Source organism: Brevibacillus centrosporus (genome assembly GCF_003710815.1).
Taxonomy (GTDB): domain Bacteria; phylum Bacillota; class Bacilli; order Brevibacillales; family Brevibacillaceae; genus Brevibacillus; species Brevibacillus centrosporus.
In genome coordinates this window covers 1-230,686 of sequence record NZ_RHHP01000006.1, presented here as the reverse complement: position 1 = coordinate 230,686, position 230,686 = coordinate 1, and the positions used below count along the sequence as shown (strand labels likewise).

The 230,686-nt window shown below is 51.0% G+C and carries 222 protein-coding genes, 12 pseudogenes and 3 other annotated features (1 of these 237 cut by a window edge); of the genes and pseudogenes, 72 read left to right on the top strand and 162 right to left on the bottom strand.

All coding sequences use genetic code 11. From position 1 onward, the window contains the following. Nucleotides 1-828, bottom strand: partial view of a spore coat protein gene (locus EDM55_RS08090; RefSeq protein ID WP_122960043.1) — the 5' portion only. Its footprint begins 63 nt before the window's first position; only the first 828 of its 891 coding nucleotides appear in the window; the start codon lies at nt 826-828; its stop codon lies beyond the left edge, outside the window. A gap of 171 nt (nt 829-999) precedes the next feature. Between EDM55_RS08090 and EDM55_RS08085 the strand changes: the two genes are divergently transcribed. The 4 genes from EDM55_RS08085 (at nt 1,000) to EDM55_RS08065 (ending at nt 3,180) form a co-directional block, all read left to right on the top strand. Beyond that, on the top strand, nt 1,000-1,566 hold the full coding sequence (locus EDM55_RS08085) for a YqaA family protein (protein ID WP_092276113.1): 567 nt from the start codon (nt 1,000-1,002) through the stop codon (nt 1,564-1,566). Between the two features lie 190 nt (nt 1,567-1,756). Beyond that, the gene (locus EDM55_RS08080) at nt 1,757-2,179 is read left to right on the top strand and encodes a cell wall hydrolase (protein WP_092276116.1); all 423 of its coding nucleotides are present in this window, start codon (nt 1,757-1,759) and stop codon (nt 2,177-2,179) included. Nucleotides 2,180-2,210: 31 nt separating this feature from the next. Further along, the gene (gene gerQ, locus EDM55_RS08075) at nt 2,211-2,639 is read left to right on the top strand and encodes a spore coat protein GerQ (RefSeq protein WP_092276119.1); all 429 of its coding nucleotides are present in this window, start codon (nt 2,211-2,213) and stop codon (nt 2,637-2,639) included. 235 nt (nt 2,640-2,874) lie between these two features. After that, nucleotides 2,875-3,180: a hypothetical protein gene (locus EDM55_RS08065; protein WP_092276122.1), complete on the top strand. Its 306-nt coding sequence runs from the start codon at nt 2,875-2,877 to the stop codon at nt 3,178-3,180. 23 nt (nt 3,181-3,203) lie between these two features. Here EDM55_RS08065 and EDM55_RS08060 read toward each other — a convergent pair whose 3' ends face one another. The 12 genes and pseudogenes from EDM55_RS08060 to EDM55_RS08010 all read right to left on the bottom strand — a co-directional run bounded on the left by EDM55_RS08060 (nt 3,204) and on the right by EDM55_RS08010 (nt 14,102). Then, entirely contained in the window at nt 3,204-4,346 is a 1,143-nt protein-coding gene (locus tag EDM55_RS08060) for a DUF2087 domain-containing protein (protein ID WP_092276125.1), read from the bottom strand. A gap of 167 nt (nt 4,347-4,513) precedes the next feature. Next, nucleotides 4,514-4,978, bottom strand: coding sequence for a PilZ domain-containing protein (locus EDM55_RS08055; protein ID WP_122960041.1), 465 nt, complete (start codon nt 4,976-4,978; stop codon nt 4,514-4,516). 56 nt (nt 4,979-5,034) lie between these two features. Next, nucleotides 5,035-5,208: a hypothetical protein gene (locus tag EDM55_RS30210; RefSeq protein WP_170184511.1), complete on the bottom strand. Its 174-nt coding sequence runs from the start codon at nt 5,206-5,208 to the stop codon at nt 5,035-5,037. A gap of 88 nt (nt 5,209-5,296) precedes the next feature. Further along, complete coding sequence (locus EDM55_RS08045) at nt 5,297-6,547, bottom strand: GNAT family N-acetyltransferase (RefSeq protein WP_122960039.1); 1,251 nt, start codon at nt 6,545-6,547, stop codon at nt 5,297-5,299. Nucleotides 6,548-6,694: 147 nt separating this feature from the next. Then, nucleotides 6,695-8,140 (bottom strand): MDR family MFS transporter, encoded by a 1,446-nt coding sequence (locus tag EDM55_RS08040; protein WP_092276133.1) that lies wholly within the window; start codon nt 8,138-8,140, stop codon nt 6,695-6,697. 141 nt (nt 8,141-8,281) lie between these two features. Further along, on the bottom strand, nt 8,282-8,920 hold the full coding sequence (locus EDM55_RS08035) for an NUDIX hydrolase (protein ID WP_092276136.1): 639 nt from the start codon (nt 8,918-8,920) through the stop codon (nt 8,282-8,284). A 62-nt stretch (nt 8,921-8,982) separates the two neighbouring features. Beyond that, on the bottom strand, nt 8,983-9,624 hold the full coding sequence (locus EDM55_RS08030; protein WP_092276139.1) for a LysE family translocator: 642 nt from the start codon (nt 9,622-9,624) through the stop codon (nt 8,983-8,985). A 46-nt stretch (nt 9,625-9,670) separates the two neighbouring features. Next, complete coding sequence (locus EDM55_RS08025; RefSeq protein WP_122960038.1) at nt 9,671-9,856, bottom strand: hypothetical protein; 186 nt, start codon at nt 9,854-9,856, stop codon at nt 9,671-9,673. A 63-nt stretch (nt 9,857-9,919) separates the two neighbouring features. Further along, nucleotides 9,920-11,491 carry a glutathione ABC transporter substrate-binding protein gene (locus EDM55_RS08020; protein ID WP_122960037.1) on the bottom strand — a complete coding sequence of 524 codons (1,572 nt, stop codon included), beginning with the start codon at nt 11,489-11,491 and terminating at the stop codon, nt 9,920-9,922. A gap of 130 nt (nt 11,492-11,621) precedes the next feature. Further along, nucleotides 11,622-11,945: pseudogene (locus EDM55_RS30840) on the bottom strand (deaminase); the annotation flags it as partial. Between the two features lie 56 nt (nt 11,946-12,001). Next, nucleotides 12,002-12,133, bottom strand: a pseudogene (locus tag EDM55_RS30835) (ABC transporter substrate-binding protein); the annotation flags it as partial. Between the two features lie 379 nt (nt 12,134-12,512). Continuing rightward, the gene (locus EDM55_RS08010; protein ID WP_122960036.1) at nt 12,513-14,102 is read right to left on the bottom strand and encodes a glutathione ABC transporter substrate-binding protein; all 1,590 of its coding nucleotides are present in this window, start codon (nt 14,100-14,102) and stop codon (nt 12,513-12,515) included. Between the two features lie 325 nt (nt 14,103-14,427). Between EDM55_RS08010 and EDM55_RS08005 the strand changes: the two genes are divergently transcribed. After that, nucleotides 14,428-16,410: a methyl-accepting chemotaxis protein gene (locus EDM55_RS08005; protein WP_092276151.1), complete on the top strand. Its 1,983-nt coding sequence runs from the start codon at nt 14,428-14,430 to the stop codon at nt 16,408-16,410. Between the two features lie 76 nt (nt 16,411-16,486). Here the strand turns inward: EDM55_RS08005 and EDM55_RS08000 are convergent. After that, nucleotides 16,487-17,928, bottom strand: a pseudogene (locus EDM55_RS08000) (glutathione ABC transporter substrate-binding protein). A 212-nt stretch (nt 17,929-18,140) separates the two neighbouring features. Next, nucleotides 18,141-19,217, bottom strand: a complete 1,077-nt coding sequence (locus EDM55_RS07995; protein WP_122960035.1) for a branched-chain amino acid aminotransferase — start codon at nt 19,215-19,217, stop codon at nt 18,141-18,143. A gap of 263 nt (nt 19,218-19,480) precedes the next feature. Between EDM55_RS07995 and EDM55_RS07990 the strand changes: the two genes are divergently transcribed. The 3 genes from EDM55_RS07990 (at nt 19,481) to EDM55_RS07980 (ending at nt 21,933) form a co-directional block, all read left to right on the top strand. Next, on the top strand, nt 19,481-19,795 hold the full coding sequence (locus EDM55_RS07990; RefSeq protein ID WP_122960034.1) for a hypothetical protein: 315 nt from the start codon (nt 19,481-19,483) through the stop codon (nt 19,793-19,795). 129 nt (nt 19,796-19,924) lie between these two features. Beyond that, nucleotides 19,925-20,608: a response regulator transcription factor gene (locus EDM55_RS07985; protein ID WP_092276159.1), complete on the top strand. Its 684-nt coding sequence runs from the start codon at nt 19,925-19,927 to the stop codon at nt 20,606-20,608. Further along, nucleotides 20,605-21,933: a sensor histidine kinase gene (locus EDM55_RS07980; protein ID WP_122960033.1), complete on the top strand. Its 1,329-nt coding sequence runs from the start codon at nt 20,605-20,607 to the stop codon at nt 21,931-21,933. The genes EDM55_RS07985 and EDM55_RS07980 overlap by 4 nt, the downstream gene beginning before the upstream one ends. 54 nt (nt 21,934-21,987) lie before the next feature. Here EDM55_RS07980 and EDM55_RS07975 read toward each other — a convergent pair whose 3' ends face one another. From EDM55_RS07975 to EDM55_RS07965, 3 genes are all read right to left on the bottom strand, one after another. Continuing rightward, nucleotides 21,988-23,556, bottom strand: coding sequence for a 2-isopropylmalate synthase (locus EDM55_RS07975; RefSeq protein WP_092276165.1), 1,569 nt, complete (start codon nt 23,554-23,556; stop codon nt 21,988-21,990). 173 nt (nt 23,557-23,729) lie between these two features. Beyond that, nucleotides 23,730-23,967, bottom strand: a binding site (T-box leader). Nucleotides 23,968-24,041: 74 nt separating this feature from the next. Next, nucleotides 24,042-24,313, bottom strand: a binding site (T-box leader). A gap of 96 nt (nt 24,314-24,409) precedes the next feature. Continuing rightward, nucleotides 24,410-25,138 (bottom strand): alpha/beta hydrolase family protein, encoded by a 729-nt coding sequence (locus EDM55_RS07970; protein WP_170184509.1) that lies wholly within the window; start codon nt 25,136-25,138, stop codon nt 24,410-24,412. A 221-nt stretch (nt 25,139-25,359) separates the two neighbouring features. Beyond that, the gene (locus EDM55_RS07965) at nt 25,360-26,463 is read right to left on the bottom strand and encodes a chlorohydrolase family protein (RefSeq protein WP_246071126.1); all 1,104 of its coding nucleotides are present in this window, start codon (nt 26,461-26,463) and stop codon (nt 25,360-25,362) included. Nucleotides 26,464-27,109: 646 nt separating this feature from the next. Here EDM55_RS07965 and EDM55_RS07960 point away from each other — a divergent pair. Beyond that, entirely contained in the window at nt 27,110-28,333 is a 1,224-nt protein-coding gene (locus tag EDM55_RS07960; protein WP_122960052.1) for an amidohydrolase family protein, read from the top strand. 287 nt (nt 28,334-28,620) lie between these two features. Beyond that, a complete protein-coding gene (locus EDM55_RS29915; protein ID WP_148040078.1) occupies nt 28,621-28,866 on the top strand; it encodes a hypothetical protein in 246 nt (81 codons plus the stop codon). Between the two features lie 304 nt (nt 28,867-29,170). On the opposite strand, the gene EDM55_RS30200 is transcribed toward EDM55_RS29915, so the two are convergent. Beyond that, entirely contained in the window at nt 29,171-29,515 is a 345-nt protein-coding gene (locus tag EDM55_RS30200) for a hypothetical protein (protein ID WP_183191705.1), read from the bottom strand. A gap of 93 nt (nt 29,516-29,608) precedes the next feature. Here EDM55_RS30200 and EDM55_RS31285 point away from each other — a divergent pair. Together EDM55_RS31285 and EDM55_RS07935 are read left to right on the top strand one after the other, a co-directional pair. Next, nucleotides 29,609-29,995: pseudogene (locus EDM55_RS31285) on the top strand (DUF6713 family protein). 142 nt (nt 29,996-30,137) lie between these two features. Continuing rightward, nucleotides 30,138-31,382 carry a copper amine oxidase N-terminal domain-containing protein gene (locus EDM55_RS07935; RefSeq protein WP_246071008.1) on the top strand — a complete coding sequence of 415 codons (1,245 nt, stop codon included), beginning with the start codon at nt 30,138-30,140 and terminating at the stop codon, nt 31,380-31,382. A 141-nt stretch (nt 31,383-31,523) separates the two neighbouring features. On the opposite strand, the gene EDM55_RS07930 is transcribed toward EDM55_RS07935, so the two are convergent. Both EDM55_RS07930 and EDM55_RS07925 read right to left on the bottom strand, forming a co-directional pair. Continuing rightward, nucleotides 31,524-31,952 carry a small multi-drug export protein gene (locus EDM55_RS07930; RefSeq protein WP_122960029.1) on the bottom strand — a complete coding sequence of 143 codons (429 nt, stop codon included), beginning with the start codon at nt 31,950-31,952 and terminating at the stop codon, nt 31,524-31,526. 133 nt (nt 31,953-32,085) lie between these two features. Then, nucleotides 32,086-33,006 (bottom strand): AraC family transcriptional regulator, encoded by a 921-nt coding sequence (locus tag EDM55_RS07925; RefSeq protein ID WP_122960028.1) that lies wholly within the window; start codon nt 33,004-33,006, stop codon nt 32,086-32,088. A 266-nt stretch (nt 33,007-33,272) separates the two neighbouring features. On the opposite strand from EDM55_RS07925, the gene EDM55_RS07920 reads away from it, so the two are divergent. Together EDM55_RS07920 and EDM55_RS07915 are read left to right on the top strand one after the other, a co-directional pair. Further along, a complete protein-coding gene (locus EDM55_RS07920; RefSeq protein ID WP_122960027.1) occupies nt 33,273-33,536 on the top strand; it encodes an Atu4866 domain-containing protein in 264 nt (87 codons plus the stop codon). 59 nt (nt 33,537-33,595) lie between these two features. After that, entirely contained in the window at nt 33,596-34,333 is a 738-nt protein-coding gene (locus tag EDM55_RS07915) for an SDR family oxidoreductase (RefSeq protein WP_092276193.1), read from the top strand. A 112-nt stretch (nt 34,334-34,445) separates the two neighbouring features. On the opposite strand, the gene EDM55_RS07910 is transcribed toward EDM55_RS07915, so the two are convergent. The 5 genes and pseudogenes from EDM55_RS07910 to EDM55_RS07890 form a co-directional block, all read right to left on the bottom strand. After that, nucleotides 34,446-35,309 carry an SDR family oxidoreductase gene (locus EDM55_RS07910; RefSeq protein ID WP_092276196.1) on the bottom strand — a complete coding sequence of 288 codons (864 nt, stop codon included), beginning with the start codon at nt 35,307-35,309 and terminating at the stop codon, nt 34,446-34,448. Between the two features lie 412 nt (nt 35,310-35,721). Further along, the gene (locus EDM55_RS07905; protein ID WP_092276199.1) at nt 35,722-36,939 is read right to left on the bottom strand and encodes an amidohydrolase family protein; all 1,218 of its coding nucleotides are present in this window, start codon (nt 36,937-36,939) and stop codon (nt 35,722-35,724) included. 35 nt (nt 36,940-36,974) lie between these two features. Next, nucleotides 36,975-38,194, bottom strand: a pseudogene (locus tag EDM55_RS07900) (amidohydrolase). A 6-nt stretch (nt 38,195-38,200) separates the two neighbouring features. Further along, nucleotides 38,201-39,445 (bottom strand): amidohydrolase, encoded by a 1,245-nt coding sequence (locus EDM55_RS07895; RefSeq protein ID WP_122960026.1) that lies wholly within the window; start codon nt 39,443-39,445, stop codon nt 38,201-38,203. A gap of 311 nt (nt 39,446-39,756) precedes the next feature. Continuing rightward, nucleotides 39,757-40,874, bottom strand: a pseudogene (locus EDM55_RS07890) (RNA-guided endonuclease InsQ/TnpB family protein). 120 nt (nt 40,875-40,994) lie between these two features. Between EDM55_RS07890 and nikC the strand changes: the two are divergent. The 9 genes and pseudogenes from nikC to EDM55_RS07845 all read left to right on the top strand — a co-directional run bounded on the left by nikC (nt 40,995) and on the right by EDM55_RS07845 (nt 49,073). Further along, nucleotides 40,995-41,898, top strand: a pseudogene (nikC, locus tag EDM55_RS07885) (nickel transporter permease). 13 nt (nt 41,899-41,911) lie between these two features. Continuing rightward, nucleotides 41,912-42,832: a nickel ABC transporter permease gene (nikB, locus tag EDM55_RS07880; RefSeq protein ID WP_122960025.1), complete on the top strand. Its 921-nt coding sequence runs from the start codon at nt 41,912-41,914 to the stop codon at nt 42,830-42,832. A 12-nt stretch (nt 42,833-42,844) separates the two neighbouring features. Next, a complete protein-coding gene (locus EDM55_RS07875) occupies nt 42,845-43,867 on the top strand; it encodes an ABC transporter ATP-binding protein (RefSeq protein ID WP_122960024.1) in 1,023 nt (340 codons plus the stop codon). Nucleotides 43,868-43,870: 3 nt separating this feature from the next. Then, complete coding sequence (locus EDM55_RS07870) at nt 43,871-44,863, top strand: ABC transporter ATP-binding protein (RefSeq protein WP_122960023.1); 993 nt, start codon at nt 43,871-43,873, stop codon at nt 44,861-44,863. 245 nt (nt 44,864-45,108) lie between these two features. Further along, on the top strand, nt 45,109-45,909 hold the full coding sequence (locus tag EDM55_RS07865) for a sensor histidine kinase (RefSeq protein WP_092276215.1): 801 nt from the start codon (nt 45,109-45,111) through the stop codon (nt 45,907-45,909). After that, nucleotides 45,906-46,478, top strand: coding sequence for a response regulator transcription factor (locus tag EDM55_RS07860; protein ID WP_246071009.1), 573 nt, complete (start codon nt 45,906-45,908; stop codon nt 46,476-46,478). Before EDM55_RS07865 ends, EDM55_RS07860 begins: the two co-directional genes overlap by 4 nt. Next, entirely contained in the window at nt 46,423-47,583 is a 1,161-nt protein-coding gene (locus tag EDM55_RS07855; protein ID WP_122960022.1) for a sodium:solute symporter family transporter, read from the top strand. The genes EDM55_RS07860 and EDM55_RS07855 overlap by 56 nt, the downstream gene beginning before the upstream one ends. Nucleotides 47,584-47,610: 27 nt before the next feature. Further along, complete coding sequence (locus tag EDM55_RS07850; RefSeq protein ID WP_122960021.1) at nt 47,611-48,507, top strand: DMT family transporter; 897 nt, start codon at nt 47,611-47,613, stop codon at nt 48,505-48,507. A gap of 122 nt (nt 48,508-48,629) precedes the next feature. Next, complete coding sequence (locus EDM55_RS07845; protein WP_122960020.1) at nt 48,630-49,073, top strand: hypothetical protein; 444 nt, start codon at nt 48,630-48,632, stop codon at nt 49,071-49,073. A gap of 59 nt (nt 49,074-49,132) precedes the next feature. Here EDM55_RS07845 and EDM55_RS07840 read toward each other — a convergent pair whose 3' ends face one another. Together EDM55_RS07840 and EDM55_RS07835 are read right to left on the bottom strand one after the other, a co-directional pair. Next, entirely contained in the window at nt 49,133-49,966 is an 834-nt protein-coding gene (locus EDM55_RS07840) for a carbohydrate ABC transporter permease (RefSeq protein WP_122960019.1), read from the bottom strand. Next, nucleotides 49,966-50,247, bottom strand: coding sequence for a carbohydrate ABC transporter permease (locus EDM55_RS07835; protein ID WP_258957938.1), 282 nt, complete (start codon nt 50,245-50,247; stop codon nt 49,966-49,968). Before EDM55_RS07835 ends, EDM55_RS07840 begins: the two co-directional genes overlap by 1 nt. Before the next feature lie 251 nt (nt 50,248-50,498). Between EDM55_RS07835 and EDM55_RS07830 the strand changes: the two genes are divergently transcribed. The 3 genes from EDM55_RS07830 to EDM55_RS29910 all read left to right on the top strand — a co-directional run bounded on the left by EDM55_RS07830 (nt 50,499) and on the right by EDM55_RS29910 (nt 52,268). Beyond that, on the top strand, nt 50,499-51,407 hold the full coding sequence (locus tag EDM55_RS07830; protein ID WP_122960018.1) for a hypothetical protein: 909 nt from the start codon (nt 50,499-50,501) through the stop codon (nt 51,405-51,407). Next, entirely contained in the window at nt 51,404-51,796 is a 393-nt protein-coding gene (locus EDM55_RS07825) for a hypothetical protein (protein WP_122960017.1), read from the top strand. The genes EDM55_RS07830 and EDM55_RS07825 overlap by 4 nt, the downstream gene beginning before the upstream one ends. A 271-nt stretch (nt 51,797-52,067) precedes the next feature. Beyond that, complete coding sequence (locus tag EDM55_RS29910; RefSeq protein ID WP_139228051.1) at nt 52,068-52,268, top strand: hypothetical protein; 201 nt, start codon at nt 52,068-52,070, stop codon at nt 52,266-52,268. Here EDM55_RS29910 and EDM55_RS07820 read toward each other — a convergent pair. The 5 genes from EDM55_RS07820 to EDM55_RS07810 form a co-directional block, all read right to left on the bottom strand. After that, nucleotides 52,230-52,850, bottom strand: a complete 621-nt coding sequence (locus EDM55_RS07820; RefSeq protein WP_246071011.1) for a carbohydrate ABC transporter permease — start codon at nt 52,848-52,850, stop codon at nt 52,230-52,232. The genes EDM55_RS29910 and EDM55_RS07820 overlap by 39 nt on opposite strands. Nucleotides 52,851-52,870: 20 nt before the next feature. Beyond that, nucleotides 52,871-53,053 (bottom strand): hypothetical protein, encoded by a 183-nt coding sequence (locus EDM55_RS30830; protein ID WP_246071012.1) that lies wholly within the window; start codon nt 53,051-53,053, stop codon nt 52,871-52,873. A 27-nt stretch (nt 53,054-53,080) separates the two neighbouring features. Continuing rightward, nucleotides 53,081-53,659 (bottom strand): extracellular solute-binding protein, encoded by a 579-nt coding sequence (locus EDM55_RS30825; RefSeq protein ID WP_326245023.1) that lies wholly within the window; start codon nt 53,657-53,659, stop codon nt 53,081-53,083. Beyond that, on the bottom strand, nt 53,626-54,204 hold the full coding sequence (locus EDM55_RS31395) for an ABC transporter substrate-binding protein (RefSeq protein WP_326245022.1): 579 nt from the start codon (nt 54,202-54,204) through the stop codon (nt 53,626-53,628). The genes EDM55_RS30825 and EDM55_RS31395 overlap by 34 nt, the downstream gene beginning before the upstream one ends. Before the next feature lie 258 nt (nt 54,205-54,462). Further along, a complete protein-coding gene (locus tag EDM55_RS07810; RefSeq protein WP_092265909.1) occupies nt 54,463-54,951 on the bottom strand; it encodes a YdhK family protein in 489 nt (162 codons plus the stop codon). Nucleotides 54,952-55,105: 154 nt separating this feature from the next. Between EDM55_RS07810 and EDM55_RS07805 the strand changes: the two genes are divergently transcribed. Continuing rightward, complete coding sequence (locus EDM55_RS07805) at nt 55,106-55,981, top strand: AraC family transcriptional regulator (protein ID WP_122960016.1); 876 nt, start codon at nt 55,106-55,108, stop codon at nt 55,979-55,981. Here the strand turns inward: EDM55_RS07805 and nagZ are convergent. From nagZ to EDM55_RS07790, 3 genes are read right to left on the bottom strand one after another with little or no spacing between them, the layout of a single operon-like run. Beyond that, a complete protein-coding gene (gene nagZ / locus EDM55_RS07800) occupies nt 55,928-58,153 on the bottom strand; it encodes a beta-N-acetylhexosaminidase (protein WP_246071013.1) in 2,226 nt (741 codons plus the stop codon). The two genes, EDM55_RS07805 and nagZ, sit on opposite strands and share 54 nt — an antisense overlap. Further along, on the bottom strand, nt 58,150-59,838 hold the full coding sequence (locus EDM55_RS07795) for a serine hydrolase domain-containing protein (RefSeq protein ID WP_092265911.1): 1,689 nt from the start codon (nt 59,836-59,838) through the stop codon (nt 58,150-58,152). The genes nagZ and EDM55_RS07795 overlap by 4 nt, the downstream gene beginning before the upstream one ends. A gap of 6 nt (nt 59,839-59,844) precedes the next feature. After that, the gene (locus EDM55_RS07790) at nt 59,845-61,092 is read right to left on the bottom strand and encodes an exo-beta-N-acetylmuramidase NamZ family protein (RefSeq protein WP_122960015.1); all 1,248 of its coding nucleotides are present in this window, start codon (nt 61,090-61,092) and stop codon (nt 59,845-59,847) included. A gap of 226 nt (nt 61,093-61,318) precedes the next feature. On the opposite strand from EDM55_RS07790, the gene EDM55_RS07785 reads away from it, so the two are divergent. From EDM55_RS07785 to EDM55_RS31390, 3 genes are read left to right on the top strand one after another with little or no spacing between them, the layout of a single operon-like run. Further along, nucleotides 61,319-61,534, top strand: coding sequence for a transposase (locus EDM55_RS07785; RefSeq protein WP_373863330.1), 216 nt, complete (start codon nt 61,319-61,321; stop codon nt 61,532-61,534). 48 nt (nt 61,535-61,582) lie between these two features. Continuing rightward, complete coding sequence (locus EDM55_RS07780) at nt 61,583-61,915, top strand: DDE-type integrase/transposase/recombinase (RefSeq protein WP_122960014.1); 333 nt, start codon at nt 61,583-61,585, stop codon at nt 61,913-61,915. Then, a complete protein-coding gene (locus tag EDM55_RS31390; protein WP_122924557.1) occupies nt 61,899-62,072 on the top strand; it encodes an IS3 family transposase in 174 nt (57 codons plus the stop codon). The genes EDM55_RS07780 and EDM55_RS31390 overlap by 17 nt, the downstream gene beginning before the upstream one ends. A 69-nt stretch (nt 62,073-62,141) precedes the next feature. On the opposite strand, the gene EDM55_RS07770 is transcribed toward EDM55_RS31390, so the two are convergent. The 3 genes from EDM55_RS07770 to EDM55_RS07760 are packed head-to-tail and all read right to left on the bottom strand — an operon-like array spanning nt 62,142 to nt 65,568. Beyond that, on the bottom strand, nt 62,142-63,476 hold the full coding sequence (locus tag EDM55_RS07770; protein WP_259676076.1) for a serine hydrolase domain-containing protein: 1,335 nt from the start codon (nt 63,474-63,476) through the stop codon (nt 62,142-62,144). Nucleotides 63,477-63,499: 23 nt separating this feature from the next. Beyond that, nucleotides 63,500-64,600, bottom strand: a complete 1,101-nt coding sequence (locus tag EDM55_RS07765) for a P1 family peptidase (protein ID WP_122960013.1) — start codon at nt 64,598-64,600, stop codon at nt 63,500-63,502. Between the two features lie 32 nt (nt 64,601-64,632). Further along, on the bottom strand, nt 64,633-65,568 hold the full coding sequence (locus tag EDM55_RS07760) for a dipeptidase (RefSeq protein ID WP_122960012.1): 936 nt from the start codon (nt 65,566-65,568) through the stop codon (nt 64,633-64,635). 127 nt (nt 65,569-65,695) lie between these two features. Between EDM55_RS07760 and EDM55_RS07755 the strand changes: the two genes are divergently transcribed. Beyond that, nucleotides 65,696-66,589 (top strand): LysR substrate-binding domain-containing protein, encoded by an 894-nt coding sequence (locus EDM55_RS07755; RefSeq protein ID WP_092265917.1) that lies wholly within the window; start codon nt 65,696-65,698, stop codon nt 66,587-66,589. A gap of 66 nt (nt 66,590-66,655) precedes the next feature. Here EDM55_RS07755 and EDM55_RS07750 read toward each other — a convergent pair whose 3' ends face one another. Together EDM55_RS07750 and EDM55_RS07745 are read right to left on the bottom strand one after the other, a co-directional pair. Then, nucleotides 66,656-67,612, bottom strand: coding sequence for a Gfo/Idh/MocA family protein (locus EDM55_RS07750; RefSeq protein WP_122960011.1), 957 nt, complete (start codon nt 67,610-67,612; stop codon nt 66,656-66,658). A 260-nt stretch (nt 67,613-67,872) separates the two neighbouring features. Next, a complete protein-coding gene (locus EDM55_RS07745; RefSeq protein ID WP_122960010.1) occupies nt 67,873-69,114 on the bottom strand; it encodes a dicarboxylate/amino acid:cation symporter in 1,242 nt (413 codons plus the stop codon). 98 nt (nt 69,115-69,212) lie between these two features. Here EDM55_RS07745 and EDM55_RS07740 point away from each other — a divergent pair, with 98 nt between their 5' ends. From EDM55_RS07740 to EDM55_RS07730, 3 genes are all read left to right on the top strand, one after another. Next, the gene (locus tag EDM55_RS07740; protein ID WP_122960009.1) at nt 69,213-70,571 is read left to right on the top strand and encodes an aspartate aminotransferase family protein; all 1,359 of its coding nucleotides are present in this window, start codon (nt 69,213-69,215) and stop codon (nt 70,569-70,571) included. Between the two features lie 83 nt (nt 70,572-70,654). Next, nucleotides 70,655-71,521 carry a MurR/RpiR family transcriptional regulator gene (locus tag EDM55_RS07735; RefSeq protein WP_122960008.1) on the top strand — a complete coding sequence of 289 codons (867 nt, stop codon included), beginning with the start codon at nt 70,655-70,657 and terminating at the stop codon, nt 71,519-71,521. Between the two features lie 284 nt (nt 71,522-71,805). After that, the gene (locus tag EDM55_RS07730) at nt 71,806-73,056 is read left to right on the top strand and encodes an MDR family MFS transporter (protein ID WP_122960007.1); all 1,251 of its coding nucleotides are present in this window, start codon (nt 71,806-71,808) and stop codon (nt 73,054-73,056) included. Between the two features lie 60 nt (nt 73,057-73,116). On the opposite strand, the gene EDM55_RS07725 is transcribed toward EDM55_RS07730, so the two are convergent. Together EDM55_RS07725 and EDM55_RS07720 are read right to left on the bottom strand one after the other, a co-directional pair. After that, a complete protein-coding gene (locus tag EDM55_RS07725; RefSeq protein WP_122960006.1) occupies nt 73,117-74,448 on the bottom strand; it encodes an MFS transporter in 1,332 nt (443 codons plus the stop codon). Nucleotides 74,449-74,622: 174 nt separating this feature from the next. Next, entirely contained in the window at nt 74,623-75,249 is a 627-nt protein-coding gene (locus EDM55_RS07720) for a LysE family translocator (RefSeq protein WP_092265927.1), read from the bottom strand. A 170-nt stretch (nt 75,250-75,419) separates the two neighbouring features. On the opposite strand from EDM55_RS07720, the gene EDM55_RS07715 reads away from it, so the two are divergent. The 3 genes from EDM55_RS07715 to EDM55_RS07705 all read left to right on the top strand — a co-directional run bounded on the left by EDM55_RS07715 (nt 75,420) and on the right by EDM55_RS07705 (nt 76,890). Next, nucleotides 75,420-75,830, top strand: coding sequence for an SRPBCC family protein (locus EDM55_RS07715; RefSeq protein WP_122960005.1), 411 nt, complete (start codon nt 75,420-75,422; stop codon nt 75,828-75,830). Then, entirely contained in the window at nt 75,831-76,163 is a 333-nt protein-coding gene (locus EDM55_RS07710; protein ID WP_122960004.1) for an ArsR/SmtB family transcription factor, read from the top strand. It begins immediately after the preceding gene. A 70-nt stretch (nt 76,164-76,233) separates the two neighbouring features. Beyond that, nucleotides 76,234-76,890, top strand: a complete 657-nt coding sequence (locus EDM55_RS07705) for an S-layer homology domain-containing protein (protein ID WP_122960003.1) — start codon at nt 76,234-76,236, stop codon at nt 76,888-76,890. 102 nt (nt 76,891-76,992) lie between these two features. On the opposite strand, the gene EDM55_RS07700 is transcribed toward EDM55_RS07705, so the two are convergent. From EDM55_RS07700 to EDM55_RS07650, 11 genes are all read right to left on the bottom strand, one after another. Continuing rightward, a complete protein-coding gene (locus tag EDM55_RS07700; RefSeq protein ID WP_122960002.1) occupies nt 76,993-78,198 on the bottom strand; it encodes an MFS transporter in 1,206 nt (401 codons plus the stop codon). A gap of 54 nt (nt 78,199-78,252) precedes the next feature. Then, nucleotides 78,253-78,816 carry a thioredoxin family protein gene (locus EDM55_RS07695; RefSeq protein WP_122960001.1) on the bottom strand — a complete coding sequence of 188 codons (564 nt, stop codon included), beginning with the start codon at nt 78,814-78,816 and terminating at the stop codon, nt 78,253-78,255. 35 nt (nt 78,817-78,851) lie between these two features. Continuing rightward, nucleotides 78,852-79,244, bottom strand: coding sequence for an IDEAL domain-containing protein (locus tag EDM55_RS07690; RefSeq protein WP_259676075.1), 393 nt, complete (start codon nt 79,242-79,244; stop codon nt 78,852-78,854). A 56-nt stretch (nt 79,245-79,300) separates the two neighbouring features. Continuing rightward, on the bottom strand, nt 79,301-79,717 hold the full coding sequence (locus EDM55_RS07685; protein ID WP_092265933.1) for an RrF2 family transcriptional regulator: 417 nt from the start codon (nt 79,715-79,717) through the stop codon (nt 79,301-79,303). Nucleotides 79,718-79,915: 198 nt separating this feature from the next. Continuing rightward, nucleotides 79,916-80,896, bottom strand: a complete 981-nt coding sequence (locus EDM55_RS07680; protein WP_092265934.1) for a quinone oxidoreductase family protein — start codon at nt 80,894-80,896, stop codon at nt 79,916-79,918. A 42-nt stretch (nt 80,897-80,938) separates the two neighbouring features. Then, a complete protein-coding gene (locus EDM55_RS07675; RefSeq protein WP_092266506.1) occupies nt 80,939-81,526 on the bottom strand; it encodes a DUF1802 family protein in 588 nt (195 codons plus the stop codon). Nucleotides 81,527-81,591: 65 nt separating this feature from the next. Beyond that, nucleotides 81,592-82,629 (bottom strand): multifunctional transcriptional regulator/nicotinamide-nucleotide adenylyltransferase/ribosylnicotinamide kinase NadR, encoded by a 1,038-nt coding sequence (gene nadR / locus EDM55_RS07670; RefSeq protein ID WP_122960000.1) that lies wholly within the window; start codon nt 82,627-82,629, stop codon nt 81,592-81,594. Continuing rightward, complete coding sequence (pnuC, locus tag EDM55_RS07665; protein WP_122959999.1) at nt 82,617-83,330, bottom strand: nicotinamide riboside transporter PnuC; 714 nt, start codon at nt 83,328-83,330, stop codon at nt 82,617-82,619. Before pnuC ends, nadR begins: the two co-directional genes overlap by 13 nt. After that, a complete protein-coding gene (locus tag EDM55_RS30820) occupies nt 83,327-83,632 on the bottom strand; it encodes a TIGR02452 family protein (protein ID WP_246071014.1) in 306 nt (101 codons plus the stop codon). Before EDM55_RS30820 ends, pnuC begins: the two co-directional genes overlap by 4 nt. A gap of 43 nt (nt 83,633-83,675) precedes the next feature. After that, nucleotides 83,676-84,602 carry an NUDIX hydrolase gene (locus tag EDM55_RS07655; RefSeq protein ID WP_246071015.1) on the bottom strand — a complete coding sequence of 309 codons (927 nt, stop codon included), beginning with the start codon at nt 84,600-84,602 and terminating at the stop codon, nt 83,676-83,678. A gap of 200 nt (nt 84,603-84,802) precedes the next feature. Then, nucleotides 84,803-86,071 (bottom strand): cation:dicarboxylate symporter family transporter, encoded by a 1,269-nt coding sequence (locus EDM55_RS07650; RefSeq protein WP_122959998.1) that lies wholly within the window; start codon nt 86,069-86,071, stop codon nt 84,803-84,805. 390 nt (nt 86,072-86,461) lie between these two features. Here EDM55_RS07650 and ytvI point away from each other — a divergent pair, with 390 nt between their 5' ends. Then, on the top strand, nt 86,462-87,493 hold the full coding sequence (gene ytvI, locus EDM55_RS07645; protein WP_092265939.1) for a sporulation integral membrane protein YtvI: 1,032 nt from the start codon (nt 86,462-86,464) through the stop codon (nt 87,491-87,493). Between the two features lie 85 nt (nt 87,494-87,578). On the opposite strand, the pseudogene EDM55_RS07640 reads toward ytvI, so the two are convergent. Both EDM55_RS07640 and EDM55_RS07635 read right to left on the bottom strand, forming a co-directional pair. Then, nucleotides 87,579-87,770 (bottom strand): annotated as a pseudogene (locus tag EDM55_RS07640) (peptide-methionine (S)-S-oxide reductase); the annotation flags it as partial. A 78-nt stretch (nt 87,771-87,848) separates the two neighbouring features. Then, nucleotides 87,849-88,283 carry an NUDIX hydrolase gene (locus EDM55_RS07635; protein WP_092266507.1) on the bottom strand — a complete coding sequence of 145 codons (435 nt, stop codon included), beginning with the start codon at nt 88,281-88,283 and terminating at the stop codon, nt 87,849-87,851. Between the two features lie 222 nt (nt 88,284-88,505). Between EDM55_RS07635 and EDM55_RS07630 the strand changes: the two genes are divergently transcribed. Beyond that, nucleotides 88,506-89,729 (top strand): hypothetical protein, encoded by a 1,224-nt coding sequence (locus tag EDM55_RS07630; protein WP_170184431.1) that lies wholly within the window; start codon nt 88,506-88,508, stop codon nt 89,727-89,729. A 75-nt stretch (nt 89,730-89,804) separates the two neighbouring features. Here the strand turns inward: EDM55_RS07630 and EDM55_RS07625 are convergent, their stop codons facing one another. From EDM55_RS07625 to EDM55_RS07570, 12 genes are all read right to left on the bottom strand, one after another. After that, the gene (locus tag EDM55_RS07625; protein ID WP_092265940.1) at nt 89,805-91,115 is read right to left on the bottom strand and encodes a (Fe-S)-binding protein; all 1,311 of its coding nucleotides are present in this window, start codon (nt 91,113-91,115) and stop codon (nt 89,805-89,807) included. Beyond that, nucleotides 91,108-92,523, bottom strand: coding sequence for an FAD-binding oxidoreductase (locus EDM55_RS07620; RefSeq protein WP_122959997.1), 1,416 nt, complete (start codon nt 92,521-92,523; stop codon nt 91,108-91,110). Before EDM55_RS07620 ends, EDM55_RS07625 begins: the two co-directional genes overlap by 8 nt. A gap of 29 nt (nt 92,524-92,552) precedes the next feature. Next, entirely contained in the window at nt 92,553-93,461 is a 909-nt protein-coding gene (gene murQ / locus EDM55_RS07615) for an N-acetylmuramic acid 6-phosphate etherase (RefSeq protein WP_092265942.1), read from the bottom strand. A 23-nt stretch (nt 93,462-93,484) separates the two neighbouring features. Next, complete coding sequence (locus tag EDM55_RS07610) at nt 93,485-94,474, bottom strand: ABC transporter ATP-binding protein (RefSeq protein WP_122959996.1); 990 nt, start codon at nt 94,472-94,474, stop codon at nt 93,485-93,487. Beyond that, entirely contained in the window at nt 94,471-95,445 is a 975-nt protein-coding gene (locus EDM55_RS07605) for an ABC transporter ATP-binding protein (protein ID WP_122959995.1), read from the bottom strand. Before EDM55_RS07605 ends, EDM55_RS07610 begins: the two co-directional genes overlap by 4 nt. Then, on the bottom strand, nt 95,442-96,698 hold the full coding sequence (locus EDM55_RS07600; RefSeq protein WP_246071016.1) for a serine hydrolase domain-containing protein: 1,257 nt from the start codon (nt 96,696-96,698) through the stop codon (nt 95,442-95,444). Before EDM55_RS07600 ends, EDM55_RS07605 begins: the two co-directional genes overlap by 4 nt. A gap of 15 nt (nt 96,699-96,713) precedes the next feature. Continuing rightward, entirely contained in the window at nt 96,714-97,547 is an 834-nt protein-coding gene (locus EDM55_RS07595) for an ABC transporter permease (RefSeq protein ID WP_092265946.1), read from the bottom strand. 15 nt (nt 97,548-97,562) lie between these two features. Beyond that, nucleotides 97,563-98,504, bottom strand: a complete 942-nt coding sequence (locus EDM55_RS07590) for an ABC transporter permease (RefSeq protein ID WP_092265947.1) — start codon at nt 98,502-98,504, stop codon at nt 97,563-97,565. Between the two features lie 151 nt (nt 98,505-98,655). Beyond that, nucleotides 98,656-100,215, bottom strand: coding sequence for an ABC transporter substrate-binding protein (locus EDM55_RS07585; protein ID WP_092265948.1), 1,560 nt, complete (start codon nt 100,213-100,215; stop codon nt 98,656-98,658). Nucleotides 100,216-100,241: 26 nt separating this feature from the next. Then, nucleotides 100,242-101,462 (bottom strand): anhydro-N-acetylmuramic acid kinase, encoded by a 1,221-nt coding sequence (locus EDM55_RS07580; protein WP_092265949.1) that lies wholly within the window; start codon nt 101,460-101,462, stop codon nt 100,242-100,244. 192 nt (nt 101,463-101,654) lie between these two features. Further along, nucleotides 101,655-102,497, bottom strand: a complete 843-nt coding sequence (pgoN, locus tag EDM55_RS07575; protein WP_092265950.1) for a glyoxal/methylglyoxal reductase — start codon at nt 102,495-102,497, stop codon at nt 101,655-101,657. Next, nucleotides 102,494-103,726, bottom strand: a complete 1,233-nt coding sequence (locus EDM55_RS07570) for an MFS transporter (protein WP_092265951.1) — start codon at nt 103,724-103,726, stop codon at nt 102,494-102,496. The genes pgoN and EDM55_RS07570 overlap by 4 nt, the downstream gene beginning before the upstream one ends. 198 nt (nt 103,727-103,924) lie before the next feature. Between EDM55_RS07570 and EDM55_RS07565 the strand changes: the two genes are divergently transcribed. Further along, nucleotides 103,925-104,293, top strand: a complete 369-nt coding sequence (locus EDM55_RS07565; protein WP_092265952.1) for a winged helix-turn-helix transcriptional regulator — start codon at nt 103,925-103,927, stop codon at nt 104,291-104,293. Between the two features lie 169 nt (nt 104,294-104,462). Here the strand turns inward: EDM55_RS07565 and EDM55_RS07560 are convergent, their stop codons facing one another. The 5 genes and pseudogenes from EDM55_RS07560 to EDM55_RS07540 all read right to left on the bottom strand — a co-directional run bounded on the left by EDM55_RS07560 (nt 104,463) and on the right by EDM55_RS07540 (nt 107,794). Then, nucleotides 104,463-104,840 (bottom strand): VOC family protein, encoded by a 378-nt coding sequence (locus tag EDM55_RS07560; RefSeq protein ID WP_092265953.1) that lies wholly within the window; start codon nt 104,838-104,840, stop codon nt 104,463-104,465. 20 nt (nt 104,841-104,860) lie between these two features. Further along, nucleotides 104,861-105,109 (bottom strand): annotated as a pseudogene (locus EDM55_RS07555) (MmcQ/YjbR family DNA-binding protein); the annotation flags it as partial. Nucleotides 105,110-105,175: 66 nt separating this feature from the next. Next, the gene (locus EDM55_RS07550) at nt 105,176-106,015 is read right to left on the bottom strand and encodes a helix-turn-helix transcriptional regulator (RefSeq protein ID WP_170184522.1); all 840 of its coding nucleotides are present in this window, start codon (nt 106,013-106,015) and stop codon (nt 105,176-105,178) included. A 17-nt stretch (nt 106,016-106,032) separates the two neighbouring features. Then, nucleotides 106,033-107,106, bottom strand: coding sequence for a sensor histidine kinase (locus EDM55_RS07545; RefSeq protein ID WP_092265956.1), 1,074 nt, complete (start codon nt 107,104-107,106; stop codon nt 106,033-106,035). Nucleotide 107,107: 1 nt separating this feature from the next. After that, nucleotides 107,108-107,794, bottom strand: a complete 687-nt coding sequence (locus EDM55_RS07540; protein WP_092266509.1) for a response regulator transcription factor — start codon at nt 107,792-107,794, stop codon at nt 107,108-107,110. Between the two features lie 182 nt (nt 107,795-107,976). Here EDM55_RS07540 and EDM55_RS07535 point away from each other — a divergent pair, with 182 nt between their 5' ends. The 3 genes from EDM55_RS07535 (at nt 107,977) to EDM55_RS07525 (ending at nt 110,480) form a co-directional block, all read left to right on the top strand. After that, a complete protein-coding gene (locus tag EDM55_RS07535) occupies nt 107,977-108,921 on the top strand; it encodes a DJ-1/PfpI family protein (protein ID WP_092265957.1) in 945 nt (314 codons plus the stop codon). Between the two features lie 12 nt (nt 108,922-108,933). Then, nucleotides 108,934-109,602: a DUF2306 domain-containing protein gene (locus EDM55_RS07530; RefSeq protein WP_122959994.1), complete on the top strand. Its 669-nt coding sequence runs from the start codon at nt 108,934-108,936 to the stop codon at nt 109,600-109,602. A gap of 92 nt (nt 109,603-109,694) precedes the next feature. Then, nucleotides 109,695-110,480 carry a YheC/YheD family protein gene (locus tag EDM55_RS07525; RefSeq protein WP_122959993.1) on the top strand — a complete coding sequence of 262 codons (786 nt, stop codon included), beginning with the start codon at nt 109,695-109,697 and terminating at the stop codon, nt 110,478-110,480. A 95-nt stretch (nt 110,481-110,575) separates the two neighbouring features. Here EDM55_RS07525 and mscL read toward each other — a convergent pair whose 3' ends face one another. The 3 genes from mscL to EDM55_RS07510 are packed head-to-tail and all read right to left on the bottom strand — an operon-like array spanning nt 110,576 to nt 112,876. Continuing rightward, nucleotides 110,576-111,034: a large conductance mechanosensitive channel protein MscL gene (gene mscL, locus EDM55_RS07520; protein WP_122924512.1), complete on the bottom strand. Its 459-nt coding sequence runs from the start codon at nt 111,032-111,034 to the stop codon at nt 110,576-110,578. 40 nt (nt 111,035-111,074) lie between these two features. Continuing rightward, the gene (locus EDM55_RS07515) at nt 111,075-112,001 is read right to left on the bottom strand and encodes a nucleoside hydrolase (protein ID WP_122959992.1); all 927 of its coding nucleotides are present in this window, start codon (nt 111,999-112,001) and stop codon (nt 111,075-111,077) included. Nucleotides 112,002-112,003: 2 nt separating this feature from the next. After that, complete coding sequence (locus EDM55_RS07510; RefSeq protein ID WP_092265962.1) at nt 112,004-112,876, bottom strand: nucleoside hydrolase; 873 nt, start codon at nt 112,874-112,876, stop codon at nt 112,004-112,006. Between the two features lie 211 nt (nt 112,877-113,087). Between EDM55_RS07510 and EDM55_RS07505 the strand changes: the two genes are divergently transcribed. Beyond that, complete coding sequence (locus EDM55_RS07505) at nt 113,088-113,435, top strand: hypothetical protein (RefSeq protein WP_092265963.1); 348 nt, start codon at nt 113,088-113,090, stop codon at nt 113,433-113,435. Between the two features lie 391 nt (nt 113,436-113,826). Here EDM55_RS07505 and EDM55_RS07500 read toward each other — a convergent pair whose 3' ends face one another. From EDM55_RS07500 to EDM55_RS07475, 6 genes are all read right to left on the bottom strand, one after another. Beyond that, nucleotides 113,827-114,042, bottom strand: coding sequence for a hypothetical protein (locus tag EDM55_RS07500; RefSeq protein ID WP_092265964.1), 216 nt, complete (start codon nt 114,040-114,042; stop codon nt 113,827-113,829). Nucleotides 114,043-114,099: 57 nt separating this feature from the next. Continuing rightward, nucleotides 114,100-115,317, bottom strand: coding sequence for an ABC transporter permease (locus EDM55_RS07495; protein WP_122959991.1), 1,218 nt, complete (start codon nt 115,315-115,317; stop codon nt 114,100-114,102). Then, nucleotides 115,314-116,036: an ABC transporter ATP-binding protein gene (locus tag EDM55_RS07490; protein WP_092265966.1), complete on the bottom strand. Its 723-nt coding sequence runs from the start codon at nt 116,034-116,036 to the stop codon at nt 115,314-115,316. Before EDM55_RS07490 ends, EDM55_RS07495 begins: the two co-directional genes overlap by 4 nt. 3 nt (nt 116,037-116,039) lie before the next feature. Next, entirely contained in the window at nt 116,040-117,650 is a 1,611-nt protein-coding gene (locus tag EDM55_RS07485) for an efflux RND transporter periplasmic adaptor subunit (protein ID WP_122959990.1), read from the bottom strand. Between the two features lie 154 nt (nt 117,651-117,804). Then, entirely contained in the window at nt 117,805-119,211 is a 1,407-nt protein-coding gene (locus EDM55_RS07480; RefSeq protein WP_092265968.1) for a HAMP domain-containing sensor histidine kinase, read from the bottom strand. Continuing rightward, nucleotides 119,204-119,887, bottom strand: a complete 684-nt coding sequence (locus EDM55_RS07475) for a response regulator transcription factor (protein WP_092265969.1) — start codon at nt 119,885-119,887, stop codon at nt 119,204-119,206. The genes EDM55_RS07480 and EDM55_RS07475 overlap by 8 nt, the downstream gene beginning before the upstream one ends. Nucleotides 119,888-120,028: 141 nt before the next feature. On the opposite strand from EDM55_RS07475, the gene bluB reads away from it, so the two are divergent. Beyond that, the gene (gene bluB / locus EDM55_RS07470) at nt 120,029-120,685 is read left to right on the top strand and encodes a 5,6-dimethylbenzimidazole synthase (RefSeq protein WP_092265970.1); all 657 of its coding nucleotides are present in this window, start codon (nt 120,029-120,031) and stop codon (nt 120,683-120,685) included. 188 nt (nt 120,686-120,873) lie between these two features. On the opposite strand, the gene hrpB is transcribed toward bluB, so the two are convergent. Then, nucleotides 120,874-123,384 carry an ATP-dependent helicase HrpB gene (hrpB, locus tag EDM55_RS07465; RefSeq protein ID WP_122959989.1) on the bottom strand — a complete coding sequence of 837 codons (2,511 nt, stop codon included), beginning with the start codon at nt 123,382-123,384 and terminating at the stop codon, nt 120,874-120,876. A 165-nt stretch (nt 123,385-123,549) separates the two neighbouring features. Here hrpB and EDM55_RS07460 point away from each other — a divergent pair, with 165 nt between their 5' ends. Then, nucleotides 123,550-124,365 (top strand): MBL fold metallo-hydrolase, encoded by an 816-nt coding sequence (locus EDM55_RS07460; protein WP_092265972.1) that lies wholly within the window; start codon nt 123,550-123,552, stop codon nt 124,363-124,365. A 63-nt stretch (nt 124,366-124,428) separates the two neighbouring features. Here EDM55_RS07460 and EDM55_RS07455 read toward each other — a convergent pair whose 3' ends face one another. The 10 genes and pseudogenes from EDM55_RS07455 to EDM55_RS07415 form a co-directional block, all read right to left on the bottom strand. Continuing rightward, nucleotides 124,429-124,974 (bottom strand): GntR family transcriptional regulator, encoded by a 546-nt coding sequence (locus EDM55_RS07455; RefSeq protein ID WP_246071137.1) that lies wholly within the window; start codon nt 124,972-124,974, stop codon nt 124,429-124,431. A gap of 40 nt (nt 124,975-125,014) precedes the next feature. Beyond that, nucleotides 125,015-125,351, bottom strand: a pseudogene (locus EDM55_RS07450) (LbetaH domain-containing protein); the annotation flags it as partial. Then, a pseudogene (locus EDM55_RS30600) lies at nt 125,343-125,538 on the bottom strand (PHP domain-containing protein); the annotation flags it as partial. The pseudogenes EDM55_RS07450 and EDM55_RS30600, both read right to left, overlap by 9 nt. A gap of 206 nt (nt 125,539-125,744) precedes the next feature. Beyond that, on the bottom strand, nt 125,745-126,569 hold the full coding sequence (locus tag EDM55_RS07445; protein ID WP_092265974.1) for a prohibitin family protein: 825 nt from the start codon (nt 126,567-126,569) through the stop codon (nt 125,745-125,747). Between the two features lie 419 nt (nt 126,570-126,988). After that, nucleotides 126,989-127,210, bottom strand: coding sequence for a hypothetical protein (locus tag EDM55_RS07435; protein ID WP_122959988.1), 222 nt, complete (start codon nt 127,208-127,210; stop codon nt 126,989-126,991). Between the two features lies 1 nt (nt 127,211). After that, complete coding sequence (locus EDM55_RS07430; RefSeq protein ID WP_092265976.1) at nt 127,212-127,646, bottom strand: hypothetical protein; 435 nt, start codon at nt 127,644-127,646, stop codon at nt 127,212-127,214. Between the two features lie 172 nt (nt 127,647-127,818). Next, nucleotides 127,819-128,406: an aminotransferase class I/II-fold pyridoxal phosphate-dependent enzyme gene (locus tag EDM55_RS07425; protein WP_311133296.1), complete on the bottom strand. Its 588-nt coding sequence runs from the start codon at nt 128,404-128,406 to the stop codon at nt 127,819-127,821. 1 nt (nt 128,407) lies between these two features. Next, nucleotides 128,408-128,662 carry a hypothetical protein gene (locus EDM55_RS31280; protein ID WP_307723969.1) on the bottom strand — a complete coding sequence of 85 codons (255 nt, stop codon included), beginning with the start codon at nt 128,660-128,662 and terminating at the stop codon, nt 128,408-128,410. An 84-nt stretch (nt 128,663-128,746) separates the two neighbouring features. After that, the gene (locus tag EDM55_RS07420; RefSeq protein ID WP_122959987.1) at nt 128,747-128,977 is read right to left on the bottom strand and encodes a YdhR family protein; all 231 of its coding nucleotides are present in this window, start codon (nt 128,975-128,977) and stop codon (nt 128,747-128,749) included. Between the two features lie 101 nt (nt 128,978-129,078). Further along, nucleotides 129,079-129,855, bottom strand: a complete 777-nt coding sequence (locus EDM55_RS07415) for an APC family permease (RefSeq protein ID WP_122959986.1) — start codon at nt 129,853-129,855, stop codon at nt 129,079-129,081. Nucleotides 129,856-130,078: 223 nt separating this feature from the next. Here EDM55_RS07415 and EDM55_RS07410 point away from each other — a divergent pair, with 223 nt between their 5' ends. Next, complete coding sequence (locus tag EDM55_RS07410; RefSeq protein ID WP_122959985.1) at nt 130,079-130,867, top strand: YwqG family protein; 789 nt, start codon at nt 130,079-130,081, stop codon at nt 130,865-130,867. Nucleotides 130,868-131,022: 155 nt separating this feature from the next. Here the strand turns inward: EDM55_RS07410 and EDM55_RS07405 are convergent, their stop codons facing one another. Together EDM55_RS07405 and gnd are read right to left on the bottom strand one after the other, a co-directional pair. Next, a complete protein-coding gene (locus EDM55_RS07405) occupies nt 131,023-131,568 on the bottom strand; it encodes an NADPH-dependent FMN reductase (RefSeq protein ID WP_122959984.1) in 546 nt (181 codons plus the stop codon). Between the two features lie 123 nt (nt 131,569-131,691). Continuing rightward, nucleotides 131,692-132,588: a phosphogluconate dehydrogenase (NAD(+)-dependent, decarboxylating) gene (gene gnd, locus EDM55_RS07400; RefSeq protein WP_122959983.1), complete on the bottom strand. Its 897-nt coding sequence runs from the start codon at nt 132,586-132,588 to the stop codon at nt 131,692-131,694. A 165-nt stretch (nt 132,589-132,753) separates the two neighbouring features. On the opposite strand from gnd, the gene EDM55_RS07395 reads away from it, so the two are divergent. The 4 genes from EDM55_RS07395 (at nt 132,754) to EDM55_RS07380 (ending at nt 138,970) form a co-directional block, all read left to right on the top strand. Then, entirely contained in the window at nt 132,754-133,623 is an 870-nt protein-coding gene (locus EDM55_RS07395) for a MurR/RpiR family transcriptional regulator (RefSeq protein WP_246070977.1), read from the top strand. 170 nt (nt 133,624-133,793) lie between these two features. Continuing rightward, on the top strand, nt 133,794-135,335 hold the full coding sequence (locus tag EDM55_RS07390; protein ID WP_122959982.1) for a gluconokinase: 1,542 nt from the start codon (nt 133,794-133,796) through the stop codon (nt 135,333-135,335). Nucleotides 135,336-135,383: 48 nt separating this feature from the next. Next, nucleotides 135,384-136,712 (top strand): GntP family permease, encoded by a 1,329-nt coding sequence (locus EDM55_RS07385; RefSeq protein ID WP_122959981.1) that lies wholly within the window; start codon nt 135,384-135,386, stop codon nt 136,710-136,712. A 260-nt stretch (nt 136,713-136,972) separates the two neighbouring features. Further along, nucleotides 136,973-138,970 (top strand): Na+/H+ antiporter, encoded by a 1,998-nt coding sequence (locus tag EDM55_RS07380; protein WP_122959980.1) that lies wholly within the window; start codon nt 136,973-136,975, stop codon nt 138,968-138,970. Nucleotides 138,971-139,058: 88 nt separating this feature from the next. Here the strand turns inward: EDM55_RS07380 and EDM55_RS07375 are convergent, their stop codons facing one another. Continuing rightward, nucleotides 139,059-140,291: an MFS transporter gene (locus EDM55_RS07375; protein WP_122959979.1), complete on the bottom strand. Its 1,233-nt coding sequence runs from the start codon at nt 140,289-140,291 to the stop codon at nt 139,059-139,061. A gap of 142 nt (nt 140,292-140,433) precedes the next feature. Between EDM55_RS07375 and EDM55_RS07370 the strand changes: the two genes are divergently transcribed. After that, on the top strand, nt 140,434-141,345 hold the full coding sequence (locus tag EDM55_RS07370; RefSeq protein ID WP_122959978.1) for a LysR family transcriptional regulator: 912 nt from the start codon (nt 140,434-140,436) through the stop codon (nt 141,343-141,345). A gap of 33 nt (nt 141,346-141,378) precedes the next feature. Here the strand turns inward: EDM55_RS07370 and EDM55_RS07365 are convergent, their stop codons facing one another. Both EDM55_RS07365 and EDM55_RS07360 read right to left on the bottom strand, forming a co-directional pair. Further along, nucleotides 141,379-143,220, bottom strand: a complete 1,842-nt coding sequence (locus EDM55_RS07365) for an ABC transporter ATP-binding protein (protein ID WP_122959977.1) — start codon at nt 143,218-143,220, stop codon at nt 141,379-141,381. Between the two features lies 1 nt (nt 143,221). Further along, a complete protein-coding gene (locus EDM55_RS07360) occupies nt 143,222-144,949 on the bottom strand; it encodes an ABC transporter ATP-binding protein (protein ID WP_122959976.1) in 1,728 nt (575 codons plus the stop codon). A gap of 84 nt (nt 144,950-145,033) precedes the next feature. On the opposite strand from EDM55_RS07360, the gene EDM55_RS30815 reads away from it, so the two are divergent. Both EDM55_RS30815 and EDM55_RS30810 read left to right on the top strand, forming a co-directional pair. Continuing rightward, nucleotides 145,034-145,603: an FAD-dependent oxidoreductase gene (locus tag EDM55_RS30815; RefSeq protein ID WP_246070976.1), complete on the top strand. Its 570-nt coding sequence runs from the start codon at nt 145,034-145,036 to the stop codon at nt 145,601-145,603. After that, nucleotides 145,600-146,250 carry a flavin monoamine oxidase family protein gene (locus EDM55_RS30810; protein ID WP_246070975.1) on the top strand — a complete coding sequence of 217 codons (651 nt, stop codon included), beginning with the start codon at nt 145,600-145,602 and terminating at the stop codon, nt 146,248-146,250. Before EDM55_RS30815 ends, EDM55_RS30810 begins: the two co-directional genes overlap by 4 nt. A gap of 7 nt (nt 146,251-146,257) precedes the next feature. On the opposite strand, the gene EDM55_RS07350 is transcribed toward EDM55_RS30810, so the two are convergent. The 5 genes from EDM55_RS07350 to EDM55_RS07330 all read right to left on the bottom strand — a co-directional run bounded on the left by EDM55_RS07350 (nt 146,258) and on the right by EDM55_RS07330 (nt 152,995). Then, nucleotides 146,258-146,725 carry a GNAT family N-acetyltransferase gene (locus EDM55_RS07350; protein WP_246070974.1) on the bottom strand — a complete coding sequence of 156 codons (468 nt, stop codon included), beginning with the start codon at nt 146,723-146,725 and terminating at the stop codon, nt 146,258-146,260. Nucleotides 146,726-146,777: 52 nt separating this feature from the next. Then, nucleotides 146,778-148,880 (bottom strand): glycoside hydrolase family 3 protein, encoded by a 2,103-nt coding sequence (locus EDM55_RS07345; RefSeq protein ID WP_122959974.1) that lies wholly within the window; start codon nt 148,878-148,880, stop codon nt 146,778-146,780. Between the two features lie 14 nt (nt 148,881-148,894). Beyond that, nucleotides 148,895-150,595: a serine hydrolase domain-containing protein gene (locus EDM55_RS07340; protein WP_122959973.1), complete on the bottom strand. Its 1,701-nt coding sequence runs from the start codon at nt 150,593-150,595 to the stop codon at nt 148,895-148,897. Between the two features lie 11 nt (nt 150,596-150,606). Then, nucleotides 150,607-151,869, bottom strand: coding sequence for an exo-beta-N-acetylmuramidase NamZ family protein (locus EDM55_RS07335; RefSeq protein WP_170184404.1), 1,263 nt, complete (start codon nt 151,867-151,869; stop codon nt 150,607-150,609). A gap of 295 nt (nt 151,870-152,164) precedes the next feature. Continuing rightward, nucleotides 152,165-152,995: a DUF92 domain-containing protein gene (locus EDM55_RS07330; protein WP_122959971.1), complete on the bottom strand. Its 831-nt coding sequence runs from the start codon at nt 152,993-152,995 to the stop codon at nt 152,165-152,167. Nucleotides 152,996-153,174: 179 nt separating this feature from the next. On the opposite strand from EDM55_RS07330, the gene EDM55_RS07325 reads away from it, so the two are divergent. After that, nucleotides 153,175-153,651: a GNAT family N-acetyltransferase gene (locus EDM55_RS07325; RefSeq protein ID WP_122959970.1), complete on the top strand. Its 477-nt coding sequence runs from the start codon at nt 153,175-153,177 to the stop codon at nt 153,649-153,651. A gap of 108 nt (nt 153,652-153,759) precedes the next feature. On the opposite strand, the pseudogene EDM55_RS07320 reads toward EDM55_RS07325, so the two are convergent. Beyond that, nucleotides 153,760-154,053, bottom strand: a pseudogene (locus tag EDM55_RS07320) (S8 family serine peptidase); the annotation flags it as partial. A 244-nt stretch (nt 154,054-154,297) separates the two neighbouring features. On the opposite strand from EDM55_RS07320, the gene EDM55_RS07315 reads away from it, so the two are divergent. Both EDM55_RS07315 and brnQ read left to right on the top strand, forming a co-directional pair. After that, nucleotides 154,298-154,495, top strand: a complete 198-nt coding sequence (locus EDM55_RS07315; protein ID WP_246070973.1) for a hypothetical protein — start codon at nt 154,298-154,300, stop codon at nt 154,493-154,495. A 217-nt stretch (nt 154,496-154,712) separates the two neighbouring features. After that, nucleotides 154,713-156,083 carry a branched-chain amino acid transport system II carrier protein gene (gene brnQ, locus EDM55_RS07310; protein ID WP_092265998.1) on the top strand — a complete coding sequence of 457 codons (1,371 nt, stop codon included), beginning with the start codon at nt 154,713-154,715 and terminating at the stop codon, nt 156,081-156,083. Here brnQ and EDM55_RS30805 read toward each other — a convergent pair. After that, a complete protein-coding gene (locus EDM55_RS30805) occupies nt 156,080-156,370 on the bottom strand; it encodes a hypothetical protein (protein WP_246070972.1) in 291 nt (96 codons plus the stop codon). The two genes, brnQ and EDM55_RS30805, sit on opposite strands and share 4 nt — an antisense overlap. 354 nt (nt 156,371-156,724) lie before the next feature. Between EDM55_RS30805 and EDM55_RS07300 the strand changes: the two genes are divergently transcribed. From EDM55_RS07300 to EDM55_RS07290, 3 genes are all read left to right on the top strand, one after another. Further along, on the top strand, nt 156,725-157,129 hold the full coding sequence (locus tag EDM55_RS07300) for an EamA family transporter (protein ID WP_170184403.1): 405 nt from the start codon (nt 156,725-156,727) through the stop codon (nt 157,127-157,129). Beyond that, nucleotides 157,093-157,653, top strand: coding sequence for a DMT family transporter (locus EDM55_RS07295; RefSeq protein WP_122959968.1), 561 nt, complete (start codon nt 157,093-157,095; stop codon nt 157,651-157,653). Before EDM55_RS07300 ends, EDM55_RS07295 begins: the two co-directional genes overlap by 37 nt. Nucleotides 157,654-157,816: 163 nt before the next feature. Then, complete coding sequence (locus EDM55_RS07290; RefSeq protein ID WP_092266000.1) at nt 157,817-158,233, top strand: VOC family protein; 417 nt, start codon at nt 157,817-157,819, stop codon at nt 158,231-158,233. 30 nt (nt 158,234-158,263) lie between these two features. On the opposite strand, the gene EDM55_RS07285 is transcribed toward EDM55_RS07290, so the two are convergent. From EDM55_RS07285 to EDM55_RS07240, 9 genes are all read right to left on the bottom strand, one after another. Beyond that, complete coding sequence (locus tag EDM55_RS07285) at nt 158,264-158,638, bottom strand: sigma-70 family RNA polymerase sigma factor (RefSeq protein ID WP_246070971.1); 375 nt, start codon at nt 158,636-158,638, stop codon at nt 158,264-158,266. A gap of 84 nt (nt 158,639-158,722) precedes the next feature. Then, nucleotides 158,723-159,175: a VOC family protein gene (locus EDM55_RS07280; protein WP_092266001.1), complete on the bottom strand. Its 453-nt coding sequence runs from the start codon at nt 159,173-159,175 to the stop codon at nt 158,723-158,725. Nucleotides 159,176-159,472: 297 nt separating this feature from the next. Further along, the gene (locus EDM55_RS30800) at nt 159,473-159,745 is read right to left on the bottom strand and encodes an MFS transporter (protein ID WP_246070970.1); all 273 of its coding nucleotides are present in this window, start codon (nt 159,743-159,745) and stop codon (nt 159,473-159,475) included. A gap of 314 nt (nt 159,746-160,059) precedes the next feature. Next, a complete protein-coding gene (locus EDM55_RS07270; protein WP_092266002.1) occupies nt 160,060-160,611 on the bottom strand; it encodes a dihydrofolate reductase family protein in 552 nt (183 codons plus the stop codon). A gap of 750 nt (nt 160,612-161,361) precedes the next feature. Next, complete coding sequence (locus EDM55_RS07260; RefSeq protein ID WP_122959967.1) at nt 161,362-162,741, bottom strand: DJ-1/PfpI family protein; 1,380 nt, start codon at nt 162,739-162,741, stop codon at nt 161,362-161,364. Between the two features lie 153 nt (nt 162,742-162,894). Continuing rightward, nucleotides 162,895-164,313, bottom strand: coding sequence for a sensor histidine kinase (locus EDM55_RS07255; protein WP_246070969.1), 1,419 nt, complete (start codon nt 164,311-164,313; stop codon nt 162,895-162,897). Beyond that, nucleotides 164,246-164,926, bottom strand: coding sequence for a response regulator transcription factor (locus tag EDM55_RS07250; protein ID WP_122959966.1), 681 nt, complete (start codon nt 164,924-164,926; stop codon nt 164,246-164,248). Before EDM55_RS07250 ends, EDM55_RS07255 begins: the two co-directional genes overlap by 68 nt. A gap of 2 nt (nt 164,927-164,928) precedes the next feature. Next, nucleotides 164,929-165,756, bottom strand: coding sequence for a DUF8832 domain-containing protein (locus EDM55_RS07245; protein WP_122959965.1), 828 nt, complete (start codon nt 165,754-165,756; stop codon nt 164,929-164,931). A gap of 216 nt (nt 165,757-165,972) precedes the next feature. Next, entirely contained in the window at nt 165,973-166,464 is a 492-nt protein-coding gene (locus EDM55_RS07240) for a GNAT family N-acetyltransferase (protein WP_122959964.1), read from the bottom strand. 166 nt (nt 166,465-166,630) lie between these two features. Between EDM55_RS07240 and EDM55_RS07235 the strand changes: the two genes are divergently transcribed. Then, the gene (locus EDM55_RS07235; RefSeq protein ID WP_122959963.1) at nt 166,631-167,350 is read left to right on the top strand and encodes a class I SAM-dependent methyltransferase; all 720 of its coding nucleotides are present in this window, start codon (nt 166,631-166,633) and stop codon (nt 167,348-167,350) included. A 116-nt stretch (nt 167,351-167,466) separates the two neighbouring features. Further along, the gene (locus tag EDM55_RS07230) at nt 167,467-167,883 is read left to right on the top strand and encodes a VOC family protein (RefSeq protein ID WP_122959962.1); all 417 of its coding nucleotides are present in this window, start codon (nt 167,467-167,469) and stop codon (nt 167,881-167,883) included. A 78-nt stretch (nt 167,884-167,961) separates the two neighbouring features. On the opposite strand, the gene EDM55_RS07225 is transcribed toward EDM55_RS07230, so the two are convergent. The 5 genes from EDM55_RS07225 to EDM55_RS07205 all read right to left on the bottom strand — a co-directional run bounded on the left by EDM55_RS07225 (nt 167,962) and on the right by EDM55_RS07205 (nt 173,057). Further along, a complete protein-coding gene (locus EDM55_RS07225) occupies nt 167,962-168,858 on the bottom strand; it encodes a hydroxymethylglutaryl-CoA lyase (protein ID WP_122959961.1) in 897 nt (298 codons plus the stop codon). Between the two features lie 5 nt (nt 168,859-168,863). Beyond that, nucleotides 168,864-170,219, bottom strand: a complete 1,356-nt coding sequence (locus EDM55_RS07220; protein ID WP_092266010.1) for a tripartite tricarboxylate transporter permease — start codon at nt 170,217-170,219, stop codon at nt 168,864-168,866. Next, entirely contained in the window at nt 170,219-170,662 is a 444-nt protein-coding gene (locus EDM55_RS07215) for a hypothetical protein (protein WP_092266011.1), read from the bottom strand. The genes EDM55_RS07220 and EDM55_RS07215 overlap by 1 nt, the downstream gene beginning before the upstream one ends. Further along, entirely contained in the window at nt 170,652-171,932 is a 1,281-nt protein-coding gene (locus tag EDM55_RS07210; protein ID WP_092266012.1) for a hydroxymethylglutaryl-CoA reductase, degradative, read from the bottom strand. The genes EDM55_RS07215 and EDM55_RS07210 overlap by 11 nt, the downstream gene beginning before the upstream one ends. 282 nt (nt 171,933-172,214) lie before the next feature. Then, nucleotides 172,215-173,057, bottom strand: coding sequence for a helix-turn-helix transcriptional regulator (locus EDM55_RS07205; RefSeq protein ID WP_122960048.1), 843 nt, complete (start codon nt 173,055-173,057; stop codon nt 172,215-172,217). A gap of 146 nt (nt 173,058-173,203) precedes the next feature. Here EDM55_RS07205 and EDM55_RS07200 point away from each other — a divergent pair, with 146 nt between their 5' ends. Then, nucleotides 173,204-174,553 carry an MFS transporter gene (locus EDM55_RS07200; protein WP_246070968.1) on the top strand — a complete coding sequence of 450 codons (1,350 nt, stop codon included), beginning with the start codon at nt 173,204-173,206 and terminating at the stop codon, nt 174,551-174,553. Nucleotides 174,554-174,640: 87 nt separating this feature from the next. On the opposite strand, the gene EDM55_RS07195 is transcribed toward EDM55_RS07200, so the two are convergent. The 14 genes from EDM55_RS07195 to EDM55_RS07130 form a co-directional block, all read right to left on the bottom strand. Next, entirely contained in the window at nt 174,641-175,309 is a 669-nt protein-coding gene (locus EDM55_RS07195) for a GntR family transcriptional regulator (protein ID WP_092266014.1), read from the bottom strand. A gap of 78 nt (nt 175,310-175,387) precedes the next feature. Then, nucleotides 175,388-175,942 (bottom strand): Fe-S-containing hydro-lyase, encoded by a 555-nt coding sequence (locus EDM55_RS07190; RefSeq protein ID WP_122959959.1) that lies wholly within the window; start codon nt 175,940-175,942, stop codon nt 175,388-175,390. 9 nt (nt 175,943-175,951) lie between these two features. Further along, entirely contained in the window at nt 175,952-176,794 is an 843-nt protein-coding gene (locus EDM55_RS07185) for a fumarate hydratase (RefSeq protein ID WP_092266016.1), read from the bottom strand. A gap of 5 nt (nt 176,795-176,799) precedes the next feature. Beyond that, nucleotides 176,800-177,549, bottom strand: coding sequence for a succinate dehydrogenase iron-sulfur subunit (gene sdhB, locus EDM55_RS07180; RefSeq protein ID WP_122959958.1), 750 nt, complete (start codon nt 177,547-177,549; stop codon nt 176,800-176,802). Next, complete coding sequence (gene sdhA / locus EDM55_RS07175; RefSeq protein ID WP_122959957.1) at nt 177,546-179,330, bottom strand: succinate dehydrogenase flavoprotein subunit; 1,785 nt, start codon at nt 179,328-179,330, stop codon at nt 177,546-177,548. Before sdhA ends, sdhB begins: the two co-directional genes overlap by 4 nt. Before the next feature lie 113 nt (nt 179,331-179,443). Next, nucleotides 179,444-180,088, bottom strand: coding sequence for a succinate dehydrogenase/fumarate reductase transmembrane subunit (locus EDM55_RS07170; protein WP_246070967.1), 645 nt, complete (start codon nt 180,086-180,088; stop codon nt 179,444-179,446). Beyond that, nucleotides 180,085-181,437, bottom strand: coding sequence for an MmgE/PrpD family protein (locus EDM55_RS07165; protein WP_092266020.1), 1,353 nt, complete (start codon nt 181,435-181,437; stop codon nt 180,085-180,087). Before EDM55_RS07165 ends, EDM55_RS07170 begins: the two co-directional genes overlap by 4 nt. Further along, on the bottom strand, nt 181,434-182,357 hold the full coding sequence (locus tag EDM55_RS07160; RefSeq protein WP_122959956.1) for an HpcH/HpaI aldolase/citrate lyase family protein: 924 nt from the start codon (nt 182,355-182,357) through the stop codon (nt 181,434-181,436). The genes EDM55_RS07165 and EDM55_RS07160 overlap by 4 nt, the downstream gene beginning before the upstream one ends. Continuing rightward, nucleotides 182,358-183,536, bottom strand: coding sequence for a CaiB/BaiF CoA transferase family protein (locus EDM55_RS07155; RefSeq protein ID WP_092266022.1), 1,179 nt, complete (start codon nt 183,534-183,536; stop codon nt 182,358-182,360). It abuts the gene before it with no gap. 99 nt (nt 183,537-183,635) lie between these two features. Next, a complete protein-coding gene (locus EDM55_RS07150) occupies nt 183,636-185,090 on the bottom strand; it encodes an aldehyde dehydrogenase family protein (protein ID WP_092266023.1) in 1,455 nt (484 codons plus the stop codon). 28 nt (nt 185,091-185,118) lie between these two features. Next, nucleotides 185,119-186,207, bottom strand: coding sequence for a zinc-binding dehydrogenase (locus tag EDM55_RS07145; RefSeq protein ID WP_122959955.1), 1,089 nt, complete (start codon nt 186,205-186,207; stop codon nt 185,119-185,121). Between the two features lie 25 nt (nt 186,208-186,232). After that, nucleotides 186,233-187,066 (bottom strand): AhlS family quorum-quenching N-acyl homoserine lactonase, encoded by an 834-nt coding sequence (gene ahlS, locus EDM55_RS07140; protein ID WP_092266025.1) that lies wholly within the window; start codon nt 187,064-187,066, stop codon nt 186,233-186,235. Nucleotides 187,067-187,356: 290 nt separating this feature from the next. Further along, nucleotides 187,357-187,920, bottom strand: a complete 564-nt coding sequence (locus EDM55_RS07135; RefSeq protein ID WP_092266026.1) for a helix-turn-helix domain-containing protein — start codon at nt 187,918-187,920, stop codon at nt 187,357-187,359. A 75-nt stretch (nt 187,921-187,995) separates the two neighbouring features. Then, entirely contained in the window at nt 187,996-188,499 is a 504-nt protein-coding gene (locus EDM55_RS07130; RefSeq protein WP_122959954.1) for a hypothetical protein, read from the bottom strand. Between the two features lie 227 nt (nt 188,500-188,726). Here EDM55_RS07130 and EDM55_RS07125 point away from each other — a divergent pair, with 227 nt between their 5' ends. Together EDM55_RS07125 and EDM55_RS07120 are read left to right on the top strand one after the other, a co-directional pair. Continuing rightward, a complete protein-coding gene (locus tag EDM55_RS07125; RefSeq protein WP_122959953.1) occupies nt 188,727-189,185 on the top strand; it encodes an RrF2 family transcriptional regulator in 459 nt (152 codons plus the stop codon). 54 nt (nt 189,186-189,239) lie between these two features. Next, nucleotides 189,240-190,160, top strand: coding sequence for an NAD(P)/FAD-dependent oxidoreductase (locus EDM55_RS07120; protein WP_122959952.1), 921 nt, complete (start codon nt 189,240-189,242; stop codon nt 190,158-190,160). A gap of 19 nt (nt 190,161-190,179) precedes the next feature. Here the strand turns inward: EDM55_RS07120 and EDM55_RS07115 are convergent, their stop codons facing one another. Beyond that, nucleotides 190,180-191,211, bottom strand: a complete 1,032-nt coding sequence (locus EDM55_RS07115) for a LacI family DNA-binding transcriptional regulator (RefSeq protein ID WP_122960047.1) — start codon at nt 191,209-191,211, stop codon at nt 190,180-190,182. Nucleotides 191,212-191,513: 302 nt separating this feature from the next. Here EDM55_RS07115 and EDM55_RS07110 point away from each other — a divergent pair, with 302 nt between their 5' ends. Further along, complete coding sequence (locus EDM55_RS07110) at nt 191,514-192,566, top strand: 2,3-butanediol dehydrogenase (protein WP_092266034.1); 1,053 nt, start codon at nt 191,514-191,516, stop codon at nt 192,564-192,566. A gap of 169 nt (nt 192,567-192,735) precedes the next feature. Here EDM55_RS07110 and EDM55_RS07105 read toward each other — a convergent pair whose 3' ends face one another. From EDM55_RS07105 to EDM55_RS07090, 4 genes are all read right to left on the bottom strand, one after another. Then, the gene (locus EDM55_RS07105) at nt 192,736-194,148 is read right to left on the bottom strand and encodes an NAD-dependent succinate-semialdehyde dehydrogenase (protein WP_122960046.1); all 1,413 of its coding nucleotides are present in this window, start codon (nt 194,146-194,148) and stop codon (nt 192,736-192,738) included. A gap of 23 nt (nt 194,149-194,171) precedes the next feature. Next, nucleotides 194,172-195,572 (bottom strand): hypothetical protein, encoded by a 1,401-nt coding sequence (locus EDM55_RS07100; RefSeq protein WP_092266038.1) that lies wholly within the window; start codon nt 195,570-195,572, stop codon nt 194,172-194,174. A 14-nt stretch (nt 195,573-195,586) separates the two neighbouring features. Then, a complete protein-coding gene (locus EDM55_RS07095) occupies nt 195,587-196,732 on the bottom strand; it encodes an iron-containing alcohol dehydrogenase (protein ID WP_092266040.1) in 1,146 nt (381 codons plus the stop codon). Between the two features lie 219 nt (nt 196,733-196,951). Beyond that, entirely contained in the window at nt 196,952-198,556 is a 1,605-nt protein-coding gene (locus EDM55_RS07090; RefSeq protein ID WP_122959951.1) for a sigma-54 interaction domain-containing protein, read from the bottom strand. Between the two features lie 183 nt (nt 198,557-198,739). Here EDM55_RS07090 and EDM55_RS07085 point away from each other — a divergent pair, with 183 nt between their 5' ends. Then, a complete protein-coding gene (locus EDM55_RS07085) occupies nt 198,740-199,246 on the top strand; it encodes a DinB family protein (RefSeq protein ID WP_092266044.1) in 507 nt (168 codons plus the stop codon). Nucleotides 199,247-199,339: 93 nt separating this feature from the next. Here the strand turns inward: EDM55_RS07085 and EDM55_RS07080 are convergent, their stop codons facing one another. The 15 genes from EDM55_RS07080 to EDM55_RS07010 all read right to left on the bottom strand — a co-directional run bounded on the left by EDM55_RS07080 (nt 199,340) and on the right by EDM55_RS07010 (nt 216,375). Then, on the bottom strand, nt 199,340-200,722 hold the full coding sequence (locus EDM55_RS07080; RefSeq protein WP_092266046.1) for an amino acid permease: 1,383 nt from the start codon (nt 200,720-200,722) through the stop codon (nt 199,340-199,342). Between the two features lie 166 nt (nt 200,723-200,888). After that, on the bottom strand, nt 200,889-202,769 hold the full coding sequence (gene htpG / locus EDM55_RS07075) for a molecular chaperone HtpG (RefSeq protein WP_122959950.1): 1,881 nt from the start codon (nt 202,767-202,769) through the stop codon (nt 200,889-200,891). A 205-nt stretch (nt 202,770-202,974) separates the two neighbouring features. Further along, nucleotides 202,975-203,175 (bottom strand): hypothetical protein, encoded by a 201-nt coding sequence (locus EDM55_RS30195; RefSeq protein ID WP_092266049.1) that lies wholly within the window; start codon nt 203,173-203,175, stop codon nt 202,975-202,977. Between the two features lie 2 nt (nt 203,176-203,177). Beyond that, a complete protein-coding gene (locus EDM55_RS07065; protein ID WP_246011067.1) occupies nt 203,178-203,372 on the bottom strand; it encodes a hypothetical protein in 195 nt (64 codons plus the stop codon). A 98-nt stretch (nt 203,373-203,470) separates the two neighbouring features. Beyond that, complete coding sequence (locus EDM55_RS07060) at nt 203,471-204,184, bottom strand: CTP synthase C-terminal region-related (seleno)protein (RefSeq protein WP_092266051.1); 714 nt, start codon at nt 204,182-204,184, stop codon at nt 203,471-203,473. A 38-nt stretch (nt 204,185-204,222) separates the two neighbouring features. Continuing rightward, nucleotides 204,223-205,395: a PstS family phosphate ABC transporter substrate-binding protein gene (locus tag EDM55_RS07055; protein WP_092266052.1), complete on the bottom strand. Its 1,173-nt coding sequence runs from the start codon at nt 205,393-205,395 to the stop codon at nt 204,223-204,225. Nucleotides 205,396-205,537: 142 nt separating this feature from the next. Continuing rightward, the gene (locus EDM55_RS07050; protein ID WP_122959949.1) at nt 205,538-206,305 is read right to left on the bottom strand and encodes an SDR family NAD(P)-dependent oxidoreductase; all 768 of its coding nucleotides are present in this window, start codon (nt 206,303-206,305) and stop codon (nt 205,538-205,540) included. Between the two features lie 367 nt (nt 206,306-206,672). Next, the gene (locus EDM55_RS07045; protein WP_122959948.1) at nt 206,673-208,229 is read right to left on the bottom strand and encodes a 2-isopropylmalate synthase; all 1,557 of its coding nucleotides are present in this window, start codon (nt 208,227-208,229) and stop codon (nt 206,673-206,675) included. A 174-nt stretch (nt 208,230-208,403) separates the two neighbouring features. Beyond that, nucleotides 208,404-208,636 (bottom strand) — a binding site (T-box leader). Between the two features lie 98 nt (nt 208,637-208,734). Next, complete coding sequence (locus EDM55_RS07040) at nt 208,735-209,136, bottom strand: DoxX family protein (RefSeq protein ID WP_092266513.1); 402 nt, start codon at nt 209,134-209,136, stop codon at nt 208,735-208,737. Nucleotides 209,137-209,323: 187 nt separating this feature from the next. After that, nucleotides 209,324-210,364, bottom strand: a complete 1,041-nt coding sequence (locus tag EDM55_RS07035) for a FecCD family ABC transporter permease (protein ID WP_092266055.1) — start codon at nt 210,362-210,364, stop codon at nt 209,324-209,326. Continuing rightward, the gene (locus EDM55_RS07030; protein ID WP_122959947.1) at nt 210,361-211,386 is read right to left on the bottom strand and encodes a FecCD family ABC transporter permease; all 1,026 of its coding nucleotides are present in this window, start codon (nt 211,384-211,386) and stop codon (nt 210,361-210,363) included. The genes EDM55_RS07035 and EDM55_RS07030 overlap by 4 nt, the downstream gene beginning before the upstream one ends. An 84-nt stretch (nt 211,387-211,470) precedes the next feature. Beyond that, nucleotides 211,471-212,451 carry an ABC transporter substrate-binding protein gene (locus tag EDM55_RS07025; RefSeq protein ID WP_122959946.1) on the bottom strand — a complete coding sequence of 327 codons (981 nt, stop codon included), beginning with the start codon at nt 212,449-212,451 and terminating at the stop codon, nt 211,471-211,473. Between the two features lie 39 nt (nt 212,452-212,490). Further along, the gene (locus tag EDM55_RS07020; protein WP_246070966.1) at nt 212,491-213,696 is read right to left on the bottom strand and encodes an MFS transporter; all 1,206 of its coding nucleotides are present in this window, start codon (nt 213,694-213,696) and stop codon (nt 212,491-212,493) included. A 26-nt stretch (nt 213,697-213,722) separates the two neighbouring features. Continuing rightward, nucleotides 213,723-214,496 (bottom strand): IucA/IucC family C-terminal-domain containing protein, encoded by a 774-nt coding sequence (locus EDM55_RS07015; RefSeq protein ID WP_122959945.1) that lies wholly within the window; start codon nt 214,494-214,496, stop codon nt 213,723-213,725. A gap of 40 nt (nt 214,497-214,536) precedes the next feature. Continuing rightward, nucleotides 214,537-216,375 carry an AraC family transcriptional regulator gene (locus tag EDM55_RS07010; protein WP_122959944.1) on the bottom strand — a complete coding sequence of 613 codons (1,839 nt, stop codon included), beginning with the start codon at nt 216,373-216,375 and terminating at the stop codon, nt 214,537-214,539. Nucleotides 216,376-216,557: 182 nt separating this feature from the next. Between EDM55_RS07010 and EDM55_RS07005 the strand changes: the two genes are divergently transcribed. Continuing rightward, nucleotides 216,558-217,007 carry a MarR family winged helix-turn-helix transcriptional regulator gene (locus EDM55_RS07005; protein WP_092266060.1) on the top strand — a complete coding sequence of 150 codons (450 nt, stop codon included), beginning with the start codon at nt 216,558-216,560 and terminating at the stop codon, nt 217,005-217,007. Nucleotides 217,008-217,076: 69 nt separating this feature from the next. After that, the gene (locus tag EDM55_RS07000; protein WP_122959943.1) at nt 217,077-217,886 is read left to right on the top strand and encodes an NmrA family NAD(P)-binding protein; all 810 of its coding nucleotides are present in this window, start codon (nt 217,077-217,079) and stop codon (nt 217,884-217,886) included. 49 nt (nt 217,887-217,935) lie between these two features. Here EDM55_RS07000 and EDM55_RS06995 read toward each other — a convergent pair whose 3' ends face one another. The 3 genes from EDM55_RS06995 to EDM55_RS06985 all read right to left on the bottom strand — a co-directional run bounded on the left by EDM55_RS06995 (nt 217,936) and on the right by EDM55_RS06985 (nt 220,244). Further along, nucleotides 217,936-218,175 (bottom strand): DUF2798 domain-containing protein, encoded by a 240-nt coding sequence (locus EDM55_RS06995; protein WP_092266062.1) that lies wholly within the window; start codon nt 218,173-218,175, stop codon nt 217,936-217,938. A gap of 273 nt (nt 218,176-218,448) precedes the next feature. Beyond that, the gene (locus EDM55_RS06990) at nt 218,449-219,555 is read right to left on the bottom strand and encodes an NADH:flavin oxidoreductase (protein ID WP_092266063.1); all 1,107 of its coding nucleotides are present in this window, start codon (nt 219,553-219,555) and stop codon (nt 218,449-218,451) included. Nucleotides 219,556-219,662: 107 nt separating this feature from the next. Beyond that, a complete protein-coding gene (locus EDM55_RS06985; RefSeq protein WP_092266064.1) occupies nt 219,663-220,244 on the bottom strand; it encodes a TetR/AcrR family transcriptional regulator in 582 nt (193 codons plus the stop codon). A gap of 246 nt (nt 220,245-220,490) precedes the next feature. Between EDM55_RS06985 and EDM55_RS06980 the strand changes: the two genes are divergently transcribed. Both EDM55_RS06980 and EDM55_RS06975 read left to right on the top strand, forming a co-directional pair. After that, complete coding sequence (locus tag EDM55_RS06980; RefSeq protein ID WP_122959942.1) at nt 220,491-223,610, top strand: GNAT family N-acetyltransferase; 3,120 nt, start codon at nt 220,491-220,493, stop codon at nt 223,608-223,610. Then, a complete protein-coding gene (locus tag EDM55_RS06975; protein WP_122959941.1) occupies nt 223,597-224,454 on the top strand; it encodes an amidohydrolase family protein in 858 nt (285 codons plus the stop codon). The genes EDM55_RS06980 and EDM55_RS06975 overlap by 14 nt, the downstream gene beginning before the upstream one ends. A gap of 80 nt (nt 224,455-224,534) precedes the next feature. Here the strand turns inward: EDM55_RS06975 and tyrS are convergent, their stop codons facing one another. Both tyrS and EDM55_RS06965 read right to left on the bottom strand, forming a co-directional pair. After that, nucleotides 224,535-225,794, bottom strand: coding sequence for a tyrosine--tRNA ligase (tyrS, locus tag EDM55_RS06970; protein WP_122959940.1), 1,260 nt, complete (start codon nt 225,792-225,794; stop codon nt 224,535-224,537). A 439-nt stretch (nt 225,795-226,233) separates the two neighbouring features. Beyond that, on the bottom strand, nt 226,234-226,428 hold the full coding sequence (locus EDM55_RS06965) for an RNA 2'-phosphotransferase (protein ID WP_092266068.1): 195 nt from the start codon (nt 226,426-226,428) through the stop codon (nt 226,234-226,236). Nucleotides 226,429-226,762: 334 nt separating this feature from the next. On the opposite strand from EDM55_RS06965, the gene EDM55_RS06960 reads away from it, so the two are divergent. After that, entirely contained in the window at nt 226,763-227,284 is a 522-nt protein-coding gene (locus tag EDM55_RS06960; protein WP_092266069.1) for an ECF transporter S component, read from the top strand. A gap of 81 nt (nt 227,285-227,365) precedes the next feature. On the opposite strand, the gene EDM55_RS06955 is transcribed toward EDM55_RS06960, so the two are convergent. From EDM55_RS06955 to EDM55_RS06935, 4 genes are all read right to left on the bottom strand, one after another. Continuing rightward, nucleotides 227,366-227,629, bottom strand: a complete 264-nt coding sequence (locus tag EDM55_RS06955; RefSeq protein ID WP_122959939.1) for a TroA family protein — start codon at nt 227,627-227,629, stop codon at nt 227,366-227,368. A 60-nt stretch (nt 227,630-227,689) separates the two neighbouring features. Next, nucleotides 227,690-228,505: an ABC transporter permease gene (locus EDM55_RS06950; RefSeq protein WP_122959938.1), complete on the bottom strand. Its 816-nt coding sequence runs from the start codon at nt 228,503-228,505 to the stop codon at nt 227,690-227,692. Next, nucleotides 228,502-229,512 carry an ATP-binding cassette domain-containing protein gene (locus tag EDM55_RS06945; protein ID WP_122959937.1) on the bottom strand — a complete coding sequence of 337 codons (1,011 nt, stop codon included), beginning with the start codon at nt 229,510-229,512 and terminating at the stop codon, nt 228,502-228,504. Before EDM55_RS06945 ends, EDM55_RS06950 begins: the two co-directional genes overlap by 4 nt. A 522-nt stretch (nt 229,513-230,034) precedes the next feature. Beyond that, entirely contained in the window at nt 230,035-230,256 is a 222-nt protein-coding gene (locus EDM55_RS06935) for a hypothetical protein (protein WP_122959935.1), read from the bottom strand. Between the last annotated feature and the right edge of the window lie 430 nt (nt 230,257-230,686).

Genomic DNA, 230,686 nt, shown 5'->3' with positions numbered 1-230,686 from the left:
TGCTTGCTGGTACAAACCGCCTGTCGCTTCGATCCCTTGTGTCTGTAACGCATCGGTAGTCATCGCCGTATCTTCAGAAGGCCCATTGAAATCCGGGCGGTACGGCTGAGGGGAAAAAATCGGTGCCGCATTCACAGGGGTCAGCGGCTGGTCAGCTGGGGAAGAAGCTCTTGCGCCGCTTACCGTCTCTCTCTGCAAGTGGGCGGAAATGGTGCCTTTTTCCTGAGGCGGCTGCGTCGGAGCTGCCGCTGGAGAAACTGCTTGCTCCATCATCCCATTCTCGGGGCGCAAAGGCTGATAACCGCGCAGCAGCTCGGTATTGGTCGACTCAGACATCGTTGCCAGCGGATAGAACCCTCTGCTTTGCATGTAAACCCATATTTCGTGAGCCTGATGCGCACAATTGACGGCTCCCTGCAGCAGCAGCTCACGAATCTGCGGATGTGCTGCCTCGAGTGCCGCTGCCAGCTTGGTTTTGGCTCCTGTTTTATGCATACCGAGAAAAGCGGACGCTACATCGCGGTCATCGATTTGGGGTGAATAAGCATGTGGTTCACTCATTTGCGCAGCCATGGCTGGAGCTGCTGATGCAAACGTCCGATTCGGGCGATAGGGCAGCATCTCTCCTGCGCCAAGCCCTTGCACGGTATAAACGAAAGTATTGTACTCATTTTGCATGAATTGCAGCTGATGAGCTGTGATTTGGGCCAGCTGTGCATCGCGAATAAATGGGACGTACAAATGGGCCGTATTCATCGCGTCAACCGCTCCGTTCAAAACCTCATGAAGCTCTATGACTTCGTGTGCACCATAGGGATGAGATTGCATAGATGGTTACGCCTCCTTTTTGTCTCTCGTCAAAATCTCTAACAGTATGTCCGAAAATTTTCCGTCCTAGAAGCTGGTGCTGACTTTGGACAAACGGACATATCTTAGCTACAGAAACCAGAATCTTTCCTGTATAATGGCTAGGGAAGGAAAAATCGCAAGGAGATGCCCATGCTGGAACAAATCACGCAACTGTTTATGAATTACGGAATATGGGGACTCTTCGGAATGGCATTTTTGGACTCGTTTATCAGTCCAGTTCCACCTTTCTTCATGCAAATTGCGATGAGTTTGCTCGATCCGGGCTCCGCACTGCGATTTGCGACTGTAGCTTTCACGGCTTCCATACTCGGTGCTCCCATCGGATTTATGCTGGGAAAATGGCTAGGGAAACCGCTTTTACAGAAACTGCTACCCGCAAAATGGACAGCTCTCGCGACCGAGCAATTTGCGAAAAACGGAGATGCTGCTGTACTGATTGGGGCTTTTACCCCCATTCCCTTCAAAGTTTTTACCGTGCTTAGCGGGGCATTCAATTACTCTTTAACGAAGCTGATGCTCTTCGCCATCGTCGGGCGGGGATTAAAATTTTTTCTAATCGGCACTCTGTTTCATTTTTACGGAAAGCACGCAAAAGTACTCCTGGATGAATATCTGGAGGTCACGATACTCGGGATTGGTGCCTTGGTCGCGATCGCCTGGTTCATCTGGAACAAGCGCAGGAAACGGTATTTGTAAACAGAAGACAGCCTCATACAGAAAAAGCGTCCAAGCCATGTCACTGGCTCACGGACGCTTTTTTCATGTCACGTGAAAAGGATGGACTGACAAAGCCAGATGCAAGCCCACAGAAAAATTCTCTTCGGTAATCACCGATCGCACATGCGCCCATATATTGTAATTGTGAGTTTTTGGAGGAGGTGAGGCAATGGCCGTAATCAAAGCGAACTCGAATGACGTAGATTTGCTAGCTCGATTGCTTCGTGCTGAAGCGGAGGGAGAAGGCGAGCTGGGCATGCTGATGGTCGGCAACGTGGGTGTAAACCGCATCCTTTCCAACTGCCTTGACTTTAAAAACATCCGAAGCATGAATGACATGGTGTTTCAATCTCCAGGCGGTTACGAATCGGTACAAAAGCCGTATTTTTATCAACGCGCGAGAGATCGAGAGAAGCGTTTAGCCAAACGCACGATCAATGGAGAAAGGACGCATCCCGCAACAAACGCTTTGTGGTTTTATCGACCAGAGGGCAACTGTCCGCCTACCTGGTGGAATCAACGGAATTCCGGACGCTATAAAGCGCACTGCTTCTTCGTTCCGACACCCGAAGATTGCCCACGCGTCTATTAGAGTCAGATAGATATAAAGGAGCGAGTTCATCATGAGCCAACAAATGCCATACCCTCAGTATCAGCAGTACGGATACGACATGTACCAATCCACTCAGTTTCCCTATGGAATGCCGCCGCAGCAGCAGCAGCCTCAGCTGGTCCCTATGCAGCCAAGTGGTTCTGCAATTCCCGGTATTCCGTTTACACCCGGCCAAATCGTCGAGGAGTCTTACATCGAAAACATTTTGCGCCTGAATCGCGGCAAAGTCATCACTGTGTATCAAACATTTGAAAACAACAGCCAATGGAATGCAAAAATCTTCCGCGGCGTACTGGAAACGGCTGGCCGTGACCACATCATTCTTAGCGATCCGCAAACCGGCAAACGCTACCTGCTGCTCATGGTCAACACCGATTACATCACTGCCGATGAAGAATTGAACTACGTTCCTCCTACCCTGCCACAAGGCATCCGTTAAGAAATCCTCGATCGCAAAAGCCCCTCGTGGAGGAGTGTAACATTCACGTAAGAAATTAGGGCTTCGTCAAGCCTTTGGCGGAGCTTTAGTTGCGCTTTACGCTGGATAAGAATATCTGCACAAAAAAGACAGACTTCCCTGCAGCGAGCAATCGGAAGTCTGTCTTTTTTCATTCTGCGAATCCATTCTGTTATGATAAGGAGAGCCTGAGAAATACCCCAAAGGATGAAGAGACGTGGCATTTGGAATCACTCGCGCAGAATTAAATCGCTGGAAGCAAGCCGTAACCAGAGAGGAGATCGCCTATCTCACCCACTATTGGATCGATCCCCGCTTTCCTGGCGTAAAAACGGTCACCAAGGTTGGTTGTGCCAACCGCACCCTTCTCACGCAATGGTGCCTGGAGAATGGCTTAAATCCTGCCTATATACACGATCGACCACCCTTTCCTCACTTTGACCTAATCGGTCCTAAGCAAAGGGAAATCTTGAAAAAAGAAGGCTTATGGGATCAGCTGGAGCGTTTTCACCTGCTCGACTGATTCATAAGCCTGATGGTGGAACATTACCGTTTTTTCTTTTCGTTGTAGCCTTGCTCTCCATAGGGCTGAAGCTTGTCGAGCCATTTGTTCTCCAATTTTTCCAAGGCATCCTCTAAATCGAAAAAGGGATCTGGCGGATGCTCCAATACCTCCAGCACTTCAAATACGAAAGCATCCTCTCCGTATTCGTTCCATTCCTTTTGGAGTGCTTTGTTGGTATGCGACCCGTGCTTGAGCGTAAATTGTTTGCCATTCATTGTTTTCAGGTTTTTCGTCGCATCGACCCATACTTTGCCGTTCTGTATGTTTTTGATCTGATAAACGCCGGCTTCTGTTTTGACTTCCCGATACATCTGTTTGAGCTCTTGCTTGCGATTCATCTGTTTTTCCTGCTCCTCTCCGTTGCTTCTCACCCAGTACTCGCTGCCATCTGCTGCTCGATCCAGAAAGCCGTGGTCAATCAGGTACCTCCTGATCGTCACGTAATCCTCGTAGGCAGTTTCCAGCACCGCATTCACTTCTTTTTCGCTGTAGATTTTCTTTGGATCAAAACGCTTGGTGATCTCCTCCAGCACGACCAGCCGATGCTTGAGCTTGCGTGGATAATGCTCCAGGCGGCCAAGCGTTCCCTCAGGAAAGTATTTTTGTGTAATTTCCGCATACTCCGCAGCAGACACTTGCAGCTCATCGTCTTTCTTTTTCGGGGACCTTGGCGCATCCGATACAACGGCTGTCACAGGCGATTTCTTGGCCGTTCCTTTCATCAGCTCCATCATCACCAGAAAGACCTTGGCCTGGCGCTCCTTTTCCTTTAACGCAAAGCGATGGTTGCGGATGGTAGACGCGCTTCCAATGCCCATCTCCTTTTGCACTTCCTGATCGCTCTTCCCTTGGAAGAATAGGCGCATGAGCTGGTTCTGGTGATCGGACAAGCCTGTGATCTTTTTATCCAGCTCACTCAAATACTGAAACACAGAGCCATGCGCTTCTTCTATGTGATGGTGGGTAAATTTCGCCGCGTCATAAAGACGTCCCTCGACAGGATAGATGATTCCTTTTTCAATGGATTCCCCGCAAAGCAAACAGAAATAGTCATGCTCGCTCTCACAATATCCCTGTGTTACCTCCTCGAAGGTAGCACTCCAAAATTGTTCTGTAAGTGACATACATAAACACTGCTTTCTTTTGTTTGTTTTATAATAGATAATTTATCATTACGTTTATAAAATGTCAAACATTCAAGAAACCTGTCTATACAAAGTCCTGGATCTATGCAAAAAAGCTCCCCGTTCGCCAAAGGCTAAACGCAGGAGCTTTTCGTTTATGGTCAGGTTCAAGTGGACTCCATCGTAAGATTCGCCTGTGCCGTGAGAAAGGCACGTCGATCTCCCTTCCAAAACAGGCTATCCTTGACCTCTTTTTGATTCCGATAGCGTATGGCAAGGCGGTTGACCAGTCTGTTGATCTCAAGATGCTGGGCTTCTTCCATCGTAAAGCGCACCGCGTATTCATAAAAACTTTCTTCCCAGGAGCCCGTGCGAACGATATGACCGTACATCGTAATCGGCTCCCCGCACAGCTCCGTGGCAAATTGCAGGACGAGCTGGTCGTTGGCAGGCATTTTTAAATGGGATAAAAAGCGCAATCCCCCTGCGCCAATATCTTCGATCAAAACGTGAGCGCTTCCAATTTCCATCATCTTGCCCTTGATGAGCACGATCGTCATCTCTGCGCACAAAGGCTGCACCAACTTCAATCGAAAGTATTCCCGTTGATGTACCCCTGTGACTCCAGTCAATCTGCTCACCACCTTGGAAGGAATAGGATCTTATCACATCGGACAAATTGGCATTCCTATTTTTTCTTCTTCGGATAACGCATGTCCTGCAAGTCGACTTCGTAATGTTCCCACAGCTGGCGCTGGTCGTAGATGATCGAGTCGCGTTTGTCCAGACGGAAGAGGAGCTTAACCACGAACCAGACAACCAATAGGAAACCAAAAAAGATCACGAGCGTTAAATAGATCACCGACTTTCCCCCCTCCCATTTTGTACCATGATATGGGAGGAGGGAAAAAAAGATACCTAAATGTGTCTGATTCGTGACAATTTTCACTTTAAAACGGAGTTGTGCTTCTCGGCTTGTCTCCCGTGGCAAACAACCTGTCCACGAATGGAATCTGTTTTTCATCACTGATGTCTGCAAGACCGTACAGATGCAGCTTACGCAAGCTGATCACCCCCATGACAAGAGAGGAAAAATCCGAAATATCCATCCCCAGCTCGACATCTGGCTCTCCTGCCTCTACCACCTGCGGATAGCCTTCCGAAAATTCGATTAGCCAGCTCCCCTCATTTTCCGGGAGAAAGGAATCACGAATGTTCAGACGCACAAGTCCGCTTTCTCTGCCAAAACGACATGGCGCGAGCTGATGGAAAAATCCCGGCACATCGATCACGCGGTACATCAAACCGACACCAGAGACATGACTCTCGTGGTAGATGCTTGGAATCAAGCGGTCCGTTCCATTTCCAGGATCAGACAGCAGCATGTGAAAATCCTCGTCAGCCGTAGTCAGCACAACACGCTGGATCTGATCGGACTGACTGTGCAAAAAGGACAGGAGCTGCAGTAGCGCCTCTTGATTTTCATATAAAAATTCTTTAATGACAAGATCATTATGCAATCGATTCTCTTCGTGAGTGCGTTGAAAGTGGAAAACGAGATAGCCCGTGACTCTGCCGTCTTTTTTGCACCCGACGATCACCTGTTCCGGTTGATCCAGGAAGGTCTTCAGCTCCCGCTCTGTCTTTTTAATCATCCCGTGCGTGCAACGGACGATGCGGTGATAGCAGGCAAGGATCTGCTCCCGATCTGCCTCTCCCAAATAGGAGACCTTGTCCTTCGCAGTATAGGGAAAGCTGGCTGGAGCGATCCGATATTGATGGACTTTGGTCCCTTGGCCAAATCCCATCTTTTTGTAAAAATCGACGCGAAACGGATAGAGCGAAACCAGACAGACGCCACGCTCCCGGTACGTCGCAAGGAAGCCTTGCAGCATCGCTTTCGCTACTTTTTCCTTTTTATGCAGCAAATCAACAGCGACCGTGCCGATTCCACCAGTCAGCATCTGAATTCCGCGGACATTCATAAAAAAGTCGTACCACTTCATGACACCGAGCAAACGCTCTTCCCGAAACAGTCCGTGGAAGCTGGCATTTTGGTCATTCTCCAGTGTATCCTGCACACGCTCCGCAAAACGCTTCCGATTGTCGGGGGCAAGGAGATTGCTTCCGGGGTACGCCAACGCTGTAATCCTGACAACATCATGGATATCCTCGTGTGAAATCGGTCGAATTTCCTCCATCGTCCTGCACTCCCTGTCCATCGCAATATTGGAAGCATCCATATTCTTACAGGGACATCGTACCGAATCGGCAGGGGGATAGGCAATACGTTTTCGTTGTTACGGGTGAAAAAAGGCATCGACTGATCGCCGATGCCTTTTCTGTACCTAGTATTCTCTACGTGCATCTGCAGCTTTTTGCGCTCTCGCAATCATCAAGGCGATCACCAGACAACCAATGGCCACGATCCATGTTCCCGTGAAGACGACGTGTACCCCGGAAGCCAAAATGCTGCGAACGTGGGCGAGCTGCTCAACAGGCAGACCGCCGCTTTCAAACGACGCCCCCAGATTGGTCTGTCCGCTGGCTACCGTCACCATATTGAAAAACATCCCGAAAACCGCAGCCCCAAAGGTCTGGCTAAACGTCCCTGTAAACGTGTTTAGAGCAATCGCTGTACCTCGCTTATCTACCGCAACGGAAGCCTGAATCTTGACCATGACAATCGGACTGATGAATCCCATCCCCAAGCCAATTAACCCGACAGCCACATAGATCAGGAATCCTGGCGAACTCTCCGCCAATAGGAACAGAAGAAACGAAGCGATCGCAAGCACGGTTGTCCCTGTCGTCACCAGCTGCTCTGCGCGAAGGCGTCCAAGCAGGTTCCCGGACAGCACAGCGCCAAACGTCCAGCAAACAGGCATGGGAGTTAGGACAAAGCCTGCCATGGTCGCACTTTCCCCCAACACGCCTTGGCTCCAGATCGGCAGGTAGACGACCAGGCTGATCACAATGGCGTTGGACAATAGCGTCAGCAAGTTGATCATCGTCACATTGCGATTCGTAAACAAGCTGAGCGGGATTAAAGGCTCTGGTGACTTTCTCTCGACGGTCACGAAGATGAAATAGGTGATCAGACTAAACGCAATCAATGAAAGGATGGTCGGACTCAGCCAGGACTGGTTCTGGCTGCCGGTCAAAAGCGCGTACAGCAAAGCGATGGTCCCGATGCTAAAGATCAGCGCACCTGGGTAATCGATATGCCGCTTTGTTTTGGCCCCGAACTTTTCCTTGTAGTACAACATGAGCATGAAAAAGGACAAAAGCCCAAAAGGCAGGTTCAAGAAAAAGATATAGCGCCAAGACAGCATGTCGACGAGGAAGCCCCCCACAAGCGGCCCTGCTACACCAGAAAGTCCCCACACAGCACTGATCCAGCCCTGTGCCTTTGCACGTGAGGATTGGTCGTTGTACAAATCCCCGATAATCGTCATCGTAATCGGCATCACGGAGCCTGCACCCAAGCCCTGCAGCGCCCGAAAAACGATCAGCTGCTCCATGGAACTTGCCAGTCCGCATAAGGTGGAGCCAGCAAGAAAAATGCCGATCCCGAACATCATGACATTTTTTCTGCCAAACAAATCGGCCAACTTTCCGTAAATGGGCGCGGAAACCGCTGTTGCCAGCATATAGATCGCATACACCCAGCTGACTTGTTCAAATCCAGACAAATCACTTGTAATCCGAGGCACGGCGGTACTCACGATCGTTCCTTCCAGCGCGGCCAGGAACGTCGAGAGCATCAGTGCGATCATGATTTTTACCCTCATACAATCTCCTCTCTATCTATGCACGCATTCTCTATCTAAAAACATTGTAACAGTATAGCACGAAAAGCCACTCGTACAGCATGGCCGCCCAAACAAAAATACCCTCCCACCATGTGGCAGGAAGGCACTCCAAACCATCCTTTATTTTGCTTGCCGCTTTTTGCCCAGAGAGCGCACCGCTGCAAACACTTGCTGATAATAGTGAGCCTCGTGAGGGACAAAAGCCGACTGCTCCACGCGAAGCTCGACTTCCTTTCTAGTACCGTCTGGCTCGGATAAAAAGCCGTGCACCGCAATCGTGGACATTTCTCCCGCGAATAGTCGTTCCACCTCATCCAGCTCAGCCCACAATAGCCCCGTTACTTCTTCCGCTTGCAGCACATACGCTTGCAGGGGCTGATCACAAGCATAGGCAAACACATGGCACATTTCTTTGTCGATGAGCTCTGGAGCCTCCAAGACATCATTTATCACTCCAATCTCATCGAGCGTATCGAACGAGACAGTCAAGCCCAGCTCCTCCTCCAGCTCTCGGACGCCGTCTGCCGGACCCTCGGACGCTACCAGATGGCCAGCCGATGTAATGTCCAATAAATTGGGGCATGTATCCTTCTGCGGGTGGCGCTTTTGAAACAGCAGCCATATCTTGGATTGCTCTACGCGATAGATCCAGCAGTGAAACGTCTGGTGCCAATGCCCGAGTCGGTGTACTTCTGTGCGCGGCGCCACGCCTATAGGTGTTCCGGATTCGTCAAAAATGTCCAGTATCTCCGCTTTCAATTCTCTCCACCTCTTCCTATCGCTCTTGTCTTCTCTACCTTACCAGTCCTTGTGCATACTGGCTACAGCAAGGAGTGGTAGCCGTCGAGGAACACTTTTCCGGCAAAGTACAAAAAGAGCAGTGCAGATACAAATGAGAAGCCCCGAACGAGACGATGTCCCAGCCATTTGCCGCCTTGGCTCGACACGCCTGCCATAAACAGGGACCATGTGATCGAGGCCGTAAAAAAGCCGCTGAAAAAGAGCAAAAGAGCAGACGCCGAGTTTGCATCGGAAGAAGCGATCACGCTGCCGCCGATCGTCGCAAACCACAGAATAGCCGAAGGAGAGGCCAGCGCCAAGCCAAGCCCTGAGGAAAAGTCTTTCCAGCTGCGTTTCCGATTGTTCTGCTCCCCGCCCTGTTCCTCTAGGTCAATTTTTTTCGGGCTTCGAAATTCTTTGATCATGTTCCAAGTCATGTACAAGAGAATCAACGTCCCTCCCAACCAAAGCACCCAGCGGATGACCCGATTTTCCATCAGGAGCGAGATCCCGACCATGGAAAGCAAAGCGTAAATCAAGTCACCGAAGCTCGAGCCAACACCAATGAGAAAGGATGGGAGCAAGCCTCGTGCTACTCCTGTGCGAATGATCGCGACATTGACGATCCCCAAATCCAGACATAGTGATAAGGATAGAAAAAAGCCAGAAAGAAACCAGGTCAAATGAATCCCCTCCACCAATAAACAGATGTCAGAAAACCTAACCTATTTATAACATGAATTTGTTCGTAATGGGTATGATTTCATGAAAGGAGAGCAGCAGCATGTACGATCCCGTCACCAGCGGGGTAAACCACACCGCAATCGATGTGCCACTCGGCTGATCAGGAGCAGGAGCACTCCAGCCAGGATCATTCCACCCGTCAGTAAGGATAGCGTAGCGGAGGGATCGCATGATGAGGAGTCCTCCCAACAAAATCGGGGATAGCGCATTCCGCCATCCCCGTCTCTTTTTTCACTATTGGATCGTTACTTCATCCAGCATCAGGTATCCTGCCGGACTCAACCAGAAGCCGCGTACATCTTTGGCCGTTACCGACACGTGATCGATCGTGCGGATCGGAATGAGCGGTACTTCCTTCAGCTCGATTTCCTGCAGCTTTGCATAGATTTCATTGCGTTTTTGCGGATCTTTCTCGCGACGGCCTTGCTCAATCAGCTGGTCCACTTCCGGGTTGCTGTAGAAGGCAATGTTCCCCATACTGCCTTTCGAGGAGCTGTGGAAGACGTTGTACTGGTTGTAGTCACCGTCTCCTGTCGCATTCCCCCAACCACCGATGAACATATCGTGCTCGCCTTTGTCAGTGAAATCGAGGTAGGCGCCGTACTCCATTACCTTGATTTCCACGTCGATGCCAATCCCTTTCAGCTGGGATTGAATAACCTCTGCTACGTTCATGCGCTCTTTGCGGTCATCTGTGACGATTGTCGTCTTAAAGCCGTTAGCATAGCCAGCATCACTCAACAGCTTCTTCGCTTCATTTACATCGTAGGTGTAGTCCGTAAGGTTCGGGTTGTAGCCGATTACTTTAGAGGACATCGCAGATACCGCTTCGTTCCCTACGTTGTTGTATACGCCTTTGACGATCGCTTCTTTTTCCACAGCATGGGCAACCGCTTGACGGACACGAATATCGTCAAAAGGCTTCTTCGTTACATTGAAGCCGATATACTCGACGCCCAGGCCCTCAGCGCGAACCATGTTCATGTTCGGGGAAGATTGGGCACGTTCTACCTCTGTTACAGGCAGCTGGTCACCAATGTGAGCTTCTCCTGCCTCTACCATCGCGATACGAGTCGTGTCCTCAGGAACCACCTTGTAAACAACTTTGTCTACCTTAGGCTTTTCGCCCCAGTAGCTGTCATTTTTCACGAGTGTCATATCTTGGCCAGGTGTCCATGATTCAAACTTGAACGGACCTGTACCTACAGGCTGCTTGGACAGCGTGTCCGAGTGCTCAGCGATCGCCTTTGGACTCAAGATGCTGCCTTCTGAGCTAGCGAGAATGGAGAGCAATGGTGCGAAAGGATAGTCCAGGATAAAGTGAATGGTCTGCTCATCCACCACCTTGACTTCTTTGATCATGGAAAAGTTGGATGCACGTGGAGAGCCTACCTTCGGATCCACCGCTCGTTCAAAGGTCTTTTTTACAGCTTCTGCATTGAACGGAGTACCATCGTGGAAGGTTACGTCGCTTCTCAGCTTGAACTCCCATGTCAAATCGTCCAGCTGCTTCCACTCCGTTGCCAAGGTAGGCTTGTACTCGGAATTTTTATCCCGCGAAATCAAGCTCTCGTACACTTTTCCATAAATGTAGTTCGCGGAAGGAATGTTGGTGATGAATTGAGGGTCGAGATTGTTCGCGTCTGCCTTGCGCGCTACAATCAGTGTTCCCCCTGCTTTCGGGCCGTCCGCTGGTGCGGATGCTCCCGATCCCGATTGCTCTTGCCCTGCACCGCAGCCGGTCAATACGGCACCGACGGTCAGCGTCAAAGCGAGCAAGGATCCAAACAAACGTGCTTTTTTCATTGGATTGTCCCCCTGTAAGATGCTGTCGAAATTTCTGCAATGTTTGCTTAACTGCATTATACGGTAAGGGGCCAAGCAAGCCTTTCAGCATCTTTACATCTATTTATAATATTTTTACTTTTGTTTAACTTTACACTTCTTTTTGCCAAACTATGTTTCCCTGAAAAAACACTGCGGCTTTTGCTGACTGACGGGCTACTGCTTCCGCCGAGCAGCTCGCTTGCAAAAGCACTGCATCCGCCTGATCGCCGACATTCGGCCAGACACGTACGCCAGTGTCATCAAGCGAAGTCACCCCACCTGTCACATATCCGAGCGCACGAGACAGCCGGAATTCATCCGTCCATCGGAACCGCTCCGCCAAGCGATTGGCCTTTTGCAGCATGTCTCCCGTCCCGAAGGAATCCCAGTGATCCGTGATGTTGTCGTTGCCCAGAGCAAGTTGAATGCCTTGGCCTTCACTTCTTTTATCATTTTAAACTGAGTAGCACGAGGAGAGCCTACTTTTTCATCGAGAACACGAGCGATCGTTGCTTTCACGGCTTCGGCATTGAAGGGGGTGCCGTCGTGGAATTTGACATCCTGACGCAGCCTGAATTCCCACGTCACATCATCTACCTGTTTCCATTCCGTCGCCAGCATCGGCTTGAACTCCATGCTCTCGTCCCGCTGGATCAGCCCCTCATACACTTTGTGATGGACAACGCTTGCAGCATTGATCGCCGAAATGAAATGGGGATCCAGGTTGTTGGCATCGGACTGACGGGCAATAATCAATATCTTTTGCGCTGAGTCAGAGGCTTCTGCCCCTGCTTGCTTGCTACTGCCTCCTGTCTCACCACCGTTCGAACAACCGGACAGCAGAAGTCCGACGCCCAGTACGCCCGTAAGCATCCATTTCCACGTTTTGTTTTTCTCCATGTGACACGCCCCCAAGTATGGTTATCTATCTTTTTTGTATAGAGCAACAGCATAGCTCGACCCCGCAGGAATCTCGCTATGCTGCTCATCTGTCTAGCTTTTACGGAAGAACCACGTCGTCGACTTCAATGTGACCAGCTGGGCTGATCCAGACGCCTTCTACCCCTTTTTGGATCGCAGCGAGATTCTCAGAGAAACGGTACGGAATCAACGCCACGTCGTTCATTTCAATTTGTTGAGCTTGCTCATAGATTTGCTTGCGTTTTTCTGCATCCTTTTCCTTGCGGCCGTCCTCGATCAGCTTGTCCACCTCTGGATTGCTGTAGAAGGAGTGGTTGCCTGGAGCACCTTGGGATTTGGTGTGGAACAGGTTGTACTGGTTGTAGTCCGCATCACCCGTTGCATTTCCCCAGCCACTGATGAACAGGTCAGTTTCGCCTTTGGAAGCGGCATCGATGTACGCCCCGAATTCCAGAACCTTCACTTGCAGGTCGATCCCGATTTGCTTCAGCTGTTGTTGCAATACTTCCGCCACATTGATACGAGCTTTGTTGTCGTTGAGGTAAATCGTTGCTTTCAATCCGCTCGCGTAGCCAGCTTCAGCAAGCAGCTGCTTTGCCTTTTCCAGGTTGTACTCGGTGTCTTTTACATTTTCACTGTAGCCTACCATGGTTGGGGTAACCGAAGAGTGTGCGATCTTCCCTACATCGTTGTATACCCCTTTGATGATGGAATCCTTGTCAACTGCAAGTGCAATAGCCTGACGGATACGAATGTCATCAAACGGCTTTTTCTTGGTGTTGATCCCGATGTGGTCGCTGGAGAAGGAAGCGTAGCGTCCCAGCGTCATGCTGCTGGAGTTTGTCACACGATCTACCTCGGTCACAGGCAGCTGCTCAGCTACTTGCGCCTCGCCTGTTTCTACCATGGCGATACGAGTCGTGTCTTCCGGAACGGTTTTAAAGACGACCTTGTCCAGCTTTGGCTGACCACCCCAGTAGCTGTCATTTTTCACGAGCACGACCTCTTGTCCAGGCGTCCACGATTCGAATTTATAAGGCCCGGTACCTGTTGGATGCTTGGTCAGATCCTTGCCGTACTCCTCGATGGCTTTCGGTGAAAGAATGACGCCTTCTGCGCTTGCCAGCACGGACAAGAGCGGGGCATATGGATAGTGCAAAATAAATTGTACGGTTTGGTCATCCACGACCTTTACTTCCTTGATCGCTTCAAACAGATTCGCCCGGTTGGAGCCGACATTTGGGTCTTGCACGCGAGCGATTGTCTTTTTCACCGCTTCTGCATTGAATGGAGCTCCGTCATGGAAGGTTACGCCTTGGCGCAGCTTGAATTCCCAAGTCACGTCATCCAGCTGCTTCCATTCTGTCGCCAAAGAACCGACGTATTTGCTTTCCTTGTCCATCCGCACAAGTCCCTCATACACTTTGTGATGAATAATAGCAGCTGAGTTGATTTGGGTGAGGAAATGAGGATCCAGATTGTTCGCATCGGAAAGCCTTGCGATGACCAAGGTGCCGCCTGTTTTCCCTGCCGCAGGTGTGCTTGCACCCGGCTGTGCTGCTCCATTTGTCCCCTGACTAGCTTCCTGACCGGATGAGCAGCCAGCCAGTGCAGCCGAAACCGCAACGGTCAGTGCCATTAGCGTCTGGAAAAAGCGCGTCTTTTTCATGAAGATGTCCCCCTCTTTCGCGCGTTCTTATTGTGTTAATTTTTTCACCATTCGCGCATATTTCATTTTACCTACTATTCTGGCTATATTTTTTCACTCTCTTTACTACTATTTTCAATTTCTTTACTTTCGTTCGGCCAACTGATCCTCCATGTGACTTCTCACGCCAAATTATTTCTTTCATCGAAATATTCACGCATGCGCCATTTCATCTACTATTCCGCCTTATCCCATTAAACTAACTATCCCGATGGTTAATTCCGATATAAAACATTGTTGAAGCGATTATGACTTTATACCTACACACCACGAAAGGATGCTAAGCATGAAAAATCGCAGTGGAAAGACCCCTCGAGGAAATTTCAAAACGAAGCTCATTACTGCGTTTCTCTTGATTCTGGTGATTCCTTCCCTCGTCATAGGCACACTGGCTTATGTCCAGTCACGTACCGAGATGGAAGCCCAGATCATGAAAAGCGCAGACGAGAATGTCAAGCTGGTGAATTCCATCGTCAGCTCTACCTTTTCTCCCAAAATGAAGGATGCCGACTACTTGGCTTCTCTCATTACGAGAAGCATGTATAAAGAAGGAGATAGTCCCGAGGTCACTCGCCTGTTTGAGATGTACATAGGAATGCATCCCGAAGTGGCCAGCATCAGCATGGGCACCGATACAGGCAGCTACTATCGCTTTCCAAAGCAGCAAACCAAGGCTGGCTTTGATCCCCGTACTCGAGACTGGTACAAAAGCGCTATGGAAAGCAAAGGCTCTGCCATCATTACCGCTCCTTATCTGTCTGCGGTAACAGGAGAAGTCATCGTAACGATCGCGCAATCGACAGACGACGGCTCCGGTGTCATCGGTATTACACTGGGGATCGAGCAAATCAAAAATGTCGCTTCCTCTGTTCAAATCGGGAAGGCAGGCTACGTTCTGATTTTGGACAAAGACAAAAAATACATCGTCCATCCTACGATGAAAGCCGGAGAGGTAGCGGAGGATGCGTTCTACGAGCAAGCCTATCAGAACCATACAGGCCGCATTTCCTACAATCTAAATGGCGATGAAAAAATGATGTCCTTTACCACCAATGAGCTAACAGGCTGGAAAATTGGCGGGACGATGCTTATGAACGAGATCGCGGATTCCGTTCAACCGATTTTCATCAATACGCTCGTCACCATCATTGCCTGCCTCCTTATTGGGGGAGCGCTGATCGCAATCATCCTGCGATCTATCATCCGCTCTATCAAGCAGCTGAGCCAGCAAGCTGTCAAGGTCAGCAACGGCGTCCTTACCGAGACCATCCACGTTCAGTCAAAGGATGAAATCGGGGAGCTCGCTCAAGCGTTCAGCCAAATGCAGCAAAATCTTCGTACTCTGATTCAAGACGTAGAAAGCAGAGCCGAGCAGGTCGCAGCTTCCTCCGAGCAATTGACAGCCAGCGCCCAGCAAACGAGCGCTTCCTCCGAACACGTCGCTGCTTCTGTGCAGGAGGTTGCCAGCAGCGCGGAAAAACAAACAACCGGAGTCGATCTGAATGTCCACGCTTTAGAGGAAATCTCCCACGGAGTCGATCGGATCGTGGAGAGTGTGCGTGTACTCGCAGACCTTTCGAAGGATACGTCCGTTCAGGCGGATGAAGGCGGCGTGTCCATCCAGCAGGTCATGGGACAAATGAATTCAATCCACGAGTCCGTAGAAAAATCAGATGCGATGATCAAATCGCTGTATGATCGCTCCAAGGAAATCAGCAACATTTCCGAAGTCATCAGCGGAATTGCCCAGCAGACGAACCTTCTGGCACTAAACGCGGCGATCGAAGCAGCCCGCGCCGGAGAACATGGAAAAGGATTTGCCGTAGTCGCAAACGAGGTACGCATTCTGGCTGAGCAATCTCAGCTTTCCGCTACCCAAATTTCCGAGCTCATCACGGAAATCCAGCGGGAAACAAAAGAATCGGTAGCCACCATGGAAAAAGTACGCCAAGACGTTGCCGGCGGTCTGGAGGTTTCCACCGAAACCATCCACAAGTTTAAACAGATTTTGCTCAGTACGCGCGAAACCGCACCACATATTGACGAGGTATCCAGCATCGCGGCGCAAATAGCAACCGGTGTGCAAGCCGTCAGCCAAGTAGCTAGCCAGCTTGCCCAGATCGCGAAAAGCAATGCAGAGTCTGCAGAAGAAGTAGCCGCCTCGACAGAGGAACAGCTCGCCTCCATGCAAGAGATTTCTGCCTCCTCACAGTCCCTGGCAACACTTGCGGAAGAGCTCAAGGCGCTTCTCAACAAATTTACTTACTAATAGAAATGAAAAAGGGATAGACAGCCAGATTGATGTGGCTCTTTATCTCTTTTTTCGTGGTTGGCAACGCGATTGTTTACTGAATCGTCACATCGTTGATCTCTACATAACCAGATGGACTGATGGTGATGCCTTGCACGTTTTTCGCGATCGCGGCCAGATTCTCACTGCTGCGGTACGGGATGAGCGGCACTTCGTCGATCTCGATTTGCTGTGCTTGCTCATAAATTGCTTTGCGTTTCTGCGGATCTTTTTCTTTGCGTCCTGCTTCGATCAGCTCATCGACCTTTGGATTGGCGTAGAAAGAGTGGTTGCCTGGTACTCCCTTGGACGTGCTGTGGAACAGATTGTACTGGTTGTAGTCAGCATCTCCTGTCGCATTTCCCCAGCCGCTGATGATCATCTGCGCTTGGCCTTTTGCTGCCAGGTCTAGGTAAGCCCCAAACTCCATCACCTGAATCTGCAGGTCGATTCCAATCCCTTTCAGCTGGGACTGCAGAACTTCGGCTACATTAATGCGCGCCTTGTTGTCATTGAGATACACGGTCGCCTTGAAGCCGTTGGCGTAGCCTGCTTCGGCGAGCAATTGTTTCGCTTTGTTCAGATCGTAATCCGCCGTTTTCAAGCTCGGGCTGTATCCGATTACTTTTGGACCCAGTGAAGAAACGGCTACTTTCCCGACATTGTTGTAAACTCCCTGGATGATCGCTTCCTTGTCGATCGCGTGGGCAATGGCCTGGCGTACGCGTACATCGTCAAACGGCTTTTGCGTTACGTTCATCCCGATGTGATCGACAGCGAAGGACTCATACCGCCCAGCGTCATGCTGGAAGAATTTTTTACCAGCACGATTTCCTGACCGGGCGTCCAAGACTCGAATACGAATGGACCGGTTCCTACAGGGTGCTTGCTCAGATCCTTTCCGTATTGCTCGATGGCCTTTGGACTAATAATCCCGCCTTCTGCACTCGCGAGTACGGATAGCAGCCCTGCAAACGGATAGTGAAGAATAAGCTGCACTTTATGCGGATCGACGACTTTCACTTCTTTAATCATGCCAAACATATTGGCTTTCGGCGTAGGCGCATTCTTGTCCAAAATGCGGTCAATCGTCTTTTTCACAGCTTCGGCATCAAATGGTGTTCCATCGTGGAAAGTGATTCCATCCCGCAAAGCAAACTCCCACGTGAGGTCATCGAGCTGCTTCCACTCACTGGCCAAGAGCGGCTTGTACTCGCTGTTGGCATCCAGCATCACGAGCCCTTCGTACAGCTTGTGCTGAACAACGGCCATAGAATTGATCTGCGTACTGAAATGCGGATCGAGATTGTTGGCATCGGACAAGCGGGCGATGATCAGAGTCCCCCCACTGGATGCCGCTGGAGCTGGAGCTGCCCCCGGCTGACTGCTCGTTGGCGCATTGGCGCCGTTTGGACTGCTGCTTGCTTGCTGCCCGGTCGAACAACCCGCGAGGACGTTAGCCAACAGTACAGATAGGGCAGATGAGAATGGAAGAATAACTACGTAGTTCTAATTTTAATAATTTTCTAACTTTTTTCTTTCGACTATCTTTACCTTTCTTTTCATTATTTTTACTATTGTTATTTTTCGCGATCATAAACTTCTGATCGATAATGTGAAAATGTAACGGGAAAAGCTGCTAGGAAAATAGCAAAAAGCACAGTCCCTTCCTCGTTGGAAGGCAACTGTGCCTGTCAGCAAAAACTCGTTTATGCTTTTGTTACTTCAACAGACCAACCGAACTTGTCTTCCACAAGTCCGTACTGGATGCCTGTCATCTGATCGTACAGCTTGGAAGTCAATTCTCCGATCTGTGCGTTGTTGATGACCATTTTGTGCTCGTTCCAGCTCATTTCGCCAATCGGAGAAATCACTGCCGCTGTACCTGTTCCAAAGGCTTCCTCCAGCTCTCCTTTGGTATAAGCCTCGTACAGATCCTCCATGGAAATGCGTTTTTCCACAACTGGAACGCCCCAGTCCTTCAGCATATGGATGGTGGAATCTCTCGTAATCCCCTCGAGGATGCTGCCGTTCAATTCCGGTACCCACACTTCCCCGTTTACCTTGAAGAAAACGTTCATGCTGCCGACTTCTTCTACGTATTTGTTTTCGATTCCATCCAGCCATAGAACTTGCTCGTAGCCTTTTTCCTTTGCTTCTTCCTGTGCTTTCAGGCTGCCTGCATAGTTACCAGCTGTTTTTGCATTTCCCGTACCGCCACGAACTGCGCGTACGTAATGATTTTCTACATAAATTTTTACCGGCTTCATGCCACCAGCGTAGTAAGCACCTACCGGAGACAAAAGAATGATCAATTTATACGTATGAGATGCACGAACACCAAAGCATGCTTCGGTCGCAATCACGAAAGGACGAATATATAGGGACGTTCCGCTCTCTGTTGGAATCCACTCTTTTTCCGTGGCTACCAGCTGCTTGAGCGCCTCGAGCATGAAATCCTCATCAATCAGAGGCATGCTGAGTCGGCTCAGGGAACGATTCAATCTTTTGAAATTTTGATCCGGGCGGAACAGCCACGCGCGGTCTTCTTTATTGCGGTAAGCCTTTAGTCCTTCAAAAACAGTTTGTCCATAATGGAAAACCATTGCTGCCGGATCGAGAGTGACCGGGGAGTACGGTACGATTTGTGGATCGTGCCACCCTTTTCCCTCTGTGTACTCCATCGTAAACATGTGATCGGTAAAATGAACACCGAATCCAAGTTTGTCGCTAGCAGGCTTTTCTTTTCTCTGTTCGGTCAGGGTAATTTTTAACTGACACTCCATCTTCTACATCTCCCTTAGCATTTAAAAATCCTACACTTCTAGTACTACATAATGTTATTAAAATATCAACAATTTTGAACGATTTCCACCGTAAGTTTATTCCGAAAAGTTCATCTTTGTACAAAAAAACACTTTCCGCTTGTTTTCTACACGTTCTTCATAAAACTTCATACTTTTTTCAGAGCTAATACAGAAATGTCGTTTATAACTGGGTATGTAAAAAGATTTCCCTCGAGGGAAGGGAAAGATGGAGGATGAAAAAGATGAAAAAAACCTGTCGTTTTCTTACATTCACAGCTATGATGGCTGTTGTTGCTTCTTTGGCTGTTCCGGCTTTCGCTGCTAGCGAGCCAGGCGAAAATGAAGGAACTCCTAGCTTCTTCAGCTCTTTTGTTGGCCAAAACCACATTGTTGTGAACCCAGCTGCAGAAGAAGCTACTACTTCTACTGGCACAGCAGTTCCAGCTACAGAAGGTACTGCTCCAACCACAACTGTTGATGCAAGCGTTCCTGCTTACACACTGGGTGGCGGATGGATGAACTTCCCTGCGCAAGCTGACAACAACAACGACCGCTAAGAATTCGCAAGAGAAAAAGGTGCTCCGCTACACTGGAGCGCCTTTTTTTTACTGGGAAGGCATTTACTCCTTATATGCCTAGGTAACGCAACTATTTTATAATAATGGTGAATAAGGAGGTCTCTCTAAATGAACAGCCCTACGATTTTAATCGCTGACGACGATCCGGATATTGTCCGGTTGCTCGCCGAAAGCTTTCAGGATGAAGGATTTCTCACGATTGAAGCGCATAACGGCAAGGAAGCCATGGAAAAAGCGCTTGATCCCTCTCTCTCCTTGATCCTGCTCGACATCATGATGCCGGAAATGGACGGTCTTGATGTTTGCCGGAAAATACGTAATGTCGTCAATATTCCCATCTTATTCTTGAGCGCCAAAGATCGGGAGCTGGATCGGATTATCGGCTTGGAAGTCGGTGCGGACGATTATATTTTGAAGCCTTTCAGCATTTCAGAGCTGATCGCCCGGGTACGCGCGCATCTGCGCCGGGAAAATCGATACATATCCGCCGCCAAAACGATTCACAGTGGAAGCCTGGTTATTAACAAGGACACCTTTGAAGTCTTTCATCAAGATAAACGGATCGATCTGTCGACCAAGGAATTTCAGATTCTTTTATATTTGGCGGAAAATGCGAATCGCGTACTCAGCCGCGAGCAAATCTACAACGCCATCTGGGGAGAAACCGAGTACGGAGATATCAACACGGTCACCGTGCACATTAAAAATTTGCGCTCGAAACTGGAGCATGACAAGCATTACATCAAAACGGTCTGGGGTATCGGATACAAATTTGTTGGTGACATGCAGTGAGACATCATATTCAGTTGAAAATGCTAATCGCGCATGGCATCGTCCTTCTGCTAAGCCTCATCCTCCTTGGCCTTTATTATTGGAAATTTGAAATTGCGGACTTTGCCACGGAATGGGAAAAACTGCGCCACCAATTCCAGCAGCAGGACCGCCAATTTATTAACGAAATCAATGAATTCCGTGGGAAGCCAGACGAGACTCGGACATTTTTGTACAGCTACGCGCAGGATCACTCTATGCGCATCAGCATGTTCGACCGTGAGAAGGGAAAATCCATTACAGCTGATTCGCTGTCGCACAACATTTTCTCAGTCACGCTGCAGGATGATCAGTACACCGATCAAAAGCATCGGTACGACTTTACCTTTACACATCCCGTCACCTGGAATATGCTGCGGCCCGTTCAGTCTTCCAGTCACATTCTCGCCGTAGCCGTTTTGCTCTTTTGCCTGTCAACCGTCTTCCTGGGCATCTATAGTAGGAGGTTAGCCATGCTGCCGCTCGTGACATTCTACAAAAAGCACAGTGATCTCATCAAATCCGATTTTCCTCACTACCCGAACGAGATGGAATGGGAAAAAATCTACAGCTCCCTGCTAAAAGCCAATGAGACCCTCTCTCTGGAAAAGCACAGGCAGTCTGCAGCCATGGCTGCAATCTCGCATGATCTAAAAACACCGCTCACCTCGATCAAAGGGTATATGGAGCGTCTGATGCGAGGACGTGTCCAATCGGAGGAAAAGCGTCAGGAATACTACCAAATCATCTACCGCAAAGCGACGGAAATTGAAAAGCTGACCCAGGACCTCACTGAGTACGTACAGAATGCCAATCACCCTCTCCTCGTCAGGAAGAGAGTGCCCCTTCACTCTTTCGTGCGATCGATCGCTTCGGAATACGAAGAGGAGCTGCCGACATTTTCTGCCAAGCTCAGCTGCTCCTGCTCCATTATCGGAAATCCGACCCTATTCGTAGACGAACAGCGCATTCGCCGTGTCTTTGCAAACGTCATTCACAACTCGCTCAACCACTCATCGACACAGTCCGAGGTTCACATCTCTTTCCGCGTGTATACGGAAAACGATATGGCGATATTCGAGCTGGAGGACAACGGACCTGGCGTCCCTAAAGAAGAGCTGCAAAAAATATTTGAGCCTTTTTATCGCGTAGACAAAGCGCGGTCTAAGGTCAAAAACGGCAGCGGACTCGGGCTTGCGATCTGCAAAGGAATGGTCGAGAAGCAAGATGGCCGCATCCATGCGTACCTGCCGGAAAAAGGCGGTCTCGGCATCAAAATCGCACTCCCTCTACAAGCGGCGGAATGAAACAAGCCCAGTCTCCTATAGACTGGGCTTGCTCGATTAACCTGGGATAGTGAATCAAGAGAAAAACGCTTCTAGCACTTGCTCCTGCTCATGAATGGCGACTCTCGCCTCGTAGTCGCGTACGGCTTGATTACTCGCAGCCATAAAGGCCTGTGCCACTGCCATCAGTACGTCGCGGTGCTCGGATACGCCCTTGAAATGACTGCCGTTTGCGCTGACTGTCACGATCGCTTCCCCGGTCGCGTGTTCTCCAGAAGAAAGGGAATACAGCTCCATATCGGTGAACTCCACTTCGATCGGCAGCGCCTGCTTGATGCCTGCCACCAAAGCCTCGACTGGACCTTCGCCTGTGCCAGAGTACGTTTGCTCTTCTTTTGTGACGTTGTTTGTGATCGTGCAGGATGCCATCCGGTTGCCGGAAGTTCCGGTCAGCACCTGCGCATTGACCAGTGTAAATGGCTCCAGCACTGCGTTGACGGTGTGTCCGACCAACTCGAGCAGCTGATGGTCCTGTACCACCTTTTGCTTGTCGGCCAGCTCCTTGAATTGATTGTACAGGGCTTCCATCTGTTCCTCATTCAGCTGTACGCCAAACTCGTTTACACGATGCTTGATCGCATGGCGTCCGGAGTGCTTGCCGAGAATGATCATGTTGCGCGGCACGCCCAGCTTCTCTGGGTCCATGATTTCATAGGTGCTGCGCTCTTTCAACAGGCCGTCCTGGTGAATGCCCGCTTCGTGCTGGAAAGCGTTGCGGCCGACGATCGGCTTGTTGAAAGCGATTGGGAAGCTCATCGCACGGCTGACCTTTTGCGAAGTCGTGTAAATATGCTCCGGACGAATGCCCGTCTCGGCATCCAACGCTTCCTTGCGCGTTTCAATCGCCATCACCAGCTCCTCAAGTGAGCAGTTTCCTGCACGCTCTCCGACACCATTTACCGTTACTTCCACCTGTGTCACACCCGCCTTGATCGCGGCCAGGCTGTTGGCAACGGCAAGGCCGAGGTCATTGTGGCAATGGGCGCTAAACTCCACTCTGTCGCTGCCACGGACGTTTTTCATGACGCGGGTGAACATCGCCCCATACTCTTCCGGCAGTGCGTATCCCACTGTATCCGGGATGTTGATGATCGTTGCCCCCTCTTCAATCGCCGCCTCGATCATTTCAAACAGGAACTCGTCTCCTGTACGGGTCGCGTCCATGGGGGAAAACTCAATTCTGTCCACAAATTGCTTCCCGTAGGCAATCATCTCTCTGGCAATTTGGATCACTTGTTCACGAGACTTGCGCAGCTGGAAGTCCAGATGAATGTTGGAGGAGGACAGGAACATGTGAAGTCTGCGTCGCTCAGCTGCTTCTGTAGCGCGAACGGCAGCATCGATATCCTCCTTCACTGCGCGGGCAAAGCCACAGATTTCTACGCCATGCACCTCTTGGGAAATTCGTTGCACCGCCATAAAATCACCAGGGCTGGAAATCGGGAAGCCCGGCTCGATCACATCCACACCGAGTTCTGCCAGCTGTTTGGCGATCACGATCTTTTGCTCGGGATGCAGGGATGCTCCTGGCGCTTGTTCGCCGTCACGCAAAGTTGTATCGAAAATATGGATTCGTTTTGTCATGGGTATTGCCTCCTCAAAGGTTGTTTTTGTTTTTCGGGAATAAGAAAACCTCTATCGAGGCCATTCCATGGAGGAGCGACCGCGTTTTAGCGGAACGTTTTCATGCGCTCCAGAATTCATAAGCATTACGCTTATAAATTCTTATACGTTAAAAAAAGCCCGCCGTCTCCTATACAAGAGACGACAGGCCTGTCAGCTGCCGCGGTACCACTCTCGTTGATCCCTTTCGCTTGGGATCCACCTCATAACCCCGATGACGTGGGGTGATTCCGTCAAGGTCTACCGTCCCTAGTAGGGGGTTCAACCTTGCCGCTCCCGGGTGAGATTCAAGCTACTCTTGACTGCGTCGCACCGTCCCGCAGCTCTCTGGACAAAAGTTTTGCTTTACTAGCTCCCGTTCTTCGCGTTTGTTTCTATGCTATTTTTGGAATTTAGAAAACTTGGCGGAGCCTTAGTTGCCAACAAAAAAGGCCCGCCGTCTCTATCGAAGAGACGACAGACCTTGTCTATCGCGGTACCACTCTCGTTGACCCCAGCTTACGCCAGAAGTCCACCTCATGTACGGAATCAAACTGTTCCGGACGACCTGATCACGGAGGTTAACCGTCAGGACTTACTGACTTTCGGTGCAGCGCTACATCCGATTTCAGTCCTGCCGCTCCCGGGCGAGCTTCACTGGCTTCTCTGACTGCGTCGCACCGTCCCGCAGCTCTCTTTACAGATCATACCACTTACTGTTCCCGTTCTTCGCGTTATACGTTGTTCTTGTTGTTTGAAATTTTATTCGCTTTGGCTGTCCTTGTCAATGACTCTTTTTGAAAAAATTCATTTGATCCATCAACATTTCGTCCTTTCAAGAATTGCTCTGTTCTTTAAGCCAATCTACGATTTTCTCCTGCAGCTCCCCTACTTGTCGGGCGAAGCTATGGTCCGCCTCCTCCATCAAGAATAGGTCGACGCGTCCCTCGTAAGCTTGGGCAAACTGCTCGGAGCCTTCTGCCGGTACCGCTGTATCTGCTGTTCCATGAATGAGGAGTACAGGATTTTCATAGTTTTTAGAAGCCTTTATGGGAGCATGTCCCTTCTCGATCAGATCCCGAACAAAATCCGGCTGCAAGGACATCGCTTTGCCATAAAAATGTGAGATGGTCTCTCCGGACTCTGCCGCAGCCCAAAGCTCAGGGCCCAAGATGATGTCATGGAAGTTTTCCCTGGGATGGATGACTGGAGCAAGAGCAATTCTTCCTGCTACCGGTATTTTCGTGTCATCGTGAAGCAAAGCGATGCACCCTCCCAAACTATGGCCGAGCACATAGATCGGAGACTTTTGAAAAGCTGGCTGCTCATGGACCCATTCCACGACTGTGTTCAGGTCATCCTTCCATCCGGAAATGGTCGTATCACGAGCAAATTCTCCTGCACTTTCCCCAGAGCCGGAGAAGTCAAATCGAACGGCTGCAAAGCCTGCAGCTTCCACCGCATTTGCCAGACCTAATACGAACTGATTGCCTCCGACTTTTTCCCCTGTAAACCCGTGACAAAGAATAACGACTGGTGGGTTTTCTACTACTAATTCAGGCATGTGAATCATTGCAGAAAACGTTTTCCGTTACGCTCAATCCATTTGTGGTCTTTCACGGAGCTCCCCTCCTCATAAGCATTGATTATACCTTTCTGCTCATCATTTTTTCAATATTTTGCATAAAAACTCTTTGACTGACTCTACCTACCTGCAAAAAAGCACAGCCTGCTCTTTCGAAGCGAGGCTGTACTTGTGTTTTTATTTAGCTCGATTGAGGCTTCCTACTTTTGAACGCGAAACGAAGGCGTAAACAGCTCCTCTTCACCGAGCTGCTGGTAGTCTCTCTCAACGTAGCCCAGTTTCATTTTTTCAAAGTAGCGCTGTCCTTTTGCCTTGATTTCCTCCAGATCGAGCCCTGGAATCAGGCGATCCTTCATGACGACACGTCCATTAATGATCGACAGCTTGACGTCGCGGCCAGAGCCAGACATGATCAAGGTGCGAATCGGGTCTTCGATTGGTCCCAAATGGAAGCCATCCAGGTCGATTGCGATCAAATCGGCTTTTGCTCCCGGCGCCAGGCGTCCAAGATCCTCTCTGCCGAGGAAGCGAGCTCCCCCCAAAGTGGCTGCACGGAAAATATCTGCGTAAGACGAATCGGTGACATCTCTCTCCAGGAGGCGGGAGAACATGCTTGCCGTACGGATGTTTTGAATAAAGTCTGGCGGGAAGGTGTCCGTACCGATCGCGATGTTGATACCACGACGCTTGTAGCGTGCAAAGCTCTCCAGCGCATCTCCGTGACGTCCAATTACCAGTGGGCAATGAATGACAGTCGTACCGGTCTCCTGTAAAATCGCGAGGTCGTCCCCTTCCCCGATCGTCGCGCCACTGTACCCTGGGACAAAGTGAGCGTGAGGAATGGCCGTACGCTCTCCCAGGAAACCGATGCTGTGCAGGAACTGAACAGGTGACAGGCTGTGACGGCGGTGCATCTCGTTGTATTCAAAGCTGCCCTGTGCTGCATGCAGACGGATCGGACAGCCCAGCTCTTCACTGTATCGTTTTGTTTGGATCAGGTTTTCCGGTGTCTGCGTCTCGATGCGTTCTGGTGCGAGCATTCCCCGGATTAGGCCGTCATGCGCTCCATCGAAATCTTTGACGAACTGAACGGCGCGCTCAAGTCCAGCACGACCTTCTTCTTCGTTCCACAGTACCTCGATTTCTCCGTTTTCTTTGACCACACGCATCCCTGACTGATAGCTTGGCCCCATGTACATCCGCAGACCCAAGCGACCTGCATGATCGGCCGCTGCCGCCAGCTCCTCGTACGTTTCCGCCCAGCGCTTGTAAAAGACAGATGTGATCGGCATCGCAGTCGTCACGCCATTTAAGATCAGCTGGCTGTAGGCATATAAGGATTTGAACGCCTCTTCTTTTCGGAGTCATGACTTCATGGTAGCCGCTCTCGTAATACTGCTCAGACCACAGCAAATTTTTCGATCGGCTGGCAGGTACCTCCAAATGTACGATATCATGGTCAATGTCCCCTAAGGCATTCAAATCGATAAATCCCGGGCTGACCACGGCATTTCCTGCGTCAATCACTTCATCGGCATGTCCCTCGTATTTTTGGCCCACATACAAAATCGTGTCATTCTCGTATACCACTTCTCCATTGTGAATGATAATGTGGTCGTCCCCATCAAAGCCGATCACGTATTTGGCTGTGACTTTCGTTTTCATCCTGCGATTCCCCCTCGTATTTTCTCTCAGCGATGTGTCCAGACCTACCTCAGGCTATCATATAAAATATTCTGGCAACTGTGTTTCATTCGCTTTACCTGTATTTGCACAATCTTTACTCCTTTGCGAAAATAGCGACCTTTCCCCCTAATACGTAAAGATCATGCAAAAAAAAGTAAAGAACCTGAACCTAGATGTTCGAAATATTCCGTACAATTTACGAGAGAGGAGTTTCCTCTAAGAGAGCTTATGGATAGAGATGAATGCGAAGGGACGGATCATTGCATGACGAATGCTTTTTGGTTAACGAATGTACGCCTGGACAGCGGTTTTGAAACGGGAGGAGATGGGGTCGACCACACGCTCACGGAGCTGTCTCACTTGCTCATTGAAGACGGACGAATTGCGCGAATCGAGACGGCGGAGCAGCCTTTGGACACAACGCTGCCGATCCATGATGCAAAAGGGCTTTTGGCACTCCCCTCATTTGTAGAAAAGCATAATCATCTGGATAAAACGTATGCGGGTGCAGCCTGGAAATCATGTCTGCCTCCGAAAAAGCTCATCGATCGTCTGCAGTTTGAAGAAAAGGAAATGCCGCTGATCTCGGGTACGACCAAACAGCGTGCACAAGCCATGCTCTCCTGGCTGCTCGCGGGCGGCGCAACTCATGTACGGACACATGTAAATATCGATCCGTTTATCGGGCTGAAAAACCTCGAGGGTGTACGTGAAGCCTTGGAATCCTACAGCCACAAAATGACCTACGAAATTGTAGCGTTCCCGCAGCAAGGCTTGCTTCGCACGAAAGCTAGCGATCTCATGAGACAGGCTATGCGCGAAGGGGCAACCCATGTCGGCGGATTGGATCCTGCTGAAATCGATAACGAACTGGAAGGCTCCCTGCGCGAAATGATGGACATCGCGGTTGAAGCCAATGCAGATGTCGATATCCACCTGCACGATCCCGGTACACTCGGCTTCTATACGATCAAGCGCATCATGGATCTGACAGAAGAGGCTGGCTGGCAAAACCGGATGGCGATCAGTCACGCTTTTGCCCTGGGCGATGTCTCCCCTGAGGAAAGCGCGGAAATGGCGGACCGTCTCGCCCAGAATGGTGTGCAGATTATGACGACGGTGCCGATTAATCGTCCGATGCCGCCTGTACCCATCCTGCATGAAAAGGGAGTTCGCGTCGCTCTTGGCTACGATGGCTTCTACGATTCCTGGTCTCCTTATGGCACCGGGGACATGCTGGAGAAGCTGAACCGTCTTGTGGAGCGCTACCGTTGGGTAGATGAGCGTTCTCTTGTACAGTCTCTTTTCTTCATTACCGGTGGAAAAACGACATTGGACAAAGAAGGAAATCGTCTCTGGCCAAAGGTTGGGGACGAAGCGAGCATCGTATTTGCTGAGACGAGCTGCTCGGCAGAAGCTGTGGCGAGACGTTCTCGTCGCCCAGCTGTAATGTTTAAGGGGCGTATCGTTTTGGGGGAGCTATCTTAAAAGGTGGCTTCCGGGGGGAGAAGAATTTTTCCATTCTTCGCTCCAGGCTCCGTCCCGCTGGGGGATTCACTGGTCGCTGCGCAACGCCTGGCGGGGAAACGCAAAAGGGGTAGCCGCTTCGCTGCCTTAGCAGGTTGCGTTTCTTTTGCCCGCCAACCGTCGCTCCGCTGGGTCTGACTCCACAGTCGCTCCGCCTGGAAAAATTCTTCTCTGGCGTTGCTTTTTTTTCGATTGCTTGGGCTTTGTAGCATTGTGAGGGCGGGTTCAGGGGGGCGCTTTTTTCTGAAATGTGGCTTCCGGGGGGAGAAGAATTTTTCCATTCTTCGCTCCAGGCTCCGTCCCGCTGGGGGATTCACTGGTCGCTGCGCAACGCCTGGCGGGGAAACGCAAAAGGGGTAGCCGCTTCGCTGCGTTTACAGGTTGCGTTTCTTTTGCCCGCCAGTCGTCGCTCCGCTGGGCCGGACTCCACAGTCGCTCCGCCTGGAAAAATTCTTCTCTTGCGTTGCTTTTTTTCGATTGCTTGGGCTTTGTAGCATTGTGAGGGCGGGTTCAGGGGGGCGCTTTTTTCTGAAATGTGGCTTCCGGGGCGAGAAGAATTTTTCCATTCTTCGCTCCGGGCTCCGTCCCGCTGGGGGGATTCACTGGTCGCTGCGCAACGTCTGGCGGGGAAACGCAAAAGGGGTAGCCGCTTCGCTGCGTTTACAGGTTGCGTTTCTTTTGCCCGCCAGTCGTCGCTCCGCTGGGCTGGACTCCACAGTCGCTCCGCCTGGAAAAATTCTTCTCTGGCGTTGCTTTTTTTTTCGATTGCTTGGGCTTGGTAGCATTGTGAGGGCGGGTTCAGGGGGGCACTTTTTTCTGAAAGGTGGCTTCCGGGGCGAGAAGAATTTTTCCATTCTTCGCTCCAGGCTCCGTCCCGCTGGGGGATTCACTGGTCGCTGCGCAACGTCTGGCGGGGAAACGCAAAAGGGGTAGCCGCTTCGCTGCGTTTACAGGTTGCGTTTCTTTTGCCCGCCAGTCGTCGCTCCGCTGGGCCGGACTCCACAGTCGCTCCGCCTGGAAAAATTCTTCTCTGGCGTTGTTTTTTTTCGATTGCTTTGGCTTGGTAGCGGCAGCTTTGGAGCCTATTGGGGCAAAAGGCTGCCGCTTTTTATTGGCGTCTGGCTTCCCGAGCAGCCTCGTCATCCGGACACAGGTTTCCCAAAATGTGAAAATGTTGTGATCAATTTTCTATTTGACCTCTTTATTTATGGAAGTTTAGTACCATCAAGTAAGAAAATGGTAGGAGGTTTGTCAATGCCTAGTTTCTTGCTGGTGTTTTTCTTGTTTAACTTTTCTCTATTTCTCCTGCACGAAATGGATGCGATTAGACGGTCTGAGTGGAAATTGTTTATCGTGCTAAAGGATATGGAAGAATCTAAAGCTTATCGAGTCTTCACGTTTATTCACCTTCCGCTTTACACAATCATTCTCTGTTTCCTTTTTAGTAAATATTAGACGGTTACTTTTTGAGTCCTAGATTCATTCTTTATCATACATGCGATCCTACACCTGTTTTTTGAAAAGCACCCCCGTAATGGATTTAAAAATACCTTTTCGAGAACCATAATTTACCCCATGGGACTTCTTGCGACTATCCATTTCCTGATTCTCTTTCAAAACTGAGTACAAATCAGGTCCGAAGTACGAAGCGGATGGGCAACCTTGTAATCAGGCGGATGACGTGTGGATTATCGTACAATTAAGGGACGCTTCCTGCGCAGATTCTAGGTGAGCGAGCAAATTGGAAGATACGAGGTTCCTATCTATGAAGTATAAACTCGTGTTAGCCTTCATGCTGGTTGCCCTGCTCGGTACAGTTAACTCTATGCCAGCTTTCTCCGCTTCCCCAGTTCAAATCGCGGTAAATGGAGAGACGGTAACATTTCCCGATGCTATTCCTTTTGTTGAACCGGGGACGGATCGGACGATGGTTCCAGCGCGGTTTCTGGCGGAAGCGCTTGGGCTGAGTGTGAAATGGAATGAGCAGTCGAAGCAAGTAACGCTCAAGAAAAATGACACCACGATCCTGCTCTCGATTGGTCAAAATCATGCTCTGGTGAATGGGAAATCCGTCGCATTAGATGCCCCTGCGATGATTAGGAACGGCCGCACGATGGTACCTCTTCGCTTCATTGGCGAAGCCCTTGGCGCCGGAATCACTTGGGACGCCGAGCGTAATCTGGTTAACGTGACGACGCACTTTCAGCAAGGAACGTGGATTTGGGATGCTACACTCATCCAAACAGAGCCGGATAAGATTTTGGCGTTTGCCAGCGAAAATCAAGTGACCTCGCTCTACCTTCAATTTGATAAAAGTGTACCTTCCTCCTACTACGAGCAATTCATTCGACAGGCAAAGGAAAAGCAGATTGAAGTAGAAGCACTCGCAGGGCGGCCGCAGTGGGCTCTTCCCGAATATCAAGGCCAGATCCGCACATTCATTTCCTGGGTAAAAGCCTTTAATGAAAGCGTGGAACCAGAGGCGCAATTCGCAGGTCTTCACTTCGATATTGAGCCTTATTTGCTGCCTGAATGGAAGACGAACCAGCAGCAGGTCGCCCTGCAGTGGATGGACAATATGCGTTTGATTGAGCGGGAGGCAAAAGCAAGCAGCATGAAGCTGACCCTGGATGTCCCTTTCTGGCTTCCCATGGTTAAAGTCCCTGGCTCCAGCTACAGCTTTAGTGCATGGCTGCTGGAGAAAGCCGATACACTCGTCATTATGGATTATCGGAACACGGCTTTAGGGAGAGATGGCATCGTTGCCAACGCCAATGCCATCCTGAGAGAAGCACACACCCTCAAAAAGAAAGTGATTATTGCAGTGGAAACGGCCCCGAATTCGGAAGGCGATTTCACTTCGTTTTATGAATTAAGTACAGGAGCGATGGAATCCGAGCTGCAAATTGCAAGGGAGCAGCTTTCTAGCTTTTCAAGCTTTGCAGGATTTGCTGTTCACGACTATACGAGTTGGGCAGAATTAGCTAAAAAATCGGAGCGACCACGATAACACGGGCTCCTCCCTTGAAACAAGAGGGATCATCATGCCTCCGTAAATTGGCAGAAGAAAGTATGTATATAGCGCTCCCTGTTTTCATCACGAGAAAAACCCGCATGAGCGGGTTTTTGTGTTTCTTTTTCTTGTACACGATTACTGAAAAAATTGGAGAAAGCCAAAGGATACAGCAGCGGTTAGGATTACACTCCAGATCACAATGCCAACCGACATCCACCACATTAGCTTACCTGTCGGGGCACCGAGCGATATCCCAATCGCCGCTCCCAGTGGGGCACCCGTGATCAACGGCGAAGCTAATCCAAGTCCGATCACTCCATATTTGTCCCAAATGCGAACCATCCGCCCTTGCCTTTTTCCTTTTTTCTCAAAACGTTTGATTAGCCAGCTGCGAAGTGATCCTCCCAAGAAGATGACAATCCCGGCGCTAGCCATCGCTCCGATCGCACTCAGAATGCCTGTGACAACCGCAGGCAGCTGCAAGGCAAACCCCAGCGGGATAGCTGCCCATAGCTCCAGCATACTCGTTCCAAAAACGCTGCCCCATTTCCATCCTGCTTCCATCGTAATCTGCTCCGTCCCCTCTCGTTGTCGTTTCCCTCACATATAGGTGACGGTAAAAGCATACATAAAGTTACCATTTTCTTGTAGTCAATCTGACGATATCCCCACCGGCAGCCTCTATTTTGTTGTGAGCTCAGTTCACTACAAATCCGAGTGAATCGCGAAGACGCTTGATATCTCGCATCGGAGGCATGCCGAACATACGGGCATATTCCCTGTTGAATTGAGAGGGGCTTTCATACCCCACTTGAAATCCAGCATCCGCAGCCTCTACAGCCTCTGTGAGCAAGATGCGGCGAGCCTCTTGCAATCTAACTTGTTTTTGATATTGTAGGGGACTCATCGCGGTAATTTCTTTAAAGTGATGATGCAAGGAGGAAGGACTCATATTAACAGCAGCAGATAGACTCGCGATATGAAGCGGCTGATTATATTCCCCTTCGATCATTTGAACTACTTTTGCGATTCTCTCGGCATGGCTTCCGATCATGGCAAACTGCTTCATGGATAGACCTTGCTCTTCTTTCAGAATACGATAAAGAATTTCTTGCGTGATCAGAGGTGCCATTACGGGAATGTCCTCTGGTGTATCCAGAAGGCGAATGAGCCTGACGACTGCATCAATCAGTATACGGTTCATTTTGCTTATGAAGAGGGCTCTCTGTGAGTCCGATGTTTTTTGGGAGCTCTTTACGCTTTGCTTGACCAAATCGAAAATTCGTTGCTTATCGAAGTTCAGCCGCAGACACAGATAGGGACGCTCCGACGATGCCTCAAGCACTTGACCGGAAACAGGCAATTGCAAGGAAACCACGAGATAGCTGGTTGGATCGTAGAGATAGGTTTCATTTCCCAGCATCATCACTTTTTTACCCTGAGCGACAATACAGAGCGCAGGCTCGTGAATCGAGTGGATCCGTTCGGTCTTCTCGGAGGATCGTATCAACTGAAGGTCCGGAATGCGTGTGGTGTGTGTGCCATCTTCCCCAGTGTATTTTTCGATGTATGCTACGAGCTCGCTTCGCAGTTCGTTTACCCCGTCGTCTACCTTCATGATATTGGTGTGCCTCCCCCGACGTCGCATTTGGTTCCATACTAATAAACTTCGTAGGAATAGGCAAGAACCCCATAGGATCCGGATATCGTACCAATGAAGCTAGACCTCATAATGAAAATATCCCAAACGGCATCAGTCAAAGAGAGATCCAAGCAAAAGGTGAATCTGCTGCTGGCCCTGCTCCTGATTATCACTTTCTGCACATCCAGGCAAAAAAGCGAATCGAGGCAGGATCAGACAAGAGAAAAGAGGGTGAGTGCGGAATGGAGCAACGTAAAAATGCAGGTGAGAACCATCATCCCTATGTAGGAATGTGGGTTACCGCGGACGGGTATATCCGTCACCAACTATTACCGAACGGACGTTATGACGAAGCGCGCGGCAATCGGAGAAGCGCCTACCAAGGCCGTTATTTTGTAAATGGAGATCACATCGAGTACGTAGATGATACCGGTTTTAAGGCCGATGGAGATTTTCAGAACGGGATTCTTTATCATGCCGGGATGATTTTTTATCGCGAGGAATAGCATGCGTTCGAACAGTAAATGCGGTGCGTATGCAAAAAGATCACGAGGAGGAAAAACACGTGTCTAACGTAAAAGAGAAAGTAGTCGTCATTACAGGCGCGAGCAGCGGGATTGGCGAAGCGACAGCGAGGTTGCTGGCTAAACAAGGTGCCCATGTGGTATTGGGAGCTAGGCGGACTAACAGGCTGGAAAAGCTTGCTTCCACCATACTTGCAGAAGGCGGATCGGCGATTTACCAAGCGCTGGACGTTACCAATCGCAATCAAATGGAATCGTTTATCGCTTTGGCCATCGGCAAATTTGGACGAGTCGATGTCATTCTCAATAACGCAGGGATCATGCCCCTGTCCCCTTTGGAAGCGCTGAAAGTGGACGAGTGGGATCGCATGATTGATGTGAATATCCGCGGAGTACTACATGGCATTGTAGCCGGACTACCCGTCATGAAGAAACAAGGTTTTGGTCAATTCATTAATATCGCTTCCATCGGAGCATACACAGTATCGCCCACAGCTGCCGTGTATTGCGCAACCAAATATGCGGTTCGCGCCATTTCCGAAGGCCTGCGCCAGGAAGCAGGGAACGGCATCCGGGTGACGCAAATATCGCCAGGCGTAACGGAATCGGAGCTTGCCGATAGCATCACCGATGATGAAGCCAGAGAGGTCATGAAGGAATACCGACGAATTTCTATTCCGGCTTCGGCGATAGCCCAAGCGATCTTATTTGCGATCGGACAGCCACCTGAAGTAGACGTGAATGAGATCATCGTAAGACCGACCGCCAGTACAGCGTAAACACCATGCCGGGCGAACAGGCTTAATCAGGCTCTAGCAAATGAAAAGCGTACCTGCTTCACGAGACGCCAAAAGACTGTTGAGTCATCCTCAACAGTCTTTTGTTCGCTGATTAGGAAATGGCACTTACCATTTGACGAAGTGCCTCTTCAACAGAAGTTGCCGGACGGCCCAACAGCTTTTCAAAATCACTATTTTCGATCTCCAGATTGCCTTCTCGGATGCCTTGCTGGATTCCAACAAGAATTGGAATGACAAAGTCTGGAACGCCAGCACTTTTCATGATGTCAGCGTAACCGGCATCGTCTACTTGCTGCACAGGTACTTCCTTACCCAATACATTGCCGAGAGCAAAAGCCAGTTCTTCCTGGGTGAGCAAGTTGCCGGACAACTCGTAGACGGTATTCTCATGTCCGTTTCCCGCAAGTACAGCTGCCGCCGCTTCCGCATAATCCTGCTGCAGGGCCCATCCGACTTTGCCAGATTGCGCTGATGTCACCCAAGGCGCTCCTGCCACCACACCTTGAATACTCGCGATCTCGTTCTCCAGATACCAGTTATTGCGCAGGAACGAGTAGGGAATTCCGGTTTTCAGGATCGCATTTTCTGTGGCTTCATGTACGGATGCGAGGAACAGCTTGCTCTCGCTTGCATTTGCAAGACTGGTATAGGCAATGAATTTCACATGCGCGCGCGCAGCTGCTTCAACCGCATTCGTATGCTGACGGATTCGGGTCTCATTGTCTCCATCCGCTGAGATGATCAAGATCCGGTCAATCCCTGCAAATGCCGTATCCAATGTCTCCGGATGGTCAAAATCTCCCTTGCGAACGTCGACCCCACGAGCATGCAGACTTTCTGCTTTTTCCGGATTGCGGACACTTACAGCCAACTGGCTCGCCGGTACAGATTTCAATAGGGTTTCTACCACTTTTGCACCCAGTTTTCCCGTTGCACCCGTAACTAACATTTTCATTTTTTACTCCTCCATCTTCGACTGTATTTTTATCGTAACCAAGACAGTTACATCAACGATATAAAATAAGCGCTCACATAGGAGCAATGCTTTTTGAAACCAAAAGGCAATCTTCCGAATAGACAGCGGTTTGGTAACATGTAATCGACACCGATGTAACTATTATTGTTACAACTTTGTCATTCTGTCAATATCCAATTTGAAAACACGATTTTCCTGGTCTTTTACATACCGTGCCCGATCGCAGGAAAATCGCGAATCTGAGATTGGAACGTTCAAAAGGGTGACCCCTCAGTAGCTTTTACTACTTCTGGAGACACCCTTTTGTCTTTTTCTAGTAACGCTTCTCTATATCTCTTCGTAACTCTTCGCACTATCCTGTTGATACCTGATCTGTCACTTACAAAGTCACTTACAAAGAACCATGAACGACCTTGCCTTTAAACATCACCGCTTGGCGTTTGGAGCGGCGTGCCACCGCTTCTCCTGCCGAAGCGGCGTGGAGGAATACGATGTCCGCCTCGTCCCCGACGTTCGGCCACTGGCGATTGCCTTCCTTGTCCAGAGGAGTCTTGTGGCCCGTAATGAAGCCAAGCGCTTGCGAGAGAGACCGCTCATCCTGCATGCGGAAGCGTTCTGCCAGACGGCCTGCTTTCTCCAAGCTGTCTCCTTGACCAAATGGCGACCAGTGGTCCATGATGCTGTCGTCCCCAAGCGATACGGATACGCCTTTTTCATGCAGCAGTGGGATCGGAATCGTCGGCTTGATGACCGGCACGGTGCTCGTGATAGAGATGCCTTGCTCCGCCAGCATCTCGGCTACTTCCGCTGCTTCTGCCAGACTGATGTCCGCCAGTGAATTGGCATGGCTGATGGTCACTCGGCCCTTCCAGCCTGCCTCCTCTGACATTTTCGCCAAACGTTTGAAGGTGAAGATCCCCAAGTGATCTGGATCGTGCAGATGCAGGTCGATCGGTGCATCGGCCTCAACCGCCAGCTCAAATACGGTCGCGAGCGACTTCTCAATATTCTGGTCGACGGTAGCCGGGTCGACACCGCCAACGTAAGTCGCGCCCATTTTCAATGCCTCGCGGATGTTCTCCACCTGGTTGCTGCGCAAAAGCCCTTGCTGCGGGAATGCCACGATCTCGCAGCTGAGCTTGCCTTTGAAGGTCTCGATCGCAGCCAGCGTTGCCTCCAGGTTTTTCAATCCGATATATGGATCGATGTTGCAGTGCGAGCGAACATGCGTCGTTCCCGAAGAGAGCAAGAGAGCGAGCATTTTCTCCGCGCGTTCCTGTGCTGTCGGCAAGAGCTGCGTCATGAGGGTAGCTTCTTCCGACAGGCGATCCAAAATGGTCTTGATCGGCGTTACTGCTTTCCACGGGCCGCCATAATAGGTCTTGTCGATGTGGATGTGCATATCGCGGAAGCTGGGCAAAGCCAGAAGTCCAGCAGCGTCCTGCTTCGCCAGCTCCGTCTGCGGCAATGCTCCGTATGCGATTTGCGCGATTTTGCCGTCTTCGATCAAAAGATGTGCGACCTGTGTTTCCGTAGCCACAACCTTGTCATTTTCCTTGCGGTATCCGCTCTCCAAGCGGACGTTGGTGATCCAATAGCCTGTAGACATCTATCCTGACACCCTTTCTTTGTATGATGATCTATCTACCACTCACCGGAGATACGATTTCCTTGGTACAGCACGACACGGCGTTGGGCTCTCCTCGCCACCGCTTCTGCCGAGCAGGTCGCCTCGACTGCCATCATGCTGGCCTCATCTCCTACTAGCGGCCAAATCCGGTTGCCCTCCTCGTCCAGCGGAATTCTACCCTCTGTAACATATCCGAGAGCGACACCCAACGAGCGCTCATCCGTCAGACGAAAACGTTCCGCCAGGCGCCCCGCTTTTCCAGAAGATCCCCTGATCCGAAAGGCGTCCAGTTATCCGTCAACGAGTCGTTGCCAAGCATGACGGCGACTCCAGCAGCTTGCAGCAAAGGAATGGGAATCGTAGGGCGATTGATTGGCACGGTAGAGGCGATCGAAATGCCCAGAGCTGCTAGCTGCTGTGCCATGTCCCGCGCTTCCTCTACGGACACATCTCCCAGGCCCATCGCGTGACTGACCGTGACGCGGCCCTGCCAGCCCGCTTCTTCTGTCAGCGCCGCCAAGCGCTTGATGGTAAATGTTCCGAGATGGCCCGGGTCATGCAAATGCATATCGATATCCGCATCGGCCTCAACTGCCAGCTCCATCATGGTCGCAAGCGACTTCTCGATGTTTCCGTCTACCCCGCCAGGATCGACACCGCCTACGTGTGTCGCCCCATTCCTGAGCGCTTCCCGCACGCTGTCTGCCGCGTTTGTACGAAGCATGCCGTAGTGAGGAAAAGCTACAATCTCATGCGACAGTCTTCCTGCGTAGGTTTCAAATGCTCCGAGCATGCCTTCCAAAAAACCAAGCCCTACCTGCGGGTCAACGTGGCAATGCGTGCGTACATGGGTGACTCCTGTCTCTACTAGCAAGGACAGGATGTTTTCCGCCCCCTGTCGCGACCCAAGCAAGTATCTAGGTAACAATCCCTTGTCTTCCTCGTGCCGTTCAAACAAGTTTTTTACCGGCGTGGTCGCCTTCCAAGGTCCACCGTAGTAGGTCTTTTCCAAATGGATGTGCTTCTCCGCCATCGACGGCAGGATCAGCAGTCCACAGGCATCCTTTTTCGGCAGACCATCCTCCAAAATCTCACTGGAAGGCACTATCCGGCTGATCTTTCCATTTTCAATCAGCAAATCGCAAAGCTCCGTCTTGGTCGCGCAGATCACACCTCGCTCTCTCTCGTATCCGCACTCCAAGCGAGCATTGACAATCCAATACGGGGACGGCATGTCCGATCAAGCCTCCTCAGCGTTCACAGCATCAAGGGCTCCAGCTGCGAGGTTGCCCTTGAAGAATACGGCTTTGCGGTCCGCACGACGCGCCACTGCTTCTGCGGTGCAGCTCGCCTCAACCAATACTAGGCTGGCGCCTCCACCTACTGCAGGCCACAGCTGTGTACCATTTGCGTCCAGCGTCGTTTTGCCTCCTGTAATAAAGCGCAGCGATTGGGACAGGGACAGCTCATCCAGCCAACGGGAGCGTTCAGCCAATCTCCACAGACGCTCCAGCACATCCCCGTTTCCGTACGGCTGCCATGTATCGAAAATGTTGTCGCAACCAACGGCTACGTCGACGCCATTTTGATGCAGCAAAGGAACGGGCGGGATCACGCGGCTGTAAGGCACGCTCGTGATGATCGTAATACCTGCCTCACGCAGAATCGTCGCCATTTCTTCCGCTTCCGGCGCAGGAATGTCACCCAGTGCAAATGCGTGGCTGATCGCCACCTTCCCTTGCAAGCCAGCCTCTACGGTCATCGCCGCCAAGCGCTTCATGGTAAACGTTCCGAGGTGTCCCGGATCGTGCAGATGCAGGTCTACTCCCGCATTTGCCTCTACTGCCAGATCGATCATCTGATGCAGTGATTCCTCGATATCGCCATCCACCATCGCAGGGTCTACCCCCCCGACATGTGTCGCTCCCTGCGCCAATGCCTCGCGCAGCAAGCCCTTTGCTCCTGTACGCAAGAGACCATGCTGCGGAAATGCCACGATCTCGTGGGAGACGCGGTCCTTGTAAGTCTCAAGTGCTTTTTGGACCTCCAGCAGATTGGCAATGCCCACCTCTGGATAAATGTCTACATGTGTTCGGACGTGCGTAGATCCGTACGAGAGCAGTACCGCGAGCAGGTTTTCCGCACGCTCCTGCGTGGTAGTCGGCAATCCGGGGAGCACACGCTTTTCGATTTCGCAGCGCTCAATGATGTTTGCGACTGGAATCACCGCACGCCATTCTTCGCCCAGCAACGTCTTGTCGAGATGCACATGCTTCTCCACAAAGGAAGGCAGTGCCAAGAGTCCGCCTGCATCGCGCTGGTCGATTCCGTCGGATAGCACCTCTGTCGCCGGCGTGATCCGCGCAAATTTTCCGTCTTTTATCAAAATGTGAAACCATGCAGCATCCGTTCCGCTAACGACTCCGTTATCCCGACGATAGCCTGTCTCTAAACGAACATTGGTCAACCAATAGGTAATGCCCATCCACCATCCATCCTCTCTGTTTTGGGTTCTCTCCAAGCCTTTCTCCCCCATTATCAGGCAGGCGGAAAGACTAGATTTGCACAATCTTTACGTCTATTTTCACTATTTTTACGAGTTGTTCAAATTGCCTTTACTTCATACATTTTTCTGATAACTTTGGACTAAGCAAAGGAGGGTTGCACCGTCAACTACTCACCAGTAAATGGGTGAGTTTGTAACTACTCAGTCGTACGAACCTTATTCTCCGACCTCTTTTCGCGAAAGCGTAGTGTTACATCGTGGGCAGGTTGACAACTACCCAACAACATCGGTCATGCCGAAGTTGTCACTTCAACGATGTACTCCATTCCTTTTCGTTGAAGGTTCATGGCGCCAATTCGGTCATCGTTCGACTGGTAATAACATCTAAGACAACAAAATGAATGTTTCTTCTTATTGCGATTGGCTTTGTCGATATGTCCGCACTTTGGACATTTCAGAGAAGTGTAGCGTGGATCCACCACAATCACTTTCGCTCCCATGTAAAGCAGCTTTATACTCAAACTTCTTACGTAACTGATGGAACGACCAAGTGACGGTTTTATACCGATTGTTGATTCTCACTTTCTCTGTTGTACGACGAATGCCTGTTAGATCTTCCAGAACAAAAAGAGTATTTGCTCCATATCGCTCAACGAGTGCCTTTGATACCTGATGATTTATATCAGTCATCCAACGGTTTTCTCGCTGTCCGAATCGCTTTAATTTCCTCCGCGAGGAAGCAGTCCCTTTTTGTTGAAGCTGTTTACGGAGACTTTTGAACTGGGATCGTTTGTTCTTGATTGTTCTACCATTGAAGAATTGTGATTTTCCATTGGAGTCGTAACTGACCGCAATATAGTTAATACCAAAATCAATTCCGACAACTTGGTAAATATTTTGCTCGGGAGTGGATCCGAAATCTTTGGTTATGGGAAAGTGCAAAAAGAATTTGCCATGTTTATAAATAAGTTTGGCTGTCCCAAACGACCAGGAACCATCAAAATATTGCTCCATTCCTTTTGTCTCGAATGGAATTTTAACACGACCTTGCAAAGTGTTGATTGAGAATAATCCCTTTGTAAGTGAATAGTCACGATTCCACACGAGGTCAAATTCTGGCTTTTTGAAATGAACTTTAGTCCAATCGCGGCTATTACTTTTCAAAGACTCATACCGAGCAATCACCGTTTTCATGACAGATTGAGACATTTGAGATCGTAACAAGAATTGTTCTCTCAACGCTCTGTAGGTCAATGCATGTAACTTTGATAGTACACACTTTCATTTCAAAAACTATAGTGGAGACGAAGTTACAGCCATCTCGGTATACGCGCAGAGCATCGTGTAAAAGGGTTGCTTATTCAGATGTTGGCTTGATTTTTACTTTTGCGGTAATGGTCACTTGCATTCCTTATCACCTTTCTTTCATAACCAGTATAGAACATTCGTTCCCATCACTCAAGAATGAAAGGGGAGAAGGCGCATTACTCTTAGCCACTCTAGTGGCAAGGCTTTAGCGCCGTTATTCATGAAGGTTGAGTACGCTACGCCAACCAATCAAGCCATTCCACCCAAAACTGCGGCTGCACGCCCAGGCAGGTGGCGCACTTTTTATCGCAAGCTTCGCAAAAACAAACTTGCCATGGTCGGCGGCTTTATCGTTGTGTTTTACATCGCGATCGCCCTGCTGGCACCGCTCATCGCTCCACATGATCCGTATGCCATTGATCTGTTGGGCAAGCTTAAGCCGCCATCCGCTGAACATTGGATGGGAACAGATGACAAAGGCCGCGATGTATTAAGCCGCCTCTTGTACGGCACGCGCTTGTCCATGTCCGTCGGTTTTGTCGCCGTATTTATCGGAGCATTCTTTGGAATCATCCTCGGACTCTTGGCTGGCTACTACGGCAAATGGGTAGATACTGTTATCTCCCGTGTCATTGATGTTCTCATTGGCATTCCCGGGTATCCTGCTTTCTCTGGCAATTGTAAGCGCACTCGGACCAAGCTTGTTCAACGTGATGATCGCCGTCGGTGTGTTTTCCATTCCCGTATTCGCCCGGATCGTTCGCGGTTCTACCTTGACCGTGAAGAAGCTCGAGTACATCGATGCGATTCGCTCACTGGGCGCCAGCGATTTCACTATCATCTTCAAACATATTTTCCCAAACATTCTGTCACCGATTATCGTTCAGGCAACCATGCGCCTTGCAACAGCGATTCTGTCGGCAGCCGGACTTTCCTTCCTCGGCTTGGGTGCACAACCTCCCCTGCCGGAATGGGGTGCCATGCTGAGTAACGGACGCGACTTTTTGTTTACGGCTCCTTACCTCGCCATGTTCCCTGGGCTTGCCATTTCGACGCTTGTTCTCGGCTTCAACATCTTCGGAGACGGCCTGCGGGACGCTCTCGACCCACGGATGAAACAATAGGAGGGAATGCTCAATGTTCGTCTACATGATACGTCGCTTGCTGCAGATGATTCCCGTCCTGCTCGGTGTTATTCTGGTCGTTTTCCTGATCATGCAGATGGTCCCTGGTGACCCTGCTGTCCTGCTTGCAGGGGAAGGCGCATCTGCAGAAACGATTGCCAATATCCGCACACAGCTCGGTCTTGACCAGCCTGTCATGGTTCAGTACTTCCATTATGTAACAGATGTTTTCACTGGTGATCTGGGAACTTCTCTGCGTTCGAATCTGCCCGTGTTTGACGAGATCATGGCTCGTCTGCCCGCTACGATCGAGCTTGCCATCGCCAGTATTTTTGTCACCATCGTTCTCGGTATGATCGCCGGTATCATCTCCGCGACCAAGCAATACTCTGCTGCTGATATCACGATCATGATCGTCGCCCTGCTCGGGGTATCCTTGCCAAGCTTTTGGCTTGGTCTGAGCCTGATCTACTACTTCTCGGTCAAACTGCATCTTCTGCCTGTAGCCGGTTGGGGTACATGGAAGCACGTGATCCTGCCAGCTATCACGCTCGGAGCAGGGGGAGCCGCTATCGTGGCACGGATGACTCGCTCCAGTATGCTGGATGTCGTTCGCCAAGACTACATTCGTACAGCGAAAGCAAAAGGTCTGCGCGAGACAGTCATTGTTTACAAGCACGCCCTGAAAAACGCGCTCATCCCGATCATCACCGTAGTCGGTCTGCAATTCGGTTACCTGCTCGGCGGTACGGTTCTCGTCGAATCCGTCTATGCGATTAACGGCTTGGGTCGTTTGATTGTCGACGCGATCCGCATGCGTGATCTGCCAGTCGTCCAAGGCGGCGTCCTGATCGCCTCGATCATCTTCGTTTTCGTCAACCTGCTCGTCGATGTCCTGTATCGCTATTTCAATAAACGAATTGACTTGAACTAAGGAGGGAGCACCATGCCGGGACAACAAGAAAAAATCCTGGACGTTCGCAATCTGCAAACGCACTTCTTCACAGACGATGGTGTCAGCAAGGCCGTCGATGGCGTTGATTTCTCTCTGAACAAGGGAGAGACGCTCGGTCTCGTTGGCGAATCAGGCTGTGGAAAAAGTATCACATCCCTTTCGATTTTGCGATTGATTGCCAGTCCTCCGGGAAAAATTGTAGGAGGAGAAATTCTTTTCAAAGGCCAAGACCTGCTGAAAAGATCCGAGCCGGAAATGCGCGCCATTCGCGGCAACGAAATCTCGATGATTTTTCAGGAGCCGATGACCTCGCTTAATCCGGTATATACCGTGGGTGAGCAAATCGCTGAGGTATTGCGCCTACACCAGAATATGGGACGAAAAGAAGCTTGGGATAAAGCCGTTGAAATGCTGGGGCTTGTCGGGATCCCTTCCCCGGAAAAACGCGCTACACAAGAGCCGCATGAGCTGTCCGGTGGTATGCGTCAGCGTGTCATGATTGCGATGGCACTCGCTTGTCGTCCGGAAATTCTCATCGCTGACGAGCCTACCACAGCACTGGACGTAACGATCCAGGCGCAAATTCTGGAGCTGATGAAAAAGCTGCAGGTAGAGCTTGGCATGAGCATCATCATGATCACCCACGATCTGGGTGTTGTTGCGGAGACGTGTGATCGCGTGGCCGTTATGTACGCAGGAAAAGTCGTGGAGTACACCACTGCGAAAAACTTGTTTGAAAACCCTCGCCATCCGTATACGATCGGCCTGATGAACTCCCTCCCCCGCCTCGATGAAGACGTGGAAGAGCTGCAGGCGATCAAAGGGAATGTTCCAAGCCCGTTCAATATGCCAGTGGGATGCCGGTTTGCCCCTCGTTGTCCGCATGCGACACCGCTGTGCGAGACTCGCTTGCCTGAGCTTCTCGAGCAAGCAGACGGCAGCCAGGTACGATGCTGGATGTACACTCCGGAATGGGATGGACAAACGAAGATGGCTACGGAAACGGGGGTATAACACATGACTGGACTCGCTCCAAACGAGAAAAAACCGTTGCTCCAGGTAAACAATCTCAAGCAGCACTTTCCGATCAAAGGCGGCATTTTTGGCCGTACTGTCAACCATGTAAAAGCGGTGGACGATATCAGCTTCACCATTTTTGAGGGCGAGACGCTCAGCATCGTTGGCGAATCCGGCTGCGGGAAATCGACGACGGGACGTGCGATTCTGCGGCTGGATGAACCGACGAGTGGCTCTGTATTGTTCGAAGGAAAAGACCTGCTCGCCATGTCCAAATCGCAAATGCGCGACATGCGAAAAGATCTGCAGGTCATCTTCCAGGACCCGTTCGCTTCGCTCAATCCAAGGCAATCCGTTTCCCAGATTCTTGGAGAAGCTTTGGCGATCCAAAACGTCATTCCTGCGAACAAACGCCGTGAGCGCATCATCGAGCTGCTCAGCTACGTAGGTCTTCGCCCGGATCAGATCGACCGTTTCCCGCACGAATTCTCCGGCGGACAGCGCCAGCGGATCGGGATCGCCCGTGCCCTCGCGATGCAGCCCAAGCTGATCATCTGTGACGAGGCCGTTTCTGCCTTGGACGTTTCCATCCAGGCGCAGGTGCTGAACCTGCTGAAAAGTCTGCAGCGCCAGTTCAAGCTGACGTATTTGTTCATCTCCCATGACCTCGGTGTCGTGCGTCACATTTCCGATCGCGTCATGGTGATGTATCTGGGTAAAGTCGTAGAGATCGCGGATAAAAAATCGCTGTTCGACAGCCCGAAGCATCCGTACACCCAAGCGTTGCTTTCGGCGATTCCGGTACCAGATGTGACCAAGAAACAGGAGCGAATCATCCTGCGCGGCGATGTTCCTTCACCGATCAACCCGCCAACGGGCTGCCGTTTCCACACACGCTGCCCTTATGCTGTTGAGCGCTGCAAGACAGAAGTACCTGGCCTGACGAGCCTGCATTCCACACACCAGGTCGCATGCCATCTCGTTGAACAGTAAATCATTAAAATTGATAAAAAAACCTCTACCGAGGCATGTTCATGGAGGAGCGACCGCGTTTTATCGGAAAGTTTCACCGCCGTAATGCCAGATGCGGACGCTGAGGTACTTCGTTATGCGCTCCAGAATATAAAAACGTTCATGTTTTTATATTCTTTTACGTTAAAAATGAAAAGCAACACCTTCCACATGCTATGATGGACTGTAGCAAATCAAGTGAGAAATCATCGTACAGAAGGGATCTCATGATTAGTTTTGAAGGTTTCACGTTGCTCATTCTGTTCTTCATTTTGGCTCCTATCATAGAAGCTATTGCTTTATTGTTCCTGTTTATTTTTGAGAAGCGGATCGACCTGTTGGAAAATCGAAACGTGAAAATCGAGCTGGAGAAAGAGCTGCAGCAAGCCTTGTACAACCAGCTGAATCAGCAAATCCAGCCTCATTTTTTGTTCAATACCTTGAATGTCATCCTCAGTCTGGCCAGGCTGAACCGGACGCGCGAGCTGGTGCGTGCACTCGAGGTATTGTCCCAGTTTCTCAAATTCAAGTACAAGTCGACGGAGCCGCTCATCTCGCTGCAAAGAGAGATCGACTACACCGAGCAATATTTGGAGATTCAGAAGCTGCGTTTTGGCAGCCGCCTCTCCATCCAGCTCGACTGCGCGGATGATCTGTTATCTGCCTGCATCCCTCCGTTCGTCCTGCAGACTTTAGTTGAAAATGCTTTCAAGCACGGACTGGAGCGCAAAATGGGAGAGGCGCTTCTAAAGATCCGAATCAGCTCGGAAGACGAAGAAGTCCGTCTCGAAGTTATCGATAACGGATCTTCGGGCATGGAAGACCTCTCTCATGAGGCTCCCCCGACAGAGGAACCTCAGCTGGAAAAGAGCGGCCACGGCTTGGACAACATCCGCCGACGGCTGCACTTATGCTTTGGGGACCATGCCCAGCTGTCTTTATCCCCTATAGAAGAAGGCGGAACGCAGGTGCTGGTCGTATGGCCTTTTGTATTATGCGACCCCTATGAGAGTGAGGTGAGAGGATGAACGTGCTGTTAGTGGATGATGAACCGTTGGAGCTGGATCAGCTCGAGTTTCTGATTCAGCCCATGTTTCCCTTGTGGAATCTATACAAGGCAGCGGATGGTAGTCAGGCCATGGCGATCAGCCAGAAGGTGCCTCTTCATCTCGCCTTTCTGGATATCAATCTTCCTGGAAAATCCGGCCTCTCCTTAGGCGAAAAGCTGCGTGCCCAGCATAGTGACATCGATCTGATCATCGTCACTGCCTATCAGGATTTTCACTATGCCAAGCAATCGATCCGACTGGGCGTGGAAGACTATTTGACCAAGCCGGTCATCGAGAGGGAGCTGGTGGAGATCCTGCAAAAGTATCAGAAAAGCCCTGCTCTTGCTGCCTACACGCGAATCATTACAGATGCGATGAACATCATCCACCAGAAATTTGCGGAGAAGCTCAACCTGGCCGATCTTGCGTCAGAGGTGCACATCAACCCTACCTACCTCAGCCGGCGTTTTCACGAGAATCGGCTTCTCTTTGATGGGTGCTTTTGCCCTGATCGCCTTTGGCTGGCTCGGCCGCAAAGTCCGCAGTGATTTGGCTGGCGGAATGACTATCGGTGACTACATGCGCAGCAAGCTGCATCCCTTTGGTTATTGGACCATGATCGCTATTCTGCTCATCACCAGCATCGAGGGCATGTTTGTCCAAGGCATGGCTGGCGGCGTGCTGCTGAACATCCTGTTCGGCTTGCCGATCCCTTTGGGCCTGCTCTGCTTTTTCGTCTTCTGTGTCCTGTTTGCAGGTATTGGCGGCATTCGAACCATTCATCGTTTTGCGAATGTGCAGATTGTGATTACCTTTGCCACGGCGATCTTGATTCCGGTTTACTTTTTTATCGGAAAAGGGGTCGAGCACGTCTTCAACGGCTTGCGGCTCTATCATCCGTACCTGTTGGTGCTGAACAATCACGAGGGCATGCTCTTCATCGTGACGGGCGTGCTGATCGGCTTCGGGCAGGTATTCGTCGATCAGGCGACGTGGCAGCGGCTCTATATGATGGAGGAGAAAAAAGTCGTCCCTACCTTTCTCTTGTCTGGCCTGATCTTTGCTACAATCCCCCTCGCCTTTTCGGCTATGATCTTCATCGTGCTGTTTTCCGGCGGCTTTCATGACATTTTTTCCCTGTTGTTTGAGCTTGTCCGAAAGATCGATACCCTGTTTTTGCTCGTGCTTTTTGTGCTCTGTTCCTTTGGCGCCATCACCTCTGCCTTCGGAGCCGGGCTGCACTCGATGATCAGCCTCATGGTGAACAACGTCTATCAGCTGTTTCGACCGGAAGCGAGTGAGCGGCAAAAAATTCGTCTCGGCTACACCCTCGCAATCGTGACTGGTGCAGTCTCCTTTTGTCTGACGTTGTACTTTACGCCGACTCTGCTCGACCTTCTCTTTTTCTTTGGCATTATTTACGCCTCGCTGTTCTTGCCCGTGATCGTCATCATCCTGACGAGGGGCAGAGCGAGCAATTTCATCATCATCAGTGCCATTGCCGGGCTTGCGAGCGGGTACATCAGCAGGCTGTACGTGGACAACATGAAAGCGATCTGGATCGCGTCGTCTGTCACGGCCCTCGTCCTGCTCCTTTATTTGTGCATCGCCAGCGTACACAAGCACTACATGCGCACGAAAGCCCGTACTTAGCTGCACTTCGGAAGGAAAGAATGTCACATGCTGCGCTCCTATCTTCTGCTCATCTTTTGCGTCACGGCATGGGGGAGCAACTTTGTGTTCGGCAAAATGCTTGTCGCAGAGTTCTCCCCCTTGCTTTTATCCGCCTTGCGCTTGCTGTTCATCACGATCTTTTTGCTCATCTGGGCTCGCGGCCGCCTTTCGATGCCCACTCTATCACGGACGGATTGGCTGCTGCTCGGCACACTCGGGATCGTCGGTGTCTTCATCAACCAGTGGTCCTTTTACAAAGGTCTTGTCACGGCTGACCCGACCACTTCTGCGCTTGTATTGGCTTTGACTCCAATCGTCACGGCAATGTTGGCAGCAATATTTCTGAAGGAGTCCCTGACCCCGCGCATGGCGATCGGTTCTGTCATCGGTACCGCAGGCGTTCTGTTCGTCATCTACAACGGAGCCGAGCTGCATTTTGACGCTGGCATCCTGTGGATCTTTTTGACGATGATCACCTTTGCCATCTCGATTATCCTCGTTCGTCTGCTCGGCCATCGACTGCCGCCGCTCGTCACGACTCTTGCATCCAATCTCATAGGGTTTGGCTCGATGCTGCCGTTCGTTCTGATCAGCGCACCTGCAGCGACCGTCAGTCTTCAGCTTTCTTCGTGGCTTCTGTTATTCGTGACAGCTGTCGTCATGCACGGGATCGTCACCTTGATCTGGAATAGTCAGCTGCAAAAGGTCGGTGCCGCCAAAGCGGCGATGTTCTCCAATCTGGAGCCTTTTATCGCCATGCTCTTCGGTTTTTTCCTGCTTGCCAAGCCAGTCACGTCCATACAGCTGCTCGGTGCGCTTCTGATTATTGCTGGTGTGACATTGACAACGACCTCCAAGGAAGCGACAACAAAGCGAAACGAAAGCCTTTCCTTATCCAACTAAAAAAGTCGGAATAAATAAAGCAGGTCAGTTGTGATTCCCCCTCGCACTCCTTTATACTAGTAAGTATCTGGGTTTCTGGCGGATTAATGATGCATACTACATACAGGCGAGGAGGAGCTTTCATGTCTACCGTCAAGCTTTCACAATGGGAAATGATGCTGCTGGAGACGGCTCGTGCCAACGGTTTTGTCGATGAAGAAATCATCCACAAGCTGCGTACCGACAATCGTCAAGCCTTCGCAGATGTCGAGGGCGGCCGCTACGATTTCAGCGATTTGTTCGAGCTTGCCCAGCAGGATCCATTCACATTGGAAACAGCCATTCGTGAGGGCTATCAAATCAAATTCGCGACGATCAACGGTGTCAAGTTCCTGCTGAACAAACGCTTTGGACTGACTGCCGAAACCGATTATCAGGTACAGGAAACGGCGCTGGATCAAATCCGTTTGACAGATGACGCACTCGCTGACGTACATTCTACGCTTTCTCCAAACTGGCGTATTATCGAGCTGGAAAAACAGCCGGTTCAAAAAGAAACCATCGTTCGGATCGAGCTGGCCCAATAACAGTATGAAAATGAGAAAGAGCACATCCTCTGTGAAAAGGATTGTGCTCTTTTCGGTTCCTACCCTTTTACAGCCCCCTGTGTCAGCCCCTCCACTAGGTATTTCTCGCAAAAGGCGAACAGCAGCATGGTCGGGATCACAGACAGCACGGTGGCTGCCGACATGGCCCCCCACTCGATGTCGTACTTTTTGATGAAAGCATTCATGGCGACTGGGATCGTCTTGACGGACTCCTCGTCGATGAACAAGACCGCCATGATCAGCTCGTTCCAGCATTGGACAAACGCGAAAATAAAGGTCGCGGCAATGCCCGGCAGCATAACGGGTACGATGACCCGAAACAAGGCATGAGTTCGCGAGCAGCCATCTATCATCGCCGCTTCCTCCAAAGCGTTTGGAATCCGCTGAAAAAAGCCGGACATGATGATGGTGCAAAAAGGGATCAGCATCATCGTGTAGACGAGCATCAGCGATACCAGACTGTTAAGGATGTGCATGCGTGACATCATCACGTACAGGGGCGCCATACCGATGAACATCGGGATCATTTGGGTGAGTAAAAATCCGAGCATCACCTGTCTTTTGCCGCGGAAGGAGAAACGCGCCAGCACATACCCGCCCAGCATCGCAATCAAGACGACCACGGAGGAGGCAACCAGCGATACGAGGAAGCTGTTCCAGATGTACACCTGAAAGTGAGAGATCCGAAAGATTTCAATGTAGTTGAGCAGCGTAGCCGATTCCGGCCAATAGCGTATGGGCAGCGCAAAAATCTCCTGCTGTCCTTTGAGCGAAGTAATGACGATCCAATACAGCGGGAAGATCGCGAATGCCAGGAACCCTCCCAGCACGACGACCCTGCCTGTTTTCCACCAAACGTTATCTCGCTCCATCAGAAGTCACCTCCCTTCTCCACTCGTGTCGCCTTGACGTAAAACACCGTGAACAGCAGCAAAATCAGCACGATGATGACACCAATAGCCGATGCCTGGCCGTAGTCCTGTCCGAAAATGACCTTCTCGATCATGAACGTGGCGAAAATATGCGTAGATCCGGCTGGTCCTCCGTTTGTCATCGCGTAGATGATGTCTGGGAAGTTCAAGATCCAGATGACGCGCAAAAGGATCGTCACCAGCATGGTCGGCAGGATGTAAGGCAGTGTGATTCTCCACAGCTGCTGGAAACGACATAGCTAAGCAGAATTGTTACCACTATTTTAATTGTATACATTAGCATGAGCAAATTAGAGTATTTATACTTTAAAAATCAACAGCTTTATAATTTAAAGAACTGGAAAAATGATTATATTAGCATGTAATTATATCTGATTATTGTTGCGATTCAATTAATTACGTGAAGCGAAATATATGTAACTATTTACACGGAAATGAACATCCCATATAATAGGTGATGAAAAAGCAAAAAATGGAAAAGATGGTAAGAACTATGGTTAAGAAGTTTACACCCTTTGCTGTGATTTCTTCACTCGTTTTGTCTTTATTTGTAGTTCCTACATTTGCGAGTAGTGAAAAGACTTTGGATATTGATATCGGTGATAATTACGAAGTGAAAAAATTCGAAGATGGTAGAATTAGTCCAGTTTCGTTTGCTGAGGAACTGAATGAAAGACAGTTAGATAAAATTTTAAGGGAGATGGGTTTTTCTAAAGGTGAAATTGCTGATATGGGTATTACTCTAAAGCAAAGACTTGTATCCGATGGTGGTAAAAGAGTCAAGACGACCCCAGTTAATGCTACATATCGTGTTGGAGATGGGGAAAATGAAGTAACATTTGAGGGGGATAGCATTGAAGAAATAAAAGAACAGTTAAAATCCGAAAAGAAATCCAATAAAAATATCGATCTATTTAGCACTGGCTGGGACCAAGAAGACGATGTTTGGCATGGAAAGACTTATGTAACATGGGCTGGATTAACCGGTACCGGTAAGGAATTCAAATATAATTTTTACGTAGAGTTCGAGTGGGATGTGCCACCTATGCAAAATCTGACTGATCGCTTTGCACTTTATTGGGGAGATGAAGGAACAAAGTATGCATCAGGAGACTGGGCAAATGTACAGGCTCTGGTTCCAGACGATCATTATGGAGGAGGTAAATGGTTAACTGTCCCGGTGGAGAGTGATGAAACCAATTTAGAGGGTACGGATTGGTCTTTTGAACAGGGTGACATCAATACTGCATATGAAATTAGAGGAACGGGCCATGAAGAAATTAGAATTCCTGTAAGTAAAACTGGTGAAACTTTCACATACGCTGGAGCGTATTCTCACCCTTGGTGGACAAATGATATTCAGGGGGAGGATGTATTATGAAAAAAAAAGTAGTACTAATTATTATGCTCCTACTTATGCTTAGTATAATCGGGTTATATCTGAACTTTCAGGCATATAGTAAAACGTATGGGTTTGTTATGGTAACAAACAAATGGGTAGAAAATAACAAATATTTTCTTAGTATTAAGCATATTTGTTTAAATAACGAAACAGAATTTTGTAGCAATGAGAAGACAATTAGAATTGGAGATAAGGTAAACTTGTTAAGCTCCTCTCCTGAAAAGAGTAATACACTTAGTGCTAAAGAGACCTATGATCAAATCGAACAAAATGGTAAGTATGTTTTTAGCTATATTTTCATTGAGGGAAGAATGTGGCCATTAAATATGCCTAATACATTAGTTGAATTTAAACAATACGACAAATAACTATAATCAAAGTAATTTGTTGTTACTGGTCCTTGGAATTGTTCTTAAGGTCATAAAAACAAGCAGTACGGAATAAATACATACGTGTCTCCCCGAGCATAACCCAAGATGCAATTTGTATCATATGAAAAAGCAGCTACTTTTACCGTTAGGTAATTAGAAGCTGCTACTTTTGGTTTTAGAAAGGAGAGGCTTAACTACAATTCATTTGTATATTACAAGCTCTTTGGTTTATATTGGGAACGTACGTTCGCCACAAGGGAATGACCCAATGGTAGAAATATTGACTGTTCCGGATGATGAGAAAATGCGTGACGTACCAGTACTGACGGTCAATCATTTACGCGTATTGCGCTCAGTAGAAATGGGTGCAAGCATGGCTGATCTAGCTGCTGATGATAGAACAAGCCGTTTCGTGAAAGACCTGTACCAGTTAGGCTGGGTGAAGCAGGATGCATCTCTCCGACATTGAACGAAAGATCTTGAGAATCGTTTTTAATTTTTCAGTAGGGCGGAGAAGAACCCCATGACTGGCCCGATCCATCGCGGCTGCTTCGTACAGCTCTTCCGGGATCGATTGCAGCGCCGCCAAAATCATGATGGCGAAGAAAGCCACCCCGTACCAGATGTTCGCGATGATGACGGCCGACATCGCCCAAGGAAAAAACACAAGCGCCTGATAAATTCCTCTGCCACGAAACCTCCGCCGCATCAGTAAGGCGAGAGTCAATCCAAAAAGCAGCTGGAAATACAGCGAGCATACGACCCAGAAAAAGCTGTTAAGCGCTACTCGAGGGAAGTCAGGGCTCGTCACGACATTGACAAAGTTGTCCAGTCCGATGAATTGTATGTTCAACAAATCAAAGAGGGTGTAGTTTTGAAAGGACATGACGACTCCGCGAAGAAGCGGATAGTACGTAAAGACAGCTACGAACAGCAGGGCCGGGAAGAGGCACCAGAAAATGAACTGGCCCTCTCCCTTCAGCCGAAACGGTTTTTTTCGCTCTGCAGCCGCCCGCTTATTCGTCATGACGACGGGCTTCTCTGATTGCACCTAGGACTTCCTCCCTTCGCCTATTTCCGCTCTGCTTTTTCTTTTGTCCAATACTCATCCCATTTTTTCAGCAGGTCTTCAGCCGTGATCTTGTCGAGCAAATAGCTCTGAATATCTTTGTCGGCCGCGCTTTGCCATGCTCCCCAGCCCTTGTAATCAACCGGTCTGGAAACGTCGATGAAAACGTCAGCTTGTGCGTTCATATCGATGAAGGCTTTGAAATAGCCTGTCTAGTAAAACTCGTCTTCGGCAGCTGATTTGACGACCGGAATGACCGAGGTCCGTTTGGCATAAGTCGTGCTTTGTTCTGGGTCGGAGAGGAATTCGATCAGCTTCCACGCCTCATCCTTGAGCTTGGAATACGCTGTCATCCCCCAGCCTGGACCTCCGACGACCTGCTGCGCCACTCCGGATGGTCCGATCGGAAGCAGAGCTGCCGCCCACGTGCCCTCTTTCATTTTTTCTTTTGCCCCATCGATGACATCCGGGTCCTGGATCAGCATAGCGGTCGACCCTGAAACGAAGCCCTGCACCATCTCCTGGAAGCCCCAGCTGACAGAATCGGCAGGCGATGCTTCTTTATAGAGCTGTTTATAGAAGTTCATGGCTTGCAGAGATTCCGGAGTCGCAAATACGGTACGTCCGTCCTTTAAGAAAAACGCGGACGCAGGATCGACCTCTTTGCCGTTATACGCCCAGATGGTGATCAGCGCATAATCCCAGCCAGTCGGTCCTCCACGGAAGCTGTAGCCGTAGCGGTTTTTCGCCGGGTCTGTCAGCTTTTCCCAGCAGCCAGCAGTTCGTCCCACGTTTTAGGCACCTCCAGACCCGCTTCCTTCAGCCAGTCTGTCCGATAAAACAACACGCGCTGGTACAAGCCATTTGGAATGTAGTACGGGGTGTTATCCACCCAGGTCGCCCGTCGCTTGGCGATATCCGTCAGCTGGTCGTAATTTTTCCATTTGTCCGTGTACGGCTTCAGATTTTCAATAAAGCCGTTCATGGAAAACTGCTTCGCATTGAACTCACGCACCTCCAGCACATCGAGCTTTTCTTTGGCCATCAGCATCTGGGTAATTTTCTGATCGACCCCTTCAAACGGGGGGAAATCAAATCGACCTTGATGCCAGGATTTTTCTCCTCGAACTGTGCCAGCAATTCCTTGAGCAGCTCCGTTCTCTGTGGACTCGTGATACTCTCCACCATCTTCAGTGTAACGGTCTGCCCAGCTTGACCATTGCCTCCACGCAGAGCTAGCTGCTGGCGTATTGCTGGCAGACTTGCTACACCCGGCGACTAGCCCCACAGACAGAGCCAGACTCAGTACAGCCGAGAACCATTTGGAAACTTTCATACACAAACCCCCTCAATCTACGAATGATTGCCAGTGTGTTTGCATTGTACTAAATATTCAGAATAGTAAGCTTCAATATATTCACCTCTTTTTTCACTTTCTCTACCATTTATTGATTTTTTTGCCGGAGTCTTCACAGCGGTTATACTGAAGAGGTAGCAGCCTTTTCTTCCCCCAAAAAGAAACGGCAGCCCGGACCGAAGAAAAGTCCAAGACTGCCGCTATTGCTCACGATTCTATTTTCACTGCTCAGGGTCACTACGGCTTGGCAATCTCGCTTTCGATGACCCACTTGTGGTTCTTCACTTCTCCGCCGCCGGTCGTTGGCGTATAGTCAACCATGTAGACCGTAGTGGATTCTGCCGATTCGATTTTGGCTGAGGCATCCATCATTCCTTTTTCGTGATCGGCTTTCAGAATGACCTCTGTTCCCGGCTTATACGCGGTTGTTTTGTGATTTTTGATTTCTTCTTGAATGATCCATTTATGGTTGGTCACTGGCGCTCCACCTGTTGTAGGCGTGTAAGTAACCGCATAGGCCGTCGTATCGTAGGCAGCAACGATCTTGCCTTTTGCCCCTTTCATCCCGGGCATATGGTCTGCATGGATGATCACATCACTACCAACGGGAAAGGCCGCTTTTTGCACATCCTTGACCCCTTCTGGTGCCTTGGAAGTGTCCGCACCGCAAGCACTCAAGCCCATTGCAGCAACGAGCATCAACGTAATCAGTCGCAGTTTTTTCATTCAAAAACACCTCCATTTTTCATAGTCGTCCACATGAACAGTATACACATTGTGACGAGCTTGTCCAAATTCGCCCCGTCTTTCCTGTGCACGGATAGTCGGAGCTCTCCCTTCAATCCCTGCTATTCTACTAGATGAAAAGGAGGTCTGCCGTATGGATTTGCTGGAAAAGCTGAATGACGCCCTCTCGTACATCGAGGATCATTTGACAGAGGAAATTGATTTTCGTGAAGTGGCGAGGCTGGCGGTTTGTTCCGAGTATCATTTCAAGCGCATGTTCCCGTTCCTCACTGGCGTGTCGCTCTCCGAGTATATCCGTCGCAGAAGACTGACTCTCGCCGCTTTCGAGCTGTCAAATACGGACGCTCGCATCATCGACATCGCAGTCAAATACGGATACAGCTCTGCTGATGCTTTTACGAGGGCGTTTATCGCGCTGCACGGAATCACTCCCTCGGAGGCGCGCCGTCACGGCCATGTGCTAAAAGCTTATCCACGCATGACCTTCCATTTATCGATACAGGGAGGTACAGAAATGAACTATCGAATCGTGGAAAAAGAAGCGTTCACCATCGTCGGCATCCAAAAACGAGTCCCCATTCAATTCGACGGCGTAAATCCAGAGATTGCCGCCATGTGGGCAACGCTGGATGAAGCTGCTATTCACCTGCTGAAGAGTCTGTCCAACGTCGAGCCTAACGGGCTGCTCAGCGCTTCGACGAATTTTTCGGAAGGGCGGATGGACGAGAAGGGAGAGCTGGACCATTACATCGGTGTAGCCACGACAGACGCATGCCCAAGTCACCTGACTGCACTCCAGATTCCCGCTTCGACCTGGGCGGTATTCGAGGCAATCGGTCCATTCCCGGATACACTGCAAAACGTGTGGGGACGAATCTATTCCGAATGGTTCCCCTCCTCGATCTACGAGCAGGCGCCCGGTCCTGAAATCTTGTGGAACGAGCACAAGGATGTCTCATCCCCTGTCTTTCGCAGCGAAATATGGATTCCGGTTGCGAAGCGAGCCTAAATAATGAGAAAGCTCCAGCTGCCCATGCTGGATCTTTTGGCTTGCCCTTCGGCTATTCATTCTCCCCGTTTGCTCGTAGGATAACCCATGTCCATACGGATACAGGACATTTCCTTTTCCGTCCGGGATCGTCACTGGCAGTCTTCCCCTCGGCTGATTTCCGCCAAAAAGGGTGTCCGCCATTGCGGCAAAGCTGGCTGTGCGGTAGCCGTATTGGACGAGGTACGCATCGACCAAAGGATAAGCCATGATATCGTAGGGATTGCGGATGGCTACGCCTACTACAGGCCCTACCCTCTGCTCGATGAGTCGCCTGTACTCTTTCATGAGCGGGTCCTCCATAGACCGGCCCTTTACATCCGAAGTGTAGGAAGCGAGAATCACCGAATCTGCCTGGATCACCTGCTTCCACTGCTCTGGGGTAAAGCCTTTGTTTCCTAGGTGGACAGGGGTTGTTTGGGCGTGATATATCTGAATCGCTTCTGCCAGCTTGTCGACGTACTCCTTGCCCACTACTGCAATTTTCTGGGCTTCCGTCAGCTTCAGCGGCAGCACACCGCTGTTTTTCACCAGCGTGATGGAGCGCAATGCCGCTTCCGCCTCTACCTGCCTATGCTCTGCCGATCCATTCACTTCCCTCGCTTTCATCTGCTTGACCTCGATGCTCTCTGGGTCTTCCTCTATCAAAATCCCACGCTTGATTTTCAAGGACAGTATCCGTCTGACGGACTGATTGATGCGCTCCTCGCTGATTTTCCCCTTTTTCACCGCGTCCACAATACCGGCTATGACCTTATCCAGTTCAACCGGCATCAACAGGATGTCTGCCCCTGCCTCAATGGCTCGGAGCGAAGCATCCACTGGCCCAAAATGATCGGAAATGGCCTGCATATTCATTGCATCCGTAAAAATCACCCCATCGAAGGCGAGCTGCTCCCGGATCAAGCCTGTGATGACTTTGGGGGAGAGGGTGGCGGGGAGAGCGATTTTTGACCCGTCCTTTTGAGACAGCACCGTTGTCGCATCGATTTTGGGAAAGGTGACATGAGCCGTCATGATCGCGTCCACTCCTGCCGTGATCGCTTGGCGAAACGGCAGCAGCTCCAGCTGCGCGAGTCGTTCGAGATCATGGGGAACCTGAGGCAGACCTAAATGGGAATCGACCGCTGTATCTCCGTGCCCAGGAAAGTGCTTGACCGTTGCCACGACTCCGTTTTGCTGAAGCCCCCGCATATAGGCGACCCCGAGCTCTCCCACCAAATTCGGATCTTCCCCGAACGACCTCACTCCAATAACGGGGTTGTCGGGGTTGTTGTTCACATCCATGTCAGGGGCAAAATTGGTGTTGATCCCCAAGCTCGCGAGCTCACTTCCGATGACGTCGCCAGCTTTCCATGCCAACAGCTTGGAGCGAGCTGCCCCGAGTGCCATGTTGCCAGGCAAATCCGTTCCTTGCTGCAGCCTGGAGACGACGCCTCCCTCCTGGTCAATCGCGACCAGAAGACCGTATTTTTGCGCAAGCTGTTGGTATTCATGTACGAGACGCACCGTCTGCTCTGTATTCCCGACATTCTCCCGAAAAAGAATGACACCACCCACCTGATTCCTCTTGATGGTTTCTGCTACTTGCGGCAGCAGAGTGGTTACGTTTTTCCCTTGCACCCGGCGAAAATCAGGCATCATCATTTGCCCGACCTTTTCCTCCAAGGTCATGTTCGCAATCGATTTGCCAATGACTTGATAGCGTTCTCCCTTTTGCTTGATTACAGTCACCTGGGGTCTTCCCTGCTCCCGGTATACCAGCTCGATCCGATCCTCTACTCTGCCGTCAGAAACAGAAAGAAAGACGGTGCCTTGGTCACTGGTAAAATGAACCACCCCCTGTCGATCGACGGTGGCGACATTCTTGTTTGAGCTTTTCCATTGCAGTCGTCTTGTCACTTTCTCGACATGACCATCCCGATACACATGAAGCGCCTGCAGAGACAGCGTGTCGCCGATCCGCTGTTCCTTGATCTCGGGCAGATTCAAATGAATGAGCAGGTCCGGGATCTGCGCCTGTGCCTTCACATTCGACGGATAACCCGACGTCCCCGTGCTTACGAGTACAGCGAGCAGCACAACCGTACATACGAAAAAAACGGTGTGCATACGACCTTTGCTTTTGGTCATCTGTCTTCCTCCTTCCTCGTTTGCTCCAGCTTCCAGCCTTCCGCCTTCCAGCTGACGCTTAATTCCTCTCCGTTTGGCTGGAGAAGGACAGGCTGATGGAGAAACCAGCCTCTTCCGTTAATCGTCTCATCTGTCGCGTAGCGGAAACGCACATAGCGCGTCCCCGGCGGCACCTGCAGCGACACCCGCGTCCAGTCGCTCTCGCCTGTAGCCGGGCTTCCGAGCAGCCTCCATTCCTTCCCGTCCACGGAAGCTTCGATGTAGCCGAAATCGTACTCATTTTCCAAGCGATACCATGTGTCAAAAGCAAGTGTGCCGCCCGTCGCCAGATTTGCTGTCGCGGTTAGCGTTGCCTGAGCATCGTCCCCCATTCCCGCGAACCAAGCTCCTTCCTGCCAAGGGATATCAACGGGGATCGAACGGGCGACTTGCCGAAAGACCTGGTTGCGAAGAGGCGTGATCGACTCGGTGTCGCGGATGGGGTGCACCCGGTTCGTAAGCAAGATTCCGATCGTCTCCTGATTGGGGCTGACGACGAGGGAGGTCCCCGTAAATCCGGTATGCCCCATCGATTTGCTGTCGCAAAGTGCGTCCATATACGTACCACGAGCCAGCTCCCACCCGAGGCCCTGCTCGTCTCCAGGAAAGGCTGGCAATTGATTTTCCGTCATCCAGGCGACAGCCTGCTCGGACAAGATCCGCTTTTCTCCGTAGCTTCCTCCATTTAGCATCATTTGCGCGAAAACAGCCAAATCACGAGCTGTGCCGAAAAGTCCTGCGTGACCTGACACACCTCCAAGCGACCAGGCATTCTCGTCCTGCACTTCTCCCCAGACAAGCCCGCGCTTCGGCACAGATTGGTATTCCGTCGCGGCGATATGCTCTCGCAGCTGTCCCGTTGGCTTGTACATGGTATGCGACATGCCCAAGGGTGTAAGGATCTTCGTTTGAATGTAGGCATCCAGTGTTAGTCCAGAGAGCTTTTCTACCACAGCTCCCAAAACGATCATGTTCAAATCACTATAAACATAGGCGCTTCCCGGCGGTTGGACGAGTGGCTGATCCAGCACGTACTGCATCCGCTCTTCCCGGTTTTTGCCTTTCTTGAACAGGTGGATGTACGCCGGAAACCCTGACGTATGCGTCAACAGCTGGCGGATCGTAACTTGCTGCTTTCCGTTTGCTGCAAAATCAGGTAAATAGCGGGCGACTGGAGCATCCAGCTGAAGAAGTCCTTGATCGACGAGCTGCATTACGGCTGTCGAGGTAAACAGCTTGCTGATCGACGCCAGATCAAAGATGGTGTCCGTCTGCATGGCAAGGGGCCGCTGCATGGGCGTGAACTCATCGTCCTTGTATTTAGCCGCGAAGCCATATGCCTGCTCTTTGACGATTACCCCTCTTCTCGCCACAAGCATGACGGCACCGGGTATCTGGTTTTGCCGGATGGCAGCTTCAAGTTGCACATCGATTTCGCGAAAAGGCTCCTCTGCCATCCCGACCTCGGACAGTTTACCTGACCGAAGGATGTTCAGCGATTTGCCGGGGCCATCCCAGGCATGGGAGATGGGCTTCGCCACGGGCTTTGCCTTTTTTTCTCCTTCAGGCCCATCCATCGCGAGAGTTGACCACGTGTTGACCATGCAGAGGCACAGCATGATGACAGCGCCTGTGCGTTTTTTCATTCTTCATCACTCCGAGCTGTACAGCAAAAAAAGCTTTCGCTGGTTTTCAAAGCTATGCAATCTGTCCTGCCATTGGACCACGATCTCGTCCACAGAGGTTCCTTGGTCGATCGCTTTGCGGACCGCGTCCGTCCCGATCAGCTTGTCGATAAAGTGGTCATGACGCCAGGCAAAATGCTTCGGATACTGCTTTTTCACTTCTACGATCACAGAGAGGGCTGTACGGATGGGATCATACGCCTCGCGATCCGTCACATAAAACTGCACCCCGCCTACGTTTTTGCCTGCGTGCTTGGAAAAGGCTGGCTGAAAGTACACCTCTCGAAACGCAACGCCGGGCAGCTTGAGCAAATTGAGTCTCTGCGCGAGCTCCCAGCTGTTGATATAAGGCGCCCCGATCCATTCAAAGGGTCGCGTCGTTCCCCGTCCCTCTGACAGGTTGGTCCCTTCAAACAAGCCGTTCCCCGGATAGACAGTCGCCGTATCCACTGTGGGCATATTCGGAGAGGGCGGCACCCAGGGCAAGCCTGTTTCTTCATAGGACATCCCCCGCTTCCACCCTGTCATGGGGATGACGGTCACTTTCGCTTTTGCACCAAACTCCTTTTCCAGATACTGCTTTTGGATATATCCAGCAAGCTCACCTACAGTCATCCCATGGCGAACAGGAATGGGATAGAGTCCCACGAAAGACTGGTACGGCGGCTCGAGCACAGGACCCTCCACCTTTTCGCCGCCGATCGGATTGGGGCGATCCAACACGATAAAAGGCTTGTCAGCGATGGCCGCTGCTTTCATCGCATAAGCCATGGTGGCGATGTACGTGTAAAAACGAGAGCCGACATCCTGAATATCGTAGAGAACCACATCGACATCGCGAAAAAGGCGAGCAATCTCTTTTGGCTTCTTTTCGTACAGATTATAAAAAGGCAGGCCCGTTTTCGGATCGCGGAATGAGCCGGTTGCCTCACCTGCTTGTTCGGTTCCACGGACCCCGTGCTCCGGTCCGTACACGGCAACCAGCAAAAGCTTTCGGGCAAGCAAAGCGTCAACATCATGAACGAGATTCCTCGTAACCCCCGTTTGATTCGTGATCAAGCCGATCCGTTTTCCCGTGAGCATTTCGGGATTTTCCAGCAAACGTTCGATCCCGGTCTGGACGATGGGCGTATCCTGTTTGGCTGCTGCCCCCCTCGAAACCGAAACAGCCAGAAGCAGCGTCAGGAAGAGCCGTACTCCTACGGATAACCTCATCCTCTTTCACCTCAAGTATTTTCTTCTCATTATGGGTTACTTTTGATGCGGGCAACCCTTCCCATCAGGTGAGTCCAAACATTAGAAAACTTGGCTCCACGAAGCTTTGTGGTATAAATTCTTACTGTAAAAAAAAAAGAGCGCACCCCTGATCGTGATATGATTCCCTCATAGTAGACAGAGAAAAGCAAGCATCTTACTCTGTCTATTATGGGGGGATTTTCACATGGGGAAAATTAGGACAACGTATGATACTGCTTTCAAGAAAAAAGCGGTTGATCTATACCTGAAAGACGGGATGGGTTACAAGAGCGTAGCGAAAGAATTAGGAATCGATCACTCTATGGTGCGTAGGTGGGTGGAATATTTCCAAGCGGAAGGACTCGCTGGCCTTGAAGAAAAGCGAGGAAAAGCATCCAGAGGCCAAAATCAAACGACTTGAAGCGGAGAATGCCTTATTAAAAAAGCTCTTAAAGATGTGAAAGGTGGAATGGATTCGGTACCGTGCAACCAAAAGTTTGCTGTCATCCGCAAGAAAAGGCCTTATTACGGTAAAAAAGAAGTATATGTCATTTCAGGTAATCTGTTGAACAGGGATTTTCACGCTTCTAGAGCAAACGAGAAATGGGTGACCGATATTACCTATGTAATTTTTAATGGGCAAAGGCTATATCTATCCGCCGCTAAAGACTTATATAACAACGAGATCATCGCCTATCAGCTTAGCCAAAGAAATGATCTAAAGCTTGTCATGGATACAGTGAAACAGGCAAGAAAAAAACGGAATGTGAAAGGAATCCTCCTGCATGGAGAATTTCTTTAGCCATTTCAAATCTGAATGTTTTAATCGATACACCTTCCGTACGAGTAAAGAAGTGAAGTATGCTGTCAAGCGCTACATCCAATTCTACAACCAGCAACGTTTTCAACAAAAACTAAACAACCTAAGTCCGTATGAATATCGGACTCAGGCTGCTTAATGTTGCTTTTATATTTCTGTCTACTTGGCAGGGGTCAGTTCAGATCGAGGATACGCTCTCTATTTTTTCTTACTCTGCTCTCGTCAACATCCGCATCCCCAGAAGGACTGCCCATGCCCGCTCCCCGGCTTCAAGCTTAAAGAAAAAGCGGAGCGGCATTTCCGTTGCGACAAAGACCAGCGTGTCCACTCCACTCTGGCGCAGCTCAAATTCCGTGCCCGCTACGTCCGCCACCGGAGTGCCATCCCGCAAGAAAATGCGCGCTTGTCCTCCCTCAGCGGAGCTGTATGTACCCATCAGTCTAGCCAGCTCGTCTGGTGATGCCGTATATTGCGGCTCTCGCTCTTCCCGTCTTTCCAAAGGAAGACCCAGACATGCATTAATGGCAGTCAACCAAACATCGCGGATCAGCACCTGGTCGATGTTGGACAAGACGGTCACGACGAGCTCTTTTTCCGGCACAAAGCCAAAATGCGAGGAGACGCCTGGCTGACCGCCACCGTGCTCGACAAGCGTAACGCCTTCTGCATAAGCAGGAACTACTTTCAGCGCATATCCGTACCAGGCAGATCTCGTCAGCTGATGCACAGGCTGCCACATGCTGCGAAGCCATTTCTCTCCAGCAAAAGCTCGCTCCTTCATGCGCCCGCCCTTTACGTATAGCTCGCCGTATTTCAAAAGATCCAGCACGTTGGAGCGAATCCCGCCGCCCGCTTCATAGTTTCCGATGCTCGGCCATTCCACTCGCAGCGGCTGTGGCTGTCCCGGCTGTTTGACATAGGGCACGGAGACATCCTGCATACGGGACACTTCTTCCAGACTGTACGTCGAGCGATGCATGTGGAGCGGCTCCAACAGTTCAGCGGTGATATAGCGTCGAAACATCCGTCCGCTCACTCGCTCGATGATGGCCCCCAGAAGCAGGAACGTATCATTGCAATAACTGAAGTACTCCCCTGGCTCTCCCAAAGGTTCATAGGCAGCCGATGCTACGTAATCCAGATGGTCCTCAAAATAATGCAACTCTTCTCTGCGCAACAGCGGCGGCACACCGGTCGTATGGGAAAGCAGATGATGAATTTTTACACGGGAAGGATCGCTTCCGTCGGATAACCGGAACGCAGGGAGATGCGCAGCCACCGGATCGTCCACAGACAGCTTGCCTTCAGCAGCCAGCTGCATGATCGCCGCAGCGGTAAAAGACTTGCTCACAGAGGCAATCCCAAAGATCGTCGCAGGCGTAACAGGCTCTAACGTCTCTCTATCTCGCACGCCAAAGCCTTTCTGGTAGATGACTTCTCCCCTGCGCGAGATGGCGACCGCAAGCCCGGGTACTTGCTCTTTCTCCATGAAGCTCTCTACAAACGCTTCAAAAGCTGCCTCGTTCCACAAATGATTCGTCACTGGACGCTCCCCCTTTTCCTTCTCTATTGATTACTGAATCTTTCGAACGGAAAGGCGTAAACCGTAGTTCCTTTTCTGCCTGTCGTCGTCTTTGCCTGGGAGAGAGAATTGTAAATGGCTTCCTCCGTCGCCTCAGCTGCTGCCGCAAACAGCTGGTTCATCACGGCATGATCTTCACGCAGCTGCGTGCGTGTCTCGGCGATCCCTTCGGCTTTATGCGGGATTTTATGCGCCGTAGAAAAGGCAATCACAATGTCTCCGCTTCCGTGACCGAAATGACTGCCTGTCCGTCCAAGGCCGATCCCCGCGCGTTTTGCCACCCGCAGCAGCTGGCGATCACTGAGCGGTGCATCTGTTGCCAGCACCATGATGATGGAGCCATCGGTAGGCTTCTCTACAGCAGGAAGGGGGTTTTCCCCCGCAGGGAAGGAGTTCTCTCGCGCAGGAAGGGGGTTCTCCCCCGCAGGAAACAGCTTGTCGACCAAAAACTCCTGCTTGCTCCCGAAATTGCTCAAGACAAGCACGCCGACTGTATAGGACGCGTCTGCTGCTGACACGATGCGGGAGGAGGAGCCGATCCCCCCTTTATAGCCAAACGTGACCATGCCTGTTCCTGCTCCAACTGCTCCTTCTTCCACGGGGGCATTCGTCGCCTTCTGTATGGCCTCGATCGCGTCCTGCGGCTGTACCACGCATCTGCGTATGGAATTCAGACTGCTGTCATTGCACTCGCCGACTACGAGATTGATCGTCCCTGTCTTATCTCCGATTTCTTCATGTCCTGCAAGCATGTATTCGAGCGTCCCCTGCGTGACAGCTGGGACGGAAAAGGTATTGGTCAGCATGATCGGCGACTCCAGTACCCCGAGCTCATTGACCTGCACCAGTCCTGTCGTTTTCCCAAAGCCGTTGATCACATAGCTGGCAGCAGTCACTTTTTCCCGAAACAGACTGCCACCGTGCGGCACGATTGCGGTGACACCTGTGCACGCATATTCCTGGTCTCCCTCCAATTCGCGCTGGATCGTCACATGTCCCACGCGAACATCAGGCACGTCTGTAATGTCGTTCTTCTCTCCCGTGGGCAGCTGCCCGATGGCTACCCCGTACTCGCGGATTTTCATGGCCTTTGCTCCTCCTCTTGTTCACAATCCTCTTACACCGGTCGATTTCGCAGAAAATTCTCACCGGCAAATCCGCGCACTTCCTCCTCGGAATAATGCTTCAGCAGTTCATTGATGAGATTTTGGGTCGTGCCCGCGTGCTCCAAGCCCACGACCTTGTTCGTAATTCCATCAAAGTCAGAGCCAAGACCGATATGCCGCACTCCCCCCAGCGCACAGAAGTGATCGATATGGCGAATCATATCCGCGATTGTAGCCTCGCCTTCTTCTTTTACGAACATCGGACAGTAGACGACGTGCACATTGGCTCCTTTGGCAAACATCGCTTTTGCCTGCTCGTCCGTCAGATTGCGCGGGTTGCTGCACACAGCTTTCGCGTTGGAATGGCTGGCAATCGGATACTTGGCGATCTCGAGCGTTTCCCAGAAGCTTGTCTCACTCAAATGGGAAACATCCGTCAAGATCTTGTGCTCGTTATGGAATTGGATGATTTCTTTGCCAAAGGTGGTCAGTCCCGCATTTCTCGGCTCCAGTACACCATCTGCTGCGAGATTGGCATTGTTCCAAGTCAGACCGACAGCACGCACGCCCAGCTGATACAGGATGTGCAGCTTTTTCAGGTCGTTGCCGATTGGCTCTACGCCCTCCAGAGTCAGCATCGCCCCGACCTGTCCGTCCTCCAGACGATCAAAGTCGCTCCATTCCCGAATCTGCTTCATCTGCGGATTGTTGCCCAGCACGTCTTTGTAAAAGTAGTGGATTTGATCGAGTGCCGCTTGAAAACGCTGCTCTGCCTTCATATCAGCGTTGGTGTAGATCGCAAAGCATTGTACTTTGACCCCGCCTTGCAGCAGCCGTTCCTTGTTCACATCCAGCTCTGCGGAGTCAGCAAAAGAGATTTCTCCGTTTCGTTCCCATAATTTCAATAGCGCATCGCAATGCAAGTCAATCACGTTCATGGCTGCCATCGGTTATCGCCTTCCTCATCTAGGTTCTAGCCAGTCTTATGTTTTTACGTTAATGTAATTGTAACGACATATCCAATAAAAGATTGCTATAGGCGTGTTCAAAATTTTGCATAATGGAGCCATCCCTATGAATATGGAACAGATCGAAGCATTCATTTTCGTTGCTCTCACAGGAAGTTTCAGCAAAACGGCGGAGCTGCTCTACCTCTCTCAGCCGACGGTCAGCATGCGGATCAAAGCCTTGGAGACATCCATGGGCTGCAAGCTCTTTCAGCGGACGGGTCATACGATTTCGCTGACAAAGGAAGGCGATCTGTTTCTCCCGTACGCGAAAAACATTTTGCACATGCTGCAGGAGGGGCAGCAGGCCATCCAGCGCTCCTACGGAGATGTGGAGGGCGAGCTGGTCATCTCTACCGTTTTTGTCGCAGCCTTTTACATCCTGCCTGACCTGGTAGAGCAATTTCAAAAGCTTTATCCCAAGATCAAGCTGACCATCCTCACCGGGCACTCTCATCAGGTTCTGGACATGGTGCTGAATCACGAGGTATCGTTTGGCATCGCCCGTGAAGTGACGCACCCGCAGATCAACCGGATTCAGCTCATGCCGGATGATATGGTTCTCGCCATCTACCCGGAGCATGCCTTTTTCACCCGACATCAGGTTTCGATCGAAGAGGTCGCACGCGAGAGACTCATTTTGTTCAATCGCGGATCGCTGGATTGGAAGCTGATCAGCAGTGCCTTCACTCACTATCAGCTGCAGAACAACGTCGTGATGGAAGTAGACAATATTGAAGTCGTGAAACGGATGGTCAAACAAAAGCTGGGCATCGCCTTTCTTCCCCGCTTCTCGATTCAAAAGGATTTGTCCGAGGGTGAGCTGTTGGAAGTATCCGTTCAAAACCTGCCCCAGCTCAACCGGAATTTTGAGCTGATTTACCTCAAGGATACCCCGCTCAACGGCATCATGCGCACCTTTATCGACTTTTTGATGCAAAGCAAGGTACTTCAAATGTAAAACAAATGGTAGAAAAAAAACCGCGAGATTTCCCCCGCGGCTATTTTTCTTTTCCAAGGCTGATGATTACTCGTTCCCCAGCAGTGCCTCTAATACTTTTTGCACCTTAACGCCAGTCTCGAACGTCACCAATCTCGCTTCCTTGCCCTCCATCGCTTGCGCAAACTCATCGAGCAGCAGGGTGAGTCGATCGATCAAAGGAATCTCCACCAAAGATGGCGCCTGATTATCCCCGCCTATGAAGAGATTGGTCCAGTTTTGCAGGCTGAGCGTCCCTTCTGTTCCGTAAATGCGGTAATCTAGATGCTCCACATGCGCGATGCCTGCCAAGCCGTTGATCGTCACCGGCGTACCGTCTGCCAAGCGCAGGAAGGCCGATACCCCTGTCTCGCATGCTTCTGGATCAGCCGGATAATCTACTTCCGAACGAACGACCTCCAAATCCCCAAACAGCGCATACGTCAAATGAGTGAAGTGAGGCAGTACTTCCCGGATGAAGCCGCCTTGTTCTCTGCCGGAGAGCCAAGGTGTTTGCTGCCAAGGCCGCGGCCATTGATGGAAATGTGTGAGGATATCGACGCGCCGAATCGTTCCCAGCTGAGCGATTCGATTCTTCAGCTCAGGAAAAATCGCCTGATAGAAGGTCGGGAAATTCATAGCATGAACGACTCCTGCCTCTTTTGCTGCCTGCAGCATTTCCTCTGCCTCAGAAAGCGAGTTTGCCAACGGCTTTTCGCAAAGCAAATGCTTTTTGGCCGCGAGCACATCCAGGGCAATCGCATGATGGAATTTCGGAGGAACTGCCAAATAGACGGCATCCAGATCTTCACGGGCGAGAAGCTCCCGATGGTCGGTATACCATGCTGCATCCCCACTCAGCTTTGCCGACTCCTGTGCCCGCTCAGCCGATACATCGCTGATCGCAGCAATACGAAACAGACTGTGCGTACGAAGCGCATTCATCATCCGCTCCCCCATCACACCTGCACCAATGACCCCTATTTTGTAAACTGTCTGACTCATCTGGGTATCCCTCGTTTCTTGTTATCTGATCAAATTTTTTTCAACTATCACTATATACCCAATTTCTCCATTTGTCTGGACAATCCTTGTGCAAAACCTGCGAGAAGCAAAAAAAGTGAGACCCGTCACACTCTCAGTCGGTATGCTATGCGATTTGCCCACGGAGGCGTACCTATCAAAAGTCAAAGAAAACAGCGTCAGGCGAGGAATGCTATCTTCCCTAATCTGACGCTGTTTCTATTTGCAATGGTATTCAGTCTTCAAGAAGTAGCCGATTGGCTTTCCGAAAGCTCAGTATCTTTGCGGAAAACTCCCTCCCACTTCGCCACAGCGATGCAGGAGAAGACATGTCCAAACACGTTGACGGCGGTACGAGCCATATCGATGACACGGTCGATGCCGATGATCAAGGCGACACCTTCAGGCGGCAAGCCAACAGCAGTCACAGTAGCGAGCAGAATGACCATGGAGGAAGAAGGTACAGCCGCTACCCCTTTGCTCGTTACGATGAAAAAGAGCACCATCATCAGCTGCTGCTGCCACGACATGTCGATCCCAAAAGCTTGAGCTATAAAAGGACCCGCAATCGTCAGGTACAGGGTGGTTCCATCTGAGTTAAGCGGCATGCCGGCAGGAATGACAAAGGACGTAATGTATTTCGGTACACCGTACTTCTCCAGTCGCTGCATGAGCTGCGGCACGACCGTCTCCGTACTGCCAGTCGATGCACCGACGATCATCAGATCCCAGACCATCTTATAGATTTCCTTGATCGGCACACGCAGGAGCAGGGCAACCAGTGAGAAGAGGCCAAACACGACGACAGCAAGTCCGAGATAGGCTGTCCCGATCAGCTTCAGAAGCGGCACGATCAAAGCGATGCCGTAAGTTCCGATCGTATTGGACATCAAGGCGAATACACCGATCGGCGCTGTCAGCATCACCATGTTTACGAGCTGAAACGATGCTTTGGATGCGATTTCCAGCATGGAGACAAAAGGCTTGGCCTCATTGCCTAGCTTGACCAGCGCGATCCCGAAAAGCATACAGAAGAAAATGACGGCGAGCAGATCGTTCTTCGCCATGACGTCGACGATATTGGTAGGAATGATGTGGAGTAAAAGCGTTTTCCCATCGAGAACAGTCGAAGTATTGGAAGCAATAGCTGTCAAATCAGCCTGGGGAAGATTGGTCAGATCAATGCCCTTTCCAGGCTGAACCAGATTGGCAATCGCGAGTCCAATAAATAGGATCAGCGTCGTAATCAGCTCAAACCAGAGGACCGTTTTGATGCCAATTCGCCCCATCCGTTTGATATCCCCGATCCCTGCAATCCCAACCAGCAAAGTCGTAACGATAACAGGAATGACGATCATCTTCAGCATACGGATGAAAGCGTCACCGAGAAGCTTGATATCCTTGCCTAGCTCAGGAAAAAAGTGACCAAATGCTGCACCCAGTACGGTTGCCCCTAAAATATAAAAGGCAAATCTAGTCTTCATAAAATTCCCCCAGTTCTTAAAATTCGCTTGTATGAAATGATTATTGCAAATAACCTCAGTGCATGCAATAATAATTTCACAAATAAGGAGGGAATGAAATGAAAATTTCATCATTGCAAGCTACCTTTCAACAGAGCCGACCTAATTCTGCCGCTTTCTTTGAGCGTGCTAAGCATACGATCTCCGGGGGCGTAAACGGCAACCTGCGTTACTTCGCTCCTTTTCCTATCATTTTTGAAAAAGCGGATGCAGCCAGCCTGATCGACCTCGACGGTCACCGCTACGTCGACTACCTGCTCTCGTACGGTGCGCTGATGCTCGGTCACGCACACCCGGAAGTGCTGAAAGCGACCCAAAAGGTATGGGAAGAGCAAGGCACCAGCAGTTTTGGAGCGACGCATCCACTAGAAATGGAAATGACCGATGAACTGCTCGAGCTGTATCCGAGCTTCGATCAAGTGCGTTTTACCAACTCTGGCTTGGAAGCGACACTGTTTGCGCTGCGTCTGGCTACCGCCTCTACTGGTAAAACCCATATCGCCAAATTCGAAGGACATTATCACGGCGCTCATGATCATGTGCTGCAAAGTGTCAATCCAACCGCTGACCTCGCAGGGACTACCGATTCGCCGCAGCCAGTACCGGAGTCTCTCGGAACTCCAGACTACTACCGCGATCACAGCGTCATCCTGCCGTTCAATGACTGGGATGCTTGCGAGAGGATTTTGACGAAAAAGGCGGATCGGATCTCAGCCGTAATCATGGAGCCACTGCTCTCCGGTTACATCGCTGCGGATCGCACCTTCCTGAAAAACCTTCGTGAGTTGACAGCACAGCTTGGCATTATCTTGATTTTTGACGAGGTAAAAACAGGCTTCCGCATCGAGGTAGGAGGTGCACAGGCTTTTTATGGCGTTGAGCCTGACCTGACTGCTTTGGGGAAAGTCGTGGGCGGCGGCTTCCCGATCGGTGTCGTCGGTGGGAAACGGGAAATCATGGAGCTTGCCTCCCCGCTGCGCTCGAGCAAAAAGTCCGAGGTCGTGTTCCACAGCGGTACCTTTAACGGAAACCCGTTGTCCATCGCAGCAGGCTTGGCAACGATCCGCTATTTGAAACAGCCAGGGAACTTTGCCCAAATGATCGCGAGCACCAACCAATTGCGCGCTGGCATCGACGCACTCGCCAAGCAATACGACCTGCCCTTCCAAACACTCGGGGAAGGTACCATCTTCAATGTGATGGCGACACAGGACAGCGTAGAGAGCTACCGCGATCTCGGCAAAAACAACAACCAGCTGCGTCTGGCGCTCGACTACCTCTTGATGGAAAACGGCGTCTACTCCAAGCCGATGAACCGCTTCTCCATTTCGGCTGCGCACGGACAAACAGAGATTTCCACCACATTGGACGCATTTGAGAAAAGCATGGCTGCTCTCAAGCAGGACCCACTTGTCTAAGGGATGCAATTGTCACCTTTCCTGATCCTGTCGTATACTTAACCGAAGCATTTGTACCGGACAGGTCAAAGAGGTGAAACAATTTGGCGCAAAGCCCATCTGTATTGCAAAAGCTATCCCATATGTACCCGCAAATGAGCCCATCCCAGCAGGCGATTGCGGATGTCATTTTGCGTGACCCCGAATCCTCTGCATTTTACAACGTGGCGGAAATGGCCAAAGAGGCAAACGTGAGCGAATCGACCGTCACAAGGTTCGCCACGTTTCTTGGCTGCTCCGGCTTTCCTGGACTCTCGCGTGAGCTGCAGGAAATGGTCCGCTCGCGGTTGACCACAGGGCAGCGATTTCAGCTCTCCCGCAGCATTACCAAGGAAGAGCAGACCGTCATGCAGCATTTCGAGGAGGATGTCCACAACCTCAATCTGATGATCGAGCGCATCGATCTCCAAGCGCTGGAGAGAGTGGTAAAACTCCTATTGGCCGCGAAACGGATTGGGATCGTCAGCTCTCGAAGCACGCTTGCACTCGGGACGTTCTTTGATTTCTATCTGAATTTGCTGCACAAGGACACGCTGTTGTTCAGCGGAGAGCCCCGGACTGTCGATCGGCTACACCGTCTGCAAGCAGATGATGTGATTGTCGGAATCGGCTTTGCCCGGTACACGCGCTTTAGTGTCGACTGCCTGGCGATCGGGAAACAGCGCGGAGCCAAAATCGTAGTCATCACCGACTACCCTTCCTCTCCCTTGTGTCAGTATGCGGACGAGGTATTGTATACCCCCACAGGAATCGCGTCGCACATGGAATCCTTCGTCGCGCCGATGTCCCTATTGACCGCGATCCTGCGCTCGATGTTCCATCAGGATTCGGAAAAAGCGACGAGGTTGCTGACGGAGATGGAAGATGCCTGGAGTGGCTTGGGTATTTACTTTGATCCAAACAAGTCGTAAGCGGTTTTGAGAATGGAAAAGGCAGGAGTAGATGCGGACGTGGAAAGACCGTCCCAGACTACCCCTGCCTTTTTATCGCATCAAAAAAGGCGCTTCCTCTATGGAGCGCCTCTGCATTTCAGAACAAACGTTCGTTTTGTGAATCATGCAAACTAGTGACATCCGTATTTCGCTTTAACATTATTAGTATAACCGAGTCAGAATAATAAGTCTATATTTTATCGTCAGAAAGCTCTATAGTTTGGATACCTGGCCGGGTCACTATTTGCACGAGGAGGATAACCATGCAGCTGCGTTTGTGGGATCTCAATCTAAAAATCCGGTTAATCGGCGAAGCCCTTTTTAATATGCTTTTTTGGATGTATTTTCCCTTTATCACCGTCTATTTTGGCACAGCATTAGGCAATCATATCGCAGGAATCCTGATGACCGTCCCCCCGCTTTTCAGCCTTATCGGCAGCTTGCTCGGCGGAGCTTTGGCAGACCGGACCGGGCGGCGTCCGGTGATGCTATTCGGGGCTTGTCTCCAAGCTGTCATGTTTGCCTTGTTTGCGGTGTCGCCCTCTCACTGGATCGACTATATGGCCTTTATTGGACTCGGGCTGGGGGGTGCCATCTATCGGCCTGCCAGCTCTGCGATGGTCGCCGATCTCGTGCCCGCGCAAAGCCGCCGTCAAATTTTCGCGACGTTTACGACAGCCAACAACATCGGTGCGGTACTCGGTCCTGCACTCGGAGCCGTCTTTTTCTTCCACTACCGACAGGAGCTTTTGTGGTCTTGTTCCCTGGTCTTGCTGCTGTATTTCGCTGCGATCTATTTCCTGGTTCACGAAACATTGCCCGCAGCAGCGAATAGGTCTAAGGATTCTGCCTCCTTGACTCGAGTATTTCAAGAACAGTGGAAAGGGTACGGCATCATTTTTCGGGATAAGGTGTTTCTCGTCTATACATTGGCAGGCATCTTCGCCCTCGTCTCCATTATGCAGCTAGACCTCTATTTGCCTGTGTACATCATCCATGAAGTGTCAGCCCAGCCGCTCTTCCCATGGGCTAGCGGTTCTCTTTTACTCGGCAGCACAGAGATCTTTGGCTGGGTGCTTGGGTTTAACGGCCTTTTGTTCGTCTTGTTTATCCTCCCCGTCACGAAATGGTTCCAGCATTGGAAAGAACGCGATGTCTTTATCTTCTCCTCGCTTCTGTCCGGGGTAGGAACTTTTGCCCTCGGCTTGAACAGCCAGCTCTGGTTCCTGTTTCTAGCTACGATCGTCTTTACCTTTGGAGAGATGGTACGCTCTCCGGTCACCCAAAGCTTCATCAGCCATTATGCACCCGAGGTATCGAGAGGGCAGTACATGGGAGCTGACAGCCTGCAGCCCACGATCGGACGTTTTATCGCGCCCGTGACCGTCTTCCTTTCCAGCTGGGTCCCACCCCTCGGTATCTTTACGCTCATTTTGGTGTTTTCGCTCATAAGTGTCCTCTTGTACATTCAGTTGTTTCGGATGTATGTGGAGAAGCCGGAGTCAGTGAAATGATTGGTTTTCATTGAGGAATAGGGAAAGCTGGTTACCCATCACAGGAGTAACCGGCTCTCTTTATGCCGACATGCTTTCCGATTTGGCCACTTTCTTGCTGCTTTGATACCAGATGCCCACAGGGATGAGCAGCAGCGCCAGAAAACCTCCAGCAAGAGAGAGCGTCGCATAGCTCGAGCTGGCGACGACCATACCGGATAACGCCCCGCCGGAAGCACCTGCCAACGCAACCAAGACATCAATGCTCCCTTGTGTTTTTGCTCGTGTGGTCGGGTCTGTAGCATCTACGATGAGAGCCGTTCCACTAATCAGGCCAAAGTTCCAGCCCAGCCCCAGCAATGCGAGCGCTGTGACGAGCAGAAACATCGAATCGGCAGGAGCCAGTGCTGCGGTGAGTCCCGCCAAAAGCAGGATGGCTCCGGAAGCGAAGGACATCGCCGTACGTCCGATCTTGTCTACGAGTACCCCCGTCAAAAGGGACGGCAGATACATCGCACAAATGTGGATGCTGATGACCAGCCCTACCTCACTCAGTCCATGTCCGTGATGCTTCATGTGAACGGGAGTCATGGTCATAATGGCAACCATCACGATCTGCGTCAGGATCATCACGGTGGCTCCAACGATAATCCCTCGGCCGTTGCTGCCTGCCTTGCCCATGCTCGTACGCACGTCAGATTGGCTTCCCAGTTCGGATTTTTGGGCCTTTGCGATCGCGTTCGCCACGAGTAACGGGTCCGGCCTTAGGAACAGCAGGAAAACGAGACCAGCCAGCAGAAAGGCAGCCGCCCCTAAAATAAAGGGTCCAGCCAATGCAGGCACACCGATGGAAGTCGCGAAGCCGCCCATCACTTCCACCAGATTTGGACCCGCTACTGCACCAAAGGTGGTGGAAACCATCGCTGTACTGACTGCAGTGGCACGTTGGTTTGGCAGAGCCAGGTCTGTTCCCGCGTATCTTGCTTGCAAATTAGTCGCTGTACCCGCCCCGTAAATAAGCAAGGATAAAAACAGCAGAGGCACACTGTGGGCAACTGCGGCAAGCACAACCCCTACCGCACCAATCCCTCCGGCAAAGAAGCCTGCCGCGAGCCCGATCCGACGTCCGGCGCGCTGAGACAATCTTCCGACGAGCAGAGCTGCTACTGCGGAGCCTAGCGTAAGCAAAGCAGATGGAATCCCGGCAAAGCTTTCCGTTCCCAGCATATCCTGAGCGAGCAGTGCCCCGACTGTCACACCGGCAGCAAGTCCTGCACCTCCAAAGATTTGAGAGAGAACGACAGTCATGAGCGTACGTTTATACAGCCTACGCCGCTGCTCGGGTGAATCGATCAAACATCGCAGGCTGGACGTTTGCTTTTCGAGGGTTAATTCATCCGGTTCATGGGACATGGACAAAACCGCCTTCCTTATTCATTCTTCGTGACCACGCTGATTTTGCTCTGCATCATCACCTTCCCTAAAACTTACATTGCATGCATGGATTTTACAATGCTTGGGGTGTATATCAACAAAAAAGCCGACTTCTCCACCGAAGTCAGCTCTAAAACGCGATTTGCTTATGATCTATCGACTCTGAAACGCCACCTTCAGCCCTAACCCGATGTAGATCGCACCAACCAGCTTGCCGCTCCATCTCCCCATCCAAGGGACGCGCTTGACGAGCCTTCCTAGCTGGCGAACACTTACCGCTATGAGCGTTGTGTACATGACACTCATCGTCACGAAGATCAGCCCGAGAACCAAAAATTGCACGAACGATGCTCCGCTCTCGGGATGGACAAACTGAGGGAGAAAAGCTAAAAAGAACAAGGCTGTTTTCGGATTGAGCACTTCAACCAGAATGGCTTCACCGTAAGCACGTAAACTGGACTTCGGTGCTACCTCGGGCATGGTCGGGTCCACCGGCTTTTCCAAAATAGCTCGAATACCAAGGTACAAGAGATAGGCAGCCCCGGCGTATTTCACAACCTGGAAAGCCATCGCAGACGTCATTAGGATCGCAGACAGGCCGACTGCAGCAAACAAGGTATGGATCAAATCTCCGGTCGCGATTCCGAGACCCGCCATGATGCCTGCCTGTCGTCCCCCCTGCACCGTACGAGTCGCGGTTAACAGGACAGCCGGACCTGGTATCAAAAACAGACCAATGACGATGATAATGAAAGTACTGAGCGTAGCAAAGGTAAACATGCGCGCATCCCATCCCCTTACCTTTTCTTTCCCTCATTGTAACCGCGACAGGCCGCTCAGGTAAACGGGAAACGCTTGACGCGAAACCTTTTGGTTGCCTATAATAAACGCGAAACCTTTTCGTTTCCTTTTGTGTCTCTCAATGAATACATACTATTTGGAGGTAACACATGACTGCGATCTCTGATATCGTACACACACTCGTATTGAACGCTCCGATTCAAAAAGTTTGGGAGGCCGTTTCGACTGCTGAAGGAATTGCGGCCTGGTTTATGCCAAACAACTTTCAAGCCATTGAAGGGCATGCCTTTACGATTTTCTCTCCCTTTGGAGACTCCCCTTGTGTCGTAAAAGAGCTGGATCCGCCTCACCGCCTCGTCTTTTCCTGGGGGAAAGACTGGGTCGCAACCTTTTCTTTGAAGGATCTTGGCGACAAAACAGAATTTACATTGATTCACTCCGGCTGGACAGCAGGTACTGTTACCGAAATGGGTGATACCCATGACGTCATTCGCGACCGCATGAACCAAGGCTGGGATTCTTCCGTATTACCGAAGCTGCGAGCCTATGTGGAGCAGTAAATGAGCGCTTCTGCCGCCAAGCATGATGTTTTTCAAGCTATAGCGGACCCTACCCGCCGCCAGCTATTGCAACTGCTGGTCAATCAGGAGATGTCCGTCACGACGATCAGCGGGCATTTTCCCATGAGCCGCACCGCTGTTTCCAAGCATTTGCGTGTCCTATCTGAAGCAGGCCTGGTAATAGAGCAAAAAGTAGGCCGCGAGACGCGGTATCGCATGCAGCCTGAGCCTTTGAAGGAATTGAAGGATTGGCTTTCCTACTACGAGCTGTTTTGGGAGAATAAAATGCAGGCTCTCAAGCGTTTCGTCGAAGAAGAGGAAACTGCCAAGTGAATGAAACGGATTGCCTTTCTCCTCGTCCCATAGAAGGAAGCAAAAACAACATGAGACGAGGTGGCTCTTCATGAAATCCCGTTTTCTGATGGCACTGCCAATCGCAGCTGTTCTCACACTCTCTATTGGCCAGCAAAGCTTTGCTGCAACACCTTTTGCTGACATCAATCAGGTCGCAGAGAAAAACATCATTATCGAATTGCAGGAAAAAGGCTATGTTCACGGTGTAGATGAGCAGCGCTACATGCCGGAAGCACTCATGACAGCCGCTCAAGGATTTCAGCTGATCGTAAATGCCTTAAAGCTTGAGGCAGATCCAGTAAAATCGGAGCAGCCGATTCAAAACGTAGATCCGGATGAATGGTACGCTGACGTCTTGCAGATCGCCGCTCAGAATGGTATCGAGATGCCAGCTGATTTCGATCCCAACCGCTCGTGGACACGCGAAGATTTCATCTATCATCTCATGCTGTCGATGGAGCATAAGTACCCGTTTCCCATGATCAAAATTGCGCCGGTCGAGTTTGCTGACAGCGACGAGCTCACACTCCAGTACCAAGGAGCGGTACAACGCGCGATTGTACGCGGGATCGTCAAGCTGGATGAAGACCGGATGCTGCATCCGAAAGATGAGCTGTCCCGAGCAGACGCAGCGGAGCTGATTTATCAAGCGATTGCCTACCTGGATGCCCATCCCGGACCAGCAGTTGAACCTACCCAACCATAAAGCGAATAGGCCCGCCAACTGCTTGCGTGCAGAAGGCGGGCTTTTGAAATGCAAAAAAGTGGTCCCCGCTCAGAGGTGAGCAAAGGGTCCACTTTCGCATGATTAGGATTGTGCTACAACCGGTTTCATCTTACTGCGGCTTTCTTTTCTCGAAAGGAACAGGCTAATGATCAGGATGATGGCTCCGAACAGATAAGGAGCATCCAAATGAACATCGTACAACGTACCCGCTACTGCTGGCCCAAAGATGTTGCCCAGACTCATGTAGGCATTGTTCATCCCAGCCACAAAGCCTTGCTCGTCACCTGCTCGCTTCGAGATGAGCGTATTAATCGCTGGCCGCATGATGGACGTGAGCGTAAAGAAAATCACGGTCAGCACCAGCATATACCAGAAGTTGCCGGACAGAAGCATCAGCACCATGCTGACAGCAGAGAACAGGAACGTCCAGTTGATCAGGTTTTTCTCCCCGAAGCGTTCGATCAGCTTGCCGATCAAAGCCGCTTGCACCACTGTACCTGCCAACGCTCCCACTGTGATGATGATGGAAATGTCACGAGCGGTATAAGCGAATTTCGCATCCACAAACAACGGGAAGATCGCTTCGAAGTTTGCCAACCCAAAGGTCATCGTAAAAATGAGGATCAGCATGATAAAGTAAGGCGCACGGACCGACCTGCCGAGCTGAACGAAGATGCTTTCTTTCTTTTCCTTTGCATTTCGAGCAGCCATCTGTGCTTCCTTGGAAAGCGATTCAGGCAAGAAGAGCAAGGAACCGACTGTCGCCAGCGCCCCTACGCCTGCCGAAACATACAGCGGCATCCGCAGGCCAAGCTCAGCGAGGAAGCCTCCGATTCCAGGTCCAATCACAAAGCCAAGCGACATCGCTGCCCCGAGGAGTCCCAGACCTTTTCCCCGTTTTTCTTCTGTTGTGATATCGGCCACATAAGCCAGCATCGAAGGGATCATGAATGCCGCGCCAATTCCCCCGATTAAGCGGGAGATATACAGCATCGAGATGTGCTCCGCAACCGCGAACAGAAGATTGGAAATAGTGAACAGGGTCAGTCCAGACACAATCATGATCCTCCGACCGTATTTGTCGGACCACTCCCCTGCAATCGGTGAAAAAATGAACTGCGTCAATCCCAGAGCCGCGATCAAATAACCCGCGGTCTTGCCTCCAGCGCCAAATTCCTTTAAAAACTCGGGAAGGATGGGGATGATCAGGCCGATTCCCAGCATTGCAATGAACATGTTAACCATGAGAAAAAGAATCGGTCCTTGATTATTCTCTGCACTTCTCATTATGTTTTTTATCCAGTCCTATCCATCATAGATTATTTGTCTATGCGTCACTCTTTAGCCTTGCAGCTTTGCTTTTACACTTTCGATGACAGTACGCCAAATGGCAGTATCGGTTGTAATCTGCTGCTTGAAATCGCGATAGACATTTTTTTGCTTTTCTTCAAAATCCGGTGCATCTTTTGCAGGCAACTGGCTGCGCATGCCAGTGATCAAATCCTGTACCTCTGGTGAACGCGGCCCCCATACTGCCTTCATTTCCCCTGCCTCATCGATGAAGATGAAGATGGGAATCGCACGAGAGGTCCCGTTTGTCAAATACTGATCCATCAGCTCGAGGTTTTCATCGCGGATCAGGTAACGCAGCTCGATCTGGCTTTGCTCCGCAATCTTTTGTACAACAGGCACGTTCAGGGCAGCATCTCCACACCAGTCCGCAGTCAATACGATTCCTCTCCAGCTGCGCTTGGCTACGTCGTTCCAAACTGCCAGATCCTCCGGAGAAAACGTCAGTCCCTCATAAACGCGAGTAACTTCCTCACGATTTACTTTCATGGCTTCCACGTACTGTGCGAAAGTCATGCCTTTCTCGAACCAGGAATTATGATCGATTGTCGCCATTGTTTTTCCTCCTAGGCATTATACTGTATAAATCGTTATTCCCAGATAGCAGATGTTCCCAAGCGATTGCGGACGTGGCGCTGCTCTGCGCTCCTGTTTTTTCCGGCTTTCTCGTTCTTCTTCCATGACGCTGCCATGGCAGAAAGCTCCATAAACCATTCCCGATCCTTGGTTGCCAGCGCGAGGTCAATCAAGTCGTACACCTGCTCCTCACCGATCAGACTGGTCTTTGCCATGGCTTCCACCCAGCTGGCTCTGGTCGCTACGACTTTGCCGAGCGTCATGTCGTTATCACTGTTGACCACATACACATGAACGGTACTCCCTGTTGAATCGACATTCTCCACAAAGCCGTGGATCAGCTCTCCCTGTTTTGTCTTGCCTCGAACCCAATCGCCTACTGCCAGTTTTTGCTCACGATTCATCATACCGCACCACCTTACGTGTATTTGGAAAAGTTACAGTTTGGATATCATTCTCCCTGCTACGGCTGCTTGATTTGATCCAGTACCGATTGAATGGTGATCTGCTCTAAGTATTTCTTGTAGTGAAATTCAGCTTGGTTGAAGATTTGATCCATGACGCAATGCATTTTGGAAGAAACGACACAGGTATCTTCTGGATCCCCTGTACACCAGTGAGGCTTTAGCGTACCACTGGAGATGGTCTCGTAGATCTGGGCCAGATTCAACTCGCGCGGGTCTCGGTCCAAAATGTAGCCGCCGCCGATCCCCTCTTTGGTTCGTACAAAGCCGTGCTTTCGAAGTATACTCATGATCTTCCGGATTCTTGCCGGATTCGTACACACATTCTTCGCAATATGCTCACTGCTTGCCATGTGATCGGGAAGGTTTGCGAGCAAGGCTAAGCTGTGGACAGCAATCGTAAATTCACTATTCAAATCAGCGACTTCCTCTCCAGAAGAGTACTGTAATCTTAATGCTTACAGTTTAAAAAGTCAACGGGTCCTGACACTTGCAACTGTACGGCATGAAGCATAAAGAAAATGGCAGCAGCTGCAGGCGAGATGTCATGCACATCCTGCATGCAACAAAGCTCCCGCCGCCAGGACGAGAGCTTTCCGATTCGTTCTATTCTGTTACCGCCGTACATCCAGCAGCACTTTGCCCGTGCTTTGCCGGCTTTCCACCCACGCATGTGCATCTGCTGCTTCTTCCAGTGAAAAACGTTTGCCGATCCTGATCTGAAGTCTGCCATCGGCCAGCAAAGGAAGGACCTTTTCTGCCGTGTCCTGCAATAGCTCCGGACGTTTGGCGCGAGTCGTTCCAAAGCTGAAGCCGAGCACGGAGCGGCAGCTTGCGTGCAGATCGATCGTCCGAATGGCTCCAACCTCTCCGCTTGCATTGCCGAAATGGACGAGTCGTCCGTACCAGGCGAGACAATCCATACTCCGTTCGGAGACTGCGCCCGAAATGGAATCGAGGATCACGTCTGCACCTGCACCGCCTGTCAGCTCGTTCACCTTTGCCGCAAAATCCTCGGTGTCGTTACAAATCACATGATCGGCACCTGCTTCCAGCGCGATGGCCGCTTTGCTCTTGGTCCCCACGGTGCCAATGACCTTGCCTGCCCCCAGCAGCTTCGCCAGCTGGATTGCTGTCGTACCGATCCCGCCGGCAGCAGCGTGAACCAGGACGGTCTCACCAGGAGAGAGACGGGCCACGTCGGCCAGCAGCTTGTAAGACGTAAACGAGACAACCGGACTTGCAGCTGCGGTATCAAAATCCATGCTGTCGGGGATGGCAAACGTCAACGCTTCACTGGCTACCACATACTCCGCGTACGTCCCGTTTGCCGGAAATGCGATGACGCGCTGGCCAGGCTGGAATCGCTGCACTTCAGAGCCGACTTGTTCAATAACGCCTGCCGCATCCAAACCAGGGACAAAGGGAAGCTTCCCCGCTCCTTTTTTTCCGTATCGAGATTTGATGTCGGCAAAATTCACGCTGGTTTTTTCGACGCGAATCAGGACTTGCTTGGGGCTTGGCACTGGTTTTTCTACCTCTGCTACCTGCATGTTCTCTGGACCACCCAAGGCGGTAACTACGACAGCTCTCATGACAACTCTCCTCCCACTTGTACCTGATCCCTTTTCTTTCGTTTACCCGTTCAAAATGTTTAGGATTTCCTCTTTTTTCTGATTGTATTTCGCATCGGACAAAACCGGCTCGAAGCGTTGCCCCGGGATGGCATTCACCAAATGATGCCAGGACTTGCAGCCTTTGTACGCTTCTTCTATGAGAATCTCCACTGGCTGCTCCAGACGGTATACGCGAGCGAACAGAATATGGAGCGGCTTTTGCTTTTTCCAGTGCAAGCGTACATCCGCGAAGTTGTCCGTCCAAATATGGTAGGGAGAGATCGCGCGGAGCTTCTCCTCGTCCAACAGCTCTATGTCGTCCGTCACTTCGGCAAAGTAAGCAACCTCTACCGTCTCCTGCTCCGGTGTCCAGCCTTCCCGTGTAGCTGCCAGCAAATCGTGATACTGCGGCTTGACCATGTCCTGCTTTTGATGCTCATAGGTCGGGTACAGGTAAAACTGGTTGTTTTCCAGTCGGAACTCCCGTGTTTCTTCATATAAACCGCCCTTGCGGATCGTGATGATCTGGTGTCCTTCGCCGAGGGCTTTGACGGCTACTGCCCATTCCTTCAGGGACAAAGGTGAGGCAGGCTGTGTGATGGTAGGCATTGACATGCAGCTCCCTTCCTATGTTGCCAATTTCCTTATTGGCTATAGTCTATCCGAATTTTCAGCTATTGAGAAGGCTTGTGCAGCAATGCGTCCACATGATCCATCGCTTGCCGCAGCCGCTCGTGATAGCTCCCTGCGATCGATACATAGGCGATATGACGATCATCTAGCATTCGCTTCAGCTTTTCATTATTTTCGTGGCGGACCTGGTTCTCCCCGTGCACACGCAGGCCATCATCCACCCATGGCACATCCGGCTCCATGTACAGCCACAAATCGTACTGCTGCTCTTTTGCCACCTGATCGAGTACAGAGAAGGTACGTCCGGTGTACAGCTCGGAGTAAAATTGGGTAACAACCGCTTCTGTATCCACGAATACAACCTTGTTTGCCTGCTTGATCGCTTCGTATTCTTTCATTTTGTGTCCATAGGCGATGTGCGGGTAATAGTCTTCGGTCAAAATGGTCTCGCATCCGCCGACTTCTTCGCATACCGTTCTCCCGTACTCTTCCACAAAAACGGTGTTGTACAGCTTCGCCAGATAACGGGTAAGCGTCGATTTGCCGCAGCTTTCCGTGCCAACCACCACAACCTTTTTGACAAAAGTCGGCCTGACGATAGCCGGGATGTGCTCCCAATGGGTGAAGATGCCTTCTTCTCGGATACGCGTTGCCGAAATCGGCACCTGTTTCCGCTCCGCATCGAGGATGATGTGCCTCGCTTCCGGGTAGAGCTGCTGAAAAATAGGCTCGTAGGAAGTCTCTGAGCTGAAGACGTAATCGATCCGCTTGCCGATTTTCCTGCGAATATCCGCTGCGCCTGCCGCCCAGTCATACGCCTCGTCTGTCTCCGCTGTATCTTCAACGGCCAGCACGTGCACATTTTCCATATCCTTCACAAGGCCAGACAGCCAGCGCAGCCTGACCTCATAAGGCATAATCTGAATGCCTACCTTCTCGCATAGCTTGCGGTCGCGAGCCTGGCTAAAGGAGAGGACGACGTACAGCTCATCGCATAAGCATGCCGCCCGGGTAATCGCATGTACATGTCCGAGATGCAGCGGCAGAAATTTTCCGCCGATAAAGCCTACCGTACCCATGCTTGCCCCTCCTTTTGCAGCAGATACTGCGATCTCCAGTTCAGCCAGCCATAAACGGCATTCACCAGGTAAGCAATCCACATGACGAGGATGGAAACGTCGCTGCCATCACCCATGAAGGCGACCAGCCACATGTAGATCGTCAGCACATCGATGATGATCCAGACGATCCATTGCTCCACCACGCGCTTCACCATAAAGATCATCGCCACAATCGAGAGAACGGCTGTCAACGAGTCGATGAGTGGAAGTGCACCGCCCATTGCCTGCAGCACCCAGGCATAGGCGGCTGTGGCCGCAAGACATGTCAGGGCCCAATATAGGCGAGTTCGGTTCGTCATGACTGCGACCCGCACGTCATGTTGTTTCTCTTCCGATACTTTGTTCCTTCGCCACAGGAGGAGTCCGATAAACTGCATCGGCAAAAAATAGAGAAGATTCAGCATGACTTCCCCGTAGTACTTTTGTCCATACGCAACGATGGCGTACAGCACCACGTTGATGATGCCTGGATAGTAATTCCACGTTTTCCCTTTTGCCACCAGAACGACGCTGAGCATCCCGGTCAAGGAGGCGCACAGCCCGATGAACGTGTCATCCAGAGCGAAAAACAGATAGACATTCACGACGGTAAACGTCAGCAGCCACAGTCTTTCAAACCAGCTCCAGTCAGCAAAGTAACCAGCTATTCTTGTTCTCATAGGAATCTCTCCCGAAATGCCCTCAGGTTCTCCTGCCGGGCAGAGTGGTCCAACACGGCAAACACGATATGGTCAAAATGATTTTCAAAGGCTTCATCAAACAGCACTTGTGCAAAATAGCCCGCCACATCTTGGGCTCGATTGCGGAAAACTCCGCATCCATAAGTGCTCGATGGCGTCTGCAATTCCGTTTGGATGGGCACTTTTTCCCCCAGGCTGTTGAAGTAATAGCCCCTTTCCAAAATTTTTATCGTTTCCTGCGCGGTCATGACGCGCTTCATACGGTTCATTCCCGTTTTCATATGGTTTCCTCCCCATCCGCTGATTCGAATGACTTTTAGACTTTTACGTCCACTCTGGATTGAAACGGTAGTATTTGGATGGCCGATGCCCCGCATGCTTGCGATAATGATTGGTCTCGATCACCTTGTCTGCCACCTTTCTGCGAAAAGCAGCCGCCAGCAATTCCTTGCCTAAAATGACTTCGTAGACTTGCTGCAGCTCCGTCAGTGTAAATAGCTCCGGCATGAGAGCAAAAGCGATATCGGTATACTCGATCTTGTTCCGCAGCCGCTCTAAAGCATATTGAATAATCTTGGCGTGATCAAAGGCAACCTGGTTGGTTTCCACGATTTCTCTTTCCTCACGTACGATCCTACCTGACACGGTACGTGTGATTTTGATGGTCGCCGACAGCTCTTCGGCCTCGTTCCAGAAACGCAGTTCGACCCATTTTTCCGTGATCGTTCCAGATTCTGTGGCCATCTTGTTTTCGCGCAGCCATTTGTCCTCGATGCGAAACCACTTGGCATCCTCCGCATCATTCCCTGCTTTTACTTCCAGTGCTTCGCTATCAACCAGTGCCATGTACGAGGTGCTAATGACACGTGTGCGCGGATCTCTGTTTACTTCTCCCCACGTATACAGCTGCTCCAGATAAATGTTGTCGATATTGGTCTCCGTCCAGAGTTCACGCAAGGCCGCTTCCTCCAGACTTTCATCGGGAGATACAAAGCCCCCCGGCAGCGCCCAATGGCCCATGTAAGGATGATCTGCACGTTTGACGAGCAAGATCTGCAAGGACTTAGGAGAGAGCTTGCGGTAATTCGGTTCCAGCTCCTCGGCGACAGTAAAAATAAGCATATCGACGGTAACCGATGGCCGCTCAAATTGGCTCGCGTCATAACGCTGCAAAAACTGCTCCTCTGTCAATCCGTCCTTATTGGTGGGTGGTTGGTTCATATGTTCAAACGCCTCCGTTTGTATACTCATTTGTTTATCTCTTTTTGTTATTATCATTTTGTTAATATCATCTTGTTGGTATGATCTTACTCTTCCTGTTTCTCCCTGTCAATAGGCTGCCGGAAAATTAGAAAATTGGCTCCGGCAAGCTTTGTGGCGGAAGTTACTGTACAAAAAAAGCCCCCTGTCTGGATCATGCCAGACAGAAGGCTTCATTCGTTCATTTCTGATTATGCCGCTTTTGCATTTACTTCTTTCAGGTATTGCTCGGCTTTTTTCTTGTCGAACTGACCTTCCCAACGAGAGATCACGACAGCAGCCAGCGAGTTTCCGACTACGTTTACAACGGTGCGCGCCATATCGAGCAGTCGGTCGACACCAGCGATGAATGCGAGACCCTCGAGCGGAATGCCTACAGATCCCAAAGTCGCAAGCAAAACGACGAAGGATACGCCCGGAACCCCGGCAATCCCTTTCGAGGTTACCATCAGTACCAGCATCAGTGTGATTTGCGCACTGATCGGCATGTGGATACCATACATTTGCGCGATGAACAGCGCAGCCAGTGCCTGGTAAAGAGTCGAGCCATCGAGGTTAAATGAGTAGCCAGTCGGGATTACGAAAGACGTAATGGCTTTCGGACAGCCCAGACGCTCCATTTTCTCCATGATTTTTGGCAGTACCGTCTCCGAGCTGGAGGTGGAGTAGGCCAGGAGCAGCTCATCCTTCAAGATTCGCAGGATTTGCGTAATTTTAATTCCACTGATTCGAGCAATGGTGCCCAATACGACGAGAATAAAGAACAGCATCGCCAAGTGAACCAAAATAACCAGCTTGCCTAACGGAACGAGTGAAGAAAGCCCAAACTTGGAAACGGTTACACCGATCAGAGCAAACACCCCGAATGGTGCAAAACGCATAATCGCATTTACTACCCAGAACATGGCGTCAGCGACACCCTGGAAGAAGTTCAGGACCGGTTTTCCGCGTTCCCCTGCAGCTGCGACCCCTAAACCGAACAAGACGGAGAAGAAGATAATCGCCAGCATGTCGCCACGGACAAAGGCGTCAAAAATATTTTTTGGAACAATATTTACAAAGGTATCAATCATGCTGTGACTTTGAGTCGTCTCAGCCGTCTCTACATACGAATGAATATCTGTTTTTTGCAGGTGTGACATGTCAACGCCCACACCGGGTTGGAAAATATTTGCAGCCAGAAGCCCGACTACAATCGCAATTGTGGTAACGATTTCAAAATACAGAATCGTCTTCCCACCGATCTTCCCGAGTTTCTTGACGTCACCGACACCTGCAACACCGACGATTAGCGTCGCGACCACAATCGGAATGACAATCATTTTGATCAACCGCAGGAATATATCACCAATTGGTTGCAAATAGGTTGCCACAGCAGGATTACCAAAGAAAATGGCGCCCACCAGGATACCCAGAATGAGACCGATGACAATTTGTATTGCTAATCCAAACCGCTTCATTCTGACACCTCACTAATAAAAATGTAATTTATATCTACACCATTCACGACAGTTTTTTGTCGAAATGTGTCGTTTTCAATTCACATTCTAGCAACGAATGTTTATATTCACAATGTAAATAAATACCTTACACCTTATTGGCTGCGACCATATAAACCTTCGTCTTTAGAATCCGAAATCATATAGAGGAACATCATATCACAAAATTTACGCACACTTAATTTTTTGCATTCTTTTTTCAATGCTGCTTTTTTTGAAAATTACTTTCCCTCATACCTTTTCTGACATTTTGAGCGAGGGGAATGCATTGTTTTCCTCTATGCAACAATGATAAAATAGATAAGATTGGATATAACCCTTTACTTATAAGAATGAGAATGGAGTCTTTTGATGACGATTCGGAAAATTTTTCTGCTCGTGTTCGTTCTGGCCATCCTATTATTTTTGCTGCCCTATTCCGTTCCTTTTGTTCTCGCTTTGGTCACTGCCATACTGCTTGAGCCCCTCGTGCTCTTTCTCATTCGAAATTTGCGCCTGAATCGCCTAGGTGCCGTCATAGGCTCCTTTCTCTTGTTTCTTTTGTCGTTTGCTGTCATCGCCTACTGGCTGGGTACGCAGATCGTCGTGCAAAGCGTAGATTTGGCGCAAAAGCTTCCCGCCTACTCGCGGCATCTGTTTGATTTTCTCGAGTCGACGTTTGGACAATGGGAGCTTTACTATGCCTCTCTGCCAAAAGAAACGGTCATCCAGATCCAGCAGGTGTTCGACAGCTTAAAAACATCTGCCATGAATGCCGCCTCGACGATCGGCAAAGGCATTCTCGGTGCGGTCGCGACTATTCCCGGCTTTTTGATCAGTACCATTATTTTTTTGGTCGCTCTCTTTTTGATCAGTCTGGACCTCCCTCGTTTGCGCGCCGGTTTTATGCGAATGTTTACTGTCTCCGCCAGGGAAAAAATCAACGTCGTGTTCACCCAGCTTAATCGAGCTACCATCGGATTTTTACGGGCCCAAATCATTCTCAGCCTGGTAACTTTTTTGATTGCTTGGCTCGGATTGGTTATTTTGCACATCAAATACTCTGCCGTCATCGCATTACTGATTGTGCTAGTTGACATTTTGCCGATATTGGGAACTGGCTCCTTTCTCGTTCCTTGGGCTGTCTACAACTTTTTCACGGATAAGACCCACCTCGCCATCGGACTTATCATCCTTTTTTTGGCGATTACGGTCATCCGCCGCATCATCGAGCCGAAGATTTTGGCTTCCAACCTTGGCATCAGTGCCTTGGCTGCTCTCGTCAGTCTTTTTCTCGGCTTTCAGGTTATGGGCTTCTTCGGCCTTATTCTGGGACCGGCGCTGGTCATTATTTACGAGGCACTTCGCAAGGCTGGCTTCCTGAAGTTCAAAATCGATTTTTAAAAAAGAAAGCATGACGACAAAAAAGCCAGTACAAATCCTCCTAACCGGGACTGTACTGGCTTACCATTTGTTCATGCGTGATTGCTTACGATTCGTTCCCAGACCAATGCTCTTTCAAAAAAGTGTCTCTTCCGGACTTTTCTCGATCCGCTTTATAGTGCTTCGGGTTTTTCTTATGATAGCCTTGATGGTATTCTTCCGCAGGGTAAAAAGCAGTCGCCGGGAGAATTTGCGTAACAATCGGTTTTGAAAAGCGACCGCTTTGCTCCAGTGCGATATTGGTGCATTGCTTCCTTTTCTCTAGTAGCCGAAAGACCGGCTAGCCTGCTGGTCTTTTTTTCTCCTGCACATCCTTTTATCGTGTTCCTTCGAACGCATAGAAAGGCCAGATTTTCTCCCCGTCCGCAGTCAGCTTCAGCGCTTCAGTCAGAAACGGCATCCGAGCCTTGGCTTCTTCGTAGTCAGCCCACAAGACTTCCATAATTTCTTCGTCAGGGTCATTGATCTGGATCGCGCCATCGATGATTTTTGCGAAAAAGGCAAAGAAAATGACATGATTCTCCCATTTTTCAAAGAACACCTCTCTCACAGAGCTCAAACCCATCACATGAATCCTGTATCCGGTTTCTTCCTTAACCTCCCGAATGAGAGCTTGTTCAAGCGTTTCCCCTGCTTCCACTGCTCCTCCTGGCGGCCCCCAGTAATGAGAGTCACCTTGTTTATTTTTTACCAGTAAGATTCGTCCGCCTTCATCGCGGATAATGGCTGATACCACATCGACTCGCTTCAAACAGCTCTCTCCTTTTTCGTTAAACGGCTGGTTGGCTCCATCACCGTGCACGCATTCTGGATAGGTGGTCATTCCCCCGTAACAAATGAATTCCTCTCTGAAAGCGATTCTCCTACCAGAGTAGGGTACTGCATTTCATTTACAAAATAAGGAAATTTCCAAGAAACTTACTACTTCGTGCAGCGTCTAATGATCAAACGACGTTCCGAAGGTGGTGGGAAAATGAGACAAAAACAACTGCTAACCAGCATCCTCCTGAGTACGCTTTGCCTATCCCCGCTGATCTTGCCCTCGCCTGCTTTGACGCCCGCCTTAGCCGCTTCCTCCCTCTATACCATCACGTACAAGCTTCCTCCGAACCCGGAAAAATACTTGTTTCTCAATGTTCAGATGGTCACGATCACCAATCCGCTGGTAGTCGCCTTGCAGCCACCGTATGTACAAGAGGATTATCTGGTAGACATGGATAGCGGCGGTTCGCATTGGAAGACGTTCCAGGACGACAATTTGCGTTTCCAGTCGTCGAAGAAAGGGTTTCTCTGGAATATCTATAACTTCATCGGGGTGCTTCCCCCTTTTTATCCCCCGAATACGAATCTCAACGAGCTGAATCAACGGATCGAACGAGCAGAACCGTATTCCCCAGAGGAGCGAACGCTGCGCGAAAGCAGAGCACAGCTCCAGATGAATGCCCACCTGCAGCCGCTTATCGATGCTGGCTATGTCTTGCCCGAGGAAATAGATGACGGGATGGCAACGAAGGAATTTGTGGCGACCGTCCTGTACCGAATGTTCGCGGAAGTGCGGCCCTATCACGGCGGGATCGATCTAAAGGACTCGGACAATATCGCTGTGCGCTGGGCTGTGGAGGTTGGATTGCCTGGGTATGTCGTAGACAGCAAGGGCTATCTTTATCCCGACATGCCTTTGCGGATGGAGGCCGGGCCAAGTATTTATGCACAGGAATATCCCTATGACCGCTTGTTTCCATTTATCAGCCTGATACTCCCCGGCAGAAAAACGGCTACAGGCTGGGAGTACTATCAGGTAAAGCTTTTGCCTGGGATGGTGCCCGCTCAGCCTCGTACGCTCATTTCTATCAATGGGAAGCCGTATGATCCTTTTGACTACAGCCGAGACGTTTATGCAGCTACCCAAACCAACGCGTATTACCAGGCAAGCAAGAAAATCAGCCAATACATCACCCCGCGCTTTGCGGCCATGCTCGATCAAGCTCGAAAGGATGCTTTGAAGCCTCGCGTGTGGGACTGGAGCCGGGATGTCATTCACCATCCAACGTTCTCTCAGGATGTGGCTGCGTATCGAAAAAACAGAAGCAGCTACAACCTAAGCAAAGTATATCAAGCGATCAGAAAGCATTATAACCTGAGCATTCCGCAGGATTCGATCTCCAACATCAAAAGTGTACTAGATCACGTGAAGTAAAAAAAGGCCAGTCTCTCACGCGGCTGCGTGTGTTGACTGGCCTCTTCTATAGTGCTTCTTTGCTGGAAAATATCGCTATTGGGCCGCTTTCTTCTGTACCCTTGCCAGTAGATCGATGAGGTGCACGGCTTCCATCTGCCCTTCCAAGCCCGCTCTTTTGATGCCTGCTTTCATTTGCAGCAGACAGCCTGGATTGGATGTAACCAGAATATCGGCTTGGGTCGCTGCCACATGCTGCATTTTCTCATTCAGCAAATTGCCCGCCATTTCCGGCTGCACAAGGTTGTAGATGCCTGCCGAGCCACAGCAGCGGTCGCCCTCCCGCAGCTGCACATAGGTAGCTCCAGGAATGGATTGCAACAGATGAACCGGCTCTTTGGTAACCTTCATCCCGTTGCGCAAATGGCAGGACGACTGATAAGTAATCCGTTTCGATTGCGGCAAAGCGTCCCATGTCTCAGGTGCGACCAGCTCTACCAGCAGCTCGCTGATATCTTTCACGCGCTCCGCGAACCATTTCGCGTCATCGTGCCACTGCGGATCGTTTGCCAGTAGATGGTCGTACTCCTGAAGCATGGCGCCGCAGCCACCTGCATTGGACACGATCACATCCACGTCTGCCTGCCGGAAAGCCGCAATGTTTTTCCGTGCCAGACCTCTCGCCTCTTCCCGTTCACCGCTATGGGCATGCAGCGCTCCACAGCATACCTGTCCTTCGGCGATGACGACCTCGCAGCCCGCCTCGGTCAAAAGCCGTACCGTGTTGACATTCGTCTCGTTGAAGAGTACATCCATGATGCATCCGTGAAACATGCCGACACGCCTTTTCCGCTCGCCTGCAGCAGGGATGACGGTCGTGCCAAAACGCTTCTTGAGCCCTGTTCCCGATGCTTCCGGCATGATCGCTTCCATCTCGCCCAGCTGCTTCGGGAGGATGCGCATGACCCCCAGCTTTCGCACGGCCTTTTGCACTCCTGATTTTTGATAGAAGCGCAGCATGCTGCCCAAACGATACATGCGGTCCTGACGGGGAAACAGATGCTTGAAGGCCACTTTCCTGACCGCTTTTACCCATGTCGGATGCTCCTGTACTTCCTCGATTGCCTCTCTCGTCTGCTCGATTAGCTGACCGTAGGGAACGCCTGCAGGACAGACCGGCTCACACGCGCGGCAGCCAAGGCACAGATTCATCTGGTCGACAAAGTCCTGATCCGGCTGCATGACACCATCGGCTACCGCCTTCATCAAGGCGATTCGCCCGCGGGGAGAAGCCGCCTCGTAGCCCGTTTCCCGAAAGGTCGGACAGGCGGGCTGACAAAAACCGCAGCGCATACAGTTCGAAAGCTCGTTGTAATCCAGTTTCTCTATCAAGGCTTCTTTAAGCACGATTGACCACCACTCTGTTCCGCGTTTCTTTTGCGAACATTTTGCCTGGGTTGAGCAGATTGTTCGGATCAAAGGCCTTCTTGATGCCTTTCATGACTTCGATCCCTGCTGCGCCCACCTTCCATTCCAGGTATGGAGCCTTGACGATGCCCACACCATGCTCGCCCGTAATGGTTCCGCCCAGATCGATCGCAGCCGCGAAGATCTCCGCAAAAGCTTCTTCTACCCGTTCGATTTCTTCGTGGTTGCGCGCATCGGTCATACAGGTGGGATGCAAGTTGCCATCACCTGCATGACCAAAGGTGCAAATGTGCAGTCCATACCGCTCCGTGATTTCCTGAATAGCGGCTACCATAGGAGCGATCTCGGCACGAGGGACAGTAGCATCCTCGAGGATCGTGGTCGGACGCATCCGGGAAAGAGCCGCCAGGGCACTTCGTCTCGCCGTCATGACATCATCGGCTTCCTCAGGAGTCGTCGCTACTTTGATCTGTACCGCTTCATTGTTCTTGCAGATGGCCGCGATCTTCTCCATATCCCGATCCACGGCCTGCGGTTCGCCGTCCTGACCGATCAAAAGGATTGCCGCTACATCCGTAGGCAGACCGATCTGCTTGAAGTCTTCCACCACGCGGATCGTCCCTTGGTCCAAAAATTCCAGGGTACCTGGGATGATCCGATTGGCGATAATGTCAGAAACCGAGCGAGCCGCCTGCGCCATATCTGCAAACATCGCCAGCATGACGCGCTGGGTCTGCGGTTTGGGTATCAGCTTGAGGATCGCCTGAGTAATGATCGCCAGCGTCCCTTCACTGCCGACCAGCAGCTTGGTCAAGTCATAGCCCGCTACGTCTTTCATCAGCTTGCCACCCGTACGGATGACCTCCCCATTCGGCAGGACGGCTTCCAGTCCGAGTACGTAATCCTTGGTCGTTCCGTACTTCAGCCCGCGAAGTCCCCCAGAATTGAGCGCGATGTTCCCGCCAATTGTTGAGATGACCATACTGCCCGGGTCTGGCGGGTAAAACAAGCCTCGTCCTTCGACTGCCTGATGAATATCCGAGGTGCGCACACCAGGCTGTACGGTGATTGTCAGATTCTGCTCGTCGATTTCCAGGATCTGATTCATCCGGCTCAAAACGAGCACGATTCCCCCTCCGACCGGAATGGTTCCGGCGCACAGATTGGAGCCTGCTCCGCGAGTGACGATCGGGATCTGGTGCCCCGCAGCTACCCGCATGACCTGCTGCACCTCTTCCGTGCTCTTCGGCATGACCACGACATCTGGCAGGGCTTGCTGCATGGGCGTCGCATCATACGAGTAGGCCACCAGCGCTTCCTGCCGATCCAGACAATACTGCTCGCCCACGATCGCACGCAGCTCGGAGCGAATGTGTTCTGGCAACATGGAAATCCTCCTCATGGATCAACTGTTCATTAGCTGTACTTTTGAATCGCTTCCCGAATCCTTCCATTGGTAAGATTCAACAGGCGCGTTGCCTCTTCCCTGCTGGTGTCCGTCAGTTTCATCAAAATCGCCGTTTTTGCGTCCCCTTTTGCCTGCTCAGCCAACATCTCTGCTTCGGCATAGCCTACTCCGGTCACTTCCATCACGATCCGTTTTACCCGTTCCTTGAGCTTCAGGTTTGTCGCTTGGACGTTGACCATCAGATTGCCATATACCTTCCCCAGCTTGATCATCGTCGCTGTCGTCAGCATATTGAGAACCAGCTTTTGTGCGGAGCCAGCCTTGAGGCGGGTGGAGCCTGTCAAAACCTCAGGTCCCACGACAACGTTGATCGCCACATCTACCCCTTTGTTAATAAAGGAAGGCTGGTTGCAGGATAACGCAATAGTACGGGCGCCAATTCTCTGCGCTTCTTTCAAAACGCCAAGCACATAGGGAGTCCGACCGCTTGCCGCAATCCCTACCACAACATCCTTCTCGGTTACTCCATAGTTGTGCACATCCTCTTGTCCGAGCTCAGCCGAATCTTCCGCGCCTTCGACTGCACGGATCATGGCGGATGGTCCACCGGCAATCACGCCCTGTACCAGCTCTGGATTGGTACCAAAAGTCGGCGGGCATTCAGACGCATCGAGAATCCCTAGGCGTCCGCTCGTTCCCGCTCCAAAATAAAACAGTCTGCCACCCTGCTCCATAGCTGCGACGATCAGCTCGACTGCATCGGATACTTGATCCAAAACGCGCTCTACAGCGAACGGTACTTTTTTATCTTCATCGTTCATTAACTGCACGATTCCCCGGGTACTCAAGCGGTCCAGGTCCCGAGTGCCTTCGTTTTTTCCTTCGGTGGTCAAATCTTGTAAGTTCTCCAGCTTCAATGTCTCCGAACCTCCTTTTCTATTCATGTGTGCGACCCGTTGGTGTCCCCATCCTCGAGATGGCAGGATACAAAGTGATCGGGTGCCAGCTCACGCACAGGTGGAGCAGTCGTTCTGCAAATCTCCATGCAATGGCGGCAGCGAGGATGGAAGGTACAACCCGATGGCGGATTTGCAGGGCTTGGCAGGTCTCCCTCCAAAATGATGCGCTGGGTCGTCACGTGTGGATTCGGAACAGGTACAGCAGATAGCAAAGCTTGCGTATAGGGATGGGTCGGTTTTTCGTATAACGACCTCTTATCCGCTACCTCCACCACTTTCCCCAAATACATGACAGCGACCCGGTCGGAAATATGGCGCACGACGCTCAGATCGTGGGAAATAAACAAATAGGTCAAATGAAATTCCTTTTGCAAATCCTGCATCAGGTTCAAAATCTGTGCCTGAATCGACACGTCCAAAGCAGAGACCGGCTCATCGGCTATGATCAGCTTTGGCCGCAAAATCAGAGCGCGGGCGATCCCGATCCTTTGGCGCTGCCCCCCGGAAAATTCATGAGGGAAGCGATCCAAATGCTGTTTGGAGAGACCCACGATCTCGATCATCTCTTCCACCTGACGGCGACGCTCCTGTGCCGTACCTATTTCATGGATGATCAACGGATCTTCTAATATCTGCCCGATCGTTTTTCGCGGATTAAGCGATGCGAACGGGTCTTGAAACACGAGCTGCATGTCGCGGCGAGTTCGTCGCAGATCCTCTTCGTTCAGCTTGCGAATGTCGTTTCCTTCAAACAAAATTTCGCCGTCTGTCGGCTCGATCAGACGCAGGATACAGCGGCCCGTCGTCGACTTTCCACAGCCAGACTCCCCTACGATGCTGACGGTTTCCCCCGGATAAACCGTGAGATTGACCCCATCTACCGCACGCACAACTTTTTCCTTGCTGAAAAAGCCTTGCTTGCTAGTAAAATGCTTCGTGAGTGATTTGATTTCCAACAATGGTTTTGTCATTGTGCTTCCCCCTCGCTATACAGCCAGCACCGGCATTTTTGCGAATCGGAAACAGTCAACAGCTCCGGATTTTTTTGATGGCAAATATCCATCACCTGTGAGCAGCGCGGCGCAAAACGGCACCCTCGCGGCATTTCGCTCTGCAGCGGCACGGAGCCGGGAATCGCGTCCAGTCTCTCCTGATTCACGTTCACGCTCGGCATGGACTTCAATAGTCCCCTTGTGTAGGGATGCTGGGGATTGTCAAACAGCCCTTTGACGTCGGCTTCCTCCACGATCTGCCCCGCGTACATGACGATGACCCGATGGCACATCTCCGCTACTACCCCCAAATCATGGGTAATCAGCATGATCGACGTCCCTTGCTCATCACGTACTTTTTTCATCAGCTCCAAAATCTGCGCCTGAATGGTCACATCGAGTGCCGTCGTTGGTTCATCGGCAATCAGCAGCTTCGGCTCACAGGCCATCGCCATGGCGATCATGACACGCTGACGCATCCCTCCGGACAGCTGGTGCGGGAAGTCAGAGATGATTTCATCCGCACGCGGGATGCCGACGAGCTTGAGCAGCTGTATCGCCCGCTCTTTTGCCGCTTGCTTGGACAAGCCTAGGTGACGTCGCAGAGGCTCGCTGATCTGCTTTCCTATCGAATGCAGCGGATTGAGCGAGGTCATCGGCTCCTGAAAGATCATCGCAATCTGGTTGCCGCGTATTTTTTGCATTTCTTTATCGGAAAGGGTCAGCAGCTCCTTGTCTTGAAAGCGAATGCTGCCGCTCATTTCTACGTTTTTGCCTAATAGCTGCATGATGGACATGCTGGTTACGCTTTTCCCACAACCTGACTCGCCGACCACCCCGACGGTTTCACCAGGCTCGACTGTGAAGCTGACCCCTTCGATTACGGTCAGCTTTTTGCCAGATTGGAGAAAAGACGTTCGCAGATTATCGATTGTTAGCATGGCTGTCATGGGTTACTCCCCCTTTCACCTGATGCGTCGACTAGCTCGATTCCGTTCCAAATTTGATTGTGATGCGCGATTCGCCACGAACCGATGAGTGGACTTGCGACCGGATGCACACGATTTGTCAGCGTGATGACAGTCGCTTCCCGCAAAGGATCAGTCCAAATCGATGTTCCCGTAAAGCCCGTATGGCCATATGCGCGCTCGGAGACCAAATCTCCCCCCGTACAGCCAGCCGCCAGCTGATCGAGCGAGCCGCCCGTTGAGGAAGCGATCCATCCCAGCCCTCTTCGCTGTGCAGAAAAATCCGTGTGCGACCTCGTAGCTAAAGACCGCAAAAGCGGATCGATATAGACCGGAGCTTTCTGTGACGTCCAGATTTCCATATACCGTTCTGTATCACGAATGGTCGAAAAGAGTCCGGCATGACCGCTGATTCCGCCCAAGCCGTAGTGTGCGTTGCAGTCGTGCACCGTGCCGCAGATTACGCCTTGACGCCACTTAAAATGTGCCAGCTTTTCCGTCCATTCTGTCCCTTTCGAAAGATCAAATGATGCAAGGTTCGCCAAGTAGTTTTGCGCCATGTTTTGCTCGAAGCCGTTGCCGTTCTCGGTCTGCGCAATTCCACTAATTGCGAGAGACTTGTGCTGCAGAGGAAGATAACAGGTATTCTTCATCCCACTCGGCTGAAACAAAAGACGGGTAGCGAGCACGTCCAGCTCCTCATCCCAGATCCGTTCGAGCACAAAGCCCAGCAGCATGAAGCCCAAGTCGCTGTACACGACATGGCTGCCCGGATTGCTTTCCAATGTCTCTTCCTTCATCAACTGAATGTAGTCTACTCTGCCCTGACCGATTAGAAAATACGGCCGCCAAGCAGGCAGTCCAGATGTATGAGTCAGCAAATGGACGATCTTGATTTGCGATTTGCGTTCCGTGTCCTGCCCCTCTCCCAGCTCTGGCACATGCGCCAGAAGCGAATCAAAGAGAGACAGCTTTCCCGATTGCACGCTGAGTAAAACCAGCGGCAGCGTCACCATGACCTTGGTCAAGGAAGCCATGTCGTAGAGTGTCTGCGCATCGACTTGCGGCGCGTCTTCTCCCGCTCCCGTTTTTCCTTTGACGGTCGTCAGCGTAGGCGCTCCTTTTCTCATCAGACTGACAGCTGCACCCGGAAAAATACCACGGTTCATGCCGTCCTCCAGGCTTTGCTCCATCCGAACCATCAGCTCGATTCCGTTCATATCGATTCCGTTCATATCGATTCCTCCCGCCTACTTGCCGCGATGACGCGGATCGAGAATGTCGCGCACAGCATCACCGAACATGTTGCATGCCAAAATCGTTACGGTCATCGCAAGACATGGCCAAATGATCATTCCCGGCGCCAGCTCCATGTAGCGGCGTGCTTCCGAGATCATTCCACCCCAGGATGGGTCTGGCGGCTGAATCCCCAAGCCCAAAAAGCTCAGAGCCGATTCTGTCAAAATAGCACCGGAGATCGCCAAGGAGGATTGCACCAAGAGAGGTGCCGTTACATTCGGGAAGATTTCCAGGAACAAGATTCGCTTCGTACTCGCCCCGATCGCGCGGGCGCTTTCGACGTATTCCAAATTCTTGATGGAGAGCACCGCTCCCCGAACCGTTCGCGTAAAAATAGGAATATTCACAATCCCGATCGCCATGATCGTATTGAAGGTCCCCGGCCCTAATGCTGCCACGATCGCGAGCGCCAGCAATATTTCCGGGAAGGCAAACAGCACGTCCATACAGCGCATGATAAAACCGTCTACCCAGCGTCCAAAATATCCGGCAATCAAGCCAAACAGCGTTCCAAACACCACGCTGACCAAGACAGCCGAGACCCCTACCACGAGCGATACACGCGCGCCGTAAATAATCCGGCTCAATAAATCCCGCCCGAACTGATCTGTACCGAGCATAAAATCTCCAGAGCTGCCTTCCATCCGATGCTCCTGAAACATCTGGGTCGGGTCATGCGGTGCCAAAACAGGCGCCAATGCCGCCATCAGACAGAGCAGTAACAGCAACACGGAACAGAAGACTGCCGTTTTATTCGCTAAAAATCGCTTTCGAAATGTGCTCATGTCGCATTCCCCTTGTCAATACTTGATACGCGGATCAATCCAGGTATAGATCAGGTCGATGAGCAGATTGACCAGGACAAATACCAGAGCGACGAAAAGTACGCCTCCCTGCACGACCGGATAATCCCGCTGATAGATTCCTTCTAAAATGTACTGACCCAATCCTGGTATCGAAAACAGCTGCTCCACGATGACTGATCCGCCCAACAGGTATCCGATCTGCATCCCAGCGATGGTCACGATCGGAATCGAGGAGTTGCGGAAAGCGTGACCGATTACGACGGTCCATTGACTGTTTCCTTTTGCGCGTGCCGTACGGATAAAATCTTTGTCCATTGTTTCCAAAAAGGCAGAACGCGTCATCCGCATGACACCGGCAGCGACGACGATCCCCATGGTCACGGCTGGAAGAATAAATACCTTGAATGCCTCCACCGGATTTTCCCAAAAGCTGACGACATCAATCGGCGGAAACCAATTGAAATAAAGAGAGAAGCCGAGCAGCAAAAGCGTTCCTACAGCAAAGTTCGGTACAGAGATCCCCAAAAGCGTAGCGACACGGACGATAATGTCGGTCTTGGAATGCGCACGAATCGCCGAAAGAATCCCAAAAGGAATCGCGAGCACCCAACCGATCAGAACACCAAACACCGTCAGCTGCAGGGTGATAGAGAAGCGTTTGATAATTTGCGGCAAGATTTCCTCACCAGAGTGCACAGAAACGCCAAAGTCGCCCTTCAGCATTCCCCCAATCCAATGCAAGTATTGCGTAAGTAACGGCTGATCCAACCCCATGCTCTTGTGCAAAGCAGCGATGGCTTCCGGAGTAGCATTGGTGCCCAGCATGATGGATGCGGGATCGCCCGGCACCAAATGCAGGATGGTAAACACCAATACAGAGATGCCAAACAGGATGGGAATCAGGCTGATGATGCGTTTGATTAGATAAGATACCACTTTGGTTCCCTCCAAATTAGAAAACTTGGCTGCGCCAAGCTTTTGGCGGAGCCTTAGTTGCACTTATACTGGATAAGAATCCCGTAATTCTTATCTGTATTAGAAACTTGGCTCCGCCAGTGGCCAGGCGGAGCCTTTTATCATCCCTATGTTACTTGATGGAAGTCTTCACCAAAGAGTAGACTTCGCCCGCTGCCGTTGGTGTGAAATCGATGTTGTCACGTACAGCGTAGTAGTTCTTCGGAGATGCCAGGAACAGGTTTGGCGCATCTGCTACGAGCATGGTTTGTGCTTGCTCATACAGTTTTTTACGCTCTGCCTGATCTACTGTTCCTAATGCTTTTTGGACCAGCTCATCGTAAGCCGGGTTGGAGTAATTCCAAACGTTTGCAGAACCAGTGCTAGCGAAGAAGAAGCGCATCGAACGGTCAGCATCTACACCGGAAGTGTTGCGTCCTACCATCAGGTTCATGTCCTTGGACTTCCATACCTCGATGTAGTTGCCCCACTCCAGCTGATTGATCTTCGCGTTGATTCCGATTGCTTTCAGTTGTTGCTGAATCACTTGAGCGGTTTCTACCATGTCTGGGTACGTAGCAGCTGTTTCGATTTGCGTTTCAAATCCGTTCGGGAAGCCCGCTTCCGCAAGCAGCTGTTTCGCTTTTTCTACATCTGTTTTGTAAGTAGGGTAGCTCGCTGTATCCAGTGCCCAGTTGGTGATAGCTGGAGCGATTGGACCTGTCAGGGCAGCTTCGCCTTTCCAGACGGTTTGCACGATCTGGTTGCGGTCAACTGCATAGCTGATCGCTTCGCGTACTTTTGGATTGTCAAACGGCTTCTTGTTCACATTGATCCCCAAGTAGCTGTACTCCAGGGACTGATAGTTTTTCACTTGTACGCCTGGCTTGCCTTCCAAAAGCTTCGCGGAATCGGCAGAAATGGTGCTGATGTCGATTTTGCCGGAGCGAATCGCTGCCAAACGTTCAGCTTCGTCTTTCATGATCTGGAATTTGATTGTTTCTACTTTCGGCAGGTCTTTATTGAAGTAGTCCGGGTTTTTCTTCAACAGAACGTATTGGCCCGGCTCGCTTTTTTCCAGCTTGAATGGTCCTGTTCCGATTGCATCTTTGGTCAGATCGGTAGATCCGCTTGGAACGATGGAAGCATAGGCACTAGCTGTATTGGCGATAAACGCTGCATCCGCAGTTTTCAGCTTGAATACCACAGTCGTAGGGTCCTTCACTTCAATCGCCTCTACACTTGCGAAGTACGATTTTGCGATGGCACCTGTGTCAGGGTTCATGATGCGTTCAAAAGAGAACTTCACGTCGTCAGCTGTCATGTCTTTGCCGTTGTGGAACTTCACGCCTTTGTGCAGGAACATCGTAATGGTTTTGCCATCCGGTGCGATTTCCCACTTTTCCGCCAGGTTCGGAACGATGTTCATGTTCTCGTCCAGCTTGGTCAGGCTGTCATAGAGGAGCGCATATACACGTACGCTGGATGCAGCTGGAACCTTGTGCGGATCATAACCCACTGGCTCCTGCTCGGCTGCGACAACCAGCTCTGTTTTGGCTGCCGATTGTTCTTGTGCTTGACCTTCTTGCGGCTTCGCCTGGTCTGCTGGAGCAGCTGTTCCGCCGCCGCCTGAACAAGCGGTAAGCATCAGGGATAAAGATAGGAAAAAGCCTGCCAACACTCGTTTTCTCACGATGGTACCCCCTACGTGTCTTTTGTTTAAAAGCATATATTTCCTAACGGCACGGCTCTCTTGGCACCTGTTACAGAAGGCACGTTCGATGGTCGTCCCATTAGTGTCTCATGACCCAAAATGGCAAATGCGACAGCTTCCTTCGCGTCATCCGGCATTCCGAATTGCTGGGTTGTCGTGATGTGGATTCCTGCTCCCAGTTGACTTTGCAGCATGCGAAGAAGTGTCTGGTTGTGCGCGCCTCCACCGGAGACGATCACTTCCTCCACCTTGGTTGTGGGTAAGACGAATTGTAAGTAAGCCTGGGTGATGGAGGTAGCGGTCAGTGCCGTTGCCGTTGCAATCAGATCATGCTGCCCAAGTCCAAGCACTCCGCCCTCTGCCAGCAGCTCCTGAGCAAATGCGCGTCCATAAACCTCGCGTCCTGTGCTCTTAGGCGGCTTCATCTGATAGTACGGATCCTTCATCAGGCGACCCAGCAGTTCTTCGGAGACCGTACCGGCTTCTGCCAGCTTGCCTCCTTCATCATACCGGAGTCTTCCCTCGGTCACGATCTGGACGATCTGGTCCATGATCATATTTCCCGGCCCTGTATCAAAAGCGACGACTTCCTCGATGGATGCACCAGCTGGCAGGACAGTCACATTGGCGATTCCACCAATATTTTGCAGCAGCCTGCCCTTATTCGGATCCCGGAACAGGACGTAATCCGCGTACGGTACGAGCGGTGCTCCCTCGCCATCCGCTGCCAGATCTCTCGCCCGGAAGTTCCCTACCACCGGGATTCCTGTTCGTTCTGCCAGGGTAGACAGCTCCCCGATCTGCAGGGATGCGCGTACCTGCATCATGCCTGTCGGCCCGGGAAACGGTGTGCGTCCCGCAATATGCCAGATCGTTTGACCGTGCATGCAGACAGCATCGACTTCGTTTGCCGTAACCTTTGCCTGATCCATCAGCTGCTTGACAGCGTAGGCATACCACTCGGAAAGACCGTAATGAACGGCCGTGAGCTGATCGACACGAGCTGTCTCTACACTGCACAAGCTCATGACCCATTCTCGCAGTTCATCGGAATAAGGCATGTAATAAAACTCCCGCAGGGCTACGTCTTCGATCTCTCCCTCATCGTTTGTCCGGACCGCGACCAGGGCAGCATCGATGCCATCCAGCGAGGTGCCAGACATAAGACCGATGAGCAAATGCTCCTTTTTTGAGCGATAATCTAGCAGTTTCGCAGGCTGATCCATGATGCACCCCTCGCTTCGTTATGAAGAATAGTGAAAATATTCGCTTGTTTCCGCTTTCATTATAAGAAATAAAATTACATCAGTCAATCTATAATTAGTAAACTTTATTTCTTTTGGAGTTAATTTTGATAGAAAAAAGGGAAACGAGCCACTAGACAAAATCTAGGGCTCGTTTCCCTTTTTCCATTCTCATTAAAAATCAAAGTTGTCTGGATCTGGACCTACACGCAAGTTTTCATTCAACGCATCGATTTTCGCCATATCATCTGCAGACAGCTCGAAGTTGAACACATCTGCGTTTTCCACGATGCGGTGCTCTTTAATCGATTTCGGAATGGTGACTACGCCGTTTTGCAAATCCCATCTAATGATGACCTGGGCCACCGACTTCTGATGACGCTCGGCAATTTCTTTCAGCACAGGATGATCGAGCAGCTGGCCTTGCATCAAAGGAGACCACGCTTCCATCTGAATGCCATTCTCCCGGCAAAAAGCTTGCAGCTCTTTTTGGGTCAGTCGCGGATGGAATTCGATTTGATCGATCATCGGCTTCATTTCTGCGTCTTTCATCAAATCCTCGAGATGGTGCACATGGAAGTTGGACACACCGATCGCTTTTACTCTTCCTTCTTTATAGATCGTCTCCAGCGCACGCCATGCTTCTTTATACTTGCCTTCTACCGGCCAGTGAATCAGATACAGATCGAGATAGTCCAGTCCCAGCTTTTTCAGGCTTGTTTCGTAGGCTGCCAAAGTAGACTCGAAGCCGAGATCTGAATTCCATACTTTTGAGGTGATGAACAGATCCTCTCTCGCAATACCGGCATCCTTCATCCCAAGTCGGATCCCTTCCCCTACGCCTTCTTCATTGCCGTAAATGGCAGCTGTATCGATGCTGCGGTAGCCGTTTCGGATGGCTGTGCGAACGGCATCCACAACCTCTGCTCCTTCTTCTACTTTAAACACGCCCAAACCCAGCCATGGCATTTTGACGCCGTTGTACAGTGTTGTTGTATCTTGCAAATGTTTTGTCATGAGAATGAAACCTCCTCGTTGTTTGGATTGTTTTTCCTTACCCTAGACTTTCCATCCTTGCTCTCCAATACTCGGCTTATAGCAGTCAGGATGACGGCCCCGGCCACCATGATGCCTCCGACCCATGTCGTGTGAATGAGTCCGATCGTGTCCGTAATCACGCCTCCCAAGTAGGCGCCAATCGCGATGCCTGCGTTGAAGGCTGCGATGTTGATCGCGGACGCAACATCCTTCGCACTCGGTACAAACCGTTCTGCGAGAATAACCACGTACACCTGAAGACCAGGGACATTCATAAACGCCATGATGCCCATGAAGAAGATCGTGATGAGCCCGGCTACCTTAAAAGGTACAGTGGCAAACAAGACGAACAGGACGATCGCCTGAATGACGAACATGATAAACAAGGCAGTCAATGGATTTCGGTTAGCCAGCTTTCCACCCATCATGTTGCCAATCGCGATGGCAATTCCGTATACCAGCAGAATGACAGCAACCTGTCCTGCTGTGAAGCCAGTTATATCAGTAAGCAATGGCGACAGATACGTAAAGACGACGAATGTCCCGCCATAGCCTAGGGTAGTAATGATGAACATCAGGAGCAAACGGGAATTTGTAACCAGCTTGAGCTGATCGCCAAACGTCGTTTTGACTCCTTTGCGCAGGTTTGATGGAACTAGCAGCATGTTGGCAATCATCGCAATCACTCCCACGATGACGATCGCCATAAAAGCCGTGCGCCATCCGAGCTGTTGCCCCAGATACGTACCCAGTGGCACTCCAGTCACCGTGGCGACAGTCAAACCCGTGAACATGAGTGAGATGGCACTCGCCCGGCGATCATTGGGTACCAGGTCAGCGGCAATCGTCGAGCCGATCGACATGAACACGCCGTGAGCAAACGCGGATACGACACGCCCGATCAAAAGCATCGTGATGCTGGTGGCAGTTGCTGCAATGGCATTTCCTACAAGGAAGAAAGCCATAATCCAGAAAAGCAGCATTTTTCGCGGAACTCGCGAAGTCAATGATGTGAGAACAGGGGCCCCAACGGTAACGCCTAGTGCGTATAACGTAACGGTCAGTCCTGCTGTTGTGACCGGGATTTGCAAGTCTAACGAAATCAGCGGCAACAACCCTACGCTAATGAATTCAGTTGTACCGATCGCGAAAGCACTGATCGCCAAAGCTAGCAATGCCAGCGTGCTTCGCTTTTTACTTTCAGACACGTCAATTCCTCCTTATGAAATGAATGAATCGTTCGTTCACCTGGGAACGATCGTAAATATGAGTATGGTGAATACCAGCTAGCAAATGCTATTATGGGTGATAGAATTCCGAATGAAAAGTACCCACTTTTTTGTACTGTAGTTACCAAAAAGTGATACAGGCACTTTTTAGTGCCTATCTAGAAGGAAGGTATGGTCATGAAGAAAAAGAAGTACAATATCTCTGTGGAAGCCACGCTTGAAGTGATCGGCGGCAAATGGAAATGTGTGATCCTCTGCCATTTGACCCATGGCGAAAAACGAACGAGCGAGCTGAAACGCCTCATGCCTGGCATCACCCAAAAAATGCTGACGCAGCAGCTGCGGGAGCTGGAAGAAGACGGGATTATCAACCGGATCGTCTATAATCAAGTTCCGCCAAAGGTCGTTTACGAGCTTAGCGAATACGGCTTGAGCTTACGCGGCATTCTCGACACTCTGTGCGCGTGGGGGGAACGACACATCATTCGCGTGTATGGGGATACAGCGGACATGCTGGAGGATAGTATTTTAAATCACAAGAACTGATGTGATTCTTTTCACTCGCATCCGTCCACATTAGAAAACTTGGCTGCGCCAAGCCTTTTGGGGCAGTCTTAGTTGCACTTATACTGGATAAGAATCTTATAAATTCTTACTGTATAACGAAAAAAGCCGATTCCAATGAATCGGCTTTCCCCTATTTTACCCTCGTTTTTTATACAAACAGGCTGATCAGATTGCCATCAGGGTCGGCGACAATCGCATAGCGCTGCCCCCAGAAAGCGTCCCACGGTTCCTTATGTCCGTGGTAACCATGCTCCACCAGTTTTTCGTACAAGGCATTCAAGGCATCCGGGCTCTCGCACAAAAACGCCAGCTCGATGCGATGCCCCGTAGGCTCTTCCCATCCCCCGTAAACACCCTTTGCCACCTCTACCGAGTCAAAGGCAAGACGAACACCCTCCTGCGCCACTTCTACGTGCATCTCGTTGTTAGCGCTCTCCGGAATCTCCAGTCCGAGCAGACGATAAAAATCCAGTGCTCTCCTCATGTCCTGCACGACGATTCCAACCATATCGAGTTTGATTCCCATTGTAATGTGATCACTCCTTCTTATTCGGGGAGGGAAAGCTCCTGTCTCACACGTTTCGGCAGCTTTTGAAGGACCATCTCATGAGCGTGAGCGATGAGCCGCTCCCACAGCTCCTGTGGAATATCTGCATCAAAGTAAATGGAATTCCAATGCGTCTTATTCATGTGATAGCCGGGTATGATCCCCTCGTAAATTTCACGCAGCTCATCCGCGCGAACCGGATCACATTTTAACGTGAGAATGCCTTTTCCTTTCGCAGGCAGCATTTCCCGCCCTTCCTCTTGCTTCCAGTATAGCCAAAGAACGAATGCCCGACTTGTAAAAAACGGACAAGTTTACGAGCGTACTTCCTTTGGTTCGCCGGCCATAAATACGTGGGAGGGCGGTATGCCGTAGTACCGTTTAAACTCTTTGATCAAGTGAGGCTGATCAAAATAGCCGTATCGATGCGCAAGCTGCGTCAGCTGTTCCTTCGGCGTCCGGTATAGCGCTTGCAGCATGCTTTGAAAACGTATAATCTGCGCCAGCTCCTTGGGGGAGACTCCCAGCTCATAGTGGAACATCCTGCGCAAGTGGCGTTCACTGAAGCAAAGCTTTTCCGACAGCTCCGCTACGGACAGGCTGCCGTGTGTGTCGTACAGATAAGCCATACTCGTTTGCAAAAGGCTCTCCGAGAGCGATACCTGCTGCTCTAGGCAGTTGCACAGCTTTCTTTCTACGATCGCAATCCTGCCTTTCACGTCTTGTGCTTCCCGCATTTCTTCTACCAGCAAGCCCGACTCACTCCCCCATAGATCTTCGAGAAGGGGATGACTGCCGCGGAAAGCAGAAACCGGGTAACGCAGAAATTGCCGAACCGTTGAGGAAAAAAAGCGAATCCCAAAAAGCGATTGAGGTTCCATGAGATGGATCACCTCAAAGCTTGTCATCAGCTCCGAGATAAACGCTGCCTTGGCCATGTTCGCAGCGCGCAAATCGACGATGATATCGATGCAGCCATCCGGAACAATGCGATGCAGCTGTGTCTGCTCCCCTGGCACAAACTCGCTCGTCCAATAACACGCCACATAGGGCTCCAAGCTTTTGCCAGGCTCGTACTCGCGATATAGATAATGCGGCTGTGAAAGCCCCTTCTCAAGGATCGGCGGCTGCAGCGGGCGATGCTCACGATTCATAGTAAGGTATCTCCCTCTCATTCTTTATGATCGGTAGGTAACCAGCCCGACAGGACAGCCCCTCCACTCGGGTGATTGCCTGCTGTAAGCTCTCCTCCGTGACGCTGGATGATCCGCTTTGATATCGTCAGACCCAGTCCCGCTCCCCCCGTAGCCCGATTTCTCGACTGCTCCCCCCGATAGAGCGGCTCGAAGACACGGTTTACTTCCTCCTGTGAAAAACCCTGCCCTGAATTGTGAATGGTGAACGCCACTCGGTCTCCTTCTGAGCAGGTTTCAATCATGATCCTTCCATGGACAGGCGTGTAGCGCACGGCATTATCCAGCAAATTGTTCATCGCTCGCTCCAATAAGTGTGCATCTGCCTGGATGACACAATCATTAGGTGTGAAAGCCGTGACGACCGTTATTTGCTTCTGTTGCGATTGAAGTTTCAGGCTATCGATCGATTTCTGAACAATTTCGTGAAAGCTTGCCTCTCTCATCGCAAGCTCGTCTTCCTGGTACTCCATCCTGGTAAAGGTGAAAAGATCCTCGACCAACCGATCCAACTGCAACGACTTCTCCTTGCAAACCGCTACATACTTCGCCACTTGATCCGGCGTTTTTGCGATCCCTTGCTCGAGACCGTCCAAATAACCCCGCAAGGCAAACAACGGTGTCCGCAAGTCATGCGCTACGGCCGCAATGACGAATCGCCGTTCCTCCTCCAAATCAGCTTGTTTGCGGTAAGAGATTTGTAGTCCATTCACCATGACTTCAAACCCATCTCGAACCTCATCTATTTCTTTAACCGTCGTTTGGGGAAGCTGTACATCCAAATCGCCAGCAGCAATCTGCCGAGCAGCCTGTCCCATCCTCTCAAGAGGTCCGAGAAGCAGCCTTCGCATTTGGAGGCCAATCATAAAGAAAGCGAGCAGCAGCCCTGCAAACGCAGCGATCATGGGAATCCTGTACGAATCCTGCCTTTCCACTCCCAATTGTACAGAATGGGTCGTGATGAAGAGTGTCGCGACAAAGAAGACCCATGGCAGCAAGGAGAGAAGCACCAGGCTTAACAAGGAATAGGTGCGTATACGAAACTTCCTCATATCACACCCCCTCAAATCGATAACCTACGCCCCAGACGTTGGTCAAATGTTGGGGATGGTCCGGATCCAGTTCAATTTTCTCGCGGAGGCGACTCAGGTGAACTCGGATTGTATGTTTGTCACCGACGCCGTCCCAGAACTTCGCGAGCAATTGCTCATAGGTAAACACCTGCCGAGGATGTTCTGCAAACAAACGCAGAAGCTCATATTCCTTTGGAGTAAGCGAAGTGCTCCTCCCCTCTATCCATACCTCTCTTGTAGACAGGTCGAGCTTGATTCTTCCGTAATCCAACACCCGAGAAGCACCCTCTTTCTGCATTCCCGCACGTCGCAAAACAGCCTTTACACGAGCTACGATCTCTTGGGCTGAAGCCGATTTTACGATATAATCATCGCCGCCGAGTGTCAGTCCGCGAATCTTGTCCACATCGTCACTGCGAGCACTGAGAAACAGAATGGGAACGCTGCTCTGCGTCCGAATGCGCCGGCAGAAATCATATCCCGTTTGACCCGGCATCATGATGTCCAGGATGATGCAATCAATGGTGCTCTGTTGATATACAGCCCATGCTTGCTCTGCGTCATTTGCCGTCTCGACCAGAAACCCGTCGTTCTCCAAAAAGTCCCGCATTAGCTCCACGATGCTTTGGTCATCGTCTACGACCAAAACAGTAGGTCTTTCACTCACGCTAGATCCCGCCTTCACTTCCACGTTGTTTCCTCTAAGTGTATCATCACAGCTGGAAAAACAAACAAGCTGTGTGCACATTGTGATGGTTTGTTGAGCGTTTTGTTACCCTTTTCTTACGTGGTTTGTGAGATTCACTTGGTATCCTTCTATCCGTGGCTGAATAGAAGGAGGTCTTTTTGATGCTGAATGTTCAAATTGTGCTGTTTGATGGCTTTGATCTGTTGGATGCCATTGCCCCTTATGAAGTATTTTGCGCGGCCGGGATGACGGCCGGCGGAGGCGTGCATGTGGAATTCGTCTCGGCGGACGGTCCAAGACACGTCATAAGCGGTGTCAACGGAGTGAAGCTCGAAGCGAGAGGCAAGCTTTCCCCCGATCAACAGGGCATTATTTTGGTTCCTGGCGCTTCGGGGGAGCTGGCCGGGGATGGCCCCGACTCCATTCCTGTACTACTCGCCCGAGCCTCAAATACGGAATTGACTGGGATGCTGGTGCGAGCACTGGAGAATCCAAAGATCGTAGTTGCTACCGTCTGTGGAGGTTCTCTCGTGCTGGCCATGGGAGGAATGCTGGAAGGAAGGCCCGCAGTTACGCATCACTTAGGGATGGATGTGCTTGGGGAGACGGGTGCCATTCCCGTTAACGCCCGGGTCGTCGATGACGGAAATCTCGTTATGGGAGGTGGTGTAACCTCTGGTCTCGATGTCGCTCTCTATCTGGTAGAACGAGAACTGGGTCCTCGCATTACGCATGAAGTAGAGCAGCTTTTCGAATATGAACGGAGAGGTACAGTCTGGCGCAGCACTGGAATTTCCCCCGGAGATGGGGCAAAAATCGGTGATCCAAATGCTTCGAAGGATTCTTCAAGCTTTTTGGAAGTGAGAGCAACTGCAAACGCGAGTACGAGTTCCAGCGCTTCACCCTCTTTATTCGAAGGAGAGTGGGATGCGACCATCGAGACCCCTGTCGGAGGGCTGATTGTCAAACTCCACATCGCAACTGTTCATGGTGTTATTCTGCGACTGACCTTGAAGTTTGAGGTTATGGTTGATGGTGACCAGATGACGGGAATTGCCAAAGCTGGTGTATTGCCCTCGTCCCGTTTAAGCGGGCATCGGATATAGGCTGGCGAGAGCATGGATAGACGCTATTCCTTTTACAAGCTGACCGCGTTTGCCATTTTGCTTTACATTCTTTATGTCATTGCCACCCATTTCATCCTCGATCCAGGTGCTGAGGCGTTTCTTCAGCATAAAGTCGATATTGAGCATGAACTGAAGCCCCAAATCTGGTTAACGGTCATGTACATCCATGTAGGATTCGCCTGCCTTGCCATGGCATCTGGGTTCATCAATTTTTCAGCCCGTACCTATGAGACGCACCGCCGCTTTCATCGCGTGAACGGCTATGTGTATGTATCGTCCGTGCTCATTGTCATTCTAACCTCAGGATACATGGCACCCTACGCTACAGGTGGAAAAATAAGCAGCATAGGCTTCAATCTGCTCAATATTCTCTGGCTCTTTCTCACATCGACAGCACTGGTCCAAATCTTTCAGAAACGGGTTCTTCAGCATCGTCGATGGATGATCCGAAGCTTCGCCTTTTGCTTTACAAATCTGTTTATCCATCTGCTCACGTTTGTGTTTCATCAGATGATCGGTATTGCTTACGTAACTAGCTACACGCTTGGACTATACTCAACGATCTTGCTCGTGCTCCTGATTCCGGAGGTGCTAATACGGATGGGCAAACCGCTCCAAACCTATCCCCATCCAAGAGAGAAACAGAGACCTCATGTCTGATGACGGATTCAACCGAACACCTCCTCACGCTTCTCCTGCCTGCCGTATATCATAGCGAGAATGGACTATTTTTCAAGCGAGGTGCCTGGTGTATGATCTCCTCCTCTAAATGGAGCCTCCACAAGTTCTTTGCCAAAAGCCCGCACATCCGTCCTTTTTTGCCGCCGACCTCTCTGTATCAGCCCGCTTTGCTCAGCACCTATCTGGGCAAGTACGATACCGTCTACATTAAGCCGACGAGAACGCATATGGGAAAAGGCATTTTACGCGTACAAAAGCTTGATGGCGGCTATCAGTTCGTAAAGGAACGAGGGGAAGCGGTTCGCGTCTCCACTCTCGAAGAACTGCAGAAAATGCTGGATAAGCAGCTAGTGGAGAAAAATTACATCATTCAGAAAGGAATCGATCTGGCACAGTTGAATGGACGTCCCTTTGACATCCGGGTCATGATGATGCGCAACGGCCTCGGCAGATGGCAATACGCGGGAATGCTCGCAAAAGTAGCTGGGTCTGACAGCGTGATTACAAACGTAGCCCGTGGTGGCGGCTATGCGGTCTCCGTACCTCATGCACTGGAAAAATCACTGTCCGTGGATGCCAGCGAAATTCGCAAAATCGAACAAAATCTCATTCGACTGAGCTATCAGGTGTGTTCTCATTTCAATAAATACAGGCACTCGGCCCAAATCGGCGTCGATTTTGCCATCGACAAGCACGGGGAAATTGTGGTGATCGAGGTCAATTACGACTTTCCCTCTCATGGACTATTCGCCAAGCTCAAGGACAAAACCTACTTTCGAACGATCAAACGTCTCCATTACCAGTACCGCAATCGGGTGAAACGAAAAAAGGCAGTGAAAAAGCGGCCAGTTACGTAGCTGTCTATGCCGCTTCCTTTCACGATGTTTCAGCAAAAAGGAAACAACCTGAGTCGCATGAATCCCGAACTCAGGTTTCCATCACGCCCTGATTTCTACGAATGGGCAGGCTGCGTGCCTTCCAGCATGGAGGTGCAATTCGGGCAGCGCGTCGCTTTGATCGGAATGGATGTGATGCAATGCGGGCATTCCTTTGTCGTTACTTCCGGTTTGACCTCTGCCTGCTTGCGCTTGAAGCGGTTCAGCTGCTTGATGACCATAAAGATCGAGAAGGCGATGATCAAAAAGTCAATAATGCTGTTGATGAACAAGCCGTAGTTGAGTGTCGCTGCTCCTGCAGCCTTTGCATCCTGGAGTGTCGCATAATGCGATCCGTTCAGGCTGATAAATAGATTGGAAAAATCAACTTTGCCAAGCAGCAATCCGATTAAGGGAGTAATGATGTCATTTACCAACGAAGTCACAATCTTACCAAAAGCCCCCCCGATCACGACACCGACTGCCAGATCGAGTACATTTCCTTTCAAGGCAAACTCTTTAAACTCTTTTATCAAGGCTATCCTCTCCTCATTCCCGTTTTAAACTCCATATGCTCTACATGACGTACTTCAAAAAGTGCTCGACAAAGCGCTCATGGTCAACCTCGAGGCAGACATCGACATTTGGCGTGGAAGCAGGCTGCTCCCGTCTGTCCCCAATGGTGCGCGCATCGCTGGCACTTCCTGATGTATCGACTTGGACGTGCATTGGATATGCCGTCACAAAGCTAGGGTCAATCACAACACCGACTGCAAGCGGATCGTGCAGGGCGCAGCCGAGTACATTTCCCACCTTGGCGTAGGCGTCCATATAAACCTCGCACATATCCGCGAAGAAATGGCTGATCTTCGTATCACTCTCTCGCCATTGCTGCAGATGCTCTCTCGTGAGCAGCGTCTGCATCGTGACATCCAAGCCAACCAAGGTGATGGGGATACCCGACTGAAAAACGTAGGATGCGGCTTCTGGGTCTGCACAGATGTTGGCCTCTGCTACCGGCGTTCGATTCCCTGGCACGGTCACCGCTCCCCCCATCACGACCACTCGCTCTACCAGTGAGACGATTTCGGGAGCTGCCATGATCGCCAGTGCCAGATTGGTCATGCTTCCAACGGTAATCAGCGTGATTTTCTGTGGATGTTCTTTAATCGTCGCGATCATAAATTCAGCTGCACGCATCACCTGTGGTGCTGCGGAAGGAAGCGGCAGCTCGACGTTTCCCAATCCGTTCTCCCCATGAAACAGCTTTGCTTTTTCCTTCAGCTCACGGACGAGCGGCTTGGATGCTCCGGGGTAGACCGGAATCTCACCTGCTCCTATAAGCTCCAGCACCTGCAGCGTATTTCTCGTCGCCTCCTCCACTGTGATATTGCCAAAGGTCGTCGTCACGCCACAAATCTCCAGATCAGGAGAATGTACCGCGTAGGAAAGCGCCATGGCATCGTCAATCCCCGTGTCTACGTCAATGATGACCTTTTTCATGTCTACCAGCTGCCTCCTTCTGCTCTGCAAAGTCCACGCAGCCACTCTCGGAGGGAATCTCCTTCAACAGCTGCTGCAACTTCCGTATCGATCCCCACACTCGGCTTTTTGCGCAGATCCGCCAAGACGGCTCCACGAGACAGCGTGCTGCGACACTCTATGGAAAGCTTCATCTGCTGCTTATGTATGAATTCCGGATGGATAGCGGCGACCATCGCGCCCCATGCGTCCAAGCGGGCACTCGCCCTTAGCGCCTGGGCGCCTGCTTCTTCTGACGCCGGCAACATTCCTTTTTGTATGGCTGCTGCCAAAATCGCTTGCCCCTCTTCCTCTGTCAGCCGCAATCGCTCTGTCGCGTCAAGTGGGACCAGCACCAAGGGAAAACCAGCTGCCCATACGAAAGCAGCGGCCTCCGGGTCCGCATACATATTTTTTTCCGCGACAGCCGTCACATTCCCCGGTACACGAATAGCACCGCCCTGCACGACGACCTGCTTCACTTTTTCGGGCAGTCTTGGATCGATTGCTGCTGCCTTTGCCAGATTGGTCAAGCTTCCCAGCGTGATCACGGTAAGCTCTCCCTTCCATTCCTGCGCCTTTTCAACTAACAGGCGCGCTGGCCCCTCTCCCTCTACTTTGGGAGTAGCAAAAAGGGAGGCACCGTCTCCCATTGCAACAGGAATCTCTGCACTTGGCTTGACAATCTCGATGCACTTTTGGATAAGCGCTCGTCCCTGCCCTGACTCGTCACCGCTATATCCGATCCCCACGATCTCTGTTGCTGGCGATTGCAAGGCATACCATAAGGCGATCATCTGATCACTGCCACCGCTGCAATCGATAAACAGCCTTTGCTTTCCAGTCAATGTACTCACCCCTTACCCAGCCTCTCCTATCAACCAATCAGGTACTACCCTATGTAGGTGTATTCATACTACTTCTCGCCTATTGCATCCTGCTAGCAACTATTTTACACTTAACGATGACTTCGACAAAATCCGCCACATTTCGCAAATTTCCTGACACGACCCGTCGGCTGTCGAAGCAATGAACCATTGGTCATGAACCAACAAAGGAGACAGGGTCATGTTTTCGCTTGAATCCTCGACAAATGAACTACTTTCCCTAGCCAAAGCACAGCTCCTACGTGCACTGCATCAACACAGAACAAAGCCTTATTTGCCCATATGGGGGGAGCTTTACACCTCTTTGCGTGACATCGTGCGGCACGGCCAGCAATGGAAGGAAGACGTTCTCGTCTACCCGATGCGCCCTACCGGAACCCTTTGGTATCTGTACAAGGACAATCACTTTCTGGCTGATCTCCCTGATCCGGGCATTACCATATCCATGACTCGAGAACAGCTGTTGGAAGCACTGCTCAAAGGCAGTTTTCCTCCTCAGCATAGCGAAGATAGGTCCATCGAAGGATAGTCGATATCCAGATGGGCCTTTTTATGTATGCGGCCAATAGACAAAAAAAGCCCAGGTATCAAAACCTGGGAAGAGGTAGTACGGAAGTAATTACGTGAATAGCTTTATTTTATATCGAAAGACCCATATCATCTAGCTGTATTTTTAGGTATATATGCCTAATTTCACCTATAACAAAATGATTCAAAAAAAGTAGGCGGCCCTCCTGCACAGTTTGGGTGCCGCCATCCCGAACTTCCCCAAGTTCGTTCATACAGGCATTGTACTATGAATCTCTGATATCGAAAAGTGTCAGGTTTTGTTTTATATCAAAATATTGAAAAAATCGATAGCTTTGTCCAAGTTTTTATGAAAGTGCCCTGGTTCTGTGTGAAGAGCCAGGGCACTTTCTTTATTTGTTATCGCCACCTACCGCATCAGCTGCCCTAGGCCCAAAGAGAATGTAAAGATAGACGTATTGACTTACACTCACTCTGGGAAAAACAAACGCGATGCTCGTCTTGCCTTCCATTTGCCTGACCATATACCGCAGGTTGCTCGTTTTGATCTTTTTCATAATGCGGGACGCTTCTCGCCACGTTACGGAAAATTGGACGTTTTTTTCCATCAGCCATACACCTCACGCGGCTAGTATGCCCGAATTGGAAAAATCCAACACCTGGTGTCATTCGTAACGCAGCGCGTCAATCGGTTTTAACTGTGCTGCTTTTCGAGCCGGATAGACCCCAAAGACGACCCCTACCAGAGAAGATGTCAAGAACGCATAGAGAATAGGGGATACACTAATCGCGGTCGTCATGCCTCCGAACTTGCTGATCAATAGAGCTGCCCCCACGCCGATCACGATTCCGACAATTCCCCCGATGAGACTGAGCGTCACTGCCTCGATCAAGAACTGGCGCAGGATGTCTCCCCGCTTTGCCCCAATCGCTTTGCGGATACCGATTTCCCGCGTACGCTCGGTGACGGAGACAAGCATAATATTCATGACACCGATCCCGCCGACAATCAAGGAAATCGCGGCAATTCCTGACAGCAGCGCCGTCATGGAGCTGGATACCTCCTGTGCCGTGCTGAGGATGTCAGACTGGGAGGTAATGCGGAAGTCGTCTGCTGTTTGCGGACGGAGATTGTGATTGGAACGCAGCGTGCTCTGAATGTCTGCCTGCGCCTGCTCCATCTGATCCGCAGAAGCCGCTGATACATAGATGGTTCCCACATTTTTGCCTCCCGTCAGCCGACTCATCGCTGTGGTGATCGGGATGAGAATTCTGTCGTCGTTGTTCGTCATTCCGGAGCTTCCCTGGCTTTTTAAAACCCCGATAATCGTAAACGGTATCCGGTTGATTTGCACCGTCTGCCCAATCGGGTTGGTGCTATTGTTCGCAAACAGATTGCTGGCTACCTCGGTTCCGATTACCGCAACGTTGAACTGCTGCTTGACCTCAAAGTTGGAAAAGAAGCGCCCACTCTCCACCTGCGCGTTTCGCACCTGCAAAAACGCAGCTGTCGTCCCTTCCAAGGAGCTGGAGTAGTTGCTTGCTCCCCAGACAATCTGGGCTCTCCCATTGACGCTCGGTGCGACACCAGACACGGACTCCTTCGTCACGATCGCTTCGGCGTCCGCCAGTGTCAGCGTATTGAGAGAGCCCGCTCCCAGATTGACTCTCCCCTGCGTCGCCTGTCCCGGCGATACGATCAACAGATTACTCCCCAGCCCATTGATCTGGGAGGCCACGCTGCTGGATGTCCCTTCCCCGATTGCGACCATCGCGATCACGGCTGCGACCCCGATGATAATACCGAGCATGGTGAGAATGGAGCGCAAACCATTGGCCCTGATGCTTCGAAATGAGATCCGTACACACTCGATAAAACTCATCGCTTCACTTCCTCTAAAAACGCTCTTCTACGCTTCGTTACCACTTCATTGGAGACGATTTGCCCATCCCGGAAGCGGACGATCCGCTTGGCATATTCTGCGATATCCGGCTCATGCGTTACGAGAATAACCGTCTTTCCGGCATCGTTTAGCTGCTGAAAGATTCCCATGATTTCTTCACTGGTCCGGGTATCCAAAGCACCCGTCGGCTCATCTGCCAGCAAAATAACAGGGTCGTTGACCAACGCTCGTGCGATGGATACCCGCTGCTGCTGCCCACCGGAAAGCTCATTGGGCTTGTTGTTCAGCCGCTGTTCCAAGCCTACATCGATCAGAGCCTTGATGGCCCGCTCCCGTCTTTCTCGGGCAGGCGTGCCTCCATACAAAAGCGGAAGCTCCACATTTTCGACCGCTGTCGTACGCGGCAGCAGATTAAAGTTTTGAAAGACAAACCCGATTTTTCGATTCCGAATCTCCGCAAGCTCATCATCGTGAGCTTCCGATACGGGATAGCCATCCAAGTAAAACTCCCCAAAGGTCGGTTTATCCAGACAACCGATCACGTTCATCATCGACGATTTCCCTGAGCCGGACGGGCCCATGATCGCGACGAAATCTCCTTCCTCGATCGTCAGGCTGACACCTCGCAGCGCTTGAATTTCCTGATCTCCGATGCGGTACAGCTTTTTTAGGTCCTCGATTTGTATGACTGGTTTCATTTTCTATCGACCCCTCATTCCGCCGCCTCCCCCGCTTGGGAAGCCACCACCCATTCCTCCACCGAAGCCGCCGCCAAAGCCGCCCATTCGGCTGGAGTTTTGATTTGTCGTGGGAGAGGTCGCTGTATTCGCCAAAATGACGACTTTGTCCCCTTCGCTCAAACCTTCTGTAATTTCTACGCGATCTGAGGCAAAAAAGCCGATCTTCACAGGCTGGAAGCGATATTGTCTTGCCCCATTTCCTGCGTTGCCGCCGCTTCGCGTGTTACCGGCGTTCTCTGTACCGCCTTTGCCTCGCGCATTGCCTGTGTTCTCTGCATTTTCTGCCGTGTACAGATAGACACCGTCTTTCCCGTTCAGCGTTTGCAGGGCTTGAGCTGGAACGACCAGAACGTTCTGATGAGTACTGATTTCGATGGAGACATTCATATTCATCCCGATTTTCAGCATGCCATCCTTATTGGCTACCGACAGCAGGACATCGTAGGTCGTCACCCCGGATTCTGTCTTCGCCTCCGGATACACCAGCTTCACACTGCCTGTAAAGGTTTCGTCCGGATACGAGCTCGTCGTAAAGTTGACCTTCAGCCCTTCCTTCACTTTTCCAATGTCGCTTTGGCTGATTTGCGCCATGACTTCCAGATTTCCTGAGTTGGAGTTGTCCATAATGATGAAATCACTGCCGGGTATTTCGCCAACATTCCCATTCAGCTGTACGATCACACCGTCCATCGGCGCTTTTAACGTTACGGCATTCAAAGCCTTCTGGGCTTGCTGGAGCTGCGCTTTCGCCTGCTCTACCGCTGCCTTTGCCGACAGAAGCGTCGATGCGTCTGGCCCTTCGTTGGCTTCATTGACAGCTTCTACAGCTGTGTCATAAGCAGCCTGTGCCTGCTCGATTTTGCTGCTGGACTGGCCTTTTGTCTGGCTTGCGGTCAACACAGCTGTATGGTAGTCCCGTTGAGCAGAATCGAGGTCGGTTTGCGCCGCATCGTACTCTGTCTTCGATATCGCTCCTGCTTCATAGAGCGCTTTTTGGGAGGCATACGTTTTCTGTGCATTTTGCAGGGCAGCTTTCGCCTTTGCTTCATCGTTGGTCGCTTTTTGCGAATCTATCGACTGCTTCGCCTGGTCCAGCTCGATCTTCGCCTGATTGACAGCTGCTAGCAGCGTCTTCATCTCTGCCGAGGTTTTGCGTTTCTGCGCTTCCTCCAGCTTGGCCTGTGCCGATAAAAGGCTTGCTTGCGCATTTGTTACCTGAATTTGCGCTACAGAATCATCCATCGTTGCGAGCACTTGGCCGGCTTTGACCTGATCGCCTACCCCGACCTTGATGGAGGAAATCGCATCCTTGGCGTCCTCGGCATCCGAAAAGGACAAGGAGGTACGCTTCGATGCCTGTACAGCACCTGATGCCAAAACCGTCTCTGAGACGTCACCTTTTTGTACATTCACGACCTGAAAGGCAGCCTGCGCTCTGCTCGGCGTTGATAGAGACTGATAGCCATATACCCCTCCTCCGATCAGTACGACTGCCAACCCTACTATGATCCATCGCTTTTTGTTCGTTCTCCCTTTGGAGAAAAACGTGCGTTTCTTATCGGTCTGGGTCACTTTTCAAACTCCTCCCGTGGCTTTCTTGTTTGCAGCTAGTAGCATCTGATGGGATCAATATACGGAAGAAATACGTCAGCATCGCGTCAGATTTGAGGAATGAATAGCAAAAAAAAACGACTCTGCCAAAAAAGCAGCGCCGTTTTTTTCCTAGCTATTTTCGTAGAATCAACGTAAAGGTCGTCCCTTTTTCCGAGCTTTGGGTCAGCACCAGATTTCCGCCCAATGCCTGCGCGATCATCCGGCTAAAGGAAAGCCCTAAGCCAAGTCCTCGCACCGTATGCTTCTTCTCCTCTCCTCGATAGAACCGATCGAATACATACGGCTGCTCGGACAAGGGAATCCCCATCCCATTGTCCTGCACGACGATCAAAATCTCATGATCCGTCTCGGACAAGCGCACATCAATCCGTCCGCCAGGGCCTGTAGCTTGGGCAGCGTTGTTCAGCAAATTGTACAGCACCTGCTGGATGCGCAGGGGATCTGCCTGGGCAACGATGGGCTTCGTCGGCTTTTCAAGCTGCAGCATCAGCGTGTCATCTTCTTGACCAATCCGCCATTGATGCGTGATTTCCTGGACCAGCTCGTGAATGTTTTGGCTCTCAAGGCGAATACGAATATCCCCTACCGCAAACGAATTAAAATCGAGCAGATCTTCCACCATCTTTTGCAGGCGAGCCGTTTCCTTCGAACAGATTTCCAAAAACTCTTTGGCTTCCACGCCACTGACGATATCATCCTTGACCGCCTGAACCAAACCGCTGATCGAGGTGACAGGCGTTTTCAGCTCGTGTGTTACTCCTGCGAGCAGCTCAGTCCGCATCATTTCCAGCTGGCGCAGACGATCCGCCATCTCTTTGAAGGAGTGAATCAGCTCGTAGATTTCGGTTTCCCGACTGCTTTTTTCCAGATGAATATCGTAGTCGCCTGTGACGATTTGCTTGGCCGCATCCGCCACGTCCTTGATCGGCTGGGACAGCTTTTTCGTCAGCAGGTAGATGACGAGCCAACCGAGCAAGCCCAGGCTGATCAGCATGATAAAGAGCAGCTGAAACTCCGTGGTGCTGCGGATCATTTCTTTTTGCGGGGAGAACAGGACGACCCAGCCGATCTGCTTCTGCTGGTACGTAATCGCCCGCTTCACAAAAAGCAGTTCTTCTCCGCGCGAGGAAGTCAGCTCTGTCACGTCCTCCTTCGCACCCACTACTTCTGCCGCTCTCCTGGACAGCTCGCTGGCAAATGGACCTGGGCCATCGAATAAGGAGTGTTTGTCCGCGTCAAGAATAATCATGGATGGCTTGTAGCTCAGCCGCAGGGATTCCTGTCGGCTATCCAAAATCCGAAACAGGAACGGCGCAATTTTGATGTTCCCTTCGCTGTCAACCACGCGCTCTGAAATTTCCGCTGCCGTCAGCCTCATAAAATCCAGACGTTTTTGCTTCTCGTTATAGGTGATCCACAGGCTGGAGGCAATTCCTACGACTAACAACCCGATGCAAAGTGTAATGAGGTAACGTGTCGTCCAGTAGCGGAACAGCGTCGTTTGCTTTCCTTTACTCATACACACACAGCTTGTAGCCCAGTCCGCGATAGGTGCGAATTTCCCCCTCTGAGGCTGGCCAGTTCTCCAGTGATCTGCGGATGCGCTTGATCGCCAGGTCCACGGCGCGGTCGCTTCCTTCGTAATCCATCCCCCACACCTGCTCAATCAGCTGCTCCCTCGTAAACGTCTGGTTCTTGTATTGCGCCAAAAACAGAAACAAGGAGAGATCTTTTGGGGTGAAGGCCAATTCAATTCCGTGCAAGGTGACGGTATACGCCTTGAAGTCTACCTTCAGGCTGCCGAACTGCTTGAGAGAATTGCCCCGGGTAATATTCGTCGATCGGCGCAGCACCGCCTGGACACGGGCAACGACCTCATCAGCGATGAACGGCTTGGTGATGTAGTCGTCTGCCCCCTGGTGCAAGCCCATCAGTTTATTGTCTATTTGTCCCAGTGCCGTCAGCATGATCACCGGGCACGAGCTCTTTTTTCGTATGTATTCCAAAATGCTCCAGCCGCTTCTGCCTGGAAGCATCACATCCAGCAAAACCAATGCGGGGCTTACCGCATCAAATTTTCGGACGGCCTCGTCGCCGGTAAACGCCTGCTCTACCTGAAACTGGCTCTTTTCCAGGTACGCCTTCAAGACGCGAGAGATCGGCAGTTCGTCCTCCACAATCAGGATGTTTTTCATTCCGGCTTCACTCCTCTCTCGATTGCACAGACTCTCCTCTTAAGCGTATGAGAGGAATATGTCAAGCAGATGTCTGGATGAAATCCTCGTTCCCTATTAAAATGAGAGGAAACAGCTAGGATCAGGAGGGCTTTTCCAATCATGATTCATTTGACAGAGGAAGAAAAAATCGGATTGTACAAAGCGATCAGCAATCGTCGGGATATCCGCTCGTTTCGCAGCGACTCCATAGAGTCTGAAAAACTGAGCATGATCCTCTCGGCTGCTCATCACGCCCCTTCCGTCGGGTTTATGCAGCCATGGAATTTTATACTGGTTACCGCGGATTCCCTCAAGCGCGAACTCGCTGACAGTGCGGATAAGGAGCGGCGTGCACTGGCCATTCACTATGAAGGAACGGGCCGCGAATCTGCCTTTTTGGAGCTGAAAATACAGGGAATCAAGGAAGCGCCCGTTACGATCTGTGTGACCTGTGATCCAACCCGTGGCGGTGACCACGTCCTCGGGCGAAACTCGATCCCGGAGACAGATATCATGTCAGTCAGCTGTGCCATCCAAAACATGTGGCTCGCGGCTTATGCGGAGGGCCTCGCTATGGGGTGGGTCAGTTTTTACAAAAAATCGGACGTCCGCCGAATACTGGACATCCCGCCGCACATTGATCCTGTCGCTTTGCTGTCGATTGGCTATACGGACCATTACCCGGATCGTCCATTGCTGGAAATTCACCAGTGGGAAAAACGGCAGGAGCTGCAAAAGCTCATTTTCCGGGAACGCTGGGGACAAAGTTCGTCTTAGCGCGTACACGAGCCGTAACAAAAAAATGGGCTGCTTGCGTACAAGCAACCCAATGAGTAGAGGGGTAGTTACGAAATACACTTACCTCCCAGACGTAGCTACCCTTCATGAAAGTTTCAGAACATTGCCTACTTACGAATATGGAACTACATAAATGAGTGGATACTCCCAAAGCTTCCAAAGGTCAACTAGGAACGCGGTCGCGTCCGATTGGTGGGAATCGCCTGCAGCGGATCATCCGGCCAATAATGCTTTGGATAGCGTCCCTTCAAATCTTTCTTCACTTCGAAATACGCGTTCTGCCAAAAGCTCGCCAAGTCTCTCGTCACTTGTACAGGACGCTGGGCGGGTGAAAGCAAATGAAGCGTGAGCGGTATACGGCCCATGCCGATGCGGGGCGTCTGGCTCCAGCCAAACAGCTCTTGCAAACGAACGGATAGAGCAGGCGCCTCTGGGCTGCTATAGTCGATCGGGATTCGAGATCCGCTGGGAACCACGATATGGGTCGGAGCATGCTCATCCAGCTCCCGCCGCTGATTCCAGCTTAGCATCGCTTCCAAAATCGCGGTAAGGGAGAGGCGAGACAGATCATCCCGGCTTCTGCAGCCATGCACATGCGGTCCCAGCCACTCTTCCAGCGCTGCGAGCAAAGCTTCGTCCGATACATCCGGCCAGGCGCTGTCCAAACGATGCATAAAGACGAGCCGCTCCTGCATCTGACGGGCAGAACGGCTCCAGGGCAAGAGACCAAGCCCCTCCGAAGCAATCCCGTTCAGCATAGCTGCGGTCACCGCCTCTGGATCAGCCTGGGAAGCAGGTGTCTCACGCAAGATCAACGCCCCAAGCCTCGTTCGCTTGCGGGCACGCACCGATTGGGACGATTTTTCCCACCATACGGCCGTCTCTTCCTCGATGCTCTTCGCGTAGACCTCTTCCAGCTGGGCTTCTGTCACACTGGCTGCCAGCACAATGCGGCTGTCTGTCCCTTGATCATCCAGCTCTGCCGCTACGATGTACGGGGCATACGCCAAGGCCTGCTCAGATGCGAATGCTGCCCCTCGTCCATTGCGAAGCAAATACTTTCCGCTATCCCTGCGTTGTCCGATACGATCGGGATAGGCTTCAGCCAGCAAGGAACCGATCTGTCTGAGCGGATCGCCCGCTTCGTAGTTCTCCTTTTGTCTGTTGACCCAGCTCTGTTTGAAATGGCTAGCCTCCTGCCAGATTCTTTGGCAGGCACCTTCGTCCACTTCCACCCCAGCCAGACTTGCCACTCCCTTCTTGCCAACGGAGCGCAAGGCTTCCAGCCGCAGGCGCAGATCAGCATCGAGATGAGCCCTTCCACGCAAAATATCGCGCTCTCCCAGCAGAGCTGCCAGCTCACACGCCACTTCTGCCAATCCTCTTTCTGTTGCTGCTCGAATCATATGAGCGATCCGCGGATGCAGTCCCATTTCCACGAGGTCTCTACCATGCGATGTGATTTTTCTGCCAGAATCCATGGCACCTAGCTGAATCAACAGCTCCTGCGCATGCTCAAGCGCTGCTTTCGGCGGTTCGTCCAGCCATGCCAGCTCTGCAGGATCATGGACACCCCATGCAGCGAGCTCCAGTGCAAGCGACGTCAAATCCGCCTCTCTGATCTCCGGTGTAGTATGCGCGGCGAGCCCGCGCTGCTCCTGCTCCGTCCACATCCGATAGCACACACCTTTTGCAAGACGTCCGGCGCGGCCTCTGCGCTGATCTGCCGAAGCTTTGGAGACCCGAGTCGTCTCCAGACGCGTCATCCCTGTTCGGGGCGAGAATCTCGGCGCCCGCATCAAACCACTGTCGATGACAATCCTCACACCTTCCACCGTCAAGCTCGTTTCGGCGATCGATGTGGCGAGAACAATTTTTCGCTGCCCAGCTACACCGGGTTGGATGGCCATATCTTGTGCATCCTGCGACAAGGCACCATAGAGAGGGGCTACGACGGTATTCGCGGGCAAGCTGCCCTCCAGCAAGCCTGCCTCCACTCTTCGTATCTCTTTTGCACCGGGGAGAAAGACCAGGATGTCCCCTTCGTCCTGCGTCAGCGCTTCTCGAATCTTTTGGACGACATTTGGCTCCAAGCGCCCAGACAACTGCCGGTTGAGATACCTCGTTTCTACCGGAAATGCCCGCCCCTCACTCTGAATGACAGGCACTCCCCCCAGCATCTCGGCTACTGCCACTGCATCGAGGGTAGCCGACATGACAACAATGCGCAGGTCCTCCCGAAACAGATTTTGCGTTTGCAGACTGAGTGCCAGTCCAAGATCGGCGTGGAGGCTTCTCTCATGAAACTCGTCAAACAGGATGAGTCCGACATCCTCCAGCGATGGATCTGCCTGCAGCATCCGTGTGAGTACCCCTTCTGTGATCACCTCGATCCGCGTACGGGGGCCTACCCTTGCCTCCATTTTCACCCGGTAGCCGACCGTCTCTCCTACCTGCTCCCCGAGTGCTTGAGCCATATATCTCGCGGAAGTCCTCGCAGCCAGGCGCCGGGGCTCCAGCAGGAGTATCCGACGTCCTGCAAGCCACGGCTCATCTCGCAGCGCAAGTGGAACGCGTGTCGTTTTGCCTGCTCCCGGTGCCGCGACGAGAACGGCGTTTGTATGCTCCCGAAGCCTCGCGATCAAGGATGGCATGATTTCTTCAATAGGCAGTTGCATTCTTCTTTCACCTCTTGCCAAACAGCTTCATCCTCTCATCTTACACACCTTCCCTCGCAGCAAAAAGACTCTTGTAAATGACAGAATAGTCAAACAATCGTATAATAAGCAGGTGAGCTTGCTTTTTTCCACGGACAGAGGATCTTAAAGCAGGAGGGATTCCATGTGATTCACATCCACCATCATGAAGATGTCGTCTGCGTAGAAGGGATTGTCAGCAGGCAAGGACGCGATTCTTCCATCTATGTCTTTTTGACGGATGGCACGCTGATCGATACCGGACCAAAATTGCTCGAAGCCTCGTTAATCCCGTTCTATCAGTCTTCAGCCTTTGAGTCGGTCGTTCTCACGCACAGTCATGAAGACCATGTCGGAACAGCCGCCTGGATCGAAGCTAATCTCCAGGTTCCCATCTACATCCACGAGAAGGGAGTGACTCGTTGTTCCCGCCCTGCCGATTACCCGGAGTATCGAAAGCTTACCTGGGGGGTTCGCGATTCTTTTGACGCCCATTCCCTCGGAAAGTCGTTCCATTCTCGCACGCTGGACTGGAAAGTGCTCGAGACCCCTGGCCACGCCCAGGACCATATCGCTTTGATTCACGAAAAGACTGGCCGTTTGTTTGCTGGAGACCTGTATCTGGGAGTAAAGACAAAAGTCATTTTGCGGGAAGAGTCGATCCCCACTATCATGAACTCGATTCGGTTTGTACTGGCTCACGATTTTCAGGCCATGTACTGTGCACATGCCGGCTATGTTCCCAATGGAAAAGCAATACTGCAAAAAAAGCTCGAGCATCTGGAAAACCTCACAGGTGAGATTCTGCACCTGCACAGCAAAGGAATGAAAGCTGACGAAATCAATCGTGCCCTTTTTCCCCTGCAGCTTCCACTCATAGAAGCATCCGAAGGCGAATTCGATTCGATACATATCGTCCATTCCATCCTCGCAGCCTATGAACAGCACGAGAGCATATGCTGAGAAAATGGAATTGAACCAAAAAACGCGGAACCGTTTTTGCACGGCTTCGCGTTTTTTTGGCTGTTAGTCCTTTGGAAAGATCTGTTTTAAAGTGAAGCCCCTCTCCTGATAGAAGTCGTGCATCGACGTGATCCGGCTTCCTTCCATGCGAATGTCGGGAAACACGGATTCTGCCACAAAGGAGGTATGCAGTGCGATGGACTTGTGATCTACGAGGTGCAAGCGGCCGATCTTAAACACGCTATCCTTCTCGTCAACACCGAGTGTTTGTATGAACATGGAATGGTCCTCTACTTCCTCGCAGTAAATATTGCGGGATTCGTAGTTGTACCCGAGCTCGATCATCTTTTTGCTGAAGCTGGTGTTGCCCGTGAGAACTAGCGGAATTTGCTGCAGCCTGTCTTTCACATAGCTCCCCATCCCTTGTCTGGAATACACATACCCAAGCTCCTGCAACCGATTGTAAACTTTGCGCGCAGTCATCCGGGGAACCTTGTACTGATCTGCCAGTTCATTTTCGGAAGGCAGCTTGTCGCTTGCCTTGTATTTGCCTGCGTGAATATCTGCAATCAAATGATCGATCATTTCCATTTCCTCTACCAATTCCAACCGCCCCTTTATCCTCACGATCAAAGGAAAACGGCATACCCAACTCGCGTGGCCACCCCCACCAGGCAATTTGCAGCAATTTTTCGCGTATTTCCTCGGGGAAACGAATCTTGATCGGTTTGGCTGGGACGCCAGCGACGACCGATCCACACATCGTGGCCGATTTTCACCCGATTTTGCCGGCGCCAGTCAAAAATGGACTCGTCATCTGTAGCTGCGAAGCCATAATCGATTCTGCGGTAGGTCATATGATGCTGAGTGACACGATCCATCGGATGCTGAACGGGATTGATGCAGACGTGAGAGGCGATCGAGCAGTACTTTCCGATCTCGGTATAGTTGATCGTGACGTCATCCATTGTGTAGGTATAGTATCCGAGTACGTGGACTCTCCGGTTTCTTGCAAAGTCGTAGGCAGATATTTCAATTCCGGGAATGATCTCTACGCCTTTTTCTTTCCCCAGCTCGACCATCTCGGCAAGCCCCCCGGTTGTATCATGATTGGTAATCGCCAAATGCGAGACTTGTTCATAGCTTCGTATGGCAATGCAGGTCTACTTTCATAAAATGACCTCCTCGCTTTCCCTTTTCCGAGTGGGCGGTACGTATGAAGTAACTGTAACTTGGCACCAAGCAGCACGGGTTAATTCCACTTGAACCCGGCGTAAATATCCTGTAAAGGCACGTTTACAATGGAAGCTCCATCCATCGAAACAAAAAACAGGCCTCCCGGACGATACGCGTCCCGAAAGGCCTCTTGGGTCTGTTCCTTATTTTTCTACTTGGATAAACGGAGTCGCTCCCCCTGTTACATTTGGCAGCTTTCCGTCCCATTTGCGGATGGCTTCCAGCTGCGCCTCGATCTGTCTGAGCTGAATCAGCTCCGGAGTGACCTCCTGTTTTTGCAGACGCAATGCTTCAGCCTGAGCCTGCGCTTTCGTAATCTCCTGCTCTTTCTCGATCTTGATCCGCTCGAGGTCCAGCTTGGATTTGAGCGCTTGCTGCTCTGCTACCTGCTTGGATTCAATCGCTCGGTTGAACTCGTCGCTAAATGTGAACTCGCGGATGTTGATTTCATCCAGAATGATATTGTAGGTCGAAAGCTTTTGCTTCAGAGCATCTTTTACTTTGTTGCTCACCTCGGACCGCTTGGAGATCAGCTCCTCTGCTGTATACTGAGCAGTTACCGCCTTGAGTGCTTCCGCGATCGCCGGGTCTACAATTCGGCTGGCGTATTCGAGTCCAACCTGCTGATACAGCTTGTTGACGTTTTCTGCGTCCAGATGGTGGTTGACCGCAATCGTAGTGGAAACGGTTTGCAGGTCACGAGAAGCCGAGGTCTGACTCGTCTCGGACTTTTGCACCCGTACCTCCATAGGAATAACCGTTTGAACGAACGGAATCTTGAAATGAAGCCCTTCCTGTAAGACCTTTGGCTGTACGGCTCCTAGCTGCAGGACCACTCCACTGTGACCAGCTGAAATAATCGTAAAGGATTGAGTTCCGAGCAACACCACGACAAGAATCACAACGATAGCTGTAATCAGCCGTCCGACTTTAAAGGGACTCATTTTCACCACATTATCGTCTGCCATGTTCCGCCTCCCCTTTTCTTTTTTATATGTCTATATAGGCATACGGATAGGGGGGATATAAGTTTCGTTTGATTTCTTTCTGGTTCCTGGTAAATATATGAGGTGGCTGAAAAGATTAGACGGTCGTTCCTGTTTTCCACTGGGATGCCCATATTCCCAAGTCTCCGCTTCAGCCTCCCCCTCCTTGAACGGCAGTTTTCAAAAGGGGCAGTTTCTGCATCTAGCGGCTTGCAAAATCGATGTAGTAGACCTTCTTTGGCCGACCTTTTGTTGCATCTGCTATCGAGGGGTTAGTGGAATGGTGGTTTACCAATGAAAGGCGAGTGCCGCATCAAGTGCTGGCAGAACAAATGGGGAAACTGCTGGAGAGAAATCTCTAAAAAAAGAGTGGTAGCCTGCTCCTCGGCTACCACCATCCATTATTCACAATCATCTTGGGAACTCGCTGCCTCAAGCAGAACCCGTCCCATCCGCTCGGCCTCAATCCGGCAAAGCTCAAATTCGACTTCGCCAGAGACGTGGGAGATGAGCTGGATGATTTCCGCACAACCGTGGCTGCAAATGAGAAAGGACGCCCACTTCACTTCCGCTCGCGGGACTTTTCTGGCGTGAAAGCCGCTTTGAAACCCGCCAAGGCTCACACTACCACACCCTCCTTTTTTCTTTTACCACCCAAAAACTAACCAGCCACACATGTAAGTATAACAATGAGGCGAGCATGCCAAAGCCCGCAGAGAAAAGGGAGCGGCTTGTCAGTAACTGGATTGTAATCCCGAATTGCAACAGCGCCATCAGCAAAGCTCCTGCAACCGCATACGCGATGAAGCGAAACAAGTACACAATCACGGGATTCGCCCAAGCGATTTGACGGTTCAATGCTTCTATTCCTATAGAAACTGGCACGCCTCCCACTACATAGACGGGGATCGCATAAATAAGATAGATCGCCACCAGTGAAAAAAATGACCAGTAGTACGTGTTCGGCTGCTGCTGTGCTGCCGGGATGTAGTTGAACCACGCCAATACCACGCAAAACAATAGCGAGGAGATCAGCGCGACCACCACTTTTCGAATCATGAAACGTATACCTCCTTCCTTTCGGTTTACCAAACTGCCCACCTAACTATACCCTTAATTTGGAACTGCGGAACCTATTTTCACAAAAATTGTTTTGATTTCGACTTCGCTTCCTTGATCGCGGATTGGCTCCAAAAAGAAAACACCTGCCTCTAAGCAGGTGCTCTCCTCGTTAGTTTCCATTTTCAGCTTCAAATTCGCGGGCTATCCGTTCCAAGGCTTCTTTGATGACAGGTCTTGGCGAAGGGAGACAAATTCTCTGATAATGCCGCCCCTCTTCCCCAAACATGCCCCCGTCCTCCAGCAGTACATTGGCTTTATTGTAAATCCGATCATGGACCTCCTCTGGAGACAGTCCATAGCCGCTAAAGTCCAGCCACATCAAATACGTTCCTTCGGGAATCCTCGTTTTGACTTTCGGCATTCTTTCCGCCAAAAAGCCCATGACATACTCGATCGTGCCATCGATGTATTCCTTTAGCTGGTCCAGCCAATCCTCACCCTCTGTATAGGCGGCGATCAGAGCGGTGATCGTAAATGGCGACGCTAAGTGCATGCCCAGTGTTTTACGGAACGTCTCCCTATGCCCTTCGTTGGGTATGATGACATTCGTACAGTGCAGCCCTGCTACGTTAAAGGTCTTGTTGATCGCCGTACACGTGATGATAGGATCGGCACTCTTTGCTGCTTTTGCTATTGGAATGAAGGTTTGATTTCGCCTGATGAGATCTCCATGAATTTCATCTGCGACGATCAGCACGTCATTTTCCGCGCAAATGTCTGCCAGCTTCTCCAACTCTTCGCGGGTAGTAGCCGAATATTTTATGATCGACCGTTTTATGCAGGGCATCGATCATAGGCTGCGGTACGGGCAGGTCCATGTCTGCTGTGAATAAAGGAATCGTCTCCTCGTCATATCGCTTCGTCAGCCCATGACTTTTGATGAATTCCCCTCCATCCCATTTCAGTGAATACGTCCCTCTGCGTTCCGTGATTTCATCAAAATTGTACTTCATGGGACAGCCCCCTCTCGTTTTTTCGTCCTGTGTTTGGTGAACCGGCGCTTTCTCGCGATACCCAAAAGCCCAAAAGACAGCTAGTCAACTGCGCAGCGCATACTGGATATCCACGATCTCAATCTTCGGGTCCGCCCGCAGCTCAAACCTCTCAGGCAGTCTTTTCACGATCGGCCCGTCCAAATAGGCTTGGAGTGCCTCCCCCGTCTCCCACAAATAAACTCCCCCAACTTCGCCTGTTTCTTCATAACGAACGTAATATTTTTGGATGAGACCTGGCAGCGAACGAAATTTTTCGAATCCTCCCTCTGACAAAACGCATGATCAACATTTTCATGAAGCGAACCTCTCCCTTCTACTTATGCATAGTACTTGCTTCGCTTTTTATTTCTTCTTTCTAGCTCGCAGGCTCCCTTTTATTGATTGACTCCGATTTTATGATCATGGATGGGATCTACGTTTATCGGCCGTTCGTCCTCAAACCCGGACATTTTTCGGTTCTTCATCCGCGGGGTTGCTCCTACAATCCACACGTACAATGCCGCAAATGCGATGAAGCCGATCGAAAAATACAGACCCGTAGCTGGAATTTCCTTCATGAGCAAAAATCCTTGGAGCCAGCCGTCATCGCAAGCAATGAGGAAGCCTTTGGTCACCCAGGAAAAGGTAGCATTCAGCGTCGATGCGATGGCGAACAGTGAGCCTCCGATAATGAAGAACAGAAATAAAGGCTGAGGAAGAATGGCTTTCCCTACTTCATCGAGATGCTTCCCGGCGACTTGCTCAATCGGCAGAACACCAGACGCTACGGCTGCCATGAACGCGTAGATAACGGCGATTGAGGCAGTCGTTAATATGATTGTTGGCGGAATGTCTCTTTTGGGGTTCTTCATCTCTCCCCCCAACTCGGCGACAATGCTCGCACCCCCGGTTGCAAACGAGACCAGGCCCGTCGCCGTTAAAAAACCGCCTAAGCCGCTGGGAAGCATCCCTGTAACTGCAAGCGTATCCCACTGAATCTTGGAAACACCCCACAAGATGAAAACGAACACAGCTATTACTTTTACCACGACCAGAAACCCTTCCGCGGAAGCAGCCGATTTCACCCCGAACATATTCACTACATAGCAAAGAGTAAGGATGAGGACAGCACATAAACTCAACTCTTTTTTGAGCTGGTATTCTCCATTCATGTTTGATTCCCCCCTTCAATGATAAATTTTTATTACGATCATAATTTATTATTGATCACCCTTTCTGTAATTGCAAGTATCTTTATAATTTTCTATCAATTTAAGTTTTTATCTCTTTCTTCCCTCGACCCACGAAAAGAGCTACAATAGTTTTTGTAAGTAATTTCCATGTCCACCGTGTAACAGGCACAGGCACAGAGTCATCTGGGAAAGGAGAATTCCAATGATTGACCAAGTAAGAGCCTTGATCCTCGAGCAGGGACTGCAGGAAATGGCCGAGCAGATCCTCCACCATTTGCACGAGTGCATCTATGTAGAGCCCACTGCAGCTCGAACCCATCTGCTGGGTGCAAGCAGGCTAGGCGGCAACCCGGATTTGCCTGCAGGATGGAGCTATCCCGTATTCCACGACGAGCCGCTCGTTTTCATCGGGCAGCTAAACCTCGAGGAAATTCAGTCCATCGGCGTCCCGAACGAACTTCCGCAGCGCGGTCTGCTGTACTTTTTTTATGAGGCAGTTGAACAGTCCGTATACGGAGAGCTGGCAGATCGGGATGGGTGGAGAGTGCTTTTTTATGAGGGAGACTTCTCTGCACTGACTCCTGTTCCGTATCCTGGCGACGATCCACATGGGACACTCCCGGCAAACAATCTGCATTTTTCCAAAGGGCTCTCTCTTCACATGGAAGCGATCTCGGTTCCTGATGCATGCAAGGCTGCCTACTACGATCGTTTTCTTTCGGCCTTTGCCAAAATAAATGGTTCCTATGCGTGGAATCATCAGATTTTGGGTCACCCGCACAACATTCAGGGAGACGTCTTCGAGGAGATCGATTCCTTCCGCAACGAAGAGTCAGGCGGCCCCTACACCTTGCTGCTCCAGGTCGATACGGATGAGACGAACTTGAAGATCATGTGGGGCGATGTCGGGACGATTTATTTTGTCATTGCCAATGACGATTTGCGTGCCAAACGCTTTAACCAAACTTACTTTTCTTATCAGTGCTGCTGATTCTGGTGAACAACCATGTTAGAAAACTTGGCTGCGCCAAGCCTTTTGGCGCAGTCTTAGTTGCACTTATACTGGATAAGAATCTTATAAATTCTTACTGTACAAAAAAGCCGAAGAATGGATTCTTCGGCTTTTTCTCTACGCAAACGATTCTATTATTGGTAGTAACGGTTCATCCAGGTAAGGAAGTTCTCTACAACCGTATCGAGGAACTGAACGGTAGGTTCGTGGATCAGCTTGCCCTCGGCATCAAACTTCTCATGAGCAGCACCCACATACACTTCGTTGCCTGGGAGCAAAGGCGAGGAGACGCCCATAGCAAACAGGATGTCGCGAAGGTGCAGCTGTGCTTTCACGGTTCCCAGCTGCCCCATGGAAGCACCCATGATCCAAGACGGCTTGCCCACGAGAACTTTATCCACACGGGACATCCAGTCAATCGCGTTGACCAGTACGCCTGGGACAGTACCGTTGTACTCAGGAGTGAGCCACAGGACAGCATCAGCGGCTTTCACTTTTGCTTTGAAGGAATCGACTGCCTCATTTGGCTCGTTTTCCAGATCTTGATTGTAAAACGGAAGTGGCTTCAGATCCAAAATTTCCAGTTCGAACTTGTCTTGATAGCGGTTTTTTACATGCTCGGCCAGTTTGCGGTTAAAGGATTCCTTGCGAATGCTCCCCACGATTGCTACGACTTTCATTTGGTTTCCCTCCATACGATCCAAGATGGAATCTGCCACACTCTTTGATTATAAAACCAAATTTATACATAGCAACCTTTCTAAACACTTATCTAGCACAAGCAGCACCCGCAAGAGGCCAACCTATTTCTTTTCGACTGCATGTCCACCGAATTCATTGCGCAGGGCAGCTACGACTTTCCCATGGAAGGTATCCTGCTCGAGCGAGCGATAGCGCATCAACAGGGACATCGCAATCACAGGTGTCGCGGCTTGCAGATCGAGTGCTGTCTCGAGTGTCCATTTTCCTTCTCCGGAGGAATGCATAACGCCGCGAATTTCGTCCAGCTTCGCATCTTTGCGGAAAGCGCGCTCCGTCAGGTCCATCAGCCATCCGCGAATGACCGAACCATTGGCCCAGACGCGTGCTACCTCTGCGAAATCGTAGTTGTACGGGCTCTTTTCCAGCACCTCGAAGCCTTCCCCGATCGCCTGCATCATGCCGTATTCAATCCCGTTGTGAATCATCTTCAGGAAATGCCCGGCACCAGCTTCTCCTGCGTACAGGTAGCCGTTTTCTACATTGATGTCACGGATCATCGGCTCGATATGATCAAACGCCTCCTGGTCACCGCCGATCATCATACAAGCTCCATGACGCGCTCCTTCCATTCCCCCACTCGTACCTGCATCCAGGAAGTGAATGCCCTTTTCCTTCAAACGGGCATATCGATCAAGCGACTGCTTGTAGTGAGAATTGCCCCCATCGATTACGATATCTCCCGCAGAAAGCAACGTAGAAAGCTTGTCTACCAGCTCATCTACGATTTCTCCCGCCGGAACCATCAGCCAGATCACGCGCGGTGCGTCCAGCTTGGAGACGGCATCCTCGATCGAATAAGCAGGAATGGCCCCTTCCCGTCCCAGTTCATCCGCCCGCTTTGGTTCTACGTCATATGCGACAACCTCATGCTCGTGGGAAAGCAAATTCAGTGTCAAATTGTAACCCATCTTCCCTAATCCAAGAATTGCCAGTTTCATAGTCGATACGTCACTCCTTTGAGAAAGTCTCTTACTCGCTCGATTATATGATAATAATTTTCACATTTCATTAGAAATGAAGAAAATTTTTTTGAAACTAGGAATTCGTCCCCATCCTTTTCTATAATGAGTAGCAGATCGCCATCTTTTGGAGGTGCTTTCCTTTTGGCCGATACATCTACCCATCATCCACCCAGCGTTCTCACTCAGCTGCGTGCCATCTACTCACAACTGAGCGGCAAGGAGCAGCAAATTGCCGATTACATTTTAGAGCATGCCAGTGACGTTGTTCATCTGTCGATTACCGAGCTTGCCGATCAAAGCCAATGTGCCGATGCGACCGTTTTCCGTCTGTGCCGACGCCTCGGCTTTCGCGGATATCAGGCATTTAAAATCGCTCTGGCAAGTGAAGTGACAAACCCGAAGCAATCCATCTATCAGGAGATCAATCTCGACGACGACGATCTCGGCTCCATCGCCGAAAAAATTTTCACCGCAAATATAGAGACCTTGCGTGACACTCAGCAAATTATTGACAAGGAAGCTCTGATGAAAATCGTCAGCTGTCTCGAGAACGCGCGGCGGATCGAGTTTTATGGCTCGGGAGGCTCAGCTGCTATCGCGCAAGATGCCTACCACAAGTTTATGCGGACAGGCATCCCCTGTATCCATCACTCCGATGCCCATTACCAGGTCATGTCTGCCTCCCTTCTCTCGGAGGGGGATGTAGCCGTTGGGATTTCCCATTCCGGCTCCAATGAAGATATCCTGGAAGCGCTCCGTGTCGCAAAAGAAGCGGGTGCTACAACCATTGGGATCACCAGCTACGGCAAGTCTCCGCTCGTGCGGCTCGCAGACATCTGTCTGTACACGACTTCGCGGGAAACGGTCTTTCGCACGGAAGCACTCTCCTCCAGGCTGGCACAGCTCAGTCTGATTGATTTGCTGTACGTCGCCGTTTCTCTGCGCCGCCAAGAAGAGACTATCCAAAACATCCAGCATATCCGGGAAGCCATTTCGCTCAAACGCCTGTAAATTCTACAGGCGTTTTTCTTTTTCGGTCCGGTGGGTAATACTACCACCGAGATACAGAATGATATGAAATAATTTTTTTCTTTAGTATTAACAAATGAAAAAAATTTCGTTATAATCACGTTATCCTTTAGAGCCATCATGAAAGCGTATACAAGAGAAGGTGAACCCGTATGAAGCAAACCTATTTTATTGGACTGGATATCGGGACGACGAGTACCAAGGCGATCGTCTTTACGCCGTCAGGTGCTGTACGCGGTGTCGGTAACGTCGATTATCCTTTGCTCGTTCCCCAGCCATCCTGGGCAGAGCAGGATCCGGAAACCATTTTTGCTGCCGTTATTTCGGCACTAAAAACAGCTATCGAGAAGGCAGATGTAGACAAGCGTGCGATTGGCGGGATCGGCTTTTCCACCGCCATGCACAGTTTGATTGCGGTCGATCACCAAGGCAGTCCTTTGACGCACAGCATCATCTGGGCGGATAACCGCAGCACCTCCCAGGTAGATCAGCTCAAGCAGGATGGCGTCGGACACAGCATTTACCTCGCGACAGGGACACCGATCCATCCGATGTCTCCGCTGCCAAAAATCATGTGGCTGCGTGAACAAGCGCCGGACACATTCCGCAAGGCAGCCAAATTCATTTCCATCAAAGAGTACGTCATTCATCGACTCTTTGGGCAGTATGTAGTAGATTACTCCATCGCATCAGCAACAGGACTTTTTCATTTGCGCAAGCTCGACTGGGACGAAAATGCCCTGCAGGTAGCAGGCATCACGAGACAACAGCTGAGCGAGCCCGTACCGACTACCCATATTTTGCGCGGCATGAAGATTCGTTACGCTGAGGAAATCGGGCTGGATGCGGATACGCCCTTCGTCGTGGGTGCCAGTGACGGTGTTCTCGCCAATCTGGGAATTGGTGCCATCGATCAGGGACAGGTCGCCATCACGATCGGGACGAGTGGTGCCGTGCGCACAGTCGTACCCGAACCTATCACGGATCCAAAGGGCCGTACCTTTTGTTACCTCCTGACAGAAAACCACTGGGTGATCGGTGGGCCGTCCAACAACGGCGGGATCATGCTTCGCTGGTTCCGTGACGAGTTTAGCTGGCCAGAGGTAGAAAAAGCAAAGCAGATGGGAGTCGATCCCTACGATGTCATGATCGAGGCGGCCGAGCATGTACCTGCTGGTGCCGAAGGTCTGCTGTTTCTCCCCTTCCTCTCCGGTGAACGCGCGCCTTACTGGAATGCGCAGGCTCGCGGCTCCTTTTTCGGGATCGGGTTGCATCACAAACGGGAGCATTTTATCCGGGCCGTTCTCGAAGGCATTCTCTTTTCCGTCTACAGCATCGGCATCGCCCTGCGCGACCTGGCCGGTGGTGCGACTGAAATCCGCGCCTCGGGAGGCTTTGCCCGCTCGCGGCAATGGCGGCAAATCATGTCCGATATGTTCGGCTACGAGGTACTGATTCCCGAAAGCCACGAAAGCTCCAGCTACGGTGCAGCACTGCTCGCCATGCATGCTCTCGGCGCCTTGAACGATTTGCATGATGTGAAAAACATGATTCACATTTCGCATCGGCATGAGCCCAATCTGGAGCGCTCCAGCACGTATTTGCAGCTGTTTTACATTTATGAGCGCGTCTATTACAACCTGCTGGAGGAGTACAAGCTCATCTCCGAATTCCAGAAGCAGCTGAATAAATAGATATCCCAATCCATCACGGAAGCATTCGACACCAAGGGAGGGTCTCTCATGCCATTAGTCATTACGTTGATTTCTATCGTTTTGCTGCTCATCCTCATTACCCGCTTTAAGGTAAATCCATTCGTCTCCCTCTTGCTCGCTGCCGGATTTGTAGGGATCGCATCTGGCATGCCACTCGTCAAAGTGGTCGATTCGATCAAAGACGGTATGGGCGGAACACTTGGTTTTATCGCCATCGTACTCGCCCTGGGAACCATGCTCGGAAAAATGATGGCCGAATCGGGCGGTGCCGAGCGCATTGCCCGGACACTGATCAACCGGTTTGGCGAGAAAAACGTCCATTGGGCGATGATGTTCGTTGCCTTTATCGTTGGGATTCCGGTCTTTTTCCAGGTCGGCTTCGTTCTGTTGATTCCGCTCGTCTTTACGATTACTCGTCAAACAGGGGTATCCCTCGTCAAAATCGGGATTCCTCTCATCGCTGGCCTTTCCATCGTACACGGCATTGTTCCTCCACACCCGGCTGCGATGGCCGCAGTCGATCTGTTCCAGGCCGATGTCGGAAAAACCATCATGCTGTCCATCATTGTCGCGCTGCCTTCTGCGATCATCGCGGGTCCTCTCTATGGTACCTGGATCAGCAAACGAGTCCAAACAAGCATCTCGCCTGAGCTATCCGCACAGCTGAGCGAGCCAAAGGACGAGCGCGATCTGCCGAGCTTCGGTATCACGGTATTTACCGTTTTGCTGCCTGTTTTGCTCATGCTGCTTGCGACCATCGCGGATGTGAATTTGCCGAAAGAAGATATGCTTCGCGAGTGGGCTGACTTCATCGGAAATCCGATCACGTCCCTGTTGATCGCCGTCATCATCTCGTTCTGGACGCTCGGGTTCAATCGCGGGTTTACGAAGGATGACATTCTAAAATTCACCAATGATTGTCTGGCTCCAACCGCTACGATCCTGCTCGTCATCGGTGCAGGCGGCGCCTTCAATAAAGTGCTGCTCAACAGCGGCGTTGGCGACTACATCGCCGAGCTGGCTACTGCATCCGCCATTTCTCCCATTTTTCTCGGCTGGCTGATCGCTGCTCTGATCCGTGTCGCGACTGGCTCTGCCACCGTATCCATGATGACAGCGGCAGGGATCGTAGGACCGATCGCCCTGCAGATCCCGGGTACCAGCCCAGAGCTGCTCGTCCTGGCTACCGGTGCCGGCTCCTTGATCTTGTCCCACGTGAACGACTCTGGCTTTTGGCTCATCAAGGAGTATTTCAACATGTCCGTGCAGGATACCCTGAAGACTTGGACCGTCATGGAAACTATATTGTCCGTCGTAGCCATTATCCTGATCATGGCCTTGTCCCTTGTGGTGTAAATATATGAAGGACCGTCGCCCTCACGATTTTGTGAGGGCTTTTTGATGGAATCCCCCCCTGTTTTTCACCCATTTAATATTTAATCAAGTATAATGTTTTACTATAAAAATAAAATACGATAGAATGAAATACGTATGTATGGGAGCTGACAGAAGCTAGAGGTGAACTTCTGCACCCTAATGAAAAAAGAGAATAAGCTTTGCCTAACTGGTTCAGTATTTAATTAATGTGACACTACTTTGAAGGAGTCCCTTCTTTTATGGAAATTTTACTCATGGTGCTCGTGCTGTTACTGCTCATCGGCGTTTCCAATGTCATTTCACGCTTCGTCCCCTTCATTCCCATCCCGCTCATTCAGATTGCACTTGGGATTGTTGCCGCTTTTTTGCCCAGCCTGCATCACGTTCCTCTTAATCCTGAGTTATTTATGGTCCTATTCATTGCCCCACTCCTGTTTAACGACGGAAAAATCACACCTCGCGATGAGCTGTGGAAGCTGCGCACATACATTTTGCTGCTTGCCTTAGGCCTCGTTTTTGTCACCGTACTAGTAGCAGGTCCATTCATTCACTGGCTCATTCCTGCCATTCCGCTCTCTGCTGCATTCGCGCTCGCTGCCATCCTTTCTCCAACGGATGCTGTCGCCGTCGGTTCCATTGCGGGAAGAATCAAATTGCCCGGGAAAATCATGCGCTTGCTCGAGGGTGAAGCACTGATGAACGATGCTTCCGGGCTGGTCGCGTTTAACTTTGCGATAGCCGCCACTGTCACCGGCTATTTCTCCCTGACAGAAGCAGCGGGTAGCTTTATCGTCATCGCAGCTGGAGGATTGCTGATTGGCGCTCTGCTCGGCTTTGCGGTCGTCTGGCTGCGCCTCCTGCTGCGCCGTCTCGGGATCGAGGATGTGACGCTGCACATGCTGATCATCATCCTCACGCCTTTCATTATCTACATCGCAGCGGAAGAATTCCACGTCTCGGGGATCCTTGCCGTCGTCGCTGCCGGTGTCGTGCATGCCATTGAACGAGATCGCGTGGAATCTGCATCTTCCGTTCAGCTTCGCGTCGTGTCTGACAGCACCTGGTCAGTCATTCTCTTCTCGCTGAATGGGCTTGTGTTCCTCCTCCTCGGACTGGAGATCCCGGGTGTGGTCACGAAAATTTGGGAAGACCCTGCCTATCAGAATGGGCAAGTAATCGGATATATCTTCCTGATTACTGCCGTGCTCATGATTTTGCGCTTTCTCGTCGTCTGGGCGAGAGATCGTCAGCTTCACACATCCTTGATCACCGCCCTTTCGGGTGTTCGCGGCGCGCTGACTCTTGCCGCTGCCTTTTCCATTCCCTTGGTATTGCAGGACGGAAGCCCTTTCCCAGAGCGCAATCTGATTCTGTTTATTTGCGCCGGTGTCATCCTGTTGACGTTGATATCCGCCAGCATTTTTCTACCTATGCTCGTCAGAAAATCGGAGGATGCCACCCATCAGCCAGAGGATCGCAGCGAAGAAGAACGATCGGCCCGAATCTGCGTTCTCGATGCCGGGCTGCGCACAGTGCGTGAAGAGATGGACGACGCGAACAGGCAAGACGGTCTGGAACTGATTGGAGAGTATACCCGTCGCATTCAGCAAACCAGGCTGGAAGGCATATCCGATATGGGCGAGGCTTGGAAGCAGGTCGTAGCCATCCGTTTGGCAGCTGTACAAGCGGAACGAGAGGTCGGCGAGCAGTGGCTCCGTGAGGGTCGGATCTCGCCACAGCTTGCTGCTTATTTCAAGGCTTCCTTAAACCGGGTCGAGCTGCTGCTTACCAACCGGGTAAAAATCAAGCTGTTAATTTTAGTCGCCTGGACAGCCATCCGCCGTTTGTTTCAGGGACGCAACCGGATTCCGTCTTCCATCACTCCGTCCGACCCGCAGTGGGACAGCTACAAAGCGTTGAAGCTGGAAGCTGTCCAAAGAGCGATCAGCCAAGTGAAGCAGCTGGAGAATGAGGACAATCGCGATGCCGTGCTCACCGTACTCGCGGCTTACAAAGGGCTCGCTTTGCAATATCAAACCAACAAGCGTCGGGCAGGCAGCAGACGCCAAGTGAGCCTGCAGCGCAAAGAGCTCGAGCTGAAGGCGATCCAATCCGAACGCAACGAAATTCAAGCGCTGTACGAAAAAGGCGACATTGACCGCCAGTTCGCAGGGAGACTTCGCTTGGACGTCAACTATCGGGAAGCAGGTCTTTTTGAATCGCAGGAAGGCCACTGAGAAAATTTTCGTCTCCACGCTGGCACGGGTAACAAAACAGCGGCAATCTAGGACTATCCTTTTTTTCCTGAGTGCCGCTGTTCCTCTTTTATTTGGCTATCGAAAGCTTTTCGGTTCCTTTTTTATTCGCCAAGGCTACAGCCGTAGGGATTTTGGACAAGCAGGCAGCGAGTACAAGTCCGAGCAGCAAGAAGCCTGCGATCATCCCGACGACGCCCCCCCAGCCAAAGGAGGACCAGAACAGACCGCCCAAGGTTCCACCAATACTCGAGCCCGCGTAGTAAAAGAATAAATAGAGCGAGGAGGCCTGGGCTTTGTCGTGCAAGGCCCGTCGTCCAACCCAGCTGCTGGCGATCGAATGGCTTCCGAAAAAGCCAAAGGTCAATACGGGCAAACCTAAAATTTTCACCCACAAGTGCGCGTCGAGCGTAAGGCACGCCCCCAGTAAAGTAATGATCAGGGAGACAATCATAACTTTTGCCCGTCCGTGCTTTTCAGCCTGTTTGGCCATCCAGACCGAGCTGACAGTCCCCACCAGAAAGACGATGAAAATCCATCCGACGAGCGACTGGCTCAAAGCGTATGGCTGTGCAGTCAGCACGTAGCCGATGTAGTTGTACAAGCCTACGTTGCTGCCCAGGATGAGAAAGCCTATTCCAAACAAGCAGAGCAAGCCCGGGTCCTTCAAGTGGCTGCCCATCGAGGAAATGAGCTTTCCTACTTCTGGTGCGCGCGGATGGAAATTTTGCGACTTCGGCAAATTCAGCCAGAAGATCAGGCTCGCGATCAGGCTGATGACACTGATACTGCCCATCGCTACATGCCAGTTGAAAAAGTCCGTCAGCATGCCGCTGATGATCCGACCGCTCACGGCCCCGACGGAGTTGCCGCTGATGTACAGCCCCATCGCGACCCCCAGACTGGATGCCTCCACTTCTTCCCCCAAGTACGCCATGGCGATAGAAGGAAGCCCACCCAAAGCAATCCCTTGGATAATCCGAAACACTAGCAAGCTCTCAAAGCTGGTGCTGCACGCCGTCAAAATGGACAGGACGGAAGCGAGCAGCATGGACACGATCATAACAGGCTTCCTTCCCCACACCTCGGATATGCTTCCGAAAAACAGCATGCTGACTGCCAAAGCAATCGTCGTAACGGACAGCGACAAGCTCGCCATCGTCGGGGATACGTGAAACTCCTCGGAAAATACCGGCAATAATGGCTGTGTACTGTATAAAATCGCAAATGTGTTGAATCCAGCCGCAAAAAAGGCAAGATTGGACTTGCGAAAAGCAGCTGTGCCTTGCTGAATGTAACCCATGATGATGCCAACCTCCCAAAAGTCCGTTCCTTTCCTGCTTTATACTATCATTGACAATTCATATTGTATAATTTATTGTATTCATGATTTTCATGCGTTTGGGTAATGATTTGAACACATACATCTCATCGGGAGGACGCCTATGGAATGGCAGCAGCTCGAATATTTTCAAACACTCGCGCGCATCCAGCACGTCACCCGCGCCGCAGAGTCCTTGTCTCTGTCACAGCCGGCCCTGAGCCGTTCCATCGCTCGGCTGGAGGATACGGTCGGCGTTCCCCTCTTTGACCGCCAAGGGCGCACGATCGTACTGAACCGTTACGGCCAGCTTTTGCTGAAACGGGTCAACCGCATCCTGAAGGAATGGGAAGACGGCAAGCAGGAGCTGCAAGACTTGACTCACCCTGAGCACGGAGAAGTCTCGATTGGCTTCCTGCACACGCTGGGAACGAGCCTGATTCCCGATCTGATCGGTGCCTTTCGCGCGCAGGCTCCCCAAATCAGCTTTTCCCTCATGCAAAACCACAGCTATTCCCTGCTTGAGCATCTCGACGCCGGTGAGCTGGACCTCTGTCTGCTTGCTGAGCCGACGGAAACGAAAATGAAGATACAATGGACTCCGCTGTGGGAAGAGGAGCTCTTTGCCATCGTCCCCATCGGACACCGCTTGGCGGATGCCGACAGCATTTTGCTGAAGGAGCTGGCAGATGAAGCGTTCATTTTCTTGAAAAAGGGCTATGCGCTGCGCCGCACGACAGACCGCCTGTTTGATGACATCGGGGTTAAACCGCGCATCACCTTTGAAGGGGAAGAAGCGGCTACTGTGGCCGGACTGGTTGCGGCCGGTCTCGGCGTATCCCTGCTTCCCGATCTGCGGGGAATCGATAAAAGCAAAATCATTTACATCCCGATCCGCGAGCCGCAATGCCACCGGGTGATCGGCATGGCGCTGATTGAGGGTACGTACTTGTCCCCTGCCTCCCAGCGCTTCAAAGACTTCGTTCTCGCTCATTTTGGGCGTACAGAAAAAGGAGCTGCCTCCAATCACGAGTAGTGTCGGAAAACAGCTTCTCTCATCCCCTCTGCCTCACTCCGCCGAGGCTTGCAGGTTTTTGAACTGGTTGAAAAACAATTGATGGTAGACTCCCTGTTGCTCGATAAGAGACTCGTGACTTCCTTTTTCCACAATCTCCCCGCGATCCACGACCATGATCGTATCCGCATCCCGAATAGTATTGAGACGGTGCGCGATGACAAAGCTCGTGCGGCCCTCCATGATCGTGAGCAAGGCATCCTGAATGTGAAGCTCGGTACGCGTATCGATACTGCTCGTCGCTTCGTCCAGGATGAGCAGTGAAGGCTTTGCGAGTATCACACGGGCGATCGCGAGCAGCTGACGCTGACCCTGACTCAGATTTCCACCGTTTTCCGTCAGCTGTGTATCGTAGCGTTTGGGCAAGCGATTGATAAAGACACTCGCATTGGCCATGGCAGCCGCTGCCTCGACTTCTGCATCTGAAGCATCTGGTTTGCCGTATTTGATATTTTCCTTGATCGTCCCCGAAAACAGATACGTATCCTGCAGCACAAAGCCAAAGCTGCGCCGCAGACTGTCACGGGTGTACTCGCGAATGTCTTTGCCATCCAGATAGATGGTCCCGCTCGTCACATCGTAAAAGCGAGTGAGCAGGTTCACCACCGTGGTTTTTCCTGCCCCTGTTGGACCGACCAGCGCGGTCGTGCTTCCTGCCTCGGATTCGAAGCTGACGTTTTTCAAGATCAACTGATCCGGTTTGTACCCAAAGCTGACATTTTCAAAGACGACATGCCCTTTTGGCTGGGAAAGCGTCTTCGCATCTGGTACATCTTCCGGCTCCTCCTGCTCATCCAGCACTTCAAAAACCCGCTCCGCACCAGCTACGCCTGACTGCAGGACGTTGAAAATATTCCCGAGGTCGTTGAGCGGCCGCACGAACTGACGTGAATAGCTGAGAAAGCTGGCGATCACACCAACAGTAATCATCCCTTTGACGGCAAGCACGCCGCCGACCACCGCCACCACGGCAAAGCCGAGGTTGTTGATCACGTTCATGATCGGCATGAGAAAGCCTGACAATATCTGAGCCCGCATCCCGATCCGGCAAAGCTCCGTGTTGATCTCATCAAATTCCTGCGTAGCCTTATGCTCGTGGTTAAACGCTTTGACGACTTCGATGCCGGAGACGGTTTCCTCGATATGACCATTCAGCTTCCCTAGCTGGATTTGCTGGTTTTTGAACAGTACGCTGGTCTTTTTTGCAATGGTGCGCGTGAGTAAATAGACGAGCGGCACGGTAATCATACACGCAATCGTCAGGATCGGGCTCAAGATGAGCATCATGACCAGCGAGCCCACGATCATGATCGCCCCGGACATCAGCTGTGCTGTTGATTGTGAAATGGAGTTGCTGACATTGTCGATATCGTTGGTCAGCCGGCTCATCAGCTCTCCGTGTGGACGGGAATCGAAAAAGGCGACAGGCAGCTTCTGCAGCTTTTCAAACAGCGACTTTCGCAGGTTTTTCACGATCCGCTGGGAGATGCCTGCCATCAGCCAGCCCTGCAAAAGCGTCAGCGCTCCGTCGAGTATGTACGATATCAAAAGGGCAAGCACCGTGACCCCCAAAAGTCCGAGCGTCGCTTCTCCCCCCGTCATCGCATCCACGGATTTTCCGATCAAATACGGCGCCGACAGCATCAGCAGCGCATCTACCAGCACGATCAGGAACACGAGCGGAAGCATGCGCTTTTCCTGGTCAAACGCCTGCCACAGCCGGCGAAGTGTCCCTTTGAAGTTTTTTGGCTTCACCACAGGTCCTCTTGCCCCATGCCCGATGCCACGTCCGGGCCTGCTCGGAAAGACCGGCGGCTGTTGACTTTGCTGGGACATTCTATTGCACCTCCTTGCCGATCTGGGATTGGAAGATCTCCTGGTAGACACGGCAATCCTTTAGCAAGCTCTCATGGGTCCCGATTCCGACCAGCTCTCCCTGATCCAGCACGACAATCTTGTCCGCATCCATCACCGACGTAATCCGCTGTGCGATTAATAGGCACGTCAGACCTTGAGCGTACTCACGCAAAGCCTCTTTGATCTTCGTCTCTGTCGCCACGTCTACCGCACTCGTGCTGTCGTCGAGAATGAGAATCTCCGGTTTGCGCACCAGTGCCCGAGCGATGGAGAGGCGCTGCTTTTGTCCCCCGGAAAAATTGATGCCGCCCTGTCCGACTCTTGCCTGATAACCGTCCGGGGTACGCTCGATAAAGTCGTGGGCCTGTGCCATTCGGGCTGCCAGCTCCATTTCCTCATCCGTCGCCTCGTCCTTCCCCCAACGAATGTTTTCCTTCACTGTCCCGGTAAACAGCACCGTCTTTTGTGGGACGATGGCCATTTTCTCGCGCAGCAGCTTCGGGTCCACCTCTCGGACATCTACTCCATCCACCCGCACGGTTCCCTTCGTGGCATCGTAAAAGCGCGGGATCAGACCGACCAGGCTGCTTTTCCCAGAGCCCGTCGACCCGATAATGCCCACCGTTTCCCCCGGCAGGCAAGAAAAGGTGATATCTTTTAAGACACTCTCTCCATGCCCGCCTTCATAGGAAAAGGATACATGCTCGAAGTCGATCCGTCCCTTCCCATCTCCCTGAAGGCTTCCCTGCTCCTTCCAGGTCATCCGATTTTCCTCGGCAAACACTTCACCGATGCGCCCTGCTGAAGCTTTTGCCCGCACGAACATGTTGAACACCATGGAAATCATCATGAGCGAAAACAAAATTTGCGTCATGTAGTTTGTAAACGCGATGATGTGACCGACCTGCATGTCTCCTTGCTCTGCAGCCAAGCCTCCCATCCACAGTACAGCCACAATCCCCAGATTGACCGTCAGCATAATGGCTGGACTGAAAATGGACATCACGCGAGTAGCCGAGATTGACTTGGTCTGAAGCTCCTCATTTGCATGGCTGAACTTGTCGACCTCAAAATCGAAGCGGTTGAACGCTTTGACGACCCGAACCCCGGACAAGTATTCCCGCATCACACCGTTTACCCGATCCAGCGACTGCTGTACTTTCATGAAGAAGGGAAACCCGATTTTCATGTTCAAGTAGATAAACAGACCCACAATCGGCACGACCACGGCCAGCACCACAGCCAGTCGGGGATTTAGCTGTGTCGCCATGATCAGACCGCCAATGCAAGTGAGCGGTGCCTTCACGAAAATGCGCATCATGCCGTTGACAAATACCTGCACCTGGTTGACATCGTTGGTCAGCCGGGTCACGAGAGAGGCACGATCGAACCTGTCGATGTTCTCAAACGAAAGGGACTGGACCTTTTTAAACAAATCCGATCGCAGCTGAGCTCCGAAGTTCTGTGAAACGTAAGTGGACAGCAGGTTGCGCATCGTGGCGGCGACTGCACCGATCGCGGTCACGCCCAGCATCAGCCCCCCGGTCGACAGCACGTAATTCAAATCGCGCTGCGCCACACCCACATCGACGATTCGCGACATGATCGTTGGCTGCAGCAGGTCGCACACCGCTTCCAAGGTTAAAAAGAAGAGGGAGACACAAAAAACGACTCCGTATTTTTTGATGTATTTGGTGTATAAACGCATGTCCTCACCCCATCCTCACAATTGCACGAAAAATCCTACTCTATCACATCATACCACTCGGGATTTGAAAAGGGGGTTTTTGGGGTGGGGGTTGGCGGCCGTGTCTTCACCCTTCGTTCTCCTTTTCATGATGGTGGGTATATTGAGGCTGGGGCGATGCGAATTCCTAGCACCCACTTATTGACGCTGGAATACATCTCGAAATTTCGTCTCCCCCTAAACGAGTTTATTAACACGACACCCAATGATCTGTTCTATGTGAATGGAGTTAAAGCACGTCGGTGGATGTATGAAAAAAAGCCGAGCATCCTTCGTTTTCCGGTAGCTCCCAAGGAAAGAGGGAAGACGGCTGTCGAATTAGCTCAGCTTGCAGTTAAGCCTATCACAGACTTTATCAATCAAGATCCTGAAAAGCATTGGCCTATCATCATCAAAGAATTTGATAAGTACTCCATGGAGCTTTTTTTGCTTGACAATCCCGTGGGCGTCTCTTTGTCCGCAGCGGCCGTAAACATGATCAATGTGATGTCTGGCTTCGAAGGGTTCCCTGAGCTTTCCTTCCTGGAAATCTTGCGCGACTTTATCCTCTTCACGCCTTCTACTCGGTTTTATGAAATCTCATACAGGACAACATTTATTTCAACTGCAGGATGACCAAAATCAAGGGCAACGGGAACAGCGTAGCGATTGCTGGCGATTTTACCGACCGGGCAAAGCCGTTTGAAGTAACGGCGGATCACGCCATCATTACGGTTCCGTTTACCGTCCTCCAATTAGTAGAAGTGGAGCCTAACAACCTGTTTTCTTATCACAAATGGAATGCCATTCATCAGCTTCACTACGTCTCCTCCACCAAGATCGGCATCCAGTTCTCGCGTCGCTTCTGGGAAGAAAATGGATTGTACGGGGGGCAAACAGTCACAGACTTACCGATTCGCCTTTCCTATTATCCCAGTCATCATTTTGGCGGAGCTGGTGGTGTTGTCTTGGTCCATTTGTCGGAGGAAGAACAGGTCGGGAAGGCACTGCAAGTCTTGGCTCGCATACATGGGGAAGTCGTTTACGAGACTTTTGTCACAGGGACTGCGCATAACTGGGTGCTGCAGCCATTTGCGGCTGGCGCTTTCACCATGTTCAAGCCTTTTCAGGAAACGGAATTGGGTCCCTACATCTCTACTCCAGAGGGTAGAGTCCATTTTGCGGGTGAACACGCTTCAGATTATCACGGCTGGATCCAAGGAGCGATACAATCGGCGATTCGAGTCGCGGTTGAGATTCATTCCAGCACTCGGTATGCCTAGACTCGTCCTACACATATTTTCTTTCCAGCAAATGCTTCAGTTTTTCTCTGACTTCTGACCATTCCGATCGAGTATGCTCAGCTTGTTCGAAGCAGTATTGCAGCAGGAGGTACTTGCATTCTGTATTGACTCTCGTTCTCCAGTAAGCAGGAGAAAGCCATGTCCAACCGATCTCCGCATTGCGGTTTGTCACGTCGATATCGCCTATGCGCGTGGTACCGATGACTTCGCCGGACACCTTTTCCAGGATAGTGAAGGGGATATGCGTTCCCTGCTTTTTTTGCTCCAATGCCAGGCTGATGATTTCGTCGAGATCTTTCTCCGACGATATTTTCCGCCAGGTATACTCCCAAATTTCCGGATGATGTAAGGCTTTACGCAGCTCTTCTCGATGACTTTCCTCCAACGGAACTAGAACAATACTGGCTAAGAATTTTAAATTCTTACTGTACAAAAAAAGAAGACACGGCCTCACAGCCGGATCTTCCTTGCTTTCAATTGTTTTATTCGATTTCCTTTTCAGAAGCTCATGGCTGGTAGGATAAGCCGTGGCCAAACTCGTAAAGGGCGCCACCCTTGCCATCCGGGATCGTCACTGGCAGCTTGCCGGTTGGGTTGTTTTTACCAAAAATCGTGTCTGCCGTTGCGGCGAAGCTTGCATTTCGGAAGCCGTACTGGGCGAGATAAGCATCTACTTCCGGATAAGCCATGATGTCGTACGGATTGCGGATGCCGACAGCGATTACGGGTTGATCCGTTTTCTGGATGATTTGCTTGTAAATGCCCATCAGAGCGTTATCTGGTGCCCGGCCTTTGACATCGAACGTATAGGAACCGATGATCACAGCGTCTGCCACCTCCACCAGCTTCGCTTGCTCGTTGGTCAGTGCCTCGCCTGCGATTTGGATCGTCGCTGTATTGGCGTGGTGTTTTTTCACGGCGTCAGCCAGACTGTCGATGTAGGTCGTCCCTACCACCACGATCTTTTTGTCTTCCAGAAGCTTAAGTGGCAGTGCGCCACTGTTTTTGACCATCGTTACGGAGCGGGCTGCAGCTTCAGCCTCTACTTGCTTGTTTTCAGCAGAGCCGATGATCGCCTTGGCACGCTCGATTTGCGCGTCTGCACCTTCTGGATTTTCTGCTTTAAAGATTCCCCGCTTCACCTTCAATGTCAGGATGCGTTTGACGGAATGCTCAATCCGCTCTTCGCTGATCTCTCCCTTTTTCACGGCTTGGAGAACACCCGTCGTTACCTCTTCCAAACCGATCGGCATCAGCACGATATCTACGCCCGCTTGCACGGCTCGAATTGCCGCATCAACCGGTCCAAAATGATCAGCGATTGCCTGCATATTCATGGCATCCGTCGATACGACGCCATCAAAGCCGAGTTCTTCGCGGATCAAGCCTGTGATGACCTTGGGTGACAGCGTGGCAGGCAGCGCAATCTCCGTGCCGTCCTTTTTGGAAATTACTTTGGTGTCATCGATTTTCGGGAAGGTGACATGCGCCGTCATGATGGCATCGACGCCCGCCTCCATCGCTTTTTTAAACGGAAAGAGCTCCACTTTTGTCAGACGGTCTTTGTCGTGGGGGACTTCCGGCAACCCCAGATGCGAGTCGACGGATGTATCGCCATGACCTGGGAAGTGCTTGGCTGTGGCCGCGATCCCGTTTTGCTGCAGTCCTTTTACGTAGGCAACACCCAAGTCGCTGACCAGCTGTGGGTCTTCTCCAAACGACCTGACTCCGATGACCGGGTTGTCCGGATTGTTGTTCACGTCCATATCGGGAGCGAAGTTGGTGTTGATCCCGAGGGCAGCCAGCTCTTTGCCAATGACATCTCCCACTTGCAGAGCCAGCTCCTTCGAACGCGTAGCGCCTAGCGCCATGTTCCCCGGCATATCTGTCCCTTGCTGCAAACGGGTCACGATCCCACCCTCCTGGTCTATCGTTACCAGGAGGCCGTATTTATCTGCTGCCAGCTGATAATCATGGACAAGGCGTATGGTCTGCTCCGTGTTGACCACGTTTTCACGGAACAAAATCACCCCGCCGACCTTATATTTCTTGACCAGTGCCTCGATTTCCGGCAGCATGTTTGTCACGTCCTTGCCGTTCCATTTGCGGAAATCGGGCATCATCATCTGCCCCACTTTTTCTTCCAGCGTCATGCCCGAGATTGCTCTGTCAATGATCTGGTAACGCTCCCCTTTTTGTTTCACGACCGTTACCTTCTGCTCTTCCTTGTTTTTGTAATCGAAGGCGATCCGGTCTTCAAACTTGCCGTCGGTCACGGAGATGAAGGTTCTGCCGGGATGCTTGGCGAAGCTCACGATGCCTTTTTCATCGACTGCCGCCACGTTTTTGTTCGAGGTTTTCCATTTCAAGCCTACGGATGCTTTCTCAAAATGACCGTCTCGGTAAACATGGAGCGCTTGCAGCTGCAGGGTGTCTCCTGCTGCCATGCCCCATTCCGCTTCAGGAGCGTTCAGACTGATGATCAGATCGACAACATCTGTCCTCTCTTCCGCATTCGTTTTCACAACACTCTGTGAATAGAAAGCCTGACTGAGCAGCAAAGCAAGTACCATCAGCAGCGCACTGATTTTCTTTCTCCCAACCCTCATGGCTTCATCTCCTCTTATTTTCCTTCTCGCGACCAGCCATACGACAGCCAGTCGAGATCGATTTCATGACCCGCTTCATCTTTCACTTCCGGATCATGGACAAACCAGCCCCGTCCATTGACGGTCGCATCAGTCGCATAGCGAAAACGGATTTGCTTCGTCCCGGAAGGAAGCTCCCTTGAGACGTTTTCCCAGTCGCTTTCTCCCGTTGCGGCATGGCCTACCTCAGTCCAGTTCTTCCCGTCCTCAGATGCTTCGACGTAGCCGAAATCAGACTCGTTCTCCATCCGGAACCAGGTATCATAGGTGAGCGTTCCCCCGTCTTCAAGGTCTACCTCGGCGGTTAAGGTGTGTTCCTGTTCATCGCCGACTCCTGCAAACCATGCTCCATCCTTCCACGGGATCTCCACTGGTATCGCCAGGGCAGCCTGACGGGCTACTCCCCTCCGGACTGGATTGGTGGAAACGGTATTGCGCGTAGGATGAACGCGGTTGGTGAGAACGATGCATATGGTTTCGTTGTTGGGACTGACCACGATCGAGGTGCCTGTGTATCCGGTATGCCCCATCGTCCTGCTGTCGCTCAAGGCATCCATGTACCAGCCTTGATACAGCTCCCAGCCAAGTCCATGATCATCTCCCGGGAACTCGGGAATCTGGTTTTCTGCCATCAGCTCGACCGATTCTTCGGAAAGAATTCGCTTCCCGCCGTACTTGCCACCGTTCAGCATCATCTGGGCAAAAACCGCCATGTCACGTGCGGTGCTGAATACTCCTGCGTGTCCTGCCACACCGTCCAGCGACCAGGCATTCTCATCGTGTACTTCTCCCCAGACCATCCCTCTTTGTGTCCATGGCTGGAATTCGGTTGCAGCGATCCGTTTTTTCAGGCGCTCTGCCGGATTGTAAATCGTATCGGACATGTCCAGCGGCTTCGTAATGTGCTCACGGACGTACTGATCCAAGCGCTGGCCTGTCAGCTTTTCCACCAACGCCCCCAGTGTAATCAGGTTCAAATCGCTGTAGACGTAGTTGCTTCCCGGGCGGTTGACGAGTGGATGGCGCAAGACGATTTCCATTCTTTCCTCCCTGCTGTCTCCCATTTGGTAGAGCGGGATGAACGGTTCAAATCCAGAGGTATGGGTCAACAGCTGGCGGATGGTCACCTCTTCCTTGCCGTTGTCAGCAAACTCGGGAAGGTAGTCAGCGACGGGATCATCCAGGTCGAACCTGCCTTTTTCGTACAGCTGCATAATCGCGGTGGAGGTGAACAGCTTGCTGACAGATGCCATATCGAAAATGGTGTCCGTATCCATTCGTATAGGCCGATCCAACGGCGTTTTTTTATCATCGGCGTACTGCGCGGAGAAGCCGTACGCCTGCTCTTTTACGATGACTCCGCGGCGTGCAACGAGCACGACAGCGCCGGGCATCACGCCCTCTTTCATCGAAGTTTCGATGAGTGAATCGATCTCTTTTAGCGGCGCGGCGGTCATGCCAGCTGCGGAAGGCTTCCCTGGACGCAGCTTTCCGTTGCTTGTGCCGGGCTTATCCCATGGATGGGAGAGAGGGCGTTTGACTGGCTTGTTTTTTTTCTCCTTCTTCTCGATAGACGGGGCATCCCCATCCCCCCGTTTTGCGGCGGCTGCCGGAACAACCATCGCTCCCCAAGCCATACTGACACATAGACTGGCAATGGCAATCCGTTTTTTCATCGGAATCACTCCTAGTGGTAGAGCAGATACGTCTTGCGCAGCTGCTTGAATGCGTTCAGCTCAGCTTGCCAATCTGCGATGATGTCGTCCACAGATGCTCCTTCGTCGATCGCTTTGCGGACCTTGTCCGTTCCCATTAGCTTGTCGATCCAGTTGTCGCTGCGCCAGTCAAAATCATTTGGGTACAGCTCTTTCAATTCCACCATGATAGTAAGAGCTGTACGTATCGGGTCATACTTCTCGCGATCTGTCACGTAAATCTGCAGTCCGCCGACGTTGATACCGGCGTGCTTGGAGAAGGTAGGGTTGAAGTACGCTTCCCGAAAAGCTACGCCTGGCAGATTCAGACGATTCATTCGCTCCGCTATCTCCCACCCTTTAATGTACGGGGCACCGACCAGCTCGAACGGACGAGTGGTTCCGCGGCCTTCGGAAAGATTGGTTCCCTCGAACAGGCAGTTGCCTGGATAAACCAGCGCAGTATCAGGAGTAGGCATGTTGGGCGACGGCAGCACCCAAGCCAGTCCCGTCTCGTCATACTGCATGTCCCGCTTCCAGCCCTTCATCTGGACGATTTGGAGATCTGCCTTTTTCCCTATCTCTTTGACAAGGAATTGCTCATTGAATAAAACAGCGAGCTCTCCCACCGTCATGCCATGGCGGACAGGAATCGGATAGATGCCCACGAATGACTCGTAAGCAGGATCGAGAACGCTTCCCTCTACCTTCTCCCCGCCAATCGGATTGGGCCGATCCAGCACGATGAAAGGCTTGTCCTCCAAAGCTGCCGCTTTCATGGCGTAGGCCATCGTGGAAATGTACGTGTAGAAGCGCGAACCGACATCCTGGATATCGAACAGGATGACATCTACATCGCGGAACAAAGGGGAGATTTCCTGCGGTGTTTTTCCGTACAGGTTATAGAACGGCAGTCCTGTTTTTGGATCTTCGTAGGTGCCAGGGACCGATCCCGCCTGCTCCGTTCCCCGGATCCCGTGCTCCGGACCGTATACCGCTACCAGATTCACGTTCTTTGCGAGCAGCGCATCCACATCGTGCGTCAGATCCTCCGTTACTCCCGTCGGGTTCGTGATGAGCCCTACTTTCTTCCCTTTCAGCATTTCGGGCTTTTCAAGCAACAGCTCGATTCCCGTTTGGACAGCGGGACCACTCTTTTTTTCCTTGGCTAAACCAAGATCGGCAGCTCCTGCAGCAGTCAGCGTGCAGAACAAAACGAGTGACGACAAATAGCGAAGCCAGCGAGTCTTTTTCAAAGCACGATCACCTCCACTTTTCGTAGAATACAAGGGATGAACGGCCACTACCTCCTCTCCTACATAGTCGAGTCTGGTGCGCTCACACAGAATCTGGAAGCATCTACCATCGATGATAAAGGTTTCATTCTGTTTTTTCGTGGGAATCATTTACCAAATTTTCTAACAAATAAACCGTCATTCTCTTGATTTCATAGTTCTTTCTATCTACCATGAATTGGAAATCACCACATAAAAAAACCGGAAGACCCTAGCATCGCTTGACGCTGCAAAGTCTTTCCGGTTATTTGCCTGCTTAGGCGAGTCCGAGCGCGAGTGCCAGCAAGATGGCCGAAACGCCGCCCGCAATCGAGCCTGCGATATTGACGGCATCGTTGTTCCAGCCAGTGCGACCTCGTGTCCGCACAGCTTGCCTGCCGCAGTGGCGGTCCTGCTCGATATCGCGACCACACACATCGCAACGGTACATTTGCTGCCAGGTCGCACCAATCCATGAATCCGCCAGCGCCCCAATCATGCCAGCCAATCCGGCAATTCCGGTCCAGGCAAAAGGTCCAAGTCCGCTCGCAGCCGTATCCGGTGCAAACGGGGTCACCGCCAGCAGCAGCCAGGCTACAGCACCGATAAAGAATCCTCCCGCCAGTGAAGCACCCATGCCGAGGCCAGAAACACCTCCGGACGTCCCCGGCGGAACGGGGCGTCCTGTCTTGATCGAGATCGGCGGTGTCCGACTCAAGCCACCGATCTCGGTAGCCCACGTATCAGACGTGACCGCCGCCATCACACCGAGAAAGGCATACCACCAAAGGGGATGGGGACACATCCAATTGGCCGCACACAGCAGCATCCCCAGACCTCCGTTGGCCAGCACCTGTCCAGCATCGCGCCTCCCACCCTTCTCATAGCCGATCTCTGCCTCTTCTTTTGCATGCCTTTTCCATTTGGACCACAGGGTCGAAGAGACGAAAAAGGCGATCAGACATCCGAACCAGATCGTGCTTCCCAGTGCGTACATCACCGTGCCCACAATCACTGCCGCTGTAAAACCGGAGCCGGACAGCGACCGTCTTGCATAGGCCATGCCCGCAATACCGGCGCTGCAGGCCAGCCCTATCAACCATTCCAAAATACGCCGCCCTCCTTTGCTATAAACTATTATACTTGAGCGCACGAGACTAGGACCTTTCTTTCTGATCCTAATCTGACGCTGATTTTTACGAGAAGAGATCGCCTCATTTTAGTGTATGACCTGCAGCGTGTATAAGCTAAAATAAACGTTAAAACCTTGGGCGAGGTGAGGGAAGCATGGATATTTTGATCCGAAGTGCGCAGCCAGATGATTACGCATCGTTATTGTCTTTGTTTTGGCAGGTTCATCATTTGCACGTTGTAGAGCGACCAGACCTATACAAAAAAAACGCGACTCCAGTAGGAGAAGAGTTGTTTCATAACCAGCTGAAGGATGATAAGCAGCAGATCTTTGTAGCTACCCTGGGAAATGAAATCGTCGGCGTCGTAGTTTTAAAGGAAGAAGAAATACCCGAAAATTCATTTGTGAATGCGAGAAGGATCTTACTGGTTGATAGCTTATGCGTGGCTGATTCGCATCGGAAAAAGGGCATCGGAAGTAAACTGCTGCAATATGCTTTTGACTTTGGAAGAGGCTTGAAAGTAGATAGCATTGAATTGGGGGTAATCGAGGCGAATCAAAATGCGATCCATTTCTATCAATCTATGGGAATGACAACGAAAAGCAGGAAAATGGAGTTTCGCTTGGACTAACCGGGAGCTGCTACAAACAACAGCGGCGGCCTCAGACTTTCCTATCCGGTCTGCGGTCGCCGCTGCTTCTTTATTCTATTTACTCTGGTGCTAATTGGCGCAAGTGATTCAGGACCGCACAGCCCTGGCAGCATTCACTCGTCCAAATTGCCAGAAGGTACCCGTTCCCGGTATTGGATCTGAGGTTGTCTGAATAACGCTCTGGATCTGAACGTTCGTTTTTCCCTGAGAAGCCAGCAGAGCAGTCAGGCCGGCGACGTGGGGAGAAGCCATAAAAGTTCCGCTCAGATAAGCGTAGTAACTGCCGGGATAGGTGGACAAGATATTTTCTCCGGGAGCAGCCACATCCACCCAGCGGCCGTAGTTGGAGAATCCAGACTTCGCGTCATTGGCGTTGGTCGATCGTATGTATTCGCGATCATTTCAAACTTATCCGTATTTCCCATTACTCCCTCTCCCATCTGTCTAGCTAAAATCCTTGCATCCAATCCGATTCTATCGAAGCACTTGCATTTCGTCTCCAGTCTTATTCACGTCCGTCCACCGTCTGAACCTGCTCGGCTGTGACTCCGCTGGCAGAATTAGGCCATCGCCTCAGAGCATTCACCTAGATTAAACATATACTGCTCGGGAAGGAGGAGTTTGTATGCACCATCCCGATTATCCCAACCTGCCGTATCAATATGATCGGCAGCTGAACCCTGTATATGCCGGTAAGACCTTTCGTTATGATTACGAAGATGGCAATGTATTTATCATTGATTTCTTCGATCGCACTCATCGCCATGATTTAGGGGTTGCGGGACCACATAAAGGATTTAATGGCTATCGCTTCTCATGGTGAACGCTCCCTGCTTTTCCTTTCAAAGAAGCTGCCGAATTCGCATCGGCAGCTTTTTTCGTTCTCCTAAATACTGAAATTGTAATGTTTCCATAAAGGCACTATAATGAATTTCGTTGTTCAGAAAGCTGGACGTTCATTGACAGTAAAATTTGAATTTTTTGCAGTCAGCCGTACGGTATTTCATTGCTTCCAGGTTCAGGCTGATAGGAGGATTTTTATGTTTCAAAAAGTGCCGTTTTCTTTTCTGGTGATTATAGGATTTATGTTGTTTGCCTTGTTTTTTGGAGCCGGTAATTTGATCTTCCCGCCTATGCTCGGTCAATTGGCAGGAACAAATGTCTGGCTAGCCAATGCAGGATTTCTAGTTACAGGCGTGGGATTGCCGCTCCTTTCGATCATTGCCTTTGTTTATTCTGGACAAGACGACTTACGTTCGTTAGCAAGTCGTGTTCATCCACTATTTGGTATGATCTTCACGGTTGTTCTTTACTTGGCTATCGGTCCCTTTTTCGCAATCCCTAGGTCCGGCAATGTATCCTATGAAATCGGGGTCAAACCATTCCTATCTGACCAGGCAGGTTCCATCCCGCTCATTCTATTCACCATCCTGTTTTTTACCACTGCATGTCTCTTATCTCTCAATCCTGTCAAGATCGTCAGTGTGGTCGGGAAAATTCTAACCCCAATCAAATTGACGTTTATCGGATTTATCGTCATTACAGCCGTGATCCGTCCGATAGGAGCACTGCAGGCACCATCGGAAGAGTACTCGAGTCATGTATTTTTCAAAGGCTTTCAAGAAGGCTATTTAACCTTGGATGCTCTCGTCGCTTTTGTTTTCGGGATCATTATCGTGAATGCCCTTAAGGAAAAAGGAGTTACGACCCAAAAACAGCTGTTAGCCACGTGTGCAAAGGCGACATTGATCGCCGGCACGCTCCTCGTGCTTTTTTATTCGGCTCTCTCCTATATGGGAGCTTCCAGTGTGGAAAAATTGGGCCATTTAGAAAACGGAGCCGAGGTTTTGGCTAAGGTTTCGAGCTATTATTTCGGTTCCTACGGTGCCATATTATTAGGCTTCATGATTACAGTGGCTTGCTTGACCACAAGTGTAGGGCTCATAACCGCTTGCTCTTCCTTCTTCCACCTATTGATTCCGACTGTCTCTTACAAAAAGTTTGCCGTTATTTTATCGGTTTTCAGTACACTTGTCGCAAATATCGGACTAACGCAGCTGATCAAGGTGTCCGTTCCGCTCTTAATGACGATGTACCCGATTGCGATCTCCCTCTTATTCTTAACCTTTCTACACAGAGCATTTCGTGGTTGGTCTGAGGTGTACCAAGGAAGCTTGCTTTTCACCTTGATCATCAGCTTGTTCGACGGCCTGAATGCGGCCGGCGTGCACATCGCCGTCATTGAAAACTATTTCACTCAGTATCTTCCCTTTTATGAGGTTGGCTTAGGCTGGCTGCTTCCCTCTCTCCTAGGCGGCTTGTGTGGATACCTGTTTCGCGCATTCCGCAGAAGCAGCTCACCTCGCCCTCGGACGATCCGGTTGCAGGATGGAAAAAGCAGAACCCTCTAGACACTCGCGTCTAGGGGGTTCCCTTCGCTTAAGTCCTCATGTATTTCGATCACTCCTGTAAGACGAATGATCGAAAGCCATACGTCCAATGATGAAAAGGTCCCTTTGCCCTGGAATCCATCGAGCAGGACTCGAGCCACTTGATTGCGCGTCTGTACTGGATGCCGGAACGCCGTTACTTTTCCGCCACCGTCTGCGACGATCATGACATCCTCGGTCAGCAGAGACAGCACATGATCGACGTTCCCTTGCTCGAGCGAGGTGAGGAATCGGTTGACCCATTCCAATTGCCGAGCAGTTCAGCCATTTCCGAATAATCAAAGCCCAAGCCTTCACGCAGGACAAAAGATCGCGGCGGGCAACCGTCGTCTCGAGCGTTTCTGTCTCCGACGTCCGAACCGGTTCGGGAAGCCACGGACCGACGCACACTTCCCACCTTTTCCGCGCCGACTTCTGCTGATTGAGGCAGTGATTGGCATGGCCGCCTCCGATGATGATGCCTGTCATGTCGTTCATTTCCCTCAAATAAATACGTATGAGAATGCCTATTTTACGGACCCAAGATTTTTTGGTGGAAGGAATAGGATGGCGGACTTTATACTAAAGAAATCGGAATTTTCAACGAAAGGATGTCCGGGATTGTGCAAAACTACCTGAAATCCCAAAGTGCATTTGAAAATAGTCTCCATAAGTGGAGAAGGCTCGCCCAAAGCATATGGAATTCCCACTGGACGGCGGACATCTCCCTGCTGCTTATTGCAATGATCTGGGGCTCCAATTACATTGTCATCAAGGGAGTCGTAGAAACGGTCCCCGTCTTCCAGCTGCTCTTTATCCGGTTCACGCTTACTGCACTCATTATGCTTCCTTTTACCTTCAAAGTGCTGCGTCATGCCGACCGTTCCGCCTGGACCAGCGGCATGATTCTCGGGCTAATCCTCGGTGCTACCTATTTCCTCGAGACTTTCGGCCTGACATCTCGGCTTCCAATGCCGGCTTCATCATTGGCATGTATGTCGTCTTGGTCCCCGTCCTCGATCATGTGATTCATGGAAGGCTGCTGAAGATTTCGTTGGCAGGTGTCCTGCTTCTCTCTATCACTGGGACTACTCTCTTGACGATGAAGGACAGCTTTGACCCCAAAATCGGGGATGTGCTGGTGCTAGCTGCCGCATTCGGGTATGCGATTCAGATGATCATGGCGAAGAAGCTGACAGCAGGAAAGACCATGGATTCACGTGCCTTGACCGTCATTCAATTTTCCACAGTCGCGATCGTGTCCGGCTTGCTTTCTCTTTCCCAGCCCTCCTCCTGGAGCTATCTGACCCCATCCTTTTGGCTTGCGATCGGGTACCTGGTGGTGTTTGGAACCATGTTTGCCTACTACATTCAGCTGGTCATGATCCGTCGCACTTCTCCTTCTCGGGTGGCACTGTTGATGAGCAGCGAACCAATGTTTGCCGCCATCTTTTCCATCCTAATCGCTGGCAAGCATCTCTCCATCTGGCAGTTTATCGGAGGGGTGTGCATCATCACTGGGATTCTTTTGGGCAGGAGATTTCAGGAGTAGAGCTACTGTGGAATATGGCGGGTATCCCAACTCAATACCAGGTTATTTTTCAAAATTTACGCTTCCGAATCCACGAGACCGATGAATTTCCGGATCGACTGCCGTCTATATAAACAAAGGCATAAATGAACACAAACTAATTTGACGAAGAGGTGTTTTGAAAATGGCATTAACGTCCGCATTCACGAGCTTCAACCTGCCTGTAAAAAACGTAGAACAATCGAAAGCGTTCTTCACCGGACTCGGATTCGAGCTCAACCCGCAATTCCCCGAGAACGAGAATTCAGTAGCCATCGTGATCGGTGACAACCTGCAGGTCATGCTGATCAATCAAGCGTTCTTTCATACGCTCACGGAGAAGGAATCCGTCGATACGAGCAAGTATGCGCAGATGACGATCGCATTGGCCTTCGAGAGCCGGGAAAAGGTCGATGAAATCGTGAATACCGCGCTCTCCTTGGGCGGGAAATTGCACGCTGAACCTGAAGATCATGGGTTCATGTATCATTGGGGCTTCGTGGACTTGGACGGCCATCTGTGGGCCATTAACTACATGAACATGGACCCGGCACAAGGTTAAGGCTAACAGAGAGCACGCTCGTACTAGGGTTCAAAAAGAAAGACGCCGGGCGAGCCGATCTTCCGGATTGCCCCCAAAGTCGGGAGACGGCCAGATCCAGGCAGAGTCCGGCAGCGTGTCGCGCGGCTCGACGATGGCGACGGCTGGATCGAACAGGTCAACGGGAAGCGCGCGGCGTTTGGATTGTCTCAGCTTGTCCAAGCACAGGTTGGATGCAATCCGATAGACCCAAGTTTTGAACGAGGAATCCTGTCTGAACGTGCTCCAGCTCTGCCAGACCCGAATACTCGTCTCCTGAACGGCATCATCCGCATCGTCCATGGAGCCTAGCATTCGGTAACAGAACGAGGTTAAGCCCGGCTTCAAGCTTGCAAATAATGGTTCGTCAAATGCGGTCTCGTTCATCGCGGCCTCCTTTAACGATCTCCCCGAGTAAAAAAGCTCGCCCACAGGCAAGCCAGTAAAGACTTGTTATAAAACGTCACTCCCTTATTTATTCCCGAGTTGTTCTGCCAGCCCGATTAGAATTCCTTCAGCTCCACGAATGTAGCAGAGCCGATATGAGTCCTTGTACTGAACCACTTCGCCAACGAGCTGAGCGCCACGCTTAATAAGTCTGGATACCATTTCGTCAATGTCTTCAACAGCGAACATGACGCGTAGATAGCCGAGGGAGTTTACAGGAGCAGTCCGGTGATCTGAAATAGGAGGAGGGGTGAGAAATCGCGAAAGCTCAAGTCTGCTGTGGCCATCTGGGGTAACCATCATCGCAATCTCTACACACTGAGAACCCAGTCCGGTTACGCGACCAGCCCATTCCCCTTCGACAGTGGCTCGCCCTTCGAGGGTCAAGCCAATCTCCTCGAAGAAAGAGATTGCGTCATCAAGGGATTCTACAACGATGCCGACATTGTCCATTCTTAGTAATTTGTTTTTTGCCAAAGTTTTATCTCCTTCTATGTTAAAATTGACTACCTGATCATCTTCCTAATTATTCTCATCAAAAATTACAAATTCCTTCCAAACAAAAAACACCATGTCACCGTATGTTCATTGAATATTGAAATGATTTCACACGCAGCTGTAAAAATGGGGTGAACAACAACGTACAAGCTGAAGCTAACAATCCAAAACCACCCGCAAGTAAAGCGAACCGTAAACCCATTGTCCCCCCTATCATCCCTCCAAGTAACGAACCTAGCGGCAAAGACCCCCACGAGATAAAGCGAAATGTAGCATTCACACGACCTTGAAAAAGTTAGCGGCGACTAGAATAGGCCGCCGAGGAAATCTGTCTATCCATACACCAGCGAACAAACCGAAAATGATAAATGGCGCATACTCGGCAAAACCGAGCAACCCCATTTGCATGGGACTGGCCCCTAAATAGAGAGCTGCCACTAATGGCATTCCTAATAAAGCAACCTGAGTCCCAAACTGTGATGTCGTTTGCCCAATCCAGAGTCTGCGAAAATCTGCGTTCTTTAACAATCCTTCCACCTTGCTGCTCATGTTTGTTCCCCCATTTTTCGTCACAACTAATTGCCTTTTTTAGTATAGGGGAATATAAATTTCAAGATCTTGCGCTTTCATTACCCTACCGTTTGTGCAGAAAAGGCAGCCGGTTAATTCTAGTGCCTTTCCACATTGTTATTGCACTATCAAACTCGTTCGCTTAACAAACCGATGTTGGGTAGTCTAATTTACTCCGCTCCTCGTATTGACCTCCTGTTCAACCGTAGGCAGCTTGTCACAACAGGTGGCACAGCGGAGGAAAGATCTGTTTGTCGGTACATTACCTGTATCCTCGGTGATCAGCCAAGCAGTCAACGAACGGGCGTGTAGCTGAGCAGCACGACGCCGGAGCTGAAGGGTTTAGTCCCGGTCAGCTTCAGATTCAGTCGATCATGAACTCCCCCCAATAATTGGGGGCCACGTCCGGCAACGATTGGATGTACCAGCAAGTGATACTCATCCACCACACCTAGTTGTGCCAAGGTGGAACCGAGGCCGGGACCGCCGTTAACGAGTAGGTTCTTCCCTTCTGCCGTAAGCTGTGGCACCTCTTCGGAAACTGGCCCCTTCAACAAGAAAGAGTTCTGCCACGACACGTGATCCAGCGTTCGCGAGACAACGTACTTGGGTTTCTGATCAAGCTTGCGTGCGAAGTCGACCATGAATTGAGGTCCGTCGCCGCTGCTGGCTATCGCTGGCCAGAAACGCTCCATAAGCTGGTAGATTTCACGTCCAAAAAGCAGACCATCTGACTGGTCCATCACGTCCACCGAATACTGGTGGAGCTCCTCATCTGCAATCATCTGCGTGTGGTCACAGCAACCGTCCAGTGTCACATTCATTTGCAAGATTACACGTCCCATAAGCCGCCTCCTTTTTGTCTGCATTTTATCATCCAACACAAGACCGTGTTTCTCTTGGATTGCTAATGTGCACAGTCCTGCTCCATTACTTTCATCTAAATGCCACCGCCGTTTTTGTCAGATGTTCAAACTAAATCTTGGGAAAAAACTTTGGTGAGGTTTGCAACAAGAGACATTGAGGAAATCCAGCGAATCTCCTAAACTATAATTCTGTCGAAAACAACTTATGTAAATCAGGACATATATAGCAGTATAATTTGATTGCCCATTGTAATTCTTGTTTCTTTTCCGTTGATGGAACGCCGTGTGCGATGAAAGTCGCTCGCACGGTGTGGGCTCGAACGAAACCCTTAGCAGAATGGGATAAGTTGAGAATAGCAATAATGCGCCCATAGTTTTAGGTTCAGGAATTCCGGATGTCACTATCCCTCCTAATGGAATGTCTCAACTTCTTTCTCTTACAGATTATTTTGATGATCTCGATGGAGACAGCCTAACCTTTACCATTGAGTTTGAATTTGGAACTGGCTTTGTATACACTTTCAACAATGATATTACAAGTCCAAACTATGGAAAAATTGTATTTCATGATGCTCCGGGTAATTCGACCTATGACATTGTGAAAGTAACAGCAAGCGATAGTAAAGGCGGTATAGTGACAGACCAGTTCGAGGTAAGGATATCCTGATTCTCATCCATCAACGAACCCTTAGGGAAACCTAAGGGTCCTTATTTTGCGTTAACAACTTCTCAACTCCCCTGCCCATTTTGATGAGGACCTCTCTTCCCTTTTCGATTAATGAATCGCCTATCAATAAGGAAAGCAGTCAGAAATGCAGCTAAACCAAGCAAAACGGAGATACCGAAAGCTTCATAGGAAAACGGACTGCCTTCGTATGTTAAATGGGTGGCACGGTATTCCAATCGCTTGGCACCATATTTAGCGGTTAGGACGTCTTCTTGTTTGGCTAAATCTTCAAGTGGAGCATCAAAGATAAATCGGTCAGCGGAGCCGCTGTGAATGAACTGTGGCACCACGTTGTTACTCTTTTCGTTCCACTGGCTGACATCTTCCGCAGCTAAAGACTCCGCCTCCACCCCGGGAACGAACATTCGATCCAGCTTCGGCGCATTCGACATATGATATCTGGAGACTAGGTTAAGGTGATACTTCGTGACGATAGGCTGCTTGGCGTCTGAAACGGTGTGGACCCTTGTTGTTCCAGAAGCGGCATACGTATCAAAAATTGTCGCAAGTGCACCGTCATCCATCCCGTTATACAACAATACCCCTGCGTCCTTTTTGCTCCATTGGAATGCTTGGTTGAACCAAAAAATCAATTCGGTTCCATCCACATAATAAGGATCTACCTTCGGATTTTTTACGAAATGATAAAAAGGGTAATTCATCTCTTTTGCTATTTTTTCCGCTGTAGATTCGCTCACTTGCTGGGAGATCACATAGAGCACAGCATCGATTCCTGAGGTGAGAGCTGCTGAAGAGACGATATTCCCGTCTTCGACATAACGCACATCCCTTCTCCACTTTGTTTCAGGATAGTTATTGATTTCGCCATAATCGAAGCTTTTCCAGTCTGTGATTGCTTCTTTCCCTTTTAATAGACCTGTATCGGCCAGATTCACCGCTCCAGCGCAAATGCTTAACAGCTTCGTATCCGCATGTTTTTGAATCCATTCCCGGACTGGTTTATACTTGGCTTCGTCAACTCTAGGCATGGCCGGGATCACTATTAGGTCGGGACTTTTTCCTAATAAGCGATCCAGTTCATCAAAAGAATAGTGCGGCATCAGATCCAAACCGCCAGAAAGTGTCTTCACATTTTTGTCCGGGGCAACTGCATAGACGTTATAAGCCCCCGTCATCGCGAACATTTCATACGGAACCATGAAATCAAAAACCTCTGTCGTCGGATTGGATAACATGACTGCTACTGTAGGATTTTCCGGATGATGCTCAGGGACGCTCACCTCTTGTAAAGCAGGCATCGAAGTTTGCCGAGTGGGGAGCCAATATCCCTGATTGGAGTGAATATACCCAAACGCACCGATCCCTCCGAAAAAGATAACGAGCGTTATTCCATAGACAACGATACGTAATAATGATCTCATCTCGATTCTCCTCTGATCCTAATTTTTCGTATTTGTTTCCTCAAATTACGATAAACCAGCTCCATGAACTGAATATGAACGGATAGGATAGACAAAAAAATACCGCCCCCCGCGGGCGATATTTTTCCTTTAGAAAAATCGTAGGTTGGTTTGCTAGTTCTCACGCGGTAGTGCGACCGTAAAAATGGTTCCGGCACCAAGACTGCTAGACACATGGATTTCTCCGTTATGCATTTCTATGATTTGCTTGACGATGGATAAACCAAGCCCATTTCCCTTTACAGAGCTGCTACGGGCTTTGTCCACTTTATGAAACGGCTTGAAAATATCAGCAAGTTCTTCTTGAGGGATCCCGATCCCACTGTCTGTGATAGATACGATATTTTGCTGTGCTTTCCCCATCGATTGGATGCGTATCGTCCCGTGAGGCGCAGTAAATTTGATAGCGTTGTTCAGCAAGTTAATCCACACCTGATCCAGTTGATCTTTGTCCGCATGAACGGTTATGGCCTCAAGATCAACAACCATGTTGATTTCTTTTACGGTCCATAAAGGCTCCAAAGTGATGACAGCCCTCCGCAGCTGCTCATCCAATTGGTAGGTAGTCACCTTTAATGGATGCTGCTCCTGCTGTAAATAAGAGAGCTGAAGCAAATTTTGCCCCAAGCGGGATAACCTCTCGCTCTCCTCCTCGATGATCGTCAAATAACGCAGACGCGTCTCTTCGCTCATTTTCTTCTGCTTTAAAGCTTTCGTAAATCCTGAAATGGAAGTTAACGGTGATTGAATCTCATGAGAGACACTTGAAACAAAGTCTTGACGCATTTGATCCAGTTTCGCCAGCTCTTTTGCCATCTCATGAAAACTCACGCTTAATTGACCAATCTCATCCCTACGATTCATGGGGAGGCTCGCCGAATCGAAGGTCCCTTTTGCCATCCTCTTCGTCGCTTCCGTTAACTGCATGATCGGATTTACTACATAGCGGGCGGCAATCAAAATCAGAAAGCTGCCAATAAGCAGAACAAGAATATATAATGCATGAATCCAAGGCATATTTTCTTGCTCTTGCTCTACCGTATTCTTATCCAATGTGAGAAACAAAGCGTAGGGATCACCTTTCACGGAAAGAGGAACCCCTACGATTGGGAGACCGTGCGTTTCTGCATCGAGACTGCGTGCAATATCGCCACCAAGCACCTGCTGAATTTGACTCTGTTCCACATGTATGGGCTCTTTTTCTTCAAGCTGGGGCACACCTTCTTTATTGTATAGTTGGATCGTATAAATAGAGAGACCAGAAAAACCTTGCACAAATGATCCCAACTCAGCAGAAGAGTTCGACTGATATGCTTCGATGATGTTTTTAGCGTCTTTCGCCAACGTTTCTTCTATAAAATGATGCGTCCGCCCTTCAAACATCCAGGTGCTGATCAAAAAAGCTGCGAACAAGCTCAGCATCACAATAAAGATAAAGACCAATACGACGCGGGTATACAGCGATTTAATCCGGACGCACCTCCAGACGATAACCAAGTCCCCTGATCGTGACGATGCGAAAATCAGACTCACAGTCAGTAAACCTCTCCCGAAGCCTCTTAATGTGAACATCCACTGTCCGATCGTCACCTTCATAATCGATACCCCAGATGTGTTCAATCAGATGGCTCCTTGTAAATAACTGCCCGGGATTACTGCCCAGTTTGTACAGCACCTCGAATTCTTTCATGGGAAGTGTCATGGTTTGTCCATTGCTGTAGATGACCTGATAACGCTTACGATCTAATGTAATTGTGCCCAGCTGTATCTCGCTTGCAGTAGAGATGCGGTACCGCTTTAGCAAAGCCTTTACCCGAAGAACCAGCTCCACCGGATCAAATGGCCTCACCAAATAATCATCCGTGCCGAGTTTAAATCCTTTTATGCGATCAGTGGCTTCCCCTTTCGCGGTAATCATCAGGATGGGCATCTCACCAAATGCACGGAGATTCTCGCATAAGACCCAACCGTCCATTTTCGGCATCATTATATCGAGAATCACCAGATCCACGATATGATTTTCAGCGTATTGCAACGCTTCCTCCCCATTCGATTTCTCGATTATTTCAAAGCCCTCATCCTCCAAATACAAACGGACCAACTCTCGGATATGAGCATCATCGTCTACCACTAATACCTTTGCCAATGTTATTTCTCTCCCTTTATTTCTACTACAAAAGGAAATGCCCTTACTTTTCCATCCTGTTTGAACTCCGCCCAAATTTTATAGATCCCGGGCTTCACAAACTGCGTCTCAAATACTGGTTCCTCCTGTTGAGCTGGATGAACATGCAGATACTGCTGTGCACCTTCGTCTACTATCACCACATGGCCCATGGCACCTAAATACGTAGTTAAGTTGGTTCTGTCCAAATCAAACGTTAACGTGACCGGTTGATTGATCGCAAAGCTACTCATCTTTAGTGTGACGGTTTCTCCATCGATCTGTTGAGTCAACGTTTTGTCTACCTTCATCCCAATGTTCTGATCTGATACACTTGGATGGCCGACGATAAACGGGACCGGCGTTACCTGGTAAGCAAGATTTTTGGGCTTCATATCGATAAATGCCTTATAAAATCCTTCAGGCAAGGTGCTTTTGATTGTAAACTGCCCCTTTCCTGTTTGTTCCGGGTGCAAGTGGTAATACTTTTGCAAATGCTCATCCACTACAATAAAATGGAGAATTTTCTCGTGATTTACTTCTAGGTCATGAACTGGATTTCCCGCCTTGTCTTTTACATAAATCTTGATTTCATTTTCATTCGCTTGAACAAACGTATTTACTTCACTATTACCTCCTTTATGCAAATCAGTATCATGCCCATGGTTCTCCTGCGCGCCGTGACTTTCATGGCTATCCTGCTTAGCCAAAGCAACAGCCTGTTTATCATCGGCAGTCACTTTTTCGTAAACCGTAAAGCCACCTATTACCAGCGCCACATACAAAACAGCTCCGATTACCCATTTATACATTCAAATTTCCCTCCAGAGAATTCCCGCTTTAACTGCATAGTGCCACTGTAATACACCTCTGTGAACTCAATATGAACAGAAACAAAAAACCACCCAAAGGTGGCTTCTAAACCATTATTTTTACTAAACAAAATATGACTAGCGAGTAACAAAACAGCTGCCGATTGATCACCAGCAGCCGTTACTTGATGTTTTTCGTTGACAGCCTTTGCGCGTCTATGGCAGCAATTCTTTACTCATGTTGTACCAAGTAACGCCAGCATGTTTAGAGCTCGAGACACCTTTGTTGATATATCCCAGTTTTTCATAGAAATGAATGAAATTCTCTTTACATGTAAGTGTAATTGTTTTACGTTTTTTCTCTCTTGCTTCGTTTTCTAGATGCGTCAGCAGTCTTGCTGCTACTCCACGATTTTGAAAATGAGGAGAAACAGCTAACCCCAAGATGCTTTGATGCCAGCCAGTCGCGGGGTTTTTCTTACTGCCCCGAAATAAATCATCGGTTATGAATGCTGTTTCAATCACAGGGCCGTTCACGAAACCCGCAATGACCCCATCCTCTTCCGCTACATAAAAGCTATCTGGAATGGACGCAATACGCTTTTCCAGCGCTTCTTTCGTTGCTGCTTCTTCTTTTGAAAAGCAAAGCTGTTCAATGGCTACAAGCTGAGGCAAATCTTCCATTTTTGCATTTCGTATGTTTAGCATAAAGGGAACCTCCACTTCTTGAAGTGAGCAAAGCAATGGATGAGTACGGATTTTCAAAGCCTGGATGCCATTTCCTCTGTTTAGAAAATAGCAATCTTCCTGGATGGATGTAAAGTCTAATCATCACAACCCGAACAAAAATAAGTTTTTAACGGAGGTGCACCGCGTGAAACAGAAAATCATCGATGCCTATGCAAGGCTTTCGCTAGACTACGAAAAAAATGTAGATACCGAGAGTGGCTTTAATGCGTTTTACGAGCGACCAGCCATGCTGGAGCAGCTACCCGAGAATATGACGGGATTGACCGCGCTGGACGCTGGTTGTGCAGCAGGATGGTATACGGAGCAGCTGTTAAATCGCGGCGCCAGCGTTACTGCAATAGACCTGAATGCAGAGATGATTGCGGCTACCCAAAGACGTGTGGGCGAAAACGCAGCCGTGCTCGTACATGATCTGAATACTCCGCTCCCTTTCCCAGATGAGTCCTTTCATCACATCGTCAGCTCGCTTACCTTGCACTATATCGAGGATCTATCTCTCCCGTTCCGCGAATTCCAGCGCATCCTGAAGCCTGGCGGGCAGCTCCTCTTCTCTGTCCACCATCCATTTATGGAATTCACCCTGTTCCAGCGCCCCGATTATTTTACACACGAATGGCTGCTGGACGTATGGAACAAAAAAGAAGCCGGACGAGTCGAGATGGCTATATTTCGCCGTCCTTTGCAGGAAATTGTCAACCGAACCACTCAATTTTTTACACTCGAACGCCTCATCGAGCCACAACCCGTGCCCGAATTTCTCGAGAAGCTCCCTGATTCAGCGAAAAGCTACGAACGCCTCATGACACATCCGCATTTCCTCATCATCCGCGCTAGCAAACCGTAGTAGGAAAATAAAATAGCAATTCAGAAGAAACATCCACTCCCTTTTTGTGGTTTACTTCCCTTATGAGCATGTGCATCCTGTTCCTACAGGAAATTTACCATAGAGGTGATTGGATCATGGCAACGAACAATATTTTCGTCAATCTCCCGGTCAAAGATCTGGAGAAAACAAAAGAGTTTTTCTCCAAGATAGGCTTCGAGTTCAACCCGCAGTTCACCAATGAACAAGCAGCCTGCATGGTCATCAGCGACAGTATTTACGCTATGCTGCTGGTAGAGGAGTTCTTCCACTCTTTCATTCAGAGCACAAAGAAAGAAATCGTGGACGCTACTCGCCAAACAGAAGTGATCGTGGCACTGTCCGCGGACAGCCGCGATGAAGTAAATGAGCTGGTGAACCGAGCACTGGAAGCAGGTGCGACTCCTTATAATGAGCCTGTTGACCACGGCTTTATGTACGCCTGGAGCTTCCAGGACTTGGACGGTCATCTGTGGGAAATCGTGTACATGGATCAAAACGCGGCGCAGCAATAATCTCCCCTGTAAAAAAAGCACAGCAGCCTTGAGGGCATGTTCTCCATGCTCCTTCTGGTCGCTGTGCTTTTTTCGTTTTTACTGGCAAGCCTGCATGCTGTGGCTCATCAAGGAACGGCCCATTTTGCCCTGTATGAAGCGAGCGGCCTCCAGCAATTTATCTGTGTCGATCCCAGTCTGCATCCCAAGGCCATGCAGCATGTACAGCAAATCGTCTGTTGCGATATTCCCTGATGCACCTGGAGCGTACGGGCAGCCGCCCAGCCCGCCCAGCGAGCTGTCAAAGGTGGTCATCCCCATTTCCAGTGATACGAGGACATTCGCCATCGCCATACCGCGTGTATCGTGGAAGTGCATCGCCAGCTTATCTTCCGGGAAGCGTCGGAGCAACACCTCCAGCACCTCCTGCACCTGCCTAGGCTGTGCGATCCCGATCGTATCTCCGAGCGATATTTCCTGTACGCCCATCTCCAGCAGTGTTTCCGTTACGCGAATGACCTCATCTACCGCGACTGCGCCTTCATAGGGGCAACCAAAAACGGTGGAAACATAGCCGCGAACCGACTTGCCTGCCGCCAAAGCTGCCTTCGTCGTTTCCGCCAGAATCGGATAGGTTTCTTTGCGTGTCTTGTTTATATTTTTCAAATTGTGCGTTTCACTGGCTGACATGAATACCGATACTTCATCGATATTGGCGGTTAACGCCCGCTCCAATCCCTTTGCATTTGGAACCAGAGCCGCGTAGGTAACACCTGGCACACGCTCGATGCCTGTCGCCACTTCTACTGCATCCGCCAAGGCAGGTATCCATTTTGGATGGACAAACGACGTTACTTCGATATAAGACAAGCCGGTATGAGACATCTGATTGATCCAGGCAATCTTGTCAGCAGTGGGGACAAAGACAGACTCGTTCTGCAAGCCATCTCGCGGCCCCACTTCTTTGATGGTGATTTGTTTCGGATCGAATTTCATCGTCATCAAGCTCCAAGCAGTTTTGACATCATGTAGGTGGAGCCGTAGAAGATCATGAACTGTACCCCGGAGCTGACGCCCAGTACGCGGTTCATCAATCCTCCGACTGCTGCCATAGTCAGTGTAAGAATAACCCCAACGAGTTGTGCTTCATGGAAAGCAAGCAGACATGCCAGACCGATGAACATACCGACGATGGCTTCCTGACTGATGTTTTTCATGACAAACACAGTTGCTTTACGTGCGTAGTTCATTGCGAACGGATACGCAATCAATGCAGCGATCACCAGACCGATCAGGCCGTACAGGAAGAACTCCCACGGTGTCAGCATGTTGTGCAGGTTGTTCACAGGATCACTCGTAAAGACAGGTGGTGCGTTGAACAAAGGAGATGCCGGGCCGAGTGCAACTGGGCTGAGCGGAATCCCAAATGCCAGCAAAGGAATGATCGCTTCGGCAATGTAGGTGGACTCGGTCACACCGTTCATGGAAGCCAAGCTGGAGGATGCCTTTTTGTACACACCCTTGTTGCGCGAGCCTACGATTTCCCCCATCAGGGAAGTCATTCCCACAGGGCTGAATGCAAAGGTCAACGAAGAGACAAAGGAAGTCGCTGCCGTGTGTGCAGTCTGTCTGCCTGTCAAAACGCGGAACGGATTGGGAAAATACCCCCTCCAGGATTTCGTTTCCGGTGCGAGGTGATACTCTTTGGCTTTCGAGCGAACCAATGCTTTCCGTGCGCTCGGAGACAAGGAAAACAGAATGTCCGAGAGCATCGGCCCAATCGCGATCCCTAAAAAGAAGCTCGTGCTCAGATGCTTTTCTACTACGCTAAAGCTGAAGGTATCAATACTTTTAATGAAGAAGGCAAACGGGATGATCATCAGGACGCTTACCCATTTTCCTTTGGAGAAGTACGCAATCAGAATGGCAGCCAGCGTAAAGATCAGGCCGGAAGCAGATTTGAAAAAGTCAGCGAACTGACCCAGGAACTGACCGAACAAAACCGCTGTAGGCAGTGCGATGAAAGCGCCGATCAAACCGCCGGACAGCATTTTGCGCAAAGCCACGTGAGGCACGCCCAATCGGCGCAGCGATGATGCGTGGTCGATCAGTGGTACTGCCGTCGTATCGCCCGGGATCCCCATCAATGCCGTCGGGATCGCATGCGTAAGGTGCTTGGCCAATACAGCCGCCATGAAGAAGGAGAAAACAGCTTCTGGAGGTGCACCGAGCAAAATGACGAGCAGCGTGAACGGAACCATGATAGCGGTTTCATCTGTACCCGAAACTAGGCCGATCAGGGAGAAAATAATGGCACCCGCCAGTGCGAGCAAAATAGATATCATTAGTACGCTCATTACTCAGTTCGCCCCCCGCTGCGCTTGAATGTTTCCAAAATCCCCAACTCTTCCATCTCTTTTCTTGTGATAGGGTCGTCTTTAATCAAGTCGTACTCCGCTTTCGGATCTACCTGCATGCTGAGCAGAATCTCTTCCAGACCCTCAGAACTCGTTTCCTCTTCTGTCAAAATACGGCTAGGTTTAAACAGGTTGGCACAGATGATCAAGCCGATCACACTGCCCAAGATGCCGAGCAGAAGGGAGTATGATCCAACCATCTTCGCCTCAGCGAACTTGGGGAAAATGCTTTTCCCCAAGAAATAACCGCCGATGCTCAGACAAATGCTGATCACGATTGCCGATAGAATACGGACGGGAACGACTGTGTCCCCTAAAATCTCGATGTATTCTTTCTGCGACGTCGCTTTTTGCTGCTCGTTACGAACCATTTCAGTTTCCATGGACAGCCCCCTCTTGCAATTGTTTGGTCAGTTCCAGAATGCGGTCATAGCGCACATCCTTCTCTTGAATCGCTTGCTTCACGATCTGGTCGATCTGATCATCTTGTGCGCCTGCCATCATGGCAAGGTTGCGTGCATGCAGCGCCATGTGACCTTTTTGAATGCCCTCTGCCGCCAGCGCCCGCATCGCTGCTAGGTTTTGTGCGAGACCTACAGCGGCGATTGCTCCTGCCAGGTCCTCTGCGTTTGTGATGTCCATGACCTTCAGTCCGAGACGAGCCGTTGGATGAGACTTGGTCGCCCCTCCGACAATCCCGACAGCCATCGGCAATTCGATGGTTCCCACCAGATTGCCCTCACGATTCAGCTCCCAGCGAGTCAGGGAACGATAGCGGCCTGTCACAGATGCAAAGGCATGTGCCCCTGCTTCAACTGCGCGCGTGTCGTTACCGGTCGCCAGTACGACAGCGGAAATACCGTTCATAATGCCTTTGTTGTGGGTTGTTGCGCGGTATGGATCGCACTCTGCAAATTCGTAAGCGCGGATGATATTGTCTACGACTTCTCTGCCACCCAGCTCTTCCGTCGAGAAGACGGCACGTGCACGCACCAGACGGCGGTCTGCCAGGTTGGAGATGATACGCAGCACGACGCGGCCGGAGGTAATCTCCTCGATATAAGGCGCTACGGCCTCTGCCATCGTATTGACCGCATTCGCGCCCATCGCATCCCGCGTATCTACGAGCAGATGAAGCACGACCATCGGCTGCTTCGCCCGTTCAATCACGTGCACCTCGACGTCAATCGCGCCGCCACCCAAAGAAACGAGCGTCGGGTCTTTTGCATTACAGCGATCCAGAATCTCTTTTTTGTTTTCATAGATTCTCGCCATCGCGCCATATGGATCCGTAATATCTACAACCTGGATCTGTCCTCGCATGATCGAACCGCTCAAGGATGTGTGGAAGCCCCCCAGATCGTAGGAGGTACGGGCAGCGTTGCTGGCTGCCGCCACGACTGACGGCTCTTCCGTAGCCATCGGGATGAACCGATCGACACCGTTGATTTTGAAGTTGGTCGCAATTCCCAGTGGAATAGACATCACACCCACGACGTTTTCAATCATTGCATTGGCGGTACGCAATGGAAAAGGAGCTGCTCCTGACAAGATTTGTTTGTCTTCCTCGCTCAGGTTACGTGCCTGCGCTACCTTCTCTAGTCTTTCCTCAGGTGATAGCTTGTAAAATCCGGATACCCGACTGGTAGTCATCTCGCATTCTCCTACTCTACGTTGAATTATACGGGTACATTGCTCACTTCGCCCGACTCTTTCAAAATGAAACGCTTTCATTCGCAAATAAAAACGTTATCGCAAAAAAGAGTCAAGAACTGACTTTGCGCTCACTTTGTACTCGTGTTTCCCTCTGTTCAACTTTGTTGAATGACCATATACTACTACAACTTTTCGCGTCTGTAAATGGGGAGCATTCGAAATTGTTCGATAGGTTTCGATATAAAAAAGCGCGATCATAAAGACCGCGCTTTTCTCGACTTATGAATGGGAGAGAAGCATACGTAGCTTGGATGCCGTTTCTCCAACGTCTCTTGGCATGTTGATCGTAACGGTGAGATGAGGGGCATCGGAGAGAAGAAAGGAGACCTGTTCAAATACGAGCTTTCCTACGGATGGATGATAGTTGACTTTCAGCCCCTCCGGACCATTCAAAACATCATGCCTCGGCCACCACTCACGAAACTCTTCACTCGCATGGCTCAAATCCTCAATGAGCTCCATCCACCAGGGATCTCCGCTATAGCTTCCATAGCAGGCTCGAAAGTGTGCCAACCGATGCCGGGCATGCCTCTCCCAATTTTCCTGCAGCAGCTCTCGCACGTATGGAGAAGTAAATGTCCGCCAAACCGAATTTCTCTCCCGCGCTGACATCGTTTCATATGTTCCGTATATCCTGCTTGCCACCTGATTCCATCCGACGATGTTCAGTCGTGGGTCTGTTACATAGGCAGGACATATCCCCTGAAGATCCAGGAATTGCTGCAGCGCACGGCTAATCTCACTAGCTGGCGGTACCGGATCAGCCGGCAGCTGTTGCAGGGCCAGCAAAAAAAAATGTCTGCGCTCAGTAGCGTCCAGTTGAAGGGCGCGGGCGATGCTTTCGATGACCTGAGTGGACACTTGAATATCCCGTCCCTGTTCCAGCCAGGTGTACCAGTCTACGCTGACACCGGCGAGCTGCGCGACCTCTCCACGGCGCAATCCCGGCGTTCGACGCCTCCCTGCCTGGGGAAGACCAGCCAGCTCTGGCGAAATACGCGCACGCCTCGTTTTTAAAAAGTGAGCAAGCTCCAAGAGTCGTTCTCGATCTCCATGCTCCATTTTTGCACCTGCCATTCCCTTTTGCAGCTATTACACTAGGAGCGTTACTCCTAGGATTAACTGTCATCTTTTTTGAGTTCAACGCTCATTTTACACTTTCCATGCGGGATCGCGTACTCCCAGCTCAATTGGAAAGGGGACTTCCCTTGGAAAGAGAAAAATTATCCAGAGCTCTCCTCCTACTCGGCCTTTCACTCGGCTATTTTATGGTCCTCCTGGATACGACGGTCGTCAGTGTTGCCCTGCCCGCTATTCACAACGATTTAGGGGGAGGGATCATCGGCCTGCAATGGACAGTCAATGCTTATACGATTGTATTTGCTGGCTTGCTCCTCTTGATGGGGTCACTTGCAGACAAGCTGGGAGCCAAACGGGTGTATATCGCAGGCTTGCTCATTTTCCTCGTTGCCTCTGCCATCTCTGCCTTTGTCACCTCGCTCGCGGGACTCATCTTGATTCGAGCCGTTCTAGGAATCGGCGGAGCAGCGCTGCTTCCTGCTTCGCTCACGCTCCTCTCCCATGCCTACCCGGCTTCTGCCGAGCGAGCCCGTGCGTTAGGGATTTGGGCGGCCGTGACCGGACTATCTATGGCTGGGGGTCCAGTCGTTGGTGGTATTTTCGTAGACATGCTAGGCTGGCGAAGTATTTTTCTGTTGAATGTGCCACTTGCCCTCATCAGTTTAGCCATTACGATTCTTCTCGTTCGTGAGACAGATCGAAATCCGGGAAAAAGTCTGGACCTGGCAGGCCAAATCACCATTTTTACCGCAATTACCGCCTGGTCCTTTGGGCTGATGGAGGGCGGAGCGATCGGGTGGAGCTCGCCTGTTATCCTCGCTGCATTTGGTATCGCGCTTGCGGCAAGCCTCTCGTTTTTGTTCATTGAGACAAAGGTGGCGGCTCCCATGCTCCCTTTACACTTATTTCGTAGACGCAACGTCTCTGTAGGAATGCTTGCCGGTATGGCCATCAACATCGGATTGTCGGGTATCCTGTTTTTGCTTCCCTTGTATTTTCAACAAGTACGCGGGTTTTCCGCTCACCTAACTGGCCTCGCTCTCCTGCCGATGACGATCCCGCTCGCCTTCAATCCGATCGTTACGGGCAGAATCGTCGGGAGGATCGGAGCTCGGCTTCCCATGAGCGCTGGCCTTTTTCTCACAGGACTGGGAGCATGGATGCAAGCCTCGTCAAATAGCGACACGAGTTACGCCCTTACACTGGCAAGTCTGTTGCTGATTGGCTTCGGAGTGTCGTTTACCATTCCCTCGCTGATGGCAGCCGTCCTCTCATCTGTTTCCAACGAACAGACCGGCACGGCTTCCGGTGCTCTGAATGCATTTAGACAGCTGGGAGCAACGATCGGTGTCGCGATGATCGGCTCACTCTTGAGTGCGAGCCAGTCATTTCTTTTAGGCATGCACGTATCTTTTGTTGTTCTGACTGTTATTTTATTGGGGATAGGCATCGTTACATTCACCTGCATCGACAAATAGCTCACTAGGAAATACGTCAAAACGCCGGCAGAAAGAACAGAACAGGCATAGGACCGTTCCCCTTCTGGGAAGCCCTATGCCTGCGTGCTATTGGAGCGATTCCTGCAAGCTTTTGACCAGGTTGTCGCCTGTCCGCTTGATATGGCCATGAACCAGTCTGCCTGCTTCTGCTGCATCCCCGTTCTTGATGGCATCCAATATCTGCCGATGCTCTTTGTTTGATTTTTCAGTCTGATCACTGAGCATTTGGGGTGTTTGCTGAGGAAAACCGTTCCACAGCGTTTCGATAAATGTCACCAAGCGTTTCCATGTACAGCGGCTGATCAAAAGCCGGTGAAATTCAATATTGCATTCGATAAATACGGTGGAGTCCGTCGATTGCTCCATCGCGACGACCAGCTCTTCCAGCTGTTGGATGTCTTCCTGGCTCATATGCTCGACGCTCATTTCCACAGCCATCCGTTCAAACTGAGCGCGAAGACCGTATATTTCCTGTATATCTTCCACAGACAACGATTTGACGATGGCACCGCGATGCGGCTCGATGATGACCAGACCTTCTGTTTCCAGCTTGCGGAGCGCCTCTCGGACTGGCATACGACTAACACCTAGCGAAGAGGCCAGCTCTTCCTGAACGAGACGTTCCCCCGGCTGGAAATGTCCTCGCAATATCGCTTCCCGCAGAACGCGACACACTTTGATATGCAGCGTATCCAATTCGTGGCTTTCCAACCGCAATTCATATTTTCTGCTCATCTATGGCTCGCCCTTTCGCTTTCACTGTATCTGTCATCCAGATGTTAGAATTAGGATAGGGTATCCGCCTTCCTTTGTCTAGTCATTCCGAGTGGAATCAAGCGATTGCTGATACAGATCCCCACCCACCCCATCATTGATGACGATGACAGGAAATCGTTCCACCTCCAAACGGTAAATCGCTTCTGTACCCAGGTCGTGATAGGCAACCATTTCTGCAGATCGAATCGTCTTGGCGATCAGAGCTCCCGCCCCGCCAATCGCTGCGAAATAGACAGCCTCGGATTGCACGATGGCATTCTTGACTGCCTCGCTCCGGCTGCCTTTTCCGATCATCCCTTTTAACCCCTGTGCGAGCAGGAGTGGTGTATACGGATCCATACGGCTGCTTGTAGTCGGACCTGCTGAACCGATTACCTGCCCTGGCTTGGCAGGCGTCGGACCCACATAGTAAATCGTCTGTCCCGCGAGATCCACAGGCAAGCTGCCACCCGCTTGCAGCGTTTCTGCCATGCGCTTGTGGGCGGCATCCCGTCCCGTGTACATCATTCCGGTTAGCTCCACCCGATCCCCCGCACGCAGTTCCCTGATCTGCTGTTGATTCAGTGGGAGTATGAGTTGTTTGGCTGACATCGGCTCCTCCTACAGCGTGACATGCTTGTGGCGGCTGGCATGGCAGTTGATATTGACCGCGACAGGCAGCCCCGCGATATGGGTGGCGTACAGCTCGACATGGACGTCCAGAGCAGTGGTGCGACCGCCCATTCCCTGTGGTCCTAGCCCAAGCTGGTTGATCTGCTCCAAAAGCGCAAGCTCCAGCTGTGCCGCGTCTTCCCGTTGATTTCGTTCTCCGATTGGGCGAAACAAGGCGCGCTTTGCCAGATAGGCGGACATCTCAAAATTTCCTCCCAGACCAACACCAACTACAACCGGCGGGCAGGCATTCGGCCCCGCAAGCCTCACCGTTTCAAGGACAAACGCTTTGACTCCCTCGATCCCATCAGAGGGCTTCATCATTTTCAGCCTGCTCATATTTTCACTGCCAAAGCCTTTTGCCGTCATATGAATCGTGCATGTGTCGCCTGCCACCAGCTCCACATGGACGATGCCCGGTGTGTTGTCCCCGGTATTTTTACGCTGGATCGGATCGTGAACGATGGAGGCGCGCAAATACCCCTCTCCGTAGCCCCTGCGAACCCCTTCATTGATCGCATCGTACAGGCTCCCTCCGACGATATGGCAATCCTGTCCCAGCTCGACGAGGAAGACGGACATCCCCGTATCCTGGCACATCGGCACCCGTTCAGCTGCAGCAATTTCTGCATTTTGCAAAAGCTGTGACAGCACCTCTTCTGCCACCGCTGATTTTTCCCTTTTTCTCGCTTCCTGCATGGCACGTACGACATCGAACCCCAGATCGACATTCGCCTCGATGCAAAGCTGTTTCACGGCATCGACGATTTGTTCATAGGTCACTTCCCGCATCTGTGTCACCCTTTCAAAAGCTTTCGCAGCATGAAGCGGTTTGCATCCCGATTCAGCTCGGCAAGTGCTGTCGTCAACGGGATTTCCTTTGGACATACCTGCACACAGTTTTGTGAATTGCCGCAGCTTGCGATACCTGCGTTGCTAATGACAGCTTCGAGGCGCTCCTTTGCCATCATCTTGCCGATCGGATGGCTGTTAAAGTACTTGGCCTGTGCCATCGCTTGCGGCCCCAGATAAGGCGAGTGGTCATTGACGTTCGGACAAGCCTCCAGACAGCAGCCGCATGTCATGCACGTCGCGTATTTGTAGGCTTCCTGCTGCTCATCTGGCGCAATGCGCGGACCGGCTCCCAGCGGATAGGTACCGTCGATTGCGATCCAGCCTTTGATTTTTTTCAGGCTATCAAACATGATTTGACGATTGACAATCAAATCCTTCTCCACGGGAAATGTACTCATCGGCTCGAGTACAATCGGCTGCTGCAGACGGTCAATCAGGGCAGAGCAGGCTTGACGTACCTTGCCGTTGATCCGCATGCTGCAAGCCCCACACACCTCTTCCAGGCAATTGTACTCCCAAAATACGGAGCGTACACGCACACCATCTACACGTACAGGATTGCGCTGAATTTCCATGAGGGCCGAGATGACATTCATATTTTTGCGGTACGGGACGTCGAACTCCTCCCAGTACGGCACCTGATCAGCAGCGTCCTGCCGTTTGACCTTGATGCGAATGAGCTTCTCTGTCATCGGATGATCCCCTCCTGCTCTTTCGCAGGCTCTACTTCTTTGACCACGTCATATCTTCGCGCTCGCGGTTGAATATGAGAGATGTCTACGTCTTTGTAGTGAAAAATCGGCCCCTCTGCGGTATGTGTCGCCAATGTCGTTTTCAGCCACTTGGCATCATCTCGCTCCGGAAATTCCGGCTTGTAGTGAGCGCCCCGGCTTTCGTTGCGATTACGTGCCCCGAGTGTGATGACGCGTGCGAGCTGCAGCATGTTTTGCAGCTGGCGCGTAAAGGCAGCAGTCCTGTTCTGGTAGAAAGAAGTATCGTCGACACCGATCCGCTGCCACCTCTCCAGCAGCTCCTGCAGCTTCTCGTCCGTCTTATCCAAACGATCGTTGTAGCGGACGACTGTCACGTGCTCCACCATCCAGTCGCTCATCTCCACATGCAGCTGGTACGGATTTTCCGGTCCATCCATCCGAATGAGCTTTGCAAAAGCTTCCTCCTGTCTCTTTTGCTCCCTCTCATAAAAATGCGAGGACAAATCCTCTGCACTGCTCGCGAGGCCAGAGACATAGCGCAAAGCGGCCGGACCTGCGACCATCCCGCCGTAAACCGCGGAAACGAGCGAGTTGGCCCCCAGTCGATTGGCGCCGTGGTATTGGTGGTCGCACTCTCCGCAAGCAAACACCCCTTGGATATTGGTCATCTGGCTGTAATCGACCGCAAGACCGCCCATCGAGTAGTGCATCGCAGGGAAAATATGCATCGGGACTTTGCGCGGGTCATCCCCCACAAATTTTTCATAGATGTCCAGAATCCCTCCCAGCTTTTCATCCAGCTGCTTCGTCGGGAGATGAGAGATATCCAGGTAGACCGTGTTTTCTCCGTTGATTCCCAGCTTCAGATCGACACAGACGTGAAAAATCTCGCGGGTGGCGATGTCGCGTGGTACGAGATTCCCGTAGGCCGGGTATTTTTCCTCGAGGAAATACCAAGGCTTGCCGTCCCGATACACCCACAGCCGTCCGCCCTCTCCCCTCGCCGACTCCGACATCAGCCGCAGCTTGTCGTCTCCTGGAATCGCGGTCGGGTGGATCTGGATGAACTCGGGATTGGCGTAATGCACGCCTTGCTGGTAGGCGATGCTGTGCACACTCCCTGTATTGATCACGGAATTGGTGCTTTTGCGGAAAATGTAGCCGATGCCGCCTGCCGCCAATATCACGGCATTCGCGCGAAAATGGCGAATTTCCATCGACCGCAGATCCTGTGCCACAATCCCTCGGCAACGCGGCTCGTCATCCAAAATGAGGGACAAAAACTCCCAATACTCGTATTTCTCGATCAAGCCCTCCGCTTCGTACCGCCTGACCTGTTCATCGAGGGCATACAGCAGCTGCTGTCCCGTCGTCGCTCCGGCAAAAGCCGTCCGCGAATACTTCGCTCCGCCCAGCCTGCGAAAATCGATCTGCCCTTCCACCGTCCGGTTAAACTGCACACCCATCCGGTCAAACAGGTAGATGATCTCGGGTGCAGCCTCGCACATCGCTTTCACAGGAGGCTGGTCTGCCAGAAAATCGCCGCCATAAATCGTGTCATCGAAATGCTCCCAGGTCGAGTCCCCCTCGCCTTTTGTATTGACGGCACCGTTGATCCCGCCTTGGGCACAGACAGAGTGGGACCTGCGGACAGGTACAAGGGAAAACAGCTTGACGCGCCCCCCTTTTTCCGCGATCTGGATCGCTGCCATCAAGCCGGCCAGCCCGCCTCCAATTACGAGGATATCTTCCTTTTTCATCTCTCTCACATCCTTCTTCTCGTCGCAGTAGACAGGCAAGTACAAGGAGGGCTCATTCTGCCATCCCGAGCCTGCCCACGAATAAATGCGTGAAACAAAGGCGAGGGTGCTCGCTACACAAATGCAAGCATACTCCCCAAGCCAACAACACTGAGCAATGCGAACAGCACCAGCAGAATCCTCCCTGAAATCTGCTGGGCACGCGGTCCTGTCGTGATCCCCCACGTGATGAGTCCCGACCACAGGCCGTTGGTAAAATGGAACGTCACAGAAAGAACGCCCAGGACGTAGAAAGCAAAAATCCACGGATTGAGCAAATGCGCAGAAACAGCGTGAAAATCTACCTCTGTACCAAAAAAGGCGCTCTTTAGCCGGAAGCTCCAGACGTGGTAGACCACGAACAAGAGGGTCACGATGCCGCTTACCCGCTGCAGTAGAAAGCGCCAGTTGCTTCCGTATCCATAGGTGCGGGTATTTGGGCTTGAAAGAAGCGACACATAGATTCCGTAGCCAGCGTGATAGAGCAAGGGAAGCAATATCAAGAAAATTTCCAGTAGCCATACAAACGGGATGCCTTGCAGCGTCGCCACCTGCTTGTCATAGGCGAAAGCTCCTTGTAGTGCGACCGCATTGGAATACAGATGCTCGATCAAGAAAGCCCCAAGCGGCACGATTCCTGCCAGTGAATGCAGCCGCGAGAGAAGAAAATGTTTTTGAAGCAACGGGGTTGAAACAGGAAGCGCTTTGCTCGAGCTCACACCCATCCCCTCCCCTGTGCAAAGAGAAGCGCCACATCAGGGACTTGCTCCAGCCGTTCGACCATCTGCAAATCGTGCAGAATGCTATCCTGTGGCAGGTCAACACTGAGCGCCAGAAATTTCTGAACGATATCATCGTGCGAAACCGGATTTTCCGGATCTCCCTTGGGGTACTCGGTATGCTTTTTCAAAGTCGTTCCGTCCGTGAAGGTCAGCTCAACAGTCGCCTCCCAGGTCTCGGGATAGCGCGCATCCATGATAGGATCGACGGCAACTTCCACACGACTCATCACTTTGCGGATGGCTGGATCGTAGAGGGCTTCCTCGGAAAAGTCGCGCAGACCCGCACTTCCCTTTACTAATGCGAGGGCTGTACAATACTGCAAACTGAATTTGGCGGCATAGACACTCGCGGGATTCGGATTGTCTGTAATCGTCAGTGCGACCTGATATGTCTGGACGCGGACTCTTTCCACTTCTCTCCACGAAATGGCATGCTGAGCGATCATCTCGAGGATCAAATCAATCGCATGGTGCGTATGCCGACAGGAAGCGTGAATTTTAAAGGAATTCTCCATGATCTTGTACGTAGAGCCTAGCCCCTGCGTCATCTGCTCGGCGTTTGCCTCCTGTGACATGGCGCGGACAAAGCCGCGGTTGCCCTCCAGTATTTTGCTGGCTGCCGTAAAGCCCTTCTGCGCCAAAAGCGCTGCCAGAATGCCGTTCATCGCTGCTTTCCCCGGGTGAAGCTGCTTGGACATCGCCCCATCCTCGATAAACTCCCAAAGGCCAGCTGCCTGTGTCCCAGCGCTCCCCAAAGTGTGCACCAGCTGTTCTTCATCCAGCCCCAGCAGCTTACCTGCTGCCACCGCCGCTCCAAACGTGCCGCACGTAGCCGTGTTATGCCAGAAATAGTAATGCGACGGCGAAACCGCCTCACCGATGCGATAGCACACCTCGTAGCCTGCTACAATCGCCTCGATCAGCTCCTCCCCGCTTTTTTGCTGCCACTGTGCTACAGCGAGCGCCGCTGGGATCACCACTGTCCCTGCATGGATGATGGATGCTTTATGAATATCATCCAGCTCTACGATATGGCTCGCCGCTCCGTTGACCAGAGCAGCATGAGTCACGGAAGACCTGCCGCCTGTCATAAGCGTGGCTTGCTCGGCTCCCCCGAGTTCAGCTGCTACCTGCGCCATCATTTGAACAGGCGGCTTCTTGGCCCCTGCGTATGCAGAGCCCAGCCAATCCAGTATGCAGGTTTTCGTAAAGGCCACTACTTCTGATGGTAACTGCGCAAATGTCAAACCAGTCACATAACGGGCGAACTCTTTGCTTACGCTCATCGCTCTTCTCCTTGGTTGGAATGTAGGGACAGCTTTCTCTTTCGCGCCTCGTCGACGATTCTTTTTGCCCGTTCATACACAGGCAGATCTACCATTTTTCCGCCTAACTGGATACTGCCAATCCCCGAAGCCACCGCTGCTTCATAGGCTGCGACGATGCTTTCGGCTTCTCCAAGCTCTTCGCGGCTGGGAGAAAATACATCCCTTATCGCTGCGATTTGACTGGGATGAATGAGCAGCTTTCCCCCGAAGCCGAGCTGCTTGGCGCGCTGCGTTTCGCGAATCAACCCTTCTAGATCACGGAAACGAGGGTAAACGGCATCAATCGGTGCACCGATTCCGGCTGCGCGAGACACGACGACCAGCTGCGATCGCGCGTAGAGCAGCTCCAGCCCATCCGCTGTCAGCTCAGCGGATATATCCAGTGCAAAATCGATCGAGCCGAACATCAGCCTCTGTACTCGCTTGCTCGACCTGGCAATCTCATAGGCGTGATGCAGCCCGCGTGCAGACTCGATCAGCGGCACGATTTCCAGGGATTCCCGCTGCTGTCCCCTTCGACCGTCGCTCGCTTCGGATGACTCCCATTCACTCAGCCATGCATCCAGCCTGGCAATCGCATCCGTTTCCTCTGCTTTCGGCAGGACGATCCCACACAGCTTTGCAGCAAGGCATGCTTTCACATCTTGCTCGCAGTAAGGGGTATCCATCGCATTCACTCTCACGAAACGAGCGGGCGTGTCCGGAGAGGATGGCTTTTGCAGCTCGACTTTTACCAAGTCTCGCGCCATCGCCTTTTCTTCTCGTGCGACGGCATCCTCCAAATCGTAAATAATGGCGTCCACAGGTGATTGCGCTGCTTTCTCCAGCTTCCTCGCATCTGAACCGGGTACAAACATCCATGTGCGGGCGCTTCTCATCTACACGACACCTGCCTCTTGCCACTTGCGGATCGTCTGGGCATCAAAGCCGCACTCCAGCAAAATCTTCTCGTTGTGCTGCCCAAGCGCCGGGATCGGTCCCATGCATGGCTCCACGCCCTCCATCGTGACCGGGGGAAGCAAGCTTTGGACAGGGCCTGCCGGAGTCTCCACCTGACGCCAACGATTTCGCGCCTTCAGCTGCGGGTGTTCCCAAAAGTCCTGCACGGTATTCAGTCGAGCGTTGGCGATCTTGGCCTGCTCCAGACGGGCAATGACCTCTTCTGCTGTCAGCTGCAAAAAGACTTCATCGATGATGCCCTGCAGCACGGCTTTGTTTTGCAAGCGATCCGAGTTAGTCGCGAATCTCGCATCATCAGATCTTCCCGGCTGCTGGAGTACCTGATTGCAAAACATCTCCCACTCCCGCTCGTTCTGGATCGCGAGAAAAACGGTTTTGTCATTCCCGGTGCGAAACGGCCCGTAAGGATAAATCGTCGCGTGACTCGCTCCGTTTCGCTTGGGCTCGTTTCCGCTGTAATTCGTATAGTAAAGTGGAAACCCCATCCATTCGCCCAATGCCTCAAGCATGGAGATTTCCAGCACGCTTCCTTTTCCTGTCCTCGAGCGCGCGATCAATGCTGACAAGATGCCGCTGTACGCGTACATCCCGGCAGCAATATCCGCAACAGAGATTCCTACCTTGGATGGCACTTCCTCCGAGCCTGTCACCGAGACAAGGCCCGCCTCACATTGAACAAGCAGATCATACGCTTTCTTCTCACGATAAGGCCCGTTTTCGCCATAGCCAGAAATGCTGCAAATAATCAGCTGCGGGTACTTCTCCTTTAATACGTCGATGCCAAATCCCAGGCGGTCGATTGCCCCAGGTCCAAAATTCTGGATAAAAACGTCTGCCTTCGCCAATAGCTGGTCGAGTATTTCCTTGGCTTCCGGTTCTTTGACATTCAAGGTCAGCGATTCCTTGGAATGATTGCACCACACAAAATGACTCGACATCCCATTCACTGTCGTATCGTAGTGGCGAGCAAAATCTCCCACCTTTGGCCGTTCAATCTTGATTACTCTCGCTCCCAGCTCCGCTAGTTGGCGGGTCGCAAAAGGGGCGGCAACTGCCTGCTCCAATGCGACGACTGTGATCCCATCCAATGGGCGCATCCCTATCACCTCTATCTGTATTCTGTGTCAGGATATTGTATTTTGGATCCAATGCTTGTAAGGTCAAACCCCCCGTCTTCCAACGAGGGGTAGACTCGTTTATCCATTTACTTTGATCGCTACGTTCTTCACCTGGGTGTAGTACTTCAGTGCTTCGAGACCTTTTTCTCGGCCAAAGCCGCTCTTGCGATAGCCGCCAAACGTCATCTCGACCCCACCGCCGGCGCCGTAGTTATTGATGAAGACTTGACCGGACTTCACGCGGCTGGCAAGCCAATGCGCCTTGTGGATGTCCGACGTCCAGACGCCTGTGACCAAGCCGTATTCGGTACCATTTGCAATGGCGAGTGCTTCTTCTTTTGTCGTAAACGGCAGCACGACGAGGACCGGTCCGAAAATCTCCTCTTGCGCCAGTCTGCCTTCGGGTTTGACTCCATCGATGACAGTCGGCTGGAAAAAGAAGCCGTCTCCTGCCTCTGTGTGTCGCCGCCCCCCTGTGCGGATGATCGCTCCATCCTCCTGTGCCACCTGCATGTATGACTCGATTCTCGTGAGCTGCTTCTCGGAGATGATCGGTCCGATTTCCGCATTTTCCAGGCCTTGGCCGATTCGTAGCGCAGACATCAGCGAAGCTACCTTCGCTACGAACTCCTCGCGAATGGATTCCTCTACCAAAAGTCTGGACCCCGCCGAGCAAGTCTGGCCCGCATTTTGCGTGATGGAACGCACGACCCAATGAGCGGCCTCATCCAAATCCGCGTCCGCAAACACGATATTCGGCGATTTTCCGCCAAGCTCCAGCGTCACCGGCTTGATTTGCTGGGCGGCCGTTTTCATGATCGTCATCCCCGTCACGACCGAGCCCGTAAAAGTGATATGGTCAATATCAGGATGGGCAGCCAGAGCGGCACCTGCCTCCGCTCCGTAACCGGTTACAATATTGACGACACCCGCTGGAAAGCCAGCCTTTTCACACAAATCAGCAATACGCAGTGCCGTCATAGGGGTATCCTCAGCCGGCTTCATGACCACCGTGTTACCTGCTGCAACCGCTGGAGCCAGACTGCGCACCGCAATCTGAATCGGATAGTTCCACGGTACGATGTGTGCCGTGACTCCCAGTGGCTCGCGGATGGTGTAGTTCAAGATATCGGAGCGGATCGGAATCGTCTCGCCCAAAATCTTGTCGGCAGCCCCTGCGTAGTACTCGCAATAGCGCGCCGCTACTTCTACATCTGCTAGAGCCTGTGCCAGTGGCTTTCCTGTATCCAGCGTCTCCAGATGAGCCAGTTCGTCCTTTTGCTCGCGAATGAGCTGGCACAGGCGCAGCAGCATCCGCCCCCGCTCAGCAGGCAAAATCTCGCGCCATTCGTTCGACTCAAAGGTCGCCCGCGCTGCTTTGACCGCCCGATCCACATCGTCCTGATTCCCCCGTGGAAAAGTAGCCAATGCCTCATTGGTTGCCGGATTTATCGTGGTAATGACATCGCCGGATGCGCTGTCTGCCCAGACTCCGCCAATGTACATCTGCAGTTTCGTTTGCAATTGATTCATTTCCTCTCTCGTCCCCTCCCTGGTTGATCTATCTGTTGGCTACGATCGTCGCACGCGTGATTTCCCGTGCCGCCGATTTGTCGAGGGCAATGTTGACATCCTCGAGATCAAACTCCGCATCGAGCAGTTCATCGAAAGGATATTTCTCGATGTTTTTCGAAATAAATTGCAAAGCCTTGTTCAGGTACCAAGGGTTATAGCGCATGTAGGAGTATATCGTCAGGGCTTTGCGCGTCATCAGACCTGGATCAAACGGAGTCATCTGGCCCGGCGAGATGTTGCCTATGCTGATGTATTTGCCGCCGTAGCGAAGCAGATTCACACCCTCGTTCAGAGCGGCTGGGACGCCTGTCAGCTCCATGCAGACATCTGCCCCTTTTCCACCTGTCAGCTCCTGCACGGCTTTTACCCGTTTTTCTACCGTGTCGTACTCCCCCATATGAACGACGTGATCAGCGCCGAATTGTCTGGCTTTTTCCAGACGGCTCGTCACAGAGTCGATGACGATCACTGTCGCTCCGTACTCTTTTGCTACCGCACTGGCATTCAATCCCAATCCGCCTGCTCCCTGAATCACGACAGTATCGCCGCAGCGCACTCCTGTCTTGTCGATCCCGAAATACACTTGGGAAAGCGCGCAGTTGGCACTCGCTGCAGCCGAATCCGGAACGTTGTCAGGCACTTTGTAGAAGTACTGATCTGGCGGCAAATAGTAGTGCGTGCCAAATGTACCATGGAAATGCGGTGCTTCCTCTGGATCCTTTACCCAATGCTTGTAAGCGTTTTCACACAAATTCATTTGCCCCTGCTGGCAAGGCGCACACTTACGGCACGTAATGAAATACGCTGCTGCGACACGATCTCCAATCTGAACGGGATTGCCTGCATAGTCCGTGACTACACCTTCACCAAGCGCTGCGATTTCCCCAACCATCTCGTGTCCCATTACGCCGGATTTTTTCGTAGGGTGATGACCTTGCCAAATATGTAGCTCTGAACCGCACACATTGGTTCGGATCACCTTTACCAAAACGGCACCTGCTCCTGGGTCTGGCAAACCGTACTCCGCAAACGACAGCTTGCCTGGCTCACTCATGACAGCTACTTTCCCTTTCATGCCCAGCCCTCCTTTTTCCATGGAATTACTCGTAGAAGCCTTCTGTCGATTTGATAAACTTCTTGAACTGGTCGTTGTCGTGACCGAACCAGACCTGTGAGTTCGTCCGCTCGGCATACGCCTTGATGCGCTCTACGGTACTCGTAAAGCCGACAGAGTCGTAGATAATTCCTGGTATTTTAATAGGTGGGCCGTAATTTTCAGCAGAGTACACGGCATCTGAAGCCAAAATGATTCCGCCTGCTCCTGGCAGCTCTACGTGCAAGCCGAGCATTCCCCATGCGTGACCTGCACCGAAGTTGAGAATTTTGATGCCATCGACGAGCTGAATTTCCTCGTCTTTCGGGCGGATCGTCTTCCAGTTCAAGCCGTTCCTCACCCACGCATCGATATCCGCCCAAACGTAAGCACCCATGTCTTTATTGATAGCATACGTTTTCATCGTGTTCGCCAGCTCATGCTCGTGGACGATGATCGTCGCATTCGTAAACATCTCCAGGCAGCCCGCATGATCGAGATGCAGATGAGAAGCAACGACGTATTTGATATCTTCCGGACGCACTTTCAGCTGCGCGAGACGGTTGATCAGGTAGCATTCCTCGGACATCGCCAGTGGGAACAGCTGCTGAACCCCTTGTGGCCAGCGTCCTTTTTCCCCCATGCCTTCCGGGTTGCAGCCGGTATCAAAAAGAATCTTTCCATCGGGGTGGTCAATCAAGACAGCATAGACTGGAAATTCAATAAACTCAGCAGGAGGATTCGGGTTGAGCACAGATGCCGGATTGTACATCGAGACCATAAAGCCTTTGTCCATTTGCATTCTGCCAGTATCTAGAACGAACAATTTCGGTTTTGACATGAACGTTCATCTCCTTGAAAAGTGATTTCCATTCCTTTTCCCTTCACTAGATCTGCTCTCTTGATGAACCACCTCCAGACATGCCTTTTTCTTCGCGATAAGAGATCCAAAGATGCGCATATATTGAATCCTGTATATTGGATCCAATTATCACCTAAGCTCATAGTATTTTGAATTAACAGAATTGTCAAGCTTATTCATTCATATTAGCCTAACGACCAAAAAAGCACAGCCTTGTCTTTTGGCTGTACTTTTCTTTGGTAGGACGCTATTTTTACTGCCCCTATCGATCAGGAGGATGGCTGGATAAACACGCTTAGCACCTTGGCTTCCTCATCCCCGTACGGCAGGAAGATGTGTGGCTTGCTTCCGGCAAAGTACGCCGTATCGCCTTCCTCGAGAATATGCTTGTCGCCGTCGTAATATAAAATAATCGTCCCACTCACAATATAGATGAACTCTTCTTCCGGATGGGTAAACGGCTCGGTCGTCGGCATATCGACAGGAACCGTGACCAGGACAGGTTCGATTTTGCTAAAGCGAGAGCGATTGGCCAGCGTTTCGTACAAATAGCCCATTTCCTTGCTTCCCAGTTTGGATGTACGTTGCCCTTGCGGAGACAATACGAGGTAATCGTTTCGGTCTTCTTCTAGGAACCATGCGAGCGGCGTTTTCAAATGAATCGCTATTTTTGACAAGGTCGCCACGGCAGAAGCTGTTTGTCCGTTTTCAATTTTTGATAAAAGGCTCTTGGTAAATCCGCATTTGTCCGCTAGCTCTTGCTGGGTGAAGCCCTGGCTCAAGCGCGCCTGGCGAATGCGTTTCCCAATTTTGGTCAGATCGATGACAAACATCCCCTTCTCCACTTGTTCATCTTTGATTATAGCGATTAACGAAAAGCCGATCAACAAGGTTGAATATCGTTCAATCTAAGAAATAATCGAGATCGAGCTAATACTGCTGCAAGGAACCGCCACTATGCCCGTCGCCGTGCTCACCTGGACCAGCTCAGGAGACAGCGGAGCCTTGATGGTTCCAATGATCGTGTTCCCTGTGACCGTCTGGATTTGCACAGTGCGGTTTCCGAACATCTCATACAGCGCATAGGCACAGCTCGCATTTTCCTGGTTTCTCAGCAATTTCGCAATGCGTCTGTTGATTTCCTTCCGCAATTTTCGCTCCCGTTTTTTCAGACGCTTTTTGAGTCGTTTTCTCAGCTGCTTTTCCCGATCCTTGATCCTTCGTTTGATACGCTTTTTCAGACGCTTCAGGTTTTTGTTCAGCTTCGCTTTTTGCTGATTTAATAGGGCGGTCGTTTGCTGGGTGCATTGCTGCGGGCAGCTCTGTGGCTTCTTCTTGGGCTTTTGCTTCGGCTGTTTCTGACAAGGCTTTGTCCCCGAGCAGGGAGCCTTGATACAAGATTGTGTGTTCACCACCTATGCACTCCCTTCCCATTGGTATCGGGCGAGATAGACTATCGACGAATCGTCATTCCATAGCATATTGCGGCTCTCTCCCAAATGCTTGCTTTCTCCTATAGGGCAATGGTGGAATTCCATGGAAAGGTTAGGAGGGACTTGATAAATGGGTGCGGATCCTCTATTATGGATATTAACGATCCATAATGAAATTTGTACGATAACGAAAGGCGGCCTCTCTCATGCAATACACCAAAAGCACAGGCTATGCCCTGCATGCCCTCATCCACCTGGCTCAAAAAGATTCTGGTCAGTACGTCGGGATCAAGGAGCTGTCAGCTGCACTCGTCGTCTCGGAAAGCTATTTATCCAAAATCATGTCCAAGCTACGCCAGGATGGCATCGTTCGTGCCGTAACCGGTGCGAGTGGCGGCTATGAGCTGGCCAGGTCAGCTGATCGAATCACGTTTCTCGATGTCATCCAGGTCGTCGAAGGCAGACAGCATTTGTACGAGTGCTTTCACGGGGAAGAATCCACTCCCGATGCCATCTACGATATGGACAGCGAGGAATGCTTGGTCAAGAAAGTGATGATCGGCGCCGAAATGCATTTGCATAGCTATTTGGAGCAGCATACGATTCAGGGTGTATTGGACGCAGCGGCACAGAGAGGGAGCCGGGCTGGAAACAAGAAGGCATGATCTTCTTGTGCTTTCATTATGGATATTAACGATCCAGAAAGGCGTTGATTAATTATGAATGAGCAGAAGAAAATGGACGTTGTCATTATTGGAGGCGGACCTGCTGGCATGAGCGCGGCGCTTGTCTTGGGAAGAGCAAGGAAACGTGTAGCAGTAATCGATGCGGGGCTGCCGCGGAATCGGGTAACACGGGAGTCTCACGGCTTTCTGACGCGCGACGGAATCGAGCCAGGCGAATTTCGGCGAATGGCGAGGGAAGAAATTGCTGCTTATCCTTCCGTCCAATTTGTGGATGAGCAGGTCGTCGCAGCAGCTGGTTCCGATGGCGATTTTACTGTTACGACTGCACAAGGTGTGGACTTTCACAGCAAGAAACTGCTTTTTGCAGTCGGCATGAAAGACCTTCCACAAGACATAGATGGATTGTCCGAGGTATATGGAAAAAGCGCCTTTGTCTGCCCGTATTGTGATGGCTGGGAGCTGCGTGATCAGCCGCTCGTGCTCATTGCAAAAGGTTCTCGAGCGCTGCATCTGGCAAAAACGATAGCAGGCTGGACCGATCACTTTACCCTTTGCACCCATGGAGACGATGAATGGACAGAAGAGGAACGAGAAGACCTCAGACAGCATGGCGTTCCTGTCTTTTCCGCTCCGATCCAGCGAATTGAATCACAGGATGGAATGGTGAAGCACGTGCTGCTGGAAGACGGTACCGAAATCCCCTGCACAGGGATCTTCTTTGCCCCCAAGCTTGCAACCGGCTCAGACCTGCCACAAAAAATGGGCTGCCAGATCACCGACGCAGGCACCATTGTCGTCGATGCCCTCGGCAAGACAAGCGTGCCCGGTATTTACAGTGCAGGTGATTCGGCGTCAGACAAATACCAGTTGATCTTTGCTGCCGCCCTCGGCTCTATGGCTGCTGTGGCTATTAACGGAGAACTGCTCGCCGAAGCTTGGGAAAGAGGAAAGTAAGGATACTTCCCTCTTTCCACTACATGCTTGCAGGGGACTGGCGAATGACTGCCACGCTCGATTCCCGCACAATCAGCCGCGGCTCGAACTGTACGCGTTCATACTCGCCCGCTCCGTGCTCGCGAAGCCGCTTCATCAGCAGCTCGGTGGCAAGTCGAGCTACTTCATCCCCCATAATGGAAACAGAGCTGATCTGCGGGCTTGTTACCGCTGTCCATAGGTTGTTGTCAATCCCGACAACGGCCACATCCTCAGGTACTCGAACTCCCAGCTCCTTGAACCGATTCACGATCCCGATGGCCACCATGTCGTTTACGGCATAAATGGCGTCGGGCATATGCTTCAAGCTGTAAAAGTAATCGGCAGCACGCAAGCCCGTCTCAAACGAAAAATCTTCCCCAAAGTAGACGAGGGACGGATCGACCTGTGGCAAAGACTGCTCATAGGCGAAGTACCGTTCCTCGATTTTGTTTTTCGGCGCTCCTGCGTAGGCGATCCTTGTCCGTCCGATCTTGATCAGATGCTCCATGACGAGCCGGCCTTCCTGGCTTGCAAGGCTGACAATATCCGCCTTGACGTTGTCATCCAGCTTTTTTCCGTAATTGATAATCGACACAGGAACCGTCGTCTTGTTGATCAAATCCACCAAGGTTTTCGGATACGCGAGCGGCATGATGATCAGTCCGTCCACATGCAGCTTTTTGACTTCGCGCACAATCTCCAGCTCCGCCCGGGCGTTGCCGGCTGTGTTGATCTGCACGACGCGGTAGCCGTGCTGCTTGGCTGTCTGCTCCACGGACCAAGCGATTTCCGGGATGATCGCGTTGCGGATATCCGGCACCGCCAACGCGATTTGGTGAGTCTGCCTCACCTTCAAGCTCTGCGCGGACGTATTGGGCGTAAAGCCCATTTCCTCAATCACCTGCAGGATCATGGCTTTGGTCTTTTGACTGATGCCCCCGCTGTCATTAATGGCGCGTGAAACGGTGGCAATCCCTACCCCCGCCCGCTTCGCTACATCCTCTATCGTTACTTTCTTCTTTGTGGTCAAGAGAGAGTGTTCCTTTCCATTTTGGAATCGTTTTCGGTCTGACGAAACATCGTCCACTTTTTCTCCCTATTATACCACATTCAAATGCCTGACAGACGCAGCGAGCCAAGCACCGAGCCACTTCTCGTGCCTGCTGCTCCATCGCCGAAACAGCACGATGGCTTCGATACTTTGCCCCCCTCGTTATCCACAAATCGAATTGACAAGGTAGCAAAGTTATGACATATTAATTTCGGAAACGTTTCCGATTCTATTTCTCTGATTTCATTTTCTTATTAGAAACCACCAAGGAGATGGCTGATATGAAAGCACTCAGATGGCACGGCCTAAAAGACTTGCGCTTGGAAACGATTTCAGAACCTCAAGCGCTTACAGGAAAAGTAAAAATCCGCGTGGAATGGTGCGGCATTTGCGGCAGCGACCTGCACGAATACGTAGCTGGCCCGATCTTCATTCCCGAGGGGACCGCTCACCCACTGACGAACGAAAAAGCACCGATCGTGATGGGGCATGAATTTTCTGGGCAGGTCGTGGAGATCGGTGAGGGTGTCACTTCCATCCAGGTAGGCGACCGCGTCGTCGTTGAGCCTGTTTTTGCGTGCGGGACATGCCCGGCTTGCCAGCAAGGCAAATACAATCTGTGCGAAAAAATGGGCTTCCTCGGTTTGGCAGGCGGTGGCGGAGGCTTCTCCGAATACGTGGCTTGCGATGAACACATGGTCCATAAAATTCCGGACAGCGTCTCCTATGAGCAAGGCGCTCTGGTTGAACCATCCGCTGTTGCCCTTTACGCAGTACGCTCCAGCCAGCTGAAGGTCGGCGATAAAGCTGTCGTCTTCGGTACAGGTCCGATTGGCCTTTTGGTGATCGAAGCATTGAAGGCTTCCGGCGCGTCCGAAATTTACGCAGTCGAGCTTTCCCCAGAGCGCAAGCAAAAAGCAGAAGAGCTCGGTGCGATCGTCATCGACCCGAAAGAATACGACGTCGTTTCGGAGATTCACAAACGGACAGGCGGCGGTGCGGATATCGCTTTTGAAGTGACAGGGGTTCCTCCTGTGCTCACACAAGCGATCGAGTCTACAAAAATCGCCGGTCAAATCATGATTGTCAGCATCTTCGAAAGAGAAGCGCCAATCAAACCGAACCACATCGTCATGAAGGAGCGCAGCATGACAGGGATCATCGGCTACCGCAATGTTTTCCCAGCCGTCATCAAGCTGATGGAAAAAGGCTTCTTCCCTGCCGAGAAGCTGGTTACCCAGCGCATCAAGCTCGACGATGTCGTGGAAAAAGGCTTTGAAGCCCTGCTGAAGGAAAAAAATCAGGTGAAAATTCTCGTAAGTCCGAGAGCGTAGCTTTCCCTCTCCTTGCATAGCACGGTCTCCCAACGCATCCGCTCTGTCCTTTGACGCAGCGGGTGCGTTTCTTCCTTTATAGCCGGATGGGGGACAAAATGAAAAAAGCAGCCTCGGTCTTGATCCCGAAGCTGCTTTCCTTATGAAATGCCTACTTTGAACTGCTTGTTTAAATCAAGGCCAAAGAAACGTATTTCACTTCCAAATACTCTTCGATCCCGTGATGACCACCCTCACGTCCGAGACCGCTTTCTTTCATCCCGCCAAACGGAGCTTGTGCCACTGATGGCCCACCGTCGTTGACACCCACGATGCCGTACTCGAGATTTTCAGAGAAGTAGAAGGCTTTGGTCAAGGACTGGGTAAAGACGTATGCGGCCAGGCCAAATGGCGTATTGTTCGCGCGCTCCACCACTTCCTGATCGTCTGTATACGTGCTGACAGGTGCGATCGGTCCGAAGGTTTCTTCCTGCATGCACACCATTTCATCGGTTACACCGGAGAGAACCACTGGCTTCATGAAGTAGCCAGTGCTTCCTTCCAATACCGGGCTGCCGTGCAGCGTAGCGCCTTTTGCCAGAGCGTCGTCGATCTGATGCTGTACCTTGCTTACAGCACGATCGTCGATGAGTGGACCGATCTCCACGCCTGCTTCCGTCCCGTTTCCAACGCGAAGCTCTGCTACGGCTTTTGTGAAAGCGGCAAGGAACGCATCCTTCACCTTTTCATGCACGTAGATACGATTTGCGCAAATGCAGGTTTGACCCGCGTTGCGGAATTTGGAGAGCATCAAGCCTTTCACCGCTTCCCCGATGTTGGCGTCCTCTGTGATGATGAACGGTGCCAATCCGCCGAGCTCCAGGGAGACCTTTTTCACATTGTCTGCCGCTTTGCGCATCAGCATTTTGCCTACTGGCGTCGATCCGGTGAAGGTAATTTTCTTCACGCGTGAATCCTCCATCCAGACGTCGACCAGCTCTCCTGCGTTGGAGGTCGTCAGGATGTTGATGACACCCGCTGGAATTCCGGCTTCATGGGCGCACTCTGCGAGTAAAAGCGCCGTAAGCGGTGTTTGCTCAGCTGGCTTGGAAACCGTTGTGCAGCCTGCTGCCAGGGCTGGCGCGATTTTGCGTGCGATCATCGCCGCCGGGAAGTTCCACGGCGTCACGGCCGCTACGACACCCACTGGCTGTTTTTGCACCAGAATCCGCTTGGAGCCGGAAGAGGCTGGGATGGTTTCTCCGTAAATCCGTTTTGCTTCCTCCGCGTACCATTTGATATAGCTGTTGGCATATTGCACCTCGCCTTTTGCTTCTGCCAGCGGTTTGCCTTGTTCCAGCGTCATAACCAGTGCGATCTCATCCAGACGGGATTCGATCACTTGATGCCAGCGCTCCAAAAGAGCTGCCCTCTCATACGCTGTCGTTTTTGACCATGTCTTGAACGCTTCATGTGCCGCATCAACGGCTTGCTTGGCTTCGACTGCACCTGCATCCGGTACGCTGCCGACTTCCGCAAGTGTAGCCGGGTTGAGTACTGGGATCGTTTTGGACAGCTTGACCCATTCCCCGTTCACATACATGCCCATGTTCATTTCTGATTGTTTCAAGATGCTTTCTCCTCCTTCAAGCTGACTTTCTCGCCTTCGTTTGCTGCAAACAGCTTTTCTTTTTCTCCACGTAACCAATCTTTACCGTAAAGAAGGACACAAAGCAAGATCCCCGCTGCAAATGCCATAGAAGCGCCTTTGATTACGAGCACAGCACCGACGACACCCGCGATTCCGAGGTCACGCTGGCTGCGCGCCTGCATGACACCAATGCGTACGCTTACATACCCTTGAACCAACAGAGTCAATGCAACAGCGACACCCAAGATCGGCTGTACCAGACTCACGATCGGGAGCAAGAGCAGACCTGTATTGGTACCCCAGCGGAAGGAACCTGCTCCCCCAAAGAAGGAGTTCATCGCCTTTTTCCCTTTTTTGAAACGCTCTACCACAACTACCTGCATCGCTGCCCACAGCGGACCGCACATCGTGATGTCAGGACCGATGAGGCTCATGATGAAGTTGCGTCCACCAAAGATCATGTGCGCACGGTCCGCATTGTAATCGACTTTCTCATCGGCACGTACCGTATCGGATTCCGATAAAAGCGCTTTCGTTTTCAGCACGTCACCAAACACGACGAGGTACGTAGCAAATACGGCCGGAATCGCCGTCAAGAAGTACGACCAGTTCGGAAACCCTAATCCAAAAATCGTGTATTGCGACCACAGTGCAGCAAAGTCAGGTTTACTGAAGCCCCATTGAATATCGGGCCATTTCGCTTCACCAAAAAGGGGAGCTACGAATACCGCCAGCAGAATAGCAGGCAGGATTCCCAGGTTACCGATGAGGGCCCAGCCCTTGCCTTTTACTTTCAGAGCTTCAAAATGCTTGGAAAAGACCAGATAAAAGCAAAAACCGATACAAATGGCAATGGTATACGGGAATACATCAAACTTCCCGCCTTTTTCAAAAATAGACGTAATCGCGCCGATCCCTGCCCCGAGGATGATCCCCGACTTGATGGCATTCGGTACAAAGTTCACGACTTTTTTCGCTAGACCAGTAACCCCGAGGAGAATGGATAATATCCCGAGGGACATCTGGAAGGCGATGAGGGCATAAATACGCTCCGGACCTTCCGGGAACTGCTCGACGAACAAGACGATCAGCGGAATGGCCGGGGTGATCCAGCCTGGAATGACTGGGTCCCCGAGTAGATGGTGCAGCAAGTACATGAAACCGTTTAAAATAACGATGGCCAAGCCGACTTCAAACGGCATACCCAGATGATCCGCCAAAAGCGTGATCGCACCCAGGTCTACCGCACACATGAACAGCCCTTGCACATAGTCAGGCCATTCAAACCGGTAGTGAAGAAACGGCAAACGAAGCTTAAACGGACCAGCCGGGATGTAAGGCGCCTCAGCACCTTCCTTTCTTTGCTTCCATTTCATGGAACTTCCCCCTCTTAGTATGCTGCTCGATAGATGTCTTCAATATCTTTTTTCCGCAAGGTCCGAGGATTGTTTTTCAGGAGGCGAGTCTGTTTCATCGCTTCTTCTGCCATTTCCACCACGGCTGATTCCGGAATATTGAATTCACGCAAAGACTGCGGGATTTCTACGTAACGGCATAGACGAGTCATCGCTTCAATTGCTGCTTCTGCCGCTTGGTCCGCATTTAAACCCTCTACGTTTTCACCCAGTGCAACGGCTACCTCACGCAGCTTTTCCAAGCATGCAATCTTGTTCCACTTCATGACATAAGGCAAAAGCAGCGAGTTGCTCACGCCATGCGCCATATGATAACGTCCACCGAGTGGGTAAGCCAGCGCATGAACTGCACCTACGCCTGCGTTTCCGAAAGCTAGGCCAGCCATCAGAGAAGCCGTGATCATCGCTTCACGAGACTCGATGTTGTCCGGGCACGCATATGCTTTTGGCAGGTGAACCGCGATCAGTTTCATCGCGCCGATAGCCAGGGCATCCGTAACAGGAGACGCAAATTTGGAAATGTACGCTTCTACCGCATGAACCAGGGCATCCACACCGCTCGCAGCGGTAACGCTTGGAGGGCAGGTCAGCGTCATGATCGGAGAGACAATCGCCACGTCCGGCAGCAGGTAAGGGCTTACAATCCCTTTCTTCACTTGCTCTTTCGTGTCGGACAAAATCGAGATGTTGGTCACTTCAGAGCCCGTCCCTGCAGTTGTTGGAATCGCTACGAGTGGCAGACCAGGCTTTTTGACCAGATTGGTACCGAAATACAATTCGATGCTGCCTTCATTTGTTGACATGACCGAGGAAGCTTTTGCGATATCGATCGCGCTGCCGCCACCTACGGCAATCAGACCATCGTAATGGCCTTCCCGGATCATTTGAACACATTGGTCCACGATTTCAATTTCTGGCTCTGGATTTACGTCAGAGAATATGCCGGCCTTCATCGAAAGAAGCTCTTCCACCTGTGCAACCACGCCTGCTTGGATCAAAATTTTGTCTGTTACAATCAGAGGTCGTTGCACACCCAGTCGAGCGATTTCTTCGGGAAGCTGCTGCAGGGAATCCCGTCCCGTTACCAATTTGTTCGCTGCTGCAAATGTTGAGATATTCATGCTGTTCTCTCCTTTCGTCTATGCAGCTATCTATACGCAACTTCCATGCCAACCAGAAAAAAACGTGAACATTTGATGGCTTTTCTGAAAGCGCTGCAATAAAAAACAGCGTCCTGTACGGGTTGGTACTACTGGGTTCTAGACATTTTCTGACAAAATGAACCCGTTCTCAAAAACAGTCAGAATCACAAAAATGAGTAGAAAACGAATCAAAGCCATCTACCTTGATTCGTTTTCTACTCGCAAATGGAGTTTCTTCATTTTTTGGACGATGGCACTTTGACTGATTCCCAAAGCTTCTGCTGCCGCTCTCGTCGTCCCATGAGCGTGAATCGCATTCGTAATCATGGTCCGCTCCAGCCTGGCGACAGCTTCCTTGAGGGAAGCAGGCTCGGAAGCCGGAAATACCTGCTGCAGAAAGGACGGCAAGTTACCGACATCAATCGAATCATGGTAGGTCGTAACCACGAGCCGCTCAACCAGATTTGCCAGCTCCCGGATATTGCCCGGCCATTGGTAGTTGGTCAGCCATTCGTAGCATTCCAGCGTCATCGTCTTGTTTTCCTGATATTTTTCGTTGAATTTGCCCAGGTACGTTTCGAGCAGCGGAACGATTTCTTCTTTGCGGTTGCGCAGCGGAGGAACTTCAAAGGTGACGATGTTCAGCCGATAATACAAGTCCTCCCGAAACAGCCCTTCCCGTACAAGCGTTGCCAAATCCCGGTGTGTAGCCGTAATGATCCGGACATCGACATGGCGCACTTCCGTAGATCCTACCCGCATAAACTGGCTTTCTTCCACGACCTTCAGCAGCTTGACCTGCAGCTCAAGCGGCAGATCGCCGATTTCATCCAGAAACAGCGTTCCCCGGTGTGCACTCTCGAGAATCCCTACTTTCCCACTCTTGAGCGCACCAGTAAACGAGCCCGGCTCATAACCGAACAGCTCCGCTTCGACCAGATGTCCAGGAATCGCCGCGCAGTTCAGCTCCATGAATGTCTCCTTGCTGCGCGCGCTTCGGGAGTGGATATACTTGGCGATCATGCTTTTTCCTACCCCGGTCTCGCCCTGCAGCAGCACTTTTGCATCTGTCTTTGCCACTTTTTCTGCCAGCTGAAACAACGATCTTGTGGCTGGCCCTACCACGATATTGCCCTGCCCGGGTGCGGGTCGTTCGAGGGCGTCTTCCTTCAGGCTTTGCCTCCGCAGCTTCTGGCTGTCCAGCTCGTGCTTGAGACGAATCAGCTCCGTGATGTCCCGCACACTGCTGATGACGTACAAGATTTCTTTGTTAGGAGCCAGAACCGGCGTAGCGGACACGATGATTTTCCTGCCATTCCGAATGGTTTGGATGAGGGTCACAGGCCGCTTCGTACGGATCGTTTCCAAAGACGCAGATACAGAAATGATGCCCTGCTTGATCAGCGCCTCCATGTGCACGCCCTTAACCTCTTCTTCGCTGATCCCGGTAATTCGCTGATAGGCTTGATTGATAAACAACGTGATGCCCACGTCATCCGTGATGTAGACACCATCGTACAACGAATTGAAAATGATGCCACTTATCGGACTTTGAAAAAAGGCGTGCAACTGCGATCGTGAGCTCGTCTGGTGCTCCTGATCTTGCAAGGATACCTCGGGAACCACGAACTCCAAAATCGGCCGGGTCAGCTCCCCTCTCTGCATCGCTAGGGAAATCGACTCCACAGTCAAATAGCCGACAAATTCGTCTTCCTCGTTATAGACCTCCTGAACTTCCGCACTGCCGGGAGAAAAATGGGCGACAGCTTCTTCTACCGTCATGGAGGGGCGAAGTGGATGCATGTTCTTCTCTCCTAGTTGTCACGAATGGCCGAGTTGCCTCGTTATTTTCATGCTTATTATTTTACACTTATCCCATCTCGTTACCATACCAACGATCTGGTGAAAAGTTTTCGATCTACTGACAGCTTTTGTCAGGTAAGAGCCCATACAATTAAGCCATCAAAGATTCAGGAGGCGAACACAATGAGCAACCATGTTATCACGATGTACGATTATCACGTATGGGCCAATCAAACCTTGATCAATCGTTTGAAGGAAGTACCCCGCGAGCTGTACACCCAGGAAATGAAAAGCGTTTTTCCTACGATCGCAAAGACGCTTGTCCATGTTTATCTCGTCGACTCCACGTGGATCGAAATTATGAAGGGAGCGGAAATGAAGGACGCAATGGCAGCCAACCTCTCTCAAATGGAGCAGCTGGAAGCGAAAACCCTCGAAGAACTGGAAGTATTCTTTCACGAGGTCGCGCAAAAGTACCGGGGGTTCATCAGCGCCCACGACGATTTGGATCAAACCATTGTCCTCGACAATCCTTACACGAGGGTTCGTGAAACGAGCTACACCGAGATTCTTATGAATATCATCACGCACGCTACCTATCATCGGGGAAACATTAGCGCCATGCTGCGCCAAGCAGATTATGCCTCTACCATGACCGATTATGCCCTGTACTGGTATGCAAATGAATAAGGATCTCGCAACCGCGGAGAATCGTTGCGAATAAAAAGGACAGCTGCAGCTAGGGACTCCATAAAAGTCCCTGACTGCCTATGTCCCTATTTTTTAATATTCATCATCTGTCTGCGTGCTCAATGGCTTCGCCTTGCTGATCCCAAACGCATAGAAGCTGATGACGACAATCGCCATGAACACGAGCCCCGCAATGAGGGAGACACGCGTCTCATCATTGATCCACATGCCGACGAGAACCAGCAGCAAAAAGACAATCGTCACGTAGTTCGTCACTGGGGCAAAGGGCATTTTGAATGGATGCTTGTCCATTTCTGCTCCCTTCGCTTTCCGAAAATTGATTTGGCTGATCAGGATGACAAACCACGGTACCATACCCGGCAGCACACTTGCGCTGTAGACATACACAAACAGGTTTTCGGGAGCAATGTAGCTCAAGATAACACCAACAAACAACCCGATGAGCACGCCGATGGTTCCCAATAGCGGTACGCCATTCACAGACAGCTTCGTAAAAACTTTCGGGGCCTGACCGTTTACACCGAGTGTATAAAGCATTCGACCCGCGCTGTAGATGCCGCTGTTACAGCCGGACATCGCTGCGGTAATCACCACGAAGTTGATAACACCTGCAGCAGCGGTAATCCCGATTTTGGCAAACGTCGCCACGAACGGACTGCCAATCGCCTGCAGCTCGTTCCATGGATACACCGTGACAATGACAAAAATCGCTCCGATATAGAAGATCAAAATGCGCCAGATAATGCTTTGGATTGCACTCGTCAGTGTTTTGCGAGGCTCCTTTGCCTCACCTGCGGTAATCCCGATCAGCTCGACGCCTTGGTAAGCCCCGATCACCAATGAAAGAGCAAAGAAGAAGCCTGACCAGCCACCGGTAAAGAAGCCTCCGTGTGCCCACAGGTTGGACAATCCGATCGCGTTTCCTCCGTTGCCAATTCCAAAGAAAATCAAGCCCAAACCGATAATAATCATCACGACGATCGTTACGATCTTAATCATGGCAAACCAGAATTCAAATTCTCCAAAGGATTTTACCGAGAACAGATTCGCCGCTCCCAGAATCACCATGGCGATAATGCCAGGTATCCACGGCGGAAGATCGGGAAACCAGTACTGCATATAGGTTCCTACCGCAATAATTTCGGCCATGCCTACAACCACCCACTGAAACCAGTTGCTCCAAGCCGTGAGATAACCGGCAATGGGATGGATGTACTTGTGACCAAATGTAGCAAAGGAACCTGTGCTCGGCTCTACGTACAGCATCTCGCCCATCGCTCGCATGATGAGAAAAATAAAAATTCCTACAATTGCATACGCCAGCATGACGGATGGGCCTGTCCATTTAATTGTGCTTGCAGACCCCATAAACAACCCGACACCAATCGTCCCACCGAGCGCGATCATTTGGATATGTCTGGCTTCCAAACCTCTTTTCAACTCTTTGTTTGCCACTTCCGCTCCTCTTCCTCTCTGCTACTTCTAGCTGTCCATTTCGGAAAGGTAGGAGAACCCATCTCCTGATTGCTTTTTTTAAGGATTCCTAATTATTGGTACGGTTATGCATCATGAAGAAAGCCCCTTGGCTGACCAAGAGGCTTTTCCTCTTTTGCTTTTCCCCTTACACCATAATCTTGCAAATATCGTTTGTAAATTCGACTGGGTCCTGCAGCGGCAAGCCTTCGATGAGCAGCGCCTGGTTGTACAAGAGAGCAGTGTACAGATCCAGCTTCTCCTTGTCGTTTGCCAGCGCAGCCTTCAGCGATTGGAATACATCGTGGTTGACGTTGATCTCCAGCACCTTGTCCGCTTTCACACTCGGATTGTTCGGCATGGCGTTCAAGATTTTTTCCATCTCGATGGTGATCTCGCCCTCTGTCGTCAAGCAAACAGGATGGGAGCGCAAACGTTTCGACGCTCGCACGTTGCTGACTTTTCCGGCGAGGAGGTTCTTCATGTAGTCAAACAGCTCTTTGTTTGCTTCGTTTTCTGCATCCGTATTTTTATCATTGTCGTCTGCTTCGATGCCCAAGTCGCCGCTAGATACGGATTTGAATTCTTTATCCTTGTACTTCTGGAGCATCTTGACTGCAAACTCGTCGATATCCTCGGTAAAGTACAGGATTTCGTAGCCTTTTTCCAGGACGAGCTCCGTCTGTGGCAGCTTCTCGATCCGTTCGTTGGACTCCCCGGAAGCGTAGTAGATGTACTTTTGGTCTTCCGGCATTCTGGACACGTATTCATCCAGGGTGACCAGCTTTTTGTCCTTGGAGGAGGTAAACAGGAGCAGGTCCTGCAATACGTCCTTGTTCATGCCAAAGTCGCTGTACACGCCGAATTTGAGCTGTCTGCCAAATGCTTGGTAGAACTGTTCGTACTTCTCGCGCTCGTTTTTCAGCATGGTCTGCAGCAGATTTTTGATCTTGCTCTGGATGTTTTTGGCGATCAGCTTCAGCTGGCGGTCATGCTGGAGCATTTCCCGGGAGATGTTCAGCGACAGACTTTCGGAATCGACCATTCCTTTGACAAAGCTGAAATAGTCTGGGAGCAGATCCGCACACTTGTTCATGATCAAAACACCATTGGCATACAGCTCCAGCCCTTTTTCATACTCCTTGGAGTAGAAATCAAACGGGATGTTCTCCGGGATAAAGAGAATGGCCTGATACACGACAGCTCCGTCTGCGCTGACATGCAGATGCTTCAGGGGCTTGTCAAAGCCGTAGCGTTTTTCCTGGTAGAACTGCTCGTAATCGTCGTCGGTCAGCTCGCTTTTGTTTTTCCGCCAGATCGGCACCATACTGTTGATGCGCGTCTCTTCGGTTACCTCTTCGTATTCGCTCTCGCTGCCCTCCACAAGCCTGCTGCTGGACACATCCATTTTGATCGGGTAACGGATGAAATCGGAGTATTTCTTGATGATCGCTTTGAGACGGTATTCGTCCAAATACTCGTCGTAGTTCTCATCCTCCGTATTTTCCTTGATTTTCAGGATGATGTCCGTACCGACAGCGTCTTTAGCGGCCGGCTCGATCGTATAGCCATCTGCTCCTGTCGATTCCCATTTGTACGCGGTGTCACTGCCAACAGCCCGGCTGATCACGGTGACGACATCCGCCACCATGAAAGCGGAATAGAATCCGACCCCGAATTGCCCGATGATCGTGTGACCGTCTTTTGTTTCGTTTTCCTTTTTGAAAGCGAGAGAGCCGCTTTTTGCGATGACCCCAAGGTGACTTTCCAGCTCATCCGCTGTCATCCCGATCCCGGTGTCTCGGATCGTCAGTGTCCGGTTATCCTTGTCGGCGATCACTTTGATGTAGTAGCTGTCTTTGTCAAAGACCAGGCTATCATCGGTGAGCGCTCTGTAGTACATCTTGTCAATGGCATCGCTGGCATTGGAGATCAGCTCACGCAAAAAGATCTCCTTTTGGGTGTAAATGGAGTTGATCATCATTTCCAAGAGGCGCTTGGATTCAGCTTGAAACTGCTTCTTTTCCATTCGAATCTCTCCCTTCTAATGTAGACAGGCTTGAATTTTCGTAAGTATGCTCGTTGAAAAAGCAATTAGCACTCTCAGCAACAGAGTGCTACTCACTATTTTTATAGCAGTCCTGTTTTTTTCTGTCAATACGAGGAAGAGGTTCAGGAGTTGTTTGAAAAAGAATTCCCCCCATACCTCTCCCCCTACTTGATAAGTGTCGGGTTTACCCCCGCAGCTCATCAACAGCACTCAGGTAATTTTCGTATGTTTGTTGTCCAAAAGCGCACAGATCCCCTTGAAAAAAAGTTTGCAATGTATACGCAGTGGCTTGATCCAGATCAAATCCCCTGGAGTTCATCACCAGCTGAAGATAGGACAGGAAGTAGGCTTTGCCAAGGACACTCCCGCTGCTGATTTTTTTCATGGTTACTTCGCGCTCACATCCATATTCGCTACCCATTTATCTGCACTGGACTCGTCGTTGTCAAAAAGCACAACATCCTGCAGCTTGATTTCGCTTACCGTGCTGATCGCTTTGGACATCTCATCGGCGAGCTTTTGCATATCGATATCTTGATTCACTTCCACGTCTAGCACGAGAACCATTTTCTTTTTCATCATTCTTCCATCCTTTTTAAGTACAATTTACAATTTCATTCCCACATCATAGCAAACCCACACGCAACTTAAAATACCCACAAGGCTTGCCATTCAGACGTTTACTCGCCTTTTGCCTGCTGAGTCGCCTGAAAGACAAATTCTTTGAGTAACGGATGCACAATTCCCTGAAAGGCAGAGCGCTCCGGCTGAAACAGCGTGCCTATGAAAAAAGGATGCTGGACGTACTCCATGAGCCGTACCTCTCCTTTGGTATCGACCCCGCCGACACAGAGTCCCGCTTCCACAAGCTTTTCTGTAAACGCTGCATTGACTCCGTAGTTACAGGTTCCGTATTGTTCGGCGATTTCCAGCCTTCCGTATATTCTGGCAATCCGGGAACCTTCCGTTAAGGTAAAGATGTGGGTTTGCTGACTGACCGAGCATGTGAGTGGCGCGACAATCAAGAGAGACGCAGCTGGATTGTCCTCTGCATGATCTGCTTCTGCCAGACCCAGTACGTTGCGGGCGAATTCAATAACCATGTGCTGAAACCCACCGCAAGTCCCCAGAAAAGGAATCAGGTTCTCCCGGGCATACGAGATCCCCTGAAGGACGCCCTCCTTGCTCTTGTAGGGACTTCCTGGAACCGCCCATAGACCATCAAAATCGGAAAGTACTTCTTCAGGGGGTGCCTGCAAAAGTCTAGGAGTCAAAATCCATTCGACCTCTACTTGTTTTCCCAAGTCTTTTGCAGCCAGCTCGATTGCTCGAGGAATGGCACCATGCGCGACCACCTCCGGATTGTAATCGCCAATCAATCCGATTCGATACATAGCGAAGCCTCCTTTTGGTTCTTCTCTTATTTTTTCTATCAGTGGGAATCGATCATTGGTGTATACCCCGTCTGTTCGACCAGCGTCTGTCCCTGGGCAGAGCGGATCCACTCAATAAAGCGGCCGACATGTGGATTGCTGCTGCCGGCAGTCACTGCATAAAATTCTGCGGTGAGCGGATACGTGCCGTCTCGAATAGTCTGCTTGTCCGGCTTTACCCCATCGACCTCTAGCAAGCGAATATTGCCGTTCTGCACCATTTCCGTAGCAAAATACAGAAACGAGTACCCGATCGCATTTTTGTAATTTTTATAATCGGCGGTTTGACTGATGATCCCTCCCATCCCAGAAGCTATATCCTCCCTGGGTGCCGCCATCGGTTGTTTGTTGCCCATGACCTTCAGAAGCATCGTCTGGCTGCCGCTGTTTTCAGGGCGTTGAAACGCCTGTATCGCCCCTGGCTTACCGCCGACCTCGCTCCAATCCGTAACACTTCCTGTGTAAATATCCTGTATTTGCTTGGTCGTCAGCCCCGTTACGGGGTTTGCAGCATTGACAAAAAAGACAAAGGCTTCCTTGCCAATCGGGGTCAGAGTCAGCTCGACCCCTTTATTTTTCGCCATCTCCCGTTGCTCTTCAGATGGTCCGGCAGCAAAAATGATGTCGACCGTTCCGTTGATGAGGTTCTCGTATGCCTGTGGAGTCGTATTTGCCATGACTTCGCTCTCGTACAAATCGTAATTTTTTTCGGGATAGACCGCTTGAACAAAAGCGGAATACAAAGGATACAGAGCTGTGGCGCCATCCAGTCGTGGCAGGTCATCCCGCAAGACAAGCTTCGATGACGGCTCCAGTCTCTTGGCTTTGGTATGCTCGGCAAAAGGCTTGTATTCTCGCAGATCCACATCCTGATCACTCATCATGGTAATGCTCGCCTCGTAAGCTTGAAAGCCTTCGCGGCCTGCGACTGACAAAGCCCCTAGCACAATAAATCCGATAATCACCCTGGATAACAGACGCCGCTTTATCGACGTGAACATATAGACAATGACGAGTGTGATACTTCCGATGGTGATGGCGGCCGTCAGTAGCGTATAAAACGTGAGCCCTCCCAAAAGGGCTGAAAAGAACATCACGATCAGGCCTACCACGGCGATCCCGATACTCAAGAAGATACAGTCTATGATTCTCGCTACAAGACTTCGCTGCATGATTTCCCCCTTCTTTTTTCTCACGCTCCCTATTATACAAAATTTGGAATCTTTTAGGAAATGGTTGCACAAAAAAACCGAAAGCTCGGTTTAAGAGCTTTCGGTCTTCCTTTTCAAGATGCAGCGGGATCAGCAAGCGATCTTACTGGCCTACCATACCACCGTCTACGGTATACAGGGACGCGGTCACAAAAGAAGCTTCGTCGGAGAGCAGGAAGTTCATCACGGCTGCAACTTCCTGTGGTTCTCCATAGCGGCCCAAAGGAGTAGCTGCTTTGTTCGCTTCTTGATACTGATCTGCTGCACCGGAGTTAGCCTCGATTTGGCGCATCATGCGGGTGTTGATGGTTCCAGGCAGAACAGCGTTGACGCGAATACCGTAGGAAGCGACTTCATTGGCCGCTACACGGGTCAGCCCGATCACCGCATGCTTGGACATGATATAAGGAGCCATGCCCGGCGCTCCCATCAAGCCTGCGAGAGAAGAAGTGTTCAGGATCGCACCGGATTGCTGCTTTTTCATGACAGGAATCACATAGTGCAGACCCAGGAAAACTCCGCGCACGTTTACGTTGTATACCAAATCAAGTGCTTTCACGCTTTGCTCGTCGATATTTCCCATAGGACCTTCAATACCCGCATTGTTCGCAAAATAATCGATGGTGCCGAATTTCTCGACAGCTTTATTCACATAATTTTGAACGTCCTCTTCCTTCGAAACGTCAGCTGCGACGATCAGGGAATGGGTGTCGTCCAAGTTCAACTCTTGTACAACTGCTTTCAAGGCATCCTCGTTCAGATCGACGAGCACCAGATTGACACGGCGTTCAGCCATGCGACGTGCAAGCTCTTTGCCGATGCCGCCTGCTGCCCCTGTGATAACGGCTGTTTTTGCTGTTGTTTGACTCATAGCGTATTCGCTCCTTTTCTCTTGCTTTTTCTTTCGAGCGATAAATCCGGATTTATTCGTTCCTCTTACAACTCTAGGATACCTCTCGATCAGCGGAGCCCTCAATAAGCATTCCTTTGCCCACTGTCCACTACCCGACACGAGCAATAGTGTACGTCTAGAATGCTTGCGATTTTGTACATTTCGGAGCGAATTGTTCAATTTCCATGCAAGTTCATTTGCCGTATCCGTTGCGATATAATAGAGGAAACCTATCCCGTAGTGGAATTAAAGCATTGAACCCTCATCTCCGAAAACGACAAGAAAAAAAGGTTGCTGGCCTCCCTAAGGGGACCAAGCAACCTTTCTTCTGTGAGAACACACCTTCTTAGGACTGCTCCACGAGGCTCAAGCTCTCGTTTGCCACATCCAGCAGCACGGCATTGATTCCGTTTAGGAACGCCATCGCACTGGCTTTGATAATGTCGGTGTCCATCGCGCGACCCGAGTATGTTTTGCCTTGGTATTCGATGCGGATATTGACGCGGCCGATCGCTTCCTTTCCGCGGGACATGCTGTTGATTTTGTAGTCCTTCAGCTCAACATCAAGACCCACGAGTGTTTTGATGACGCTGTACAGGGCATCGATCGGACCGTCTCCAACCGCGCTTTCCTTGAAGATTTCCTCCCCGCGCTTCAGCTTGACTGTCGCTGTCGGATACATGTCATTGGTCACGACCTGGAAGGATTCCAATTCGTACAGATGGCTGTTTCGCGTGTCCATCGTGCGGTGGTTGGTCACCAGATAAAAGACATCGTGGTCGTATACTTCTTTTTTCGCATCAGCCAGGGTGAGGAATTTCGCAAACAACTCTTCAAACTCCTCGGCATCGCTTGCATCAAAGCCCATTTTTTCTACAGCGTTCTTGAAGGCATGGCGACCAGAACGGGCAGTCAGGATCAGCTCCATGCTGTCTGCGCCGACTTCCTCCGGCGACATGATTTCGTACACCTGTTTATCCTTGAGCAAACCATCCTGATGGATACCGGATGAGTGAGCAAACGCGTTATCACCCGTGATCGCTTTGTTTACCTGGACATCGAGACCTGTCAAGTAGGTGAGCAAGCGCGAAGTACGCAGAAGCTCTTTCGTCTTGATATTGGTTCCGCTTTGGTAGTAGTTTTCCCGTACCTTCAGTGCCATCACGACTTCTTCCAGCGATGTGTTACCCGCACGCTCACCCAAGCCATTGATGGTACATTCCACCTTATCTGCCCCGTTTTTGATCGCAGCAAGTGTATTCGCGGTCGCCAAGCCGAGGTCGTTGTGGCAATGCACGCTGAGGATGACGTCTGGGTTCAGGTTTTTGAGACGGTCGTTCAGTTTTCGGATCAGCTCGCCGAATTCCTCAGGAACCGCGTAGCCGACCGTATCCGGTACGTTGATAATCGTAGCCCCTGCCTTCACCACTGCTTCGATCGTTTTCCACAAGTATTCAAATTCAGAGCGAGATGCATCTTCGGTAGAATACTGTACGGCTGGAAGCAATGTTTTCGCATATTTGACCGCATCGACCCCTTGCTGCAATACAGCGTCCTTCGAGCGATTGAATTTCTTTTCCACGTGAATATCCGATGTGCCGAGTACGATATGAATAAATGGATCTTGAGCAGACTTGATACTGTTGTAAACAGCGTCGATGTCACCTTTCACTGCGCGCGCCAGTGCCGTAATGGTGACGGCATCTCCTACACTGCGAGCGATCTCCTGTACAGCGAGAAAATCCCCCTCCGAGGAAGCCGGGAATCCCGCTTCGATCATATCCACCTGCAGACGTTTCAGCTGTTGGGCAAACTCCACCTTTTGATGTACGTTCAGCTTGGCACCTGGCACCTGTTCTCCATCACGCAAAGTCGTATCCAGCATAATAATTTTTCTTGTCATCTTTCCATCCTCCTCCAATGTCTCGGTTATCTATATGTTCAAGCGGGATTGGTTAAACCCGGTCTTTAACCAATTAGAAAACTTGCTCCGCCAAGCCTTTTGCGGAGCTTAGTTGCCCTTATACTGGATAAGAATTTTATCATTCTTACTGTACAAAAAAACCCCGCCTCTACGTATAGAGGCGAGGTATATCCCGCGGTACCACTCTACTTCATCTCACTAGGAAATGAACTCAATTCGATGGCTATCACCATCTATCCTAAATAACGGTGGAAATCCGGCTTACCCTACATTGTCAGGCAGCAGTTCATAGACGAGTTCGAAATGAACGATACTGCCGTTTCGCACCAACCAACGGCTCTCTGAAAGATCGGTTCAGATCTACTATTTCTAATCACAACATTTAATTATTTGATAATTGAAATTATATTCCGTGATCTTGGGGGCTGTCAACCACCTATTTCCAAAAGGGAATATTGTCCTTGTTCCCTTTCCCCTGATGGACTCATCCTTCGTTCTTGGCAAAGGGCACGAGATTGCGGACCTTTTCATGCCTCAGCCATATCCCGCCCCACATCAGCACCGCCAAGTACACCGGGAATAGGGTGTGCGTAAACAGCGGGGCATCCATCCGAATATGGGTAGCAATAACGCCGCCAAAATAGCCGGTTAACAGGACTGCGCCCAGAAACGTCGTGCGTGGAAATAGATACAAAAGAGTAGATATCAGTCCGAGAACGCCAATCACCGCGATATGATGCTCGGCATACCCGAGCTGCAGGGTTCCCTCCACAACAGGGGCAGGCTGAACAAACTTCATGATGCTATCGAACAGCATAAACAGGATCACCAGTCCGGACATGATTCGCGCCGTCCACAGACGGCCTTTGGAAATCGTCGTGTACAAAAAGATTCCTCCTTTTTCGCGGGAGTTCCCTTTACTCCCTTGCCATGCCCCTATCGTAATGAAAAATTTGACAGGGCGCTTCTTCTCGATTGCGATATTTTGAATGGAGCGATCGATCCTCCAGTCAAACCTGAGAAGGCGCCTGGCTCCCCGTTTCACTTTTGCGATCCCGCCTGAAACCTAGATTCTATTGATTGCGATTTTTGTAGAGCAGGTAAATAAAGAAGGGTGCCCCTATGCTAGCGGTAAAGACCCCGGCAGGAATATCCTGCGGCTGAAACAACGTGCGGGCAACAGTATCCGCCAGCAGCAGCATCAGACTGCCGATCAATGCCGCTACCGGAATTAGTCCCCCATGTGCAGATCCAACGAGCTTGCGCGCAATATGCGGGGCGATGAGCCCGATAAATCCAATCGCTCCCGCTACCGCAACCGCCGAGCCTGCAAGTGCCACACTGATAAACAGCAGGATGACACGATGAAGCTGCACAGATGCTCCCAGTCCTCTCGCCATGTCGTCCCCCAGCTCCTGAACGTTGACGCTGCGAGCATACAGAAGGGCGAGGGGAATAAAAATGAGGACCCACGGAAGCAGCGAGTACACATTTTCCCAGGACGCACCATAAATGCTTCCCGTCATCCAGATATACGCCTTGCTGGCTGCCGTAATCGGACTGAGGACGAGCATAAGCATGGTCAGCGCACTGGTCGTCGCGGCTACGCCGATCCCGATCAAGACGAGTCGTGTCGAGGTGACTCCTTTGTTCCATGCCAGAAAATAAATGAGGGCAGACACCAGTGCGGCTCCGCAAAATGCGGCTAACGGGAGCCACCTCACACTCACGGCACCGGCCGTGTAAGTAATAAAGGCGACAGCCGCGAACGCCGCTCCTCCTGTAATTCCGATAATATCCGGGGAAGCCAGCGGATTGCGCACCACACCCTGTAGAAGCGCTCCGGACACACTTAGTGCAGCTCCTACGAGGACGGCGAGGATCACGCGAGGCATACGTAGGGTTCCGATTACCAGCTTGTTATCCGGGGTGCCTTGTCCTAACAGCGTTAGAACCACATCCCCGAAAGAAATCGTCTTGCTCCCCGCTTGGATGCTCAAGATCAAACCAGCTACTGTGCAGACAAACAATACAGTCAGAATAACTACGGTCTTCCTATCCACCAGAAAGGAATAACGCCCCGTTTTGCTACGCATCGTAAAGAGCCGATTCATTGGGCTGCCCCCTTTGCACGATACTCTTTGCGGGCCGTGTAGACAAAAAACGGCGCTCCTACCAGTGCGGTCATCACTCCGAGTGGCATTTCCGAAGGCATGATCAAAAAGCGTGCCGCGATATCTGCGATCAACAACAAGATACCGCCCAGCACCGCGCTATACGGAATGACCCAACGATAATCCACTCCGACAAAAAACCGGGCAATATGCGGAATGACAAGTCCAACGAATCCGATAGACCCTGCCACGGCAACAGAGCTTCCTGCCAAGAGAATGACCGCTGCGGCAATCGCCATTTTGACGAGAACCGTTTTTTGTCCCAAGCCTTTAGCGACATCCTCGCCCGAAGACAAAATGTTAACCGCCTGCCCGAGTGCGAGCGCCAAAATACCTGCCGCCAGCATATACGGCAGCACGGGAAGCAGTCCGTCCAAATCCTTTCCCGCTACCGAGCCCGCCAGCCAGAACAGTACGTTTTGCAAGCCCGATTCATCAAGCACCAGCATGCCTTGCGCGAAGGAAGCAAACAGTGCTGACATGGCCGAGCCCGCCAGCACGATTTTGATCGGCGTCATGCCGTCTCTGCCCAGCGAGCCAAGAAAATAGACGGATAAGGCAGCCACCCCTGCACCGAAAAAGGCAACCCAGATCAGTTGATCCATCGAAGAGACGGGCAAAAAGGCCAAGGCCAGAACCACAAAAAACACCGCCCCGGAATTGATGCCAAAGATGCTGGGTGACGCGAGTGGATTGCGCGTCAGAGCTTGCATCAGTGCACCTGCCACCGCCAAATTCCCACCGATGAGCGCTGCATAAATGGCACGCGGGAGCCGAGTCGTCTGGATGATGACATGTGCGTCCGAGGAACCATCGTAATGAAGAAAGGACTCGATGACCGTTTGAAAGCTGATCGGCGTGGTACCCCAGGCAATGCTGGCGACAAACAACAGCAAAAGGAGCAGGATGCCGATCGCAAGCCCGATTGCTTTGACAAAGGTCTTGTGTATGTATGAACGCACAAAAATCCTTCCTCGCCTTTTTATTTTTCAGAGCAGAAGAAAACTGTTGAAACCATCGCTGGTCAACAGCCTTCTTCTCGCGCATTATTTCAATTGGTAAAATTCGTACAGATCATCCACCATGCCGAGCGCAGCCAATGGACCCGAACCGTTATTCCATACTGCTGTATCTACCGCAAAGACGCGATTTTCTTTTACAGCACGCAGGTTTTTCCACAGCGGATGCTCCGTCCATTCTTTTCTCAAATCCATCCGCCCATCATCGCGAGTCGTACTGGTCTGATCAAACAGAATGTCAGCATCCATTTGCGAAATGTTCTCTTTGGAAGTAAGCTTCACTCCCCACTCTTCCCCTTTTTGGTTCATCGGTCGGGAAATTCCCAGCTCATCTAGGACCAGAGCAGAGAAACCTGTGTAAACGATACGCGCATGATCTGGACGGAAGTCGACGATCCCCACTTGCAGCTTCAGCTTGTCGCCCATTTTCTCTTTGAAATCAGCCACTTTTTTCGACCATTCCTCCAAGAACTTGGCCTCTTCCGCCTTTTTGTTCATCGCCTCTGCTGAGAGGCTCAGCGTATCCTTCCAAATATGCACCTCTTCCGTCATGACGGTTGGCGCAATCGCAGACAGCTGATCATAGATTTTCTCGTGACGAGTCTTGGAAGCGATAATCAAGTCTGGATGAAGGGAAACGATTGCTTCTATATTCGGCTGATTTTCATTCCCCAGATTCGTCACGCCGTCCATCTTGTCTTTGATGTAGTTGTACCAAGGCTGCTCAATCCACGATTCAACCGCACCCACAGGCTTGACGCCCAAGAGCAAAGCCGTGTCCGTCGCGCCTTGGAAAAGGGTAACGACTTTCTGCGGGGTTCCTTTTACTTCTGTCGTACCCATCGCATGCTTAATGACTCTGACATCCTGTTTGTCTGCTTCTTTTGTCGGTTCTGGTGCCGGCTGTGCAGGGGCTGCTTCCTGCTGTTTTCCTCCGCATCCTGCAAGCACAGCTACCGACAGCAGCATGGCGATCAATAACCAAGACCATTTTTGTGAACGAATCACTTGTAGTTCCTCCCCTAATGACTATCATGATTTTTATTTTTATTTCTCCGCGCTGGCAAGAAGCTTGGGCACTACCAGCAAGCGCATCCACAGCTGGTTGACAATCAGCAAGAGCGTCTGCCCGATAAAAATGAGAGACAATCCGAAATGCGTCGCAATCGCCCCCATCAGAAACGTCCCTGCGATCCCTCCCAAAAACACCGCGCAGTTGTGGTAGCTGTATGTCCTGCTCTCCATCCCTTTCGGGGCATACTGGCGGATCAAAACGTGCAAGGAAGGCATCATGCCGCCGAGACAGGCTCCTGTACAAAAGCGTAGGGCAATGAACGGCCACAGCTGTTGGACAAACGCCTGCGGGATCGAGAACGTGATCGTGCCGAGAACTGCCAGATTAAACACGCGTTCCGAGCCAAACCTGTCTCCCCACTTCCCCAGCTGGGGGGCCGAAAGCATGTTGGCAATGCCCATTACAGCTGTAGCCACTCCCGCCAAAATGACCACGTTGTCCTGGTGAGGCACCAGCTGCTGTACGTACAGCGGAATGAGCGGCAGCGTTCCTACCATCGCTGCCCGAACAAGAGCGGCGGAGACAAACAAAGCACCGATCGGCTTTCTGGCTACAATTTGCCGGAAATCTTGTACAAAATCTGTTTTTTCCCCATTCCGTTCCTTCTTCTCAAAGCTCTCCGTTATCCAAAAAATTACTATAATAGCAGCAAGCAAGATACAGAGGCCGGTTGAGCTAAAAACAGCGCGAAAACCGAATTGTACAGCAAGCAGGCTCCCCAGCAGCGGTCCGCAGATGGTTCCACCTACCGCACTCGCATGCAAAATACCGAGGGCATAACCGCTCCGCTCCGGTGGAGTGTTCGTAGCCGTAAAGGCGATGGCCGCCGGACTAAAGCCTGTCATCATACCGTTGATCAGCCGCAGGATCAGGAGCTGTAGCGGACTTGTCACAAACCCCATCAGCGTGATGGTAACCGCCATCCCAATACCGGAGCGAACGAGCATGGATTTGCGTCCATAGCGGTCAGCGAGCTTTCCCCATATCGGTGAAAACAAAAAGGCAGTGACGAGATTGGCGGCGTAAATCAGCCCGGTCCAGGACAGTACTTCCTTTGGATCCGTAAGCCCCATCTGCTGTAAATAAAGCGGTAGAAAAGGCGTGACACAGCTTAGGGACGACATGGTCAAAAATTGTCCGGAGCACAATATGTACAGATTCCGCTTCCATTTTTCCACGTGGATGACACAATCCTTTCCCTATGTCATCGCCTGTTCGCTCTCGGGCAAGCATCGCAATAATCTTCTTCTTTCGCGACCTGATAATAGTAGCAGCATGTTTTTCGGATGCGCGCTGGTTGATTGGAAGCATGGACAGCTGGCTCTTCCCCGTAAAACGGAGCAAATGGATGGCTGTCTTCACCAAAGAGTGCGGGTGGCGCTAGCTTTACCAGATACGAGAAGTCATCCCGTATGCGCTCGATGAGCTCACCCGTTGCCTCTTTTTCCATCCGCTTTTCGTATAGCGAAAACAGTCGCACCGCTGCGTTTTCCCATAGAATCGTCCGAGGGATTCTCGCCAGCTTGGAAAGATTTCGCCAGACTGGGGCTATGTTTTCGGCAAACAATCCCGCCAGGACGCGATCACGCCATTCGTTTCGACTCCCGTCTTTCGGGGAGCTAACCGCCAAAGTCCGCATGCCCATATGAGACAGCCACGGATCGCTCGACTGCTCGGATAAGACGAGACAGTAATTCCCGATGGATGCATCCAGCCCTTTGTTGTACATGGTCATCGCGTACAGCGTCGGGGCGACGGTCAGAAACGCATATCGCTTCGCAAGCAAAGAGGCGGTCACCTTTCTAGAAGGCGACGCCATGAACGCTGTCATTTGATCCAAATAGCCTGCGCACTTCTCCTCATCCAGCAAATGAGCAGCCGGATGGGTTGGCGTGAGCTGTAGAGCGGATGCCTCGTTCATGCGAAAATGCTTATTCAAATACTCCCATTCATCTGCTTCAAGCGGATCGTTTTTCATGACAAGCTCTCCCTTTTCGGGGACATGGATTCGGCTTCTTTTACAGCAACGCTTCTGCGATCTGATCCACTACCCGGTTAATGGCAATCGGACCATAGTAACCGATCCACATCGTGGTATTGACCGTGCTCACCTGATTGGCTTTCACCACGCGAAGGCCTTTCCAGATTGCAGACTTCTGGTATTCACGAGTCAGCTCCTCGTTTGAATCGTCCTTCAGAACGAAGAGGTGATCGGCATTCAGCTCTGTCATCGCATCTAGTCCGATAAACGAACTCGTCCTCTTGCTGTCTATTGCCATAGACGGCGCTGCCATTCCGAGATCGCGATACAAGATTTTGGCTGTTCGATGCGCGGTTGTATGCAGTCTGATCATATTGTCCCTGGGGCGAATCAAAGAGACGGTCTTTCCATTCATCTTGGCAGCTAGCGCATCTTTCAAAGAGACGATTTTCTGATTGTAATCATCGATGACTTTCTGCGCTTCTTTCTCTTTTCCAAGCATTTTTCCCAGGACGGGGAGCGAGACTCGCCAATCTTCATTTCTATCCAGCACAACGGTTGGCGCTATGGCGACAAGCTCTTCGTATAAATGCTCATGGATCTGCGTGCAAATGATCAACTCAGGTGATGTCTCGGCGATGGCGACCAGATCTGGCTCATCCTTTGTCCCTAAGCGCTTGATTCCTTCGAGCTTTCCCGATAGGTTCTCCGGCAATAAGACCGACGTATCACTCGTACCGAAGACACTTCCGATCGGCAAATGTCCCAACGAAAACAATTGATCAATATACTGATAATCCAATACGACTATCTTTTCAGGTGTATGAGCGAGGTCTAGTTCACCTTTACGATGACTGATTGTTCGGTGTGTAGCTTCTGTCACTCCCCCCTTGGATTGGGCCAATCTATGAGCTTCACTGTTGCTAGGCGACGAGCCTGTATTTTGATATTGATAATGAATCGCATTCTCGTCAGTAACACTATACATGGGCGTTTTTTGGGACACAATGTACGATGGCGACAAGTCGGATGGATTATCACGACAACCAGCTTGTTCTCTGAACTGTGAGGGGGAAAGCCCGCTGTACTTTTTGAACATCCGGCTGAAGTAATAGCTGTCTGAATAGCCCACCGCCTCCGCGATTTGAATCAAAGGCGCTTGCATCCGCGTAAGCAAATCTTTTGCCCTCTCCAATCGCAGCCGAAGCAAGTACTCCATGGGACCGATTTGCAGCTCTGCTTTGAACAAGCGTTGCAGCTGCCGCGGATTGCAGCCTAGCTGGTTTGCCAGTAGATCCAAGGAAATCTTTTGGGCATAATTTTCTTCCATGAATTGGACTGCGTGTTCAAGCAATCTTTGCGAGGTTGCCGTTTCTTTATGTACAGAAAGCTGCTGAAGCGTTTCATAGATAAACTGATGGAACAGCGCCTTGGCATGAAGCTTGTCGAGGGCACTGTTTTTTAGCCACTGCTGGTACAGCTTTTCTACCGTAGCCAGAAGAGAAAACGGAGCATGCGGGGCAAATCCAAGCGTACTTTGAAAGGGATCACTCGCTCTCTGCATCCGAAGCAGCTCTTCCCTGCATGGCATAATCAGGCTTGCCTTGTAGAGGATCATATAGTATTCGAGCGGTTCGCTTACCTCCACGACTGTAAATGACGCCCCCTTCCCTGCATGACAAACGGGATAAAGATCGGTCGCATACGGTGTTTGATCCAGCCACAGCTGCGCCCTGCCCCTGACTGTACATAGAAATGTGCTTGCCGCAAGCTTCGACGGGGGAAGAACCTCTCCCGGTGCGAGGATACTGCGGCGAACGTCCACTACCTTGAGAGCCGCGTGATTCCACAGCATCAATTGATCCTGAAAGGACAACTCCCATCCCTCCTACTACGTGCTTCACTGTACGAATTGATTGTGATTATTATATATGATAATGATTATCATTAACAACAAAAACGTACCGCAAAACTGCATGCATCTTGACAGTTTTCATCCAGTTCCTGTAAGCTTCATATAGTTAAGACCTTAACTATTTTTTCGGTGGTGTGTTTTCAATGAAAGAGGATTTGCAAAAATACGTACAGGATTTGCCGATGCCCTCCACCGTTTTCTTCGCGCTGGTCGAGACAACAGCCAAGCTCGTCGACCATTCCGAAAAATATTGGCAGTCGCAGGGGATGACCGGGGCAAGAATTCGCATCCTCGTCGAGATCATGAAGGAAGGCGGCTCAATCCTCCCCTCGATGCTGGCCGAGCGCATCGGTGTGAGCAAAGCCAATATCAGCCTGCTGCTCGGACCGCTGGAGAGTGAACAATGGATTCGTAGAGAGCCTCATGCAGTCGACGGAAGAAAAACGGTCATTATCATAACTGCTGCGGGGCAAAAGGTTTTGCTGAAGCATTTGCCTGGCAATCGTCAGCGCATCGAAGACAGCATGCGTGCTCTCGATGAAACGGAGCAGCGCCAATTGCTTTTCTTATTAAACAAACTCCGGCGGGGGTAGAGCTCTATACGTTTTGTCCATTTCGTTAAGCCCTTAACTATATGTCATTGAAAAGAGGCGAACAGATCGATGTCGATTGCCATTACAGGTGCAAACGGAAAGCTTGGAACTCTCATCCTCTCCCACCTCCTCGACCACATTCCAGCCCGGGATATCATTGCCTGCGTACGAAATCCACAAGCCATGCATGCGTATCAAGCGCGAGGAGCAGACATTCGTTTCTGCGATTACGACCAACCCGCCTCCCTTGCCCATGCTTTTCAAGGCGTGTCACAGCTCCTCCTGATCTCCAGTCCGATACTGGATAATGCTGCACGCTTGCAGCAGCATTCCCAAGTGATCGCGGCGGCAAAGCAAGCGTCCGTCTCACACATTCTGTATACGGGCTTTGCGTTTCCCGCTCCTGGCGCAAGCTCCCTGGCGGATCTTCATCTGGCTACCGAGCAAGCCATCCTCGACACCGGGATTCCTTTCACATTTTTGCGGAACGCCTTGTACATCGACTTTGTCGGTTCTCTTCCGCTCCATTCCGCCGTGGCAAATGGCTGCCTCACCGTCCCTCCTGGCGATTGGCGCTTCAATGCGGTCTCTCGCGCTGATCTGGCCAAAGGGATTGCTGCTGTTCTTGCAGAGCCAAAGAAGCATCTCAACAAAACCTACGAGCTCACTGCCTCCCATCCGTGGACATTTCATGACCTGACAGCTGCTTTGTCCGAGTTGAGCAGAAAGCCGCTTGTGCTGCAGGAGAATCCCGAGATGCAAAGCTGGCTGTACGGATTTTTGCGGCAGATCAACACGTCCAGCGTCTCCCGCGACCTGGAGCAATTGCTGGGGCATCCAACCACAGTCCTTAAAGAGAGCATTCGTCCCTTTCTCTAGACGAGTGGACCGAAAAAAACGCAACCTCCACGGGCTGCGTTTTTTCGTATCATTTGCTTTCGATAAATGTGATTTTTCTCATAATATACTTGCGAATAAGCTTCGGAAACATGTACGCACACGGAAAGGCGAACATGAACGCCGCCGGCCAAGCTTTCAGCCATTTGCCCAACAACTCCGCGTTAAAGCCGAAATTGATCAGCATCATAAAAAAGGAAATAATGCAGGACATCCCCAGTGCCATAAAAAAGGTGAACAGAATTGCTTCATATTTTTTGTTGATTCTCAATGGTATCTCCCTTTTGTCTCTGTATTTTTCTATTGCGTAAGTAAGTATTTCGATGAATTATACGTGATGAGAGCAGTTCTCTCTCCGCTTCTATAAAATACCTAACTATCATATCGAAATTTAAATTTCCCATCAAGGAGTTCGTGAAAGGCCAAATGCTTCCACTGCCATGATCCGTTAACCTGGGTAAGCCAAATATGGAAAAGCTTCTTCTGCATGAAAAAACACGCCTGTGTGGGCGTGTTTCTCATTGTTCAGGTAAAAGCTTTACGCTTAAACCAGTGTTTTCAGAGCTTCAGCCTGGAATGGGATCAGCTCATCCAGTCGATTGTCCCGGATCTTAGCCGCCCAAGCAGGATCAGCCAAAAGCGCGCGCCCGACAGCAACCAGATCAAACTCGCCTCTTTCCAAACGTTCGAGCAAGCCATCGATGTCAGCGACATCTGCGCCTTTTCCTTCTCTAAAGAGCTGCATGAACTCTTCATTTAGACCTACTGAGCCCACCGTAATGACGGGTTTTCCTGTCAGCTTTTTCGTCCAGCCCGCGAAATTCAGGTCGGAGCCTTCGAATTCCGGCTCCCAGAAACGGCGGGTTGAGCAATGGAAAATGTCGACGCCTGCCTCTACGAGCGGCTTCAGCAGCTGCTCCAGCTCCTCTGGCGTTTTCGCCAGCTTCGCATCGTATTGCGCGGATTTCCACTGCGACAGCCGCAGGACAATCGGAAAATCGGGTCCTACCGCGGCGCGGCATGCAGCCACGATTTCCGCTGCAAACCGGGTCCGCTCTACCAGGTCTCCACCATAACGGTCCGTGCGTTGGTTCGTCCGCTCCCAGAGAAACTGGTCGATCAAGTAGCCGTGTGCCCCATGAAGCTCGACGCCGTCAAAGCCCAGCTTCTTGGCATCAGCCGCCGCTTGGGCAAATGCCGCAATGACTTGCGTGATTTCCTCTTCTGTCATGGGTTCCTCGACTTTTTTCCCCTCGAGCGTCAAACCGGATGGACCAATAGAATGAGCTTCCGGATGAGGGAGGGAGTTCGGCTTGCGCGTCATACCGACATGCCAAATTTGCGGAATGATTTTCCCGCCGGCAGCATGGACCTCCTCTACGACCTTTGCCCAGCCTTGCAAAGCTGCTTCCCCATGGAAATTCGGCACATTCGGATTGTCCGTCGCCGCTGGATGGTTGATGAGCGTGCCTTCCGTTACGATCAAGCCAACACCATTCTCCGCGCGTCTGCGGTAGTAAGCGGCCACATTCTCACCAGGCACACCATTAGGAGAAAAGGCTCGGGTCATCGGAGCCATTACAATGCGGTTCGCAAGCTTCAGACCTCCAAGCTCAATCGGTTGAAACAATATGTCCAAGGCAGTAGTCATGGGCTTTTCCCTCCAGATATGGTCTTGTGAATGAAGCGGAATGCTAAGCAAATAGAGTCACATGGAAGATCACCAAGGAGAGCAGCGATACACGAGCGGCGACAAACCTATTTCAGCAATTGTAGTAAGGTGGACAAAGAGTCCTCCACGAATTCTCTTTCCGGCTTTGACTTCAGCGTCACCAAAAGTCCAGCCATGTACACAACGAGCGATCGCGATACTGCCGCCGCATCCAGTTTCTCGGCAAGCTCCCCCGTCTCCATTCCTCGCTCGATTGCCTGTTGAAATAGTACTTGCAGCTGCGTTTGATTGTGTCTGGTAATACGAGCGAATTCGGGATCATGCGGTGCGAGCTCAACCATCGTATTGATCGAGAAGCAGCCACGATTGGGCTTGGCATCATAGGCGGCAGCAATGATGTCTGCAAAGCAAGACCGTATGGCTTCTCGAATCGTCGTCTCCTTCTGAAGCTTTGCTTGATAATAGGCCATGGTGGCTTCCGAATACTTTGCCAGGCATGCTAGAAAGAGAGACTGCTTATCGCCAAACGTCGCATACAAACTCGTCCGTTGGATGCCCATTCGTGCAGTAAGGTCGCTGAGCGAGGTTGCCTCATAGCCCTTTTCCCAAAACACCTGCATGGCAGCATCTAATGCGGCTCGCTCGTCGAACTCCTTGCTTCGTGCCATGAATGCTCTTTCGTCTCCTTTTTGTACTGATCGGTACGGAATTATCTTACTGTTCACCATTCGTTGCTGTCAACCAATCGCTGCACTTTGCCGCACATCACAGAAAAACCACTGCCTTTTATGGTTCCTTATACAATGATTGCTATTCGCATTGTTATTTCTTTCAAGCGAAACTGTGCCTATCTTTCTACCGTACACTCTAGTAAAATATACAGAAATTTACATGATGAGAGAGGTGTAAGCACCATGGAATTGATTTCGATCGTCCCCTACCGACCGGAGCTGGCAGCAGCCGTGGCCGACATGTGGAACGCAAGCCGGGACAGCTGGGGTGGCGGCAATTCGATCTCTACCGCTGAGCAGATTCAACAGGAAGAAGCGAGCTCCGATGCCCTTTTTGTCTACCTGGCAATGGAAGGGGAAAGGGTCGTAGGCTATTGCAGCCTGGGAGAATATCGGGAAGATACTGGTGCACTATACATACCCCTCCTCAATGTACGCCCGGACTATCATGGAAAAAAGGTCGGCCGCATGCTGCTTGCCCGCGCGTTGGAGAAAACCATTGAGCTCAGATGGCCTCGACTGGACCTCTATACGTGGGCGGGGAACACCAAAGCCGTGCCGCTTTATAAAAAGTTCGGTTTCTTCTGGGAAGACCGGGATGACTCGACTCATCTGATGAACATGATCCCTACTGTGATGCATACCGAGGCGCTCGCTCCCTATTTTGAGCATCTCGACTGGTATCAGGATTCCACCCGAGAGATCGTGGTCGAGCCGGATGGAAGAAAGGAAAATGGCTTCGACTACTTCACCTACTCCTGGGCAAAAGGAGACACGAGCTTGCGGGTAGAGTTTGAACGGCTGGGCCGTGGCATGCGTCTCATTGAAACCGAGGATTATCTCGTGTCAGCTGAGGTAGAGAAGCTGGAGCTCGTTTTTGGCAGAGAGTATCAAATTCATTACCGCATCGTGAATAAATCTGGCAAGCCGCTCCAGCTTTCCTTGCAGGGGGAATCCAACGAGTCGATCCGCTTTGATTACCAGCAGGAGCTTATCGTTACAGGAGAGGCGGCTTTATCGGCAGGCTTTTTCGTCCATCCGATCACAGAAGAGCAAAGCGTCTGGCGCACACACCCCCGGGTCAGCACAAATCTGGTGATCAACGGAAAATCAGCTGTATTCCATGTTGGGATTGTCCCCAAGTTTCCCGCATCTCTCACCTTGCAGCTGCCTGGTCTCGCCTATCCGGGTAGGTCTGTGCAGTTTTATTTGGACGTAGAGAACAATTTTGCCGAAGAGGCTGTGTTTGCTTTTGAACTGCCTTCCCGCTCCTTTCTCTCCATCTCGGATCAGCCGCGTACACTACGACTTCAAGGCAAAGAACGCACCTCCGTTCCTCTCGTCGCAGACCTGCATGATTACGGGTTTTACGGGGGAGACGTACAGATCAACGCACAGCTATCAGACGGCACCTCTGTCTCGTTTTCCAAAAAGATCGGCGTTGCCTTTGCCGGTCCGGGAGCTTTGTTGTCTGGCGAAACAGAGCAAACCTGGCAGGTCCATCATGGCTATCATTCTCTGTATTTCAGCAAGGACGACAACGAGATTACGATCTTCAGCGGTACGGGAGGGGAGCCGACAACTCTCCTACATCCGAAAGTCGGCAAACCGTATTCCAGCGAGTTCTCGAAAAAACGAGCGGAGCAGATCACCTGCATCCAAGAGAGGGGCGGTATCGGGATCCGTGCTGTCTATCAGCCAGGAGCACACCCGCACATTCGCCTGATCGGAAAGACTCTCCTCTTCGGAGATGGCACTGTCGAGCACGGGTTTGAAGTAGAGAATCGGTCAGCCGATCAAATGTCTCCAGAGCTTTGGGTGAATCAAGGGATCTCTCATGATTTAGAGAGACCCATCTTTCCCTATCAAGGCCGCTATGTCGAAATCCCCTCCTCCTATGGCAGTGACCTGGACTATTGGGATGGAGAGCTGATCAGCGAGAATTGGCTGTTTTCACGGGACGAGTCCGCACCATGGGGGATGACTTGGCCTAAAGAGTGTCGCGCCGACTTACAAGGCTGGTATATTTCCGTTGAAAAGGATGTTGGACCTGTAGCACCGCTCGGAAAAACAACGTACGGGCCACTTCATTTCACACATGGCAGCTTTCCCGATTGGAAGGAATTCCGTGCATTTGCCAGAAAAGAAGCTCTGCCCCAAGACGTCTCCTTGACGCCTCATTTGGAGCTGGTTGCCAACGATTACAATCCGTTTATCCATGACGAAGAAATACGCGTCCAAGTAAACGAATACAAGCAGCAGTATTTGGATGGCGAATTGACAGCATCCTTCGCGCATGAAGCCGGTGCTGGTCAAATCCAGCATTTCACGGAGGATGAGGAAGTAACAGAGAGCAGCTTTTCGCTCGCCACTCCTGATCAGGGCTATGCGCTCATACAGGTAGATGCCCGGTTTGCTACGCACGAGTCTCCACTGCGAAGCGTCATATTTCCTGTCGGACGAGGTGAAGTGATCCGGGAGAAGGTCGTGGATCAAGGACGAGAGACGTTCCTCGTCGACAACGGTCTGTTGCAGCTGAAAGCAGCACCCGCTTTTTATCCGGCGCTCTACTCTCTCGTCATCAATGGGCAGGAATGGTTGGCCAGCTCCTTCCCCGAGCGTCAGCCCAAATCCTGGTGGAACCCGTGGACAGGAGGAATCCGCACAGAGATTGAAGGATTGAGTGCCTTTTCTCTCGTAAAGGAGGAACACACCGCCGCCTTCGTCGAACTGACCGATAATCAGCAAAACAGGTGGCAGGGAATGAAGCTGAGCTACACGGCGAACAAACAAGAGAAGCTACGCAACATGACGTGCCACCAGTACTTCTTGCTGCTTCCCGGAGTACCGCTCCTCTGCCATACCGTAGAAATCGAACAGAAAACCGGTACCTATTTTGCGTCGAAGGGCTGGACGACTGACGTATTCCTGCAACCAGGTGACGAAGACGCGCCCGTTTGGCTGAAGACGACCGGAGCAGATGGCATGCAGCTCACCTATCAGCTGGCACAGGGCGAGCTGGCTGTAAACGAGGCCTCTGATTATACCGTGGGCAGCGCCGCCCGCAAAGATATCATGCAGATCATCACGGACTTGGACCAGTCCGATTTGAGTGCATACGCCAACAAAGAAGTGGCTGTCGCCTCGGTTGTACGCGAGCTAGATTTGCCAAACAACACCTCGGCCTTTACCCCGCCCGTCTTTTTCCTGTTCGCAGACAAAGAGCTTCCTTCCACGTCTTTGGATGCTTTGCGAGCGATTCGATTTACGAGCCAAGGGAGGATATCGGATGAAAATCATTGATGCCCATATGCATTTATCCCAGATTGAAGAGTTCAAACGTACAGCGGCTGAGAAATCGTTCGTCGATTACTCCGTCACAGGCATCCTGCAGGAGTACGCGGAAAATGGCGTCGTGCTCGGGATCGGCATGGGGCTAACGGAGACGCAGCCGGATGGATTTCCCGATGCAAAAACGGTCACGCCAATGGGACTGGACCTCACGGAGGAGCTTCCCCCTCAGCTCGTTTATTGCCTGGGGATCAATCCGTTCACGCTGGATCAAGCGGCAGTGGCACGACTGGATGAGGACTTGAAGAAGCCAAACGCAGTCGGGTTGAAGATCTATTTGGGCTACTATCCCTTCTACGCCTACGACAGCGTCTACGATCCGGTCTATGCGCTGGCAGCGAAGCACCAAGTTCCTGTCGTTTTTCACACGGGCGACACCTACTCGGAGCGCGGACTTTTGAAATACTCCCATCCACTCACATTGGACGAAGTAGCGGTAAAGCATCGGGAGGTCAACTTCATGATGGCTCACTTCGGAGATCCCTGGGTGCTGGATGGGGCGGAGGTCGTTTACAAAAACCGGAACATGTTTGCGGATCTATCTGGCCTCATGGTCGGGGACGCAGCCAATTGCCAGCGGCTGAAGGATTCCCCGCTGTTCTTCTCCCACCTCCGTCACGCTATCACTTACTGCGACCACTATGAAAAGTTTTTGTTTGGAACGGACTGGCCGCTTGCGCCCATCATGCCTTACATCCAATTCGTGCTGGAGCTGATCCCTGCCGAGTATCACGAGGATGTGTTTTATAAAACAGCTTTGAAGGTGTTTCCGAAGATACGGTCGTTGGTCGAGTAGGCACCCTCAGACTCCCTATCCGATCGACAGCAAAATCCCCCTTGGTCTCCCAAGGGGGTTCTTGTTGTCTCTTCACTGGTCTAAAGCATTTTCACCAAGCTGTAGTTTTTCTTGCCTTTGCGGATGATGATAAAACGTCCGCCAATTGCCAGATCCGGTGTTACTTCGAGAGCCAGGTCGCTAAGCTTCTCTCCGTTCATGGAAATCGCGCCATTGTTGATGTCCTCACGCGCCTGGCGCTTGGAGGGCTCGATGCCGAGATCGACGAGCCAGTCGACGATGTTTTTCGCTTCCTTCGTCGCTTCAAAAGTCGGCATTTCTTTAAAGCCTTGCTCAATCTCGTCAGCCGTCAGCGATTTGATGTCGCCCGTAAACAGCGCTGCGGTAATGCGTTTTGCCTGCTCCAGCATTTCTTCGCCGTGCACAAATCGGGTCATTTCTTCTGCCAGCGTTTTTTGCGCCTCGCGCTTGTGCGGCTCAGTCTGCACTTTTTCCGCCAGCTCCTCGATTTGCTCTTTGGAGAGGAACGTAAAGTACTTCAAGTATTTCACGACATCGCGGTCATCGGTATTCGCCCAGAACTGGTAGAATTCGAATGGCGTAGTCTTGTTCGGATCCAACCAGATCGCGCCACCAGCTGTTTTCCCGAATTTCGTACCGTCGGATTTCAGCATCAGCGGAATGGTCAGTCCGAATGCTTTGGATTCGTGTCCTTCTTTTTTACGGATCAGCTCCAAACCGCTAGTGATGTTGCCCCATTGGTCCGAGCCTCCCACTTGCAGCTGTACATCCTCATGTTTGTACAGGTGCAGATAGTCGAGGGACTGCAGGATTTGGTAGGAGAATTCAGTAAAGGAAATACCACTCTCCAGTCGACTCGCTACCACGTCTTTTGCCAGCATGGAGTTGATGCTGAAGTTTTTCCCGTAATCACGCAAGAACTCGATCACGTTGATTTTATGCGTCCAGTCGTAGTTGTTGACCATGCGGATCTGGTTGTCGCCTTCTGTCACGAACAGCTTTTTCATTTGGGCAGTCAGCGCATCCACGTTTGCCTGGATTTGCTCCAAGGTTTGCAAGGAACGCTCGGATTGACGTCCGCTTGGGTCTCCGATCGTACCTGTAGCGCCCCCAATCAAAATGACGGGACGGTGACCAGCAAGCTGGAAGCGTTTCAGCACCATGAAAGGAATCAGGTGCCCAATATGCATACTGTCTCCAGTCGGGTCTACGCCACAGTACACGGAGATCGATTTTTGGCTGGTCAATTCGCGAAGACCTTCTTCATCCGTCTGTTGGTTGATGGCTTCGCGCCATGCGAGCTCGTCGATAATGTTCACTGCTAAGCACTCCTTCATTTTCATAGATACTTAAAACCGAATTAGATTGCGAGAAAGTAGAAAACTTGGCTCCGTCAAGCATTGAGGCGGAGCCTTAGTTGCACTTATACTGGCTAAGAATCTTATCAATTCTTCCTGTATAAAAAAATCGCCCCTAGTCATGAAGACATAGGGACGATTGATTAACCGTGGTACCACCCAGATTGCACGAATGGATTTTGCGCACATCGCGCCCATTCCTGCCGCTCTCGGCGAGTTATCGTTCGCCATTCCGCTCAGCATTACCCGAGATACTCCAGAGTTGTAATTCGCAGGCTTCGTGTGTACCGGATTCCATCACCCCCCGGCTTTCTGAAACAGGGACCAAGCTGCTACTAGGCTCTTTCAACGTATATCGCATATAAGATTACAGACAGTATAGTGAATTCCTGATGTGGTGTCAACTGGTGGGGGGAGACACAACCATGATATGAAAATCCTGCTCGGAAACGTGGCGCCAGACCGGCTGTTCTTGCAAGGAGGAAATCAATTGCTCGATCTCCACCCATCCGTACTCATCCACCTCCAGCTCGTACTCATGCGGCGCATGTCGTAGAGCATACGACATTTCCTTGCTTAGCCTTTGATAATCCACCTTGGAGGCTCTCCTTTCTTTTGCCTAACTACGTGGCTCTGCCGTTTTCAATACTTTCTCGAAAATCTCCCTATCGCGAAAAAGAACGGCTTTCCCGTACATCATCGCATTGCTCTGCACAGTTGAAGGTGATTCCAGCTTCTATACTTCCTTTTATTTTATTTGTTGGCTGTTTTTGGAATGATATTACTATACACGCTTCGCCTTGGGAACCCTATGGAGAAGATTCCCAAACAAATATAGTTATGCACCCTCGTACATAAGTAGCACATACCATATTTATTAATTGGTTGATTATGAGTATGATAAGAGAAAAAAAGAAAGAGGCAATCATATGGGTTCCTTATCTTCGAGAAACACATCACAAACCAAGACCTTGGTTATCAACGCCCTTTTCATCGCTTTAACTCTCGTATTTACCATGTTCATCAACCTGCGGCTCCCGATCATGGGGAACGGTGGCCTCATTCACCTCGGCAACGTGCCTCTGTTTATTGCCGCCTTTGTTTTTGGCAAAAGGACCGGAGCCATCGCAGGCGCTTTCGGGATGGGTCTCTTTGACCTGATCTCGGGATGGACTACGTGGGCACCGTTTACCTTTGTCATCGTAGGTGCGATGGGCTATGTAGCTGGCCTCCTGGCGGAAAAGACACCGGGCAACAGAATCTGGGTCTATTCTCTGGCTATTATCGTAGCGCTGGTCATCAAAATCGTGGGTTATTATTTTGCCGAGGTTATCCTGTACGCCAACTGGATTCAACCATTTGGCTCAATCCCTGGCAATCTGCTTCAAGTCGTTGTTGCTGGAATTATCGTCCTGCCTCTCGTTGGGCGATTGAAAAAAATAGCAGGGTAACCCTTCCAACTGAACCAAAAAACCGCTCAAGTGATCCTTCATTCACCTGAGCGGTTTTTTTATCGAGCAGCCTGTTATTCCTTATTGGTCCAGATGCTTTTGCACACTTTCCAAAAACTTGATTCGGCTATACGCGGGACCGCCTTCCATTAGTGGATCAACCACGTTGACAAAGACGTGATTCTCTTTAAAGGCATTGATGCTTTGGACAACAGGATTCTTTTCCCATTCATCTAAGGCATGGGTCGAATCCTGATTTTCACTCGTGGAAACTTGTACAAACAAATAATCCGGATTCATATCTCCGAGCTTCTCAATAGAGAGGGCCTCCTGCGTTTTCGCCATGCGGATCTCTATCCAAGCGTTTTACACGATTACCAGAAGCATTCTATCCTTTTTCCCTTTTTACGTTCGGCGCATATAAGCACGTACCGTCAGCGGCGCGAAGATCGCCACGATAACAGCGGCGCTCACGATGGATATGATAAACTCGAAGCCGATCGCTCCGTTATTGGCCAGCTCCCGGACGGCGCTGACGAGATGGGAAATCGGGTTGATATTGACAAACCACTGGAGCCAGGTCGGCATGGTTTCCACGGGTACGAAAGCGTTGGAAAGAAACGTGAGCGGAAACAGAACGATCATGGAGATCCCTTGTACGCTCGCCGCCGTTCGGGCAATGACACCGAAAAAGGCAAAAATCCAGCTGACAGCCCATGAGCAAGCAATGACGAGGATCGCAGCGATGGCAACAGACCCCAGACCACCAACTGGCTGGTACCCCATGATGTACCCCATGACAAAGGTCAGCACAGTAGCAATGGTGTAGCGCACAGTATCTGCGAGCACGGCACCGGCTAAAGGCGCGATACGAGCGATCGGCAGTGATTTGAATCGGTCAAATACGCCTTTATCCATGTCTTCTCGCAGCTGTACGCCCGTGACAACAGAAGTCCCGATAACCGTTTGCACGAGGATTCCCGGAATGATAATCGGCAAATAATTTTCCACATTACCTGAGATGGCACCACCAAAAATATAGGTGAACATCAACGTAAACAAAATCGGTTGAAGCGTAACGTCAAATAATTGCTCAGGTGTGCGGCGGATCTTCAGCAGACCGCGGTAGGCCATCGTCAATGAGTTGCGAAGCGTTTGACCAAAGCTGGTATGATTTTTTAATGGACGACTCGTCTCTCGCCCTAAAGATGTGCTTTTCATGCTCTGACTTCCTCCATTCTTTCCTGTTGGCCTTGAGCTTTCGTTTCATTCGCAGCAGCCCCATGTCCCGTAATCGTGAGGAATACTTCGTCCAAGGTCGGCTTTTGGACGCTGATTTCAGCGAGTTGAATTCCTCTCGTGCGAAGAGCAATCAGCAAATCCGTTACTTGATCCGCATCCGCCATGGGTGCCGTAATCTTGGCTGCTTCTGCGGTTACACTGGAACGAACCTGGAGGACCTGCTCCACGATTTCCTTTGCACCCGCAATGTCTTTTGCATCATGCACGCGCAGATGCAGGGCCGATGTCCCGACAGATGCTTTCAGTTCATCCACCGTACCTTCTGCCACGACATGCCCCCGATCAATCACGGCGATCCGGTCGGCCAGCTGGTCTGCTTCATCGAGGTATTGCGTGGTGAGCAGCACAGTCGATCCGGTGACCACCAGGCGACGAATCGTATCCCACATTTGCGAACGCGTACGCGGGTCAAGACCTGTCGTTGGCTCATCGAGGAAAATGAGAGGGGGCTGGGCAATCAGACTGGCTGCCAAATCCAACCGCCTGCGCATCCCCCCGGAAAAATGCTTGAGCGGACGCTTCGCCGCTTCCGTCAATCCAAATTCCTCCAGCAGCTCCTCTGCCTTTTTCCGTGCTTCCGATCGTCCCAGCCCGAGCAAGCGTGAAAAAATAATCAGGTTTTCCGTAGCGCTGAGCGACTCATCTACCGAGGCGTACTGCCCCGTCACCCCAATCAGCTGGCGCACAATATGCGATTCTTTCACGACATCGTGCCCAAAAATGCGCGCCTGCCCGGCATCCGGCCGAAGCAAGGTCGCTAACATGCGAATCGTCGTCGTTTTGCCTGCTCCGTTCGGCCCGAGCACACCGTAGATCGAACCCGCCCGCACATTCAAATCCACTCCGTCTACCGCGCGATTATCTCCAAACGTTTTTACCAGCCCTCGGGCCTCGACCGCCCATTCCGTGTTGTACGCATTACTCATTGCCGCATCTCCTTACCCCATGTTTTATTTAATACGGATACAATAACGTGCGAATTTAAACGGAATGTAAACGGGGTGGCAACTTTTCCTTTGCAAAGTGGAAAGGGCTATTTTATCTTGGGCGTTACAGGCTGATCTTCTTTTCAGCAACAAAAAAACGGCATTTCTGCCGTTTTCGTAGTTGTTATTGCTATTTGGAGGTCAAAGAAAGATAGATCGAATCGTGCCTCTTTCATGTCAGTAGAAGGAGGGTTTTTTCAAGCTCATGCAGCTTCATCGATCTTTCATTCAGTCGGACTTCTGGGGTTCCAACGACTTTGGGGATCATTACTTGTACGCCTTTTGTGATGGTGAAGGAGGCGGTCACATTACTGCTAATAACTAAAGTTGTATTAGCGTTGCTCCTACTCCAATGGGTCGGCGCGGAAATTATCTTCTCTCCTAGTTCAAAAAAGCTTACAGCTAGGGTATTGTTTTTCATAGCGTTAAAGGAATACTCCACTCATTCAAGCAAATCACTGTTTATTGTTCAAAGTCTTTTTTCTTTACCGCACTCTTTTTTGAATGATCACTCCAAACACCTGCGGGACTCGATAATGTCTTTGCAATGAAATGAGATGCAATCAGCAATACAGCAAATGTAAGGCCGTCATTTTTAATCCTAAATTCCAGTAGTGGATATAAGATAAAAAGAAGCACCTGTATACCCACAAGATAGAGAACATATAATCCCTTATCATGCATAGCTGCTTCACCTTCTTTCTTCATATTCAGATTTTATTAATGGAATCTCCATAACTGTTTGTGGCTCATAATGTACATTTGGCTCTACGGAAATTGAAAATCCTTTCATGTATCCAAGCTGATTGAAACAGAAGTCTTTAATAAATGCTGTGATGAGTTCTTCGTTTAGTATCATAAGTGCCTCCAATGTATATTACTGATTCCATCATTTCTATTGACTGATTGAACTATAGGCATCATGGCCTTTATTTTATACCATTTTCTTACAGATTTGAATTTTCCCTTTGGACATTCGCCGGCAAACATAAGCTTTTTATGATCGCACTAATTATTGAATGCACTAAACCCTCCACAAATTTACTACCGCTTTATTCCCAACATGTAAAATGAAACCTTGAAATATCAAGGTTTCTCAGATTGTTGAGAAAGC

Bases quoted from the DNA above. Each gene is read 5' to 3' on its own strand.
- EDM55_RS08085 (WP_092276113.1), top strand. From the start codon at position 1,000: ATGCTGGAACAAATCACGCAACTGTTTATGAATTACGGAATATGGGGA.
- EDM55_RS08080 (WP_092276116.1), top strand. From the start codon at position 1,757: ATGGCCGTAATCAAAGCGAACTCGAATGACGTAGATTTGCTAGCTCGA.
- gerQ (WP_092276119.1), top strand. From the start codon at position 2,211: ATGAGCCAACAAATGCCATACCCTCAGTATCAGCAGTACGGATACGAC.
- EDM55_RS08060 (WP_092276125.1), bottom strand. From the start codon at position 4,346: ATGTCACTTACAGAACAATTTTGGAGTGCTACCTTCGAGGAGGTAACA.
- EDM55_RS08045 (WP_122960039.1), bottom strand. From the start codon at position 6,547: ATGGAGGAAATTCGACCGATTTCACACGAGGATATCCATGATGTTGTC.
- EDM55_RS08040 (WP_092276133.1), bottom strand. From the start codon at position 8,140: ATGAGGGTAAAAATCATGATCGCACTGATGCTCTCGACGTTCCTGGCC.
- EDM55_RS08025 (WP_122960038.1), bottom strand. From the start codon at position 9,856: ATGCGATCCCTCCGCTACGCTATCCTTACTGACGGGTGGAATGATCCT.
- EDM55_RS08020 (WP_122960037.1), bottom strand. From the start codon at position 11,491: ATGAAAAAAGCACGTTTGTTTGGATCCTTGCTCGCTTTGACGCTGACC.
- EDM55_RS08010 (WP_122960036.1), bottom strand. From the start codon at position 14,102: ATGAAAAAGACGCGCTTTTTCCAGACGCTAATGGCACTGACCGTTGCG.
- EDM55_RS08005 (WP_092276151.1), top strand. From the start codon at position 14,428: ATGAAAAATCGCAGTGGAAAGACCCCTCGAGGAAATTTCAAAACGAAG.
- EDM55_RS07995 (WP_122960035.1), bottom strand. From the start codon at position 19,217: ATGGAGTGTCAGTTAAAAATTACCCTGACCGAACAGAGAAAAGAAAAG.
- EDM55_RS07990 (WP_122960034.1), top strand. From the start codon at position 19,481: ATGAAAAAAACCTGTCGTTTTCTTACATTCACAGCTATGATGGCTGTT.
- EDM55_RS07985 (WP_092276159.1), top strand. From the start codon at position 19,925: ATGAACAGCCCTACGATTTTAATCGCTGACGACGATCCGGATATTGTC.
- EDM55_RS07975 (WP_092276165.1), bottom strand. From the start codon at position 23,556: ATGACAAAACGAATCCATATTTTCGATACAACTTTGCGTGACGGCGAA.
- EDM55_RS07970 (WP_170184509.1), bottom strand. From the start codon at position 25,138: ATGCCTGAATTAGTAGTAGAAAACCCACCAGTCGTTATTCTTTGTCAC.
- EDM55_RS07960 (WP_122960052.1), top strand. From the start codon at position 27,110: ATGACGAATGCTTTTTGGTTAACGAATGTACGCCTGGACAGCGGTTTT.
- EDM55_RS29915 (WP_148040078.1), top strand. From the start codon at position 28,621: ATGTGGCTTCCGGGGGGAGAAGAATTTTTCCATTCTTCGCTCCAGGCT.
- EDM55_RS30200 (WP_183191705.1), bottom strand. From the start codon at position 29,515: ATGACGAGGCTGCTCGGGAAGCCAGACGCCAATAAAAAGCGGCAGCCT.
- EDM55_RS07935 (WP_246071008.1), top strand. From the start codon at position 30,138: ATGAAGTATAAACTCGTGTTAGCCTTCATGCTGGTTGCCCTGCTCGGT.
- EDM55_RS07930 (WP_122960029.1), bottom strand. From the start codon at position 31,952: ATGGAAGCAGGATGGAAATGGGGCAGCGTTTTTGGAACGAGTATGCTG.
- EDM55_RS07925 (WP_122960028.1), bottom strand. From the start codon at position 33,006: ATGAAGGTAGACGACGGGGTAAACGAACTGCGAAGCGAGCTCGTAGCA.
- EDM55_RS07920 (WP_122960027.1), top strand. From the start codon at position 33,273: ATGGAGCAACGTAAAAATGCAGGTGAGAACCATCATCCCTATGTAGGA.
- EDM55_RS07910 (WP_092276196.1), bottom strand. From the start codon at position 35,309: ATGAAAATGTTAGTTACGGGTGCAACGGGAAAACTGGGTGCAAAAGTG.
- EDM55_RS07905 (WP_092276199.1), bottom strand. From the start codon at position 36,939: ATGTCTACAGGCTATTGGATCACCAACGTCCGCTTGGAGAGCGGATAC.
- EDM55_RS07895 (WP_122960026.1), bottom strand. From the start codon at position 39,445: ATGGGCATTACCTATTGGTTGACCAATGTTCGTTTAGAGACAGGCTAT.
- nikB (WP_122960025.1), top strand. From the start codon at position 41,912: ATGTTCGTCTACATGATACGTCGCTTGCTGCAGATGATTCCCGTCCTG.
- EDM55_RS07875 (WP_122960024.1), top strand. From the start codon at position 42,845: ATGCCGGGACAACAAGAAAAAATCCTGGACGTTCGCAATCTGCAAACG.
- EDM55_RS07870 (WP_122960023.1), top strand. From the start codon at position 43,871: ATGACTGGACTCGCTCCAAACGAGAAAAAACCGTTGCTCCAGGTAAAC.
- EDM55_RS07865 (WP_092276215.1), top strand. From the start codon at position 45,109: ATGATTAGTTTTGAAGGTTTCACGTTGCTCATTCTGTTCTTCATTTTG.
- EDM55_RS07860 (WP_246071009.1), top strand. From the start codon at position 45,906: ATGAACGTGCTGTTAGTGGATGATGAACCGTTGGAGCTGGATCAGCTC.
- EDM55_RS07855 (WP_122960022.1), top strand. From the start codon at position 46,423: ATGGGTGCTTTTGCCCTGATCGCCTTTGGCTGGCTCGGCCGCAAAGTC.
- EDM55_RS07850 (WP_122960021.1), top strand. From the start codon at position 47,611: ATGCTGCGCTCCTATCTTCTGCTCATCTTTTGCGTCACGGCATGGGGG.
- EDM55_RS07845 (WP_122960020.1), top strand. From the start codon at position 48,630: ATGTCTACCGTCAAGCTTTCACAATGGGAAATGATGCTGCTGGAGACG.
- EDM55_RS07840 (WP_122960019.1), bottom strand. From the start codon at position 49,966: ATGGAGCGAGATAACGTTTGGTGGAAAACAGGCAGGGTCGTCGTGCTG.
- EDM55_RS07830 (WP_122960018.1), top strand. From the start codon at position 50,499: ATGGAAAAGATGGTAAGAACTATGGTTAAGAAGTTTACACCCTTTGCT.
- EDM55_RS07825 (WP_122960017.1), top strand. From the start codon at position 51,404: ATGAAAAAAAAAGTAGTACTAATTATTATGCTCCTACTTATGCTTAGT.
- EDM55_RS29910 (WP_139228051.1), top strand. From the start codon at position 52,068: ATGGTAGAAATATTGACTGTTCCGGATGATGAGAAAATGCGTGACGTA.
- EDM55_RS30830 (WP_246071012.1), bottom strand. From the start codon at position 53,053: ATGAACGCACAAGCTGACGTTTTCATCGACGTTTCCAGACCGGTTGAT.
- EDM55_RS31395 (WP_326245022.1), bottom strand. From the start codon at position 54,204: ATGAAAGTTTCCAAATGGTTCTCGGCTGTACTGAGTCTGGCTCTGTCT.
- EDM55_RS07810 (WP_092265909.1), bottom strand. From the start codon at position 54,951: ATGAAAAAACTGCGACTGATTACGTTGATGCTCGTTGCTGCAATGGGC.
- EDM55_RS07805 (WP_122960016.1), top strand. From the start codon at position 55,106: ATGGATTTGCTGGAAAAGCTGAATGACGCCCTCTCGTACATCGAGGAT.
- nagZ (WP_246071013.1), bottom strand. From the start codon at position 58,153: ATGACCAAAAGCAAAGGTCGTATGCACACCGTTTTTTTCGTATGTACG.
- EDM55_RS07795 (WP_092265911.1), bottom strand. From the start codon at position 59,838: ATGAAAAAACGCACAGGCGCTGTCATCATGCTGTGCCTCTGCATGGTC.
- EDM55_RS07790 (WP_122960015.1), bottom strand. From the start codon at position 61,092: ATGAGGTTATCCGTAGGAGTACGGCTCTTCCTGACGCTGCTTCTGGCT.
- EDM55_RS07785 (WP_373863330.1), top strand. From the start codon at position 61,319: ATGGGGAAAATTAGGACAACGTATGATACTGCTTTCAAGAAAAAAGCG.
- EDM55_RS07780 (WP_122960014.1), top strand. From the start codon at position 61,583: ATGGATTCGGTACCGTGCAACCAAAAGTTTGCTGTCATCCGCAAGAAA.
- EDM55_RS31390 (WP_122924557.1), top strand. From the start codon at position 61,899: ATGGAGAATTTCTTTAGCCATTTCAAATCTGAATGTTTTAATCGATAC.
- EDM55_RS07765 (WP_122960013.1), bottom strand. From the start codon at position 64,600: ATGAAAATCCGCGAGTACGGGGTAGCCATCGGGCAGCTGCCCACGGGA.
- EDM55_RS07760 (WP_122960012.1), bottom strand. From the start codon at position 65,568: ATGGCAGCCATGAACGTGATTGACTTGCATTGCGATGCGCTATTGAAA.
- EDM55_RS07755 (WP_092265917.1), top strand. From the start codon at position 65,696: ATGAATATGGAACAGATCGAAGCATTCATTTTCGTTGCTCTCACAGGA.
- EDM55_RS07750 (WP_122960011.1), bottom strand. From the start codon at position 67,612: ATGAGTCAGACAGTTTACAAAATAGGGGTCATTGGTGCAGGTGTGATG.
- EDM55_RS07745 (WP_122960010.1), bottom strand. From the start codon at position 69,114: ATGAAGACTAGATTTGCCTTTTATATTTTAGGGGCAACCGTACTGGGT.
- EDM55_RS07740 (WP_122960009.1), top strand. From the start codon at position 69,213: ATGAAAATTTCATCATTGCAAGCTACCTTTCAACAGAGCCGACCTAAT.
- EDM55_RS07730 (WP_122960007.1), top strand. From the start codon at position 71,806: ATGCAGCTGCGTTTGTGGGATCTCAATCTAAAAATCCGGTTAATCGGC.
- EDM55_RS07725 (WP_122960006.1), bottom strand. From the start codon at position 74,448: ATGTCCCATGAACCGGATGAATTAACCCTCGAAAAGCAAACGTCCAGC.
- EDM55_RS07720 (WP_092265927.1), bottom strand. From the start codon at position 75,249: ATGTTTACCTTTGCTACGCTCAGTACTTTCATTATCATCGTCATTGGT.
- EDM55_RS07715 (WP_122960005.1), top strand. From the start codon at position 75,420: ATGACTGCGATCTCTGATATCGTACACACACTCGTATTGAACGCTCCG.
- EDM55_RS07710 (WP_122960004.1), top strand. From the start codon at position 75,831: ATGAGCGCTTCTGCCGCCAAGCATGATGTTTTTCAAGCTATAGCGGAC.
- EDM55_RS07705 (WP_122960003.1), top strand. From the start codon at position 76,234: ATGAAATCCCGTTTTCTGATGGCACTGCCAATCGCAGCTGTTCTCACA.
- EDM55_RS07700 (WP_122960002.1), bottom strand. From the start codon at position 78,198: ATGAGAAGTGCAGAGAATAATCAAGGACCGATTCTTTTTCTCATGGTT.
- EDM55_RS07695 (WP_122960001.1), bottom strand. From the start codon at position 78,816: ATGGCGACAATCGATCATAATTCCTGGTTCGAGAAAGGCATGACTTTC.
- EDM55_RS07690 (WP_259676075.1), bottom strand. From the start codon at position 79,244: ATGATGAATCGTGAGCAAAAACTGGCAGTAGGCGATTGGGTTCGAGGC.
- EDM55_RS07680 (WP_092265934.1), bottom strand. From the start codon at position 80,896: ATGAGAGCTGTCGTAGTTACCGCCTTGGGTGGTCCAGAGAACATGCAG.
- EDM55_RS07675 (WP_092266506.1), bottom strand. From the start codon at position 81,526: ATGCCTACCATCACACAGCCTGCCTCACCTTTGTCCCTGAAGGAATGG.
- nadR (WP_122960000.1), bottom strand. From the start codon at position 82,629: ATGGGTACGGTAGGCTTTATCGGCGGAAAATTTCTGCCGCTGCATCTC.
- pnuC (WP_122959999.1), bottom strand. From the start codon at position 83,330: ATGAGAACAAGAATAGCTGGTTACTTTGCTGACTGGAGCTGGTTTGAA.
- EDM55_RS30820 (WP_246071014.1), bottom strand. From the start codon at position 83,632: ATGAAAACGGGAATGAACCGTATGAAGCGCGTCATGACCGCGCAGGAA.
- EDM55_RS07655 (WP_246071015.1), bottom strand. From the start codon at position 84,602: ATGAGTATACAAACGGAGGCGTTTGAACATATGAACCAACCACCCACC.
- EDM55_RS07650 (WP_122959998.1), bottom strand. From the start codon at position 86,071: ATGAAGCGGTTTGGATTAGCAATACAAATTGTCATCGGTCTCATTCTG.
- ytvI (WP_092265939.1), top strand. From the start codon at position 86,462: ATGACGATTCGGAAAATTTTTCTGCTCGTGTTCGTTCTGGCCATCCTA.
- EDM55_RS07630 (WP_170184431.1), top strand. From the start codon at position 88,506: ATGAGACAAAAACAACTGCTAACCAGCATCCTCCTGAGTACGCTTTGC.
- EDM55_RS07620 (WP_122959997.1), bottom strand. From the start codon at position 92,523: ATGTTGCCAGAACACATTCGCTCCGAGCTGCGTGCGATCGTGGGCGAG.
- EDM55_RS07610 (WP_122959996.1), bottom strand. From the start codon at position 94,474: ATGACAAAACCATTGTTGGAAATCAAATCACTCACGAAGCATTTTACT.
- EDM55_RS07605 (WP_122959995.1), bottom strand. From the start codon at position 95,445: ATGACAGCCATGCTAACAATCGATAATCTGCGAACGTCTTTTCTCCAA.
- EDM55_RS07600 (WP_246071016.1), bottom strand. From the start codon at position 96,698: ATGAACGGAATCGATATGAACGGAATCGAGCTGATGGTTCGGATGGAG.
- EDM55_RS07595 (WP_092265946.1), bottom strand. From the start codon at position 97,547: ATGAGCACATTTCGAAAGCGATTTTTAGCGAATAAAACGGCAGTCTTC.
- EDM55_RS07580 (WP_092265949.1), bottom strand. From the start codon at position 101,462: ATGGATCAGCCTGCGAAACTGCTAGATTATCGCTCAAAAAAGGAGCAT.
- pgoN (WP_092265950.1), bottom strand. From the start codon at position 102,497: ATGACAAAACATTTGCAAGATACAACAACACTGTACAACGGCGTCAAA.
- EDM55_RS07565 (WP_092265952.1), top strand. From the start codon at position 103,925: ATGAAGAAAAAGAAGTACAATATCTCTGTGGAAGCCACGCTTGAAGTG.
- EDM55_RS07560 (WP_092265953.1), bottom strand. From the start codon at position 104,840: ATGGGAATCAAACTCGATATGGTTGGAATCGTCGTGCAGGACATGAGG.
- EDM55_RS07550 (WP_170184522.1), bottom strand. From the start codon at position 106,015: ATGAATCGTGAGCATCGCCCGCTGCAGCCGCCGATCCTTGAGAAGGGG.
- EDM55_RS07545 (WP_092265956.1), bottom strand. From the start codon at position 107,106: ATGAGGAAGTTTCGTATACGCACCTATTCCTTGTTAAGCCTGGTGCTT.
- EDM55_RS07535 (WP_092265957.1), top strand. From the start codon at position 107,977: ATGCTGAATGTTCAAATTGTGCTGTTTGATGGCTTTGATCTGTTGGAT.
- EDM55_RS07530 (WP_122959994.1), top strand. From the start codon at position 108,934: ATGGATAGACGCTATTCCTTTTACAAGCTGACCGCGTTTGCCATTTTG.
- EDM55_RS07525 (WP_122959993.1), top strand. From the start codon at position 109,695: ATGATCTCCTCCTCTAAATGGAGCCTCCACAAGTTCTTTGCCAAAAGC.
- EDM55_RS07515 (WP_122959992.1), bottom strand. From the start codon at position 112,001: ATGAAAAAGGTCATCATTGACGTAGACACGGGGATTGACGATGCCATG.
- EDM55_RS07505 (WP_092265963.1), top strand. From the start codon at position 113,088: ATGTTTTCGCTTGAATCCTCGACAAATGAACTACTTTCCCTAGCCAAA.
- EDM55_RS07500 (WP_092265964.1), bottom strand. From the start codon at position 114,042: ATGGAAAAAAACGTCCAATTTTCCGTAACGTGGCGAGAAGCGTCCCGC.
- EDM55_RS07495 (WP_122959991.1), bottom strand. From the start codon at position 115,317: ATGAGTTTTATCGAGTGTGTACGGATCTCATTTCGAAGCATCAGGGCC.
- EDM55_RS07490 (WP_092265966.1), bottom strand. From the start codon at position 116,036: ATGAAACCAGTCATACAAATCGAGGACCTAAAAAAGCTGTACCGCATC.
- EDM55_RS07480 (WP_092265968.1), bottom strand. From the start codon at position 119,211: ATGAGTAAAGGAAAGCAAACGACGCTGTTCCGCTACTGGACGACACGT.
- EDM55_RS07475 (WP_092265969.1), bottom strand. From the start codon at position 119,887: ATGAAAAACATCCTGATTGTGGAGGACGAACTGCCGATCTCTCGCGTC.
- bluB (WP_092265970.1), top strand. From the start codon at position 120,029: ATGATTCATTTGACAGAGGAAGAAAAAATCGGATTGTACAAAGCGATC.
- hrpB (WP_122959989.1), bottom strand. From the start codon at position 123,384: ATGCAACTGCCTATTGAAGAAATCATGCCATCCTTGATCGCGAGGCTT.
- EDM55_RS07445 (WP_092265974.1), bottom strand. From the start codon at position 126,569: ATGGCAGACGATAATGTGGTGAAAATGAGTCCCTTTAAAGTCGGACGG.
- EDM55_RS07430 (WP_092265976.1), bottom strand. From the start codon at position 127,646: ATGATTCGAAAAGTGGTGGTCGCGCTGATCTCCTCGCTATTGTTTTGC.
- EDM55_RS31280 (WP_307723969.1), bottom strand. From the start codon at position 128,662: ATGAAGTACAATTTTGATGAAATCACGGAACGCAGAGGGACGTATTCA.
- EDM55_RS07415 (WP_122959986.1), bottom strand. From the start codon at position 129,855: ATGAATGGAGAATACCAGCTCAAAAAAGAGTTGAGTTTATGTGCTGTC.
- EDM55_RS07410 (WP_122959985.1), top strand. From the start codon at position 130,079: ATGATTGACCAAGTAAGAGCCTTGATCCTCGAGCAGGGACTGCAGGAA.
- EDM55_RS07405 (WP_122959984.1), bottom strand. From the start codon at position 131,568: ATGAAAGTCGTAGCAATCGTGGGGAGCATTCGCAAGGAATCCTTTAAC.
- gnd (WP_122959983.1), bottom strand. From the start codon at position 132,588: ATGAAACTGGCAATTCTTGGATTAGGGAAGATGGGTTACAATTTGACA.
- EDM55_RS07390 (WP_122959982.1), top strand. From the start codon at position 133,794: ATGAAGCAAACCTATTTTATTGGACTGGATATCGGGACGACGAGTACC.
- EDM55_RS07385 (WP_122959981.1), top strand. From the start codon at position 135,384: ATGCCATTAGTCATTACGTTGATTTCTATCGTTTTGCTGCTCATCCTC.
- EDM55_RS07380 (WP_122959980.1), top strand. From the start codon at position 136,973: ATGGAAATTTTACTCATGGTGCTCGTGCTGTTACTGCTCATCGGCGTT.
- EDM55_RS07375 (WP_122959979.1), bottom strand. From the start codon at position 140,291: ATGGGTTACATTCAGCAAGGCACAGCTGCTTTTCGCAAGTCCAATCTT.
- EDM55_RS07370 (WP_122959978.1), top strand. From the start codon at position 140,434: ATGGAATGGCAGCAGCTCGAATATTTTCAAACACTCGCGCGCATCCAG.
- EDM55_RS07365 (WP_122959977.1), bottom strand. From the start codon at position 143,220: ATGTCCCAGCAAAGTCAACAGCCGCCGGTCTTTCCGAGCAGGCCCGGA.
- EDM55_RS07360 (WP_122959976.1), bottom strand. From the start codon at position 144,949: ATGCGTTTATACACCAAATACATCAAAAAATACGGAGTCGTTTTTTGT.
- EDM55_RS30810 (WP_246070975.1), top strand. From the start codon at position 145,600: ATGACCAAAATCAAGGGCAACGGGAACAGCGTAGCGATTGCTGGCGAT.
- EDM55_RS07345 (WP_122959974.1), bottom strand. From the start codon at position 148,880: ATGAGGGTTGGGAGAAAGAAAATCAGTGCGCTGCTGATGGTACTTGCT.
- EDM55_RS07340 (WP_122959973.1), bottom strand. From the start codon at position 150,595: ATGAAAAAACGGATTGCCATTGCCAGTCTATGTGTCAGTATGGCTTGG.
- EDM55_RS07325 (WP_122959970.1), top strand. From the start codon at position 153,175: ATGGATATTTTGATCCGAAGTGCGCAGCCAGATGATTACGCATCGTTA.
- EDM55_RS07315 (WP_246070973.1), top strand. From the start codon at position 154,298: ATGCACCATCCCGATTATCCCAACCTGCCGTATCAATATGATCGGCAG.
- brnQ (WP_092265998.1), top strand. From the start codon at position 154,713: ATGTTTCAAAAAGTGCCGTTTTCTTTTCTGGTGATTATAGGATTTATG.
- EDM55_RS07295 (WP_122959968.1), top strand. From the start codon at position 157,093: ATGTATGTCGTCTTGGTCCCCGTCCTCGATCATGTGATTCATGGAAGG.
- EDM55_RS07290 (WP_092266000.1), top strand. From the start codon at position 157,817: ATGGCATTAACGTCCGCATTCACGAGCTTCAACCTGCCTGTAAAAAAC.
- EDM55_RS07285 (WP_246070971.1), bottom strand. From the start codon at position 158,638: ATGAACGAGACCGCATTTGACGAACCATTATTTGCAAGCTTGAAGCCG.
- EDM55_RS30800 (WP_246070970.1), bottom strand. From the start codon at position 159,745: ATGAGCAGCAAGGTGGAAGGATTGTTAAAGAACGCAGATTTTCGCAGA.
- EDM55_RS07270 (WP_092266002.1), bottom strand. From the start codon at position 160,611: ATGGGACGTGTAATCTTGCAAATGAATGTGACACTGGACGGTTGCTGT.
- EDM55_RS07260 (WP_122959967.1), bottom strand. From the start codon at position 162,741: ATGAGATCATTATTACGTATCGTTGTCTATGGAATAACGCTCGTTATC.
- EDM55_RS07245 (WP_122959965.1), bottom strand. From the start codon at position 165,756: ATGTATAAATGGGTAATCGGAGCTGTTTTGTATGTGGCGCTGGTAATA.
- EDM55_RS07240 (WP_122959964.1), bottom strand. From the start codon at position 166,464: ATGCTAAACATACGAAATGCAAAAATGGAAGATTTGCCTCAGCTTGTA.
- EDM55_RS07230 (WP_122959962.1), top strand. From the start codon at position 167,467: ATGGCAACGAACAATATTTTCGTCAATCTCCCGGTCAAAGATCTGGAG.
- EDM55_RS07225 (WP_122959961.1), bottom strand. From the start codon at position 168,858: ATGAAATTCGATCCGAAACAAATCACCATCAAAGAAGTGGGGCCGCGA.
- EDM55_RS07220 (WP_092266010.1), bottom strand. From the start codon at position 170,219: ATGAGCGTACTAATGATATCTATTTTGCTCGCACTGGCGGGTGCCATT.
- EDM55_RS07215 (WP_092266011.1), bottom strand. From the start codon at position 170,662: ATGGAAACTGAAATGGTTCGTAACGAGCAGCAAAAAGCGACGTCGCAG.
- EDM55_RS07210 (WP_092266012.1), bottom strand. From the start codon at position 171,932: ATGACTACCAGTCGGGTATCCGGATTTTACAAGCTATCACCTGAGGAA.
- EDM55_RS07205 (WP_122960048.1), bottom strand. From the start codon at position 173,057: ATGGAGCATGGAGATCGAGAACGACTCTTGGAGCTTGCTCACTTTTTA.
- EDM55_RS07195 (WP_092266014.1), bottom strand. From the start codon at position 175,309: ATGAGCAGAAAATATGAATTGCGGTTGGAAAGCCACGAATTGGATACG.
- EDM55_RS07190 (WP_122959959.1), bottom strand. From the start codon at position 175,942: ATGTCAGCCAAACAACTCATACTCCCACTGAATCAACAGCAGATCAGG.
- EDM55_RS07185 (WP_092266016.1), bottom strand. From the start codon at position 176,794: ATGCGGGAAGTGACCTATGAACAAATCGTCGATGCCGTGAAACAGCTT.
- sdhB (WP_122959958.1), bottom strand. From the start codon at position 177,549: ATGACAGAGAAGCTCATTCGCATCAAGGTCAAACGGCAGGACGCTGCT.
- sdhA (WP_122959957.1), bottom strand. From the start codon at position 179,330: ATGAAAAAGGAAGATATCCTCGTAATTGGAGGCGGGCTGGCCGGCTTG.
- EDM55_RS07165 (WP_092266020.1), bottom strand. From the start codon at position 181,437: ATGAGCGTAAGCAAAGAGTTCGCCCGTTATGTGACTGGTTTGACATTT.
- EDM55_RS07160 (WP_122959956.1), bottom strand. From the start codon at position 182,357: ATGAGAAGCGCCCGCACATGGATGTTTGTACCCGGTTCAGATGCGAGG.
- EDM55_RS07155 (WP_092266022.1), bottom strand. From the start codon at position 183,536: ATGCGCCCATTGGATGGGATCACAGTCGTCGCATTGGAGCAGGCAGTT.
- EDM55_RS07150 (WP_092266023.1), bottom strand. From the start codon at position 185,090: ATGAATCAATTGCAAACGAAACTGCAGATGTACATTGGCGGAGTCTGG.
- EDM55_RS07145 (WP_122959955.1), bottom strand. From the start codon at position 186,207: ATGAAAGGGAAAGTAGCTGTCATGAGTGAGCCAGGCAAGCTGTCGTTT.
- ahlS (WP_092266025.1), bottom strand. From the start codon at position 187,066: ATGTCAAAACCGAAATTGTTCGTTCTAGATACTGGCAGAATGCAAATG.
- EDM55_RS07135 (WP_092266026.1), bottom strand. From the start codon at position 187,920: ATGTTTGTCATCGATCTGACCAAAATTGGGAAACGCATTCGCCAGGCG.
- EDM55_RS07125 (WP_122959953.1), top strand. From the start codon at position 188,727: ATGCAATACACCAAAAGCACAGGCTATGCCCTGCATGCCCTCATCCAC.
- EDM55_RS07120 (WP_122959952.1), top strand. From the start codon at position 189,240: ATGAATGAGCAGAAGAAAATGGACGTTGTCATTATTGGAGGCGGACCT.
- EDM55_RS07110 (WP_092266034.1), top strand. From the start codon at position 191,514: ATGAAAGCACTCAGATGGCACGGCCTAAAAGACTTGCGCTTGGAAACG.
- EDM55_RS07105 (WP_122960046.1), bottom strand. From the start codon at position 194,148: ATGTATGTGAACGGGGAATGGGTCAAGCTGTCCAAAACGATCCCAGTA.
- EDM55_RS07100 (WP_092266038.1), bottom strand. From the start codon at position 195,572: ATGAAATGGAAGCAAAGAAAGGAAGGTGCTGAGGCGCCTTACATCCCG.
- EDM55_RS07095 (WP_092266040.1), bottom strand. From the start codon at position 196,732: ATGAATATCTCAACATTTGCAGCAGCGAACAAATTGGTAACGGGACGG.
- EDM55_RS07090 (WP_122959951.1), bottom strand. From the start codon at position 198,556: ATGCATCCACTTCGCCCCTCCATGACGGTAGAAGAAGCTGTCGCCCAT.
- EDM55_RS07085 (WP_092266044.1), top strand. From the start codon at position 198,740: ATGAGCAACCATGTTATCACGATGTACGATTATCACGTATGGGCCAAT.
- htpG (WP_122959950.1), bottom strand. From the start codon at position 202,769: ATGGAAAAGAAGCAGTTTCAAGCTGAATCCAAGCGCCTCTTGGAAATG.
- EDM55_RS30195 (WP_092266049.1), bottom strand. From the start codon at position 203,175: ATGAAAAAAATCAGCAGCGGGAGTGTCCTTGGCAAAGCCTACTTCCTG.
- EDM55_RS07065 (WP_246011067.1), bottom strand. From the start codon at position 203,372: ATGATGAAAAAGAAAATGGTTCTCGTGCTAGACGTGGAAGTGAATCAA.
- EDM55_RS07060 (WP_092266051.1), bottom strand. From the start codon at position 204,184: ATGTATCGAATCGGATTGATTGGCGATTACAATCCGGAGGTGGTCGCG.
- EDM55_RS07055 (WP_092266052.1), bottom strand. From the start codon at position 205,395: ATGCAGCGAAGTCTTGTAGCGAGAATCATAGACTGTATCTTCTTGAGT.
- EDM55_RS07050 (WP_122959949.1), bottom strand. From the start codon at position 206,305: ATGAGTCAAACAACAGCAAAAACAGCCGTTATCACAGGGGCAGCAGGC.
- EDM55_RS07045 (WP_122959948.1), bottom strand. From the start codon at position 208,229: ATGACAAGAAAAATTATTATGCTGGATACGACTTTGCGTGATGGAGAA.
- EDM55_RS07035 (WP_092266055.1), bottom strand. From the start codon at position 210,364: ATGAATCGGCTCTTTACGATGCGTAGCAAAACGGGGCGTTATTCCTTT.
- EDM55_RS07015 (WP_122959945.1), bottom strand. From the start codon at position 214,496: ATGAAAAACGATCCGCTTGAAGCAGATGAATGGGAGTATTTGAATAAG.
- EDM55_RS07005 (WP_092266060.1), top strand. From the start codon at position 216,558: ATGAAAGAGGATTTGCAAAAATACGTACAGGATTTGCCGATGCCCTCC.
- EDM55_RS07000 (WP_122959943.1), top strand. From the start codon at position 217,077: ATGTCGATTGCCATTACAGGTGCAAACGGAAAGCTTGGAACTCTCATC.
- EDM55_RS06990 (WP_092266063.1), bottom strand. From the start codon at position 219,555: ATGACTACTGCCTTGGACATATTGTTTCAACCGATTGAGCTTGGAGGT.
- EDM55_RS06985 (WP_092266064.1), bottom strand. From the start codon at position 220,244: ATGGCACGAAGCAAGGAGTTCGACGAGCGAGCCGCATTAGATGCTGCC.
- EDM55_RS06980 (WP_122959942.1), top strand. From the start codon at position 220,491: ATGGAATTGATTTCGATCGTCCCCTACCGACCGGAGCTGGCAGCAGCC.
- EDM55_RS06975 (WP_122959941.1), top strand. From the start codon at position 223,597: ATGAAAATCATTGATGCCCATATGCATTTATCCCAGATTGAAGAGTTC.
- EDM55_RS06960 (WP_092266069.1), top strand. From the start codon at position 226,763: ATGGGTTCCTTATCTTCGAGAAACACATCACAAACCAAGACCTTGGTT.
- EDM55_RS06955 (WP_122959939.1), bottom strand. From the start codon at position 227,629: ATGGCGAAAACGCAGGAGGCCCTCTCTATTGAGAAGCTCGGAGATATG.
- EDM55_RS06950 (WP_122959938.1), bottom strand. From the start codon at position 228,505: ATGAAAAGCACATCTTTAGGGCGAGAGACGAGTCGTCCATTAAAAAAT.
- EDM55_RS06945 (WP_122959937.1), bottom strand. From the start codon at position 229,512: ATGAGTAATGCGTACAACACGGAATGGGCGGTCGAGGCCCGAGGGCTG.
- EDM55_RS06935 (WP_122959935.1), bottom strand. From the start codon at position 230,256: ATGCATGATAAGGGATTATATGTTCTCTATCTTGTGGGTATACAGGTG.